Source organism: Cellulosimicrobium sp. 72-3 (assembly GCF_013127315.1).
Classification (GTDB): Bacteria; Actinomycetota; Actinomycetes; order Actinomycetales; family Cellulomonadaceae; genus Cellulosimicrobium; species Cellulosimicrobium funkei.
In genome coordinates this window covers 3,327,326-3,558,011 of the sequence record NZ_CP053419.1, presented here as the reverse complement: position 1 = coordinate 3,558,011, position 230,686 = coordinate 3,327,326, and the positions used below count along the sequence as shown (strand labels likewise).

General features: G+C 74.4%; 199 protein-coding genes, 3 tRNA genes, 3 rRNA genes and 1 riboswitch (2 of these 206 cut by a window edge). Of the genes, 124 read left to right on the top strand and 81 right to left on the bottom strand.

The genetic code is table 11. The features are described from left to right. On the top strand, nt 1–544 hold the 3' end of the coding sequence (locus HKK73_RS15880; RefSeq protein ID WP_171468368.1) for a bifunctional 2-methylcitrate synthase/citrate synthase. 590 nt of this gene lie to the left of the window's left edge; the window shows 544 of its 1,134 coding nt (coding positions 591–1,134); its start codon lies beyond the left edge, outside the window; the stop codon is at nt 542–544. 156 nt (nt 545–700) lie between these two features. On the opposite strand, the gene HKK73_RS15875 is transcribed toward HKK73_RS15880, so the two are convergent. From HKK73_RS15875 to HKK73_RS15860, 4 genes are all read right to left on the bottom strand, one after another. Continuing rightward, a complete protein-coding gene (locus HKK73_RS15875; RefSeq protein ID WP_043654710.1) occupies nt 701–1,936 on the bottom strand; it encodes an NAD(P)/FAD-dependent oxidoreductase in 1,236 nt (411 codons plus the stop codon). 132 nt (nt 1,937–2,068) lie between these two features. Next, nucleotides 2,069–2,145: transfer RNA gene (locus tag HKK73_RS15870), tRNA-Pro, on the bottom strand. A gap of 228 nt (nt 2,146–2,373) precedes the next feature. Beyond that, nucleotides 2,374–3,354: a metallophosphoesterase gene (locus HKK73_RS15865; RefSeq protein WP_369824946.1), complete on the bottom strand. Its 981-nt coding sequence runs from the start codon at nt 3,352–3,354 to the stop codon at nt 2,374–2,376. After that, nucleotides 3,318–5,651, bottom strand: coding sequence for a transglycosylase domain-containing protein (locus tag HKK73_RS15860; protein WP_085387317.1), 2,334 nt, complete (start codon nt 5,649–5,651; stop codon nt 3,318–3,320). Before HKK73_RS15860 ends, HKK73_RS15865 begins: the two co-directional genes overlap by 37 nt. Before the next feature lie 138 nt (nt 5,652–5,789). On the opposite strand from HKK73_RS15860, the gene HKK73_RS15855 reads away from it, so the two are divergent. After that, complete coding sequence (locus HKK73_RS15855) at nt 5,790–5,954, top strand: hypothetical protein (RefSeq protein WP_021481786.1); 165 nt, start codon at nt 5,790–5,792, stop codon at nt 5,952–5,954. After that, nucleotides 5,954–6,442: a RidA family protein gene (locus tag HKK73_RS15850; RefSeq protein ID WP_114553293.1), complete on the top strand. Its 489-nt coding sequence runs from the start codon at nt 5,954–5,956 to the stop codon at nt 6,440–6,442. Before HKK73_RS15855 ends, HKK73_RS15850 begins: the two co-directional genes overlap by 1 nt. Nucleotides 6,443–6,536: 94 nt before the next feature. On the opposite strand, the gene HKK73_RS15845 is transcribed toward HKK73_RS15850, so the two are convergent. Continuing rightward, nucleotides 6,537–7,214, bottom strand: coding sequence for a Crp/Fnr family transcriptional regulator (locus tag HKK73_RS15845; RefSeq protein ID WP_021481784.1), 678 nt, complete (start codon nt 7,212–7,214; stop codon nt 6,537–6,539). Nucleotides 7,215–7,311: 97 nt separating this feature from the next. Here HKK73_RS15845 and nth point away from each other — a divergent pair, with 97 nt between their 5' ends. Further along, nucleotides 7,312–8,037: an endonuclease III gene (nth, locus tag HKK73_RS15840; RefSeq protein WP_216608002.1), complete on the top strand. Its 726-nt coding sequence runs from the start codon at nt 7,312–7,314 to the stop codon at nt 8,035–8,037. A 43-nt stretch (nt 8,038–8,080) separates the two neighbouring features. On the opposite strand, the gene HKK73_RS15835 is transcribed toward nth, so the two are convergent. After that, complete coding sequence (locus HKK73_RS15835; protein ID WP_171468367.1) at nt 8,081–9,025, bottom strand: alpha/beta fold hydrolase; 945 nt, start codon at nt 9,023–9,025, stop codon at nt 8,081–8,083. After that, on the bottom strand, nt 9,022–9,804 hold the full coding sequence (locus HKK73_RS15830; protein WP_061267987.1) for a response regulator transcription factor: 783 nt from the start codon (nt 9,802–9,804) through the stop codon (nt 9,022–9,024). The genes HKK73_RS15835 and HKK73_RS15830 overlap by 4 nt, the downstream gene beginning before the upstream one ends. A 358-nt stretch (nt 9,805–10,162) precedes the next feature. Between HKK73_RS15830 and HKK73_RS15825 the strand changes: the two genes are divergently transcribed. The 3 genes from HKK73_RS15825 to HKK73_RS15815 are packed head-to-tail and all read left to right on the top strand — an operon-like array spanning nt 10,163 to nt 11,901. After that, nucleotides 10,163–10,897, top strand: a complete 735-nt coding sequence (locus HKK73_RS15825; protein WP_043654716.1) for a hypothetical protein — start codon at nt 10,163–10,165, stop codon at nt 10,895–10,897. Further along, nucleotides 10,894–11,385, top strand: a complete 492-nt coding sequence (locus tag HKK73_RS15820; RefSeq protein ID WP_216608001.1) for a thioredoxin family protein — start codon at nt 10,894–10,896, stop codon at nt 11,383–11,385. The genes HKK73_RS15825 and HKK73_RS15820 overlap by 4 nt, the downstream gene beginning before the upstream one ends. A gap of 36 nt (nt 11,386–11,421) precedes the next feature. Further along, a complete protein-coding gene (locus tag HKK73_RS15815) occupies nt 11,422–11,901 on the top strand; it encodes a DUF4395 domain-containing protein (protein WP_256380358.1) in 480 nt (159 codons plus the stop codon). A gap of 51 nt (nt 11,902–11,952) precedes the next feature. On the opposite strand, the gene HKK73_RS15810 is transcribed toward HKK73_RS15815, so the two are convergent. Further along, the gene (locus tag HKK73_RS15810) at nt 11,953–12,348 is read right to left on the bottom strand and encodes a DsrE family protein (RefSeq protein WP_076404670.1); all 396 of its coding nucleotides are present in this window, start codon (nt 12,346–12,348) and stop codon (nt 11,953–11,955) included. A 254-nt stretch (nt 12,349–12,602) separates the two neighbouring features. On the opposite strand from HKK73_RS15810, the gene HKK73_RS15805 reads away from it, so the two are divergent. The 9 genes from HKK73_RS15805 to HKK73_RS15765 all read left to right on the top strand — a co-directional run bounded on the left by HKK73_RS15805 (nt 12,603) and on the right by HKK73_RS15765 (nt 20,130). Next, the gene (locus HKK73_RS15805; RefSeq protein WP_043654723.1) at nt 12,603–13,199 is read left to right on the top strand and encodes an FABP family protein; all 597 of its coding nucleotides are present in this window, start codon (nt 12,603–12,605) and stop codon (nt 13,197–13,199) included. A 64-nt stretch (nt 13,200–13,263) separates the two neighbouring features. Further along, on the top strand, nt 13,264–14,406 hold the full coding sequence (locus tag HKK73_RS15800) for a folate-binding protein YgfZ (RefSeq protein ID WP_233139831.1): 1,143 nt from the start codon (nt 13,264–13,266) through the stop codon (nt 14,404–14,406). After that, the gene (locus tag HKK73_RS15795; RefSeq protein ID WP_171468366.1) at nt 14,403–15,545 is read left to right on the top strand and encodes an aromatic acid exporter family protein; all 1,143 of its coding nucleotides are present in this window, start codon (nt 14,403–14,405) and stop codon (nt 15,543–15,545) included. Before HKK73_RS15800 ends, HKK73_RS15795 begins: the two co-directional genes overlap by 4 nt. 64 nt (nt 15,546–15,609) lie before the next feature. Next, complete coding sequence (locus tag HKK73_RS15790) at nt 15,610–15,942, top strand: type II toxin-antitoxin system prevent-host-death family antitoxin (RefSeq protein WP_171468365.1); 333 nt, start codon at nt 15,610–15,612, stop codon at nt 15,940–15,942. Nucleotides 15,943–15,952: 10 nt separating this feature from the next. Beyond that, nucleotides 15,953–16,390 carry a type II toxin-antitoxin system VapC family toxin gene (locus HKK73_RS15785; protein WP_043660314.1) on the top strand — a complete coding sequence of 146 codons (438 nt, stop codon included), beginning with the start codon at nt 15,953–15,955 and terminating at the stop codon, nt 16,388–16,390. Nucleotides 16,391–16,400: 10 nt separating this feature from the next. Then, nucleotides 16,401–16,739, top strand: coding sequence for a DUF2516 family protein (locus HKK73_RS15780; protein ID WP_308200541.1), 339 nt, complete (start codon nt 16,401–16,403; stop codon nt 16,737–16,739). Nucleotides 16,740–16,747: 8 nt separating this feature from the next. After that, nucleotides 16,748–17,830 (top strand): asparaginase, encoded by a 1,083-nt coding sequence (locus tag HKK73_RS15775; RefSeq protein WP_171468364.1) that lies wholly within the window; start codon nt 16,748–16,750, stop codon nt 17,828–17,830. After that, complete coding sequence (gene dtd, locus HKK73_RS15770) at nt 17,827–18,267, top strand: D-aminoacyl-tRNA deacylase (RefSeq protein WP_171468363.1); 441 nt, start codon at nt 17,827–17,829, stop codon at nt 18,265–18,267. Before HKK73_RS15775 ends, dtd begins: the two co-directional genes overlap by 4 nt. Before the next feature lie 222 nt (nt 18,268–18,489). Continuing rightward, nucleotides 18,490–20,130, top strand: coding sequence for a glycosyl hydrolase family 18 protein (locus HKK73_RS15765; protein WP_171468362.1), 1,641 nt, complete (start codon nt 18,490–18,492; stop codon nt 20,128–20,130). Between the two features lie 52 nt (nt 20,131–20,182). On the opposite strand, the gene HKK73_RS15760 is transcribed toward HKK73_RS15765, so the two are convergent. Then, nucleotides 20,183–21,208 carry a CorA family divalent cation transporter gene (locus tag HKK73_RS15760; protein WP_085387324.1) on the bottom strand — a complete coding sequence of 342 codons (1,026 nt, stop codon included), beginning with the start codon at nt 21,206–21,208 and terminating at the stop codon, nt 20,183–20,185. Further along, nucleotides 21,208–21,423 (bottom strand): hypothetical protein, encoded by a 216-nt coding sequence (locus HKK73_RS15755; RefSeq protein WP_085387325.1) that lies wholly within the window; start codon nt 21,421–21,423, stop codon nt 21,208–21,210. Before HKK73_RS15755 ends, HKK73_RS15760 begins: the two co-directional genes overlap by 1 nt. Before the next feature lie 505 nt (nt 21,424–21,928). Between HKK73_RS15755 and HKK73_RS15750 the strand changes: the two genes are divergently transcribed. From HKK73_RS15750 to HKK73_RS15740, 3 genes are all read left to right on the top strand, one after another. Further along, nucleotides 21,929–24,979 (top strand): LuxR C-terminal-related transcriptional regulator, encoded by a 3,051-nt coding sequence (locus HKK73_RS15750; RefSeq protein ID WP_171468361.1) that lies wholly within the window; start codon nt 21,929–21,931, stop codon nt 24,977–24,979. A 213-nt stretch (nt 24,980–25,192) separates the two neighbouring features. After that, nucleotides 25,193–27,100, top strand: coding sequence for a glycosyl hydrolase family 18 protein (locus HKK73_RS15745; protein ID WP_171468360.1), 1,908 nt, complete (start codon nt 25,193–25,195; stop codon nt 27,098–27,100). 256 nt (nt 27,101–27,356) lie between these two features. Next, the gene (locus HKK73_RS15740; RefSeq protein WP_043658999.1) at nt 27,357–27,968 is read left to right on the top strand and encodes a hypothetical protein; all 612 of its coding nucleotides are present in this window, start codon (nt 27,357–27,359) and stop codon (nt 27,966–27,968) included. An 85-nt stretch (nt 27,969–28,053) separates the two neighbouring features. On the opposite strand, the gene HKK73_RS15735 is transcribed toward HKK73_RS15740, so the two are convergent. Further along, nucleotides 28,054–28,734: a peptidase gene (locus HKK73_RS15735; protein WP_114553566.1), complete on the bottom strand. Its 681-nt coding sequence runs from the start codon at nt 28,732–28,734 to the stop codon at nt 28,054–28,056. 206 nt (nt 28,735–28,940) lie between these two features. Continuing rightward, entirely contained in the window at nt 28,941–30,767 is a 1,827-nt protein-coding gene (locus HKK73_RS15730) for a DUF4012 domain-containing protein (protein WP_137280714.1), read from the bottom strand. A 138-nt stretch (nt 30,768–30,905) separates the two neighbouring features. Between HKK73_RS15730 and HKK73_RS15725 the strand changes: the two genes are divergently transcribed. The 9 genes from HKK73_RS15725 (at nt 30,906) to HKK73_RS15690 (ending at nt 40,653) form a co-directional block, all read left to right on the top strand. Continuing rightward, entirely contained in the window at nt 30,906–31,469 is a 564-nt protein-coding gene (locus HKK73_RS15725) for an RNA polymerase sigma factor (RefSeq protein ID WP_171468359.1), read from the top strand. 70 nt (nt 31,470–31,539) lie between these two features. Continuing rightward, nucleotides 31,540–33,012, top strand: coding sequence for a hypothetical protein (locus HKK73_RS15720; RefSeq protein WP_171468358.1), 1,473 nt, complete (start codon nt 31,540–31,542; stop codon nt 33,010–33,012). 279 nt (nt 33,013–33,291) lie between these two features. Further along, a complete protein-coding gene (locus HKK73_RS15715; protein WP_171468357.1) occupies nt 33,292–34,539 on the top strand; it encodes an inositol-3-phosphate synthase in 1,248 nt (415 codons plus the stop codon). Continuing rightward, a complete protein-coding gene (locus HKK73_RS15710; protein ID WP_137280711.1) occupies nt 34,536–35,465 on the top strand; it encodes an SCO3242 family prenyltransferase in 930 nt (309 codons plus the stop codon). The genes HKK73_RS15715 and HKK73_RS15710 overlap by 4 nt, the downstream gene beginning before the upstream one ends. Next, a complete protein-coding gene (locus HKK73_RS18975; RefSeq protein WP_253705675.1) occupies nt 35,462–36,376 on the top strand; it encodes a sugar phosphate isomerase/epimerase in 915 nt (304 codons plus the stop codon). The genes HKK73_RS15710 and HKK73_RS18975 overlap by 4 nt, the downstream gene beginning before the upstream one ends. Next, complete coding sequence (locus tag HKK73_RS18970; protein ID WP_216608000.1) at nt 36,373–37,074, top strand: EboA domain-containing protein; 702 nt, start codon at nt 36,373–36,375, stop codon at nt 37,072–37,074. The genes HKK73_RS18975 and HKK73_RS18970 overlap by 4 nt, the downstream gene beginning before the upstream one ends. Further along, entirely contained in the window at nt 37,074–37,952 is an 879-nt protein-coding gene (locus HKK73_RS15700) for a TatD family hydrolase (RefSeq protein WP_061267969.1), read from the top strand. The genes HKK73_RS18970 and HKK73_RS15700 overlap by 1 nt, the downstream gene beginning before the upstream one ends. 17 nt (nt 37,953–37,969) lie before the next feature. Next, entirely contained in the window at nt 37,970–39,238 is a 1,269-nt protein-coding gene (eboE, locus tag HKK73_RS15695; protein ID WP_171468356.1) for a metabolite traffic protein EboE, read from the top strand. Next, on the top strand, nt 39,235–40,653 hold the full coding sequence (locus tag HKK73_RS15690; RefSeq protein WP_168945261.1) for an alkaline phosphatase family protein: 1,419 nt from the start codon (nt 39,235–39,237) through the stop codon (nt 40,651–40,653). Before eboE ends, HKK73_RS15690 begins: the two co-directional genes overlap by 4 nt. 60 nt (nt 40,654–40,713) lie before the next feature. On the opposite strand, the gene HKK73_RS15685 is transcribed toward HKK73_RS15690, so the two are convergent. After that, complete coding sequence (locus HKK73_RS15685; RefSeq protein ID WP_171468355.1) at nt 40,714–41,262, bottom strand: hypothetical protein; 549 nt, start codon at nt 41,260–41,262, stop codon at nt 40,714–40,716. 186 nt (nt 41,263–41,448) lie between these two features. Here HKK73_RS15685 and HKK73_RS15680 point away from each other — a divergent pair, with 186 nt between their 5' ends. Continuing rightward, on the top strand, nt 41,449–42,504 hold the full coding sequence (locus tag HKK73_RS15680; protein ID WP_114552979.1) for a YhcG family protein: 1,056 nt from the start codon (nt 41,449–41,451) through the stop codon (nt 42,502–42,504). Nucleotides 42,505–42,625: 121 nt separating this feature from the next. Here HKK73_RS15680 and HKK73_RS15675 read toward each other — a convergent pair whose 3' ends face one another. The 3 genes from HKK73_RS15675 to HKK73_RS15665 all read right to left on the bottom strand — a co-directional run bounded on the left by HKK73_RS15675 (nt 42,626) and on the right by HKK73_RS15665 (nt 47,959). Then, on the bottom strand, nt 42,626–43,318 hold the full coding sequence (locus HKK73_RS15675; RefSeq protein ID WP_171468354.1) for a DUF4241 domain-containing protein: 693 nt from the start codon (nt 43,316–43,318) through the stop codon (nt 42,626–42,628). Nucleotides 43,319–43,438: 120 nt separating this feature from the next. Next, nucleotides 43,439–44,188, bottom strand: coding sequence for a cyclopropane-fatty-acyl-phospholipid synthase family protein (locus tag HKK73_RS15670; protein ID WP_171468353.1), 750 nt, complete (start codon nt 44,186–44,188; stop codon nt 43,439–43,441). Nucleotides 44,189–44,356: 168 nt separating this feature from the next. Further along, nucleotides 44,357–47,959, bottom strand: a complete 3,603-nt coding sequence (locus HKK73_RS15665) for a S8 family serine peptidase (RefSeq protein WP_171468352.1) — start codon at nt 47,957–47,959, stop codon at nt 44,357–44,359. Between the two features lie 297 nt (nt 47,960–48,256). On the opposite strand from HKK73_RS15665, the gene HKK73_RS15660 reads away from it, so the two are divergent. Next, the gene (locus tag HKK73_RS15660; RefSeq protein WP_171468351.1) at nt 48,257–48,973 is read left to right on the top strand and encodes a hypothetical protein; all 717 of its coding nucleotides are present in this window, start codon (nt 48,257–48,259) and stop codon (nt 48,971–48,973) included. 114 nt (nt 48,974–49,087) lie between these two features. Then, nucleotides 49,088–49,531 (top strand): OsmC family peroxiredoxin, encoded by a 444-nt coding sequence (locus HKK73_RS15655; protein WP_034655150.1) that lies wholly within the window; start codon nt 49,088–49,090, stop codon nt 49,529–49,531. A 97-nt stretch (nt 49,532–49,628) separates the two neighbouring features. On the opposite strand, the gene HKK73_RS15650 is transcribed toward HKK73_RS15655, so the two are convergent. Then, on the bottom strand, nt 49,629–50,672 hold the full coding sequence (locus HKK73_RS15650; protein WP_043658841.1) for an NAD-dependent epimerase/dehydratase family protein: 1,044 nt from the start codon (nt 50,670–50,672) through the stop codon (nt 49,629–49,631). Nucleotides 50,673–50,713: 41 nt separating this feature from the next. Then, nucleotides 50,714–51,424, bottom strand: a complete 711-nt coding sequence (locus HKK73_RS15645) for a TetR/AcrR family transcriptional regulator (protein WP_171468350.1) — start codon at nt 51,422–51,424, stop codon at nt 50,714–50,716. Between the two features lie 113 nt (nt 51,425–51,537). Between HKK73_RS15645 and HKK73_RS15640 the strand changes: the two genes are divergently transcribed. From HKK73_RS15640 to HKK73_RS15625, 4 genes are all read left to right on the top strand, one after another. Next, nucleotides 51,538–52,431, top strand: a complete 894-nt coding sequence (locus tag HKK73_RS15640) for a hypothetical protein (protein WP_051028459.1) — start codon at nt 51,538–51,540, stop codon at nt 52,429–52,431. Then, the gene (locus HKK73_RS15635) at nt 52,428–54,530 is read left to right on the top strand and encodes a YhgE/Pip domain-containing protein (RefSeq protein WP_171468349.1); all 2,103 of its coding nucleotides are present in this window, start codon (nt 52,428–52,430) and stop codon (nt 54,528–54,530) included. Before HKK73_RS15640 ends, HKK73_RS15635 begins: the two co-directional genes overlap by 4 nt. A 328-nt stretch (nt 54,531–54,858) precedes the next feature. Beyond that, nucleotides 54,859–57,777 (top strand): FAD-binding and (Fe-S)-binding domain-containing protein, encoded by a 2,919-nt coding sequence (locus HKK73_RS15630; protein ID WP_253705959.1) that lies wholly within the window; start codon nt 54,859–54,861, stop codon nt 57,775–57,777. Nucleotides 57,778–57,968: 191 nt separating this feature from the next. Further along, the gene (locus HKK73_RS15625; protein WP_171468348.1) at nt 57,969–59,768 is read left to right on the top strand and encodes an oleate hydratase; all 1,800 of its coding nucleotides are present in this window, start codon (nt 57,969–57,971) and stop codon (nt 59,766–59,768) included. Here the strand turns inward: HKK73_RS15625 and HKK73_RS15620 are convergent. Continuing rightward, entirely contained in the window at nt 59,743–61,407 is a 1,665-nt protein-coding gene (locus tag HKK73_RS15620) for a PLP-dependent aminotransferase family protein (RefSeq protein ID WP_171468347.1), read from the bottom strand. The two genes, HKK73_RS15625 and HKK73_RS15620, sit on opposite strands and share 26 nt — an antisense overlap. A 110-nt stretch (nt 61,408–61,517) precedes the next feature. Here HKK73_RS15620 and HKK73_RS15615 point away from each other — a divergent pair, with 110 nt between their 5' ends. Genes HKK73_RS15615 through HKK73_RS15600 form a run of 4 tightly spaced genes read left to right on the top strand, consistent with a single transcriptional unit; the run spans nt 61,518 to nt 64,525 of the window. Next, nucleotides 61,518–62,501: an aldo/keto reductase gene (locus HKK73_RS15615; protein WP_171468346.1), complete on the top strand. Its 984-nt coding sequence runs from the start codon at nt 61,518–61,520 to the stop codon at nt 62,499–62,501. Nucleotides 62,502–62,560: 59 nt separating this feature from the next. Beyond that, nucleotides 62,561–63,124, top strand: coding sequence for an N-acetyltransferase (locus HKK73_RS15610; RefSeq protein WP_171468345.1), 564 nt, complete (start codon nt 62,561–62,563; stop codon nt 63,122–63,124). 40 nt (nt 63,125–63,164) lie between these two features. After that, entirely contained in the window at nt 63,165–63,782 is a 618-nt protein-coding gene (locus HKK73_RS15605; RefSeq protein ID WP_171468344.1) for a nitroreductase family protein, read from the top strand. Beyond that, nucleotides 63,779–64,525: a hypothetical protein gene (locus HKK73_RS15600; RefSeq protein WP_171468343.1), complete on the top strand. Its 747-nt coding sequence runs from the start codon at nt 63,779–63,781 to the stop codon at nt 64,523–64,525. The genes HKK73_RS15605 and HKK73_RS15600 overlap by 4 nt, the downstream gene beginning before the upstream one ends. A 19-nt stretch (nt 64,526–64,544) precedes the next feature. Here the strand turns inward: HKK73_RS15600 and HKK73_RS15595 are convergent, their stop codons facing one another. Beyond that, entirely contained in the window at nt 64,545–65,414 is an 870-nt protein-coding gene (locus HKK73_RS15595) for a 2-phospho-L-lactate guanylyltransferase (protein WP_171468342.1), read from the bottom strand. After that, the gene (gene cofD, locus HKK73_RS15590; protein WP_034656355.1) at nt 65,407–66,360 is read right to left on the bottom strand and encodes a 2-phospho-L-lactate transferase; all 954 of its coding nucleotides are present in this window, start codon (nt 66,358–66,360) and stop codon (nt 65,407–65,409) included. The genes HKK73_RS15595 and cofD overlap by 8 nt, the downstream gene beginning before the upstream one ends. A gap of 86 nt (nt 66,361–66,446) precedes the next feature. On the opposite strand from cofD, the gene HKK73_RS15585 reads away from it, so the two are divergent. Both HKK73_RS15585 and HKK73_RS15580 read left to right on the top strand, forming a co-directional pair. Continuing rightward, complete coding sequence (locus HKK73_RS15585) at nt 66,447–66,767, top strand: MTH1187 family thiamine-binding protein (RefSeq protein ID WP_021483491.1); 321 nt, start codon at nt 66,447–66,449, stop codon at nt 66,765–66,767. 149 nt (nt 66,768–66,916) lie between these two features. Then, nucleotides 66,917–68,371, top strand: a complete 1,455-nt coding sequence (locus tag HKK73_RS15580; protein ID WP_144721876.1) for a hypothetical protein — start codon at nt 66,917–66,919, stop codon at nt 68,369–68,371. A gap of 151 nt (nt 68,372–68,522) precedes the next feature. Here the strand turns inward: HKK73_RS15580 and HKK73_RS15575 are convergent, their stop codons facing one another. Both HKK73_RS15575 and HKK73_RS15570 read right to left on the bottom strand, forming a co-directional pair. Next, nucleotides 68,523–69,374, bottom strand: a complete 852-nt coding sequence (locus HKK73_RS15575) for an ABC transporter permease (protein ID WP_083711676.1) — start codon at nt 69,372–69,374, stop codon at nt 68,523–68,525. Then, nucleotides 69,371–70,468: an ATP-binding cassette domain-containing protein gene (locus tag HKK73_RS15570; protein ID WP_171468341.1), complete on the bottom strand. Its 1,098-nt coding sequence runs from the start codon at nt 70,466–70,468 to the stop codon at nt 69,371–69,373. The genes HKK73_RS15575 and HKK73_RS15570 overlap by 4 nt, the downstream gene beginning before the upstream one ends. A gap of 94 nt (nt 70,469–70,562) precedes the next feature. Between HKK73_RS15570 and HKK73_RS15565 the strand changes: the two genes are divergently transcribed. From HKK73_RS15565 to rrf, 4 genes are all read left to right on the top strand, one after another. Continuing rightward, a complete protein-coding gene (locus tag HKK73_RS15565; RefSeq protein ID WP_114554146.1) occupies nt 70,563–71,576 on the top strand; it encodes a YafY family protein in 1,014 nt (337 codons plus the stop codon). A 537-nt stretch (nt 71,577–72,113) separates the two neighbouring features. Further along, a 16S ribosomal RNA gene (locus HKK73_RS15560) occupies nt 72,114–73,635 on the top strand. A 471-nt stretch (nt 73,636–74,106) separates the two neighbouring features. Beyond that, nucleotides 74,107–77,214 (top strand): 23S ribosomal RNA (locus HKK73_RS15555). 94 nt (nt 77,215–77,308) lie between these two features. Further along, nucleotides 77,309–77,425: ribosomal RNA gene (gene rrf / locus HKK73_RS15550) — 5S ribosomal RNA — on the top strand. Together the 16S, 23S and 5S rRNA genes form the textbook arrangement of a ribosomal RNA operon. 155 nt (nt 77,426–77,580) lie before the next feature. Here rrf and HKK73_RS15545 read toward each other — a convergent pair. From HKK73_RS15545 to HKK73_RS15530, 4 genes are all read right to left on the bottom strand, one after another. Next, nucleotides 77,581–78,552 carry an alpha/beta hydrolase gene (locus tag HKK73_RS15545; RefSeq protein WP_171468340.1) on the bottom strand — a complete coding sequence of 324 codons (972 nt, stop codon included), beginning with the start codon at nt 78,550–78,552 and terminating at the stop codon, nt 77,581–77,583. After that, nucleotides 78,549–79,508 (bottom strand): zinc-binding dehydrogenase, encoded by a 960-nt coding sequence (locus HKK73_RS15540; protein ID WP_171468339.1) that lies wholly within the window; start codon nt 79,506–79,508, stop codon nt 78,549–78,551. The genes HKK73_RS15545 and HKK73_RS15540 overlap by 4 nt, the downstream gene beginning before the upstream one ends. 84 nt (nt 79,509–79,592) lie before the next feature. Next, nucleotides 79,593–80,843 (bottom strand): homoserine O-acetyltransferase, encoded by a 1,251-nt coding sequence (locus tag HKK73_RS15535; RefSeq protein WP_253705674.1) that lies wholly within the window; start codon nt 80,841–80,843, stop codon nt 79,593–79,595. An 88-nt stretch (nt 80,844–80,931) separates the two neighbouring features. Continuing rightward, the gene (locus HKK73_RS15530) at nt 80,932–82,269 is read right to left on the bottom strand and encodes a bifunctional o-acetylhomoserine/o-acetylserine sulfhydrylase (protein ID WP_171468337.1); all 1,338 of its coding nucleotides are present in this window, start codon (nt 82,267–82,269) and stop codon (nt 80,932–80,934) included. Nucleotides 82,270–82,614: 345 nt separating this feature from the next. Here HKK73_RS15530 and HKK73_RS15525 point away from each other — a divergent pair, with 345 nt between their 5' ends. Then, nucleotides 82,615–84,012, top strand: coding sequence for a C40 family peptidase (locus HKK73_RS15525; RefSeq protein WP_171468336.1), 1,398 nt, complete (start codon nt 82,615–82,617; stop codon nt 84,010–84,012). Nucleotides 84,013–84,081: 69 nt separating this feature from the next. Here the strand turns inward: HKK73_RS15525 and HKK73_RS15520 are convergent, their stop codons facing one another. Beyond that, the gene (locus HKK73_RS15520; protein ID WP_034655165.1) at nt 84,082–84,585 is read right to left on the bottom strand and encodes an inorganic diphosphatase; all 504 of its coding nucleotides are present in this window, start codon (nt 84,583–84,585) and stop codon (nt 84,082–84,084) included. Between the two features lie 260 nt (nt 84,586–84,845). Here HKK73_RS15520 and dacB point away from each other — a divergent pair, with 260 nt between their 5' ends. Then, a complete protein-coding gene (dacB, locus tag HKK73_RS15515; protein ID WP_051028618.1) occupies nt 84,846–86,258 on the top strand; it encodes a D-alanyl-D-alanine carboxypeptidase/D-alanyl-D-alanine-endopeptidase in 1,413 nt (470 codons plus the stop codon). A gap of 34 nt (nt 86,259–86,292) precedes the next feature. On the opposite strand, the gene HKK73_RS15510 is transcribed toward dacB, so the two are convergent. Further along, on the bottom strand, nt 86,293–86,715 hold the full coding sequence (locus HKK73_RS15510) for a type II toxin-antitoxin system VapC family toxin (protein ID WP_171468335.1): 423 nt from the start codon (nt 86,713–86,715) through the stop codon (nt 86,293–86,295). After that, complete coding sequence (gene vapB / locus HKK73_RS15505) at nt 86,712–86,945, bottom strand: type II toxin-antitoxin system VapB family antitoxin (RefSeq protein WP_021482085.1); 234 nt, start codon at nt 86,943–86,945, stop codon at nt 86,712–86,714. The genes HKK73_RS15510 and vapB overlap by 4 nt, the downstream gene beginning before the upstream one ends. Before the next feature lie 85 nt (nt 86,946–87,030). On the opposite strand from vapB, the gene HKK73_RS15500 reads away from it, so the two are divergent. The 20 genes from HKK73_RS15500 (at nt 87,031) to mshA (ending at nt 109,465) form a co-directional block, all read left to right on the top strand. Then, nucleotides 87,031–88,158, top strand: coding sequence for a zinc-dependent metalloprotease (locus tag HKK73_RS15500; protein ID WP_253705673.1), 1,128 nt, complete (start codon nt 87,031–87,033; stop codon nt 88,156–88,158). Between the two features lie 3 nt (nt 88,159–88,161). Then, a complete protein-coding gene (gene tilS, locus HKK73_RS15495) occupies nt 88,162–89,262 on the top strand; it encodes a tRNA lysidine(34) synthetase TilS (protein WP_171468334.1) in 1,101 nt (366 codons plus the stop codon). Nucleotides 89,263–89,267: 5 nt separating this feature from the next. Further along, a complete protein-coding gene (gene hpt, locus HKK73_RS15490) occupies nt 89,268–89,822 on the top strand; it encodes a hypoxanthine phosphoribosyltransferase (protein ID WP_021479810.1) in 555 nt (184 codons plus the stop codon). A 178-nt stretch (nt 89,823–90,000) separates the two neighbouring features. Further along, a complete protein-coding gene (ftsH, locus tag HKK73_RS15485) occupies nt 90,001–92,103 on the top strand; it encodes an ATP-dependent zinc metalloprotease FtsH (RefSeq protein ID WP_086150985.1) in 2,103 nt (700 codons plus the stop codon). Continuing rightward, nucleotides 92,103–92,756, top strand: a complete 654-nt coding sequence (gene folE, locus HKK73_RS15480; protein ID WP_171468333.1) for a GTP cyclohydrolase I FolE — start codon at nt 92,103–92,105, stop codon at nt 92,754–92,756. The genes ftsH and folE overlap by 1 nt, the downstream gene beginning before the upstream one ends. Nucleotides 92,757–92,820: 64 nt before the next feature. Further along, nucleotides 92,821–93,708, top strand: a complete 888-nt coding sequence (folP, locus tag HKK73_RS15475) for a dihydropteroate synthase (RefSeq protein WP_085388657.1) — start codon at nt 92,821–92,823, stop codon at nt 93,706–93,708. A 120-nt stretch (nt 93,709–93,828) separates the two neighbouring features. Further along, entirely contained in the window at nt 93,829–96,429 is a 2,601-nt protein-coding gene (gene folK, locus HKK73_RS18965; protein WP_253705672.1) for a 2-amino-4-hydroxy-6-hydroxymethyldihydropteridine diphosphokinase, read from the top strand. After that, on the top strand, nt 96,429–96,947 hold the full coding sequence (locus tag HKK73_RS15460) for a DUF3180 domain-containing protein (RefSeq protein ID WP_021483259.1): 519 nt from the start codon (nt 96,429–96,431) through the stop codon (nt 96,945–96,947). Before folK ends, HKK73_RS15460 begins: the two co-directional genes overlap by 1 nt. A gap of 67 nt (nt 96,948–97,014) precedes the next feature. After that, complete coding sequence (locus tag HKK73_RS15455) at nt 97,015–97,533, top strand: PH domain-containing protein (RefSeq protein ID WP_021483258.1); 519 nt, start codon at nt 97,015–97,017, stop codon at nt 97,531–97,533. Next, complete coding sequence (locus HKK73_RS15450) at nt 97,530–99,068, top strand: PH domain-containing protein (protein ID WP_171468332.1); 1,539 nt, start codon at nt 97,530–97,532, stop codon at nt 99,066–99,068. The genes HKK73_RS15455 and HKK73_RS15450 overlap by 4 nt, the downstream gene beginning before the upstream one ends. After that, the gene (locus HKK73_RS15445; RefSeq protein ID WP_171468331.1) at nt 99,065–100,108 is read left to right on the top strand and encodes a Rossmann-like and DUF2520 domain-containing protein; all 1,044 of its coding nucleotides are present in this window, start codon (nt 99,065–99,067) and stop codon (nt 100,106–100,108) included. Before HKK73_RS15450 ends, HKK73_RS15445 begins: the two co-directional genes overlap by 4 nt. Continuing rightward, complete coding sequence (gene panC / locus HKK73_RS15440; protein ID WP_144680786.1) at nt 100,105–101,103, top strand: pantoate--beta-alanine ligase; 999 nt, start codon at nt 100,105–100,107, stop codon at nt 101,101–101,103. The genes HKK73_RS15445 and panC overlap by 4 nt, the downstream gene beginning before the upstream one ends. Nucleotides 101,104–101,156: 53 nt before the next feature. Next, a complete protein-coding gene (gene panD / locus HKK73_RS15435) occupies nt 101,157–101,615 on the top strand; it encodes an aspartate 1-decarboxylase (protein WP_051028700.1) in 459 nt (152 codons plus the stop codon). Next, entirely contained in the window at nt 101,612–103,303 is a 1,692-nt protein-coding gene (locus HKK73_RS18960; protein WP_216607999.1) for an L-aspartate oxidase, read from the top strand. Before panD ends, HKK73_RS18960 begins: the two co-directional genes overlap by 4 nt. Before the next feature lie 168 nt (nt 103,304–103,471). Beyond that, on the top strand, nt 103,472–104,452 hold the full coding sequence (nadC, locus tag HKK73_RS18955; RefSeq protein ID WP_371810629.1) for a carboxylating nicotinate-nucleotide diphosphorylase: 981 nt from the start codon (nt 103,472–103,474) through the stop codon (nt 104,450–104,452). 102 nt (nt 104,453–104,554) lie between these two features. Next, complete coding sequence (gene lysS / locus HKK73_RS15425) at nt 104,555–106,090, top strand: lysine--tRNA ligase (RefSeq protein ID WP_051027899.1); 1,536 nt, start codon at nt 104,555–104,557, stop codon at nt 106,088–106,090. A gap of 27 nt (nt 106,091–106,117) precedes the next feature. Next, nucleotides 106,118–106,297, top strand: a complete 180-nt coding sequence (locus tag HKK73_RS15420) for a hypothetical protein (RefSeq protein WP_021483783.1) — start codon at nt 106,118–106,120, stop codon at nt 106,295–106,297. Between the two features lie 172 nt (nt 106,298–106,469). Further along, nucleotides 106,470–106,811 (top strand): Lsr2 family protein, encoded by a 342-nt coding sequence (locus HKK73_RS15415; protein WP_021483784.1) that lies wholly within the window; start codon nt 106,470–106,472, stop codon nt 106,809–106,811. Between the two features lie 116 nt (nt 106,812–106,927). Continuing rightward, nucleotides 106,928–108,139 carry a beta-propeller fold lactonase family protein gene (locus HKK73_RS15410; protein ID WP_171468330.1) on the top strand — a complete coding sequence of 404 codons (1,212 nt, stop codon included), beginning with the start codon at nt 106,928–106,930 and terminating at the stop codon, nt 108,137–108,139. Between the two features lie 69 nt (nt 108,140–108,208). Beyond that, nucleotides 108,209–109,465, top strand: coding sequence for a D-inositol-3-phosphate glycosyltransferase (mshA, locus tag HKK73_RS15405; protein ID WP_085388659.1), 1,257 nt, complete (start codon nt 108,209–108,211; stop codon nt 109,463–109,465). A 33-nt stretch (nt 109,466–109,498) separates the two neighbouring features. Here mshA and HKK73_RS15400 read toward each other — a convergent pair whose 3' ends face one another. Then, nucleotides 109,499–109,939, bottom strand: a complete 441-nt coding sequence (locus HKK73_RS15400) for a nitroreductase family deazaflavin-dependent oxidoreductase (RefSeq protein ID WP_171468329.1) — start codon at nt 109,937–109,939, stop codon at nt 109,499–109,501. Between the two features lie 174 nt (nt 109,940–110,113). Between HKK73_RS15400 and HKK73_RS15395 the strand changes: the two genes are divergently transcribed. Then, a complete protein-coding gene (locus HKK73_RS15395) occupies nt 110,114–110,851 on the top strand; it encodes a phosphoglyceromutase (RefSeq protein WP_137281515.1) in 738 nt (245 codons plus the stop codon). 93 nt (nt 110,852–110,944) lie between these two features. Here the strand turns inward: HKK73_RS15395 and phoU are convergent, their stop codons facing one another. Next, entirely contained in the window at nt 110,945–111,628 is a 684-nt protein-coding gene (gene phoU, locus HKK73_RS15390) for a phosphate signaling complex protein PhoU (RefSeq protein ID WP_021482507.1), read from the bottom strand. 219 nt (nt 111,629–111,847) lie between these two features. Between phoU and HKK73_RS15385 the strand changes: the two genes are divergently transcribed. The 6 genes from HKK73_RS15385 to pstB all read left to right on the top strand — a co-directional run bounded on the left by HKK73_RS15385 (nt 111,848) and on the right by pstB (nt 118,180). Next, nucleotides 111,848–113,155 (top strand): cell wall metabolism sensor histidine kinase WalK, encoded by a 1,308-nt coding sequence (locus HKK73_RS15385; protein WP_232322708.1) that lies wholly within the window; start codon nt 111,848–111,850, stop codon nt 113,153–113,155. Further along, nucleotides 113,152–113,856 carry a response regulator transcription factor gene (locus HKK73_RS15380; RefSeq protein ID WP_076406159.1) on the top strand — a complete coding sequence of 235 codons (705 nt, stop codon included), beginning with the start codon at nt 113,152–113,154 and terminating at the stop codon, nt 113,854–113,856. The genes HKK73_RS15385 and HKK73_RS15380 overlap by 4 nt, the downstream gene beginning before the upstream one ends. A 277-nt stretch (nt 113,857–114,133) precedes the next feature. Next, nucleotides 114,134–115,273, top strand: a complete 1,140-nt coding sequence (gene pstS / locus HKK73_RS15375) for a phosphate ABC transporter substrate-binding protein PstS (protein ID WP_021483683.1) — start codon at nt 114,134–114,136, stop codon at nt 115,271–115,273. Nucleotides 115,274–115,376: 103 nt separating this feature from the next. After that, nucleotides 115,377–116,402, top strand: coding sequence for a phosphate ABC transporter permease subunit PstC (gene pstC / locus HKK73_RS15370; RefSeq protein WP_171468328.1), 1,026 nt, complete (start codon nt 115,377–115,379; stop codon nt 116,400–116,402). Then, nucleotides 116,402–117,385, top strand: coding sequence for a phosphate ABC transporter permease PstA (pstA, locus tag HKK73_RS15365; RefSeq protein ID WP_021481980.1), 984 nt, complete (start codon nt 116,402–116,404; stop codon nt 117,383–117,385). Before pstC ends, pstA begins: the two co-directional genes overlap by 1 nt. 15 nt (nt 117,386–117,400) lie before the next feature. Further along, nucleotides 117,401–118,180 (top strand): phosphate ABC transporter ATP-binding protein PstB, encoded by a 780-nt coding sequence (pstB, locus tag HKK73_RS15360; RefSeq protein WP_034654020.1) that lies wholly within the window; start codon nt 117,401–117,403, stop codon nt 118,178–118,180. A 96-nt stretch (nt 118,181–118,276) separates the two neighbouring features. On the opposite strand, the gene HKK73_RS15355 is transcribed toward pstB, so the two are convergent. After that, on the bottom strand, nt 118,277–118,804 hold the full coding sequence (locus HKK73_RS15355) for a septum formation family protein (protein ID WP_043653407.1): 528 nt from the start codon (nt 118,802–118,804) through the stop codon (nt 118,277–118,279). 107 nt (nt 118,805–118,911) lie between these two features. Beyond that, complete coding sequence (locus HKK73_RS15350; protein WP_228485069.1) at nt 118,912–119,322, bottom strand: hypothetical protein; 411 nt, start codon at nt 119,320–119,322, stop codon at nt 118,912–118,914. Between the two features lie 442 nt (nt 119,323–119,764). Here HKK73_RS15350 and HKK73_RS15345 point away from each other — a divergent pair, with 442 nt between their 5' ends. From HKK73_RS15345 to ispF, 3 genes are all read left to right on the top strand, one after another. Further along, complete coding sequence (locus HKK73_RS15345; RefSeq protein WP_031315710.1) at nt 119,765–120,247, top strand: CarD family transcriptional regulator; 483 nt, start codon at nt 119,765–119,767, stop codon at nt 120,245–120,247. A gap of 104 nt (nt 120,248–120,351) precedes the next feature. After that, on the top strand, nt 120,352–121,098 hold the full coding sequence (gene ispD, locus HKK73_RS15340) for a 2-C-methyl-D-erythritol 4-phosphate cytidylyltransferase (RefSeq protein ID WP_137281514.1): 747 nt from the start codon (nt 120,352–120,354) through the stop codon (nt 121,096–121,098). Beyond that, complete coding sequence (gene ispF / locus HKK73_RS15335) at nt 121,095–121,664, top strand: 2-C-methyl-D-erythritol 2,4-cyclodiphosphate synthase (RefSeq protein ID WP_137281513.1); 570 nt, start codon at nt 121,095–121,097, stop codon at nt 121,662–121,664. The genes ispD and ispF overlap by 4 nt, the downstream gene beginning before the upstream one ends. A 2-nt stretch (nt 121,665–121,666) precedes the next feature. On the opposite strand, the gene HKK73_RS15330 is transcribed toward ispF, so the two are convergent. Beyond that, the gene (locus HKK73_RS15330; protein ID WP_170982204.1) at nt 121,667–122,236 is read right to left on the bottom strand and encodes an LpqN/LpqT family lipoprotein; all 570 of its coding nucleotides are present in this window, start codon (nt 122,234–122,236) and stop codon (nt 121,667–121,669) included. A 158-nt stretch (nt 122,237–122,394) separates the two neighbouring features. On the opposite strand from HKK73_RS15330, the gene HKK73_RS18950 reads away from it, so the two are divergent. Next, on the top strand, nt 122,395–123,033 hold the full coding sequence (locus HKK73_RS18950; RefSeq protein ID WP_044144577.1) for a TetR/AcrR family transcriptional regulator: 639 nt from the start codon (nt 122,395–122,397) through the stop codon (nt 123,031–123,033). Nucleotides 123,034–123,079: 46 nt separating this feature from the next. Here the strand turns inward: HKK73_RS18950 and HKK73_RS15320 are convergent, their stop codons facing one another. Further along, complete coding sequence (locus HKK73_RS15320) at nt 123,080–124,489, bottom strand: D-arabinono-1,4-lactone oxidase (RefSeq protein WP_171468327.1); 1,410 nt, start codon at nt 124,487–124,489, stop codon at nt 123,080–123,082. Nucleotides 124,490–124,533: 44 nt separating this feature from the next. Here HKK73_RS15320 and HKK73_RS15315 point away from each other — a divergent pair, with 44 nt between their 5' ends. The 3 genes from HKK73_RS15315 (at nt 124,534) to rlmB (ending at nt 128,573) form a co-directional block, all read left to right on the top strand. After that, nucleotides 124,534–125,802: an alanine racemase gene (locus HKK73_RS15315; protein WP_081895924.1), complete on the top strand. Its 1,269-nt coding sequence runs from the start codon at nt 124,534–124,536 to the stop codon at nt 125,800–125,802. 74 nt (nt 125,803–125,876) lie between these two features. Then, complete coding sequence (cysS, locus tag HKK73_RS15310) at nt 125,877–127,307, top strand: cysteine--tRNA ligase (protein ID WP_061269066.1); 1,431 nt, start codon at nt 125,877–125,879, stop codon at nt 127,305–127,307. Between the two features lie 249 nt (nt 127,308–127,556). Continuing rightward, nucleotides 127,557–128,573, top strand: a complete 1,017-nt coding sequence (gene rlmB / locus HKK73_RS15305) for a 23S rRNA (guanosine(2251)-2'-O)-methyltransferase RlmB (RefSeq protein ID WP_034654007.1) — start codon at nt 127,557–127,559, stop codon at nt 128,571–128,573. Between the two features lie 75 nt (nt 128,574–128,648). On the opposite strand, the gene HKK73_RS15300 is transcribed toward rlmB, so the two are convergent. From HKK73_RS15300 to HKK73_RS15280, 5 genes are all read right to left on the bottom strand, one after another. Then, a complete protein-coding gene (locus tag HKK73_RS15300; protein WP_171468326.1) occupies nt 128,649–129,914 on the bottom strand; it encodes a DUF4032 domain-containing protein in 1,266 nt (421 codons plus the stop codon). Between the two features lie 70 nt (nt 129,915–129,984). Next, complete coding sequence (locus HKK73_RS15295) at nt 129,985–131,658, bottom strand: discoidin domain-containing protein (RefSeq protein WP_171468325.1); 1,674 nt, start codon at nt 131,656–131,658, stop codon at nt 129,985–129,987. Between the two features lie 214 nt (nt 131,659–131,872). Continuing rightward, on the bottom strand, nt 131,873–132,997 hold the full coding sequence (locus HKK73_RS15290) for an ABC transporter ATP-binding protein (RefSeq protein ID WP_043660349.1): 1,125 nt from the start codon (nt 132,995–132,997) through the stop codon (nt 131,873–131,875). A gap of 278 nt (nt 132,998–133,275) precedes the next feature. Then, the gene (gene otsB / locus HKK73_RS15285) at nt 133,276–134,130 is read right to left on the bottom strand and encodes a trehalose-phosphatase (protein ID WP_216607998.1); all 855 of its coding nucleotides are present in this window, start codon (nt 134,128–134,130) and stop codon (nt 133,276–133,278) included. Then, nucleotides 134,127–135,605, bottom strand: a complete 1,479-nt coding sequence (locus HKK73_RS15280) for a trehalose-6-phosphate synthase (RefSeq protein WP_232322710.1) — start codon at nt 135,603–135,605, stop codon at nt 134,127–134,129. Before HKK73_RS15280 ends, otsB begins: the two co-directional genes overlap by 4 nt. A 216-nt stretch (nt 135,606–135,821) precedes the next feature. Here HKK73_RS15280 and HKK73_RS15275 point away from each other — a divergent pair, with 216 nt between their 5' ends. The 4 genes from HKK73_RS15275 to HKK73_RS15260 all read left to right on the top strand — a co-directional run bounded on the left by HKK73_RS15275 (nt 135,822) and on the right by HKK73_RS15260 (nt 139,334). After that, the gene (locus HKK73_RS15275) at nt 135,822–137,561 is read left to right on the top strand and encodes a serine/threonine-protein kinase (protein WP_171468324.1); all 1,740 of its coding nucleotides are present in this window, start codon (nt 135,822–135,824) and stop codon (nt 137,559–137,561) included. A 55-nt stretch (nt 137,562–137,616) separates the two neighbouring features. Further along, nucleotides 137,617–138,192, top strand: coding sequence for a hypothetical protein (locus HKK73_RS15270; RefSeq protein ID WP_074808210.1), 576 nt, complete (start codon nt 137,617–137,619; stop codon nt 138,190–138,192). A gap of 88 nt (nt 138,193–138,280) precedes the next feature. Further along, nucleotides 138,281–139,132 carry a DsbA family protein gene (locus tag HKK73_RS15265; protein WP_171468323.1) on the top strand — a complete coding sequence of 284 codons (852 nt, stop codon included), beginning with the start codon at nt 138,281–138,283 and terminating at the stop codon, nt 139,130–139,132. A 126-nt stretch (nt 139,133–139,258) separates the two neighbouring features. Beyond that, nucleotides 139,259–139,334: transfer RNA gene (locus tag HKK73_RS15260), tRNA-Thr, on the top strand. 141 nt (nt 139,335–139,475) lie between these two features. Here HKK73_RS15260 and HKK73_RS15255 read toward each other — a convergent pair. Both HKK73_RS15255 and HKK73_RS15250 read right to left on the bottom strand, forming a co-directional pair. Further along, nucleotides 139,476–140,354, bottom strand: a complete 879-nt coding sequence (locus HKK73_RS15255; protein WP_083711973.1) for an SGNH/GDSL hydrolase family protein — start codon at nt 140,352–140,354, stop codon at nt 139,476–139,478. Nucleotides 140,355–140,482: 128 nt separating this feature from the next. Further along, the gene (locus tag HKK73_RS15250) at nt 140,483–141,142 is read right to left on the bottom strand and encodes a uracil-DNA glycosylase (protein ID WP_256380374.1); all 660 of its coding nucleotides are present in this window, start codon (nt 141,140–141,142) and stop codon (nt 140,483–140,485) included. Between the two features lie 228 nt (nt 141,143–141,370). Between HKK73_RS15250 and HKK73_RS15245 the strand changes: the two genes are divergently transcribed. From HKK73_RS15245 to HKK73_RS15230, 4 genes are all read left to right on the top strand, one after another. Continuing rightward, entirely contained in the window at nt 141,371–141,691 is a 321-nt protein-coding gene (locus HKK73_RS15245; protein WP_021482752.1) for a DUF3263 domain-containing protein, read from the top strand. Nucleotides 141,692–141,770: 79 nt separating this feature from the next. Next, a complete protein-coding gene (locus tag HKK73_RS15240; RefSeq protein ID WP_157446603.1) occupies nt 141,771–142,421 on the top strand; it encodes a LytR C-terminal domain-containing protein in 651 nt (216 codons plus the stop codon). A 191-nt stretch (nt 142,422–142,612) separates the two neighbouring features. Beyond that, a complete protein-coding gene (locus HKK73_RS15235; RefSeq protein WP_021482750.1) occupies nt 142,613–142,816 on the top strand; it encodes a cold-shock protein in 204 nt (67 codons plus the stop codon). 19 nt (nt 142,817–142,835) lie between these two features. Next, nucleotides 142,836–144,341, top strand: coding sequence for an NAD(P)/FAD-dependent oxidoreductase (locus HKK73_RS15230; protein ID WP_171468322.1), 1,506 nt, complete (start codon nt 142,836–142,838; stop codon nt 144,339–144,341). A gap of 46 nt (nt 144,342–144,387) precedes the next feature. On the opposite strand, the gene HKK73_RS15225 is transcribed toward HKK73_RS15230, so the two are convergent. Next, nucleotides 144,388–145,857 carry a glycoside hydrolase family 15 gene (locus HKK73_RS15225; protein WP_253705671.1) on the bottom strand — a complete coding sequence of 490 codons (1,470 nt, stop codon included), beginning with the start codon at nt 145,855–145,857 and terminating at the stop codon, nt 144,388–144,390. A 289-nt stretch (nt 145,858–146,146) separates the two neighbouring features. On the opposite strand from HKK73_RS15225, the gene groL reads away from it, so the two are divergent. Then, nucleotides 146,147–147,772, top strand: a complete 1,626-nt coding sequence (gene groL, locus HKK73_RS15220; protein WP_031315159.1) for a chaperonin GroEL — start codon at nt 146,147–146,149, stop codon at nt 147,770–147,772. Nucleotides 147,773–147,880: 108 nt separating this feature from the next. Here the strand turns inward: groL and HKK73_RS15215 are convergent, their stop codons facing one another. From HKK73_RS15215 to HKK73_RS15200, 4 genes are all read right to left on the bottom strand, one after another. Further along, a complete protein-coding gene (locus HKK73_RS15215; RefSeq protein ID WP_114553804.1) occupies nt 147,881–148,174 on the bottom strand; it encodes a WXG100 family type VII secretion target in 294 nt (97 codons plus the stop codon). Between the two features lie 126 nt (nt 148,175–148,300). Then, complete coding sequence (locus tag HKK73_RS15210; RefSeq protein WP_021479889.1) at nt 148,301–149,032, bottom strand: hypothetical protein; 732 nt, start codon at nt 149,030–149,032, stop codon at nt 148,301–148,303. Between the two features lie 233 nt (nt 149,033–149,265). After that, nucleotides 149,266–150,954 (bottom strand): cell wall metabolism sensor histidine kinase WalK, encoded by a 1,689-nt coding sequence (locus tag HKK73_RS15205; protein ID WP_253705670.1) that lies wholly within the window; start codon nt 150,952–150,954, stop codon nt 149,266–149,268. Further along, nucleotides 150,951–151,688 (bottom strand): response regulator transcription factor, encoded by a 738-nt coding sequence (locus tag HKK73_RS15200; RefSeq protein WP_043654159.1) that lies wholly within the window; start codon nt 151,686–151,688, stop codon nt 150,951–150,953. Before HKK73_RS15200 ends, HKK73_RS15205 begins: the two co-directional genes overlap by 4 nt. Before the next feature lie 132 nt (nt 151,689–151,820). Between HKK73_RS15200 and HKK73_RS15195 the strand changes: the two genes are divergently transcribed. Next, entirely contained in the window at nt 151,821–153,050 is a 1,230-nt protein-coding gene (locus tag HKK73_RS15195; RefSeq protein WP_171468321.1) for a winged helix DNA-binding domain-containing protein, read from the top strand. Nucleotides 153,051–153,075: 25 nt separating this feature from the next. Here the strand turns inward: HKK73_RS15195 and HKK73_RS15190 are convergent, their stop codons facing one another. Then, nucleotides 153,076–153,675 (bottom strand): NYN domain-containing protein, encoded by a 600-nt coding sequence (locus HKK73_RS15190; RefSeq protein ID WP_061268040.1) that lies wholly within the window; start codon nt 153,673–153,675, stop codon nt 153,076–153,078. Between the two features lie 115 nt (nt 153,676–153,790). On the opposite strand from HKK73_RS15190, the gene HKK73_RS15185 reads away from it, so the two are divergent. Beyond that, nucleotides 153,791–154,549, top strand: coding sequence for a type 1 glutamine amidotransferase (locus HKK73_RS15185; RefSeq protein WP_253705669.1), 759 nt, complete (start codon nt 153,791–153,793; stop codon nt 154,547–154,549). 12 nt (nt 154,550–154,561) lie between these two features. Here HKK73_RS15185 and HKK73_RS15180 read toward each other — a convergent pair whose 3' ends face one another. From HKK73_RS15180 to HKK73_RS15155, 6 genes are all read right to left on the bottom strand, one after another. Beyond that, nucleotides 154,562–155,365 carry a PspA/IM30 family protein gene (locus HKK73_RS15180; protein ID WP_051028097.1) on the bottom strand — a complete coding sequence of 268 codons (804 nt, stop codon included), beginning with the start codon at nt 155,363–155,365 and terminating at the stop codon, nt 154,562–154,564. 88 nt (nt 155,366–155,453) lie between these two features. Then, entirely contained in the window at nt 155,454–157,499 is a 2,046-nt protein-coding gene (locus HKK73_RS19320; RefSeq protein WP_256380356.1) for a TPM domain-containing protein, read from the bottom strand. Nucleotides 157,500–157,755: 256 nt separating this feature from the next. After that, the gene (locus tag HKK73_RS15170; protein ID WP_043659946.1) at nt 157,756–159,435 is read right to left on the bottom strand and encodes a DNA repair helicase XPB; all 1,680 of its coding nucleotides are present in this window, start codon (nt 159,433–159,435) and stop codon (nt 157,756–157,758) included. A gap of 118 nt (nt 159,436–159,553) precedes the next feature. Beyond that, complete coding sequence (locus HKK73_RS15165) at nt 159,554–161,989, bottom strand: helicase-associated domain-containing protein (RefSeq protein WP_171468319.1); 2,436 nt, start codon at nt 161,987–161,989, stop codon at nt 159,554–159,556. Nucleotides 161,990–162,103: 114 nt separating this feature from the next. Further along, on the bottom strand, nt 162,104–163,081 hold the full coding sequence (locus tag HKK73_RS15160) for a hypothetical protein (RefSeq protein WP_051876462.1): 978 nt from the start codon (nt 163,079–163,081) through the stop codon (nt 162,104–162,106). A gap of 204 nt (nt 163,082–163,285) precedes the next feature. Then, a complete protein-coding gene (locus HKK73_RS15155; RefSeq protein WP_171468318.1) occupies nt 163,286–164,224 on the bottom strand; it encodes an NAD-dependent epimerase/dehydratase family protein in 939 nt (312 codons plus the stop codon). Between the two features lie 119 nt (nt 164,225–164,343). On the opposite strand from HKK73_RS15155, the gene HKK73_RS15150 reads away from it, so the two are divergent. The 4 genes from HKK73_RS15150 to HKK73_RS15135 all read left to right on the top strand — a co-directional run bounded on the left by HKK73_RS15150 (nt 164,344) and on the right by HKK73_RS15135 (nt 169,879). After that, entirely contained in the window at nt 164,344–165,072 is a 729-nt protein-coding gene (locus HKK73_RS15150) for a TetR/AcrR family transcriptional regulator (protein ID WP_034651084.1), read from the top strand. Between the two features lie 132 nt (nt 165,073–165,204). After that, nucleotides 165,205–165,588, top strand: coding sequence for a cold-shock protein (locus tag HKK73_RS15145; RefSeq protein WP_034651071.1), 384 nt, complete (start codon nt 165,205–165,207; stop codon nt 165,586–165,588). A 2-nt stretch (nt 165,589–165,590) separates the two neighbouring features. After that, nucleotides 165,591–166,724: a DUF3027 domain-containing protein gene (locus tag HKK73_RS15140; protein WP_253705668.1), complete on the top strand. Its 1,134-nt coding sequence runs from the start codon at nt 165,591–165,593 to the stop codon at nt 166,722–166,724. Beyond that, nucleotides 166,721–169,879, top strand: coding sequence for a sacsin N-terminal ATP-binding-like domain-containing protein (locus tag HKK73_RS15135; protein ID WP_216607997.1), 3,159 nt, complete (start codon nt 166,721–166,723; stop codon nt 169,877–169,879). The genes HKK73_RS15140 and HKK73_RS15135 overlap by 4 nt, the downstream gene beginning before the upstream one ends. Here HKK73_RS15135 and HKK73_RS15130 read toward each other — a convergent pair. Then, on the bottom strand, nt 169,855–170,118 hold the full coding sequence (locus HKK73_RS15130; protein ID WP_051028378.1) for a DUF2530 domain-containing protein: 264 nt from the start codon (nt 170,116–170,118) through the stop codon (nt 169,855–169,857). The genes HKK73_RS15135 and HKK73_RS15130 overlap by 25 nt on opposite strands. A 447-nt stretch (nt 170,119–170,565) precedes the next feature. On the opposite strand from HKK73_RS15130, the gene HKK73_RS15125 reads away from it, so the two are divergent. From HKK73_RS15125 to HKK73_RS15090, 8 genes are all read left to right on the top strand, one after another. After that, complete coding sequence (locus tag HKK73_RS15125; RefSeq protein ID WP_051028379.1) at nt 170,566–172,080, top strand: sugar transferase; 1,515 nt, start codon at nt 170,566–170,568, stop codon at nt 172,078–172,080. Between the two features lie 40 nt (nt 172,081–172,120). Continuing rightward, on the top strand, nt 172,121–172,852 hold the full coding sequence (locus HKK73_RS15120; RefSeq protein WP_171468317.1) for a hypothetical protein: 732 nt from the start codon (nt 172,121–172,123) through the stop codon (nt 172,850–172,852). Nucleotides 172,853–172,937: 85 nt separating this feature from the next. Continuing rightward, complete coding sequence (locus tag HKK73_RS15115; RefSeq protein ID WP_034651820.1) at nt 172,938–174,413, top strand: NCS2 family permease; 1,476 nt, start codon at nt 172,938–172,940, stop codon at nt 174,411–174,413. A gap of 9 nt (nt 174,414–174,422) precedes the next feature. Then, a complete protein-coding gene (manA, locus tag HKK73_RS15110) occupies nt 174,423–175,772 on the top strand; it encodes a mannose-6-phosphate isomerase, class I (protein ID WP_171468316.1) in 1,350 nt (449 codons plus the stop codon). Nucleotides 175,773–175,873: 101 nt separating this feature from the next. Beyond that, the gene (locus tag HKK73_RS15105) at nt 175,874–177,781 is read left to right on the top strand and encodes a glycosyltransferase (protein ID WP_171468315.1); all 1,908 of its coding nucleotides are present in this window, start codon (nt 175,874–175,876) and stop codon (nt 177,779–177,781) included. Between the two features lie 8 nt (nt 177,782–177,789). Further along, complete coding sequence (gene wecC, locus HKK73_RS15100; protein ID WP_171468314.1) at nt 177,790–179,040, top strand: UDP-N-acetyl-D-mannosamine dehydrogenase; 1,251 nt, start codon at nt 177,790–177,792, stop codon at nt 179,038–179,040. Nucleotides 179,041–179,072: 32 nt separating this feature from the next. Then, nucleotides 179,073–181,142 (top strand): glycosyltransferase, encoded by a 2,070-nt coding sequence (locus HKK73_RS15095; protein ID WP_171468313.1) that lies wholly within the window; start codon nt 179,073–179,075, stop codon nt 181,140–181,142. Continuing rightward, nucleotides 181,129–182,037 (top strand): hypothetical protein, encoded by a 909-nt coding sequence (locus HKK73_RS15090; RefSeq protein ID WP_216607996.1) that lies wholly within the window; start codon nt 181,129–181,131, stop codon nt 182,035–182,037. Before HKK73_RS15095 ends, HKK73_RS15090 begins: the two co-directional genes overlap by 14 nt. Here the strand turns inward: HKK73_RS15090 and HKK73_RS15085 are convergent. The 7 genes from HKK73_RS15085 to HKK73_RS15055 form a co-directional block, all read right to left on the bottom strand. Next, the gene (locus HKK73_RS15085; protein WP_171468311.1) at nt 182,024–183,109 is read right to left on the bottom strand and encodes a glycosyltransferase; all 1,086 of its coding nucleotides are present in this window, start codon (nt 183,107–183,109) and stop codon (nt 182,024–182,026) included. The two genes, HKK73_RS15090 and HKK73_RS15085, sit on opposite strands and share 14 nt — an antisense overlap. A 787-nt stretch (nt 183,110–183,896) precedes the next feature. After that, nucleotides 183,897–185,012 (bottom strand): non-hydrolyzing UDP-N-acetylglucosamine 2-epimerase, encoded by a 1,116-nt coding sequence (wecB, locus tag HKK73_RS15080; protein WP_253705667.1) that lies wholly within the window; start codon nt 185,010–185,012, stop codon nt 183,897–183,899. Further along, nucleotides 185,009–185,944, bottom strand: a complete 936-nt coding sequence (locus HKK73_RS15075; RefSeq protein ID WP_051876538.1) for an ABC transporter ATP-binding protein — start codon at nt 185,942–185,944, stop codon at nt 185,009–185,011. The genes wecB and HKK73_RS15075 overlap by 4 nt, the downstream gene beginning before the upstream one ends. Then, the gene (locus tag HKK73_RS19190) at nt 185,931–186,857 is read right to left on the bottom strand and encodes an ABC transporter permease (RefSeq protein ID WP_114552864.1); all 927 of its coding nucleotides are present in this window, start codon (nt 186,855–186,857) and stop codon (nt 185,931–185,933) included. The genes HKK73_RS15075 and HKK73_RS19190 overlap by 14 nt, the downstream gene beginning before the upstream one ends. A gap of 9 nt (nt 186,858–186,866) precedes the next feature. After that, nucleotides 186,867–187,673, bottom strand: a complete 807-nt coding sequence (locus HKK73_RS15065; RefSeq protein ID WP_171468310.1) for an LCP family protein — start codon at nt 187,671–187,673, stop codon at nt 186,867–186,869. 185 nt (nt 187,674–187,858) lie between these two features. Beyond that, nucleotides 187,859–189,607, bottom strand: a complete 1,749-nt coding sequence (locus HKK73_RS15060) for a glycosyltransferase (RefSeq protein ID WP_171468309.1) — start codon at nt 189,605–189,607, stop codon at nt 187,859–187,861. Further along, nucleotides 189,604–190,950 (bottom strand): glycosyltransferase family 4 protein, encoded by a 1,347-nt coding sequence (locus tag HKK73_RS15055; RefSeq protein ID WP_137281486.1) that lies wholly within the window; start codon nt 190,948–190,950, stop codon nt 189,604–189,606. Before HKK73_RS15055 ends, HKK73_RS15060 begins: the two co-directional genes overlap by 4 nt. A 189-nt stretch (nt 190,951–191,139) precedes the next feature. Between HKK73_RS15055 and HKK73_RS15050 the strand changes: the two genes are divergently transcribed. Together HKK73_RS15050 and HKK73_RS15045 are read left to right on the top strand one after the other, a co-directional pair. Then, the gene (locus HKK73_RS15050; RefSeq protein ID WP_253705666.1) at nt 191,140–192,219 is read left to right on the top strand and encodes an LCP family protein; all 1,080 of its coding nucleotides are present in this window, start codon (nt 191,140–191,142) and stop codon (nt 192,217–192,219) included. A gap of 10 nt (nt 192,220–192,229) precedes the next feature. After that, entirely contained in the window at nt 192,230–192,973 is a 744-nt protein-coding gene (locus HKK73_RS15045; protein WP_171468307.1) for a DUF6270 domain-containing protein, read from the top strand. An 18-nt stretch (nt 192,974–192,991) separates the two neighbouring features. Here the strand turns inward: HKK73_RS15045 and HKK73_RS15040 are convergent, their stop codons facing one another. Continuing rightward, the gene (locus HKK73_RS15040) at nt 192,992–193,456 is read right to left on the bottom strand and encodes a hypothetical protein (RefSeq protein WP_244985604.1); all 465 of its coding nucleotides are present in this window, start codon (nt 193,454–193,456) and stop codon (nt 192,992–192,994) included. Nucleotides 193,457–193,563: 107 nt separating this feature from the next. Between HKK73_RS15040 and HKK73_RS15035 the strand changes: the two genes are divergently transcribed. Beyond that, nucleotides 193,564–194,022 (top strand): MarR family winged helix-turn-helix transcriptional regulator, encoded by a 459-nt coding sequence (locus HKK73_RS15035; RefSeq protein ID WP_021483075.1) that lies wholly within the window; start codon nt 193,564–193,566, stop codon nt 194,020–194,022. Beyond that, nucleotides 194,019–195,365: an MFS transporter gene (locus HKK73_RS15030; protein ID WP_168944558.1), complete on the top strand. Its 1,347-nt coding sequence runs from the start codon at nt 194,019–194,021 to the stop codon at nt 195,363–195,365. Before HKK73_RS15035 ends, HKK73_RS15030 begins: the two co-directional genes overlap by 4 nt. 95 nt (nt 195,366–195,460) lie before the next feature. On the opposite strand, the gene serC is transcribed toward HKK73_RS15030, so the two are convergent. After that, nucleotides 195,461–196,603: a phosphoserine transaminase gene (gene serC, locus HKK73_RS15025; RefSeq protein ID WP_253705665.1), complete on the bottom strand. Its 1,143-nt coding sequence runs from the start codon at nt 196,601–196,603 to the stop codon at nt 195,461–195,463. A 246-nt stretch (nt 196,604–196,849) separates the two neighbouring features. Between serC and HKK73_RS15020 the strand changes: the two genes are divergently transcribed. From HKK73_RS15020 to HKK73_RS15010, 3 genes are all read left to right on the top strand, one after another. Further along, nucleotides 196,850–197,560 (top strand): metal-dependent transcriptional regulator, encoded by a 711-nt coding sequence (locus tag HKK73_RS15020; protein ID WP_171468306.1) that lies wholly within the window; start codon nt 196,850–196,852, stop codon nt 197,558–197,560. Nucleotides 197,561–197,697: 137 nt separating this feature from the next. Next, a riboswitch (cyclic di-AMP (ydaO/yuaA leader) is annotated at nt 197,698–197,887 on the top strand. Nucleotides 197,888–197,894: 7 nt separating this feature from the next. Then, complete coding sequence (locus tag HKK73_RS15015; RefSeq protein ID WP_369824948.1) at nt 197,895–198,707, top strand: C40 family peptidase; 813 nt, start codon at nt 197,895–197,897, stop codon at nt 198,705–198,707. A gap of 187 nt (nt 198,708–198,894) precedes the next feature. Next, nucleotides 198,895–199,842, top strand: a complete 948-nt coding sequence (locus HKK73_RS15010) for a universal stress protein (protein ID WP_085387405.1) — start codon at nt 198,895–198,897, stop codon at nt 199,840–199,842. 48 nt (nt 199,843–199,890) lie between these two features. On the opposite strand, the gene HKK73_RS15005 is transcribed toward HKK73_RS15010, so the two are convergent. The 5 genes from HKK73_RS15005 to ddaH all read right to left on the bottom strand — a co-directional run bounded on the left by HKK73_RS15005 (nt 199,891) and on the right by ddaH (nt 205,521). Further along, complete coding sequence (locus HKK73_RS15005) at nt 199,891–200,742, bottom strand: ABC transporter permease (RefSeq protein WP_051028222.1); 852 nt, start codon at nt 200,740–200,742, stop codon at nt 199,891–199,893. Next, nucleotides 200,742–201,743 (bottom strand): daunorubicin resistance protein DrrA family ABC transporter ATP-binding protein, encoded by a 1,002-nt coding sequence (locus HKK73_RS15000; RefSeq protein ID WP_034651234.1) that lies wholly within the window; start codon nt 201,741–201,743, stop codon nt 200,742–200,744. The genes HKK73_RS15005 and HKK73_RS15000 overlap by 1 nt, the downstream gene beginning before the upstream one ends. Nucleotides 201,744–201,996: 253 nt before the next feature. After that, nucleotides 201,997–203,280 carry an aminotransferase class I/II-fold pyridoxal phosphate-dependent enzyme gene (locus HKK73_RS14995; protein WP_114554252.1) on the bottom strand — a complete coding sequence of 428 codons (1,284 nt, stop codon included), beginning with the start codon at nt 203,278–203,280 and terminating at the stop codon, nt 201,997–201,999. A gap of 10 nt (nt 203,281–203,290) precedes the next feature. Next, nucleotides 203,291–204,595, bottom strand: a complete 1,305-nt coding sequence (gene rocD / locus HKK73_RS14990) for an ornithine--oxo-acid transaminase (RefSeq protein WP_171468305.1) — start codon at nt 204,593–204,595, stop codon at nt 203,291–203,293. Then, nucleotides 204,592–205,521, bottom strand: a complete 930-nt coding sequence (ddaH, locus tag HKK73_RS14985) for a dimethylargininase (RefSeq protein WP_171468304.1) — start codon at nt 205,519–205,521, stop codon at nt 204,592–204,594. Before ddaH ends, rocD begins: the two co-directional genes overlap by 4 nt. 308 nt (nt 205,522–205,829) lie before the next feature. Here ddaH and HKK73_RS14980 point away from each other — a divergent pair, with 308 nt between their 5' ends. Continuing rightward, the gene (locus tag HKK73_RS14980; RefSeq protein WP_253705664.1) at nt 205,830–206,765 is read left to right on the top strand and encodes a PadR family transcriptional regulator; all 936 of its coding nucleotides are present in this window, start codon (nt 205,830–205,832) and stop codon (nt 206,763–206,765) included. A gap of 108 nt (nt 206,766–206,873) precedes the next feature. Here HKK73_RS14980 and HKK73_RS14975 read toward each other — a convergent pair whose 3' ends face one another. Genes HKK73_RS14975 through HKK73_RS14965 form a run of 3 tightly spaced genes read right to left on the bottom strand, consistent with a single transcriptional unit; the run spans nt 206,874 to nt 208,820 of the window. Continuing rightward, on the bottom strand, nt 206,874–207,350 hold the full coding sequence (locus tag HKK73_RS14975) for an SRPBCC family protein (RefSeq protein ID WP_051028110.1): 477 nt from the start codon (nt 207,348–207,350) through the stop codon (nt 206,874–206,876). A gap of 11 nt (nt 207,351–207,361) precedes the next feature. Next, on the bottom strand, nt 207,362–208,279 hold the full coding sequence (locus tag HKK73_RS14970; protein WP_241005809.1) for a hypothetical protein: 918 nt from the start codon (nt 208,277–208,279) through the stop codon (nt 207,362–207,364). Nucleotides 208,280–208,301: 22 nt separating this feature from the next. Then, nucleotides 208,302–208,820, bottom strand: a complete 519-nt coding sequence (locus HKK73_RS14965; protein ID WP_081895945.1) for an OsmC family protein — start codon at nt 208,818–208,820, stop codon at nt 208,302–208,304. A 219-nt stretch (nt 208,821–209,039) separates the two neighbouring features. Between HKK73_RS14965 and HKK73_RS14960 the strand changes: the two genes are divergently transcribed. Then, the gene (locus HKK73_RS14960) at nt 209,040–209,834 is read left to right on the top strand and encodes a thymidylate synthase (RefSeq protein ID WP_171468788.1); all 795 of its coding nucleotides are present in this window, start codon (nt 209,040–209,042) and stop codon (nt 209,832–209,834) included. Further along, a complete protein-coding gene (locus HKK73_RS14955) occupies nt 209,834–210,373 on the top strand; it encodes a dihydrofolate reductase (RefSeq protein ID WP_171468303.1) in 540 nt (179 codons plus the stop codon). The genes HKK73_RS14960 and HKK73_RS14955 overlap by 1 nt, the downstream gene beginning before the upstream one ends. A 28-nt stretch (nt 210,374–210,401) precedes the next feature. On the opposite strand, the gene HKK73_RS14950 is transcribed toward HKK73_RS14955, so the two are convergent. Next, complete coding sequence (locus HKK73_RS14950; RefSeq protein WP_051028107.1) at nt 210,402–211,166, bottom strand: GntR family transcriptional regulator; 765 nt, start codon at nt 211,164–211,166, stop codon at nt 210,402–210,404. A 233-nt stretch (nt 211,167–211,399) separates the two neighbouring features. On the opposite strand from HKK73_RS14950, the gene HKK73_RS14945 reads away from it, so the two are divergent. The 4 genes from HKK73_RS14945 (at nt 211,400) to ehuA (ending at nt 214,583) form a co-directional block, all read left to right on the top strand. Continuing rightward, nucleotides 211,400–212,359, top strand: coding sequence for a transporter substrate-binding domain-containing protein (locus tag HKK73_RS14945; protein WP_043654263.1), 960 nt, complete (start codon nt 211,400–211,402; stop codon nt 212,357–212,359). Nucleotides 212,360–212,369: 10 nt separating this feature from the next. Further along, entirely contained in the window at nt 212,370–213,098 is a 729-nt protein-coding gene (gene ehuC, locus HKK73_RS14940; RefSeq protein WP_034654311.1) for an ectoine/hydroxyectoine ABC transporter permease subunit EhuC, read from the top strand. Further along, nucleotides 213,095–213,736 (top strand): ectoine/hydroxyectoine ABC transporter permease subunit EhuD, encoded by a 642-nt coding sequence (ehuD, locus tag HKK73_RS14935; protein WP_034654309.1) that lies wholly within the window; start codon nt 213,095–213,097, stop codon nt 213,734–213,736. The genes ehuC and ehuD overlap by 4 nt, the downstream gene beginning before the upstream one ends. An 85-nt stretch (nt 213,737–213,821) precedes the next feature. Beyond that, nucleotides 213,822–214,583, top strand: coding sequence for an ectoine/hydroxyectoine ABC transporter ATP-binding protein EhuA (gene ehuA / locus HKK73_RS14930; protein ID WP_034654335.1), 762 nt, complete (start codon nt 213,822–213,824; stop codon nt 214,581–214,583). Between the two features lie 17 nt (nt 214,584–214,600). On the opposite strand, the gene HKK73_RS14925 is transcribed toward ehuA, so the two are convergent. Beyond that, entirely contained in the window at nt 214,601–215,605 is a 1,005-nt protein-coding gene (locus HKK73_RS14925; RefSeq protein WP_081599961.1) for a nucleoside hydrolase, read from the bottom strand. 104 nt (nt 215,606–215,709) lie between these two features. On the opposite strand from HKK73_RS14925, the gene HKK73_RS14920 reads away from it, so the two are divergent. Beyond that, a tRNA-Arg gene (locus HKK73_RS14920) sits at nt 215,710–215,782 on the top strand. A gap of 96 nt (nt 215,783–215,878) precedes the next feature. Here HKK73_RS14920 and arr read toward each other — a convergent pair. Continuing rightward, on the bottom strand, nt 215,879–216,289 hold the full coding sequence (gene arr / locus HKK73_RS14915) for an NAD(+)--rifampin ADP-ribosyltransferase (protein ID WP_171468302.1): 411 nt from the start codon (nt 216,287–216,289) through the stop codon (nt 215,879–215,881). Between the two features lie 284 nt (nt 216,290–216,573). Between arr and HKK73_RS14910 the strand changes: the two genes are divergently transcribed. Beyond that, complete coding sequence (locus HKK73_RS14910) at nt 216,574–217,203, top strand: PAS and ANTAR domain-containing protein (RefSeq protein ID WP_051028106.1); 630 nt, start codon at nt 216,574–216,576, stop codon at nt 217,201–217,203. 87 nt (nt 217,204–217,290) lie between these two features. Here the strand turns inward: HKK73_RS14910 and HKK73_RS14905 are convergent, their stop codons facing one another. Beyond that, entirely contained in the window at nt 217,291–218,349 is a 1,059-nt protein-coding gene (locus tag HKK73_RS14905; protein ID WP_043654257.1) for a hypothetical protein, read from the bottom strand. A gap of 771 nt (nt 218,350–219,120) precedes the next feature. Here HKK73_RS14905 and HKK73_RS14900 point away from each other — a divergent pair. Both HKK73_RS14900 and HKK73_RS14895 read left to right on the top strand, forming a co-directional pair. Beyond that, the gene (locus tag HKK73_RS14900; protein ID WP_371810559.1) at nt 219,121–223,158 is read left to right on the top strand and encodes a hypothetical protein; all 4,038 of its coding nucleotides are present in this window, start codon (nt 219,121–219,123) and stop codon (nt 223,156–223,158) included. Nucleotides 223,159–223,183: 25 nt separating this feature from the next. Then, the gene (locus HKK73_RS14895) at nt 223,184–223,462 is read left to right on the top strand and encodes a hypothetical protein (RefSeq protein ID WP_171467141.1); all 279 of its coding nucleotides are present in this window, start codon (nt 223,184–223,186) and stop codon (nt 223,460–223,462) included. Nucleotides 223,463–223,491: 29 nt separating this feature from the next. On the opposite strand, the gene mscL is transcribed toward HKK73_RS14895, so the two are convergent. The 3 genes from mscL to HKK73_RS14880 all read right to left on the bottom strand — a co-directional run bounded on the left by mscL (nt 223,492) and on the right by HKK73_RS14880 (nt 225,326). Next, nucleotides 223,492–223,980: a large conductance mechanosensitive channel protein MscL gene (gene mscL, locus HKK73_RS14890; protein ID WP_171468301.1), complete on the bottom strand. Its 489-nt coding sequence runs from the start codon at nt 223,978–223,980 to the stop codon at nt 223,492–223,494. 130 nt (nt 223,981–224,110) lie between these two features. Next, entirely contained in the window at nt 224,111–224,836 is a 726-nt protein-coding gene (locus HKK73_RS14885) for an SAF domain-containing protein (protein WP_171468300.1), read from the bottom strand. Nucleotides 224,837–225,020: 184 nt separating this feature from the next. After that, nucleotides 225,021–225,326, bottom strand: a complete 306-nt coding sequence (locus tag HKK73_RS14880) for an FmdB family zinc ribbon protein (RefSeq protein WP_170982199.1) — start codon at nt 225,324–225,326, stop codon at nt 225,021–225,023. A gap of 289 nt (nt 225,327–225,615) precedes the next feature. On the opposite strand from HKK73_RS14880, the gene HKK73_RS14875 reads away from it, so the two are divergent. Beyond that, nucleotides 225,616–228,159, top strand: a complete 2,544-nt coding sequence (locus HKK73_RS14875) for a penicillin acylase family protein (protein WP_371810628.1) — start codon at nt 225,616–225,618, stop codon at nt 228,157–228,159. A 57-nt stretch (nt 228,160–228,216) separates the two neighbouring features. Here the strand turns inward: HKK73_RS14875 and HKK73_RS14870 are convergent, their stop codons facing one another. After that, nucleotides 228,217–228,849, bottom strand: coding sequence for a 5-formyltetrahydrofolate cyclo-ligase (locus tag HKK73_RS14870; protein WP_034654285.1), 633 nt, complete (start codon nt 228,847–228,849; stop codon nt 228,217–228,219). A gap of 180 nt (nt 228,850–229,029) precedes the next feature. Between HKK73_RS14870 and HKK73_RS14865 the strand changes: the two genes are divergently transcribed. Next, nucleotides 229,030–230,686, top strand: the 5' portion of a protein-coding gene (locus tag HKK73_RS14865; RefSeq protein WP_171468298.1) for an NTP transferase domain-containing protein. The gene runs 584 nt beyond the window's last position; the window shows 1,657 of its 2,241 coding nt (coding positions 1–1,657); the start codon lies at nt 229,030–229,032; its stop codon lies beyond the right edge, outside the window.

Here is a 230,686-nt window from a genome sequence, read left to right as displayed (position 1 = left end):
CGCGTCCACGTTCACGGCGCGCGTCATCACGTCCACGCTGTCCGACCTGCACTCCGCCGTGACGGGCGCCGTCGGCGCGCTCAAGGGCCCGCTCCACGGCGGCGCGAACGAGGCCGTCATGGCGACGTTCGCCGAGATCGGCACCGCCGACCGCGCCGCCGCGTGGCTCGACGACGCGCTCGCCCACAAGCGCAAGATCATGGGCTTCGGGCACCGCGTCTACAAGCACGGCGACTCGCGCGTCCCCACCATGCGCGCGACGCTCGACGACCTCGTCGAGCACTACGGCCGCCCGGACCTCCTCGAGCTCTACACCGCGCTCGAGACCGCGATGACCGAGCGGAAGAACATCCTGCCGAACCTCGACTACCCGGCCGGCCCGGCGTACCACCTCATGGGCTTCGACACCCCGATGTTCACGCCGCTGTTCGTCGCGTCGCGCGTGGTCGGCTGGACCGCGCACGTCATGGAGCAGCGCGCCGCGAACGCCCTCATCCGCCCGCTCAGCCAGTACGTCGGCCCGGAGCAGCGCGACCTCCCCTGACTCTGCCCCTGACTCTGCCCCTGACTCTGCCCCTGACTCCCGGCCCTGACTCCCGGCCCTGCGCCGAACAGGTGGTCCTGGCGCGTCCCGTCCCCCGGACGGACCGGGACCACCTGCTCGGACCGCCGGGATCGCCTGGTCGGCCGACGGAGGGGGTCAGCCGACGAACGACTCCAGCTCGGCGCGGTCGGGCGGGCCGTCGCGGTGGATGAGGGCCTCGATCTCCTCCATGCGGTCCCAGACGTTGACGGCCATACCGGCCTCGACGCGGCCGTCCTGGAGCCAGAACGCGACGAGCTCGCGGTCCGGGACGGAGCCGGAGACCACGACCTCGTCGTAGGCGTCCGGGCCGGCGACGAAGCCGAGGTACTCCATGCCGACGTCGTACTGATCGGAGAAGAAGTACGGCAGCTCGGGGTAGGGGTCGGTCGCGCCGAGCATCGCGCGCGCGGCGTGCGGGCCCTGGTGGAGGGCGGTCGCCCAGTGCTCGACGCGCAGCGACCGCCCGTAGCGTGCCGAGGGCACGCTGGCGACGTCACCCGCGACGAAGACGTCCGGGTCGGTGGTCTGGAGGGTCGCCGACGCGACGACGCCACCCGTCGCCGAGTCGAGGGCGAGCCCGGCGTCCCGCGCGAGCCCGACGTTCGGGACCGCACCCACGGCGACGAGCACGACGTCCGCGTCGACGTGGGTGCCGTCGGCGAGGTCCACCCCCGTGGCCCGACGACCGTCGCCGGAGATGCCCGTGACCTGCGCGCGGCGGTGGAGGTGCACCCCGTGGTCGGCGTGGACCTGCCCGTACAGCTCACCCATCTCGGGCCCCAGCACGCGCTCGAGCGGGTGGGTCCCGAGCCCGATCACCGTGACGTCCAGGCCGAGCGTGCGGGCGGACGCCGCGACCTCCAGCCCGATCCAGCCGTCGCCGACGACCGCCAGCCGCCCGACGCCGTCGTCCCGGGCCGCGCGCAGCGCCGCAGCCAGGGCGTCGCTGTCGTCGAGCGTCCGCAGCTCGTGCACCCCGGCCAGGTCGCCGCCGGGCAGGGGGATCCGGCGCGGGTCCGAACCGGTCGCGAGCAGCAGCTTCTCGTACGACAGCGCGCGGCCGTCGTCGAGCGTCACGCGCCGCCCGGCGAGGTCGAGCGCGGTCGCCGCCGTCCCGGTGCGCAGCTCGACGTCGTGCGTGGCGTACCAGTCCGCCGCGAGCGGGAACACCGCCTCGCGCTCGGCCTCGCCGCGCAGGTAGTCCTTGGACAGCGGCGGCCGCTCGTACGGGCGGTGCGGCTCGCGCGCGACGACGGTGATCCCGCCGTCGTAGCCTTCTGCGCGCAGCGTCTCGACGGCCTTCGCCGCGGCGAGCCCTCCTCCGACGACGACGTGACGTCCAGCGCTCATGGCGACCTCCGCGGTGGTTCGGGACAGCGGGACGGCCTCAGTCTCGCGCGAACCGGGTCGCACCGCCGGGGGAGCGGCGGGCGCGAGAACGACGAGAGGCCCGGGATCCTCGCGGATCCCGGGCCTCTCGGCTGGTCGGGGTGACAGGATTTGAACCTGCGACCTCTTCGTCCCGAACGAAGCGCGCTACCAAGCTGCGCCACACCCCGGTTGCTGGCCTACGTGACGGTCGACGAGGAAACCTCGTCTTCCCCGCAGGAAGCCTGCCCAGAATAGCCGACGAAGTGCCGTGCCACGAAACCCGATCCCTGCCACCCCGACGACACCCCCCTCGACACCCCGACCCGCGCCCGTCGAGCACGGGGTCGGCGACCGGAAACTCGGGATCGCGGTCGCTGACCCCGTGCTCGGCGGAGCGGTGGGGAAAGGGGGAGCCGTCAGCGCGACGTCAGGGTGAGCAGCGTCGCCTCGGGGCGGCACGCGAACCGGACCGGCGCGTAGGGCGACGTCCCAGCGCCGGCGGAGACGTGCAGCCACGTCGAGTCCTGGCCGCCCGCGCCGTCGGGGCGGGGGCCCGGCCAGCCGTGCAGGCCCTTGGCCCGCTTGCGGTCGATGTCGCAGTTGGTCACGAGCGCGCCGAACCCGGGGACGCAGAGCTGCCCGCCGTGGGTGTGGCCCGCGAGGACGAGCTCCGCGCCGTCGTCGTGCATCCGGTCCAGGACCCGCCGGTACGGCGCGTGCGTGACCCCGAGCCGGAGCACGCCGCCCTCCGGCGGAGCGGCCGGGGCCTGCGACGCGGGCGCGGGGAAGACGTCGCGGTCGAGGTGCGGGTCGTCGACGCCCACGAGGTCGAGGCGGACGCCGCCGACGTCGAGGACGTCACGACGGTTCGTGAGGTCGACCCACCCGGCGCCGCGCATCGCGCCGGCCATCTCGGCCGCGGGCAGGAGGCGGGGCTGCGACGCGAACGGCAGCCGCGCGTCGGGCAGGAGGTAGCGCGCCGGGTTCTTCGGGACCGGCGCGAAGTAGTCGTTCGAGCCCAGGACGAACGCGCCGGGCACCGCCAGGAGCGGGGCGAGCGCGTCGAGCAGCGGCTCGAGCGCGTCGACGTGCGCGAGGTTGTCCCCGGTGTCGACGACGAGGTCGGGCTCGAGCTCGGCGAGCGAGCGCACCCACTCGATCTTGCGCTGCTGGGTCGGGACGAGGTGCAGGTCGGAGACGTGCAGCACCCGCAGGTCGCGCGAGCCGGGCGGCAGGACGGGGACGGTCGCCTCGCGGAGCGTGAAGAGCTTCGTCTCCACGTGCGCGTACGCGACGCCCGCCACGCCGACGGCGGCCAGCGCCCCGAGCCCGCGCAGGGCCCGGCGCGCCCCGTCGGCGCTCAGCCGTTCCCCCCGCCGCCGAGGCCCTCCAGCCACGCGCCGAGGTCGCTCTCGCGGCCCGCGCCGTTGCTGCGGTCGCCGCGGTCGCCCCGGCCGTCGGCCTCGCTGTCGGGCTGGTCGTCGTCGGGCTCGTCGCCACCCGGCTGCTGACCGCCCTGGTCACCGCCGTCCTGGCCGCCCTCGGGCGTCGACGGGGTGCGCGGCGGGGGCTTGGGGGCGTTGACGCGGCCCCAGTCCGGCTCGGCGAACCCGGGGGCGGGCTGACCGGCGAGGATCTGGTTCATGTAGTCGCGCCACGTCGGGGCGGCGAGGCTCGACCCGTACCAGTACGGACGCGTCTTGCCGTTGATGGTGAAGCGGCCGTTCATCTCGACGTCGTTCTCGGCGTTGCCGATCCACACGGCCGTGGCGACCTGCGGCGTGTAGCCGATGAACCACGTGTGCTTGTTGAGGTTCGCGGTACCGGTCTTGCCCGCGGCCGGACGGCCGTCGGCGAGCGCGTTGCCGCGGCCCGAGCCCTGGGTGAGCACCTGCTGGAGCGCGTACGTGACCGTGTTGGCGACCGCGGGGTCGATGGCCCCGGGCTGGCAGTTCGCCGACGGGACGGGCAGCTCCTCGCCGTCGCCCGCGACCACCTTCGTGATCGCGATCGGCTGGCAGTACGTGCCGCCCGCGGCGAACGTCGCGTACGCGGCGGCCATGTGCATCGGCGACGAGTTCTGGGTGCCGAGGATCATCGACGGCACGATCTCGATGTCGGTCTTGTCCTTCGACGACGGCGTGAAACCGGCCGCCTTCGCGGTGTTCGCGACGCCGCAGAGGTCGAGCTGGGAGGCGATGGTCGTGTAGGCGGTGTTGACCGAGTTGTAGGTCGCCTTGAGCACCGTCATCGAGCCGCTGCCCGGGCCGTCGGAGTTCGCGGGCGTCCACGGGTCGTTGCCGAGACGCTTGCAGCTCGCGTGGAAGTCCCGGCTGCCGATCCAGGTGCGCTTGTTCGCGTTGACCGTGTCGTAGAGCGAGTGCCCCTCCTTGAGCCACTCGGCGAGGACGAACGGCTTCCAGGTGGAGCCGGGCGAGAACCCGCGCGATCCGCCGTGCGCCTCGTCGGTGCTGTAGTTCACGGCCGTCGTGTTGGGGGCGGGGTCCTGCGTGTTGTCGAACGCGCGGTTCTGCGCCATCGCGAGGATCTTGCCCGTCCCCGGCTCGATCGACACGATCGCGTCCTCGATCTGGCTCGGGTCGTCCGCCGGGACCGCAGCCGCCGCGTGCTGCTCCGCGGCCGCCTGCATGTTCGGGTCGAGCGTCGTGTAGATGTCCAGCCCGCCGCGGTACAGCAGCGCCTCGCGCTCGGCCTTCGTCTCGCCGAACACCGGGTCCGACATGATGACCTTCGTGACGTAGTCGCAGAAGAACGCGGAGCCGCCGGACGCCTGGCAGCCCGCCTCGAGCGGCTGGATGGCGAGCGTGTCCGAGATGGGGGTGGCCAGCCCGGCGTCGTACTCCTCCTTGGTGATGTACCCCTGCTGGTACATCGTGTTGAGGACGACGTTGCGGCGGTTCTGGGCCTTCTCCGGGTCGGCCGTCGGGTCGTACGTGGACGGCGCCTTGGTGATCCCGGCGATCGTGGCCGCCTGGAGGTAGTTCAGGTCCTTCGCCGAGACGCCGAAGTAGTGCCGTGCCGCCGTCTCGACGCCGTACACGGAGCGCCCGAACTGCGCGATGTTGAGGTAGCCCTGGAGGATCTCCTCCTTGCCCATCTTCTTCTCGAGCGAGATGGCGAGCTTCGCCTCGCGCGCCTTGCGCCCGAGCGTGTCGGCCTTGGCCTCGTGCTGCGCCATGACGTCGCCGTCGCGCACGGCCTGCTCGATGAGGACGTTCTTCACGTACTGCTGCGTCAGCGTCGAGGCGCCCTGCGTCGAGCCGCCCGTGAGGTTGTTGACGAACGCGCGCGGGATGCCCTCGACGTCGACCCCGCCGTGCTCCCAGAAGCGCTTGTCCTCGATCGCGATGACCGCGTTCTTCATGGGCTCGGAGACCTGGTCCAGCGGGACGACGATGCGGTTCTCCGTGTAGAACGTCGCGAGCCGCGTCGTGCCGTCGTTCGCGTAAATGCGCGACTGCTCGGACAGCGGGCCCGGCTCGAGGTCGGCCGGCAGCTCGTCGAACACCTCGACCGCGGTGTCCGTCGCCGTGTTCGCCCCGGCGGCCAGCGGCACGAGGAGCCCGGCCGCGAGCACGCCGCCGACGCCGGAGACCAGCACGAACGCCAGGAAGAGGGCGACGAGCTGGTACGCGTTGATCTGCCGGCCGCGAGGACGCACAGGGGAAGCCATGGTGCCAACCCTACGGGAGCAACCCCAGGAGAGGCCCGGAGAGCCGCCTCTCCCGGGTGTGCGGGTTGTGTAAGCATCCCGGGACGGCGCGCCCGTCCGGCCGCGCCGCGGCCCGCGCCGTCCGACTACGCTCGCCCCATGGCAACCACGTGGGAGTACGCGACCATCCCCCTCATCATCCACAACACGAAGGCCGTCCTCGACCAGTGGGGCTCCGACGGCTGGGAGCTCGTCCAGGTCGTGACCGGCCCGGACGGCAACGGCCTCGTCGCCTACCTCAAGCGCCCCACCGGGGAGAAGTAGTGGCGGGCGTCCCCGCCGGGACGGTCGCCGCGCGCCTCGCGGAGCTCGGGATCACCCTGCCGCGGGTGGCGGCGCCGGTCGCCGCCTACGTCCCCGCGGTGCGCACCGGCCGCTACGTCCACACCTCGGGCCAGCTCCCGTTCGTCGACGGCGCGCTGCTCGCGACGGGCAAGGTGGGCGACGGCGAGGGCCTCGTCGCACCCGCCGACGCCGCGGACCTCGCGCGGGTGTGCGCGCTCAACGCGCTCGCGGCCGTGCACGACGTCGTCGGGAACCTCGACGACGTCGTGCGGGTCGTCAAGGTGGTCGGGTTCGTGGCGAGCGACCCGTCGTTCACGGGCCAGCCCGGCGTCGTGAACGGTGCGAGCACCGTCCTCGGCGAGATCTTCGGTGAGGCGGGGGTGCACGCCCGCAGCGCCGTCGGCGTCGCGGTCCTGCCGCTCGACGCCCCGGTCGAGGTGGAGCTCGTCGTCGAGCTGGCGGAATAGCCTTCACGCCCGCACGAGCACGGGGTCGGCGACCAGATCCGGGAGGATCCGGTCGCCGACCCCGTTCTCGTCGACGTCTCGGCGGTGCAGCCGGTCAGCGCGCGCGGCGCTCCAGGCGGTCCATGTCGAGCAGGACGACGGCCCGGCCCTCGCGGCGGACCCAGCCGCGCGTCGCGAAGTCGGCGAGCGCCTTGTTCACGGTCTCGCGCGACGCGCCGACGAGCTGCGCGAGCTCCTCCTGCGTGAGGTCGTGCGCGACGCGGATGCCCTCGTCCGTCTCCTCGCCGAAGCGGGTCGACAGGTCGAGGAGCGCCTTGGCGACGCGGCCCGGCACGTCGGAGAACACGAGGTCGGCCAGCGTCTCGTTCGTGCGGCGCAGGCGGCGCGCGAGGGCGTTGAGCAGGTGCTTCGCGACGCTCGGGTGCTTCTCGATCCACTCGACGAGCTGATCGTGGCCGAGCTCGTAGATGACGGAGTCGGCGACGGAGCTCGCGGTGGCGGTGCGGGGGCCCGGGTCGAAGAGCGAGAGCTCGCCGAACATCTCGCCGGGGCCGAGGATCGACAGGAGGTTCTCGCGGCCGTCGTTGGAGCGGCGCCCCAGCTTGATCTTGCCGCTCGCGATCACGTAGAGGCGGTCGCCCGGCTCGCCCTCGCGGAAGAGCACGTCCCCGCGCGAGAGCTCGATCTGCTGCATCGACTCGAAGAGGGTGCGCGTCTCGTCCGCGTCCATCGTCGCGAACAGGGGGGCGGAGAGCACAACGTCGTCGTCCACGCGGGGTGTCCTATCGTCTCGTCCTCGGAAATGTTCCAGGACAAGTCTGCCCTACCGCTGCAACTCGGGTGTCGGGGGCGGCGGCTACGGTGGGTCCGTGACCACCACCGAGCAGGCCCGCGCGCAGGCTCCGAAGCCCGAGTCGCACCTCGCGCTCGTGCGGAGGGCGCGCCGCACGAACCGTGAGCTCGCGGTCACCTACCCGGACGCGCACTGCGAGCTCGACTTCACCACGCCGCTCGAGCTGCTGGTCGCGACGGTCCTCTCGGCCCAGACGACGGACAAGCGCGTGAACCTCACGACGCCCGCGCTGTTCGCGCGCTACCCGGACGCCGCGGCGTACGCGTCGGCGGACCGGGCCGAGCTCGAGGAGATCCTGCGGCCCACGGGCTTCTTCCGGGCCAAGGCGCAGTCCGTCATCGGGATCGGCCAGGCGCTCGTCGAACGGTTCGACGGCGAGGTGCCCGCCCGCCTGGAGGACCTCGTCTCTCTGCCGGGCGTGGGCCGCAAGACGGCGAACGTCGTGCTCGGGAACGCGTTCGGCGTGCCGGGGCTGACGGTGGACACGCACTTCGGCCGCCTCGTGCGCCGCCTGGGGTGGACCACGGAGGAGGACCCGGTCAAGGTCGAGCAGGTCGTCGGCGGGCTCATCGAGAAGTCGGAGTGGACGATGCTCTCCCACCGGCTGATCTTCCACGGCCGGCGGGTGTGCTTCGCGCGCAAGCCGGCGTGCGGCGCGTGCACGATCGCGCGGTGGTGCCCGTCGTTCGGCGTCGGCGAGGTCGACCCGGTCAAGGCGGCCGCGCTCGTCAAGACGAGCTGAGGTACCGCCGGGTCACGCGCGCACGATCCCGCGGCCGCTCGGGTCAGCCCGCGGGCCGCTGCGTCGTGGGGAGCCAGTCCAGGAGCAGCTCCGTCACGGTGTCCGGGGCCTCCTCGGGGAGGAAGTGCCCGGCGTCGTCCACGACCTCGAACCGGAAGTCCCGGGCGAGCGCGGCGCCGTCGGCGTCCGCGAGGTCGCGGCGCAGCAGCCCGTCGCGCGCCGCGTGCACCTGGAGGGCGGGGACCTCGACGGGGTGGCGGAGCGCGGCGAGGAAGCGGCGCCCGTCGGGCCGGGGGGTGGAGCGCACGGCCCAGCGCAGCGACTCCATCGCGGTGTGCGCCGCGAACGGGATGCGCATGACGGTGCGGTACGTGTCGACGACGTCGGGCGCGAAGGGCTGCGCGGCGCCCGTCGCGAGCACGTCGGCCACGAGGTCGCCGCGGACGAGCGCGCGCTCGGGCAGCGTGGGCACCTGGTAGAACGCGAGCTGGCGCTGCGCCGCGGGCGTGAGCAGCCGCCGGGCCGACGTGTGCAGGCGTGCGGGGTGCGGGGCGGAGAACGCGGCGACCCCGGCCGTCACGGCGGGCTGGAGCGCGGCCATCGCCCAGGCGAGGCTGCCGCCGGTGCCGTGGCCCACGACGACCGCGCGCCCCGACCCGAGCGAGCGGATCACGCCGGCGATGTCGCGCGTGCGCGTCGGGGCGTCGTAGCCGATCGGCGGCTTGTCGGACGCCCCGACGCCCCGCACGTCCATCGCGGCGACGCGGTAGCCCGCGGCGGCCAGCGGCTCGAGCTGGTGCCGCCACGCCCACCAGAACTGGGGGAACGAGTGGAGCAGCACGACGAGCGGCGGGCCGGGGTCCCGCACGCCGCGGTCCTCGGGACCGGCGAGCGCCACGTGGAAGCGGGCCCCGTTGGCCGGCACGAACTCGTGTCGCCAGGGGCCGTCGAGGAGGGCGGACGTGAAGTCGGAGGGGTCGGGCGTCACCCGGACGAACCTACCGGCGTCCCGGACCCGCTGTCGGCCGACGACCCGGAGCCGGCGCCGGCGGCGTCCGCTCCGGACGTCTCCGCGGCCGCCGCGGGCCGGCGGTCCTTCGGCGGGTCGAACCGGTAGCCGACGTTGCGCACCGTGCCGATGAGCTGCTCGTGCTCCGGCCCGAGCTTGGCGCGCAGACGGCGCACGTGGACGTCGACGGTGCGCGTGCCCCCGTAGTAGTCGTAGCCCCAGACCTCCTGGAGGAGCTGCGCGCGCGTGAACACGCGGCCCGGGTGCTGGACGAGGTACTTGAGGAGCTCGAACTCCTTGTACGTGAGGTCGATCGGACGGCCGCGCAGCCGGGCGGTGTAGCCGCTCGCGTCGATCGCGAGCTCGCCCGCCGCGATCTCCTGCGGTCCGTCCTCGGCCGGTCCCCGCGCGGAGCGCTCGATGACGAGCCGGAGCCGGGCCTCGACCTCGGCCGGTCCGGCGCCCTCCAGCAGGAGGTCGTCGGCACCCCACTCGGCGGTCACCACGGTGAGCCCGCCCTCGGTGAGCACGAGCACGAGCGGGACCGTCAGGCCCGTGGCGTGCAGGAGCCGGCACGTGGTGCGGGCCGCGACGAGGTCGCGGCGCGCGTCCAGCAGCACGACGTCGGAGTCCGGTGCGTCGACCAGCGCCGACGGCTCCATGGGCAGGACCCGGATGCGGTGCGAGAGCAGGCCGAGCGCGGGCAGCACCTCGACGGAACCGCCAGTGGCGGGGGTGAGGATGAGCAGGTCGGCCATCCGGCACCTCCTTCCGGGTCGCGGGGCGCGGGCGGCGCCCCCGGGCGTCGACGCGTGGCGACCGGGCGGGACGGACCTCTACGGGGCACGCCACGTCGTCGGCCACGTCCGCGGTCCGTGGACGGTTACCGTATCGCGTGCCGGCCGCGCGCACGGTGCGTGTCTCACATCGCGCGCGTCCGCCCTCCCCGGCCGGTGACAGCGCTGCCCGGCAGCGACGCCGCGGCCCGCTCGCGAGACCGCCGCCCGGCCGTCGACAGGGAGCCGGTGAGCGGCCCGTGGCGAGTCTCTGCGACACTCTGAGGCGTGCTGCACGACCCGACGCCCTCCCGCGACCCCCGAACGGGGCGCTGACCGCGTGGACCTCTCGACCCGTGCCGTCGTGACGGCATGCCTGGCGGCGGTCGTGGCCGTCGCCGCGTTCTTCGGCCCGCTGCCGCTCACGATCGCGTCGGGCGCGCTGGCGCTGGGCGTCGCGATCGGCTGGCCGCGGCTGCTCGACATCCCCGTCCACGGCGGGACCCGGGTCGTCATCGCGATCGCCGGGCTCGGCGCCGTGGCCGCGACCGCCGCGACGCACGGGGAGCCCGCGCTGCGCCACCTGCCCGTCGTGCTCGCGCTCTCCGTCGTCCTCGCGTTCGTCGCCGAGCTGCTGCGGCGCGACGGCCGTCCGCGCCTGGTCGAGTCGCTCATCGGCACGGTGAGCGGGATCGTCGTGGCGACGTCGAGCGCGGGCTGGATCGCCGCGGGCCGCACCGACGCGGGCGAGTCCCTCGTCGTCACGACGGCGGTCGCGCTCGCCGTGGCGTCCGCGGTGTCCGCGCTGCCGCTCGGCGGCTGGCTCAACGCCGCGCTGACGCTCGGCCTCGCGGTGCTCGCGGGCGGTGCCGTCGGCTACGTCATGCCCGACCTCGAGCTGCTGGGCGGCGTCTGGGCGGGGGTCGTCGCGGGCCTGCTCGTCGCGTCGCTGCACGCGCTCTTCGACCAGCTCCCCGAGCTGCGCGGGCGCCTGGGCGCGTTCTCGGCGACCGCCCTGCCCGTCGCCGTCGGCGGGACCCTGATCTTCGTCGTCGGCCGGGTGATCGTCGGGTGACCCCGTCGCCGCTCGCCGTCGTGCTGCTCGTCGTGACCCTCGTCGCGACGGCCGCGCTCGGCGTGTGGTGGCAGCGCCGCCAGGGCGTCGTGCGGGCCGCGCGCGGGGGAGCGGGCGCCGGGTCGCCCGCGGCCGGCGCCGCCGGGCCCGCGCCCGTGGACTGGGCGGCGCACGGCGTCGCGCTCGCGGAGCGCCGCACGTTCGTCCAGTTCTCCGCCGAGCTCTGCGCGCCGTGCCGCGCCACCGCCCGGGTCCTGCGCGACGTGAGCGCGGCGCACCCGGACGTGACGCATCGTGAGATGGACGTCGACGACCACCTCGACCTGGTGCGAGCATTCGGCATACTGCGCACGCCGACCGTCCTCGTGCTCGACGCGGAGGGCCGGGAGGTCGCCCGCGCGAGCGGGGGCATGAACCGCGCCCAGGCGCTCGCGGCGCTCGCCGTCGCGGACCCGGGCGCGCGGCCCGCGAGCGTGCCAGGCAGCTGACCGCCGTCTCCGACGGCCCGACCGGAGGAGACCCGAGTGAGCGACCAGGCAGGCCCGGAGGCCACCGTCACCGAGCCGGGCGGGGCGCCCGTCGGCATCGACCCGCGCGGGCCGCGCGCGGGGGCGGGCATGACGGCCGTCCTGCTCGCCGTGGTGATCCTGCTCTGGACGTCGCCCGCGGCGCTCGTGCTGCTCGCGGTCGTCGCGGCGAGCTTCCTGCTCGGCACCGTCCGCGGCGCGCAGGGCACGTGGCAGGCGGCCGTCTACCGGCTGGTCCTGCTCCCGCGCATCGGCCCGACGACGGAGCGCGAGGACCCGAGGCCGCCGCGGTTCGCGCAGGCGGTGGGCCTCGTGATCACCGGTGCCGGGGTCGTGCTCGGGCTGCTCGGCGTCGCGGGCGCCGTGCCGGCCGCGGCGGCGCTCGCGCTCGTGGCCGCCGTCCTCAACGCCGCGTTCGGCCTGTGCCTCGGGTGCGAGCTGTACCTGCTGCTGCGCCGGGTCGCGCCGGCCCGCTGACGGCCCGGCGCGCGGCCGCCCCGCAGGCGAGCGCCCGCGGGCGCGGCTGGCTCAGTAGACGAGCGCCTGGGCGCCCTCGCGCAGCGCCTCCTCGACGAACACCGCCGCGCCCGCGATGCGCACGCCGGGCAGGACGTCGTCGGCCGTGATCCCGCGACGCGCCGCGCACTGCGTGCAGACGGTCAGCGTGCCCGCGGCGAGGACCGCGTCGAGCAGGTCGGGCAGCGGCGCCGCGTGCTCGAGCTCGAGCTCCGCCGCGCGGCCCGGCACCCCGAACCACGCCGCCTCGCCCGTGAGCCACACGCTCACCTCGACGCCCGCCGCGACCGCGGCGGCGGCGACGGTGAAGGCCTGGTTCGCGGCCTCGGGCCGGTCGAGCCCGGAGGTCGTCTTGACGACGAGCGAGCGGGAGCGGGGGGCGGCGGCGGGGAGCGTGGAGTCGGTCACGCGGCCGAGCGTAGCCCCGCGGGTGACCACGGCCACGGCGTGCGGGCGCCGTCCGGCCGGTAGGATCGCCCGCATGAGCCCGCACACTCTCGAGCTGATCTTCCTCGGCCTGCTCCTCGCGGCGACGGTGACCATCACGTGGTTCGCCGGGTACGTCGTCTACAAGCTCTTCAAGGGCCAGCGCTGACGTCGCCGCGCGGGGCCCGTCCCCGCGCGGGCGCCGCGCGCCGCCCGACTCCGAGAGGTGGTCGCTGATGCCGTTCGAGTTCCCCGAAGGCCTCGCTCCCGAGGTGTACCCGCTCGCCTGGCTCGTCGGGAGCTGGCGCGGCGAGGGCGTCGTCAAGTACCCGGGCATCGAGGAGACGCCGTTCGTCCACGACGTCGTGTTCGACCACGACGGCGGCCCCTACCTGCGCTACGAGTCGACGCTGCGCGTCCTCGACGCCGCGGTCCCCGAGACGGTGCCCGCGGAGGGCGAGTGGCCGGAGCGTGACGAGGCCACCCTCGACGCCGCGGCCGCCGCGTCGCCCGTCTGGTCCACGGAGACCGGCTACTGGCGCGTGTCGACCGACCGGCCCGAGGGCCTGGAGGACGACCGCCACCCCCTCGAGGTCCTCGTCGCCGACCCGGCGGGTCGCGTGTCGGTGTACCTCGGCGCCGTCGGCAACGGCCGCGTGGACCTGGCGAGCGACCTCATCGCGCGCACGTCCACGGCGTCCGAGGTCACGGCCTCGAAGCGGCTCTACGGGTTCGTCGAGGGCCAGCTCCTGTGGGTGTGGGAATTGGCGGCCTTCGGTCAGCCGTTGCAGTCGTACGCGTCCGCGAAGCTGACCCGGCGCCCGTCGGCCTGACGCAGGCCACCGGGCGGCCCGAGGGCCCGCCCGGTCCGGACGCGTCGACGAAGGAGGACCACCCGTGACCACCGGTTACACCAGCCCGCTCCTGTCCCGCCACGGCGCCGTGCCCGCGACGGGCCCCGACGAGGGCGTCGCCTGGCACTACGGCGACCCGACCGGGGAGCAGCGGGCGCTGCGCACGGGCGGCGCCGTCGTCGACCAGTCGCACCTGGGCGTCGTCACGGTCACGGGCCCGGACCGGCTGAGCTGGCTGCACTCCATCACGTCCCAGGACCTCACGGACCTCGCGCCGCGCACCTCGACGGAGCTGCTCGTGCTCTCGCCGCAGGGCCACGTCGAGCACGCCGCGTCGGTCGTCGACGACGGCACCACGACCTGGCTCGTCACCGAGCGCTCGCACGCGGCCGACCTCGCCGCGTGGCTGGACCGCATGAAGTTCATGCTCCGCGTCGAGATCGCCGACGCCACGGACGAGTGGGCCGCGCTCGGGGAGCCGGTCGACGCCGAGGGCGCCGAGGACGAGCCCGTGACCTGGCGCGACCCGTGGCCGCGCGTCCTCGCGGGCGGCACGCGGTACGGCCCGCCCGAGGACGAGCACCCGGGCCGCGAGCGCCCGTGGCGGCTCGTGCTCGTCCCGCGCGCGGAGCTGGCCGACGCCGTCGCGGCGCGCGAGGCCGCCGGGTGGCGCCTCGTGGGCACGTGGGCGAGCGAGGCGGCGCGCGTCGAGGCCTGGCGCCCGCGTCTCGCGACCGAGGTCGACCACCGGTCGATCCCGCACGAGACCGACTGGCTGCGCACCGCCGTCCACCTGCACAAGGGCTGCTACCGCGGGCAGGAGACCATCGCGCGCGTGCACAACCTCGGGCGTCCGCCGCGGCGCGTCGTCATGCTGCACCTCGACGGCTCGGGCCACCTGCTGCCCGCCCCGGGGGCCGAGGTCACGCTCGACGGCCGCGCCGTCGGGTCCGTCACGTCGGTCGCGCGCCACCACGAGCTCGGGCCGATCGCGCTCGCGGTCCTCAAGCGGAGCGCGCCGGTCGACGCCGAGCTCCTCGTCGACTGCGACGGCGGCGCGATCTCCGCGGCGCAGGAGGTCGTGGTGCCCGGCGAGGGCGTCTCCGTCGACCGTCCGGCCGCGCGCGGTCCCGTCGGGCGCGGCGTCACGCCGCGCGGCGAGGGCGCACCCACGAGCATGCTGTGACGTCGGGGCCGGCGCGCGGGCAGTCCCCGGGGGCGGTCGACGTCGCCCGGACGGCGTGGCGCCGGCTCCTCCTGCGGGCCCGGGTCCGGCAGGGCGCGTCGCGCGTGCGCGTGGCGCTGTGGCCCGTCCTCCAGGCGTCGGCGGCTGCCGGCCTCGCGTTCGGCATCGCCCGGTACGGGCTCGGGCACACGGCCCCCTTCTTCGCGCCGGTCTCCGCGTGGATCTGCCTCGGCTTCAGCCAGGACCGTCAGCTCCGCCGCGTGCTCGAGCTCGCGGTGGGCGTCGCGATCGGCGTCGGCCTCGGGGACCTCGTGGTCCACGCGATCGGGTCGGGCTGGTGGCAGGTCGCCGTCGTCCTCGCGGTCTCGGCCCTCGCCGCACGCTTCATCGACCGGGGCGCGATGCTCACGACGCAGGCGGGCGTGCAGGCCATCGTCATCGTCGGGCTCCCGGCCGCGCAGGCGGGCGGCCCGCTCGGGCGGTGGACGGACGCGCTCGTGGGCGGCGCCGTCGCGCTCGCCGTCGCGGCCCTCACGCCGGGCGACCCCCGACGACGACCCCGCCTGCTCGGGTCTGAGGCGACGTCGGAGCTCGCGGGCGTGCTCGACGTGCTCGCGCGCGGTCTGCGAGCGCGCGACCCCGCGGACCTCGACGCGGCGCTGGTCAAGGGCCGGGCGTCCGAGGGCGCGCTCGAGGAGTGGCAGTCGTCCGCGACCTCCGCGCGCGAGCTCGCGCGCGTGAGCGCCGCCGGGCTGCGGCACCGGGACGAGCTGGGCGGGCTCGAGCGGCAGGCGGTGCTCGTCGACCGCGCGATGCGCAGCGTGCGCGTCCTGGCGCGGCGTGCGCGGCCGGTCGCGAGCGGCCCGGACCACCACGAGCTCGACGCCGTGGCGGACCTCGTCGCCCGGTTCGGCGCCGGGGTGCACGTGCTCGCCGAGGCCGTCGGCGCGGGGCGCGACCCGGCGGTCGCGCGCGAGGTCCTCCTCGAGGTGGCCCGCAGCGCCGACCCCCACGCGCTCGGCGACGGCGACTGGCAGGTCCAGTCGCTCGTGATGCTCGTGCGGTCGCCGATCGTCGACGCCCTGGAGGCGGCGGGCGCGACGCCCGAGCAGGCGCGCGACGCGCTCCCCGAGCTCTGAGAGCGTTCGCACCCGGGACGACCGACCCCTGCACAGCGGTACCGCGGGCCGGTACGGTCGGGGCATGGAGGTCCCTGTCAGCGCGCTGCGCGCCGAGCTCAAGTCGTGGATCGAGCGGGCCAGGGACGGTGAGGAGGTCGTCATCACCGAGCGCGGCGTCCCCGTCGCCCGGCTGACCGGCGTCGCGACCGCGGACCTCGTCACCGAGCTCGTGCGCGACGGCGTCCTGGTGCCCCCGGCGGGGGAGCGCCCCGTGCACGCGGTGCCCGCGCCGGCGCTCGCCGCGGCGACGGACGGGGCACGTCCGGCGGGCCCCGACGGCCCGCGCCCGTCCGACGGCGCCCGGGCCGCCCGCGGCGGCGGGGTCGCGGCGCTCGTGCGCCGGATCCGGCGCTGAGGGGCCCGCGGTGGCCCTCGTCTACTTCGACGCGAGCGCGCTCGTGAAGCTGTGCGTCCCCGAGGCCGGCTCCGCGCTGGCGAGCCGCCTGTGGAACCGTGCGGACGTCGTCGTCACGAGCCGCCTCGCCGACGTCGAGGTCCGCGCCGCGCTCGCCGCGGGGGCCCGCGGCGGGGTCATCGACGGCCCGGCGCACGCCCGCGCGCTCGGCACGTGGGACACGCTGCGACCCGCGCTGCACGTGGTCGAGGTGTCCGGTGCCGTCACCGACCGCGCGTCGCGGCTCGTCGCCGCGGGGTCGCTGCGCAGCAACGACGCGGTGCACGTGGCGAGCGCGCTCGCCGTCGCGCACGACGACACGGTCGTGGCCGCGTGGGACCCGCACGTCGTGACCGCGGCGCGCGCCGCCGGGCTGCGCGTGGTGCCGTGGCCGCTCGCCAGACCGTAGGCTCGTGCCCGTGGGAATCTTCGGGTCGCTGCAGTGGATCGTCTACCTCCTCCTGTCGCTGGTCGTGTTCGGGACGCAGCTCTTCGCGCTCGTCGACGCGATCCGGCGGCCCGCGAGCGCGTTCACGGCCGAGGGCAAGCTGAGCAAGCCGATCTGGCTCGCGATCCTCGGCGTCGCCGCGGCGCTCGGCTTCCTCTCCATCCCGCTCGGCGGCGGGATCAACCTCGGCTTCATCGGGATCATCGCGGTCGTCGCGGCGATCGTGTACCTCGTCGACGTGCGTCCCCGCCTCCAGCCGTACGGGAACGGGCGCGGCAACGGGTCGTCCGGCCGGCCCGGCGGCTGGTGAGCGCCGCGGTGACCGACGACGTCCGCACCGGGGTCGCGCGCGCCGCCGTCCCGCTGGCCGAGGTCGTGCGCGGCGACCTCGTGGAGTCCGTCCACACGGGGCACCTCGTGCTGCTGGAGCCCGACGGCGGCACGCTCCTCGAGCGCGGCGACGCCGGCACGGTCGTCTGGCCGCGCTCGAGCGTCAAGCCGTTCCAGGCCGTCGCGATGCTGCGGCACGGCCTGCGCCTGCCGCCGCGCCTCCTGGCCCTCGCCGCCGCGAGCCACAACGGCGAGCCCGAGCACCTCGCGGGGGTGCGCGAAATCCTCGCGGGCGCCGGGCTCGACGAGTCCGCGCTGCGCAACACCCCGGACCTCCCGCTGCACCCGCCGGCCGCGCTCGCGTGGCAGGAGGCGGGGAACGGCCCGTCGTCGATCACCCAGAACTGCTCGGGCAAGCACGCGGCGATGCTCGCGACGTGCGTCGTCGCGGGCTGGGACCCGCGCACGTACCTGGAGCACGACCACCCGCTGCAGGTCGCGGTGCGCGAGACCGTCGCGGAGGCGACGGGCGTCGCCGTCGAGCACGTGACGGTCGACGGCTGCGGCGCGCCGCTCTTCTCGACGACCGTGCGCGGGCTCGCCCGCGCGTTCGGGCGCCTCGCCGCGGCCCCGCAGCACGACCCGGGTTCGGCCGAGGCCGAGGTCGCGCGCGCCATGGCGGCGTTCCCCGAGATGGTGGGCGGCACGGGACGCGACGCGACCCTCGCGATGCGCGCCGTCCCGGGCCTGGTCGCCAAGGACGGGGCCGACGGGGTGTACGGGGCCGGGCTGCCCGACGGCCGTGCCCTCGCCCTCAAGGTGCTCGACGGCGCGTCCCGGCCCCGCCCGGCGGTGCTCGCCGCTGCGCTGCGCCGTCTCGGCGCGCTCGACGTCGAGGGAACGGACGGGTCGGCGCTCGACGCGCTCGGCGACGTGCCCGTGCTCGGCGCCGGGCAGCCGGTGGGCACCGTGCGCGCGGTGCTCGACGAGCCCGGGACGGACGCGGCGCACGATGCCTCGCAGGACCTCTCGTCCGCCGCCACGCGGCGCGACGACGGGGGACGGCCGTGAGGGCCGTCGTGCAGCGCGTGACGCGCGCGAGCGTGCGCGTCGTGGCCGAGGACGGGACGGCGGAGGTCGTCGGCGCGATCGACCGACCGGGCCTGCTCGCGCTCGTCGGTGTCACGCACGACGACGGCGACGCGCAGGTGGAGACGATCGCGCGCAAGATCGCCGAGCTGCGGATCCTCGCGGGGGAGCGGTCCGTGCTCGACGAGGGCGCGCCCGTGCTCGTCGTCTCCCAGTTCACGCTCTACGCGGACACGCGCAAGGGCCGGCGGCCGTCGTGGAACGGCGCGGCGCCCGGTCCCGTCGCGGAGCCGCTCGTCGACGCGGTCGTCGAGGCGCTGCGCGCCCGCGGGGTCGAGGTGGCGACCGGGCGGTTCGGCGCGCACATGGCGGTCGACCTCGTCAACGACGGCCCGGTCACGCTGATCCTCGAGGCCTGACGCGTCGTCGTACGGGCTGTCCCGTACGGGGCCTGCGTACGGAGGACCGCGTACCCCGTGCGGCGGGCGTGACGCGAAGAGTGTGGGAAGCACGTAGTCCCGCGGGCCCCGCCCACGGCTACGGTCGCTCACGTCAGCCGGTCGCTCAGGCCCCGCAGGAGGCCGCACCGCCGCGCGTCCGCGCGGGTCGGCGACCGACCTCGTCGACGAGAGGTCCTCTCGATGCACCGTCCTCGCCCGTCCGCCCCGCGCCGCGCCCGCGCCACGCGCGCGGCCGCCGGCCTCACCGCCCTCGCGCTCGCCGCGAGCGGGGCCGTCGCCGCCGCGACGACCGCCGCCGCCGCACCGACCGCCCACCTGACCGCCACCACGGCGGCCACCACCCCGACGCCCGACTCCCCGAACGGCGACGGCGCCCTCAACGGGTACCGCAACGTCGGCTACTTCATGTCCTGGGCCCCGGAGAACTACGGCTACACCGTGCGCGACTTCGTCGAGTCGGGCCAGGCCGAGCAGATCACCCACGTGAACTACGCGTTCGGCAACATCCACCCGACCGACCTCACGTGCTTCCTCGCGGACGCCCCGGGCACGCCCGAGCCGGGCGGCAACGACGGGGCCGGCGACGCGCAGGCCGACTTCGTGCGGGCCGTCTCCGCCGAGGACTCGGTGGACGGCGTCGCGGACGCGCCGGGCCAGGCGCTCGCGGGGAACTTCAACCAGCTCCGCAAGCTCAAGGAGGAGCACCCCGACACCAAGGTCCTCATGTCGCTCGGCGGCTGGACCTGGTCCAAGTTCTTCTCGAAGGCCGCGGCGACGCCCGAGAGCCGCGAGAAGTTCGTCGCGTCGTGCATCGACCTCTACATCGACGGCAACCTGCCCGTGATCGACGGCCGCGGCGGCCCCGGCGCGGCCGCGGGCCTGTTCGACGGCATCGACGTCGACTGGGAGTGGCCCGGGGCCCCCGACTGGTCGCAGCACCCCGAGAACCACGTCGACCCGGTCAACGACAAGGCGAACTTCACCGCCCTGCTCGCCGAGTTCCGCAAGCAGCTCGACGAGCGCGGCGCCGCGCAGGGCAAGGACTACCTGCTCTCCGCCTACATCCCGGTGAGCCCCACCGTGGTGAACGCCGGCTGGGACGCCCCTGCGATCTTCGACTACCTCGACTACGGCAACATGCAGGGCTACGACCTGCACGGCGGCTGGTCGCCGAACCTCGCCGGGCACCAGGCGAACCTGCACGACACCTCGCAGCCCGGCACGATCTCGCTCGAGGACGGCATCGACCTCTACCTGTCGCGCGGCGTCGACCCCGCCCAGCTCACGCTCGGCATCCCGGCGTTCGGCCGTGGCTGGTCCGGCGTCGAGGCCGGCGACTCGGACGGCGCCTGGCAGCCCGCCGCGGGCGTCGCCCCCGGCACCTACGAGGCCGGGAACAAGCAGTACTTCGAGCTGCGCGACCACGGGACCGAGTACTTCGACGAGGTCAGCGGGGCCTCGTGGCGCTACGACGGCGACCAGTGGTGGAGCGTCGACACGCCGCGCGCCGTCGCGTACAAGGCGTCGTGGATCACGGAGAAGGGCCTCGGCGGCTCGATGTTCTGGGACCTCGCGGGCGACTACGAGGACGAGCTCGTCGGCACGGCGGCCGACGTCTACCGCGCGGCCCCGGCCGGTCCGGTCGACCCGACCGCGCCCGGCTCGTGCTTCCCGGGCTGGGACCGCAGCACCTCGTACGTCGGGGGGCGCGTCGTCTCGCACGAGGGCGTGAACTACCGCGCCGCGTGGTGGGTCCGCACGAACGTCCCGGGCACGGAGAAGTGGTACCCGGCCTGGCGCGTCGTCGGCACCTGCGCCTGACGACCTGACGGTGCGGTGCGCGGCCTCGGCCGCGCACCGCACCGTCCGTCGCTCAGCGCAGCCAGCCGCGGCGCTTGATGTACGCGAGCGGGATGACGGCGGCGACGAGCGTCACCAGGACCGTGAGCGTGAACCCGTACGGCCGGTCGAGCTCGGGCATGTGCGTGAAGTTCATGCCGTAGAACGACGCGATGAGCGTCGGGGGCAGGAACACCGCGGTGATGATGGTGAAGACCTTGACGATCTGCGCCTGCTTGACGTCGAGCGACGTCATGATCGCCTGCTGCAGGTAGCGCACCTTGTCGTGCTCGAACCCGGCGTGCTGCTTCACGCCGTCGACGTCCGCGACGAGCGTCTCGACGAGCCCCGCGAGCACGGGGTCCGAGTCCGCGATCTCGCTGCGCAGGTGCCGCGCGGCGCGCGCGAGCGAGAGCTGGGACTCCTGGGCGCGCGACACGATCTCCTCGGCGCGGTTCATGCGCGTGATCGTGTCCTGCATGTCGCTCACCCCGATCTCCCGGCCGCGCGAGTCGACGCCGCGCGTGGCCTCGTCGATCTCGTCGGACATGTCCTCGAGCAGGTCGCTCGCGTAGGACACGACGCGGTCGGCCGCCTCGTTGAGCGCGTAGAGCAGCGCGTACGCGACGCCGTACGACGAGCGGATGAGCCACGGCGTGCGGCGCATGCGGGCGATCGCCTTGTCGAAGACGGCGTAGTGCCGCTGCGGCTGGGCCGTCACGACGACGTCGGCGGACAGGGCGAGCACGATGCGCTCGTCCACCACCCGGTCGCCGTCGCGCCGGGTCGCCGTCACCGGCAGGTAGACGTGCGCGTCCGTCTCCCAGACGCGCCCTCCGGCGGCCGCGAAGTCGACGCCGTGCTCGGCCGCGCGGGCCGCGGAGTCGGGGTCGCCGACCGCGACCTGCACCCAGCGCGAGCGCAGGACGCGCGGGTCGAACCGGGGCGAGCCGTCGCCGTGCGCGCGGGCGTGCAGGTCGAGCCCGCCGCGCGCCGGGGCGGGCAGGCGGGTCTCCGTCCCGGGGGCGAGGCCCGGGGTCTCGGGCAGCATCGTCGTCATCACGCACCGCCGGCCGTGAAGTGCGCGGTGAGGAGCGCGGCGCAGATGAACAGGTAGAGCCCCACGGTGAAGGAGATCGACTGCCGTTCGAGGTTCGGCCGGCGCGTGCGGCGCCGCTCCTCGCGCGGGGCGCGCAGGGGCGTCCGGGCGGGGCGGGTCCGCACCGGGGCGGCGGGGGTGGTGGTCGGCGTGGTCGCAGGGGAGCGCTGCGTCATGGTGGTCGTCCTTTCCGGCGGGCGGACGGCACGGGCGCGGCCACGGGCGGGCGGCGCGGGTGCGTCGGCGGGGGAGGTCCGGCGGCGCGCGCGAGGCGCGCGCGGAGCGCACTGGCGACCTCCCCGCGCGGGACGGACGACGGCCGGGGACGCAGGGACCTGCGTCGGCCGGGCTCAGGCGTCGGGTCGCGAGCCACGGGGGGTGAGCGCGCAGTGCACGGATCTATGACTGCTGCCGTCAGGCATGAGGCTCACCTCGCTCTCGTGGCGGCGGCGCCGCGGGCGCCGCACCCGGGTCGGGGCGCACGAGGGTCGTGGCCGCGACGGGGATCGAGGCCAGGCTAGTCCTCCGGGCAGCGGGCAGCAACCGTCGAGGTGCGGGCGTCGGCCCAGGTGGCGGCCGTGTGACGAGCGGGAAACGATGAGGTGATCCCTTGTTTACGGAGGGTTGTTAACATTTCATCCGGTCGACGGGCGACGAAGCCCCCGGACGGAGGGTCCCGACATGTCAGAACAGCAGGACTACATGGTTCCCGAGCCGGTCCGTCGCGCGGACTCGCGGTTCGCGCGACGGCTCGAGCGGCTCTCGTCCCGCGCGCAGGAGGTCGACCGCGCGCTCGCCGCCGTGAGCGAGGGCAAGGGCGGTCTCGTGTGGACCGCCGAGCACGGCATGGGCGCGAGCGCGACGCTCGAGCTCGTGTGCGAGGCCGTCGCGACGCACGAGTTCGCGCAGCCGACCGTCACGCTCCGCTGTCGCCCGCCCGCGGGCGTCCCCGCTCCCGGGTCGGCCGTCGTCTCCGTCGTGTCGCAGGTGTCGCAGCTCGCGGGCGGCGTGGTGCCCGAGCGGCTCACGCGGGTCCTCGAGCCGGTCGACCCGGGCTTCGGCTATCTGCCCGAGGTGGCGGCGGTCGCGCTCGCCGAGCTCCTCGTCGCGACGTTCGACGGCGCGACCGTCGTGCTCGTCGCCGACGACCTGCACCTCCAGGACGAGCTGAGCCGGTCGGTGCTCGCGAGCCTCGTGGCGCAGCGGCACGCGCCCGTCGTCCTGCTGGGGACGGCGCCTGCGGGCGCGCTCGACCCGTCCGCCGGCCCGTTCGAGCTGCGCGCCGTCCCGCCGCTCGCGCCGGCCGACGCGCTCCACCTCCTGCTCGTCGAGCGGCGGCTCGCCGTCGCCCCGCACGTCGCGGCGCGGCTCGCGCACCTCCTCGGCGGCAACCCCGCGGCCATCACGCAGACGGCGGCGCTCCTCACCCCCGAGCAGCTCTCGGGCGGGTCGATCCTGCCCGACCCGCTGCCCGCCGTCCCCGCCGTCCGGTCCCTCTTCGCCGACCGGCTCGCCGCGCTCAGCGAGGCGGAGCGCCAGGCGCTGCTCGTCGCGGCGGTCGCCGTCGTCGACCGCACCGAGCTCGTGCTGTCCGCGACGGGGCTCGCGATGGAGCAGGTCCTCGACGGCCCGCTCGCGGAGCACCTCGTCCTCGCGGGGGGCCGCTTCGCGTTCGTCGACCCGCGCATGCGCTCGCTCGTCCACGCCGACGCGCGCCTCGCCGAGCGCACGGCGGCGCACGTCGCGCTCGCCGAGGCGCACCGGCGGGCGGGGGAGGAGGACGTCGCGGTGTGGCACTCGGCGCTCGCGACCCTCGTGGGCGACCCGGCGCTCGTCCCGGGTCTCCTGCGCATCGCGCGCCGCCACCTCGACCGCGGCGACGTCGTGTGGGCGCACGAGGTCGCGCGCGAGGCGGCGAGCCAGGCGGGCGCCGAGCACCGCGCCGAGGCGTTCGCGATCGCCGGCGTCGCGGCCCTGCGCTCGGGCCACGTGCAGGACGCCGCCGACTGGCTGCGCAAGGCCTCGCGGAGCGGGGACGACGCGCTGCGCGCGTGCACGCTCGGCCCGCTCGTCGCGGCGCTCACGCTCGCCGAGGGCCAGGTGCCCGACGACGTCCTGTCGCCCTACCTGCGCGGGGGTCGGCCGGACGGCCTCCCCCCGGACGCCGTCGCCGGGGTCGTGACGGGCGTGCTCACGGCGGCGCGGCTGCACGCCGAGCGGGGCGACGGCGTGAGCACCTCCCAGCTCCTCGACACCGCGACGTTCCTCGCGTCGTGGTGCGAGGACGACGCGACCCCGGCCCGTCTCGCGCTCGCCCGCTCCTGGGCCGCGGTGTTCGGGGTGGGGGAGCGCGGCGTCGTGCCCGACGTCGACCTGGGCCCGGACCACGAGGCCGCGCTCCAGGTGAGCCGGGCGCTCGGGCTCGCCGCCGACGACCGGCTGGACGACGCCGCGCAGACGCTCGCGAGCGTCGTCGCCTCCCTGGCCCCGGTGCGCGACGGCGGCCGGTGGTTCGACGGCCCGGACGCCGCCCTCACGCCGCTCGCCGAGGCGCACGTCCGGCTCGCGCAGGCGCTCGTGCACCTGTGGCGCGGCACCCTCACGCGAGCCGCGGACGAGCTCGCGGAGGCCGCGTTCCGCCTGCCGCTCGGCCTGCCGTTCGCGGGGATGGGCGTGGCCGCCGCGCGCCGCCTCGACATGATGACCCGGGGCGTCGTCGGGCCCGTCGCGACGGCGCTCGAGGAGACGTGCGCGAGCCCGACGTCGCGGCCCGTGCGCCTCGGCCTGCTCGTGGACCGCGCCATGGGTGCGGCGTTCGCCCACCACGTGACCCAGGCCGCGACGCTGCTCGAGCTCGCCGCGGAGCGCGAGCGTCCCGACAGCGCACGCATGCTGCCGCTGCCCGGGCTGGACGACGTCGAGGCGTGGGTCGTCGCCGGGCGGCACGACGCGGCGCAGCGCGCGCTCGCGCGGCGCCGGGTCGACGCCAAGGAGCTCCCGCCGTCGCTGCGGTCGGCGACGCTCGTGCGGGCCGACGTCTCGCTCGCCGCGCCCGAGGACCTCACCGCGCCGCTCGAGCGGGCCACGCGCGTGAACCGCACGACGGCGTCGCCCTACGAGCACGCGCGGACGGACCTGTGCGCCGCGCGCGCCCTCGTGCGTGCGGGCGAGCTGCAGCGCGCCCACGGCCTGTTCCTGTCCGCGATCGAGTTGTTCGACGACGCGGGCGCGGACGCCTGGACGACGATCGCGCTCGACGAGCACGCCGAGGTGGTCCGCCTCCTCGGCGGCCCGGTGCCCGAGGACCTGACCGCGGCCGTGCCGGGGGTGCCCGGCGTCCTCGGCGGCGGGGCCGTCGTCCCGGGCGGCACGTGGCCCGCGGCCCCGCGGGCCGGGAGCATGCACGCCGCCCTCGGGGTCGCGCGCGCCGGCGTCGAGGCGCAGGCCGCGCTGCGTCCCGCCCCGCCGGACGCGTGCCGGCTCGCGGTGCGCGAGAGCGACGTGACGGACGAGGCGCTCGCCGAGCTGCGGGGACGGTGGGCGGACGAGCTCACGGAGCGCGAGCTCGACGTCGCGCTCCTCGTGGTCCAGGGGGCCTCGAACCGGGAGGCGGCGGACCAGCTCTACCTGTCGGTCCGCACCGTGGAGGTCCACCTCGGGCGCGTGTTCCGCAAGCTCGGGGTGCGCTCGCGCGTCGAGCTCACGGTCCTGGCGCACCGCGTGGGCCGCTGAGACCGCGGCGTTTCCGACGCTCTCGTAGGCATCTGTCCGCTTTTGTCCTACGGGTCTTCCCCTACGCCGACCGCGTGGATGAGCCGGGAACACTGCGGGAAGCGCGGATCACGCGCGGGGTCCGGCGTGGCTACGTTCGGGGTGACCTGAGGGCAGGGCGGCCCCGGAGCACGGAGCCGCCGCAGCCCCCCGCACGAGCACGAGGCAGGACCCATGGACGTGTCCCTCTCCACCCGACCACCGCGCCCGGCCCGGCGGCGCGGCGCGCGCCTCGCGGCGCTCGCGACGGCGGCCGCCCTCGTCGGCGGCCTCCTCGCGGGCGTCGCGCCGGCGCAGGCGGCGCCGACCGCCACGGCGGCGGTCGGCAACCCCGGCGACAGCGACGTCAACGGCTACCGCAACGTCGGCTACTTCACCCAGTGGGGCGTGTACGGCCGCGCCTTCCCGCTCAAGAAGGTGCAGGACTCCGGCGCGGCCGCGGACCTCACCCACATCAACTACTCGTTCGGCAACATCCACCACCAGAACCTCACGTGCTTCATCGCGAACAAGGCGCAGGGCACCGGGCCCAACGGCTCCGACGGCGCGGGCGACGCGTGGGCCGACTTCGGCATGGGCTACACGGCCGCGAACTCCGTCGGCGGCGTCGCCGACGCGTGGGACCAGCCGCTCGCGGGCTCGTTCAACCAGCTCAAGCAGCTCAAGGCGAAGAACCCGCAGCTGCGCGCCCTCATCTCGATCGGCGGCTGGACCTGGTCGAAGAACTTCTCCCGCGCGGCGGCGACGCAGGCGTCCCGCGAGAAGCTCGTGTCGTCGTGCATCGACCTCTATATCAAGGGCAACCTGCCCGTGATCGACGGCCGCGGCGGGCCGGGTGCGGCCGCCGGCGTGTTCGACGGCATCGACATCGACTGGGAGTGGCCGGGCTCGAACAACGGTGAGGTCGGCAACTCGGTCGACCCCGTGAACGACCGCGAGAACTTCCGGCTCCTGCTCGCCGAGTTCCGCAAGCAGCTCGACGCATACGGCGCGCAGACCGGCAAGCACTACCTGCTCTCGGCGTTCCTGCCCGCCAACCCGGCCGACATCGCGGCCGGCGGCTGGAACGACCCGCGCATCTTCCAGTCCCTCGACTACGGCAACGTGCAGGGCTACGACCTCCACGGCGCCTGGGACCCGGCGCTGGCCGGCCACCAGGGCAACCTCTACGACGACCCGGCCGACCCGCGGGCCGCGAGCCGCCAGTTCAGCGCGGACAAGGCCGTCCAGGAGTACCTGCGCGCCGGCGTCGCCCCGAGCCAGCTCGGCCTCGGCCTCGCCATGTACGGCCGCGGCTGGAAGGGCGTCACGTCGTCGCAGCCGTGGTCGGCCGCGAACGGGGCGGCCCCCGGCACGTGGGAGGCGGGCAACGAGGACTACGACAAGCTCCGCACGCGGGGCCAGGACTACTACGACCCGACGACCGTCTCCGCCTGGCGGTACGACGGCGACCAGTGGTGGAGCTACGACAACGCCCGGTCGGTGGCGGCCAAGGCCGAGTACATCGACCGGTTGAACCTGGGAGGCGCCATGTGGTGGGACCTGTCCGGCAACCACGACGGCACGCTGCTCGGCGGCTTCACGGACAAGGTCCGCACGCTGCCGGCCGGTCCCGTCGACGGCACGAGCGGCCCGACGAACCCGCCGACGAACCCGCCCACCAACCCGCCGACGAACCCCCCGACCACCCCGCCGACGGACCCGACGGCCTGCGTGGCCGCGTGGTCGGCCGCGACGGTCTACACGGGCGGGGCGACGGCGTCGTTCGAGGGCAAGAACTACCGCGCGAAGTGGTGGACCCAGGGCGACCGGCCGAGCGCGGGTGGCCCCTGGGAGGCGACGGGCGCGTGCGGCGGGACCACCCCGACGACCCCGCCGACGACGCCGCCCACGAACCCCCCGACCACGCCGCCCACGACGCCGGGCACGTGCACCGCGCCGGCGTGGTCCGCGACGGTGGCCTACACCGGGGGTGCGACGGTCTCCTACCAGGGCCAGTCGTACCGCGCGAAGTGGTGGACGCAGAACAACGTCCCGGGTGCGGAGCAGTACGGCCCGTGGCAGGCCCTCGGCGCGTGCTGACGCCCTGCCGCCCCTCCTGACGGGGGACCACCGGGGCGGCCCGCGGGTACGGGGAATCCCGTACCCGCGGGCCGCCATCGTGTGGTTCTCCCGCATCTCGACCAGCCCTCGCGCTCGTTAGCGTGAAGGGGCCGACGAGGACCTCCGCAGCCCTCCCCAGTGGGTTGCGGGGCTCCTCCGACCGTGAAAGGCGGTCAGCGTGCCCGTGCGTCACCGAACGACCCGACCCCGCACCTCCCGTCCCCTCCCGCCCTCCGTGGCCTCCGCCCTGCCCGTGGCCCTGACGGCCGTGCTCGGCGCCGCGCTCCTCGCGGGCTGCACGAGCGGCTCCGACGACGCCGGGGCGGCCGTCGACGGCGGGTCGGGTCCCGCCCAGGCCGAGGACCACGGCTCGCACGGCGACCACGCCGACGCGGGCAAGGTGCCCGTCGGCCCCCTCCAGCTCCCCGGCGCCGACTACTGGTCGGTGCTCCAGCCGGCCGACGGCGTCACGCAGGTCCGGGCGGGCGGGTGCCCCGAGGACGCCGCGTGCCCGAGCTTCGAGGTGCTGACCGGTGCGGCGCTCGACGGCGTCGACCCCGCGACGGCGCTCCTGCCCGACGGCGCCACGTGCCCCGGGACGGACGCGCTCGCGGCCCGCGCGGTCGGCGACCCCGCCGAGTCGGACGTCGAGGTCGCCGGCACGCCCGCGACGCTCGCGCGCTGGACGCTCTCGTGCGTCGACGAGGCCGGGGCCGAGGTGCGGACCGTCGAGCAGCTCCAGTGGTACGTGCCCGACGCCCCCGGCGGTGCGGTGCTCGTCGTCGACCGCTGGGCGTTCGAAGGGCTCGAGTCGCGCCTCGCCGCGGGAGGCTGGGCGTCCGCCTGACCGACCCCGGCCCGCACCGACGACGGCCTCGCACCCGGGAGGGTGCGAGGCCGTCGTCGTGCACCCGGCCGTGCCGGCGGCCGGGTCAGCCCTTGCGCGTGCGGCGCGTCAGCAGCACGACCGCGGCGCCCACGGCGGCGAGCCCCGCGGCGACGGCGGCGTACAGGCCCACGGTCGCGCCCGTCGTCGCGAGCGACGAGGACGACGAGCCGGTCGCGACGGTGTGCGAGACCTCGGACGCCGTCGTGGTCGGCGTGGGGTTCCCCTGTCCCGGCGGGTTCGTCGCGCAGCTCGGGGACGACGGCGGGTAGTCCACGCTGACGACCGTCTCGGGGTTGACCTGGAAGAGCACCTGGACGCTGGGGCGCACCCAGTCGAACTCGTCGCCCTCGACCCACTGCCCGTCGACGAGGCTCCAGCCGGGCCAGTCGGCGCCGCGGCCGTCCGCCCCGACGACGGCGCCGGGCCACAGCACGCGGCCCTGCAGGGGGAGGCCCGACTGGACGACGTCCGCGCCGCCCGGGTTGAGCCACGTGATGGTCGCGGTGTCGTTGTCCGTGCCGGTGACGGCGATGGCGTACTCGAGGTACGGGACGTCCCCGTCGCAGACGGGGGACAGGGTGGTGAGCTCGATCGTCGGCTCCGGCACGTACGTGTCGTCCTCGGCGGCTCCCGCGACCGGCGCGGTGAGCAGCACCACCGTCGCGGCTGTAGCGGTGACGGCCAGCGCGCGGCTCCCGGCGCGGCGTCCTCCCGACGTCTTCATGGTGAATCCTGTCCGTGGGCGGGAAAGGCTGTTCGTGGAGAGGGAGCCGTGCCCCGAGGTCCCTGATACGTGCAGGTGCCACACGTGCGCGAGGTGTTTCCGTCCTGCCAGGCTAGCGAGGCGGACGCCCGAGTTGGACGCTTGTCCAGGGTGAAAAGCGTCGGTGCGCGGGATCGTGACCGCGCCGTGACGCGACCGGACGCGGCTCAGCCGCAGGGCGCGACGTCGACCGTGCGCAGGCCCGGCTGGGTGGTCGTGGGCGTGCTCCACACGTCGAGCGAGGTCGCGGCGGCGGTCCCCGCGTCCCGCGGCGTCGTCGTCGTGAACGACAGGGTCGTCGACTGCCCGGGCGCGAGGTCGACCATCGCGGAGAGCGCGCCGCGGCCCGCGACGTCGCCGGGCTGCGCCGGGAGCGGGGCGTCGTCGCGACGCAGGCCCGACACCTGCCCGTCGCGCGGCGGGTAGAGCACGACGAACGTGCGCGTGACGCCCGGCTCGACGCCCGCCGTCCCGCCGCCGGTGACGTACCAGGGCAGGCTCGTCGCGGCGTCGGCCGGGGCAGACGACGCGAGGTCGACCTCGAACGTGTCCACGCGGCCCGCGGCCGTGCACGTGCTGCCCGCGAGGCGCACGTCGCTGCCGAGGTAGACGCCCATCTTGCCGCCGGTGCCGTCGTTGAGGAACACGCCGACCGAGCCCGCGGCCTGGTCGGCGGTGTCGATGTCGCCCGCCACGACCGTGCCCGCGAGACGCTCCTGCTCCGCCTCGCGCGCCGACCACAGCAGGACGCGGTGCTCGTCCGCGCCGCGCACGAGCGCGTCCCGCGCGACGGCCGGGTCGGCCCCGCCCGCGAGGAACTCCTCCAGGACCTGGGCCGCGACCGCCGCGAAGAACGTGTCCGTCTGCTCGCCGGGCTCGAGCTCGGCGTACGCGTCGGAGAGGAGGGTCTGCACGACGTTGCCCGCGTCGAGGTCGACCGCGCCGCCGTCGACCGGGACGGTCACCGGGCCCGTGGCCTCGAGCAGGTAGGAGAGCGCGACGGGGTCGGTCGCGACCACGCCGTCGACCTGCTCGCCCTGCGCGCGCTCCCACATCGTCGACGCGAGCGCGGCGGTCGTGGGGAAGTCCGGCGTCAGCGGGGTGTCCTGGAGGTAGCGGCCCACGCGGTCCGTGAAGAGCTCCTCGACCCCGGGGTCGAGGGGCAGCACCGGCTCGTCGAAGGACGGGAAGCCGACCGTCGAGGCCTGCCGCTCCAGCGTCACCCTGCCCTGGTCCGCCGAGATCACCGCGAGCGCGCCGGGGATCCCGCCGCCGGCGCGCAGCTCGGCGTTGTTCAGCGCGAGGACGAGGTAGCGGCGCGGGCCGTCGGCGCCGAGCATCGCGGGCGCGAGCGCCGTGAGCCGGTCGGCGGTGCGGACCACCGTGCGCAGGTCGTCGGTGCGCGCGACGAGCGCGGCGTACGGGTCGGCGACCTCCGCGTGCAGCGCGTCGCGGTCGACGGTGGCGAGGCGCGCGTCGATCGCGTCGAACGCGTCGGCGGCGCGCGCGACCGTCGGGGCGGCCGCGACGAGCGGTGCGAGGTCGACGCCGTCGCCCGTGAGCGCGAGCCCGTCGCCCTCGACGCTGCCGAGGGTCTGCGTGAGGGACGGCAGCACGACGGCGGCGAGGTCGTCGGCCGTCGCGGCGGCCACGGAGAAGGCCCGCACGTCCTGCCCGTAGACCGGCAGGTGCGCGGCCAGGGACCACAGAGGTCCGTCGGTGTGCGCCCGTGCGGAAGCGGTGAGGGGCTGGACCCGATCGAGCGCGGCGTCGGCGGCCGCGACGTCGCCGTCCCGGAGCGCCTCCTCGGCGGCGGGGACCTCGTCCAGCGCGCGCGTCAGGGCGTCGCGCGCGGCGAGCGCGTCCCGGGCGAGGAGCCCGGCGCACACGACGAGCGCGACCGCGAGCAGGATGAGACCCCAGCCCAGCCAGGCCGCCCGGCTCCGCCGACGGCGGGGGTGGCGCGGCGGGGCGTCCCGCTCCGTCGTCGTCATGCCTCTCAGCGTAGGGGCCGGGGATGGCAGGATCGGGGCCGTCGCGGGTGAGGTTCGGGTGAACCGCGGGGCGTGCAAGGAACGCGCGCCCCGGGACACAGAGCGGTTGACAGCCCGCCCCGCCGACGAGGAGCCGCCGTGACGACCGACGAGGGCAGTGACGAGACCACCGAGGCCGCCGTCCACGACGAGGCCTGGTTCGCCGCGCTCTTCGCCGCGCACGCGACACCGCTGTACCGCTACTTCCGCCGGCGCCTGCCGATCGCCGTCGGGGGCGTCGCCCCCGACGCCGACGACCTGACGGCCGAGGTCCTCGCGACCGCGTGGCGGCGTCGCGACGACGTGCCCGACGGCGCCGAGCTGCCCTGGCTGTACCGCACGGCGGGGTTCCTCCTCGCCAACCACCGCCGCAAGGCGCGGGCCCTGCCCGTGGCCGAGGTGCCCGAGCGCCCGGACGACGGGGCCGACGTCGAGCACGTCGTCGTGCAGGACGACGAGGTGCGCCGCGCGCTCTCCGCGCTGTCCGACCGCGACCGGCGCATCCTGCTCCTGCACGCGTGGGAGGGGCTCGGCGGGGCGGACCTGGCCGCCGTCCTCGGCACGTCGCGCGGGGGCGCGGACGCCGCGCTGTCCCGGGCCCGCGCGCGCCTGCGCACGGCGTGGGCGGAGCAGTCGGCGCTCGCGCAAGAGACCGGCGCCTGAGCACACATCACGGGTAGACCCGACCGGCCGCACCTGCGCGGTACGGCCCCTGCGGTACCTGGAGGGCGACATGACCACCCGAACCCCCGAGCAGCCCGACGACGCGGACCTGGAGCGCCTGCGCGCCGCCGACCCGGCCGCGGACGCGACCCCGGACGCCACGGCCCTGGAGGCCGCGGTGCGCGACCGCGTCCCCGAGGCGTTCGCCCGCCCCGCGGCGACCGGCCCGGGCGCCGCTCCCGCGGAGCTCCCGGCCGCGGCCGGCCTCGCCGGGGCGGACGGCCCGACGGCCGCGCTCGTCGACGAGCTCGCCGAGCGCCGCGCGCGCCGGCTGCGCCGTCGGGCGCCGCTCCAGGTGGCGGCGGCCGTGGTGGGCGCGTTCGTCATCGGGACGGGCGGCTACGCGCTCGGCGCCGGCGAGTGGGGGACCACGGCGGGCGACTCCGCCGCGGAGAGCACGGCGCTCGCCCCGATCCGCCTCGGCAGCGCGGACGCGCCCGCGTTGGCGGACGCGCTCGCGGGGGCTACGGCCACCGAGGAGAGCTCCACCAGCTCCCGCGCGACCACGGACATGGCCTACCCCGGCGGCTGGGGCGGGCGCACCGTCTTCCACGCCGAGGGGCTGTCGTCGGACGGTGCGCGCGCGGACGCGTGGGCCTACGACGCGGCGGGCGTGTTCTCGCAGGAGACGGCGCGCCGCGTCGCCGACGTCCTCGGGGTCACGGGCGAGGTGCGCGAGGAGTATGGGTCGTACGCGGTCGGCCCGGCCGACTGGACGGGACCGACGGTCTCGCTCCAGCCGGACGGTCTCGCGAGCGTGAGCTTCAACGACCCGGCCAAGGACCCGTGGGGCTGCGTCGTCGTGACGCCGATGCCCGCCGAGGAGGGCGACGGGGCCGGTCCGTCGGCCGAGCCGGGCACGTGCGAGGAGGCCGACCACGGCGCCCCGCCGAGCGGCGCCGAGGCCGGCGACCGGCTGCGCGAGGTGCTGGGGTCCCTCGGCCTCGATCCCGACGGCTACGAGATCGTCGCGGAGGAGCAGCCCGTGGACCAGGGCGCCCCGCGCGCGACGACGGTGACGGCGGCCGAGGTGGTCGACGGGCAGCGCACCGGGACGCAGTGGAGCGCGACGTACTCGGGTGCGGGGCTCGCGTCGCTCTACGGGAGCCTCGCGCCGCGCGTCGCGATCGGCGCGTACGACGTCGTCAGCCCGGCCGAGGCGGTCGAGCGGCTCGGCGACCCGCGGTTCGGCGGGGGCGGGATGATCGCGTGGGCCCGCGAGGACGTGCAGTCCCTCCCGGAGACCGCGTCCGAGCCCGAGGCCCCGACGGTCCCGCCCACCGTGGGGGAGGGGGCGCGGTTCGCCTGGCCCGTCACGGACGTGACGATCACGGACGCACGCCTCGGCCTGGCGGTGCAGTACCAGCCGGACGGCGCGGCCGTCCTGCTGCCCGCGTACGAGCTGTCCGACGCGGACGGGAACGTCTGGTCAGTCGTGGCCGTGGTGGACGACCAGCTCGACTTCACGCCCTCCGTCGGCTGACGGAGCACGACCCGGCGGTCGGTATCGTGATACCGACCGTCAGGTCGGCTTCGCCTGCGCGCTTTTGCACGTTGCAAGCATCCGAGGTCGCGAAAGTGGCCACGCTTTTGATTGACCACCGACAAAAGTGTGGTTAGGGTCGCAGCAGACCGAGCGCCACCGGGTCGGAGAGCGAGCAGAGCGACCCTCTCCCGGGGCGTGCGGTCCGACGGTGGCAGGGAGGCCATCGTCGTCGTGATCGGCGGCGCCGCGGCGTCCGCCGTCGGAACGGGAGCAACGATGCACCACTTCGCCCCTGACGGATCGTCGGACCGCCCCGCCCCGGACGCGCGCACCGGGCTGTGGCTCGTCGGCGCCCGCGGCTCGGTCGCCACCACCGCCGCCCTCGGCCTCGCGGTGATCGCCGACGGGCGCGCGGAGCCGACCGGGTGCGTCACCGCGGGCGAGCCCTTCGCCTCCGCCCCGCTGCCCGCGTTCGGCGACCTCGTCGTGGGCGGCCACGACATCTCCGACGTGTCGATGGTCAAGCGCGCCGAGCTGCTCGTCGAGGCCGGCATGATCGCGCCGCGCCTGCTCACCGCCGCGCACGCCGCGCTCGAGCGGGCCGACGCCGAGGTGCGCCCCGGCTACTCGGCCCACCCCGCCGAGGGCAGCGCGCGCGAGTCCCAGCAGGCCGCGGCGGAGCGCCTCGCGGCGGACATCGTGGACTTCCGCGAGCGCCACGGCCTCGCGCGCGTCGTCGTCGTCGACCTCGTGTCGACCGAGCCGCTGCCCGAGCCCGCGCCCGAGCTCTCCGACCGCGACCTGCTGCGCGCGGCGCTCGCGGACCCGGAGCGCGCGGTGCTGCCGCCGAGCTCGGTCACCGCGTACGCCGCGCTGCTCGCGGGCGCCCCGTTCGCCGAGTTCACGCCGTCGGCGAGCATGCACCTGCCGGTGCTGCTCGAGCTCGCCGAGGAGCGCGGCGTGCCCGTCGCGGGCCAGGACGGCAAGACCGGCCAGACGTGGCTGCGCACGATCCTCGCCCCGGCGTTCGGGGCCCGCGGGCTGCGCGTCCTGTCGTGGGCGGGGGCCAACCTGCTCGGCGGCGGGGACGGCGCCACGCTCGCCGACCCGCAGGCGGTGCAGAGCAAGCTCGTGTCCAAGTCGCGCGGGCTCCAGGACCTCACGGGCAGCGACGTCACGCCTCTGCACATCGACAACGTGCCCGACCTCGGGGACATCAAGGTCGCGTGGGACCACGTGCACGTCGAGGGCTTCCTCGGCTCGCGGCTCACGCTGCAGACCACGTGGTCGGCGTACGACTCGATGCTCGCCGCGCCGCTCGTGCTCGACCTGGCGCGCCTGCTCGCGCTCGCGGACGCGGCCGGGTACGCGGGCCCTGTCCCGGAGCTCGGGTTCTTCTTCAAGGACCCCTGGGGCAGCGGCGTGCACGACTTCGCCGCGCAGACCGTCGCGCTGTCCGACTGGGTCCGCGAGGCGACCGCCCGGGTGGGCGGCGACGCGACCGCCGCGGCCGACCGGTCGTGACGGGCTCCCTCCACGACCACCTGGACCTCGTCCGCGCCCCCGCGGTCCTCTCGGTGGTCGGTGACACGCTCGCGGGCGCGGCGGCGGCCGGGCACGCGCTCACGCCGCGCCGCGCGCTCCTGCCCCTCGCCTCGGCGTGCCTGTACGCGGGCGGCATGGCGCTCAACGACTACGCGGACCGGCACCTCGACGCGGTCGAGCGGCCCGAGCGGCCGATCCCGTCGGGCCGTGTGACGGAGCGCCGGGCCCTCCAGGTCGCCGTCGGTCTCACGGCCGCGGGCGTCGGTCTCGCCGCCGCGGGCGGGGGAGCGCGCGCGCTCGCCGTCGCCGTCCCGCTCGCCGCGAGCGTGTGGACGTACGACACGGTCGCCAAGGAGCGCGCGGCCGGTCCGCTCGTCATGGCCGCGTGCCGCGGGCTCGACGTGCTGCTCGGGGCCGGCGTCGGGCACCTGCGCGCCGCCCTGCCGGCCGCGGCCGGGATGGCCGTGCACACCGCGGGCGTCACGTACCTGTCGCGCGGCGAGGTGCACGGCACGACGTCGTCCCTCGCCGCGGGCGTGGCCGCCGCCACCGCGGTGGGCGGGGCGGTCGTCGGCGCCGGCGCGGTGCGCCGCGCACGGGCGGCCGACGGCGGCGCGAGCGGCCGGGCGCGCGTCGCGACGGCGGTCGCCGGGGTCGCGGCCGCGGGCGCCTACCTCGCGACGTGCCTGCCCCGGCAGGTCGACGCCGCGATCACGCCGTCCGCCCAGAACGCGTTCGCCGCGACCAAGGCCGGGATCCGCGCGATGCTGCCGCTGCAGGCGGCGTGGTCCGCGCGCGGGGGGAGCCTGGCGTCGGTGGGGGTGCTCGCGGGCGTCGAGGTCGCGGGCCGGCTGCTGCGCCGCGCGGGGCGGGCCCCGGGCCGCGCCGAGATGAGCGAGACGTGAGCGCGCCCGGCACCGCCGGCGGCACGATGCCCTTCACGCTCGGGTACGGCACGAACGGCTTCACCGACCACCCGCTCGACGTCGCGCTCGACGTGCTCGCCCACGAGGGGTACGGCGCCGTCGCGCTCACGCTCGGCTTCCCGCACCTCGACCCCTTCGCGGACGGCTGGGCGGACGAGGCCACGGCGCTGCGCGCGCGGCTCGCCGCGGCGCGCGACGGTGCGGGGATGCGCGTCGTCGTCGAGACGGGCACGCGGTTCCTCCTGGACCCGTTCCGCAAGCACCGCCCCACGCTCGTGGACGTCGAGGCCGACGCGCGGCTGCGGTTCCTGCGGCGCGCGGTCGAGATCGCCGCCGTGCTGGACGCGGAGTGCGTGTCCTTCTTCTCGGGGGTCCTGCCCGACGACGTGCCCCCCGCCGAGGGCTGGACGCTCCTGCGCGAGCGCCTGCCCGCGCTCGTCGAGCACGCGCGCGACCACGGCGTGCGGCTCTCGCTCGAGCCCGAGCCCGGGATGCTCGTGGAGACGGTGGGCGACGCGCTGCGGCTGCGCGACGAGCTGGGCGGCGACGGCGGCGACCTCGCGGACCTCGGGGTCACGGTCGACGTCGGGCACTGCCTCGTCGTCGAGCCCGACGGCGTGGTGGGCGCGCTGCGCGCGGCCGCGCCGTACCTCGCCAACGTGCAGCTCGACGACATGCCGCGCACCCACCACGAGCACCGCCCGTTCGGCGAGGGCGAGATCGACCTCCCGCTCGTGCTCGGCACGCTCGCCGACGTCGGGTACGCGGGCGTCACGGCGGTCGAGCTGCCCCGCCACTCGTACGACGCCCCCGGCCTCGCGCACCGCAGCATGACAGCGCTGCACCGCGCGTGGGACGACCGCCCCCACCACCCCCAGGAGGTGCCATGACCGAGACCACCCGTCCCGACGCCCGCACGGCGGACGGGACCGCCCCGGGCGAGCGCTGGCTCGCCGAGGCGCGCGCCGCCGTCGCGCAGGACCCCGCGGCCGTGACGCGCGCGTTCGCGCTCGCGGGCCGCCAGGTGGGCCGCGTGCCCGTCCGCCCGGACACCGACCCCGCGGGGGTCGTGCACGGGACGGTCGACGACGCCGCCCGCGCCGACCTCGTGGTCGCGCTCGCCGAGGGGGCGGGTCGTGGCGGTGCCGACGGCGAGGCCGCCCTCGCGGCGCGGCTCGCGGACCTCTACCAGCACGGCGACACCGCCGAGCGGCGGGGCGTCCTGCGCGGTCTCGACGCCCTCACGGAGCGGGGGGCGCTGGCGGACGACGCCGCGCCGTCGGTCGTGGCGGTGGGCCGGGACCTCGCCGCGGACGCGCTCCGCACGAACGACCAGAGCCTCGTCGCGGCGGCCGTCGGGCCGTTCGCGGCCGCGCACCTCGACCCGCACGCGTGGCGCCACGCCGTGCTCAAGCTCGTCTTCATGGGCGTGAGCCTCGACGCCGTCGCCGGTCTCGACGACCGCGCGGACGACGAGCTCGCCCGCATGGCGCGCGACTTCGCCGCCGAGCGCCGCGCCGCGGGCCGCGTCGTGCCCGACGACGTCGCCCGCCTCGCCCCTGACGTCACCACCGGGAGGACCGCCTGATGCGCATCTTCGACCCCCACATCCACATGACCAGCCGCACGACCGACGACTACGAGGCCCTGTACGCCGCGGGCGTGCGCGCGCTCGTCGAGCCGGCGTTCTGGCTGGGCCAGCCGCGCACGAACGTGGGGTCGTTCCTCGACTACTTCGACGCGCTCCTGGGCTGGGAGCGGTTCCGGGCCGCGCAGTTCGGCATCCGGCACCACGCGACGATCGCCCTCAACCCCAAGGAGGCGAACGACGCGCGGTGCCGCGAGGTGCTCGACGAGATCCCGCGCTACCTGCTCAAGGACGGCGTCGTCGCCGTCGGCGAGGTCGGGTACGACTCGATGACTCCCGAGGAGGACGAGGTCTTCTCGCGCCAGCTCCAGATGGCCCGCGACGCGGCGCTGCCCGTGCTCGTGCACACGCCGCACCGCGACAAGCTGTCGGGGACGCGGCGCACGCTGGACGTCGTGCGTGAGTCGGGGATCGCCCCCGAGCACGTGCTCGTGGACCACCTCAACGAGACCAACGTCGCGCTCGTGCTCGACGCGGGCGCGTGGGCGGGGTTCTCGATCTACCCGGACACGAAGATGGACGAGGACCGCATGGTCGCGATCCTCCAGGAGCACGGCACCGAGCGGATGATCGTGAACTCCGCCGCCGACTGGGGCCGCTCCGACCCGCTCAAGACGCTCAAGACGGGGCAGGCGATGCTCGCCGCGGGTTTCACCGAGGACGACGTCGACCAGGTGCTGTGGCGCAACCCGGTCGAGTTCTACGGGCAGTCGGGCAACCTCGTGCTGGACCCGGTCCCCGGGTTCGTCGAGGGCGACCTCCCCACCCCGGGCGTGGAGTTCGAGGGCTCCTCCGTGCTGCGCGGCGCGCGGGCGTAGCGCGGGAGGGCACCACGATGCTGCTGTCGTACTGCACCAACGTCCACCCGGCCGAGCACCTCGATGGGGTGCTCGACCAGCTCGTGCGCTACGCCGCGCCCGTGCGCGAGGCCGCGGGGCTCGACGTCCTCGGCGTCGGGCTGTGGATGCCGGCCGTGCTCGCGCACCGCCTCGCGGGCTCGCCCGACGACCGCGTGCGCCTGCGCGCCGTGCTCGACGAGCACGGCCTCCAGGTCCACACGCTCAACGCGTTCCCGTACGGCGGCTTCCACGCCGACGTCGTCAAGCTCGACGTCTACTCGCCCACGTGGGCCGACCCGGAGCGGCTCGCGTACACGCTCGAGTGCGCCGAGGTGCTGGCCGAGCTCCTGCCAGACGGCGTCGCCGGGTCGATCTCGACGCTGCCGCTCGCGTGGCGCGAGCCATGGACGGACGCCGACGACGACGCCGCGACGCGCGCGTTCGCCGCGCTCGGGGAGGGCCTGCGCGACCTGCGCGAGCGCACGGGCAAGGTCGTGCGCGTCGCGGTCGAGCCCGAGCCGGGCTGCGTGCTCGACACGGTGGACGACGTCGTGGCCTGGCTCGCGGCGCGCACGGGGCCGGACGTGCCGGCGGACCGGCGCATCGACCCCGAGCACGTCGGCGTGTGCCTCGACACGTGCCACCTCGCCGTGTCCTTCGCGGACCGCCGCGCGGGGACGGCCGCAACGGTGCGCCGCATCACCGACGCGGGCCTGCGGGTCGTCAAGGTCCAGGCGTCGGCCGCACTGCACGTCGCGGACCCGGCCGACGACGCGGCGCGCGCCGCCGTCGGTGCGTTCGCCGAGCAGCGGTACATCCACCAGGTGCGCGAGCTCACCGCGGCGGGCGACGTGCTCGCCGCCGACGACCTGCCCGACGCCCTGGGCGGCGCGCTGCCCGCGGAGGGACCGTGGCGCGTGCACTTCCACGTGCCCCTGCACCACGAGCCCGCCGCGCCGCTCGCCGCGACGACGGACGTGCTGCGCGCGGCGGTCGACGCCGTCCGCGCGGCGCCGCACGGCGACGAGGCCCACCTCGACGTCGAGACGTACACGTGGGCCGTGCTGCCCGAGGGGGCCGCGACGGACTCGCTCGTCGCCGGCATCGCGGCCGAGCTGCGCTGGGCGACGACCCACCTCGCCGTGACCCACCTCGTCGCGGCGCACGACGTCGCTGCCGCCGGGACGGCGCGCACCGCACCACCCTCGGGACCGACCGCGGACGACGCCGCCGCCGACCCGGGCACGACCAGGAGGACCGCATGAAGCCCGTGCTGCTGCTCGACGTCGTCGGGCTCACCTCGACCGCGCTCGCCCACATGCCGCGACTGCGCCAGCTCGCCGCGAGCGGCTGGCAGTCCGAGCTCGCGACGGTGCTGCCCGCCGTGACGTGCAGCGTCCAGTCGACGATGCTCACGGGGCTCAGCCCTGCCGAGCACGGGATCGTGGGCAACGGCTGGTACTTCCGCGAGCTCGGCGACGTCTACCTGTGGCGCCAGCACAACCGCCTCGTCGAGGGGGAGAAGCTCTGGGAGGCCGCGCGCCGGACGCACGGCGAGTACTCGTCGGCGAACGTCTGCTGGTGGTACGCGATGGGCATGACGACGGACGTCACCGTCACGCCGCGCCCGATCTACCACGCGGACGGCCGCAAGTCCCCGGACGCCTACGTGCGCCCGGCGGCGCTCCACGACGATCTCGTCGGCCGGTTCGGCGAGTTCCCGCTGTTCACCTACTGGGGCCCGACGGCGGACATCACCTCGTCGCGGTGGATCGTCGACGCGACGCGGCACGTGCTGCGCACGCACGCGCCCGACCTCACGATGGCGTACGTCCCGCACCTCGACTACGACCTGCAGCGGTTCGGGCCCACGTCGCCGCAGGCCGACGCCGCGGCGGCCGAGCTCGACGCGACGCTCGCGCCGCTGCTCGACGACGCCGCGAACCAGGGCGTCACCGTGCTCGTCGTCTCCGAGTACGGGATCGCGGACGCCGACCGGCCCGTGCACCTCAACCGCATCCTGCGCCGGGAGGGCCTCCTCGAGGTCTACGTGCAGGACGGCAAGGAGCAGCTCGACCCGTGGACGTCGCGCGCGTTCGCCGTCGCGGACCACCAGGTCGCGCACGTGTACCTCGGCGACCAGCAGGACCCGGCGCTCCGGCGGCGGGTCACGGACCTGCTGCGCGGCGTCCCCGGCGTCGACGAGGTGCTCGACCGCGAGGCGCAGGCGCGGTACGGGCTCGACCACGAGCGGTCGGGCGACCTCGTCGTCGTCGCGGAGCCCGGCGCGTGGTTCACGTACTACTTCTGGCTCGACGACGCCCGCGCGCCCGAGTACGCGCGCGGCGTCGACATCCACCGCAAGCCCGGCTACGACCCCGCCGAGCTGTTCTTCGACCCGGCGGACCGGCTGGCGAAGGCGAAGGCCGGCCTCAACCTCGTGAAGAAGAAGGTGGGCCTGCGGTACGCGATGAGCACCGTGCCGCTCGACGCGTCGTACGTCAAGGGCTCCCACGGGCGGCTCCCCGACTCCTCCGCCGACACGCCCCTCGTGATCTGCTCGGACGCGGAGGTGCCGGCGTCGGTCGCGGGCGTGGTGGAGAGCGGGTCCGGGCAGGTCCCGGCCGCCGCGATCAAGGGCCTGGTGCTCGAGCTGCAGGGCCTCGGCGTCCGGGTCTGACGACCGGGCCGGTGGTCCCGACCGTCGGGTCGGGGCCACCGGACCGGGTGCTCGGGCGGGTCAGGCGCGGGTGACGGCGCCCACGACGAGCGTCGCGACGACGCCCAGCACGAAGACCGCGGAGCACAGCCCGCCCACGACCCGTGCGGCACGCAGCCCGGCGGGAGCCGGCGCGTCGCCCGGGTCGAGGAACCCGACGAACGCCGACCCGGCGTACGAGGGCCGGATCGGCACGTGGAACTGGCGGACGTCGTGGTCGGTCAGCGCCGGCGGCGGCTGGTGCGCGAGCGCCGCCTCGACGCGACGGCGGCGCAGGCGACCGACCTGCAGCACGTACCCGGCGAGGACGCCGTACTGGCTGAGGTAGAACAGGCCCAGCGCGAGCACCGTCGTCCCGAGGCAGACGCCCGTCGCGGACCGCATCGACACCAGCAGGGCCACCCCGCCGGCGGTGAGCGCGGCGCCGAGGAGCAGCCACAGGGACAGGACGGCCCAGGAGCCCGAGCGGTCGTCGGCGTACGGCGAGGCGGGCTGCGCCGGACGGCTCGAGTCCGCGAGCTGGTCCGCGAGCCGGCTCGCGGACGGCTTCTCGTCTTCCCACCAGGCCATCGGGCCCCTCCTTCGTCGCGGGTCGGTACCCGTGCGGGAACGGTAGCCGTCCCCGGGCTCCCGTTCCATGGGGAGCCTTCCCCACGCGTGTCCGGGCGGCCGTGGAGGCCGAGCAGATCCGTGGCCTCGCGACGACATGGTCGAGCCAGAACGGGCCACCCGGCGTGGGGCAGGATGTCGCGCATGATGTCGTCGGGGAGCGAGTTGGAACCAGTCGGATACGCCGAGCTCCTGGCCGATCTGAAGGCGCGGGTCCGCGCGACGCGGTTCCGTGCCGCGCGAGCGGCGAACACCGAGGTGCTGCGGCTGTACTGGTCGGTCGGGCGCGACATCCTCGACCGGCAGCGCCAGGCGGGCTGGGGCAGCAAGGTCGTCACGTCGTTGGCCGCGGACCTGCAGCGCGAGTTTCCCGACCAGCGCGGCTGGTCACGGTCGAACCTGCTCTACATGCGCCGGGCGGCGGAGGCGTGGCGGACCGAGGACGAGTTCGTCCAACAACCCGTTGGACGATTGCCGTGGGGGCACGTCACCGTCCTGCTCGATCGGCTCACGACCCGCGAGGAGCGCGACTGGTACGCCGCGAGTGCCGCAGAGTACGGCTGGTCGCGCGCGGTGCTCGAGCACCAGATCAAGGCCGACCTGCGGCGCGCCGTCGGTGCTGCGCCCACCAACTTCACCGAGGCGCTCGAGGCTCCGGACTCTGAGCTGGCGCAGCAGCTGGTCAAGGATCCGTACGTGTTCGAGCACCTCGCGCTGGTCGAACGGGTGGCAGAGCGGGACGTCGAGCAGGCGCTCATGGACCGGCTGCAGGACACGATGCTCGAGCTCGGTCGCGGCATGGCGTTCGTCGGGCGCCAGGTGCGCCTCACCGTGCCGGACGACGCGAGCGACCGGGTGGACGAGTTCTACGTCGACCTGCTGTTCTTCCACGTCGAGCAGCTGCGGTACGTGGTGGTCGAGCTCAAGATCGGCCAGTTCGAGCCGGCGCACGTCGGTCAGCTCGGTACGTACGTCGCGATCGTCGACGATCAGTTCCGCCGGCCCGAGATCCACGCCCCGACGATCGGGATCCTGCTGTGCACGGGCAAGACCGGCCCGACGGTGCGGTACGCGCTGGCCGGCACCCGGGTGCCGATCGCCGTCGCGGACTACCAGGGCTTGCCCGAGGACGCCCGCGGCGTGCTGCCCAGCGCGGCCGAGCTCGAGGCGGTCATCGAGGACGAGCTCGATCACCGGGCCTGAGCGCTCAGAAACCTCTCCGACCAGCACGAACGAACGGAGAGGTGCGTGCTCCGAAGGCGCGAGTCCGCAGGACGAGGAGCGCGACCCGCAGGAGCTGGCCGACCCTCCATCATCAGTACAACTAGTCGTCGTCCTCGTCGTCGGGCAGCGCGACGAGCAGGTCGAGGTGCAGCCCGAGCACCGTGCCGTCCGCGGCGACGGTCCGCACGAGCGGGTAGAAGCCGTCGCCCCAGCCGGAGTGCGCGAGCACGACGTTCTCGCCGTCCTGCGCGCCGGGCAGCAGGATGTTCGCCGACCCCTCGCGCAGGTGGTCGGGGGAGTCCGTGAGCGCGAACCAGCTCGTGTCGGTGCCGTCGTCGAACACCTCGTCGTACCAGTCGCCCTCCGGCATGAGCCGGGCGACGGCGTCGGCGTCGGCGAAGGCGACCGTCCCGGCGTCCACCGGCACGCCGTAGGCGGCGCCCGCCTCCGGCGGGCCGTCCGCGCCCTCGGGGACCACGGGCTCGACGGCGGCCACCTCGCCCTCGGCGAGCACGACGCTCAGGTACGCCTCGCGCAGGTGGGAGCCGTCCTGCTCGTCGGAGACGTCGGCGACGGTGACGCGCACCGGGTACCGCCCCGGCTCGACCGGCACGACGAGCCCGTGGCCGAGCAGCGTGAACGGGTCGGACGCCTCCAGGCGCCCGCTGGGGAGCACGAGCTCGCCCAGGTCGTGGACCGTCAGCGTGTAGTCGGGGCCGTCGGCCGCGCCCGTGCCGGCGGCGGGGCCGGGGCGCAGGGCGAAGAACGTGTCGGGGGAAGGAAAGTCGCTCACGCCCGCGAGCGTAGCGGGCCGCGCCCACGCGGACGGCGGGGCCACCGCGCGACGTGCGGCGGAGTCCGGCATGAGGGTGGTACGGCTGCAGCCGTCACATGACAGCGACGTGTACGCCGGTCAGTCACGCGTGCTGATGTCGTGCAGGACGAAGGTGGCGAACCCGAGCTCGCCTCGTGCGCCGCTCAGCCAGGCGTCGCGATTCCCGCGTGCGGCGGCGAGCGCCTGGTCGCGATCCTCGGTCGTCGGGGCCTCCCGCACGGCCCAGTCGACGAGCGAGCCGGTCCAGCTGAAGTGGTAGTCGTCCCACTCGGCCACCGTGCTGACGTGCCCGTACGACGGCTCGAACCCGTGCTCGCGGACGGCTCGCACGAAGCCGACGAGGTCGGGATAGGCGTCGGCGGAGAGCTCGAGCGCTGCCAGCGCAGAGGCCGACGGGGAGCCCTCCCAGATGCTGTCACCGACCAGCGCCTGGCCACCGGGGCGCAGGCGCCGCCGGACAGCGGCCAGCATGTCCTCCAGCCTGCCGAAGGCGTGGCTCGCACCGACGCACAGCACCACGTCGAAGACCCCGTCGTCCCAGGTGGCGGCGTCCGTCTCGATCCAGCGCACCCGGTCGCTCAGCGTCCGCTCCTCGGCACGCCGGGCGGCGGAGGCCGGGAGCATGTGGTCGATCCCCACGCCGGTGATCCCCGGGTAGGCGAGCAGCAGCTCCTGCAGCCACTCGCCCTCGCCGCACCCGAGGTCGACCGCGCGGGCGCCGTCGCTCGGGCTCAGCCAGCCGACCAGCTCGCGCAGCCGCTCGGGAGCCACCGGCGCCCCGATCGGATGGCGCCGGTGGGCGATGTCGAAGATCTCGGAGCGTTCCACCTCGGCGACGCTACAGGCCACCGCCTGCCCGCGCCGACGCCGTCGGACGAGCCATCACCCTGGGGCTCACGCGGCCCTGGACACGCCGACGGCGCCCGGTCCGTGGGGACCGGGCGCCGTCGGGTGGTGTCGCACGAGCGCCCGCGAGGGGCGCTCAGGCGGCGGGCGTCACGAGCAGCTCAGCGCCTCGTAGTCGGCGTCGTAGGTCGTGGTGACCTCCTCGCCGTCGATCTCGGCGGTGAGCGTGGCCGTCACCGAGCCCGCGTCGAACGACGCGGCGCGCGACGAGAACGACCGGTAGGCGTTCTTGCCGTCCTTGACGTTCGGGAACGTCTTCTCCCCGTACGGCGTGGTCACGACGACGTCGGCCGTCGCGCCCGACTCGTTGAGCACGCGCACCGCGACGTGCGCCTTCCCGCCGAGGCAGCGGGCCTCGGCCGTGACGGTCGCGTCGACGACGGCGGACGTCGTGACGTCCACGGTCTGCCAGCGCGAGGTCGGCGTCGCGTTGTGCAGGTGCAGCAGGAGGAGCTTCCCGCTGCCGGCCTCGACCGCCGACTCCGAGCGGTGCACGGTGATCGGCGCGTCGTCGGCCCCGGCGTACACGAGCTCGCCCTCGCCCCCGAACCAGTAGGCCGGGTCGTACGGGTCGGCCGTGAACGTCTCGCTCGCGTCGACGAGCTGGTCGGCGGCCTGCGAGTACGGCGAGTACGTGAGGACCTGGAAGGTCGGCACGTCGCCCTCCTCGATGCCGAGCGACCCGATGCCGACCGGGATGACGACGACGTTGTTGTCGAACACCGAGGTGTCGACGTCGCCCCAGACGGTGTTGACCGGCTGCTGGTCGATGACGGCTCCGGCCTCGCGCTCCTTGCCGTCGGGGCCGGTCCAGTCCTTGAGCGTGTACGTCACGGCCAGCGTGACGTCGATCTCCGTGTCGAACTTCACCACCGCGACCTCGAAGTCGGCCGAGCCGTCGGAGTCGACGTCGACCTCGACCGCGGGGATCGAGACGGAGCCGAGGCTCGCCCACTCCCCGTCCATCGCGACGCCGATGCCCATGAAGCCGTCGGCCGGGTCGCCCCCGGCTGCGGCCTCCTGCGGCGCCGTGGACGCGAATCCGACCGCGCGCACGTCGGCCGCCGCGATGGCCGACGCCGAGGCGCCCACCGCCGCGTCCGCCTCGAGGCGGGGGCTCGTCGTCTTGAGCTCGAACGGCGCGACGAGCGACGTCCAGCCGCCGGAGTCGACGCCGCGGCCGTCGAGGTCGAGCTCGGCGGTCGTCGCGGTGCCCGGGAAGGCGACGGGCTTGCCGGAGAGGTCGCTCACGAGCCGCGGCGACGCCTGCACGGGGACGCGCAGCTCGCTGCCGCCGTCCGTCGGGGTGAGGACCACGCGGCCGCTCACCGAGGACACGAAGTCGCGCGGCACGCCGACCCCGGAGTCGGCCGACGACGTCGGGTCGAGCTCCTTGGCGAGCGTCGCCGGGTCGGCCGTGAGGGTCACGGTGACGACGGTGCGCTGGCCGGCGGGGACGGTGATCGACGCGGGCGCGACAGAGACGGTGGCGCCGCCGGCCGTGCTCGACTGCGTGAAGCCGGTCGAGTACGTCTTCGGGGTGTCGCCGGTGTTCTGCACCGTCACGGTCTTGCGGACCGTGACCGGGTCCGCGCCCACGGGCACGACGCCGAACGCGACGGACACCTGGTCGGAGTCCTGCGACGCGTAGGCGAGGGTCGTGTTCGTGGCGGCGTCGACGGCGTCGACCCGGCCGGAGCCCACGCGCTCGGGGCCGTACGCGGTGCCCGTGCCCGACGGGCCGGTGAAGACGTCGTGCGTCGCGGTGTTCATGACCGACGCCTTGACCTCGGCCGGAGCCCAGCCCGGGTGGGCCTGCTTGACGAGGGCCGCGATGCCCGCGACGTGCGGGGTGGCCATCGAGGTGCCGGACTTGATGCTCGCGCCGACCAGGCGGCCGGACGCGACGGACGCGATGCCGGTGCCGGGTGCCGCGACGTCGGGCTTGGCGACGCCGAGCGAGCCGTGCACGCCGCGCGACGAGCCGCTGTTCAGCGTGTCGCCGATCTCCGGGATCGAGACGAACGACGACAGCGCGAGCGACGGGCCGACGGTCAGCGTGACCTCGCCGGCCTCGATCGCCGGGCGCAGCGCGGCGTGGCTCGGGCCCGTGAGCTGCGCGCCGGGGATGCCGGGGTTGCCCGCGATGCCCGCGACGAACGACGACAGCTCGGAGGACAGCAGCACGCCGACGGCGCCCGCGGCCTCCGCGTTGTTGAAGCGTGCGGCGCTGCCGCACGCACGGGTCGCGTCGTCGTCGTCCCAGTAGAGGAACGCGATCTTGCCCGCGACGGCCGCCGCCTGCTCGGGCGTGAACGGATCGCAGCCGGAGAAGTCGTCCGCGACGAACGCGACCGGGGCCGTGACGTCCGCGGTGCCCGCGTACGCCTGGGAGTTCTGCGCCGGGTACGTGCCGACGAGGGACTCCGGCGCCTCGACGCGGACCGCGTCGAACGTCTGCGTGTCGCCGACCGAGTTCGCGACCGTCAGCGCGGTGCGCGCGTTGCCGGGCGAGCCGCCGACGTCGGTCACGTCGCCCGCGTTGCCCGACGCGATGACGGACAGCGTGCCCAGGCGCGAGAGCTGGTCGATGAAGAGGTTCTCCGGGTCGTCCGCGGGCGAGCCGTCGGAGCCGAGGGAGAGGTTGACGATGTCGAGGCGGTCGGACAGGTCGCCGTCGCCGTTCGGGTCGGCCGCCCACTCGAGCGCGTCGACGACGACGCCCGTCGAGCCGCCGAGGTCGCCGAACACCTTGAGCGCGTAGATGCCCGCCTCGGGCGCGGAGCCCGGGCCGACCTGCCAGTCGGAGATGTCCGTGAGCGTCGAGTAGTCGCCGTCGAACGTCTCGCCGTCCGCGGTGACGCCGTACGCCGCCGTCGTGCCGGCCACGTGCGAGCCGTGGCCCGAGCCGACCGAGTCGAGCGAGTCGATGGGGTTCTCGTCGGGCGTCGGCACGAGGGTCGTGCCGGGGACGGTGCCGCTCGCGTCGTAGTCGTACCCGGCGAAGTCGTGGCCGCCGAGGAACTTCAGCTCGTCGTACGTGCCCTCGGGGACCGGGCCGGTGCCGCGGTCGCCGTAGGCCTCGTCGAACGCCTCCTGCGTGCCGGGGCCGCCGAACGCCTTGTGGGTGTAGTCGACGCCGGTGTCGATGATGCCGATGCGCACGCCCTCGCCGGTGAGGCCGGTGCTCTGCCACGTCTCGAGCGCGCGCGTGAACACGTCCGTGCCCTTGTTCGCGGGCTTCTTGGGGATGATCCGGTAGACCGTGCGGACCGAGGCGTCGCGCGCGAGGTCGCGCACGCGGGCCGCGTCGCCCGTGACGACGACGCCCGCGACGAGCGTGCTCGTCACCGACACCTGCTGCGGGTTCCGCGCGCCCGCGCTGCGGGCGGTCGCCTGCTGCGGGACGACGTCGTCCGCGAGCTGCGCGACCTCCTGCGCATTGGCCTCGACCTCGTCGGGGCTCGCGCCCTGCGCCGTGAGGTCGACCGCCGACGGCGCGTCGAGCTCGACGAACGCGGTGACCGTGCCGGTCGCCTTGGCGAGCGACGGCGCGACCTTCTCGGTCGGCTCGAGGGACGCGCCCGACTGCACGCCGAAGGCGTTGCCGGGGTCGGGCGGCGGGTCCGCGGCGGCGGGCGCGGCGCCGGCCGCGACGACCGCGAGGCTCGCGGCGGCGGCGGTCAGTGACACGGGTAGAGAACGGTGCTTCATCGACACTCATCTCCCCGGCAGTGCCGGTTCGGCGAAGGGTTCGTGGATGGGTCCTTCCCAGCGGTCTCGCCCGGGTGGGACCGAGGCCACCCGAGCACGGTAACCAACGACCGCCCGACCTGCCCAGCGGCAGGGGACCTCCGCCAGGCCCCGAGGGACCGTCCGCCCTAGGATGCGGGCGGGGTCACGGGACGTGGCCGTCCTGTGGGAGTCCCCTTCCCGCGTCAGGTCCACGGGGTGCGAACCCGGGGGCGTGGCCCACGCAGAAGGAGAACCATGACCAGCACTCCGCTCCGCGCCCTGTCCGCCGGCCTCGTCGCCGGTCTCGTGCTGGTGGGCGCCGTCGCCGGCCCGGCGCTCGCCTCGCCGTCGGGCGTCCGGGCCGCCCCGGGGGACGATCTCGCGGCGGTCCCGCTCGCCGACCAGCCCGTCGCGACCGGCGAGAGCTGCGCCGTCGAGGCCCGGCCTCTCCTCCCCGGCGAGGACCCTGCCTCGCTGCCCGCCGCACCCGAGGTGTGCTTCGGCTCGCTGGAGGAGGCGCTCGAGTTCGTGTCGGGGGACGAGGTCGCGCCGTCGCGCCTCGGTCGCGCCACGCGGGCCGACGTCGACGGCCTCGTCGGCGAGCTCAATGCGACGACGACGGCGGGCCCGCGGGCCGCGGCGGAGCGGGCGACGACGGCCGCGGCCGGGTCGATCGTGCTCGGCGTGCTGTGGCGGGACCCGAGCTACAAGGGCGCGTCGAAGGTGCTCTACGGGTCGGGTACGAACGGGTGCCACACCGGCTCGACGTACGGGTTCCCGAACCTCGCGAACCTTCTCATGAACAACGTCGTCTCCTCGGCGTCGACGTACGCCGGGTGCTGGGTGACGCTCTACGACTCCTACTCGTACGCGGGCACGAAGAAGAACTGCACGCCGCACTGCGCGACCCTGGGCTCGTTCGACGACCGCGCGTCGTCGGTCGTCTACCGCCCGGCGGGCACGCTCGGCTGAGCGCGCCGCGTGACGCAGACCTCACGCACCCCGTCCCGGCGGGGCGCGGCGCGGCGGGTTACGGTCGGGGCACCGGGTCCTGCCCGGGACCCACGACGTCGAAGGAGATCTCGCATGCCCACCCGTATCGCACGCACCGCCTGGAACGGCGGCCTCCAGGACGGCCAGGGCCAGGTCGAGCTCACGAGCTCGAAGGTCGGGACGTACGACGTGTCCTTCCCGCGTCGCGCCGCCGACGACGCGGGCGGGGTCACGAGCCCCGAGGAGCTCATCGCCGCCGCGCACTCGTCCTGCTACGCGATGCAGTTCTCCGCGCTGCTCGGCGAGGCCGGCGCGACGCCCGTCTCGCTCGAGGTCACGGCGGAGGTCACCCTCGCGCCGGACCCGGCAGGCGGCTTCCAGATCCCGGAGATCGCGCTGACCGTCCGCGGCGAGGTCGAGGGCATCGACGCCGCCGGCTTCCAGCAGGCGGCGGAGGCGGCCAAGGCCACGTGCCCCGTCTCGAAGGCGCTCGCGGGCGTGCCGACGATCACGCTGGACGCCACGCTCGAGAGCTGACCCCGGCACCGACGACGGACCCCGGGCCGCGCACCGCTGGACGGCGCGCGACCCGGGGTCCGTCGTGTCGGGGGCGTGGTGCCGCGAGCGGGTCCGGTCAGCGGGGGAGGAGCGGGGGCGAGGAGGTCCCGGCGCCCGCCCGGATGCCGTCGACGAGCTCGGCGAGCGTGTCCTTCGCGCCGTGCACGGGGCGCCAGCGCAGCAGCTCCGTCGCGAGCTCGGTGTCGAGCACGGGCACGCGCATCGCCATGTCGAGCCAGCCCTCGCCGACGGGCGCGAGGCGCGCGCGCCACGCGACGGCGACGGCGGTCCGCGCGGTCGCGTAGGGCACGGTGCGCAGCGAGCCGTCCGCGACGACGTCGGCCACGTCCTGCGCCGTGAGCACCGTGGGGTGGGCGACGTTGAACGGCCCGGGGTGCCGGCCCACGACGATCCGGGCGTACGCGTCCGCGAGGTCGTCGGCGTGCACGACCTGGAGCCGCAGGCCGTCGGGCAGCGGGACCGCCGGGAGCGGGTCGCGACGCAGCACGCGCGTGCCCAGCGGGCCGAGGAAGTACCGCGCGATCTCGGAGCCCGCGTCGCGCTGGAACACGAGCGCCGAGCGGACGCGCGAGACGACGATCCCCGTCTCCCGGTCGAGGTCGTCGAGCAGCGTCTCGACGGCGGCCTTGTCCTCCGAGTACGACGAGCCCGGGACGCCCTCGACGGGCCAGCCCTCGTTCACCGGGGTGTCGCGCGCGTCGCCCGCGTACGGGGCGGGGGAGTAGGCGCCGACGGACGACGCCACGACGACGTGCGCGACGCCCGCCCGCTGCGCCGCCTCGACGACGCGGCGCGTGCCCTCGACGTTGACGCGCCGCAGCCGCTCGCGGTCGTGGCTCGGCTGGATCGCCCACGCGAGGTGCACGACGACGTCCGCTCCCGCGAACGCGGCGTCGAGCCGATGGTCCGCATCGGAGGCCGCGACGTCCGCGTACCGCCAGGTCGCGACGTCGTGCGGGAAGCGCACCGTGCTCGACCCGTCGGCGCGCGGCACGCGCCGAGCGACCGCCACGACGGACGTCACGACCGGCTCCTCCGCGAGCCGGCGCAGGACCGCCGTGCCGACGTTCCCGCTCGCTCCGACGACCACCACGCGCATGCGCTGCCTCCCGACCTCGTCCGCTGCCCGTCGCCCCGACGCTAGCCCGCCGCGGGCGAGTTCGCCCGGGCGATGGCCAGGACGGCGCCGCGCGCGGGCTCGGGGAGCTCGGGCACGAGCACGACGGCGCTCGCGAGCACGAGGCTCTCGATGTCCGCGCGGCTCAGGTCCCCGCCGCCGAGCCACGCGGCCGTGACGTTCTCCACGAGCGCGACCCAGCCCGCGGCGAGCAGCCGGAGGCGGGGCGTCGTGGGCAGCGCGTCCGTCGTGGTGGCGCTCACGGTCGAGGTCAGGCGCGCGACGAGGCTGTCGCGGACGCGCGCGAGCGCCTCCTGGGTGGCGTCGTCCTCGGCGAGCACCCCGCGCCAGAGGTCCTGCCAGACGAGCCGGCGCGCCTCGACGGCGTCGAGGTAGGAGGCGACGGCGAGCGCCGGGCGCTCGACGAGGGGACGATCGTCCGGTGCGACCGTCGCCGCCTCGAGCTCCGCCACGGCCTCCAGCGCGACGGCCCGGCGCAGCCCGGCCGTGGACGCGAAGTAGTGGAAGACGAGCGCCTTCGACGCCCCCGAGCGGGCCGCGACGGCCGCCGGGGTCAGGGCGTCGAGGCCGTGCTCGTCGGCGTGGCGCGCGGCCGTGTCGAGCAGCTCGCGCCGTCGGTCGGCGGGCTCGCGCCGCCGGCGGGCGCCGCCCGGCCGGGCGCGCACGGAGCCGTCGGCGCCGAGGGGTCCGGCGGGGGTGGGCGTGCGAGGCATGACACCGTTCTACGCTGTTGTTGACCGCCAGTCAACAAGAGGCGTAGCGTTGTTGACCGTGAGTCAACGGTGCCCCGGGGCAGGCCCGGGACGCCACGGAGGGGAAGAACCGGATGCAGATCACGCTGACGGACGTGCGCGTCGACGGGCGGCGCGAGCCCATGCTCGAGCCGATGGACCTCGCCTGGTCCACGGGCGAGTGCGTGCTCGTCGCCGGGGAGCCCGGGCACGGGCACACCGCGCTCGCCCTCGTCGCGACAGGCCGCTTCGACCCGTCCGCGGGGGAGGTCCGCCTCACCCCGGCGAGCACGCCGTCGCACCGCTCCGGCCGCCCCGCGCGCGGCGCCGCCGCGACCCTGCGGGACGTGACCGCCGTCGTCGACGTGCCCGGCATCAGCGAGCCCGACGACGCGCTCACCGTGGCCGACGTCGTCGCCGAGGGCCTCGCGCTCGCCGGCCGCCGCTCGCTGCCCACCGACGTGACCCGCTGGCTCGCCGACCACTCCCTCACCACCGACCGGGCGCGGCGCCTCGACCAGGTGCCGGGGGTCGTGCGCACCGCGCTGCTCGCGGCGCTCGCGGCCGAGGACCCGGACGTCCGGTTCCTCGTGCTCACGCTCCCCGACCGGCACGGGGGAGAGCCGTCGGGCTGGTGGGAGGTCGCGCAGAGCCTCGCGGGCGCCGGGTACGGCGTGCTCGTGCAGTGCACGCGCGCCTCGGCCCGCGACCTCGGCGTGGACCTCCCGCCCGCGCGCGGCGCGTCGATCCACCAGCCGCCGGCCGTCGTGCTGCGCACGCGCCCCGAGCCGCCGCGCGACCCGGACCCCGCGCCGGACCCGGACCCGGACCTCGCGTCGGACTCGGACCTCGCGTCGGACCCCGACCCCGCGCCGGGGCCGGACCCCGCGCCTGAGCCGGACCCGGCTCCCGAGCAGCCCGTCCCCGCCGCCGCGCCCAGCACGACCGACGAGCCCGCCGCCCCGCACGACCCCCAGGAGGACCGATGACCGCGATCCGCCTCGGGCTGTCCGAGCTGCGCCGCCTCGCCGCGGGCACGCTGCCCCGCCTCGCGATCCTCGCGATGGCGCTCATCCCCACGCTCTACGCGGGCCTCTACCTGTTCGCGAACCACGACCCGTACGACAAGCTCGACGAGATCCCCGCCGCGCTCGTCGTGCTCGACGAGGGCACGACGACCACCGATGCCCAGACGGGCGCGACGACGCGGCGCGACTTCGGGCGCGACGTCGCCGACCAGCTGCTCGACGACGGCGGCTTCGGCTGGGTCGAGACCAGCCAGGTCGACGCCGAGTACGGGGTCCGGTCCGGCCGGTACGACGCCGCGCTCGTCATCGGCCCGACCTTCTCGGCGGACCTCGCGTCCGCGGGCGAGTTCGAGCCGCAGCAGGCGAGCCTCACGCTCATCACGAACGACGCGAACAACTACCTTGCGCGCACGATCGCGGACCAGATCGTCGGCAAGGTGCGCGACTCGATCGCCGAGCAGGTGGGCACGGAGGCGGCCGACACGTTCCTGCGCGGCTTCGCGTCCATCCACACCAACCTCGCGGACGCCGTGGACGGCGCGGACCAGCTCCTCGACGGGTCGACACAGCTGCGCGACGGCCTCGTCACCGCGGACGACGGCGCGCACACCCTCGCCGACGGCGCGGGCCAGGCCGCCGACGGCGCCGAGCGTCTCGACGCGAGCACCGGGACGCTCGCGGACGCCGTCGGGCAGCTCGACGACGGCGCGGAGGCGCTCGCGTCCGGGCTCGGCACGCTCCGGGGCGCGACGGCGTCCCTGCCCGCCCAGACCCAGCAGCTCGCCGACGGCGCCGCGCAGGTCGCGGACGGGAACGCGCAGGTCGCACAGTACGGGCAGCAGGCGGCCGCGGCCGCGGGCGAGGTGCTCCCGACGCTCGACACGATCCGCGGCGACGTCGACGCCCGGCTCGACCAGCTCGTCGCCGACGGCGTCATCGACGAGGCGACCGCGGACCAGGTGCGGGCGCAGGTCGGGCCCGTGCTCGACCAGCAGCGCGAGCAGGTGCAGGGCGCCGTCGACCAGGTGACCGCCGCGTCCGGGAAGCTCGACCAGCTCGCCGACGGGTCGCGCCAGGTGTCCGACGGCGCGGCCCGGCTCGCGGGCGCGACGCCGCAGCTGACCTCCGGCATCGCGAGCGCCGCCGACGGCGCGGACCGCCTCGCCGACGGCACCGGACAGCTCGCCGCCGCGACCCCGCAGCTCGTGGACGGCGTCTCGCAGCTCGCCGACGGCACGCGCCAGGTCTCCGACGGCGCGACCTCTCTCGCGGACGGCACGTCGCAGCTGCGCGACGGCTCGGGCGAGCTCGTCGACGGCGTCACGCAGCTCCGCGACGGGCTCGCCGAGGGTCTCGGCCAGGTGCCGGACCTCGACGAGCAGACCCGCCAGGACACCGCCGAGACCATCGGCAACCCCGTGTCCGTGAAGAGCGACGCGCTGTCGTCCGCGGGCACGTACGGCGGCGGCCTCGCGCCGTTCTTCCTGTCGCTCGCGACGTGGATCGGCGCCTACGTGCTCTTCCTCCTCGTGCGCCCGCTGTCGTCGCGGGCCCTCGCCGCCGGGAGGTCGGGCCTGGCCACCGCCCTGGGCGGGTGGCTCACCCCGGCCGCGATCGGCGTCGTGCAGGTCGCCGCGATGTTCACCGTGACGAAGTTCGCGCTCGACATCGATCCGGTCCACGGCGTCGGGACCGCGCTGTTCCTCGTGCTGGTGTCGGCGACGTTCGTCGCGATCCTCCAGGCGCTCAACGTCTGGCTCGGCGCCGCGGGCCAGTTCCTCGGGCTCGTGCTCATGCTCGTCCAGCTCGTCACCGCGGGCGGCACGTTCCCCTGGCAGACGATCCCCGAGCCGCTGCGCTCCATGCACCGGTTCCTGCCCATGACGTACGCGGTCGAGGGCCTGCGCCAGCTCCTCTACGGCGGCAACATGGCGACGGTCACGCGCGACGTCACGGTGCTCGTCGTCGTGCTGGTCGCGGCCCTGGCCCTGACGACGGTCGCCGCCCGCAAGCAGCGCGTCTGGACCATCAAGAAGCTCCAGCCGGAGCTCGTCCTCTGACCTCGACGCCGCGAGGTCCTGCGCCGAGCAGGCGGTCTGGGCTGGTCCGGGCGGTCTGACGAGCCATGACCGCCTGTTCGGCCAGCCGGGAACGCCTGGTCGGCGAGTCACGGGGCGGACGGGGAGGAGGGTCGGGGGCAGGGGGTGCGACAATCGCGACGTGTCCGCTGAGATCGACGCCACCCCGACCCCCGCCCCGCAGCACCACGGGAACGGCTCGCGGCGGTCCGGCTCCCGCGCGACGACGTCGCCGGAGGCGGAGCGCGCCGCTGCCGTCCGCGAGGCGGAACGGGCGGCTGACGCCGCGCGCACGGCGCTCGCGGACGCGCTGCGGACGGTCGTGCGCGGCACGGTCGACACCGCGACGCGACGCCGCGCGGAGTACTCGACCGACGCGTCGAACTACCGCGTCGTGCCCGAGGCCGTGGTCTACCCGCAGGACGCGGACGACGTCGTCGCCGCGCTGGACGTGCTGCGCGAGCTCGAGGTGCCGGTCACGGCGCGCGGGGCGGGGACGTCGGTCGCGGGGAACTCGATCGGGCCGGGCGTGGTCCTGGACTTCACGCGGCACGTGAACCGCGTGCTCGACGTCGACCCGGAGGCGCGCACGGCGCGCATCGAGCCGGGCGTCGTCATGTCGACGCTCCAGCAGGAGGCGGCGCCGCACGGGCTGCGGTTCGGCCCGGACCCCTCGACGCAGAACCGCGCGACGCTCGGCGGCATGATCGGCAACAACGCGTGCGGGCCGCACGCCGTCGCGTACGGGCGCACGGTCGACAACGTCCTCGCGCTCGACGTCGTCGACGGTCGCGGGCGCCGCTTCACGGCCGGCAAGGGCGACCCGACGTTCGCGGCGGTCCCCGGTCTGGCCGAGCTCGTCCGCGAGAACCTCGCGCTCATCCGCACGGAGTTCGGGCGGTTCGGGCGCCAGGTGTCGGGCTACTCGCTCGAGCACCTGCTGCCGGAGAACGGGTCGGACCTCGCGAAGGCGCTCGTCGGCACCGAGGGCACGCTCGTGACGATCCTCGAGGCCGCGGTGCGCCTGGTGCCGGTGCCGTCCAAGCCGACGCTCGTCGTGCTGGGCTACCCGGACATGCCGTCCGCGGCCGACGACGTCCCCACCTTCCTCGGCCTCAGCCCCCTCGCGGTCGAGGGCCTCGACGCGCGGCTCGTCGACGTCGTGCGCCGCGCCAAGGGCGACGCGTCCGTGCCGCCGCTGCCCCCGGGCGCCGGCTGGCTCATGGTCGAGGTCGGCGGCGCGACCCCCGAGGAGGCGATGGCGAACGCGGAGGCGATCGTCGCGGCGTCGGGCAGCGAGGCGACGATGATCCTGCCCGCGGGCCCCGAGGCGACCAAGATGTGGCAGATCCGGGCCGACGGCGCAGGGCTCGCCGGGCGCACGCCCGCGGGCGAGCAGGCGTGGCCGGGCTGGGAGGACTCCGCCGTCCCGCCGGAGAAGCTGGGCGACTACCTGCGCGACCTCGACGCGCTCATGGCGCGCTACGGCGTCGACGGCCTGCCGTACGGGCACTTCGGCGACGGGTGCGTGCACCTGCGCATCGACATCCCGCTCGAGGCGTCGGGGTCGGTGCTGCGCACGTTCATGCTGGAGGCGGCCGAGCTCGTCGCGAAGTACGGCGGCTCGCTCTCGGGCGAGCACGGCGACGGCCGCGCACGCTCGGAGCTGCTCCCGGTCATGTACAGCCCCGAGGCGATCGCGCTCATGGAGCGGTTCAAGGCGCTGTTCGACCCGCAGGACGTCATGAACCCGGGCGTCGTGGTGCGCCCGAGCGCCGTCGACGACGACCTGCGCCGCCCGCACGCGCACCCGCTGCTGTCGAAGGTCGGCGCGCCGGGGACGCCCGGGACGAGCACGGCCGCGCCCGCGAAGGTCACGAAGATCTCGCGTCGCGCCGGCTACCAGGGCTTCTCGTTCGCGCACGACCACGGCGACATGACGCAGGCCGTGCACCGGTGCGTCGGCGTCGGCAAGTGCCGCGCCGACACCAGCGCCGCGGGCGGCTTCATGTGCCCGTCGTACCAGGCGACGAAGGACGAGAAGGACGTCACGCGCGCTCGTGCCCGCGTGCTCCAGGAGGCGGTGAACGGCACGCTCGTCGGCGGTCTCGCGGCGCCCGAGGTGCGCGAGTCGCTCGACCTGTGCCTGTCCTGCAAGGCGTGCTCGAGCGACTGCCCCGCGGGCGTCGACATGGCGCAGTACAAGTCCGAGGTGCTGTACCGGACGTACCGCGGCAGGCTGCGCCCCGTCGACCACTACTCGCTCGGCTGGCTCCCGGTCTGGGCGCGCCTCGCGACGGGGATGCCGCGTCTGGCCAACAAGCTGCTCGGGTTCCGGCCGCTCGCGAAGACGGTCCTGTGGGCGGGCGGCATGGACACGCGCCGCTCCATGACGGAGTTCGCCGAGGTGCCGTTCCGCACGTGGTGGAGGCGCGGCGGCGCGACCCAGGGCGTGCCCGGCCTGCGCATCGGGCAGCAGCCCGGCCGCCCCGTGCGCGACGAGCGCCCGAAGGTCGTCCTGTGGACCGACTCGTTCAGCGACAACATGTCGCCGGGCGTGCCGCAGGCCGCCGTCAAGGTGCTCAGCGCGGCGGGGTACGACGTCGTCGTGCCCGACGAGCAGGCGTGCTGCGGCCTCACGTGGATCAGCACGGGCCAGCTCGACGGCGCGCGCAAGCGCCTGGAGAACCTGCTGTCCGTGCTCGGCCCGTACGCCGTGAACGGCATCCCGATCATGGGGCTCGAGCCGTCGTGCACGGCCGTGCTGCGCTCCGACCTCGTGGACCTGTTCCCCGACGACCCGCGCGCCCAGGCGGTCTCCGCCGCGACGCGCACGCTCGCCGAGCTCCTCACCTCGGTCGACACCGCGCCCGGGCGCGAGTCCGGGTGGCGCGTGCCCGACCTGTCGGACGTGACCGCCGTCGTGCAGCCGCACTGCCACCAGCACTCGGTGATGGGCTTCGCCGCCGACGAGCGGCTGCTGCGCGACGCGGGCGCGACCATCAAGGTCCTCGCCGGCTGCTGCGGCCTCGCGGGCAACTTCGGCATGCAGAAGGGCCATTACGAGACGTCGGTCGCCGTCGCGGAGAACGCGCTGCTGCCCGCGCTGCGCGAGGCCGCCCCCGGCGACGTGTACCTCGCGGACGGGTTCTCGTGCCGCACCCAGGCCGACGACCTCGCCGGCGTGCAGGGCAAGGCCCTCGTCGAGCTGCTCGCCGAGCGGCTCTGAGCCCGTCGGGCGGCCGACCGCCCGACGGCGCACGGCACCCGGGCGGCTGCCCCGGCCCCGCACGGGCGCGCGTCCCCCGTGGGGTGCGTCCGCGCACCGAGGTGCGGTCCGTCGACCCCGGCGCGAGCATGGCAGGGGAGCACCACCGCGGGCGGTGCTCCGTCCACGTCGTCGGCGGTGAGGGGCAGGCCATGTACTACTCCAGCGGCAACTACGAGGCGTTCGCGCGGCCGCGCAGGCCGGAGCGGACGGACCGGCTCGGGTCCGTGCACCTGGTGGGGGCGGGCCTCGCGTCGCTCTCCGCGGCGGGCTTCCTCGTCCGCGACGGCCAGGTGCCGGGGGAGAAGATCACCGTCTACGAGCGGCTCCGGCTCCCCGGCGGCGCGCTCGACGGCATCAAGGAGCCGCGGCGCGGGTTCGTGATCCGTGGCGGGCGCGAGCTCGAGGACCACATGGAGTGCCTGTGGGACCTGTTCCGCTCCGTCCCGTCGATCGAGACCGAGGGCGTCTCGGTCCTCGACGAGTTCTACTGGCTCAACAAGGACGACCCGAACTTCTCGCTCCAGCGCGTCACCGAGGACCGCGGGAAGGACGCGCACTTCGACAACCTGTTCCGCCTCGACGAGAAGGCGCAGAAGGAGATCACGAAGATCTTCCTCGCGCGCCGCGAGGACATGGAGGGCAAGTCGATCGAGGACGTCATGTCGCGGCACTTCCTCGACAGCCAGTTCTGGCTCTACTGGCGCACGATGTTCGCGTTCCAGGAGTGGCACAGCGCGCTCGAGTTCAAGCTCTACCTGCACCGGTTCATCCACCACGTCGGCGGCCTGCCCGACCTCTCGGCGCTCAAGTTCACCAAGTACAACCAGTACGAGTCGATGGTGCTGCCGCTCACGCGCTGGCTCATGGACCGGGGCGTGACGTTCCGGTTCCACGTCGAGGTCACCGACGTCGACTTCGACCTCGCCCCGGACCGCAAGGTCGCCACGCGGCTGCACCTGCTGGACCACGCGGCGGCCCACCAGTCCGGCGGGGCCGCCGTCGAGCGGACGATCGACCTCGGCGAGGACGACCTCGTCATCGCGACCATCGGCTCGCTCACGGAGAACTCCGACAACGGTGACCAGCACACGCCCGCGCGCCTCGACACGGGGCCTGCGCCCGCGTGGGACCTGTGGCGGCGCGTCGCGGCCAAGGACCCGTCGTTCGGCCGGCCCGACGTGTTCAGCACCGACATCCCGCTCACCAAGTGGCAGTCCGCGACCGTCACGACGCTCGACCGACGCATCCCCGAGCACATCGAGCGCATCTGCAAGCGCGACCCGTTCAGCGGCAAGGTCGTCACGGGCGGGATCGTCACCGCGCGCGACTCGGCGTGGCTGATGAGCTGGACCGTCAACCGGCAGCCGCACTTCAAGGCGCAGTCGCCCGACGAGATCGTCGTGTGGGTCTACGGCCTGTTCGTGGACACCCCGGGCGACTACGTGAAGAAGTCGCTCCAGGAGTGCACGGGCGAGGAGATCACGCAGGAGTGGCTCTACCACCTCGGCGTGCCGGAGGCCGACATCCCGACCCTCGCCGCCGAGGCCGCGAGCTGCGTGCCCGTGATGATGCCGTACGTCACGGCGTTCTTCATGCCCCGGCACGCGGGCGACCGGCCCCAGGTCGTGCCCGACGGCGCACGCAACTTCGCGTTCATCGGCCAGTTCGCCGAGACGACGCGGGACACGATCTTCACCACCGAGTACTCCGTGCGCACCGGCATGGAGGCGGCCTACCAGCTGCTCGACCTGGAGCGCGGCGTGCCCGAGGTCTTCAACAGCACGTACGACGTCCGCAAGCTGCTCGCCGCGGTGAGCGCCCTGCGCGACGGCGAGCAGCTCGACATCCCCGGGCCGCGGATCCTGCGCGACCGGCTCCAGAAGAAGGTGGACGCCACCGAGATCGGCGAGCTGCTCGCCGAGTTCAGCCTCCTGTCCCACGACGAGTAGCGGCACGCACCGCGTCGGCGAGCCGGGCGACGGCGTCGTCGACGCGGGCGTCGGCGAGGTTGCCGTACCCGAGCACGAGGGTCGTCGACCGCTCGGCGGGGCGCACCTGGTAGCGGCGCAGGTCGACGACGGTCACCTCGCGCCGCGCGGCCTCGCGCACGACGTGCGCGGCGTCGGGCCCGGGGTCGTCGGGCGAGCCCGGCAGGGACAGCAGCGCGTGCATCCCCGCCGCGATGCCGCGCACCGCGATGCCGCGCACCGCGGCGCCGGGCAGCTCGCGGGCGAGGGCGTCGAGCACGGCGTCGCGACGGCGGCGGTAGCGTCCGCGCGCGGCGCGCAGGTGCCGGTCGTAGCCGCTGGACGCGACGAGCCGCGCGAACGTGAGCTGGTCGACGGTGGACGGGGCCGCCGTCGGGCCGTGGGGAGCGGCCGCACGCGCGACGGACTCGCGCCAGCGCGCGGGCACGACCATCCACCCGACGCCGAACGCGGGGCTCATCGTCTTGCTCACCGAGCCGAGCAGCACGACCCGGTCGGGGTCGAGCTGCTGGAGCGCGGCGACGGGCCGGCGGTCGTAGCGGAACTCGGCGTCGTAGTCGTCCTCGACGACGACGCCGTCGACGTCCCGCGCCCAGGCGAGGACGGCCTCGCGCCGCTCGGGCGCGAGCGCGGAGCCGGTGGGGAACTGGTGCGCGGGCGTGAGGAGCGCGGCCCGCGCGCCCGTCCGTCGGGACGCGTCGACGAGCGCGCCGACGTCCGCGCCCCCGGCGTCCACGGGCACCGGGACGGGGGTGAGACCGGCGCGGGCCGCGACGTCGCGCAGCACCGACCAGCTCGGGTCCTCGACGAGCAGGTGCGTGTGGCCCGCCTCGACGAGCGCGGCGGCGACGCGCGCCATGCCGTCCGTTGCGCCGCGCGTCAGCACGACGGCGTCGTCGGGCCCGGTGACGACCCGCGCCCGGCGCAGGTGGCCGGCGACGACGGCGCGCGCGTGCGGGTGCCCGGCGGGGGAGGGCTGCCCGAGGTCGTCGTTCGACGCCGTCCCGCCGGACGTGCCGAGCGCCTCGCGTGCCGCGCGGAGCCACGCGTCGCGCGGGACGTGCCGGAGATCGGGGACACCCGGCGCGAGGTCGAACCGGGCGCGCGCGGCGTGGGTCCTGCCGGTGTCGGTCCGCCCGGCGTCCACGACGGCGCGCGCGGGTCTACCATCCGTCGCTCGTTCCTCGCGGCTCCCGCCAGGCCCGCCACGACCCGCGCGCACCGTCGTTCCCGCCGGGCTCGTGGGCCGCTCGCCCAGCGCGCTCGTTCCCCTCGGGCTCGTCGATCGGGCGCCGGCCGCGGCGGAGACGCGGGTCGCAGAGCCGGTGCGCGCCTCGAGGAAGCCCTCCGCGACGAGCTGGCCGTACGCCTCCGTGACGACCCACCGCGACACCCCGAGCGACTCGGCGAGCTGTCGGCTCGGCGGCAGCGCCGCGCCGACGGGGACGCGGCCGGCGTGCACGGCGTCGCGGACCGCGCGCTCGAGCCGCTCGACGCGCGACCCCGGCCCCGCGCCCAGGTCGAGCAGGGCCTCCCAGGCGAGCGCCGCCGTCGTCCCCGGAGGCGCCGCCCGGGAGGAATTGGTCTGGTCCGCGGCCATGGCATCGGACCGTACACCCGTGCCGATGCCTCCCTAGCGTGGAGCACGACACCGAGACCACGGGTCCACCACGGACCGCTCGGACCACCGACAGACCCAGGGAGACCACCATGCGGTACCGCACCATCGGCGACGGGCGCACCTCCTTCGAGGTGTCGACCCTGTGCCTCGGCACGATGAACATGGGCACGCTCGTCGACGAGGACACGTCGTTCGCGATCCTCGACCGCTACCGCGAGGCGGGCGGCACGTGCCTCGACACCGCGAACAACTACAGCTTCTGGGCCGGCGGCCACGGCCGCGACAGCGAGGACCTGCTCGGCCGCTGGCTCGCGAGCCGCGGCGCACGCGACGAGGTCCGGATCGCGACGAAGCTCGGCGCGGCCAAGAAGGACCCGGCCCTGCCGCTGCAGAACGTCGAGCCGACGAACTTCCAGGGGCTCGGCGCCGACGTCGTCGCGGACGAGGCGCACGAGAGCCTGCGCCACCTCGGCGTCGACCACCTGGACGTGCTGTACGGGCACGTCGACGACCACGGGACGCCGCTCGCCGAGACCGTCGGCGCGTTCGGCAAGCTCCAGGCGGAGGGCGTCGTCGGCATCACGGGCATCTCGAACGTCGCGCTGTGGCGCGTCGTCGAGGCGCGCGAGGAGGCGCTGCGCCAGGGCGTCGCGCCCTACGGGCTCGTCCAGCAGAACTACACCTACGCCTACCCGACGCCCGAGCCGGGCCGGCACAACTGGGCGTCGTACGAGCTGCTCGACTACGCGGCGTCCACGGGCGTCGAGGGCCGCCCGCCGCTCGCCGTCACGGCCTACTCGCCGATCCTCCAGGGCGCGTACGTGCGCCGGGACAAGCCGCTCTGGGACGGGTTCGACCACCCGACCACGCGCGAGCGGATCCGCCTCCTGCACGAGGTCGCGGGCGAGCTCGGCGCGACGCCGAACCAGGTCGCGCTCGCGTGGCTCCTCGGGGGCGAGCACGCGGTGATCCCGGTCGTCGGGCCCAGCACGGTCGAGCAGCTCGACGACCTCCTCGGCGCGGCCGACCTGGAGCTCGACCCCGAGCTGCGCGCACGCCTCGACGCGGCCTGAGCCGCGCGGGCGGCCCGGTCCGGCGCACCGACGTCGGGCCGGGCTGCCACGATGGGCCGATGCCCACCACGACCGTCGCGCGCATCCGGCCGGACGACTGGCGCGACCTGCGGGACGTCCGCCTGCGGGCGCTCGCCGACGCCCCGTCCGCGTTCGGCTCGACTCTCGCACGCGAGGCAGCCTTCCCCGACGACGTGTGGCGCGAGCGCGCGGCGCAGGGCCGCACGCTCCTCGCGCGCACGGTCCCCGACGGCGGCCCGCCCGACGACGGCGGCCCGCCCGACGACGGCAGCCCGGCCGGGAACGACCGGTCGCCGGGTCCCGTGGTCGGGGTCGCCGCGGTCGTCCCGTCGCCCGACGACGCGACCGTCGCCGAGCTCGTGTCGGTGTGGGTCGAGCCCGGCGCGCGGGGGAGCGGCGTGGCGGCGTCGCTCCTGGCGCGCGCCGACGACCTCGCGGCCGGGCTCGGCGCGCGCACGCTCGCGCTCTGGGTCACCGCGACCAACGCCCCCGCGCTCCGGCTCTACGAGCGCGGCGGCTTCGCCCCGACCGGCGAGACCCAGCCCCTCCCGAGCGACCCCCGCCTCGTCGAGCTGCGGATGACGCGGCGCGTCGCCGGGTAGGGTGCGGGGACCTGATCCCGGACCGTGCCGAGGGGGCCACGTGGAGTTCCAGGACGTCGTCCGACGCCGGCGCATGGTGCGCCGGTTCACCGACGAGCCGGTCGACCCGCACGCCGTCGACCGCCTCGTGCGCAACGCCGTCCGCGCGCCGAGCGCGGGGTTCGCTCAGGGGTGGTCGTTCCTCGTGCTCACGGAGCCCGACGACGTCGCGCGCTTCTGGTCCGCGACCTCGCCCGAGCAGCCCGAGCGGAGCATGAGCGCGTGGCTCGCCGGGATGCGCACCGCGGCCGTGCTCGTCGTGGTCCTCACGTCGAAGGACGTCTACCTCGACCGGTACGCCGAGGACGACAAGGGCTGGGCGGACCGCGACGAGAACCGCTGGGCCGTGCCGTACTGGCACGTCGACGCCGGGATGGCGGCGCTGCTCATGCTCCAGACCGCCGTCGACGAAGGGCTCGGTGCGTGCTTCTTCGGCGTCGCGCCGGGCGAGGTCGGGCGCCTGCGCGCGGCGTTCGGCATCCCCGACGCGTACGCGCCGACGGGGGTCGTCGCCGTCGGGCACCCCGCCGACCGGGCGGCCACGGGCTCGCCGCGCCGTCGCGCGCGCAAGCCGCTCGACGACGTCGTGCACCGCGGCCGCTGGGGAGGCCGGTCGTGACGCGCTCGCGGGCGGGGGCGCTCGCCGTCGGGCTCGCGCTCGCCGTCCTCGGCGCGGGAGCGTGCACGGGGAGCGCGACGCCCGAGGACCCGACGGGCGCTGCGTCCGCGACGCGGACGGACCGGCCGCCCGCCGAGGTCCCGGCCGACGACCCGACCGCCTCGGGCGACCCGGAGCGGCCTCCGGGTGGCTCCGACGAGCCGACGACGGGCGCCTCCGCCGGGCCGGAGGAGGCGCCCACGGCCGCTCCGCCCGAGGTCACGAGCCTCGGTGGTGCGGCCGGCGCGACCCCGCTCGTCGCGCGGTCCGGGTGGCAGGTCGTCGGCGCGAGCGGCGCGTGCGTGCTGTCGTCACGTGCCGCGGCCGACCCGGCGGCACCCACGGCGGGCCCGCGCGACGCGTCCGCCGCCCTCCTCGCGGAGACGGTCGCCGCGGACGGCGGCGACCTCACGGCTCCCCGCGACGTCCTGGTGCCCCTCCTCGCCGACGGCGTGACCCGCCAGGGGGTGAACGCCGCGGCCCAGGACTGGACGGTGACGACCCCGCGCGGCGAGGTGCGGGTGCGCGGGGCGGCGCGCGTCGTGAGCGTGCCGACGTTCGAGGGCGACGCGTCGACGCAGTCCGTGGTGCTCGCGCTGGACTGCGCCGGGCCGCTCGACGAGGGCGCGTGGCAGCGCCTCCTCACCGACGTGCGGGCCGGTCTCGCGGCGCCCGCCGAGGAGCTCGGTACCTGGCCGTCGTAGCGCGCGGGCGGGTGCCGGGTCAGGCGTCGTGGTCGCGCAGCGCCGGGACGTGCAGCCCGACGGCGGCCCGCACGGGCGGGGGCAGCTCGCCCCAGTCGTCCAGCGTGTCCAGGTCGACGGCGGTCCCGGGTCGCTGCACGACGACGGCCCGCAGCCCGAGCCGCTCGGCCTCCGCGACGTGCGCCGCGCGGCTGCCCGTCCCGAACTGAAAACGGAACCCCTCGCCGCGGGCACCGCCGTCGGGCCGAGCACGAGGTTCCTGGCGTTCTGCGCCGCTTCCCGACAGCAGGGTCGTGCTCGACGGCGCGGAGGCCGGGGGTCCGAGGACGAGCAGGTTCGTGCCCGCGCCGACCCGGTCCGTCGCGACGACGACGGGGGCGTCCTCGGCGAGCAGCGCCGCGACGTCCGCGGTCGTGAGCGCCGGGAGGTCGGCGTGCGCGACGAGGAGCCGCACCGGGCCCCGGGCCGCCGCGTCCTCCGCCGCGAGCTCCCGGCCCAGCTCCACCGCCGCGTCCAGACCGGGCCGGTCCGCGGGCTGGAGCACGATGCGCAGCCGGTCCGCGTCGGCGGTCAGCAGGGGCAGGTCGTCGGACCCGGCGCGCGCGGCCTCGGCGGGCTCGTCGACCACGACGTCCCGCAGCGCCCGCCACGTGAACCGCGGGTCGGACGTCACGACGACCACGCGCTCGACGCCGTCGCTCGCGAGCAGCGTCCCCACGACGTGCCGCGCGAGCACGCCGATCAGCCTGCTGCGCGACGCGGGGTCGAGCACGTGCGCGAGCCGCGACTTCCCCGACGACCCGTCGCGCAGCGGCACGACCGCCACGACGCGCGCCGGGCCCGGGGCGCCCGGGCGAGGGCCGCCGTCGGGCAGCACGAGGTCACCCACGTGCGACCGCCGCCGACCGCAGCAGCGTGCGCGCCAGGCGCTCGCGGCCCTCGGCGCCGCCCATGACCGTGTCCGTCACGGCGACGTCCATCCCGAGCGCGCGGACGGCGTCGGCGAGGTGCGCGTCGTGGTCGTCGATCACCATGACGTCGACCAGGCCCACGTAGAGGCGCGCGACGCCCAGCGCGGAGACCTCGTGCCCGAGGGTCGTGAGGATCTGCGCCGCCGGGCCCTTGAGCGCGCGACCGCCCACGATCGGGCTCACCGCGACGCGTCGCGCCGACGTCCCGGCGAGCGCCTCCCGCACGCCCGCGACGCCCAGCACCGGCTCCACCGAGAGGAACGGGTTCGACGGCGCGACCACGACGACGTCGGCGCCGGTCACCGCGTCGAGCACGCCGGGCGCCGGGCGCGCGGCGTCGATGCCGTCGTAGACGAGACCGAGCACGTCGTCCGCGTGCCGGCGGCCCACGAAGTACTCCTGGAACCCGAGGCGCCCGGCGGGCGTGTCGACGAGCGTCGCGACGCGGTCGTCGGTCACGGGCAGCACGCGCGGCCGGACGCCGAGCGCGGACGTGAGCTGCGCGGTGACGTCGGACAGCGGCGCGCCCGCGCGCAGCCGGGCCGTCCGCACGACGTGCGTCGCGAGGTCGCGGTCGCCGAGCGTGAACCACGTGTCCTCGCCGAGCCGGCCCATCGCCTCCAGGGCCGCGTACGTCTCCCCGACGACGCCCCAGCCGCGCTCCTCGTCCGCGAGACCGGCGAGCGTGTACGTCACGGTGTCGAGGTCGGGCGAGATCCACAGCCCGTGCAGCTCGACGTCGTCCGCCACGTTGACGACGACCGTGAGGTCCGTCCCCGCGAGGTCCAGACCGTGCGCGAGGCGGGCCCCGCCGACCCCGCCCGCGAGCACGGTGACGCGGTCGGTGCGGTGTTCTGCTGTCACGACGACGAGCCTACGTCGGAGCACGGAGCCTTCGCGGAGCGCCCGGTTCCCCGGCCCGTGGCGCGACGCCGTGCCACGATGGACCCATGGCCGTCTTCGCCTTCTCCGTCGCCCCGCTCGGTGCCGGCGAGTCCGTCGCGGACTCCGTCGCCGAGGCCGTCCGCATCGTCCGCGAGTCGGGCCTGCCGAACCGCACCACGTCGATGTTCACCGAGATCGAGGGTGACTGGGACGTCGTCATGCCCGTGATCCAGCGTGCGACCGAGGCCGTCGGCGCAGGCGGTCACCGCGTGTCGCTGGTCCTCAAGGCCGACATCCGCCCGGGTCGCACGGGCGAGCTCACGGGCAAGGTCGAGCGCGTCGAGGAGCGGCTCGCGGCCGAGTCGGAGGACACCGGGCACGCCTGACCGGGCGGGTGACGCGCGGGCCGGAGACGGGGGCCGGACGGCCCTTGCGCACCGGTTCGCCCGCTTCGAGGGACTTGACCCGCCCCCGTAGGCTATGGCGCATACGCCCCCGCCCAGGTCGCGTTTCCGCTGCTGCAGGAGAACCCCCGATGCCCCTCTTCGAGGTGGACGCCGAGCGTCCCGTACTGGTCCAGCCGCCCCAGCAGGCCGGAGCATTCGGGACGGACGCGCAGCGGGTGGTGGACGGCAACCTCGAGGGACTGCTGGGCGAGCAGATCTTCCCGGTCGCGCAGGGCACGTCCGACGACGAGCCGCACCTCCTCGCGCTCGACGCGGCGGGGCTCCCGGTCGTCATCGAGGTCACGGCCGAGCTCACCGAGGAGGCCCTGACCGCGGCGCTCAACCACGCGGGCCGCGCCGGTCGCCTCACGCGCGCCGAGCTCGCCGCGCGCTACACGGGCGGCGCGTCGCGCTTCCAGCAGGACGTCGCCGCGTTCTACGACAACGTGCCCCTCACGCGCTCGCAGGCGACCGCGCGCGCCACGGGCGCGCGCCTCATCGTCATCTGCTCGAGCGCCGCGCCCGGCATCCAGGACGCGCTCGACTTCCTGCGCCAGCCCGGCTCGCCGGTCGCGGTGCTGCGCCTCGGCGTGGTCCACGGGGCCGACGGCCGCCGCTTCGTCGACGTGTCCCCGCTCGCGATGACGCGCGACAACCCCGCGCCACCCGCGGCACCCGAGCCCCCGCGGGGCCGTGCCGTCGCCCCCGGTTCCGACTTCGCGGACGGCGTCGCCGTGGGCCGAGCCCTGACCGGCAAGTTTCCCGTGGTGACGCGTCAGGCCGCGAGGTCCCGGGCGGAGCGTCGCCGGGCCGCCGAGCTGGAGCCCCGCACCACCTACGGCGTCGCGCCGTCGTCGGCCGACGAGACGGGCCAGCTCGCCCCGCTCACCGCGACGGGCGAGCCGCGCCGCGCCGAGCCGCCCGTGCTCGACTTCGTCCCCCTGGACGACCCGCTCACCGCGCGCACGGCGCCCGAGCCCGCGCCGACGGCCTGGGCCGACCGCCGCCCGGTCGAGAGCGCCGACGAGGCACCGGCCCCGCGCACCTCGATCCTCACGCGCGAGTCGATCCGCACCCGGGAGTCGATCCGGACGCGCGAGTCGTACCTCACGCACGAGTACGGCGACCAGCGCAGCCCGGCGCAGGAGCGCCCGTACGACCCGCTGTCGTACCACCCGCCCGTCGACCTCGGCACGGGTCCGGACCTCCCGTCGCCGAGCCGCGACGTCGCGCCGGTGCCGTCCGCGCCCGCGGCCGACCTGCCGCTCGGCCCCGAGGACGACCCGGACCTCGTCGCGCTCGCCCGCGCGTTCGGCGCCCCGCGCCAGCTCGTCTGGTCGCGGCCCCGGCGCGGGCAGCGCTTCGAGGCGGTGCTCCAGCCCGACGGCTTCATCGAGCTGTCCGACGGCGCCCGGTTCCGCCACCCGGACCTCGCCGCGGTCGCGGTCTCCGGCACCCACACCGCCGACGGCTGGAGCGTCTGGCGCCTGGGCACCGACGACGGCCCCACGCTCACCGACGCCTTCCGCGAGCACACCGCCTGAGCCCGCCGGCCGGGACCGCTCCCGGCGTGAGACGGGAGAAGTGGCCCCTGGCGGACGCGCCGCAGGGGCCACTTCTCGCATCTCGCCCCGGCGACGGCGTCGTCCGCCGGGTGCCCCGGGGCTGGAGGCCCGGGCCGACGCGCGCCCGTGCTCAGTCGGTCGTCCGCACCATGGTCCGGATCCCGACGGCGAGCCCGACGGCGGCCGTCACGACGGCGGCGACCCACCCCCACGCGACGGCGGACGCCGTGAGGTCGCCCGCGAAGAGCGCCCGCTCGGCGTCGACCACGTAGCGCAGCGGGTTGACGTCGGACGCGACCTGCATCCAGCGGGGTCCGGTCTCGAGCGGCAGGAGCATGCCGGACAGGATCATGAGCGGGAAGACGAGCGTCTGTTGCACGACCCAGAACATCCAGTCCTGCTTGCGGACGGCGAGCGCGAGCGCGTAGCTGAGGGAGCCGATCCCCACGCCGAAGACGGCGAGCAGCACCAGCCCCACGACGGCGCCGGCGGGGTGCAGCTCGAAGCCGAACGGCAGCATGACGAGCACCACGACGACGGACTGCGCGACGATCGGGACCATCTCCTTGAGCGCGCGCCCGACGAGGAGCGACGCGCGCGAGAGCGGCGCGACGAGCATCCGCTCGTGCGCCCCCGTCTGCAGCTCGACGAGGAGGTTCGCGCCCGTCGTGGACGTCCCGAACAGCGTCGTCATGACGAGGATCGACGGCACGAACCACTGCCAGACGTTGCCGCCCAGGACCTCCTGGCCGGTCGTCGTGCCGCCGAGCGACCCGACGAGGAGCGGTCCGAACAGCGCGAGGAAGACGATCGGCTGGACGAGCCCGAAGAGCACGGAGAACGGGTCGTGCAGCACGGGCCGCAGCTCGCGCACGAGCACGATGCCGGTGTCGCGGGCGAAGGCGGCGAGGCCGCGGCGTGGGGCGTGCGCGCGGCTCGGTGCCGTGCGCGGCATGGTCGGGGTCGTGGTGACGGTGCTCATGCTGCGGTCCTCTCGGTGGGGTGGGCGTCGGCGCCCGTGGTGGCGCCCGCCTCGCGCAGGCTGCGCCCGGTGAGGGCGAGGAAGACGTCGTCGAGCGTGGGCCGGCGCACCTGGGCGGTGTCGACGGCGATCCCGGCGGCGTCCGCCGCGCGCAGCAGCCGGGGCAGGTACGCGTCTCCCCGCTCGGCGCGCACCTCGAGCGCGGGTGCGCCGCCGGGCCGGGCTTCGGGCCCGGCGTCGGGCCCGACGGCGCCCGCGTCCTCGGGCGTGCGGGCCACCTCGCGGAAGCCCTCGACGCGGCGGGCCAGCCCGGCGAGGCGGGCGGCGTCGTCGTGCGCGCGACCGCCCGACGGCGCGAGCGTCACGAGGACGCGGTCCCCGGCGAGCTCGGCCTTGAGGTTCGCGGCCGTGTCGTCGGCGATGACGCGCCCGTGGTCGACGACGACGACCCGCTCGGCCATGGTGTCGGCCTCGTCGAGGTAGTGCGTCGTGAGGACGATCGTCATGGGCTCGCCCGTCGTCGCGCGGGCGTCGTCGCGCATCCGCAGGACGTGCTCCCACAGGTTCGCGCGGTTGTGCGGGTCGAGGCCCGTGGACGGCTCGTCGAGGAAGAGGAGCGACGGCGCGTGCACGAGGCCCATCGCGACGTCGAGCCGACGGCGCTGCCCGCCGGAGAGGTCGGACACCTTGCGGGTGCCGTGCGCCGTGAGCTCGAGGGAGTCGAGCAGCTCGTCGGCGCGTCGCCGGGCGGACCGGCGGTCCAGCCCGTGGATGCGGCCCTGGCTCGCGAGCTCGTCGACGGCCCGCTGCGCGTGCCCGGCCCCGTTGCCCTGCCCGACGTACCCGATGCGGTGGCGGACGGCGTCGGGCTCGGCGACGACGTCGTGTCCCGCGACGGTGGCGGTGCCCGACGTCGGCCGGGTCAGCGTGGTGAGCATGCGCAGGGTGGTCGTCTTGCCGGCCCCGTTGGGGCCGAGGACGGCGACGAGCTCGCCCGGCGCGACGTCGAGGTCGATGCCCCGCACGGCGTGCACGGTGCGGCTCTCGTCCCGCCCGACGGCGAAGTCCTTGGTCAGTGCTCTGGTCCGGATCACGGTGCTCCTCCTGGAGTGCGGTGCGTGCGTCGGGAACGACTCTGCTCCGGGTAGCGGACAGGTCCGGTCCTCTACCGCGTGCGACGCTGGAGCCATGCTCGAGACCTCGGGACGACTGCTGCGGCTCCTCTCGCTGCTCCAGGCGCGCCGCGACTGGCCCGGGGCCACGCTCGCGGAGCGCCTGGAGGTCAGCCCGCGCACCGTGCGGCGCGATGTCGACCGGCTGCGCACGCTGGGCTACCCGGTACGCGCGACCAAGGGCCCCGACGGCGGGTACCGGCTCGACGCCGGGGCGGACGTGCCGCCGCTCCTGTTCGACGACGAGCAGGCCGTCGCCGTCGCGGTCGCCCTGCGCACGGGTGCGCTGCCCGGGGTCGAGGACGCCGCGGCCCGGGCCCTCGCGACCATCCGGCAGGTGATGCCCGCGCGGCTGCGGGCGCGCATCGACGCTCTGGAGGTGACCGCCGTGCCGGGGCGCCGGGAGCAGGAGCTCCCCACCGTGCGTCCCGACGTGCTCGTCGCCGTCGGGACGGCGGCGACCGAAAGACGCGTGCTCCGGTTCGACTACGACGGCGGCACCGGCGAGGTGCTGCGCGCGCCGGGGGCTCCGGAGGGCGCGGGGTTCCGCGCCCCGCGGCGCGCGGAGCCCCATCACCTCGCGACGTGGGGCGGCCGGTGGTACCTCGTCGCGTGGGACCTCGACAGGGAGGACTGGCGCACGTTCCGCGTCGACCGGATGGTCCCGCGCGAGGGCACGGGGGCACGGTTCGCGCCGCGCGCGCTGCCGGCGCCCGACGTCGCGACGTTCGTTGCGGAGCGGTTCGCCACCACCAGCTACCCGGTACGCGGCACCGTCGAGCTCCACGCGGACGCCGCGACGGTGGCGCGCTGGGCAGGCGCGGACGCGGTCGTCGAGCCGGCGGGGGAGGGGCGGTGCCGCCTGACGACGGGCTCCTGGTCCTGGGGCGGACTCGCGGCCCGGTGCGCGATGTTCGACGTGCCGTTCGACGTCGTCGGGCCGCCCGAGCTGCGCGACGCCGTACGCGTGCTGGGGGAGCGCGCGCGAGCGGCGGCGAGGGGTGAGCCGGGTCACGAGGGAGCGAGTTGACCTCCTGGCCCACGACCCCGTAATGTTCTCGAGGTCGCCCGGCAGGGAGGAACAGACACCACGGCACAGCTCTTCGGAGCAGATGCGAAGTGGCTGGTCCCCCGGGCGAAACTCCCACCAGATTTCTCGGAGCACAGTGCTGCCCCGTGAGTGCGGTGAGGGTGTCTGGATCAGGTACATTTCTGAACGGAGATCCGGTTTTCACCGGTCCGGGACGAACGGCCGGGTCTGGTAGGATTCAGAATGAAGGAAGCGCCCCGCGCAAGGGCCTCGGGAACGAGGTCGGAGGCGGTGTGTGTCGGTTGTTTGAGAACTCAACAGTGTGCTTGTTAGTCAATGCCAAATTTTTGTCCCTGTGGCATGGCTGGCCTGGTTGCCCGTCCGGGTGGTTGGGTTGGTTGTGTCTGGGATTCCTTTGGTTGATTTCGGAAGATGATGTCATCTTTCGTGTTGATGCCAGTTTTGTGAACCCTGTTGGGGTTCGCTTCGTATGGATTGTTCACTGCCGGGTTTTGTCCTGGTGGTGGGCGTTGTTCATTTACGGAGAGTTTGATCCTGGCTCAGGACGAACGCTGGCGGCGTGCTTAACACATGCAAGTCGAACGATGATGCCCAGCTTGCTGGGCGGATTAGTGGCGAACGGGTGAGTAACACGTGAGTAACCTGCCCTTGACTTCGGGATAACCCCGGGAAACCGGGGCTAATACCGGATATGAGCCGTCCTCGCATGGGGGTGGTTGGAAAGTTTTTCGGTCAGGGATGGGCTCGCGGCCTATCAGCTTGTTGGTGGGGTGATGGCCTACCAAGGCGACGACGGGTAGCCGGCCTGAGAGGGCGACCGGCCACACTGGGACTGAGACACGGCCCAGACTCCTACGGGAGGCAGCAGTGGGGAATATTGCACAATGGGCGAAAGCCTGATGCAGCGACGCCGCGTGAGGGATGAAGGCCTTCGGGTTGTAAACCTCTTTCAGCAGGGAAGAAGCGCAAGTGACGGTACCTGCAGAAGAAGCGCCGGCTAACTACGTGCCAGCAGCCGCGGTAATACGTAGGGCGCAAGCGTTGTCCGGAATTATTGGGCGTAAAGAGCTCGTAGGCGGTTTGTCGCGTCTGGTGTGAAAACTCGAGGCTCAACCTCGAGCTTGCATCGGGTACGGGCAGACTAGAGTGCGGTAGGGGAGACTGGAATTCCTGGTGTAGCGGTGGAATGCGCAGATATCAGGAGGAACACCGATGGCGAAGGCAGGTCTCTGGGCCGCAACTGACGCTGAGGAGCGAAAGCATGGGGAGCGAACAGGATTAGATACCCTGGTAGTCCATGCCGTAAACGTTGGGCACTAGGTGTGGGGCTCATTCCACGAGTTCCGTGCCGCAGCAAACGCATTAAGTGCCCCGCCTGGGGAGTACGGCCGCAAGGCTAAAACTCAAAGGAATTGACGGGGGCCCGCACAAGCGGCGGAGCATGCGGATTAATTCGATGCAACGCGAAGAACCTTACCAAGGCTTGACATGCACGAGAAGCCACCAGAGATGGTGGTCTCTTTGGACACTCGTGCACAGGTGGTGCATGGTTGTCGTCAGCTCGTGTCGTGAGATGTTGGGTTAAGTCCCGCAACGAGCGCAACCCTCGTCCCATGTTGCCAGCGGGTTATGCCGGGGACTCATGGGAGACTGCCGGGGTCAACTCGGAGGAAGGTGGGGATGACGTCAAATCATCATGCCCCTTATGTCTTGGGCTTCACGCATGCTACAATGGCCGGTACAAAGGGCTGCGATACCGTAAGGTGGAGCGAATCCCAAAAAGCCGGTCTCAGTTCGGATTGGGGTCTGCAACTCGACCCCATGAAGTCGGAGTCGCTAGTAATCGCAGATCAGCAACGCTGCGGTGAATACGTTCCCGGGCCTTGTACACACCGCCCGTCAAGTCACGAAAGTCGGTAACACCCGAAGCCCATGGCCCAACCGTTCGCGGGGGGAGTGGTCGAAGGTGGGACTGGCGATTGGGACTAAGTCGTAACAAGGTAGCCGTACCGGAAGGTGCGGCTGGATCACCTCCTTTCTAAGGAGCTACCAACCCTCGCCTTGCCGGTGTTTGCTGGTGGGTGGGTGGTTCAGGTGCCACGCCATCGCCGTCCGTGTGGTGGGTGGTTGCTCATGGGTGGAACATTGACGAAAGAGCTTTCTTGGTCTTGCTGGTGTCAGTACCTGCCGGCTCGCACGTGTCTCTTCGGGGTTCGTGTGGGTGGTGGTGGAACATCACGGGTGAGACTGGGGGGCTTGTCGAGCACACTGTTGGGTCCTCAGGTCACCGGCCACCGGTTGGTGGGGTGCCTGGTACGGGCCGGTCCTTGGACCACGAACCGCTTCGTCTGCGCTCTTGTATGAGGGTGTGGGTGGGGTAGGCGGGTCTGGTGGGGTCGGGGTCGTTGGTTGTTTGAGAACTGCACAGTGGACGCGAGCATCTTTGTAAAGATCAAGACGCACCCTTTCGGGGGTGTGGTTCTTGGTTCTCTGCAGTTTTGTTGTTTTTGTTGAAGTTTTTAAGGGCACAGGGTGGATGCCTTGGCACTAGGAGCCGAAGAAGGACGTGGTAGCCTGCGATAAGCCTCGGGGAGCTGGCAAACGAGCTGTGATCCGAGGGTTTCCGAATGGGGGAACCCCGCACGAGTCATGTCGTGTGACCCGCACCTGAATATATAGGGTGTGTGGAGGGAACGTCGGGAAGTGAAACATCTCAGTACCGACAGGAAGAGATATTCCGTGAGTAGTGGCGAGCGAAAGCGGATGAGGCCAAACCGGGCGCGTGTTCAAGCTGTCAGGCGTTGCGTGTTCGGGGTTGTGGGACCCTTCTGGTGGATCTGACAGTCCACCGGGGAGTAAGAAAGCCGTGTCATAGTCGAACCGCATTGAAAGGCGGACCACAGACGGTGCGAGTCCGGTAGACGAAATGGTGCGGCCTCCCGAAGGGGATCCCAAGTAGCACGGGGCCCGAGAAATCTCGTGTGAATCTGGCAAGACCACTTGCTAAGCCTAAATACTACCTAGTGACCGATAGCGGACCAGTACCGTGAGGGAAAGGTGAAAAGTACCCCGGGAGGGGAGTGAAATAGTACCTGAAACCGTGTGCCTACAATCCGTTGGAGCCTCCTTGGCTGGGGTGACAGCGTGCCTTTTGAAGAATGAGCCTGCGAGTTAGTGCTCAGTGGCGAGGTTAACCCGTGTGGGGAAGCCGTAGCGAAAGCGAGTCCGAACAGGGCGCCCATAGTCGCTGGGTCTAGACCCGAAGCGAAGTGATCTAGCCATGGGCAGGTTGAAGCGCGGGTAAGACCGCGTGGAGGACCGAACCCACCAGGGTTGAAAACCTGGGGGATGACCTGTGGTTAGGGGTGAAAGGCCAATCAAACTTCGTGATAGCTGGTTCTCCCCGAAATGCATTTAGGTGCAGCGTCACGTGTTTCTTGCCGGAGGTAGAGCTACTGGATGGCCGATGGGCCCTACAAGGTTACTGACGTCAGCCAAACTCCGAATGCCGGTAAGTGAAAGCGTGGCAGTGAGACTGCGGGGGATAAGCTCCGTAGTCGAGAGGGAAACAGCCCAGACCACCGGCTAAGGCCCCTAAGCGTGTGCTAAGTGGGAAAGGATGTGGAGTTGCACAGACAACCAGGAGGTTGGCTTAGAAGCAGCCACCCTTGAAAGAGTGCGTAATAGCTCACTGGTCAAGTGATTCCGCGCCGACAATGTAGCGGGGCTCAAGTACACCGCCGAAGCCGTGGCATCTGCGCTCAACTCAGGCCTTCGTGGTCCAGAGGCGCAGGTGGGTAGGGGAGCGTCGTGTGGGCGGTGAAGCCGCGGGGGAACCCAGCGGTGGAGCCCACACGAGTGAGAATGCAGGCATGAGTAGCGAAAGACGGGTGAGAAACCCGTCCGCCGAATGACCAAGGGTTCCAGGGCCAGGTTAATCCGCCCTGGGTAAGTCGGGACCTAAGGCGAGGCCGACAGGCGTAGTCGATGGACAAGGAGTTGATATTCTCCTACCGGCGAAGAACCGCCCATACCGAGCCCGGTGATGCTGACCGCCCAAACCTGCCCATCGACCCTTCGGGGTCACCGGGCAGGGGCGCGCGGGACCCAATCCGGTAGTAGGTAAGCGTATTAACAGGGGTGACGCAGGAAGGTAGCCCGGCGTGGCGATGGTAGACCACGTCCAAGGCTGTAGGCCGTCGGGTAGGCAAATCCGCCCGACATGAAGGTTGAGAGCTGACGGTGAGCGCACAAGCGCGAACTGGGTGATCCTATGCTGCCAAGAAAAGCCTCGGCGCGAGGTTCTAGCCGCCCGTACCCCAAACCGACTCAGGTGGTCAGGTAGAGAATACTAAGGCGATCGAGAGAATCGTGGTTAAGGAACTCGGCAAAATGCCCCCGTAACTTCGGGAGAAGGGGGGCCCGAAGCGTGAACACCCTCGCGGTGGGAGCGTGGACGGCCGCAGAGACCAGGGAGAAGCGACTGTTTACTAAAAACACAGGTCCGTGCGAAGTCGCAAGACGATGTATACGGACTGACGCCTGCCCGGTGCTGGAAGGTTAAGAGGACGGGTCAACCCTTCGGGGTGAAGCTCAGAATTTAAGCCCCAGTAAACGGCGGTGGTAACTATAACCATCCTAAGGTAGCGAAATTCCTTGTCGGGTAAGTTCCGACCTGCACGAATGGCGTAACGACTTCTCCGCTGTCTCAACCGCGAACTCGGCGAAATTGCACTACGAGTAAAGATGCTCGTTACGCGCAGCAGGACGGAAAGACCCCGGGACCTTTACTATAGCTTGGTATTGGTGTTCGGTGCGGCTTGTGTAGGATAGGTGGGAGACTGTGAAGCCCGTACGCCAGTGCGGGTGGAGTCAACGTTGAAATACCACTCTGGCCGCTTCGGATGTCTAACCTCGGTCCGTGATCCGGACCAGGGACAGTGCCTGGTGGGTAGTTTAACTGGGGCGGTTGCCTCCTAAAATGTAACGGAGGCGCTCAAAGGTTCCCTCAGCCTGGTTGGCAATCAGGTGTCGAGTGCAAGTGCACAAGGGAGCTTGACTGTGAGACTGACAGGTCGAGCAGGGACGAAAGTCGGAACTAGTGATCCGGCGGTGGCTTGTGGAAGCGCCGTCGCTCAACGGATAAAAGGTACCCCGGGGATAACAGGCTGATCTTGCCCAAGAGTCCATATCGACGGCATGGTTTGGCACCTCGATGTCGGCTCGTCGCATCCTGGGGCTGGAGTAGGTCCCAAGGGTTGGGCTGTTCGCCCATTAAAGCGGTACGCGAGCTGGGTTTAGAACGTCGTGAGACAGTTCGGTCCCTATCCGCTGCGCGCGCAGGAAACTTGAGAAGGGCTGTCCCTAGTACGAGAGGACCGGGACGGACGAACCTCTGGTGTGCCAGTTGTTCCGCCAGGAGCACCGCTGGTTGGCTACGTTCGGAAGGGATAACCGCTGAAAGCATCTAAGCGGGAAGCCTGCTTCAAGATGAGGTTTCCATACCCTACGGGGTGAGAGGCACCCAGCAGAACACTGGGTCGATAGGCCGGACGTGGAAGCGGGGACGAAAGACCCGTGCAGCTGACCGGTACTAATCAGCCGACAACTTCAACACCAAACACTTTGCTACGCGTCCACTGTGCGGTTCCCGAACCACCAACACCACACCCCACACGGGGTGCCCCGGTGTCGAGGAGGTTCAACAGAGTTACGGCGGTCACAGCGAAGGGGAAACGCCCGGTCCCATACCGAACCCGGAAGCTAAGCCCTTCAGCGCCGATGGTACTGCCCTGGAGACGGGGTGGGAGAGTAGGACGCCGCCGGACAACCCTTCACCGAAGGCCCACCCCACACGGGGTGGGCCTTCGGCATTTCCGCATACCCCCACACCACGCGAGGGACGCGCTAGCGCCGGCACGTCCGGGGCCGTCGTCGGCCCCACGGACGGTCGCACCGGGACGCGAGAGCGGCCGAGGAGCCCTCAGGACCAGCCGTACGCCGCCGACCAGCGGACGATCTCCGCGAAGAAGCGTGCCCGGGGCTCCGGCGCCGAGAGCGACAGGTCGTGGATGCCGCCGGGGATGCGGACCAGCGTGACGACGCGCCCCAGGTGCGAGGCCCGGCGGGCGAGCGGCTCGACGTCGAGCACGATGTCTGCGGCGCGCATGTCCTCCGTCCACCGCGTGCTGAACAGCGACCTCTCGGCGAGGAGCACCAGCACGGGGCAGTCGATCGCCAGGCCGGCGGCGACGCGCGCGTGACCGGAGATGATCGCGCGCAGCCATCCCGCGCGGACGGGGAACGACGGAACGGGACGCCATGCGTCGTCGATGGTCCACGTACCGTCCTCCCGGTCCCGCAGCGTCCGGGCGTAGTAGCCGGGATCGACGTTGGGGAGCGGGGCGCGGGGCTGGAAGCGGGCGAGTTGGCGGATCGCGGGGCCGGAGACGGTCCGCGCCACCGACGAGCCCTGCAGCTCCAGCCACGGGCTGTTGAGCACCAGGCCACGCACGACGCCGGGGTGCCGGTGCGCCCACAGCGCCGCGACGAGACCCCCGGTCGAGTGCCCCATGAGCATGATCGCGACGTGCGCTCCGAGGTCCTCCCGCACGACGTCCAGCGCGGCGGCGATGTCGGCGTCGTACTCCTCGAGGTGGTCCGCGTACCCGGGGGTCTGGTGCGGGCGCAGGCTGCGACCGTACTTGCGCAGGTCGACGGCGTAGAACGCGGCGCCGAGGCCGTGCCAGGTCTGGGCGAGCTCGGTCTGGAAGAAGTAGTCGCTCCAGCCGTGCAGGTAGAGCACCGCGCGCGCGGGGCGCAGGGGCTCCTCCGTGGGCGGGACGTGCCGGACGACCGTGACGACGACGTCGCCCTCGTCGTCGGGCTCCAGCTCGACGGTGCGCTGCTCGAACTCCGCCCCGAGCACGTCGGGGGCCCAGGCCGGGGACGTCACGGCGTGAGCACCACCTTGCCGAAGTGGTCGCCGGCCGCGAGCCGCGCGAGGCCGTCGCGCGCGCGGGCGAGGGGGAGCACCTGGTCGACGACGGGGCGCACCTCGCTGCGCGCGAGGAACCGCAGGAGCGCGGCGAGGTCGTCGCGCGAGCCCATGGTCACGCCCTGCACGCGGATCTCGTGGAAGAACACGCGCGTGAGCTCGGCGGGCGACGCGTCGCCGCTCGTCGCACCCGCCACGACGACGGTGCCGCCCGGCCGTACGGACCGCAGCGAGTGGTTCCACGTGGCCTGCCCGACCGTCTCGACGACGACGTCGACGGGCGCGGGCAGGCGGGCGCCGGGCTCGAACGTCGCCGCCGCCCCGAGGCGGGCCGCTCCGGCCCGCTTCGCCGCGGAGCGGGACGTCACCCACGTCTCGAGCCCCGCGGCGGCGCCGAGCGCGACGGCCGCCGTCGCGACCCCGCCGCCCGCGCCCTGCACGAGGACACGGTCGCCGGGGGCGGCGCCACCGGCGGTGAACAGCATGCGATAGGCGGTGAGCCACGCCGTCGGGATGCACGCGGCCTCGACGAAGGTCAGCTCGGGCGGCTTGGGGACGAGGTTGTGGCTCGGGACGGCGACGCGCTCCGCGAGCGTGCCCGGGTACCGCTCGGACAGCAGGGAACGACGCTCGGTGGGCCCGACGCCGTGCCCGTCCGCGCCGACGACCGCGTGCACGACGACCTCGGAGCCGTCGGGGGCGACGCCCGCGGCGTCGGTCCCGAGGATCATGGGCAGGCGGTCGGCGGGCAGCCCGACGCCGCGCAGCGACCAGAGATCGTGGTGGTTGAGCGACGCGGCGCGCACGTCGACCGTGGTCCAGTGCTCACGGGACGCGGGCTCGGGGCGGTCCCCGACGACGAGGCCGGCCAGGGGGTCGTCGGGGTCGGTGCGGTCGGCGTAGGCGGCGAGCATGGGACCAACCTACGGTCCGGCCCGTGCTCCGACCACGGGGCCCGCCCGGGGGAGCCCCCCGGACCTGCCCCGACGGCGAGCGGGTCAGTCGCGCACGCGCGCCCGCTCGCCGAGGAAGTCGGCGACGATCGGTCCGAGCTGGTCGAACTCGATGAGGAAGCCGTCGTGCCCGAAGTCGCTCGTGAGCGTCCGCAGGGGCTCGGCGCCGGGGATGCCGGCGGCGATGCGCGCGCAGTCGGCGGGGAGGAACAGCCGGTCGGTGTCGACGGCGACGACGAGCGCGTGCGCGGTGATCTGCGCGAGCGCCGCCTCGACACCACCGCGGTCGCGCCCGAGGTCGTGCGTGAGCATCGACTCGGTGAGCACGACGTACGAGTTCGCGTCGAACCGCCGCGCGAGCTTGTCCCCGTGGTGGTCGAGGTAGGACTGCACGGCGTAGCGGCCGTCGGTGAACGGGTCCTCGCCGCCCTGCGGCAGCCGGCCGAAGCGGTCGTCGAGCTCGCGCGCGGACCGGTAGGTGGCGTGCGCGATCTGCCGCGCGATGCCGAGCCCGACGTGCGGGCCGTCGCCGTCCGCGGCGTCGTAGTAGTCGCCGCCGCGGAAGCCCGGGTCCGCGCGGACGGCGCCGAGCTGCGGGTGGGCCCAGGCGATCTGGTCGCCCGTGGTCTGGGCGGCGGTCGCGATCGCGGCGAGCGAGACGACGTCGATCCCCGCCTCGGGCCCGAGGAGCGCCCACTCCAGCACGCGGTGCCCGCCCATCGAGGCGCCGACGACGAACGCCCACGACGTGATGCCGAGCGTCCGGGCGAGCTCGATCTCGACCGCGACCTGGTCGCGCGTCGTGACGCGCGGGAACCGGCTGCCCCACGGGCGGCCGTCGGGCGCGGTCGAGGCCGGTCCCGTGGTGCCCTGGCAGCCGCCGAGCACGTTGGGCGCGACGACGAACCAGCGGTCGGTGTCGATCGGGGCGCCGGGCCCCACGAGCGACTCCCACCAGCCCGCGGTGACGTGCCCCGGGCCGGCGGGGCCGCTCACGTGCGAGTCGCCGGTGAGGGCGTGCAGCACGAGGACGGCGTTCGACCCGTCGGGCGCGAGCGTGCCCCACGTCTCGTACGCGACCCGGACGTCGGGCAGGCGGGCGCCGGACTCGAGGTCGAACGTGCCGACGTCGGCGAAGCGTCGCCGGCCCGCCGGGTCGCCCTCGCGCCACGCCCCGGTCGCCGGGACTGGGGCCTTGACCCGCGCGCGCGACGGCGCCACGCCGTGCGTCGACGAGTCGCCCGGCCGCGCGCCGGAGCGGGCGTCGGGGGCGGGGGAGAGGAGCTCGTCGTTCACCGGGGTCACCGTCGGCCACTGTACGGCCGGGGCGCCCAGGGCGCCCCGGCTGTCCAGATCCGTCATCGTCGCGCCCGTCGTCGGCCGGTCAGGAGCCCAGCGCCGACTTGGCGGCGGTGAACCCGAGCTCGAGGTCGGCGAGGATGTCGTCGACGTGCTCGATGCCCACCGCGAGGCGGACCAGGCCCGGCGTCACGCCGGACTTCGCCTGCTCCTCGGGGCTGAGCTGGGCGTGCGTCGTCGACGCCGGGTGGATGACGAGCGACCGGACGTCGCCGATGTTCGCCACGTTCGAGTGGAGCTGCAGCGCGGAGACGAACGCCTGCCCGGCCTCGCTGCCGCCGTCGAGCTCGAACGCGAGGACCGCGCCCGCGCCGCGCGGCAGGTACTTCTGCGCGTTCGCGTGCCACGGGCTCGAGGGCAGGCCCGCGTAGTGGACGGTCCGGACGTCGTCGCGCGCCTCGAGCCACTCGGCGACCTTCTGCGCGTTGGCGACGTGGCGCTCGACGCGCAGCGACAGCGTCTCGACGCCCTGCGCGATGAGGAAGGCGTTGAACGGCGAGATCGCCGAGCCCAGGTCGCGCAGGAGCTGGACGCGCGCCTTGAGCACGTACGCGAGGTTGGCACCGAGGATGCCGTCCACGCCGAGGTCGCGCGCGTAGACGAGGCCGTTGTACGAGGGGTCGGGCGTGTTGTAGTTCGGGAACCGCTCCGGGTGCGCCGCGTAGTCGAACGTGCCGCCGTCGACGATCACGCCGCCGATCGCGGAGCCGTGGCCGCCGAGGTACTTCGTCGCGGAGTGCACGACGACGTCCGCCCCGTGCTCGAGCGGGCGCAGCAGGTAGGGCGTGGCGACCGTGTTGTCCACGATCAGCGGGACACCGACCTCGTGCGCGACCGCCGCGACGGCCTCGATGTCGAGGACGTCGGCCTGCGGGTTCGGGATCGTCTCGCCGAAGAACAGCTTGGTGTTCGGGCGCACGGCGTCGCGCCAGGCCTGCGGGTCGTGCGGGTCGGCGACGAACGTCGTCTCGACCCCGAGCTTGGCGAGCGAGTACTGCAGGAGGTTGTAGGTGCCGCCGTACAGGCTCGGGGAGGCGACGACGTGGTCGCCCGCCTCGGCGACGTTGAGGATCGCGAACGTCGTCGCGGCCTGCCCGGACGCGAGGAGCAGCGCGCCGACGCCGCCCTCGAGCGAGGCGATGCGGTTCTCCACGACCTCCTGCGTCGGGTTGCCGATGCGCGTGTAGATCGGGCCGAGGTCCTTGAGCGCGAACCGGTCGGCCGCGACTGAGGCGTCCGGGAAGACGAACGACGTGGTCTGGTAGATCGGGAGCGCGCGGGCGCCGGTCGTCGGGTCGGCGGTCTGGCCGGCGTGGACCTGGCGCGTCTCGAAGGACCAGGCGGGGGCGGTGTCGGTGCTCATGGTTGCTCTCCTGCGGGTGGGGTGGGACGGCGGCGTGCGGGTGCACCGGGGCGGGTGCGGCGGGGACGGGGTCGTCGACCGCGGCGAGAGGCGCACGCGGGACGGGATGCCGCGGCGAGGGCGTCGTCGACGACGGCTCGCGGGCAGGCGAACGTGCGCTCGGGTCAGCGACACATTCGACGGGACATGAGGCTGAGGCTAGGCGCGTCGTCGGCGACCCGGTAGGCCCTTCTCACGATGCGAGACCACATTCTGAGAAGGCCCCGGCTGCTCGGATCGCGCGGAGCGGACCTTCCGGGCAGACTCGTGCGAGTGCTGTCAACGAGACACGCCGAGGAGGGGTTGATGAACCGCGTGACCCGGAGCGCGCCGCGCCGTCGCGTCGCCGTGGCGGGGGCCGCCGGAGCGCTCGTGCTCGCGCTCGGCGTGGGCCTCGCGCCGACCGCGTCGTCCGCGCCGTCGGACGACGACGTGCGCGCCGCGCGCGAGGCCGCCGACGGCGCGTCGCGGGACGTCGCGACGGTCGAGCGCGAGCTCGCGGCCCTGCGCGACCGGCACGCGTCCGCGGTCGCGGCCGTCGAGACGGCGGCGGAGGAGTACGCCGCGGTGCAGGGCGAGCTCGAGGCCGCCGACGCCGAGGTGCGCGACGCCCAGGCGGCGCTCGCGACGGCCCGGTCGGGCGAGTCCGACGCGCGGGCCTCCGTCGGCGCCCTCTTCCGCGCGTCACGCCAGGGCTCGACGGAGCTCGACGCGCTGCGGACGGTCCTGGACGCGGACGGCGTCGAGCAGGTCGTCGCGCGCGAGAACGCCGAGCGCGTCGCGGGCCGCACCGCCGGACGTGCGGTCGAGACGCACGCGACGGCGCGCGCCGTCGCCGGCACGGCCCGCGCGCGGGCCGACGCGGCGCTCGCGCACCAGGCCGAGGTCGAGGACCGCGCGCGCGACGCGCTCGCCGCCGCCCAGGTCTCCTCCGGGGCGCTCGACGAGGCCGTGCAGGAGTCGGCGGCACGCCGGGAGACGCTGCTCGCCGAGCTCGCGCAGGCCCGGACCACGAGCGTCGACGTCGAGCGGGAGCGCCAGGACGCGCTCGACGCGCAGGCCGCGAGCGCGCGCGAGAGCGCGGCCCGGGAGCGGGTCGCACCGCCCGCTGCGGGGACGCCGGCGGCGGCGCCGTCCGCCCCGGCCGCGCCGTCCGCCCCGGCCGCGCCGTCCGCCCCGGCCGCGCCGAACCCGGCTCCGGCTCCTGCCCCCGCACCGGCTCCCGCTCCCGCTCCCGCCCCGGCTCCGGCCCCAGCGCCTGCCCCGGCTCCGGCGCCTCAGCCCACTCCTGCCCAGCCGCCCGTCGTCACGCCGCCGCCCGGCACGGGCGTGGGGAACGGCGCCCAGGGCCAGGCCGCCGTCGCGTGGGCGCGCACGAAGATCGGCGCGCCGTACGTGTTCGGCGGCACCGGGCCGGGCTACGACTGCTCGGGCCTCACGTCCCGCGCGTGGGCCGCCGCGGGCGTCGACATCACCCGGACGTCGCGCTCGCAGTACCAGCGCGTGCAGAAGATCTCCTACGACCGCCTCCGCCCGGGCGACCTCATCTTCTACGCCAACGACACGTCGAACCCGTCGACCATCCGCCACGTCGCGATGTACACCGGCGGCGGGATGATGATCGAGGCGCGGCAGCCCGGCAGCCCCGTGCACGAGGTCGCGATGCGCTGGGCCGACGCGATGCCGTACGCGGGCCGACCGTAGCCCGACGCACGACGGCGGCCGCCCACCTCGTGAGGTGGACGGCCGCCGTCGTACGGGAGGACGAGCCGGTCAGTGGCCCGGCGTGTGGTACCCGGAGTCGATGGCGCGCTGCAGGGAGCGCTCGATCTCGGCCTCGGCGTCGGCGCGGCCGACCCAGTGGGCGCCCTCGACGGACTTGCCGGGCTCGAGGTCCTTGTAGACCTCGAAGAAGTGCTGGATCTCCAGGCGGTGGAAGTCGGACACGTCGTCGATGTCCTGGCGCCACGCGGCACGCTGGTCGCCCGTCGGGACGCACAGCACCTTGTCGTCGCCGCCGGCCTCGTCACGCATGCGGAACATGCCGAGCGCGCGGCAGCGGATCAGGCAGCCCGGGAACGTGGGCTCCTCGAGCAGCACGAGGGCGTCCAGCGGGTCGCCGTCCTCGCCGAGCGTCCCCTCGATGAACCCGTAGTCGTCGGGGTAGCGGGTCGAGGTGAAGAGCATGCGGTCGAGGCGGATGCGACCGGTCGCGTGGTCCACCTCGTACTTGTTGCGCTGCCCCTTGGGGATCTCGATCGTGACGTCGAACTCCACTGCTTCCTCCAGTCGTACCGGCACCGCGGCGCTCGGGCGGTGGCTGGTGTCGGATGATCGACGGACGACGCCGTCGTGCGGGAACTAGTGTGACACGGGACGTCCGCCCACAAGAGTCCGTACGGCCCTGGGCGGGCGACGCCGTGAGTGATAATGCGCACGTGCCCGCCGCCCCGGGGGCGGGTCGGACGACCGGCGACCGGTCGGGACGAGCGGGCGGACGACGCGCCCCGGTGACCGGGGCGGACCGAGGGAGAGGTATGGGCTGGGCGACGCGCACGGGCGTGGCCGTCGGCGTGGTGCTCGCGCTCGCGGGCGGGTACGCCGTGGCGGACGCGTACGACGTCGTCCCCGGCGTGCTGACGCTCGAGCCGCCCGTCCCGGAGCCGCCGCCGTTCCCGCAGGCGCCGGGCGCGGCCGCCGCGCCGCCGCTCGAGGTGGAGCTGCCGGCGCTCGACGACGCGGCGCCCGTCCCCGCGACCGGCGCGGTGCAGACGCTCGTGGACGGGCTCGTCGCGGACACGCGGCTCGGCCCGCGCGTGGGCGTCCTCGTGACCGACGCGGTGACGGGCGAGGTGCTGGGCGCTGCCGGCGAGAGCGTGGGGCACGTCCCGGCGTCGACCCTCAAGACGTTCACCGCCGCGGCGGCGCTCACCTCGCCGGGAGCGCACACCACGCTGCCCACCCGAGCCGTCCTCGAGGGGCAGGAGACGGTGTACCTCGTGGGCGGGGGCGACATGATGCTCGCGGCCGGTGCCGGGGACCCGACGGCGGTCAACGGCCGGGCCGGGCTCGGCGACCTGGCCGCGCAGGTCGCGGGCGAGCTGCGGCTGACGGGACGCACGACGATCTCGCTGCGCCTCGACGACACGCTGTTCACCGGGCCCGCGGTCGCCCCGACCGTCGACCCGGCCAGCGTGCGCAACGGCTACGTCGCGCCCGTCGCGGCGCTCGCGGTGAACATCGCGCGCCTCACCGACGAGGAGTACGCGCCGCGCGCCGAGGACCCGGCCCTCGCCGCAGCCGAGGCGTTCGTGGCCGCGCTCGCGCAGGAGGGCGTCACCGTCTCCGGGGACGTCGTGCGAGCCCCGGCGCCGAGCGAGGGGCGCACGGTGGGCGAGGTGGAGTCCGCCCCGCTCGGCGACGTCGTCGCGTACCTGCTCCAGCACTCGGACAACACCATCACCGAGGTCGTCGGCCGGGTCGTCGCGCTCGACGCGGGCCTGCCCGGGTCCGGGGCCGGCGCGACCCAGGCCGTGCGGGCGGCGGTCGAGGGCCTCGGCGTCGACCTCACGGGCGCAACGCTCGCGGACCTGTCCGGGCTCGGCGACGGATCCGTCGTCATGCCTGCGCAGCTCGACGAGGTCGTGGGCCTCCTGGCCGACCCCGCGCACCCGCGGCTGCGGCCCGGCGCGGTGGGCCTGCCCGTCGCGGGGCTGTCCGGGACGCTCGACGAGCGCTACCTCGCCAACGCGGGCCGCGGCGTCGTGCGCGCGAAGACCGGCAGCCTGCCGAACGTCACGTCGCTCGCCGGGACGGTCGTCACCGCGGACGACCGCCTCCTCGTGTTCTCCCTCATGGCCGACGCCGTCCCGGACGGCGGCACCTACGGCGCGCGCCTGATCTTCGACGACTTCGTCGCGTCGCTCGCGGAGTGCGGCTGCAGCGCCTGACGGGCCGTGCCACCTCTGGGGGAGGGCTCCCGGTTCAGGGGCCGTGCGTCGCGTCCGCCAGCCAGTCCTCGACCTCCAGGCCGGACACGCGGGAGAACTCGCGCACGTTGTTCGTCACCAGCACGAGCCCGAGCGACCGGGCGTGCCCGGCGAGGAGCGCGTCGTACGGGCCGACAGGGGTGCCGCGGGCCGCGAGGACGGCCCGGACCCTGCCGGCGTGCATCGCCGCCAGGCTGTCGAAGGGCAGCACGTCGACGAGCGACAGCAGCTCGTCGACCGCGTGACGGTTGCGGGCCGGGTCCTGCGAGCGCTCCACGCCGTACTCCAGCTCCATCTCGCTCACGGTCGAGACCGCGACGCGCCCCTCTGCCTCGCGCAGCCTGGGCCGCGCGGCCGCGCCGTGCCCGCGGAGGAGGGCGACGAGCACGTTCGTGTCCAGCAGGTAGAGGGTGCTCACAGGGCCTCGCGCTCGTCCGCGGTGCCCTGGTCGCGGTCGGCGAGGAAGCCGGGACCGACGCGCAGGCCGTGCTCGAACCACTCGTCCCACCCGGAGCCGGCCGGGGTGATGACCCGGGACCGGCCGACGGCTCGGACGTCCACCTCCCGGACGTCGTCGGGCAGCGCGACCGCCTTGGGCAGCCGGACCGCCTGCGTCCGGTTGCTGCGGAACACCGTCGTGCGCACCATGCCGACCTCCCGTCGTATATCCCGAGAGTATATCCTCCGGGCGTCCTCGAACCCGTCGGCCGGGCGAGCGGGTTACCGTGGGCCGGTGACTCTCGTCGAGCAGGACGGCCGTCCCCACGGCCCGTCGCGCGGCGACCGGTCGGTCGTCGACTGGTCCGCCGCCGCGCAGATCGCCGGGCGCCTCGCGCGCCCGGGGCCCCAGGCGTCGCGCGCCGAGCTGGCCGACCTCGTCGAGGGGCTGCGCACCGCGGCGGGCGAGGCCGTCCCGCACGTGCTCGACGTGACCCGCATGACGCCCGTCGCGGGGACCCCGGAGACGCTGGGCACGGTGCACGTCGTGGACCGGCCCCGCTGGGCGCGCGCCAACACCGAGATCATGGCGTCGCTCACCACGGGCGTCACCGAGGCGCTCGTGGGGGAGAGCGGGCGCGTGCCGCAGGCGACAGCCCTCGTCGGCGCCGCGCAGGTCGGGTCGGTCCTCGCGGTCCTCTCGAGCCGCGTCCTCGGCCAGTTCGACCCGTACAGCGGGCGGGCCGCCGCGGGGGCGGGCCCCGGCCGGCTCGTGCTCGTCGCGCCCAACGTGCTCCAGGTGGAGCGCGCGCTCGCCCTGCGGCCCGCCGACTTCCGCCTCTGGGTGTGCCTGCACGAGCAGACGCACGCCCTGCAGTTCGCGGCGGCGCCGTGGCTCGCGGACCACCTGCGCACGCGCGCGGGCGACCTCCTCACCGAGCTCTCCGCGTCGTCGCGACGCCTCGCCGAGGCCCGCCTGCGCGACAAGCTCGTCGCGGTGGGGCGCGCCGTCCTGCACGCGGTGCGCGGCGAGGGCACGACCCTCCTCGACGGCCTCCTCACGCCCGAGGAGCAGGACCGGCTCGCCGACGTCACGGCCGTCATGGCGCTCCTGGAAGGCCACGCAGACGTCGCGATGGACGCCGTCGGACCCCGCACCGTGCGCACGGTGCGCAGCATCCGGCGCAAGTTCGACGCGCGGCGCGACGGCGAGGGCAGCTCCGGCCTCGACGTGGTGCTGCGGCGCCTGCTCGGCATGGACGCCAAGATCGCCCAGTACCGCGACGGGGCGGCGTTCGTCCGCGCCGTCGAGAAGGACGTCGGGCGCGACGGCTTCAACGCCGTGTGGGCCTCCCCGGAGAACCTGCCCACGGCCCGTGAGATCGCCGACGCGCGCGCCTGGGTGCGCCGCGTGCACGGCTGAGCCGTGGGCGGTCCGGCGCCGGTCGTCGCCGCCGCGCGCCACGCCGTGCGCGGCGCGCTCGCGGACCTTCCCGCAGGGGCGACGGTGCTCGTCGCCTGCTCCGGCGGCGCCGACTCGACGGCGCTCGCGGCCGCCACGGCGTTCGTGGCGCCGCGCCTCGGGCTGCGGGCGGGCGCCGTCGTCGTGGACCACGGGCTCCAGGACGGCAGCGCCGCCGTCGCGGCGGCCGCCGCCGAGCGCTGCCGCGACCTGGGGCTCGACCCGGTGGAGGTGCGCCGCGTCGTCGTCCCGAAGGCGGGCGACGGCCCGGAGGCCCACGCCCGGACGGCCCGGTACGCCGCGCTCGACGACGCCGCGGCGGCCCACGGCGCCGGCGCGGTACTCCTGGGTCACACGCTCGACGACCAGGCCGAGACGGTGCTGCTGGGCCTCGCCCGCGGGGCGGGCGCGCGCTCGCTCGCGGGCATGGCGCCGCGGCGCGGGGCGTACCGGCGCCCGTTCCTCGCCCTGCGGCGCTCGCAGACGGAGGCGGTGTGCCGCACGCTCGGGCTCGACTGGTGGGACGACCCCACGAACACGGGCCCGCCGCTGCGCTCGCAGGTTCGCGGGCGGGTCGTGCCGGCGCTCGTCGACGTGCTCGGCCCGGGCGCGGTGCCCGCGCTCGCGCGCAGCGCCGACCTCCTGCGGGACGACGCCGACCTCCTCGACGCGCTCGCGGCCGACCTCCTCGCCGCGGCGCTCGTCCCACCCGGCGCGGACCCCGCCTCCGGCGCGGACCCCGGCCCCGGCGCGGCCCCCGGCCGCGGCGGGGGAGCGTCGCCCCGCGCGACGGTCGTGCTCGACGTCGGCCCGCTCGCCGCCGCGCACCCGGCGCTGCGGCGTCGGGCGCTGCGGTCCGCGGCGCTGCGCGCGGGGTGCCCGGGGAGCGACCTGTTCGCCGTCCACGTCGACGCGCTCGACGCGCTCGTCACCGCGTGGCGCGGCCAGGGCCCGGTGCACCTCCCGGGCGACCGCAGGGCGTCGCGCGCGTGTGGCAGGCTTTCCCTGGGCCCGGGGCCAACGCGCCGGGCCGGCACCTCCCCCCTCCCCCCAGCTCAGGAGTGACCCCCGTGGAAGCATCGGACGTCGCAGGCGACCTCGAGAACATCCTGCTCACCGAGGACCAGCTCGGTGCGCGGCTCGACGAGATCGCCGCGCAGATCGACCGTGACTACGCGGGCAAGGACCTCCTGCTCGTCGGCGTGCTCAAGGGCGCCGTCATGGTCATGGCGGACCTGGCGCGCCGCCTGCACAGCCACGTCGAGATGGACTGGATGGCCGTGTCGTCGTACGGCTCGGGCACCAAGTCGTCGGGCGTCGTGCGCATCCTCAAGGACCTCGACGCGGACCTCACCGGCCGCAACGTGCTCATCGTCGAGGACATCATCGACTCGGGCCTCACGCTCTCGTGGCTGCTGTCGAACCTCCGCTCGCGCGGGCCGGCGTCGGTCGAGATCGCGGCGATGCTCCGCAAGCCCGACGCGGCGAAGACCGAGGTCGACGTGCGCTACGTCGGCTTCGACATCCCCAACGAGTTCGTCGTGGGCTACGGCCTCGACTACGCGGAGAAGTACCGCAACCTGCCGTTCGTCGGGACGCTCGCGCCGCACGTCTACTCGAGCTGAGCCGGGCGGCGGCGAGCCACGAGCCCGCCCGGACCGCCCAGGGAGCTGCTCAGGAAGTACGGACCACGCCCTGGGCGAACAGAGGGAAGATCCCCAGCAGGCGCCAAGGTCCAGAGTGTAGTTTCGAGCCCGAACACTTGCGCGAGCGGAGGGATCCGGGGCGCACGCCCCGTCGCCGATGAACATCAAGAAGATTCTCAGTGGGCCGATCGTCTGGATCGTCCTGGGCCTCGTGATCCTGTGGATCGCGTTCGCGACGTTGTCGCGCCCTACGGTCCAGCGCATCGACACGTCCGCGGGCCTCGAGCTGCTCTCGGGCGACACGGTCGAGCAGGCGCTCATCGTGGACGGCGACCAGCGCGTGCGTCTCACGCTGTCCGAGGACTACGTGGCCGACGAGGGCACGGACACCGAGGAGAACAAGGGCAAGAACGTCGAGTTCTACTACGTCCAGCCGCAGGGCGAGGCGGTCGTCGACGCCGTTGTCGCCGCGGAGCCGAAGGACGGGTACAACTCCGAGGTCGCGCAACCCTCGTTCTGGTCCTCGCTGCTCGGGCTGCTCATCCCGTTCCTCATCATCGGCGTGCTGTTCTGGTTCCTGCTGTCGCGCATGCAGGGCGGCGGCTCGCGCGTCATGGGCTTCGGCAAGTCGCGCGCCAAGCTCGTCTCGAAGGACACCCCGCAGGTGACGTTCGCGGACGTCGCGGGCGCCGACGAGGCGGTCGAGGAGCTCCACGAGATCAAGGAGTTCCTCTCCGACTCGGAGAAGTTCCAGGCCGTCGGCGCCAAGATCCCCAAGGGCGTCCTGCTCTACGGCCCTCCCGGCACCGGCAAGACGCTGCTCGCGCGCGCCGTCGCCGGCGAGGCGGGCGTGCCGTTCTACTCGATCTCCGGCTCGGACTTCGTCGAGATGTTCGTCGGCGTCGGCGCGAGCCGCGTCCGCGACCTGTTCAACCAGGCCAAGGAGAACTCGCCCGCGATCATCTTCGTCGACGAGATCGACGCCGTCGGCCGCCACCGCGGCGCCGGCATGGGCGGTGGCCACGACGAGCGCGAGCAGACGCTCAACCAGCTCCTCGTGGAGATGGACGGCTTCGACGTCAAGACGAACGTCATCCTCATCGCCGCGACCAACCGCCCCGACATCCTCGACCCGGCGCTCCTGCGCCCGGGCCGCTTCGACCGCCAGATCGCGGTCGAGGCGCCCGACCTCAAGGGCCGCGAGGCGATTCTGCGGGTGCACGCGGCGGGCAAGCCGATCGTCCCCGAGATCGACCTGGCGGCCGTCGCGCGCCGCACGCCCGGGTTCACCGGTGCCGACCTCGCGAACGTGCTCAACGAGGCGGCGCTCCTCACCGCCCGCAGCGGGGCGCAGCTCATCGACGACCGGGCGCTCGACGAGGCGATCGACCGCGTGATCGCCGGCCCGCAGAAGCGCACGCGCGTCATGAACGTCAAGGAGCAGAAGATCACCGCGTACCACGAGGGCGGCCACGCCCTCGTCGCGGCGGCCATGCGCTACACGGACCCCGTCACGAAGGTGACGATCCTGCCGCGCGGCCGGGCGCTCGGGTACACGATGGTCATGCCGACCGAGGACAAGTACTCCACGACGCGCAACGAGCTGCTCGACCAGCTCGCGTACGCGATGGGCGGCCGCGTCGCCGAGGAGCTCGTGTTCCACGACCCGACGACGGGCGCCTCGAACGACATCGAGAAGGCGACCGCGATCGCGCGCAAGATGGTCACCGAGTACGGCATGAGCGAGCGCGTCGGCGCGATCAAGCTCGGCTCCGGCTCGGGCGAGCCGTTCCTCGGCCGCGACATGGGCCACCAGCGCGACTACTCGGAGTCGGTCGCGGGCACGGTGGACCACGAGGTCCGCAAGCTCGTCGAGGCCGCGCACGACGAGGCGTGGGAGGTGCTCACGCAGTACCGCGACGTGCTCGACGCCCTCGTGCTCGAGCTCCTCGAGAAGGAGACGCTGAACCAGGCCGAGCTCGCCCGCGTGTTCTCCCCCGTCGAGAAGCGCGCGCCGCGCGACGTCTGGCTCTCGAGCGAGCAGCGGGCCGTCTCCCAGCGCGGGCCCGTGCTCACCGACGCCGAGAAGGCGGCGCAGAACGGCGCGCCCGTGATCCCGCAGGACGAGGCCGCGGCCGCGAACGACGAGCTCCCCCCGGAGCGGATCGGCGAGGTGCCCGCGGACAGCCCGCTCGACCGCGCGCTCGGCCGCGACACGACCACGGACGCCACCGACGTGCGCGAGCCGGGGCAGGACTGATGGGCACCCCCACGGGCGCCTCGGCGGGCACGGGCGCGATCACGCCGGCCCGGTCGGCGGAGGGCCTGCGCGCCGCCGCGGACGTCCCGCCGTACGACCAGGACCGCGCGGAGGCGGCCGTCCGCGAGCTGCTGCTCGCCGTCGGCGAGGACCCGGACCGCGAAGGGCTGCGCGAGACGCCGGCCCGCGTGGCGCGCGCGTACCGCGAGATCTTCGCGGGCCTGCGCCAGGAGGCCGCGGACGTCCTGACGACGACCTTCGACCTCGGCCACGAGGAGATGGTGCTCGTCAAGGACATCGAGGTGTACTCGACGTGCGAGCACCACCTCGTGCCCTTCCACGGCGTCGCGCACGTGGGGTACATCCCCAACGTGGACGGCCGCATCACGGGCCTGTCGAAGCTCGCGCGCCTCGTCGAGGTGTACGCGCGCCGCCCGCAGGTGCAGGAGCGGCTCACGTCCCAGGTCGCGGACGCGCTCGTGGAGCACCTCAAGCCCCGCGGTGCGATCGTCGTCGTCGAGTGCGAGCACCTGTGCATGTCGATGCGCGGCGTGCGCAAGCCCGGCGCGCGCACCGTCACGTCGGCGGTGCGGGGCCAGATGCGCGACGGCGCGACGCGGGCCGAGGCGATGAGCCTCATCCTGGGGCGCTAGGCCCGTGGACCGGTTCGTGGTCGCGGGGCTCGAGGAGCTCGCGAACGTCGGACGCACGCTCGTCATGGGCGTCGTCAACGTCACGCCCGACTCGTTCTCCGACGGCGGCGAGTGGTTCGAGCCGGACGCCGCGATCGCCCACGGGCGCGAGCTGCTGGGCGAGGGTGCGGACATCCTCGACGTCGGCGGGGAGTCGACCCGCCCCGGGGCGGGCCGGGTGCCCGTCGAGGCGGAGCTCGCGCGCGTGCTCCCCGTGATCTCCGCGCTCGCGGCCGAGGGGGCTGTCGTCAGCGTCGACACGACGCGCGCGGTCGTCGCGGAGCGCGCGGTCGCGGCGGGCGCCCGGCTCGTCAACGACGTGTCCGGCGGTCTCGCCGACCCGGCGATGGCCGACGTCGTCGCGCGCACGGGCGTCGCCTACGTCTGCATGCACTGGCGCGGGCACGCGGACGTCATGGACGACCTCGAGGACTACGACGACGTCGTCACGGACGTGCGCGACGAGCTGGCCGCGCGCGTGGACGTGCTCCTCGCGGCGGGCGTACGGCGCGAGCAGGTCGTGCTCGACCCGGGTCTCGGCTTCTCGAAGGCCGGGTCGTCGAACTGGCCGCTGCTCGCGCGCCTGCGCGAGCTCGAGGCGCTGGGCCTGCCCGTCCTCGTGGGCGCGTCCCGCAAGCGGTTCCTCGGGCACCTCCTCGCGCGCTCCGACGGTCGGCCCGTCCCGCCGCTCCTGCGCGACGACGCGACCGCCGCGGTCACGACCCTCGCCGCGGCGTCGGGCGCGTGGTGCGTGCGGGTCCACGCGGTCCGGGCGTCCGCCGACGCCGTGCGGGTCGCCGCCGCCTGGGGCCGGGCCCGCGACGAGGTCGTGCGGCCCGCGGACGGCGGCGCGGCGCAGCCGGCGGACCGACCGAGGGTCGGGGGCGACTCGACGGCGCGGCCCACGACCTAGCAGGATGGGCGAGGGGCCCCGCGGCGCGGGCGGCCCGGCGCAGCACGACACACGCAACGAGACACGGTGACGACGACCCGCCCCGGCGGGCGACGACGCAGCACCGGACGGGAGCACGACGTGACCACAGCGTTCGCAGGAGCGGTCCTCGACGCGGACGGACGGCCGTTCGACCGGATCCGCCTCACGGGCCTGAGCGCGACGGGCCACCACGGCGTCTTCGAGCACGAGAAGGCGCAGGGCCAGCTCTTCCGGGCCGACGTCGTGCTCCACCTGGACACGCGCGCCGCCGCGAGCGGCGACGACCTGTCCCGGACCGTCAGCTACGCGGGCGTCGCCGAGGACGTCGTCGCGGTCCTCGCCGGATCGCCCGCCGACCTCGTCGAGACCGTCGCCGAGCGCATCGCCGCGACGATCCTCACGCACGACGACGTCGTCGCGGTCGACGTCGCGGTGCACAAGCCGCAGGCGCCGATCACGGTCCCGTTCGAGGACGTCGAGGTCGTCATCCGTCGCGACCGCGTGGTCGTCCCCGTCGTCGCGCCGCTGTCGCGCCGCGGGGAGCAGGGGGCGCGCGACGCGCAGCCCGTCGGGCCGATCCCCGTCGGGTCGGTCGCCCCCGCGCTCATCCACGGCGTCGGTGACGTCCCCGCGCCCGACGACCGGACCCCGCTCGCCCCCGCGCCCGAGGTCATGCCACCCAGCATCCTCCCGGGCTCGGCCGAGACCGGAGCGGTGGCCGCCGGGTCCCCCGAGGACGCGCTCGACGCGACCCGCGAGGCTCCCGCCGTCCGGGACGCCGCCGTCCCCGGCGACGCCCGCGGCGAGCAGCAGACCCCCGCGGAGGCACCGCACGGCGAGGCCCCGTACGGGGAGGCGCCGTACGCGGAGCCTGCGCACGACGACCGCGGCGAGCCCGCGCACGACGACGCGGCACCGCACCCGCAGCAGGCGGCGTCGTACGACGAGCTCGTCGCGGGGTCGGTCCCCGCGGCCGGCCCCGCCGAGCACGTGCTGCACCACGACGCGCCGCCGGTCGCGCCCGGCGCGCCGTCGGGCGAGCAGCAGACCGTCCCCGGCGACGCCGCGCCTGTCGAGCACGCCGCCCCCGAGGCCGAGCCCCTGCCGTACGGCGCCGCGGCCGAGCCCGTCCCGGCGCACGACGAGGCCCCCGGCGGGGCGCACGACGCCGCGGAGGGGGCCGCGCCCGTCGAGCACGACCGGATGGACGACGTGCCCGCCGGGTTCGTCGAGGTCGTGCTCGCGCTGGGCGCGAACCTCGGCGACGCCCAGCAGACGCTGCGCGACGCGATCACGGACCTCGACCGGATCTCCGGTCTCGAGATCACGGAGGTCTCGCCGCTGGCCCGGACGGAGGCCGTGGGTGGCCCCGACCAGCCGGACTACCTCAACACCGTCCTCCTCGCGCGCACGCGCCTGTCGGCGCGCGACCTGCTGCACGCGTGCCAGGCGGTCGAGCAGGCGCACGGCCGGGTGCGCGACGAGCGCTGGGGCCCCCGCACGCTCGACGTCGACCTCATCGTCTACGGCACGCTGACGGCCGTCGCCGACGACCTGGAGCTGCCGCACCCCCGCGCGCACGAGCGGGCGTTCGTGCTCGAGCCGTGGTCGCAGATCGACCCGGACGCGGTGCTCCCGGGCCTCGGGGGCGGCCCCGTCGCGGCCCTCGCGGCGACCGCGCCCGACCGCGGCGGCATCCGGTGGCTCGCGCTCGACTGGCTGACGGACCCTGCTCCCGACCCGACGGGCGCCGTGCCCGTCACCACGGGCAGCACGGACGCCGCGCCGCCGCCCGCGCCCGTCGACGTGCCCGACCCCTACCAGCAGGCGCACACCGGTCCCGTCGCCGCCCCGTACGACGGTCCCGCGACGCCCGGCGGCGGCGTGCCCGCCTCCGACGGCGCGCCGGCACCGCAGCACCCGGCACCGCAGCAGTCGGCACCGCAGCAGCCCGTGCCGCCGCACGAGCCGCACCCGGCGCCGCAGCAGCCGCTCGCGCAGGAGCCCCTCGCGCAGCAGCCCGCGGCTCCGCAGCAGCCCGTCCCGCAGCAGCCGCCGCACGTCCAGCAGGCGGAGCCGCCGCAGCCGCCCGCACCGGAGCCCGCGCCCCCGGCCGCCCCGCCGCAGCCCGCGGTCGTGCCGCAGCCGGCCGGTCTCCCGCAGACCGTGACGCCGAGCGAGGCGCTCCCGGCACGGCCGGTCTTCGCGCCCGTCTCCGAGGGCGTCGCGCCCGAGGGGGCGGCCCCGCCGATCGTCCCCGACGGCTCGTTCGACCCGCGCGAGGACGCGGGCGTCCCCGTCGCCCCGTTCCCCGGGCCGTCGAACCGGCCGCCGTCGCACCCCGTGCCGTCGTCGCCCGACGCCGGGCACGCCCCGGACGCCGGGCCCGCCCCGGCTCAGGACGCGGCGCGCTTCCCCGAGCACGGCGCACCCGCGCACCCGGTCTTCCCGCCGGTCCACGCGCCCGAGCCCGTGCCGACGGCGCCGCAGCAGCCGGTCGCGCAGCCCGCGCACCCGCAGCCGCCCGCGGACGCCGCGTCGTCCGGTGACGACATCATCCGGTCGGTGCCGTTCCCGCCGGTCTCGGGCGGCGGACCGGCGTCCGCCCCCGGCCCGCTCGCGGACGCGGGGCTCCCGGCGAACGACCCGTGGCCGCCGTTCGGGCCGGTGTCCGGCGACGGTCGCGACGACGAGCGCTGATGCGGCGCACCTCCGTCCGCACCCTGCTGCTCGTGGCGGTCGCGACCGCCGTCGGCGGGTGGTTCGTCGTGCGCCTGCTCCAGAGCCGCGGCACGCTCCTGCCGGCGGTGCCGTGGATCGTGGACGTCACCGTCCTCGCGCTCGCGGCAGCCGTCTTCTGGGCGGGCTGGACCGTGCGCGCGTACCAGCAGGGCAAGCGTCCGTCGCTCGACGCGATCCGGGCGGCGCGCACGTTCGTCCTCGCGAAGGCGGCCGCGCTGACGGGCGCACTCCTGACGGGCTGGTACGGCGCGCAGGTGCTCGCCGCCCTGCCCGACCTCTCGATCGACGCGTTCCGCGACCGGGCCCTCGCGGCCGGGGTGGCCGCCGCGTGCGCGGTGGTGCTGGCCGTCGTCGGGCTCGTTGCCGAGCGGTTCTGCCAGCTCCCGCCCGACGACCGCGGCGAGGGCCGGGAGGGCCGCGAGGGCTCGGTGACGCGCGAGGACCCGGAGACCCCGGGCGCGGGCACGCCCGCCTGAGGCCCGTGCCCCGCCCCGGCCTGTGCACGACCCGGTCCGCACCGGGACGGGATGGGAGAATCGACGCATGACCGACCCTGCACGGGACCAGGACCCCCGCGGCACCGGCCCCTTCGACCCGCCCGGCATCGAGTGGACCCGCGTGTCGCCGCGGCTCGTCACGGCGCGCCTGCTGTCCGTGGGCATCACGCTCGCGGTCCCGGCCGTCGCCGTGATCGTGCTCGCGATCCTCTTCCCGCACTGGTGGCAGTGGCTCGTGCTCGGCGTGCTCGCGCTCCTGGGCCTCTGGGCGGCCGTCCTCGTGCCGCGCCAGGTCCGCGCGATCGGCTACGCGGAGCGTGACGACGACCTCCTGATCCGCCACGGCATCATGTTCCGCACGCTCGTCGTCGTGCCCTACGGCCGCATGCAGTACGTCGACGTCCAGGCCGGGCCGCTCGCGCGCAAGCTCGGCATCGCCCAGGTCCAGCTCCACACGGCGTCCGCGTCGACCGACGCGACGATCGACGGTCTCGAGCCCGCCGAGGCGGAGCGCCTGCGCGACCGGCTCGCGTCGCGCGGCGAGGCGAGGCTGGCGGGCCTGTGAACGACGCACCGGCCACCGACGACCTCGTGTGGCACCGGGTGCACCCGGTCACCCCGCTCGTGCGGGGCTGGACGGTCATCGCGGTGCTCCTGGTCGTCGTCGGCCAGCAGACGCTCAACGGGCTGCCCGAGGGGGAGAACCTCCTCGAGGGCGACCGCTGGTGGATGATCCTCCTCGGCATCCTCGTGGTGGGGCTCGTGGGGCTCGGGTACTCGGCGGTCGCGTGGCGCATGACGAGCTACGCGGTCGACGACGAGTCGGTGCACCTGCGCACGGGCGTGCTGTTCCGGCAGCAGCGCAAGGCGCGCCTCGACCGGCTCCAGGCGGTCGACGTCGTGCAGCCGCTCCTGGCCCGGTTCTTCGGGCTCGCGGAGCTCAAGCTCGAGGTCGCCGGGGGAGCGGACTCGGGCGTGAAGCTCGGCTTCCTCAAGGAGGCGGAGGCGAACCGGCTGCGCAACGACCTCCTCGCGCGTGCCGCGGGCCTGCGCGTCGCGCGCGAGCGCCCGGCCGCCGCGACGGCGCCCGGCGTCCCGGGTGCGCCCGCGGTCCCGGGTGCTCCCGGCGCCGTCGGGGCGCCGGCCGGGGACGTCCAGGCGCCCGGGGCGGACGCGCCGACGTTCGTCGCCGAGGCGCCCGAGCAGCCGGTGACCGCCGTCGGGCCGGGTCGGCTCGTCGCCTCGCTCCTGAGGTCCGGCGCGACGGTCGGCCTCGTCCTCGGTGTGCTCGGCATCGCGGGCGTCGTCGTCGGCACGCGCGAGATCGGGATCCTGTTCAGCGCGCTGCCCGCCGTGCTCGGCTTCGGCGGGTTCCTGTTCTCCCGGTTCACGGGGGAGTTCGGCTTCCGGTCCGCCATCTCGCCCGACGGCATCCGCCTGCGCCACGGGCTGCTGGAGACCCGCTCGCAGACGATCCCGCCCGGTCGCGTCCAGGCCGTGCGGCTGCGGCAGGGCCCGTTCTGGCGCGGGCCCGACTGGTGGCGCGTCGACGTCAACGTCGCGGGCTACGGCGTCAGCACCGACGGGGCGGACAGCACGAGCGTGCTCCTGCCCGTCGGCACGCGGGACGAGGCGCTCGCGGCCCTGTGGCTCGTGCTGCCGGACCTCGGCACGCCCGACCCCCGCGGCCTGCTCGACGAGGGCCTGTCCGGCCTCGACGCCGGGCAGCACTTCGTCGCGTCCCCGCGCCGTGCGCGCCTGCTGGACCTCGTCGCGTGGCGGCGGAACGGCTTCAGCGTCACCGACCGCGCCCTCCTGCTGCGCGGCGGGCGCGTCTTCCGCACCCTCGTCGTCGTGCCGCACGAGCGCACGCAGTCGCTCGGGCTCGAGCAGGGGCCGCTGCAGCGCCGGCTCGACGTCGCGTCGTTCACCGTGCACTCGACGCCCGGGCCGGTCTCGCCCCAGGTGCGGCACCTCGACGCGGGCGACGCCGCCCGCCTCCTCGACACCCAGGCCGAGCGCGCCCGCGAGGCCCGCGCGCACGCGGGGCCGGAGCTCTGGATGCGCCGCGACGACGTCCCGCTCGAGGAGAACGCGTGAGCGCCGCGGACGGCGGTCGCCGCCCCGGGCGGCTCGGGGTCGGCGTCGTCGGGGCCGGTCGCGTCGGGGCCGTCCTCGGCAGCGCCCTGCGCGCCGTCGGCCACGCGGTCGTGGGCGCGAGCGGTGTGTCCGACGCGTCGCGCGACCGCATCGAGACGCTCCTCGCGGGGGTGCCCGTCCTCGAGGTCCCGCAGGTCGTGGAGCGCGCCGAGCTCGTGCTCCTCGCCGTGCCCGACGACGCGCTCCCGGCCCTGGTCCGCGGCCTCGCCGAGACGGGGGCGTGGCAGCCCGGCCAGATCGTCGTGCACACGTCGGGCCGTTACGGCACGGCCGTCCTCGACCCGGCGCGCGCCGCCGGTGCCATCCCGCTCGCGCTGCACCCCGCCATGACGTTCACCGGCACGTCGCTCGACCTCGCGCGGCTCGAGGGCACGACGTTCGCCGTCACCGCGCCCGGCCCGGTCCTGCCGATCGGGCAGGCGCTCGTCGTCGAGCTCGGCGGGGAGCCCGTCGTCGTCGCGGAGGAGTCGCGCGGGCTCTACCACGCGGCCCTCGCGCACGGCGCGAACCACCTCGTCGTGCTCGTCGCGCAGGCCGCGCAGGCGCTCGAGGCCGCGGGCGTCGACCAGCCCGGGCGCGCGCTCGCGCCGCTCCTCGCTGCCGCCCTCGACGGCGCGACGCGGGGCGCCGACGCGGGCGCCGAGTCGGGGACGGGCGCGGGCGCCGGGGCGCTCCTCGGGCTCACCGGGCCCGTGGCGCGGGGCGACGTCGGCACCGTCCGCGAGCACCTCGCCGCCCTGGACGCGCTCGCTGCGACGAGCGACGCGGCGGACGTGCCGCCGTCGTACCGGGCGCTGAGCCGCGCCGCGACGCACCGTGCGCTCGCGGGCGGCCGGCTCGGCGAGCGTGCGGCCCGCGATCTTCTCGACGCGCTCGACGCGCCCGCGCCCGACCCGCAGGACCGGCATGACCAGCAGGACCGGCACGACCAGCAGGACCGGCCCGACCCGCAGGACCCGCACGACGAAGGACGAGCATGACGAGCACCCCCCGCCCGGACGCCGGGCCCCCCGCAGCCGGGACCCCGGCCGTCGTGACGACGCGCGCCGCGCTGCGCACCGCGCTCGACGCGTGGCGCGCCGAGCACCCGCACGGTCGCCGCGTCGTCGTCATGACCATGGGTGCGCTGCACGCCGGGCACCTCGAGCTCGTGCGCCGGGCGCGCGCGGAGGCGGGCCCCGACGGCCAGGTCGTCGTGACGGACTTCGTCAACCCGCTGCAGTTCGGCCCCGGCGAGGACTACGAGCGCTACCCGCGCGACGTCGCGGCCGACGTGGCGCTGCTCGCCGCGGCGGGCCCGGACGCGGTGGTCGACGTCGTGTTCGCGCCGCCCGTCGACGAGCTCTACCCCGACCTGGGCTCGGCCGACGGCCCGATCGTGCGGGTGACGTCGGGGCGCATCGGGACGGTGCTGGAGGGCGCGTCGCGGCCGGGGCACTTCGACGGCGTGCTCACGGTCGTGCTCAAGCTGCTCCACCTGGTGCGACCGGACGTCGCCGTGTTCGGGGCGAAGGACGCGCAGCAGCTCCTCGCGGTGCGCCGCATGGTCGCCGACCTCGACCTCGACGTGGAGGTCCTGGCGGTCGAGACCGTGCGCGAGGCGGACGGTCTCGCGCGGTCGTCGCGCAACGCGTACCTGACCCCGGCCGAGCACGAGCACGCGCTCGCGCTGAGCCGCGCGCTGCGCGCCGGGCGGGACGCCGCGGCCGCGGGGGAGGGCGCGCCGTCCGTGCTCGCCGCCGCGCGGGGAATCCTGGAGGCCACCGACGGCGTTGACGTCGATTACGTGGTGCTCGTCGATCCCGCTACCGTGGAGGACCTGGCGCCCGGCGCCGTCGGCCCCGGGCTCCTCCTGGTGGCGGCACGCGTGGGCACCACGCGTCTCATCGACAACACGGCCGTCGAGATCGTGCCGCCCGCGACCCGGGCGGCGGACCCCGCGGGCCGTGCCCCCGCACCTGGAGGAACCGCGTGACCGCGCAGACCCCGCCGAGCCCGCCGCGACGTCCGGCGTCGCTGCAGCGACCCATGATGATCGGCAAGATCCACCGCGCGACGGTGACGCAGGCCGACCTGCACTACGTCGGCTCGATCACCGTGGACGCCGACCTGCTCGACGCCGCGGACCTCTACCCGGGCCAGCAGGTCGACGTCGTGGACGTCACCAACGGCGCGCGCCTGACGACGTACGTCATCCCGGGCGAGCGCGGTGCGGGCCAGATCTGCATCAACGGCGCCGCCGCGCACCTCGTGAGTCCGGGCGACGTCGTCATCCTCATCGCCTACGGCATGCTCGACGACGCCGACGCGCGCACCTACCTGCCGAACGTCGTCTTCGTGGACGAGCAGAACCGCATCGTCGAGCTCTCCGACGAGCCCGGGCTCGTGCCCGCGGGCCACGGCCTCGAGGCGAGCGGCCTGCCGTTCGCCCCGTTCCGCGGCGCGGTCGACGACGGCGGCGTGGCCTCCGCGGTGCGCCCCGCGTGACCCGGGCCGGCGGGGCGTCCGCGCCCCAGCTCGCCCGGTCCCTCGCCGCCCCCGCACCGGGGTGGACGACGACGGCGGACGTCGTGGTCGTCGGCTCGGGCATCGCCGGCCTCACCGCCGCGCTCGAGCTGCGCACGCGCGTGCCCCACGTCCTGCTCGTCACCAAGGGCGAGCTGTCGTCGGGGTCGACGGTCTGGGCGCAGGGCGGCATCGCGGCCGCGCTCGACCCCGAGGACTCGCCCGAGGCGCACCTCGCGGACACGCTCGTCGCAGGGGCCGGCGTGTGCGACCCGGCGGCCGTCGAGGTGCTCGTCACCGAGGGCCCCGCACGCGTGCGCGAGCTCGTCGCGCGCGGCGCGAACTTCGACCGGGCGGCCAACGGCGACATCGCCCTCACGCGCGAGGGCGGGCACCACGCCGACCGGATCGCGCACGCGGGCGGCGACGCCACGGGCGCGGAGATCTCGCGGGCGCTCGTCGCGCAGCTCGAGGCCGTGCGCCGCGACCCGGGCATCGAGGTCATCGAGAACGCGCTCGTGCTCGACGTGCTGACGACCGATGGCTCGGGCGACCGCGCTCCCCGCGCGTGCGGCGTGACCCTCCACGTGCGCGGCGAGGGCTCGCGCGACGGCGTCGGTGCGGTCCTCGCGCGCGCCGTCGTGCTCGCGACCGGGGGAGTGGGGCAGGTGTTCCGCTCGTCGACCAACCCGCCGCAGGCCACGGGCGACGGCATCGCCGCGGCGCTCCGCGCGGGCGCGACGCTCGGCGACCTCGAGTTCGTGCAGTTCCACCCCACGGTGCTGTGGCTGGGCCTCGGCGCCAAGGGGCAGCTCCCGCTCATCTCGGAGGCCGTGCGCGGCGAGGGCGCGATCCTCCTCGACACCGACGGCCACCGGTTCATGCCCGCGCAGCACCCCATGGCCGAGCTCGCGCCGCGCGACGTCGTCGCGCACGCGATCGTGCGGCAGATGGCCGCGACCGGCTCGGACCACGTGCTGCTCGACGCCCGGCACCTCGGTGCCGAGTTCCTGCGCGCGCGCTTCCCGACGATCACCGAGCGGCTCGCCGAGAACGGGCTCGACTGGACCGAGGAGCCCGTCCCCGTGGCGCCCGCCCAGCACTACCACTCGGGCGGCGTCGTGACGGACCTGCACGGTCGCTCCACCGTCGACGGTCTCTACGCGATCGGCGAGGTCGCGTGCACGGGCGTGCACGGCGCGAACCGCCTCGCGTCGAACTCGCTGCTCGAGGGGCTCGTCTTCGCCCAACGGGCGGCGCGGCAGATCACGGAGCGCGTGGCCGCGGGCGAGCTCGAGGTGGGCGAGCCCGTCGACCGTCCGGGGCCGTCGGCCCTCGTGGCGGCGGCCGCGCGCTCGCGCATCCAGTCGATCGCGTCCGCGGGCCCGGGCGTCCTGCGCGACGGCGACGGGCTCGCGGCCGCCGCCGCCCGCCTCGCCGCGGTCCGCACCGACGCGCACGAGGCGAGCGACGTCGTCGCGCAGCCGCAGGCCGCGGAGTGGGAGACGACGAACGTGCACCAGGTCGCGACCGCGCTCACCGCCGCGGCGGCGCTGCGCACCGAGAGCCGCGGCGGCCACTTCCGCACCGACTTCCCGGCGAGCGACCCCGCGTGGGAGCGGCGCGTGCTCGTCTCGCTCGGCGCGGACGGGACCCTGCTCGTCCGCTGAGGCGCGGCGCGCGACCTCGCGACCGCGGGCCTGCACGACCGCGGGCCCGCACGACCGCGGTCCTGCGCGACGGCGTGGGCGGCCGGCGGCCGGGAGCCGTCAGGCACCGGCGCGCTGCGGGCACGCGAGCGGATAGCGTGGGGGACCGTGAGCAGCCCTGCCGAGCCCGTGCCCGCCCGTCCCGCCGACGGCGGAGCACCGCCCGCCGTCCCGTCCCGCGTGGAGCCCGGCCTCGACCCGGCGTGGATCGCCGAGACCGTCGCGCGGGCGCTCGACGAGGACCTGGGCCCCGTGCCCGGGCGCGACGTGACCACCCAGGCGACGGTGCCGGCGTCGGCCACCGGGACCGCGCACCTCGTGTCCCGCGCGGACGGGGTCGTCGCGGGCCTCGTCGTGGTCGAGGAGGTGACGCGGCAGGTCGCGGAACGGTTCGGCCTCCCGCCCGTCGAGGTGACGTTCGTCGCGTCCGACGGCGAGGCCGTGGGTCGCGGCCGTGTCCTCGCCGCGCTGACCGGCCCCGTCCAGGTGCTGCTCACGGCGGAGCGCACGCTGCTCAACCTCGCGAGCCGCGCGTCGGGCGTCGCGACGGCGACGCGCGCGTGGGCGCGCGAGCTCGCCGGCACCGGCGCCCAGGTGCTCGACACGCGCAAGACGACCCCCGGGCTGCGCGCGCTCGAGAAGTACGCGGTCCGCGCGGGCGGCGGCACGAACAAGCGCATGGGCCTGTACGACGTCGCGATGGTCAAGGACAACCACGTCGTGGCCGCGGGGTCGGTGAGCGCCGCGATCGAGGCGATCCGCCAGGCGTTCCCCGACGTGCTCGTGCAGGTCGAGGCCGACACCACGGCGCAGGCGCTCGAGGCGCTGTCGGCGGGCGCCGACTTCCTGCTCCTGGACAACATGCCGACGCCGGTGCTCGCCGACACGGTCGCGGCCGTGCGGGCGCGCGAGGGGACCGACGGCGTCCCGGCGAAGGTGGAGCTCGAGGCGACGGGCAACCTCACCCTGGACCGCGCGCGCGAGGTCGCGGGCACCGGCGTCGACTACCTGTCCGTCGGCGCGCTCACCCACTCGGCCCCGATCCTCGACCTCGCGCTCGACCTCCTCCCCACCCTCCCGCCGAGGGAGAGCCCCGGTCCCGCGAGGTAGAGCCCTGGTCACCACCACGGCTCTACCTCGGCGGACCACGGCTCTACCTCGCGCGACCACGGCTCTATCTCGGGGACGCGGGAGCGTCGGTAGAATCCAGGGGTGACCTCCCCCGCCGGAACCCCCTCTCCTGCCGTGCCCGAGCCCGAGGACCACGTCGACGACGTGCCCGAGCAGATGCAGGTCCGCCGCGAGAAGCGCGAACGGATTCTCGCGCGCGGCGACGAGCCCTACCCCGTCTCGGTGCCGCGCACGACCACGATCGCCGAGGTCCGTGCCGCGTACGCGCACCTGGAGACGGGCGAGGAGACGCAGGACGAGGTCGGCGTCGCCGGCCGCGTGGTGTACCTGCGCAACACCGGCAAGCTGTGCTTCGCCACGCTGCAGGACGGCGAGGGGAACCGCCTGCAGGTCATGCTCAGCCAGGCCGTGGTCGGGGAGGAGTCGCTCGCGGCGTTCAAGTCCGACGTCGACCTCGGCGACCACCTGTTCGCGCACGGCCGCGTCATCAGCTCGCGCCGCGGCGAGCTGAGCGTGTTCGCGGACGCGTGGCAGATCGCCGCGAAGGCGCTGCGTCCCCTCCCAGTGCTCCACAAGGAGCTCTCGGAGGAGGCGCGCGTGCGCCAGCGCTACGTCGACCTCATCGCCCGCCCGGCCGCACGCGACACCGTGCGCCTGCGCGCCGCCGTCGTGCGCTCGATCCGCGAGAACTTCTGGGAGCGCGGTTTCGTCGAGGTCGAGACCCCGATGCTCCAGACGCGTCCGGAGGGTGCCGCCGCGCGCCAGTTCGAGACGCACATGAATGCGTTCGACATCGACCTGTTCCTGCGCATCGCGCCCGAGCTGTTCCTCAAGCGCGCGGCCGTCGGCGGCGTCGAGAAGGTGTTCGAGATCAACCGCAACTTCCGCAACGAGGGCGTGGACTCCACGCACTCGCCGGAATTCGCGATGCTCGAGGCGTACGAGGCCTACGGCGACTACGACACGATGGCCGTGCTCACCCAGAACCTCGTCCAGCGCGCCGCGCAGGACGCTCTCGGCACGACGCTCGTGACGCTCGCCGACGGCACGGAGTACGACCTCGGCGGGGAATGGACGCAGCTGAAGATGTACGACTCGCTCTCGGACGCGCTGGGCGAGCACATCACCCCCGAGACGTCGGTCGAGACGCTGCGGGCGTTCGCGGACAAGCACGAGCTCTCCTTCGACCCGAAGAACGTCAATCACGGAAAGCTCGTCGAAGGCCTGTGGGAGCACCTCGTGGGAGATCACCTGGTGGCACCCACGTTCGTGCGGGACTTCCCGGTCGAGACCTCGCCGCTGACGCGCGACCACCGCACGGTGCGCGGGCAGGTCGAGAAGTGGGACCTCTACGTGCGCGGCGTCGAGCTCGCGACGGCGTACTCCGAGCTCGTGGACCCGGTGGTCCAGCGGCAGCGGTTCGAGGCGCAGGCCCTGCTCGCCGCGGCCGGCGACGAGGAGGCCATGCGCATCGACGAGGACTTCCTCACCGCGATGGAGTACGCGATGCCGCCGTCCGGCGGGATGGGCCTGGGCATCGACCGCCTGCTCATGGCGCTCACCGGTCTCGGCATCCGCGAGACCATCCTCTTCCCGCTCGTGAAGCCCGCGCAGTAGCGCGGCCGAGAACCTAGGACCGACAGCATGGACATCTGGCCCACCCTCGCGGCGCTGATCCCGTCGATCGGCGTCGGCGTGCTCTTCTATGTCGCGATGCGCGCGATCGTGCGCGCGGACCGCAACGAGCGCGCCGCGCTGGCGCGTCTCGACGCGGAACAGGAATCCGCCGCGCGCGGGAATGCTGCTCCCGCGCACGACTCCTGATCTCCGCGGAAGGCTGTCGGGCGGCGTCCCGAAATGATGGACCGCCGTCCAGGAATTGCCCCTCGGGGGCGGCGCGCGCGTTCCGTCGTGGCGGCGTGTTCAATTGACGCTCGCCTTTCACGGTGGCATCCTGACGACGACAGCAATTCCTGTGAAGCGTGAGGAAACCACAGTGGCCCAGAAAGTCCAGGTAATTCTCGTCGACGATCTCGACGGGGGTGCGGCCGACGAGACCGTCACGTTCGCACTCGACGGCGTCTCCTACGAGATCGACCTCAGCACGAAGAATGCCCAAGAGCTGCGCGACGCCTTTGCCTCGTGGGTCGGCAACGCGCGCAAGGTCTCGTCCCGCACGAGCTCGGCCCGGCCGGCCCGCCGCAGCGGCGGCGGTCGTTCGTCCGGCTCGGCCCGTGCGACCGAGGTCCGCGAGTGGGCCCGTGCCAACGGCTACACGGTCAACGACCGTGGTCGGATCTCCCAGGAGATCCAGACCGCGTACGACGCCGCGCACTGACGCGTCGTCTCACCGAGCACCGGGGCGCCCGGCCGACGACACGTCGGCCGGGCGCCCCTTCTCGTGCGCCGGGGCGCTCGTGCCGAGCCGCCCGCGCGGAGAACTAGGCTCGGGGCATGACCTCCGCGACCCGCGCCCTCTGGATCGGCACCTACCCGCACCCGAGCGGCGCGGAGGGCGTGTGGCGCGTCGAGCTCGACGTCGACCCGGCCGCGGGCACCGGCTCCTTCGGGGGCGGTACGCTCGCCGCCGCGTCGGGGTCGCCGTCGTTCCTGGCGCTCGACGGCGACACGCTCTACGCGGTGGGGGAGACGGAGGCCGGCTCCGTCTCGGCGTTCGCCGTCGGGCCCGACGGCGCCCTCGCCCCTCGGGGCGGCCCGGTCGCCACGGGCGGCTCGTACCCGTGCCACGTCGCCGTGAGCGGTGATGTGCTCGTCGCGAACTACGGCGACGGCGTCCTCACGGTCGTGCCGACGACGGACGACGGCGCGCTCGACACGACCGCGTCCGACGCCGGGCCGCGCCGGCAGCCGCACGCGGGGACCGGCCCGGTCGCCGACCGCCAGGAGGGGCCGCACGCGCACTTCGTCGCGCCCCTCGCGCACCTCGGCGCGGCGGACGACGGCAGCGGCGCGGTGCTCGTCGTCGACCTCGGCACCGACGAGCTGCGCCGGCACGACCCGGCCGCGCCCGACGGCTCGACGGCCCGCGTCGTCGCGACCTTCCCGCCTGGCACGGGCCCGCGCCACCTCGCGGCGCTGCCGTCGGGGCACCTCGTCGTCGTCGGCGAGCTCGACCCGGCGCTGTTCCTGCTCTCCCCGGTGGACGGGCCGGACGGCGTGCGCACCTATGACGTCGTCGCGCGCTACGACGTCACGCACGCCGCCGCCCCGGCCGACGGCGGGAACTACCCCTCGCACGTCGCGGTCACCGCGGACGGCACGCGCGTCCTCGCCGCGGTGCGCGGCGCCGACGTGCTCGCGGTGCACGCGGTCGAGCCGGGGCCGGACGGCGGCGTGCCCACGCTGCGCCACCTCGCCGACTCGCCCGTGGGCGGCGCGTGGCCGCGCCACTTCGCGATCCTCGGGGTCGCGACCGGCGCGGGGTCGGCCGCCGAGACCGACCAGGGGGACGTCGTCGCGCCGCTGCACGACCTCGTCGTCGTGGCGAACCAGAACGACGACCCGCTCGTCGAGCGGCCCGCCGCGGCCGGCCCGGACGCCCCGACGTCGAACCTCGCGCTCCTGCGCGTGCGCCGCTCGGACGGCGCCGCCCAGGTGCTTGACGTGCTCGCGCTCCCGGCCCCGGCGTGCGTCGTGGAGGCCTGACCCGCCGTGACGACGCTCGACCTGCCGGGCGGAACCGCCCCCGCCCCGTCGGACCCGCTGCGGGTCGCGATGCTCTCGGTGCACACGTCGCCGCTCGACCAACCGGGCACCGGCGACGCGGGCGGCATGAACGTGTACGTGACCGAGCTCGCGCACGCGCTCGCGCGCCGCGGCACGCAGGTCGAGATCTTCACGCGCGCGACGGCGTCGAGCCAGCCGCCCGTGGTCGAGGTGTCCGACGGCGTGACGGTGCGCCACGTCGCCGCCGGGCCCTTCGAGGGCCTCGACAAGAACGATCTCCCCGGCCAGCTCTGCGCGTTCACGGCCGGGGTGCTCCGGGCCGAGGCGCGGCACCGCGAGGGCTGGTACGACGTCGTGCACACGCACTACTGGCTCTCGGGGCAGGTCGGGTGGCTCGCCGCCGACCGCTGGGACGTCCCGCTCGTCCACACCATGCACACGCTCGCGCGCGTGAAGAACGCGGCGCTCGCGCCGGGCGACGCGCCCGAGCCGCTCGGGCGCATCATCGGCGAGGAGCAGGTCGTCGCGGAGGCGGACGCGCTCGTCGCGAGCACGGACGCGGAGGCGCAGGACCTCGTGCGCGACTACGCGGCCGACCCGGCGCGCGTGCACGTCGTGCCGCCGGGCGTCGACCTCGAGCTGTTCTCCCCGGCTCCGGGCGCCGCGACCGGCGACGCCCGGGCGCGCCGCGAGCGGCGGCGCGCGCTGCGGGCCGAGCTGGGTCTGCCGGCGGACGGCGGCCTCGTCCTCTTCGCCGGGCGCGTGCAGCCGCTCAAGGGCCCGGACGTGCTCGTCCGCGCGCTCGGCGTCCTCGCCGCGCGCGGGGAGCCCGTGCCGACGCTCGTCGTGCTCGGCGGCCCCAGCGGCCGCCCGACGGCCGTCCGCGAGCTCGAGGCCCTCGCCTACCAGGTGGGCGTGAGCGACCGGCTCGTCGTCCGCCCGCCCGTCCCGCGCGACGAGCTCGTGCGCTGGTACCGGGCGGCCGACGTCGTCGCCGTCCCCTCGCACAACGAGACGTTCGGGCTCGTCGCGGCCGAGGCGGAGGCGAGCGGCACGCCCGTGGTCGCGGCCGCCGTCGGCGGGCTGCGGACCGTGGTGGAGGACCAGGTCTCCGGCGTCCTCGTGCCCGACCACGACCCGGCGACCTGGGCGCGCGTCCTCGCCGACCTGCTCGCCGACGACGCCCGCCTCGCGACCCTCGGCGAGGGCGCCCGACGCGCGGGGGAGCGGTTCGGGTGGGACGTCGCGGCGGTCCGGATGCTCGACGTCTACGCGCAGGCGAAGAAGGTCCGCGCGGCGCGCTGACCGCGCGGACCGGTACGCGGGGTCACGCCGGGCTCAGTCGCCCGCGCGCTCCAGCACGAGGACGGGGATCTCCCGCGACGTCTTCTCCTGGTAGTCGGCGTACGGCGGGTAGGCCGCGACCGCGCGCTCCCACCACAGCGCCTTCTCCTCGCCGTGGACCTCGCGCGCGACGTAGTCGTGCCGCTCGGTGCCGTCCTGCAGCTCGACCCGCGGGTGCGCGAGCACGTTGAGATACCAGACCGGGTGCTTCGGCGCGCCGCCGAGCGATGCGACGACCGCGTACGCGCCGTCGTGCTCGACCCGCATGAGCGGGGTCTTGCGGACCTTGCCGCTGCGGCGCCCGAGCGTCGTGAGGACGACGACGGGCATCCCGTTCAGGGTCGTGCTGCGCGTCCCGCCGGACGACTCGTAGGCCTCCGCCTGCTCGCGGGACCAGGTGCTCGGGCTCGGTGCGTACTCTCCGTCGATCGGCATGCGGGAGAGAACGTGCGCGACGGCGCGCTGATTCCCGGCCGCGCCCCCGGCCGTGGCGCGGCGCTGCTCGGGCGGCCCGGGACGGTCGGACCTTCGTCCCACGCCGCGCGGCGACGGTCACCACCACGTGGGACGCGCGTGCCGCCGCGCCGGGCCGTGCGGCAGGATGGAGGCATGACCTACACCCTCGTGCTGCTCCGCCACGGCGAGAGCGAATGGAACGCCAAGAACCTGTTCACCGGCTGGGTGGACGTCGCCCTGTCGGAGAAGGGCACCGAGGAGGCGAAGCGCGGCGGTCAGCTCCTCGCGGAGGCCGGCGTCCTGCCCGACGTCGTGCACACCTCGCTCCTGCGCCGCGCCATCACGACGGCGAACCTCGCGCTCGACGCGGCCGACCGCCACTGGATCCCCGTGAAGCGGTCCTGGCGCCTCAACGAGCGGCACTACGGTGCGCTCCAGGGCAAGAACAAGAAGCAGACGCTCGAGGAGTTCGGCGAGGAGCAGTTCATGCTCTGGCGCCGCTCCTACGACGTCCCGCCGCCCGAGATCGAGCTCGGCTCCGAGTTCTCGCAGGACACGGACCCGCGCTACGCCGACGCCCCCGTCGTGCGCACCGAGTGCCTCAAGGACGTGCTCGAGCGCGCCCTGCCGTACTGGGACGGCGAGGTCGTCCCCGACCTCAAGGCGGGCAAGACCGTCCTGGTCGCCGCGCACGGCAACTCGCTGCGCGCGATCGTCAAGCACCTCGACGGCATCTCCGACGAGGACATCGCCGCGCTCAACATCCCGACCGGCATCCCGCTGCTCTACGAGCTCGACGAGGACCTCAAGCCCGTCACGAAGGGCGGCCGCTACCTCGACCCCGAGGCCGCCGCCGAGGCCGCCGCGGCGGTCGCGAACCAGGGCCGCTGACCGGCCCCACCCCGCGCACGACCGTGGCCCGTCCGGAGATCCGGACGGGCCACGGTCGTCTGCGTCGGTCGAGCGGGTGCTCCCGGCGCTGGGTCAGGCGGTCGCGCGCGTGGTGCCCGCCGGGGCGCCGCGGTCGTCGGCGAACTCGCCGGTCACGAGGTACGTCACGCGCTTGGCGATCGACACCCCGTGGTCGCCGAAGCGCTCGTAGTAGCGGCCCACGAGCGTGACGTCGACCGTCTCCTGCGGCGTGCCCGTCCACGTGCCGTCGAGCAGCGCGCTGAACGTGTCCTGGTGCAGCTTGTCGAGCAGGTCGTCGTCACGCTCGATGTTCGCGGCGACGGTGAGGTCGCGCGTCGTGAGGAGCGTCGTGGTGCGCCGCGCGACGCGGACGGCGGCGTCGTGCATCTGCTCGAACGTGCGGTGCAGCGACGGCTCGATCGCGCGGCCCGGGTAGCGGCCGCGCGCGACCTGCGCGATGTGGCGCGCGAGGTCGCCCATGCGCTCCAGCGTGGCGCTCATGCGCAGCGCGCTGACGACGACCCGCAGGTCGGTCGCGACGGGCTGCTGCTGCGCGAGCAGCAGCACGCAGCGCTCGTCGAGCTCGCGCTCGAGGGCGTCGATCGTGTGGTCGTCGCCGATCACCGACTGCGCGAGCTGCAGGTCCGCCGTGAGGAGCGCCTGCCCGGCGCGGTTCACGGCCGACTCCACCAGCCGGCTCATCTCGGCCAGGTCGTCGCCGACCTGCTTCAGCTCGGCCTCGAAGATCTCCCGCATCGCTTCCCTCTCGTCGTGACCGGTCGGTCCGGTCCGTGACGGCGTGCGCCCCGACGCGCCGGGAGGCGCCCGGGCACGCCGTCGGCTCCTGACACGCTCGCAGGCGTGGTCGACCGGCCGGTGAACACCAGTGCGCCGTCAGGTGAACTCTTGGCGGCTCGGGCCCGCCCAGGGTCCGGTGGGGCCGGGAGGGAGCGCGCGCGACCGTACGCTGGACGGGTGCAAGCCGAGAGTCTGATCGAGGGCGTGACCGTGCTGCTCGCCGGTGTCGTGGGCATCGTCGTCGGCGTGATCGCCGCGATCGCGTTCCGCGTGAGCGAGCGGCAGCAGCGCGCCGCGCGCGAGGAGACCGCGCCGGAGCTCGACGAGGGACTCGTCCGGGTGCTGGCCGTGCTGCGGTCCGCCGCCGTCGTGCTCGACGGCGAGGGGGAGGTCGTGCGGGCCAGCCCGCCCGCGTACGCGCTGGGGGTCGTGCGCGGCGACGCGATCGCGCACGCCGCGATCCGCGACATGATCGACGACGTGCGCCGGGACGGCGTGATCCGCGACGAGGAGCTCGAGCTCCCGCGCGGCCCCGTCGGCCGGGGCACGGTGATGCTCCAGGTGCGCGTGGCCCAGGTGGGCCCGCACCACGTGCTCGTGCTCGCGGAGGACCGGACGGAGGCGCGTCGGGTCGAGGCGATCCGCCGCGACTTCGTCGTCAACGTGTCCCACGAGCTGAAGACGCCGGTGGGCGCGCTCGCGCTGCTCGCGGAGACGGTCCAGGACGCCGCGGACGACCCGGTGGCGGTGCGCCGGTTCGCCGCGCGCATGCAGTCGGAGGCGACGCGCCTGTCCGCGCTCGTGCAGGAGATCATCGAGCTGTCGCGGCTCCAGGTCGCGGGAGCCCTGCAGGAGGTGACGGTCGTGCCGGTGCGCGGCGTGGTCGAGGAGGCCGTCGACCGCGCCCGCACGACCGCGCAGGGCAAGGGCATCGTGCTCACGACGGGCGGCGAGCTGGACGCCGCGGTCTACGGCGACCACAACCTGCTCGTCACCGCGGTGCGCAACCTCCTCGACAACGCGGTCGCCTACTCGGGCGAGAACACGCGCGTCGGCGTCGGGGTGACGCGGTCGGGCGACCTCGTCGAGATCGCCGTCGTGGACCAGGGCATCGGGATCGCGGCCGACGAGCAGGCGCGGGTCTTCGAGCGGTTCTACCGCGTCGACCCGGCGCGCTCGCGCGACACGGGGGGCACCGGCCTCGGGCTGAGCATCGTCAAGCACGTCGCCGCCGACCACGGCGGCGAGGTGACGATGTGGTCCGAGCCGGGCCGCGGGTCGACCTTCACGCTCCGCATCCCGGCGGCGAACGTCCCGGCCGCGCGGACGCGCGGCACGGTGACCGACCGGGTGGCCGAGCAGGCACCCGACGGGCACGCGACGGAGGGTCGCGCACCGGACGAGCACGAGCGCGTGCCGCACGAGCACGCGTCGGACGACGGCGCCCCGGACGCGGGCGCACGGAACAAGGAGGTAGGCGCGTGACGCGCATCCTGGTGGTGGAGGACGAGGAGTCGTACCGCGACCCGCTGACGTACCAGCTGCGGCGCGAGGGCTTCGACGTCGTCGAGGCGGCGACCGGTACGGAGGCGCTGGAGCGGTACGACGCCGACGGCGCGGACCTCGTCCTGCTCGACCTCATGCTCCCCGGCCTGAGCGGCACGGAGGTGTGCCGGGAGCTGCGCCAGCGTGGCGACGTCCCCGTCATCATGCTCACGGCGAAGGACTCGGAGATCGACAAGGTCGTGGGCCTGGAGCTGGGCGCGGACGACTACGTGACCAAGCCGTACTCGTTCCGCGAGCTGCTCGCGCGCGTGCGCGCCGTGCTGCGGCGCAAGGGCGGGGAGGCCGGCGCCGAACCGGTCGCGGAGAGCGCGCTCGAGGTCGGTCCCGTCCGCATGGACGTCGAGCGGCACACCGTGAGCGTGGACGGCGAGGTCGTGCCGTTCCCGCTCAAGGAGTTCGAGCTCCTCGAGCTGCTCCTGCGCAACGCCGGTCGCGTGCTCACGCGCGGGCAGCTCATCGACCGGGTGTGGGGCACGGACTACGTGGGGGACACCAAGACCCTCGACGTCCACGTCAAGCGCATCCGGTCGAAGATCGAGCCCGAGCCCGCGAGCCCGCGCTACCTCCTCACGGTGCGGGGCCTCGGCTACAAGATCGCCGACGGCGTCGGGCAGGCCTGACCCGGCGGTCCCGTCCGGCGGTCCCGTCCGGCACGAACGACCGGCGCGAGTGCCGGCACGACGGCCCCGGTGCGTCCCTCGCGGACGCACCGGGGCCGTCGTCGTCCGACGCCGCGGAGCCCGTCGTGCGAGCCGGCAGCCCGGCACGGAAGGTCTGTGCACTGTTCATCCGTCGTTCACCCGCTCTCGGGGAACGCGTCACCCGGCGCTCCTAGCGTCGGGATCGTCACCGGCGCTCGCTGGTGGCACGAGACGCGTGAACAGGATGGAACGAAGAGTGAAGCTCAGCCGATTCTCCCGTGCAGGATCCGCCGTCGCGGTCGGCGCGCTCGCCCTGACCCTCGCCGCGTGCGGGTCGGACGACCCCGTCGGCGGCGCCGACGGCTCCACCGGTGGTTCCTCCGAGGGCTCGTCCGAGACCGCGAGCGACCTCAGCGGTGAGCTCAACGGTGCGGGCGCGAGCTCGCAGGAGTCCGCGATGGAGGCGTGGCGCGCCGGGTTCCAGAGCGCGAACCCCGACGTCACGGTCAACTACGACCCGGTCGGCTCCGGCGGCGGACGCACCCAGTTCCTCGAGGGCGGCGTCGCGTTCGCCGGCTCCGACGCGGTGCTCAAGGAGGAGGAGATCACCCAGTCGCAGGCCGTGTGCGGCCCCGACGGCGCGATCGACCTCCCCGTCTACGTCAGCCCGATCGCGATCATCTACAACCTGCCGGAGGTCGCCGAGCTGAACCTCGCCCCGGCCACGATCGCGGGCATCTTCAACGGCACCATCACGCAGTGGAACGCGCCGGAGATCGCCGCCGACAACCCGGACGCGACGCTCCCCGACGTGGCGATCACGCCCGTCCACCGCTCCGACGAGTCGGGCACCACCGAGAACTTCACCGAGTACCTCGCCGCGACCGCGGGCGACGCGTGGGGCCACGAGCCGAGCGGCGACTGGCCGACGCAGGGCGGCGAGTCCGCGCAGGGCACGTCCGGCGTCGTGCAGACCGTCCAGGGCGGCGAGGGCACCATCGGCTACGCCGACGCCTCGAAGGCCGGCGACCTCGGCACCGCGAAGATCAAGGTCGGCGAGGAGTGGGTCGCCTACTCCCCGGAGGCCGCGGCCAAGGTCGTCGACGCGTCGCCGCGCGTCGAGGGCCGGCACGAGCACGACATCGCGGTCGAGCTGGACCGCACCACGACCGAGGCCGGCGCCTACCCGCTGGTGCTCGTCTCGTACGCGGTGGCGTGCCTCAACTACGAGGACGAGGCGACGGGCGACCTCGTCAAGGCGTTCCTCACCTACGTCTCGAGCGAGGAGGGCCAGTCGGCCTCCGCGTCGGCCGCGGGCAGCGCGCCGATCTCGGAGGACCTGCGCACGGACGTCCACGCGGCCGTCGAGGCCATCACGGTCGGCGCCGCCGGCTGACGACCGCCGGGGGGCGCCGGGGGGCGGCGGGGCCTGCGGGCCCCGTCGCCCCCGACCCGCGACCAGACCGTACGCCGCAGGACAGCACACCGGGAGCACGAGAGTGACCACCACAGTCCCACCCACGACGCCGGGCCCCGCGCCGGGCGGCTCGTCCGAGCCCGTGCGACGCGCGGGCACCTCGCGCCGCCGCGCCCGCAACAGCGACCGCGGCGTGAACCGCGCGTTCCGCTGGACCGCGACGGGTGCCGGCGCGCTCATCCTCGCCGTGCTGGCCGCGGTCGCGATCTTCCTGCTGCTGCGGGCGTGGCCCGCGCTCAGCGCGGGCGGGGCCGAGCTGAGCGAGCAGGTGGCGTGGTTCCCCGAGGGCGCGTCGCTGCTCTCGTTCGTGGGGCCGCTGATCTTCGGCACGCTGCTCGCGGCGGCGCTCTCGCTCGTGCTCGCGACGCCCGTCGCGATGGGCATCGCGCTGTTCATCTCCCACTACGCGCCCCGCCGGCTCGCCTCGACCCTGGGCTACGTCGTCGACCTGCTCGCGGCGATCCCCAGCGTCGTCTACGGCCTGTGGGGCTCGCTCGTCCTCCCGCCGGTCGTCGTGCCGGTGTGGTCCTGGCTCGCCGACACCCTCGGGTGGTTCCCGCTCTTCACCGGCCCGGCGTCGCCGACCGGTCGCGTCCTGCTCACCGTCGCGCTCGTGCTCGCCGTGATGATCCTGCCGATCATCACGGCCGTGAGCCGCGAGGTGTTCCTCCAGACGCCGAAGCTCCACGAGGAGGCCGCGCTCGCCCTCGGTGCGACGCGCTGGGAGATGATCCGCACCGCGGTCATCCCGTTCGGGCGGTCGGGCGTCATCTCGGCCGCGATGCTCGGCCTCGGGCGCGCGCTCGGCGAGACGATGGCCGTGCTCATGATCCTCTCGCCCGGGCTCCTCTACTCGTTCAAGATCCTGCAGGCGGGGCAGCAGCAGACGATCGCCGCGAACATCGCGGCGGACTTCCCCGAGGCGAACCCGCTCGGGGTGAGCGCCCTCATCGCGACGGGCCTCGCGCTGTTCGTCATCACCCTGCTCGTCAACATGGGCGCCCGCGCGATCGTCGCGCGGCGCAAGGACTTCTCGGGAGCCAACTGATGAGCGCCCTCAGCACCAGCCCCGCGCGCGGGGCCTCCGCACCGGACCCGGAGCGCACCGCGTCCGTGCGCGCGCTCCTGCGCGGCGCGGACGCCGGACGTCGCCGCAAGGACCGCACCATGACGGTCCTCATGTGGGGCGCGTTCGCCCTCGCGATGGTGCCTCTCGTGTCCGTCGCGTGGACCGTCGTCGTGCACGGCATGGAGCGGTTCGACGTCTACTTCCTGACGCACTCCATGCGCGGCGTGTTCGGCGGCATGGACGCGGGCGGCATCTACCACGCGATCCTCGGCACGCTCCTCATCACCCTCGGCGCCGCGGTGATCTCGGTGCCGATCGGCCTGCTCGCCGCGATCTACCTCGTCGAGTACGGGCGCGGGCCGCTCGCGCGCGCCGTGACGTTCTTCGTCGACGTCATGACCGGCATCCCGTCGATCGTCGCGGGCCTCTTCGCGTACGCGCTCTTCGCGGTGCTGTTCGGGCCGGGGGTGCGCATGGGCATCGTCGGCTCGGTCGCGCTGTCCGTCCTCATGATCCCGGTCGTCGTGCGCTCGTGCGAGGAGATGCTCCGGCTCGTGCCGAACGAGCTGCGCGAGGCCGCCTACGCGCTCGGCGTGCCCAAGTGGCTCACCGTCGTGCGGGTCGTGCTCCGCACGTCGATCGCCGGCATCACGACGGGCGTCATGCTCGCCGTCGCGCGCGTCATCGGCGAGACGGCGCCGCTCCTCATCACGGTCGGCGTCGTCGACTCGATCAACGGCAACCTCTTCGAGGGCCGCATGATGACGCTCCCGGTGTACGTCTACCGGCAGTACAGCCAGGGCCTGGTGCCCTGCAGCAACGTCACCGACGCCGTGTGCCTCCCCGACATCAACTACGACCGGGCCTGGGCGGCCGCCCTGACGCTGATCCTCATCGTCATGCTGCTCAACCTCGTCGGGCGACTCGTCACCCGCTGGTTCGCGCCCAAGACCCTCCGCTAGAACAGGACAGCCCCGATGGCACAGCGCATCGACGTCAAGGACCTCAACATCTACTACGGCGACTTCCTCGCGGTGCAGGACGTCGGCATGACGATCGAACCCCAGTCCGTGACGGCCTTCATCGGCCCGTCCGGCTGCGGCAAGTCGACGTTCCTGCGGACGCTCAACCGCATGCACGAGGTGATCCCCGGCGCACGCGTCGAGGGGACCGTCGCGATGGAGGGCGTCGACCTCTACGGCGACGACGTCGACCCGGTCGCCGTCCGCCGCCAGGTCGGCATGGTCTTCCAGCGGCCGAACCCGTTCCCCACGATGTCCATCAAGGAGAACGTGCTCGCGGGGGTGAAGCTCAACAACAAGCGCATCTCGAAGGCCGACGCCGAGGACCTCGTCGAGTCGTCGCTGCGCGGCGCGAACCTGTGGAACGAGGTGAAGGACCGCCTCGACCGCCCGGGCTCGGGCCTCTCCGGCGGCCAGCAGCAGCGCCTGTGCATCGCGCGCGCGATCGCCGTCAAGCCCCAGGTGCTCCTCATGGACGAGCCGTGCTCGGCGCTCGACCCGATCTCCACGCTCGCGATCGAGGACCTCATCGCCGAGCTCAAGGACGAGTACACGATCGTCATCGTCACGCACAACATGCAGCAGGCGGCGCGCGTGAGCGACCGCACCGCGTTCTTCAACATCGCGGGCACCGGCAAGCCCGGGCGCCTCATCGAGATGGACGACACCGCGACGATGTTCTCCTCGCCCACGCAGCAGGCCACCGAGGACTACATCTCCGGCCGCTTCGGGTGACCTGAGCCCGTCCGTCACGGCCCCGGCCCGACGCACGACGGCGCCCCTCCCCCCGCGGGGAGGGGCGCCGTCGTGCGTGCGGGACGGATCAGGGGATCAGGTCGCGCTGCCCTGGAGCGAGCCCGTGACGTCGGTGCCGTTCGTGTCGAGGACGCACTGGACCACGCGGTCGCCCTGCCGGGTCCAGCCGTCCGCGCGCGGCGTGAAGTACCAGTACTCGTGCGCCGACTCCTCGTAGGGGAGCCCGACGAACGGCTCGAACGCGCCGTAGCAGAACTCCTCGGCGCTCGTGGTCACGGCCTCGTCACCGGGGTAGTCGCCCGCGGGGAGCTCGGTCTCGGCGTAGACCTCGGCGTCGTGCGGCTCCGAGCACGGCACGACGGGCACGGACTCGACCAGGTCCGCGTCGTCCAGCTTCGAGGAGACGATGCAGTCGCCGACCTGGACCGAGAAGACGTCGGCGTCCGACGCCTCGGTCACCTCGCCGCCGGGCTCGTCGCGCTGGGCGTCGGCGGGTCCGGAGATCTCGTCGAGGATCGCGCCGCAGCCCGACGCGGTCAGGGCGAGGGCGACGGCGCTCACGACGAGGACGAGCGGCCGGCGGGTGGAGCGGGGGAGGGTCACCAGGGTTCCTTCGGTACGAGGCCACGACCAGGGTGGTGGGGCGGCACGCGAAGGCTAGCGCCGGGCGGTGACACGAGCCGAGCCGATCTCCGGCGCGACCTGCGCGGTCACGGCAGGAGGTGCGCGTACTCCTCGAGGGTGCCGTCGAGGACGGGGAGGGAGAGGGTCTGCTCCTCGCCCGTCGTCGTGCTCACCGTGACGGGCAGCATCGCGCCGGGGGCCGCGTCGACGCGGCCGATCTGCGCGTCGAAGCCGTCCTCGGCGCCGAGGTAGACCGTCTCGCCGGCCGCGACGGGGATCGTCACCGGCGCGCCGCCCTCGGGCGTCACGTCGAACTCCACGTCCTCCGTCGAGTCGTTGGCGAAGGCCCCGACGAGGGCGCCCGGCTCGCCGTCCTCCGCGCTCACGACGAGCAGGTTGAGCCCGCGCAGCTCGCTGGTGAGGTCGACCCGCAGGCCGTCGGAGGGGGAGTACGGGCGGTTCGTCTCGATGGGGGAGCAGGCGGACGCGAGGGCCACACCGGCGACCAGGAGGGGCACGGCCCAGGCGCGCGCACGGCCGGTCGCTCGGGACTCCGCACGGGTCGAGGCTCGGGGGGTCGGGATGCGGGTCACGTGCACTCCAGGGCTGCAAGAAGGGGGACGGGATTCCGCGCCCAGCCTAGTGCGTCGGGAGGGCGAGGGCGGCCGGAACGGCCGGCTCGCGACCGTGGCGTGAGCGGCGTCACGTGGCTCCGGGCGTGCCGGGAGGGTGGTCGTCGCGCGAGGTGAAGGTCCTGAAAGGGCCCGCGGGGCGCTCGCCAGGGGCCGGTGGGGCCCCTCCTCGAGATTCGTCAGGCGCGCTGACACGGCTCTGACCTGGGCGAACGTGCTGGTGACGGGCTTGTCAAGGGGCGCAGGGGCTCGGATTTCCGCCCTTCCGCGTGGTAAGGTGGACCACCGCGAAAGGGGACATCTGCAGATGACGTTCACAGTAGGCGAGACCGTTGTCTACCCGCACCACGGAGCCGCACTGATCGAGGAGATCAAGACGCGCACCATCCGCGGAGAGGACAAGATCTACCTCAAGCTCAAGGTCGCGCAGGGCGACCTGACCATCGAAGTCCCAGCCGAGAACGTCGACCTCGTCGGCGTGCGTGACGTCGTCGGCCAGGAGGGTCTCGACCGCGTGTTCGAGGTGCTTCGTGCACCCTACACCGAGGAGCCGACCAACTGGTCGCGCCGGTACAAGGCGAACCTCGAGAAGCTCGCGTCGGGCGACGTGATCAAGGTCGCCGAGGTCGTGCGCGACCTCTCCCGCCGCGACGCCGACCGCGGTCTGTCCGCCGGCGAGAAGCGCATGCTCTCGAAGGCACGGCAGATCCTCGTCTCGGAGCTCGCGCTGGCCGAGCACACCGAGGAGGACAAGGCCGAGGCGATCCTCGACGAGGTGCTCGCCTCCTGACGTCGCGGGCCGCGGCCCGCGCAGTCAGCGCCACAGACCACCGGGGAGGGCGCCGTCCGTACGGACGGCGCCCTCCCCGTCGTCGTGCCCGGTAGCGTGTGCGCGTGCCGACTCTCGCCGTCCTCACCGCCGCAGGCTCCGGGACCCGCCTCGGGCTGGACCTGCCCAAGGCCCTCGTCGAGCTCGACGGCCTCCCGCTCGTGGCGCACGCCGCCCGACGGCTGTGCGCGTCCGGGGTCGTGGACGCGCTCGTCGTGACCGCGCCGCCCGGGCTGCGCGACCACGTCGCGACGCTCCTGGCCGACGACCCCGCGGTCGACCGGCCGGTCCGGGTGGTCGAGGGCGCGGGGACCCGCCAGGCCTCCGTGGCGGCCGGTCTCCGGGCCGGCCGCGACCTCTCGGAGGGCGACGTGCCCGCCGACGTCGTGCTCGTCCACGACGCCGCACGGCCCCTCGCGCCGCCGTCGCTGGTCCGCCGCGTCGTCGCGGCCGTGCGCGCGGGCCACGGGGCCGTCGTGCCGGGGCTCCCCGTCACGGACACGATCAAGCGCGTGGCGCCCGCGGGCGCGGGAGACGCGTCCGGTGCGGAGCCCGTCGTCGAGACGGTCGACCGGAGCGCGCTGCGCGCCGTCCAGACCCCGCAGGGGTTCGACGGCGAGCTCCTGGCCCGCGCGCACGCGGCAGCGGCGCACCGCGCGGACGACGAGTCCGTCGCCGCGACCGACGACGCCGGGCTGGTCGAGGCGCTGGGCGTCCCGGTCCACGTGGTGCCCGGCGACGCCGCGGCGGCCAAGATCACCACCGCGCACGACCTCCGGGTCGCGGCGCTCACGCTCCGGGAGGACCGATGACCACCCCTGCAGGCTCCACCGGGACACCGGCCGAGACGCCCACCACCGCACCGGCCGCCGCGGGCCCCGTCCCGGCGCTCCCGCGCACGGGCATCGGGGTGGACGTCCACGCCTTCGCGACCGAGGGCGAGGATCGAGCGCTGTGGCTGGGCGGTCTGCACTGGCCGGGCGAGCGCGGGCTCGCCGGGCACTCCGACGCCGACGTCGCGGCGCACGCCGCCGCGGACGCGCTGTTCTCGGCCACCGGCCTGGGCGATCTCGGTTCGAACTTCGGCACGAGCGCGCCCGAGTGGGCGGGCGCGAGCGGTGCGAGCCTGCTCGCGGAGGCCGCGCGCCGGGTGCGGGCCGCGGGGTTCGCGATCGGGAACGTGGCCGTCCAAGTGATCGGCAACCGGCCGCGCCTCGGACCGCGCCGCGCGGAGGCGGAGGCGGCGCTCGGGGCGGCCGCGGGCGCCCCGGTGACCCTCACGGCGACCACGACCGACGGGCTGGGCCTCACCGGGCGCGGCGAGGGCGTCGCGGCGGTCGCCACGGCCCTCGTGGTCCGGGTCGCGCCGCCCGCCTGACGTCAGCCCGCGGGCGCGACCTGGACGCTCTCGAGGATCGCGCGCGCCTGCGCGGCGCCGTCGGCGTCGTCGACGGCGTACGACGCCGTGAGGTCGACGACCCACGCGTCCGGCCCGTCGCCCGTCCGCACGGCCACGATCTCCTGCGCGACGGCGGTGCCCGCGGCGCCGTACGTCCCGGCCACGCGGTAGGCGGGCAGCCCGGCGAGGGTCGTGGGGCCCTGCCCGTCGGGATCGGGCACCCAGCCGGGGATCGAGGCGACCGCCGCCGTCGTCGCGGCGCCCGCCTCGTCGACGGTCTGCGCCGACTGCTTGCCGGTGACGACGACGTTCGCCCGGAAGTCCTCGGAACCCGTGCCGCTCGGCGCGCGCAGCAGGAACGCGCCGTCGCGCGTGCCGCGCTCCCAGTCCGGGGGCGCGGTCACCTGGACCGGGATCTCGGGGACGTCGTGCACGACCGGCTCCGTGCCGCCGGCGGCGTCCTCAGGCCCGCCGCAGGCCGCGAGGGCGAGCGCGACGGCCGCCGTGAGGGCGAGCGTCCAGGGGGAGCGGGGCAGGCGCGGTCGGGGCACGGGAGTCCTTCGTCGGGGGTGGGGGCCGGGGCTGGTCCGGCTCGTCATTCTCGCCCGCTCCCGTCCGGCGTGCCAGGCCCGCCACCTGCCTCTACGATCGCTGGAAGCGCATCGATGTGTTTGACTTTCCCAAGAACGACACATGGGATGAATCGCACATGAACCGAATGTCCGTCGAGGAACGCCGAGCCCAGCTCGTCGACGCCGCGATGACCATCGCCGTCCGCGAGGGCGTCGAGGCCGTGACCATCCGCGGCGTCGCGGCCGAGGCCGGGGTCTCGCTCGGCGTCGTGCACTACTGCTTCGAGGACAAGGACGAGCTCCTCCAGGCGATGGGCAACAGCCTTGCGCTCGTGGCCTCCGAGCCCGTCCGGTCCGCGCTCGACGTCGACGGCGACGTCGTGGCGCTCGCCCACGCCGCCGCCGACGGCCTGTGGAGCGGGCTGACGCCGCGTCGTCACATGCGGCTCCTCACGTTCGAGTTCGCGACGGCGGGCGTGCGCAGCCGCGCGCTGCGCTCCGTCGCGCACACGCACCTCGAGCAGACCTGGGCGATGACGCGCGGGTTCCTCGAGAACGTGGCCGAGCGGGGGAACGTCAGCTACACGATGGACATGGGGTTCCTGTCCCGGGTCGTCGCGGGGTACATCGACGGGATCGAGATCGCGTGGCTCGTCGAGCAGGACGACGAGACGGCGGTCCGCAGCTTCCACGCGCTCGCGGAGTACGTGCTGTCGATGATGGTGCGCCCCGACGGCTCGCCGGTGCGGGAGCACGGTCCCGAGCCCGTCCCCTGACGGGCGGACGACGTCCCGTCCCCTGACGGGTCCGGGACGTCGCCGGTCAGCGCCGCGCGGCCGGGGCCGGGCCGAGCACGCGGTCGGTGTAGCCGTTCGCGAACACGCCCTCGGGGTCCGTCGCGTCGCGGACGGCGACGGCGTCGTCGAACCGCGGGTAGAGCTCCCGGAACCGGTCCGCCGCCAGGCCGTGCATCTTGCCCCAGTGCGGGCGGCCACCCACCTCGGCGACGATGCGCTCGACGGCGTCGAAGTACCGCTCGTGCGGCAGGCGCGCGTACTGGTGCACGGCGACGTAGGCGGTCTCGCGCCCGTGGGCCGTGGAGAGCCACACGTCGTCGGGCGCCGCGAACCGGACCTCGACGGGGAACGGCACGTGCTCGCCGGACAGGTCGAGCCACGCGTCGATGCTCGACAGCACGTCGACGAGGTGCTCGCGCGGCACGGCGTACTCCATCTCGCGGAACCGGACGCGGCGCGACGTGACGAACACGTGGTGCGACGGCGCGACGTACGTACGCGGCGCGAGCGCCCGCGCGGAGACCGCGTTGAGGCGCGGCGTGACGCGCGGGACCGCGGTCGCGAGCCGGTTCACGAGCTCGAACGCGCCGTTCGACAGGAGCTCCTCGTCGACCCACGTGCGCGCCCGCGCGACCGGCCCGGGGCCCGTGGTGCGAAGCCGCTCGAGCTCGACGGCCTCCTCGTCGGGCGCGAGGCGGTTGTTGCGCTTGGTCAGCGCCCGGCGGGTGTGGGGGAACCAGTAGAACTCGAAGTGGTCGTTGCCGCCGACGAGCCCGTCGGGGTCGTCGGGCGTGCCGAGCCGCTCGAGCACGCGGTCGAGCGGCCACGGCTCCTCCTGCGCGCGCAGGAGGAACGCCGGGACCACCTCGAGCGTCACGGCGGACAGGATGCCCGTGACCCCCAGCCCGAGCCGGCTGACCTCGAACAGGCCCGGCTCGTGCTCGGGCGACGCCTCGCGCACCTCGCCGTCGGCCCCCACGACGCGGACGCCGCGCACCTGCGTCGCGAGACCGCCGAGGCGTGCCCCGGTGCCGTGGGTGCCCGTCGAGATCGCGCCCGCGACCGACTGCCGGTCGATGTCCCCGAGGTTGCGCATCGCGAGCCCCGCGGCGGCGAGCGCCTCGTTGAGCCGGTGCAGGCGGATGCCGGCCCCGACGGTCACGAGGATCGCGTCGCCGTCGGTGCCGTCCGCCCCGCCGCGCGCGATGCGCTCGACGAGGCTGAGCCGGTCGAGGTCGAGCAGGAGGCCGTCCGTCACGGCGGCCGGGGTGAACGAGTGCCCGGCACCCACCGCGCGGACGGGCAGGCCCTCCGCCGCGGCGCGGGCGACGAGGCCGCCCAGCTCCGCCTCGTCGCGCGGCGAGGCCCGACGGCGCGGCGTCGCGGAGGCCGTGCGGGCCCAGTTGGTCCAGGAGAGGGCGTCGTCGCTGCTCACAGGTCGTACTGTCTCACGCCCGGCGGGTGGCGTACGTTCTCCCCATGACGACCCACACGGCACCGGGGGCGGACCAGGGCGCGGGCCCGCAGGACGGTGACGAGCGGGGCGCGACGCCGTCGCTCCTGGCCCGCCTGACCCGCGCGACCGCGACGCTCGACGGCCCGCTCGCCGTCGTCGACCTCGACCGGTTCGACGCCAACGCCGACGAGCTGCTCGCGCGCGCGGGCGGCGTCCCCGTGCGGGTCGCGTCGAAGTCCGTGCGGGTGCGCTCGCTCGTCGCGCGCGCGGGCGAGCGGGGCTTCCAGGGCGTCATGGCGTACTCGGTGCGCGAGGCGCTGTGGCTCGTCGAGTCGGGCGTCCGCGACGTCCTCGTGGGCTACCCGTCGGTCGACCGCGGGGCGCTCGCGGCGCTCGCCCGCCACGAGGCCGGCCGGCGCGAGGTCACGCTCATGGTCGACGACGCCGCGCACCTGGAGCTCGTGCGCCACGCGCTCGCCGAGACCGGCACCGGGGACGAGCCGCCCGTGCGGGTGTGCCTCGACGTGGACGCGTCGCTGCGCGTGGGCCTCGGTCTCGTGACGGTCCACCTGGGCACGCGCCGCTCGCCCCTGCACGGTGCGCGCGACGTCGCGTCGCTCGCCGCCCGGGTCGTCTCGACGCCCGGTCTCGCGCTGCGGGGCCTCATGTTCTACGAGGCGCAGGTCGCCGGGATGCCGGACTCCAGCCTCGCCGTCCGCGCGGTCAAGCGGCTCTCGGTGCTCGAGCTCGGCGAGCGGCGCGGCGAGGTCGTCGCGGCGGTGCGGGACGTCGTCGGGCACGACCTCGAGCTCGTGAACTCGGGCGGCACGGGGTCCCTCGAGACGTCGTCCGCCGACGCGGTCGTGACCGAGGTGACGGCCGGGTCGGGCCTGTACGTCCCGGGCCTGTTCGACGAGTACCGCGCGTTCCGGCCCCGGCCGTCGGCGTTCTTCGGCCTCGACGTCGTGCGCGTCCCGGGCCCGGGCTGGGCGACGGCGTTCGGCGGCGGGTACGTCGCGTCCGGCCCGGCGACCCGCAGCCGTCTGCCGCGCGTCGTGACGCCGGGCTGGTCGCTCACGGGCCGCGAGGGCGCGGGCGAGGTGCAGACGCCGCTGCACCGGTCGCGCGGCGCCGCCGGGGCGCCCGACCTGGGCGTAGGAGACCGCGTCTGGTTCCGCCACGGGAAGGCCGGCGAGGCCATGGAGCGGTTCGACCGCGTGCACCTCGTGCGCGGTGACGAGGTGGTCGACGTCGTCCCGACGTACCGCGGGGAGGGCAAGAGCTTCGGCTGACGCGGCGGGGACGGGCCGGCCGTCGCCCCGGCGTCGCTTCGGCCGCGACGGTGCGTCCCCGGTACCCTTGCGGCGTGACCCTTCGCCTGTTCGACACCGCCACGCGGGACGTGCGCGACTTCGTCCCCCTGACCCCGGGCGAGGTCGGCATCTACCTGTGCGGCGCCACCGTCCAGGCCGCCCCCCACATCGGGCACATGCGCTCGGCCGTCGCGTTCGACGTGCTCGTGCGCTGGCTCCGGCGCGGCGGCGCGCGGGTGACGCTCATCCGCAACGTCACCGACATCGACGACAAGATCCTCGCGAAGTCCGCCGACGCGGGCGAGCCCTGGTGGGCCTGGGCCGCGACGTACGAGCGCGCGTTCACCGCCGCGTACGATGCCCTGGGCGTGCTGCCCCCCACGTACGAGCCGCGCGCGACGGGCCACGTCCCGGACATGGTCGAGCTCATGCAGCGCCTCGTCGAGCGCGGTCACGCCTACACCACGGGCCCCGGCGACGTGTGGTTCGACGTGCGGTCCTGGCCCGAGTACGGCGCGCTCACCAACCAGCGCCTCGAGGACCTCAACCCCGTGCCCGACGACGTCCCCGCCGACGCCGAGGAGGCCGCCGCCAAGCGCGACCCGCGCGACTTCGCGCTCTGGAAGGCCCCCAAGCCGGGCGAGCCGGAGACCGCGTCGTGGGACACGCCGTTCGGGCGCGGCCGTCCGGGCTGGCACCTCGAGTGCTCCGCCATGGCGCGCCGCTACCTCGGCGACACGTTCGACCTCCACGGGGGCGGCCTCGACCTGCGCTTCCCCCACCACGAGAACGAGCAGGCCCAGTCGCGCGCCGCGGGCTACGGGTTCGCGCAGCACTGGCTGCACAGCGCGTGGGTCACGCAGGGCGGCGCCAAGATGAGCAAGTCGCTCGGCAACGGGCTGCTCGTGCGCGAGGTCCTCGCGACCACGAGCCCCGCCGTGCTGCGCTACGCGCTCGCGTCCGTGCAGTACCGCTCGATGCTCGAGTGGACGCCCGCCACGGTCGTCGAGGCCGAGGCGACGTGGGAGCGGCTGGCGGGCTTCGTCGAGCGGGCGACCGAGCGGGTGGGCGAGGTCGACGACGTGCGCGACGCCGAGCTCCCGACCGCCTTCACCGCGGCGATGGACGACGACCTCAACGTGCCGGCGGCGCTGGCCGTCGTGCACGAGCACCTGCGCGCGGGCAACGCGGCGCTCGCGGACCGGACGACGGCCGCGGACGCCGTCGCGCGCCACCACCTCGTGGCGGTGCGCGCGATGCTCGACGTGCTCGGGCTCGACCCGGGCGACGCGCAGTGGGCCGACCGCGGCGACTCGCGCTACGCGGCGGTGCTCGACGCCGTCGTGGGCGCGGAGCTCGCGGCGCGGGCCGAGGCGCGCGCGTCGCGGGACTTCGCGACGGCCGACGCGATCCGCGACCGGCTCGCCGCGGCAGGCGTCGCGGTCGAGGACTCGGCCGACGGCGCGCGCTGGACCCTCGCCTGACGCCCACCGGACGACGGCCGGGAGCCACCCGCCGGCGCACGAGACAGAGCTCCGGTAGCACGAGATAGAGCTCCGGTAACGCGAGGTAGAGCTCTGGTAGCGCGCGGGAGAACCCTGGTGACGACCACGGTTCCCCCTCGGCGGGGTGTCTGGGGGACACTGGACCCAGGAGCGAGACACGCACGCCGGGCGCCGAACCCGACGTGGACTGACCTGAACTGACCTGAACGACGACACGATCGGTGCACCATGGCTGGCAACTCACAACGACGCGGCGCGACCCGCAAGCCCGGAAGCAAGAAGGGCGCGACCGTCGGCTCGGGCGGGCAGCGGCGCAAGGGCCTCGAGGGCCGCGGGCCGACCCCGAAGGCCGAGGACCGCGTCTACCACGCGGCGCACAAGCGCAAGGTGGCCGACGAGAAGCGCGCGACCGGGCGCGGCGGCCCGGCGCGCGGCACCGAGCGTGCCGGCACGTCGCGCGGCGGGGCCTCGCGCGGTGGCGGCCCCAAGGGCCGCGGGTCGGTCCAGGAGGTCGTCGCGGGTCGCAACTCGGTCCTGGAGGCGCTGCGCGCGCGCATCCCCGTCGAGGTGGTCTACCTCGCGTCGCGCCTCGACGCCGACGACCGCACGCGCGAGATCGTCGACATCGTCGCGGGCCGCGGCTACGACCTCCTCGAGGTGGGCAAGCCCGAGCTCGACCGTCTCACCGACGGGGCCGTGCACCAGGGCGTCGCGATCAAGGTCCCGCCGTACGAGTACGCGGACGTCGACGACCTGCTCGACGCCGCCGAGGAGTCGGGGCGGCCGCCGCTCGTCGTCGCGCTCGACGGCGTCACGGACCCGCGCAACCTCGGCGCGGTGCTCCGCTCCGCGGGCGCGTTCGGCGCGCACGGCGTCCTCGTGCCCGAGCGCCGCGCCGCGGGCGTCACCGCGTCCGCGTGGAAGGTCTCGGCGGGTGCCGCCGCGCGCGTCCCGGTCGCCCGGGCGACCAACCTCGTGCGCGCGCTCGGTGAGCTGAAGAAGGCGGGGTGCTTCGTCGTCGGGCTCGACGCGGGCGGCACCACGGCGATCGGCGACCTCGAGCTCGCGACCGAGCCGCTCGTCGTCGTCGCGGGGTCGGAGGGCAAGGGCCTGTCCCGCCTCGTGCGCGAGGCGTGCGACGTCGTCGCGTCCATCCCCATCGGGTCGGACACGGAGTCGCTCAACGCCGCCGTCGCGACGGGCATCTCGCTCTACGAGGTCGCGCGCCTGCGGCGCGAGGCCTGACGCCGGCGCGCCCGGCAGCACTCACCGTCACGCGTCGCCCCGCCGGTCCTCGGACGGCGGGGCGACGCGCGTCCGTCAGCCGTAGTACTCGGGGTCCTTCTCGCCCGGCGCGAGGCCGAGGATCGCCTTCTCGTCCGGGCGGTGGCGCAGGACGTTCTCCACGTACGAGTGCGTCGCCTCCGCCATCGGCACGTCGCGACCGGCGCGCTCCGAGATGAACCAGCGGTGGTCGAGGATCTCGTGGAAGAGCTGCGCCGGCTCGAGCTTGCGGCGCAGGTTCCGCGGCACGGCCTGGATCGTGGGCTCGAACACGCCGCTCAGCCAGTCGTGCGCGACGAACTCCTCGTCGTCGTTCTGCCGCTCGGCCGCCGCGCGGAACGAGTCCAGGTCGTTGAGCAGACGGCGGGCCTGGTTCTCCTGCACGTCGAGGCCGGTGAGGCGCAGCAGGCGTCGCGAGTGGTGCCCCGCGTCCACGACCTTCGGCTGGATCTGCACGGTCGTGCCGTCGATGTCGGTCGTGATCGCGAGCTCGTCGACGTCGAAGCCGAGGTTGTTGAGGTGCTCGATGCGGGCCGCGACGCGCCACCGCTCGTTCGCGTCGAACGACTCGGACGTCGTCAGCGCCTCCCACAGCTCCTCGTAGCGCGCGACGAGCGCGTCGCCGATCGCGACCTCGTCCACGTCCTCGTCGAGCAGCTCGCCGGCGGCGAGGTCCATGAGCTCGCCGATGATGTTCGTGCGCGCGAGGTCGACGTCGTACGAGCGCTGGCCGGGGGAGAGCTCGCGGTGCAGGTCGCCCGTCTCGGCGTCCACGAGGAAGGCGGCGAACGTCTCCGCGTCGCGCCGGAACAGCGTGTTCGACAGCGACACGTCTCCCCAGTAGAAGCCCACGAGGTGCAGGCGCACGAGCAGGACGGCGAGCGCGTCGATGAGGCGCGTGGCCGTGTCGGGGCGCAGCGACTGGCTGAACAACGCGCGGTAGGGGAGCGAGAACTGCAGGTGCTCGGTGATGAGCACGGCCTCTAGCCGCTCGCCGTTCGCGTCCTGGCGCCCGGTGATGACGCCCACCGGGACGACGCTCGGCACCTCGAGCCGGCGGAGCTGCCGGAGCAGCTCGTACTCGCGGTACGCGACCGTCTCGCCGATCTCCTTGATCGCGATCACCCGCCCGGAGAGGCGGACGAACCGCACGATGTGCCGCGAGATGCCGCGGGGGAGGGCGGCGAGCGTCTCCGCCGGCCACTCCTCGAGCGGGACGTCCCAGGGCAGGTCGAGGAGCGCCGGGTCGGGGGCCGACGCGGTGATCTGCAGGTTGTGCACCGTCACGGGTCCATTGTCCATGGTCGTGGGGCCCGGGCGGGGCCGGCCCGACCCGTGAGGTCGGACCCGCCCCGCGAGGAGGTAGGGAGGGTCAGGCGCAGGCGACCGCGTCGTGGTCGACCTCGACCGTCGAGGTGACGTCCTCGCCGTCGATCGTCGCGGTGCCGGTGACGGTCACCGTCCCGCTCTCGACGGAGGCGGAGCGCACCGCGAACGACTGGTACGCGTTCGCGCCCGGGGCGACGTCGGCCACCTCGCGGGTGCCGTACGGCGTCGCGAGCGTCACGTCGACGGGCTGGTCCTCGCCGTTCGCGGCGCGGACGGCGACGTACGCCTGGCCGGCGAGGCAGCGGGCCTGCACCTCGACGTCGAGGTCGAGCTGCCCGGCCGGTGCGCCGTAGACCTCGAGCTCGTAGAGGGAGAAGCCCCACTGCGTCGCGCGCTCGGTGAGGTAGAGCCGCACGTGCCGGCCCGTCCCGGTGATCTCCAGGTCGTCGAACCCGCCGTCACCGTCCGTGACGGTGCGGACCGTGGTCCAGGTCTCGCCGTCGGGCGACGTCTGGACCTCGTAGCCCGCCCCGTACGCCGTCTCCCAGTCGACGACGACGCGGCTCAGGTCGTAGCTCGCGCCGAGGTCCACCGCGATCCACTCGGGCTCGCTCCACGCGCTGCTCCAGCGGGTCCCGGCGTTGCCGTCGACCGCCTTCTCGGGCTCGTGGCCGGCCTCGTCGATGCTGGAGGCCGTCACGGGCCGGCCCAGGGCGAGCGAGTCCTCGTCCTCCTCGCCGCCCCCGTCGTCGGACCGGAAGCAGCGCAGGTACTGGTAGGACTCCGCGGAGGTCTCGAACGACGGTGCCCAGTCCCACTCGTAGGTGAAGTACTCGACGTAGGGCTCGGCCGCGGCGATGATCGCCGGGAGGTCGAGCTCGCCGCGGCCGAGCGCGACCTGCCGCATGTCGCCCGGCGCGTCGACGTTCACGGCGTCCTTGATGTGGAGCAGCTCGATGCGGTCCCCGTGCTCCTCGATCCACGCCGGGACGTCGAGGCCCGCGTCGGCGGCCCAGCCGACGTCGAGCTCGAACGTGACGTAGCGCGGGTCGGTGTTCTCCTCGATGACCTCCCACGCGCTGACCGTCTCACCCGTCTCCGGGTGGGTGTACCGCGTGGTGAACTCGCTCTGGTGGTTGTGCAGCACGATCTTGTTCGCGCCGTTCTCGTGCGCGTACTGTCCGAGCTCGTTCACGTACGCCGCGGTGGCGACCGCCTCGTCGTAGGTGCCGTAGCCGCCCGCCATGCCGCCGGTCCCGATGTAGTCCTGGCCCAGCGCGACGGCGTACGCGACCGTCTCGGGCCACGTGGCCCGGTCCGTGCTGCCGTGGCTCGACGACACCTGGAGGCCGTGCCGGTCGAGGATCGCCCGGTAGTCGTCGACGGGCATCGCGTAGGGCTGGTTGTACGGCTCGACGTTCGTGAACCCGGCCGCGGCCACCTCGCCGAGCACGCGGTCGAGGGTCTCCGGTGACGGCGTCCCCGAGCCGCCGAGCTCGCCCACGTGCGTGTAGAGCTGGATCGAGATCTTGGCGTCGGGGAGGCCGTCGTCCGCGTCGCACGTGACGGCGGCGGTGGTCGACGGACCCGAGGACGGCGCGGGCCCGACGGGCGCTGCGACGGCCGGCGCGGCGGCGAGCGCGGTCGCGACGAGCGCGCCGGTGGCCAGCGCCGCGCCGAGGCGCCGGGCGCGCGGGGAGGGGGTCGGGATCTGCATGAGGCTCCAATTGACAGCGTTGTCGATTTGGGTGACGAACAGACGACTTTTGGCGTCGTGTGTGCAAAAGCAGTCTTGAGGTCCCCCATGACCCTGTCAAGGGCACGGACCCGGCGGGTCGGCGAGAGGGCGTGCCTCGCCGTCGCGAGCCCGGAACGCCGCAGGGCGGGCCCCCCGACCGGGAGGACCCGCCCTGCGGCGGTGGTGCGAGGTGTCAGCTGATGCGCTGACCCGAGGCGGCACCGAAGACGTGCGACTGACCCGGGCGGATCGTCACGTAGATGCGCTCGCCCTTGGCCGGGACGTTGCGCGGGTCGACGCGGACGATGACCTGGTTGTCGCCGGCGCCCGAGTGGACGTCGGCCTGCGAGGCCAGGTCACCCTTGAGCGTGCCGTAGACGAACGCGTCGGAGCCGAGCTCCTCGACGATGTTGACCTCGACCGGGAACGCAGCCTCGTTGGCCTGCGACACGACGTCGAGGGCCTCGGGACGGAAGCCGATCGTCACCTTGCCGTTGTCGGCCTCGGTGATCTTGGCGGCCGTCTCGCGCTCGAGCGCGATGCGCGCGGGGCCGACCTCGGCGACGCCGTTGCTGACCGCGAACGTGCCGATGTTCATCGCCGGCGAGCCGATGAAGCCCGCGACGAAGACGTTGGCCGGCGTGTCGTACATCTCGCGCGGCGTGCCGACCTGCTGGAGCAGACCGTCCTTGAGGACCGCGATGCGGTCGCCCATGGTGAGGGCCTCGGTCTGGTCGTGCGTGACGTAGACCGTCGTGACACCGAGGCGGCGCTGGAGCGACGCGATCTGGGTGCGCGTCTGGACGCGGAGCTTGGCGTCGAGGTTCGACAGCGGCTCGTCCATGAGGAACACCTGCGGCTGACGGACGATCGCACGGCCCATCGCGACGCGCTGACGCTGACCACCGGAGAGCGCCTTCGGCTTGCGGTCGAGGTACTCGGTGAGGTCGAGGATCTTCGCGGCCTCCTCGACGCGCTGGCGGATCTCCGCCTTCGGCGTGCCGGCGATCTTCAGCGCGAAGCCCATGTTGTCCGCGACGGACATGTGCGGGTACAGCGCGTAGTTCTGGAACACCATCGCGATGTCGCGGTCCTTCGGCTGGACGTCCGTGACGTCGCGGTCGCCGATGTAGATGTGTCCGCCGTTGACGTCCTCGAGGCCTGCGAGCATGCGGAGCGAGGTCGACTTGCCGCAGCCCGAGGGGCCGACGAGGACGAGGAACTCGCCGTCCTCGATGTGCAGGTTGAGCTGGTCCACGGCAGGACGCTCGGTCCCGGGGTAGACGCGGGTTGCGTGGTCGTAGGTGACCGTAGCCATGACTGGTACATCCCTCCACCGGCAGGTACGTGCCGGACGATCCGTTGTGCAGTGACGTGCCACGTCGACGTAGCTGTTCGCGATGGCGGACGAGCGTGTCTTCGACGACACAGAAGAAGTCGGACCCCCTCCGGAACGGGCAGGGGACCCGACGTCATCGTGACCCGATCCTACTCCCGGTCCTGAGTGCTTCGTCACAGCGTCGGTCACGATCCGGTAGCGGTTCGGTGCGGGCAGCAGGGTCCGCCGGGCGCGCGCCCGGCGGACCCTGCCCGGGGTCAGGCCTCCTGGCGCTCCAGGAGGTCGGCGAGGAGGTCGAGCACTGCGGCGAGCCCGTCGGCGTCGGGCACGCGCTGGGCGGCGAGCGTGTCGCCGTCGCCCACCTTGACGCCCAGGTCGCCCGGGCCGAGCACGGCGAACGCCGTCTCGTCGGTCGTGTCGTCGCCCGCGTAGAGTACGCGCGTGCGCGCGTCGGGGCACCCGGCGTCCTGCCCGACGACGTCCCGCAGCCGGTCCACCGCCTCGCCCTTCGACGTCTCGACGACCGCGACCTCGACGACGTCCTTCCCGTGCATCGCGTGCAGCCCGAGCCGCGCGGCCACCGCGTCGGCCAGGTGCTCGGCGGCCTGCGTGTCCGCCGCCGAGGCGAGCCGCGTGTGCAGGACGGCGGCGCTCGGCTTCTCCTGCACCCACGCGCCCTCCCGCCCCGCGACGGCCTCGGCCATGCCCGTGCGCAGGGCGGCGAGGTGGTCGGCCTGCTCCGGCGTGAGGTCGAGCGGGACGGCGTCGAGCCCGTCCTCGGTCACGTGCCCGGTCTCGGCGCCGTGGCTGCCCACGAGGTACGTGCCGACGGGCGGCTCGCTGCGCTCGGCGAGGTCCGCGAGGTTGCGGCCCGAGACGAGGGCGAGGCGCGTCGTCGTGCCGACGAGCGCGGCGGCCAGCCGGTCGACGGCGGCCCGGGCGGACGGCGCCATGCGCGCGGCGAGCGGGTCGTCGACGAGCGGCGAGAGCGTGCCGTCGAAGTCGAGCGCGACGAGCCGCGCGGCGGGTGGGCCGTCCGCGTCCGCCGCGAAGGCGCGCACGGCGTCGGCGACCGGCCCGGGCACGGGCGCGGGGTGGTGCGTCGCGGTCACGCGCCCTGCTCCGCGGGCTCGTCGGCGCCCTGGCGGGCGTCCTGCGGCGCACCCGGCTCGTCGTCCTCCGGGCGGCGGCGCGGCACGCGGGACGGCATCGCCGTGAGGACGCCGAGGAACGACTCCGACCACCGTGCGACGTCGTCGGTGAGGACCTTGCGACGCAGCCGGCGCATGCGCTTGCGCTGCTCGCGGTGGTCCATGTGCGCGGCCGCGACGATGATGTCCTTCATCCCGTCGATGTCGTGCGGGTTCACGAGGAGCGCGCCGGACGAGAGCTCGTCGGCGGCGCCCGTGAACTCGGAGAGCACGAGCACCCCGCGGTCGTCCGAGCGGGCCGCGACGTACTCCTTCGCGACGAGGTTCATGCCGTCGCGCAGCGCCGTGACGAGCATGACGTCGGCCGCGAGGTACAGCGCGGCCATCTCCTCGGGCGGGTAGGAGTGGTGCAGGTAGTGGATCGCGGCGTGCCCGATCTCCGCGTACTCGCCGTTGATCCGCCCGACCGCGCCCTCGACGTGCTCGCGCAGCTCCTGGTAGGCGTCGACGTTCTCGCGGCTCGGGCTCGCGACCTGGACGAGCGTGGCGTGCTCGACGTCGAGGCGGCCGTCCTGCAGCAGCTCGCCGTACGCCTTGATGCGGTGCCGGATGCCCTTGGTGTAGTCGAGGCGGTCGACGCCGAGCATCATGATGTCCGGGTCGCCGAGGTCCGCGCGGATCTCGCGCGAGCGCTGCTGGACCTCGGGCGTGCGGGCGAGCTCGTCGAACCGGCGCGAGTCAATCGAGATGGGGAACGCGGCGGCGCGGACGTGGCGGTCGCGCCCGTCCTCGCCCGGGACCGTGATGATCGGCCCGCGCGTCGTGTGGGCGCGCAGCCGTCGCACCGCACGGATGAAGTTCGCGGCGTCGCCCGCGCGCTGGAAGCCCACGAGGTCCGCGCCCAGCAGGCCGTCGATCACCTGGCGGCGCCACGGCAGCTGCTGGAACAGCTCGAGCGGGGGGAACGGGATGTGGTTGAAGAACCCGATCCGCACGTCCGGGCGCTGGGCGCGGATCATCTGCGGCACGAGCTGGAGCTGGTAGTCGTGCACCCAGACGACGGCGCCCGGCGCCGCCTGCGCGACGGCGGCGTCGGCGAAGCGCTGGTTGACGCGGCGGTACGCGTCCCACCACGTGCGGTGGTACGTGGGCGGCGAGATGACGTCGTGGTAGAGCGGCCAGAGCGTGTCGTTCGAGAAGCCCTCGTAGTACCGCTCGATCTCGTCGGCCGAGAGCGTCACGGGCACGAGGCGCATCTCGTCGGCGTCGAACGGCTCGCTCGCCAGGTCGGGCGCGCCGGACCAGCCGACCCAGGCGCCGTCGGACGCCTGCATGACGGGCTCGAGCGCCGTGACCAGGCCTCCGGGCGACCGCTTCCACTCGATCTCACCGCCGGGGCCGACCGTGAAGTCCACGGGCAGCCGGTTGGCCACCACGACGAGATCGAATCCCTCTTTGCCTGTCAATGGACCTCTCCTTGAGCTTCGATGAATCGCGCCTGGGCGGCCCAGGGTAGTCCGCTCGTCGGGCGCATGGACGGGTCGTCCGGTGCCGGTCACATGCCGGACGCCGCCCCGGGCCGGGTCGCCCACCGGGCCCGTCGGGGCCGCACCCTCCAGCGCCGGCCCGTCCACTGCGGCTACCTTGTCACCATGGAGGAGCCCACGCAGCGCGTCGAGGCGCGGAACGTCGCCGGGGGGCCGTCGCGCGGACCCGCCCCCGGCAGCGAGGTCGGGGGCTACCACATCGGTGCGCGGCTCGGGTCCGGCGCCATGGGCACCGTCCACAGCGCGCACGACGGCGGCGGCAACCTCGTCGCGATCAAGCTCCTGCACGCGCACGTCGACCTCGACGCCGCCGCGCAGGGCCGCGAACGGCTGCGTCGCGAGGCCCGCGCCCTCCAGCGCCTGCGGCACCCCGCCGTCGCGCAAATCCTCGACGTGGAGCTCGACGGCCCGGACGCGTTCATCGTCACCGAGCTCGTCGACGGGCCCACCCTCGAGGACGAGATCGCCGAGGGCGGGCCGCTCGACGCCTGGGACCTCTACGAGCTCGCCGACCAGCTCGCCGCCGCGCTCGAGGCCGTGCACGCGGCCGGCGTCGTGCACCGCGACCTCAAGCCGAGCAACGTCATGGTGTCCTCCCGAGGCCCGGTGCTCATCGACTTCGGCATCGCCCAGGGGCTCGAGGACGCGCGCGTCACGTCCACGGGCCTCGTCATGGGCACCCCGGGGTACCTGGCGCCCGAGCTGCTCGAGGGTGCGGCCCCCAGCGTGGACACCGACTGGTGGGGGTGGGCTGCCCTGCTCGCCTACGCGGCGACCGGTCGGGCGCCGTTCGGCGTGCGCCCGACGGACGTCGTGCTCGCCCGCGCGCGCAGCGGACGCCCCGACCTCGCCGGCCTGGGGCCCGTGACCGCGCACGCGATCGGTCGTGCGCTGCACGCCGACCCGGCGCAGCGCCTCGGGCCGACCGAGGTCGTGGCCGCCCTGCGGCACGCGGCCGACACCGGCGACGCCGCGCCCGCGACCCAGGTGGTCGCGCCGCCCACCGGACCGACGCAGGTGGTGCCGCCCGTCGCCGTCGTGCCGGGCGGCACGGGGGCCCAGGCGTGGACCGGCGCGTCCGCGTGGACCGGCCAGGCCCAGGTCGTGCCGCCGCCCCTGCCGACGTCGCAGGCGCAGGTCAACGACGGCCGCACGATGGCCGTCCCGGTCGGCCACGACCTCATGGACGACCTCGGCGCCCCGCCCCTCGGCGAGGACGGTGAACCGCTCTACGTGCGCCCCGTGCCCGCCGCCCGGCGCACCGCGCTGCTCCTGCTCGCCGTGCCGCTCGTGCTGCTCGGCGCGACGTACCCGGGCGTGGCGTTCGTCGTGCTGTCGGTGCTCGTCGCGCTCGCGCGCGTCGTCGGCGTGACGACCGAGTCGCTGCACGCGCGGCGCGAGCGCCGCGGCGTCTCGTCCCGGGACACGGTGCGCGCGGTCGCGGCGTCGCCCTGGTACGTCGTGCGCGCGCTCGCCGGCGCGCTCCCGTCCCTCCTCGTCGCGGCGTGCGCCGCGGTGCTCGTCGTCGTGGCCGGCTGGTGGCTCCTCGAGTCCGACCGCTGGGTCGTCGTCGAGGGCCCCGACGGCGGCAACGCGCCCGTCGTGACGACCGTCCTGCTGTGCCTCGCGGCGGTCGCGGCGGTGACCCTGGCCTGGGTCGGGCCGCTGACCCACCTCACGCGGTACGGGACCCGGACCGCCCTGGCGCGGCTCGCGCCCGGACGCACCGGGACGCTCGTCCTCGTCGGCCTCGGTCTCGTGCTCACGGTCGTGTCCCTCGTGCTCCTCGCGGGGGACCCGGGCGTGACCTGGTGGCCGTTCCCCGGCCCGCCGTCGCTGCGCTGAGACGGCACCGGCCCTTCCCAGCCCCCTACCAGCCCGCACGCGTAGGATGGGCGCCGTGCTCCGGACGACGGTGCCGCGCGCCCTGTCGCGCGGCGTGACGCGCACGTCCGTCGTGCCCGCAGCCGGCCGTCTGCTCGGCCCCGCGCTCCTGCTCCTCACCCTCCTCGCCGCCGTCGTGACGCACCTCGCCGACCGCGGGTACGCCGTCGTGCACCAGTGCGTGACGGTGCCGGGGGTCTGGGGCGCCGCCGGTATGCATCTCGCGCTCGTCCACGAGGCGCCGGACTGCCCGTCGGGCACCGCGCTCGGGGGTGACCCGGCCGCCATGGTCACCGTCGTGGGCGCGCTCGCGCTGCCCGTCGTCGTGGCCCACGTGGCAGCGGCCGCCGTCGCGTGGGGCCTGTCGGCCTGGGCGCGGCGCGCGCACGAGCGCTCCCGCGCCGTCGTGACCGTGGCCGGGCGCTCGCTGCGTGCCGTGCTCCGGGGGGCGCTGCGCCCCGTGGGGTCGCTCGTCGGGGCCGCGCGCCGCGTCGTGCGCCCGGTGCCCGACGCCGTCCCCACCGCGCTGCACCACCTCGCCGACGCGGTGGTGCGCACCCGGCGCGGGCCTCCGCAGGTCGCGCTCGTCTGACGACGCCGTCGGACGCACGGCCCGCGCGACCCCGTCCGCGCGCACCCTGACACATCCCCAGCTCTCGGCACTCCCTCGGAGGACGACCATGCCCAGCAACGAAACCCAGACCAAGGCCCAGCGCCGCGAGGCCGCGCGCGCGGAGGCGCTCGCGCTGCGCGAGGCGCAGGCCAAGCGCGACAAGCGCAACCGTCTCATCACGATCGGAGCGCTCGTCGCGGGCGTCCTCGTCCTCGTCGGCGTGTTCCTCGCCGTGTGGATCCCGGCCATGAACGACCGGAACAAGACGATCGACGCGGTCGCGGCGGGCAACCTCGCCGACGTCACGAGCCCGGCCACGAGCGACGCCGAGGACGGCGGCATCCCGATCGGCGCGGACGGCGCTGCCGGGACCCAGAACGAGGGCGCCGTCGAGGTCGGGGTCTACCTCGACTACATGTGCCCCATCTGCGGCCAGTTCGAGGAGACGAACGGCGCGACGCTCGACCAGCTCCGCGAGTCCGGTGACGTGACCGTCGTGCTGCACCCGATCTCGATCCTCGACCGCGTCGCGCAGTCGCAGCAGTTCTCGACCCGCTCCGCCGCCGCGGCGGCCTGGGTCGCCGACCGTGCGCCCGAGTCGATGAACGACTTCAACACCGCGATGTTCCAGAACCAGCCCGCCGAGGGCAGCGAGACGCTGACCGACGCGCAGATCGCCGACATCGCCGAGCAGGCGGGCGTGCCGGCCGACGTCGCCGCCGGCATCGAGGACGGGACCGCCGTCGAGACGTTCGGCGACTGGGTCGCGACGGCGTCGAGCCTGGTGAACCAGGACACGTCGCTGCACGGCGAGCGCGGGTTCGGCACGCCGACGATCACGATCAACGGCGAGCGGTGGGACGGCAACTGGAGCGACCCGAACGCGCTCCCGCAGGCCGTCACCGCCGCCCAGGGCTGACCGGCACGTCGTCGGTGTCCTGACCCGCGCCGCCCGCGCCGCCCGCGCCGTGACCGGCGCGGGCCGCCGACCGGGGCGCGCCGGGCGAGCAGGTAGTCTGTTCGCTCGCCCGGCAGCCCCGGGAACGCCGCCTTAGCTCAGCCGGTAGAGCACTCGCCTTGTAAGCGAACGGTCGTCGGTTCGAATCCGACAGGCGGCTCCACCACGACGCCCCCGGCTCCACGGAGCCGGGGGCGTCGTCGTGCCGGTGCGCACCGCGGGGTCAGCAGTCGGTCGGCAGTCGCTGCCCGGATCGGTGGTGGCGCGAGCCGATCTCGGCAGGTGCTGCCGAGGTCGCCCGCGCTCAGCGGTCGGCGAGCGGGACGGGCAGGAGCTCGGGCGCCTTGGGGAGCCGCCCGTCGCCCGACGACGTCCCGCGCAGCCGCCGCTGCGCCCACGGCACGACGTGCGTGCGCACCCACTGCGCGTTCTGCCGCGCGCGGTCGAGAGCCGGCGCGGGCGGGAGGGGAGCCAGCGGGTCGTCCCACGCGGCGTCGTCGGGCGCCTGGCCGAGCGCGACGAGCGCCGCCTGCGCGACCCGCGCGTGCCCCGCGGGCGTCAGGTGGATGCGGTCCTCCGACCACACGCGCCAGTCCTGGAGCGCGCGCATGCCCCACAGGTCCAGCACGTACGCGCCCTGGCGGCGCGCGATCGACCAGATGTGGGCGTTGTACACGCCGACGCGCGGGCGCGTGAGGCCGACGAGCGGCGACTGCGAGGCGTCGAAGCCGGTCGCCATGAGCACGTCGATCCCCGCGCCGCGCAGGCGCGAGACCGCGTGCTCGAGGTTGCGCGCGAGGCGGTCGACGTCGGCGTTCGGCCGCAGGATGTCGTTGCCGCCGCCGATGACGCTCACGAGGTCCGGCCGGAGCTCGAGCGCCGCCGGCACCTGCTCCGTGAGGATCGAGCGCAGCTTGCGTCCGCGGATGGCGAGGTTCGCGTACCGCAGCGGGTCCTCGCCGGCGGCGACGCGCCGGGTCGCGAGGTGCTGGGCGAGGAGGTCGGCCCATCCTCGCTGGTGGTCCTCCTCGCCGGGATACGGGTCCCACAGCCCTTCGGTGAACGAGTCGCCGATCGCGACGTAGCTCGTCCAGCGCGGAGCGGGGTCGTCGGGTCGGCGTGCGTCGGCGGTGTCACCGGCCAGGGGAGTGGTCGTCGGGTTCTGCGTCGTCACCCGCCCCATTCTGCTCCTGCGGGGCGGCGTGCCGTCGACCCGGCGATCCTGGCGGGTCGAGCAGGTGGTTCTGGCGCGTCACGCGGCGCGGACGAGCCAGGACCACCTGCTCGGCGGAGACGGGGGGCGGGCGGAGGTCAGGTGGTGGGGAGGGTCCAGTCGACGGGGGCGGCGCCCTGGGCGAGGAGGAGCTCGTTGACCCGCGAGAACGGGCGCGACCCGAAGAACCCGCGGCGCGCGGAGAGCGGGCTCGGGTGGGCGCTCGCGACGACGGGGGTGTCGCCGAGCATCGGGCGCAGGGTCGCGGCGTCGCGACCCCAGAGGATCGCGACGAGCGGGGCGTCGCGCGCGACGAGCGCCCGGATCGCCGCCTCGGTGACGGCCTCCCAGCCCTGGCCGCGGTGGGACCCGGGCTCGCCCGGCCGGACCGTGAGCACCCTGTTGAGGAGCATGACGCCCTGGTCGCTCCACGCGGACAGGTCGCCGTTCGCGGGCGTCGGGGCGCCGACGTCGTCCGCGAGCTCGGCGAAGATGTTCTGGAGCGAGCGGGGCACGGGGCGCACGTGCGGCTGCACGGAGAACGACAGCCCCATCGGGTGCCCGGGCGTGGGGTACGGGTCCTGCCCGACGACGAGCACCCGCACCTCGGCCAGGGGGCGCGAGAACGCGTTGAGGATGGCCGACGGCGCGGGGAGGTACTCCCGTCCGGCCGCCACCTCGGCGCGCAGGAAGTCGCCGAGCGCGTGCAGCTGCGGCTCGACGGGCGCGAGGGCCTCGGCCCAGTCGGGCGCCATGATGCTCGCGAGGGCCGGGCGGGGGTCGGCCGTCGAGGCGGTCGCGACCGGGTCGACGGCGACGGGCTGGGCGGGTGCGCTCTCCACGGCCCCGAGCCTAACCGGCGTCCTCGGCACGTCCGGAGCGTGCGGCGAGGACGAATGACACGGGTGTGGTTCGTGCGTAGGCTGGGAGGCGGCCGCGCGCGGGAGTGCGCAGGTCCGGTGACGAGAGAGTGCAGGGAGGGAACGATGAGCGAGGCGGCGTACGTGCTCGACGGACCCGACGCGGTCGGCGACCCGACAACCTCGGAGGCGCCGGCGTCGGGCCTGAGCGAGCGGGACCAGGAGATCCTGGCGTTCGAGCGGCAGTGGTGGAAGTACTCGGGCGCCAAGGAGCAGGCGGTGCGCGAGCTGTTCGACATGTCCGCGACGCGCTACTACCAGGTGCTCAACGCGCTCATCGACTCCCCGGCCGCGCTCGCGCACGACCCCATGCTCGTCAAGCGGCTGCGGCGGATGCGGTCCACCCGGCAGCGGGCGCGCACGGCGCGCCGGCTCGAGGGTCTCTGACCCGGGACGACGGGCCGCGCGTGAAGTCCGGGCGAACAGGGCGTTTAGCCGAGAGCCCCGACCGGGCTACCCTGTCGCCGTGACGAAGAGCCGCTACCCGTACGCGCCCGACGAGTTCGACGCGCCCGCGCCGCAGGGTGCGCCCGTGGGGGTGCACCGCACGCCGCGCAGCGGGTGGAGCAAGACGTGGCCGTTCCTGCTGGTCGCCGTCGTCTTCGCCGGCCTCGCGTACGGGGGCGTCGCGCTGCTGTCCGACAACGGTGCCACGGACGACCCGCCGCAGGCGCAGTCCACGGAGCCGCCGCCCGCGGAGACCGAGGAGCCGCCCGCGGCGGAGGAGCCGCCCGCGACCGAGGAGCCGCCGGCCGCGGAGGAGCCGCCCGCGACCGAGGAGACGCCCGAGACCCCGGACCTCGCGACGCTCATGGCGGCGGCCGACCCGAGCGCCTACGTCCGCGTGCTGAACGACAGCGGCATCGGCGGCGAGGCGGCCAAGGGCAAGGACGCCCTCGACGCGCAGGGCTTCAGCAACACCGTCGCCACGGACTACACGAACGGGCCGGCGCCGGTCGACGTCACCACGGTCTGGTACGTGCCCGAGCGGAGCGACACCGCCGCCGCCGTCGCCGCGACGCTGGGCATCCCCGCGGAGAACGTCGTCCAGGTCGACAGCCTGCGCGAGGGCGACGTCGCGGTGATCATCAAGTCCGAGCTGGCGCCGGTCGGCTGACCCGGACCCCCGGGCCGCCCCGGCCGTGGCACCACGACCTGACGCTGCACCCGCGTGACCTGCTCGTTCGGCCCGGAGTCCGACGAGCGCCACCTGCCGTTCGACCTTCCGTGCACGCCGCCTGCGGGCTAGGCTCGGGCTACCACGGGGCGGCGGTCGCCTCGCGGGCGACGATGCACGAGGAGACGTACATGGCTCAGGGGACCGTGAAGTGGTTCAACGCCGAGAAGGGCTACGGGTTCATCACGCCCGCAGCGGGTGGGCAGGACCTCTTCGTGCACTTCAGCGCGATCCAGACGGACGGCTACCGCACGCTCGACGAGGGCCAGGAGGTCGAGTTCGAGCTCGGCCAGGGCAGCAAGGGCCCGCAGGCCGAGCAGGTGCGGCCGCTCTGAGCCCGGCTCCGAGGGTCGCGTGACGGAGGATCTCGACGCCGTCGTCGTCGGTTCGGGCCCCAACGGCCTGGCCGCCGCCGTGACCCTCGCACGCGCCGGTCTCTCCGTGCGCGTGCTGGAGGCGCAGCCGACGTCGGGCGGCGGAGCCCGCACGCTCGACCTCGGGTTGGCCGACGGCGTCGTGCACGACGTGTGCTCGGCGGTGCACCCGATGGCGTGGGCCTCGCCGTTCTTCGAGGCGTTCGACCTCGGCGCGCGCGGCGTAGAGCTGCTCGCGCCGGAGGTCTCGTACGCGCACCCCCTCGACGGGGGTCGCGCGGGCGTGGCCTATCACGAGCTCGAGCGCACGGTCGAGCGGCTCGGGGTCGACGGCGCCGCCTGGCGCGCCCTGCTCGGCCCGCTCGCCGCGGGGTGGCGCGACGTCGTCGCGGTCGCCCTCGGAGACAAGCGGTCGGTGCCGGGGCGTGTGCTGACGCCGGGCGGCGCCGGTGTGACGGCCCGCTTCGGCGCGGCGGTGCTCGAGCAGGGGAGCCCCGCGTGGACGCGGCGCTTCCGCACCGACGAGGCCGGCGCGCTCCTCACGGGCGTCGCGGCGCACGCGATCTCCCGCCTCCCGTCGCTCGCCGCGGCCGGGACGGCGGTGCTGCTGGCGTCGCTCGGCCACGCGCCGGGCGGATGGCCGCTGCCTCGCGGCGGCTCCGGCGCGATCGTCGCCGCGCTCGAGGACGACCTGCGCGCCCACGGGGGCGACGTCGTCACGGGCCACCGGGTCGGCTCGCGCGCCGACCTCCCGCGGGCTCGCGCCTACGTGTTCGACACGACGCCGCGCGTCGTCGCGGACGTGTTCGCGGACCGGCTCCCGCCGCGCGCGGAGGACGCGCTGCGCCGGTTCCGGCACGGCGACGCCGCCGCGAAGGTCGACCTCGTGCTCTCCGGGCCTGTGCCCTGGGCAGACCCGGAGGTGGGGCGCGCGGGGACCGTGCACCTCGGCGGGACGCGCGCCGAGATGGCGCGCAGCGAGGCCGACGTCGCGGCCGGTCGCCACGCCGCCCGGCCCGTGGTGCTCGTGAGCGACCCGACCGTCGTCGACCCCGGGCGCGGGGCGGGCGGGCTGCGCCCGCTGTGGACCTACGCGCACGTGCCCGCGGGGTCGACGCGCGACGTGACGGAGGACGTCGTCGCGCAGGTCGAGCGGTTCGCGCCGGGCTTCCGGGACGTCGTCGTGGCGTCGCGCTGCGTGCCCGCGGCGGAGATGGCGGCGCACGACGAGAGCTACGTGGGCGGCGACATCGCGGGCGGTGCCGTGAGCATGTGGCAGATGGTCGCGCGGCCCACGCCCCGGTTCGACCCCTACGCCGTCGGGCTGGAGGGCGTCTACCTGTGCTCGGCGTCCACGCCGCCCGGGCCGGGCGTGCACGGCCTCGGGGGCTGGTACGCCGCGCAACGGGTGCTGAGGCGCGAGTTCGACGTGCGCGACGCGCCCGACCTGGCGCCCGTCGCGACGAGCGGCGCGACCACCCGGTAGCCCCGGCGCGCCGGCCGCGGCGGACCGGGAGAGCCCAGGAGGACCGTCAGCCCGCGCCGCCCGGCGTGCCCTGGTTGCCGAGCTCCACGAGCGCGAGCACGACGAGCGCGGAGCTCCACGACAGCGGCGCGACGGCGGCGGGCGAGCCGTCGGCGAGGACCTTCTCCGGGATGGCCCCGGACGCGGTGCGGTGGTCGTCGACCCAGCGGAGCCACTCCTCGGCGTCGGCGCGGTCCTCGGGGTCGGACGACGACGCCGCCGCCAGCGCGTACAGCGTGGTCTGGGGGGTCCACGAGATGCCGTCGGCGCGCCAGCCCGCGCCCGGCGCGAGCCCGCCGGCCGGGCGCAGCATCTCGCGCACGGACGCGCGCCAGGCCTCGTCCGCCCCGGCGAGCGGCTCCGGCTGGAACGGCGGCAGCACGAACGCGGTCGAGGCGTCGCGCGCGCCGCCCGTGACGTGGCGCGGGTAGCCCTGGGACCCGAACGAGCGCTCGACCGCCATGCGCAGACGAGCGGCGGCGAGGGTCGCCTCGTGCGCGCGCGGCGCCTCGCCCGCGGCCGCGTACACGTCCGCCGCGGCCTCCAGGCCCGCGAGCAGCGGTCCGGCGGTCCCGAGCGTGAGGGACGTGGGCTCGACCTCCCAGTAGTCGCTCGACGGCGGCGGCAGCGGGTCCTCGCCGTCGACGAGCCCGAGCGCGTGGTCCGTCGCGGCGTCGACCAGCGGGCGCAGCTCGGCGGCCACCTCGGGGCGGTCCGCGGCGGGCGTCTCCTCCAGCACGACGTCGGTGGCCCACAGGACCCAGCCGACGCCGTCGGACTGGATGCCCCGGTCGTCCGGGACCCCCGACCCGTCGGGGAGGTAGCGCGCGTGGAACGAGCCGTCGTCCTCCTGGACCCGGGCGAGGAAGCCGAGGACGGCGCGCGCGTCGTCGACGTGACCGGTGCGTGCGAACGCCGCCGCGGTGAACGACGCGTCGCGCGGCCACACGTAGCGCCACCTGGGCGACGGCGCGGCGAGGGCGGCGCCGTCGTCGAGCGTCAGCGCGCGCAGGTCGAGGAGGGCCGCCTCGCCGAGCGCGGCGAACGGCCCGCCTGTCCCCGGTACGACGCCGGACGCGAGCCAGGCCCGCGACGCGGTGGCGGTCTGGTGGGCGAGACCGGGGTCGAGGAGGGCCGTCGCGTCGAGGCGCGCCCCGGCGACCTGCGCGAGCCGGTCCGCCTCGCCGTCCGCGGGGTCGACGCCCGCGGCGAGCGCGCCGGGGTCGAGCGCCGCCGGGTCGAGCACGCGGCTGCCCTCGAGGTAGGTCGCGCCCACGCCGGGCGCGAGGCGCAGCACCGCGGGGCCGCCGTCGGGCCCGGTCGTCACCGCGACGCCGTCCTGGTAGAGGTCGATGTGCTCGCCCGAGGGCGCCGCGACCGCGGTCGCGGCGGTCAGGCCGAGGGCAGGGACCAGCACGAAGCCGGCCAGGGCTGCGAGGGGGCGCCACGGCGGTGTTGCGCGGATCACACCGCGCATCCTAGAGCGAGCCGCGCGGCGCTCGGTTTCGCCCCTCGCGATACGCGGCGGCGTGGCGCGCCGCTGTCTTGCACTCGCACCGTGCGAGTGCCAATAATGGCGTTAGCACTCTCGTCACGAGAGTGACAGAAGTGACCAGCGCAGGCAGCCGCTCAGGCGGCTGCGGCGCAACCCACCAGGTCGACAGGTGAGGCCCGCCCTGGCGGCGTGACATGAACGCCGCCGTCGTGGGCCGTCCGTCGCGGGCGCCGGCCGACCGCCATACGCCACCAGCGGAGGATCATTCCCCATGGCCAAGATCATCGCCTTCGACGAGGAGGCTCGTCGGAGCATGGAGCGCGGGCTCAACACGCTCGCCGACACCGTCAAGGTCACCCTCGGCCCCAAGGGCCGCAACGTCGTGCTCGACAAGAAGTGGGGCGCGCCGACCATCACGAACGACGGCGTCTCCATCGCCAAGGAGATCGAGCTCGAGGACCCGTACGAGAAGATCGGTGCGGAGCTCGTCAAGGAGGTCGCCAAGAAGACCGACGACGTCGCGGGTGACGGCACGACCACCGCGACCGTGCTCGCCCAGGCGCTCGTGCGCGAGGGCCTGCGTGTCGTCGCGGCCGGCGCCAACCCGATCGCCGTCAAGCGCGGCATCGAGAAGGCCGTCGACGCGGTGACGGAGCAGCTGCTCAACGCCGCGAAGGACATCGAGACCAAGGAGGAGATCGCCGCCACGGCCGCCATCTCCGCCGGCGACCCCGCGATCGGCGAGCTCATCGCCGAGGCCCTCGACAAGGTGGGCAAGGAGGGCGTCATCACGGTCGAGGAGTCGAACACGTTCGGCCTCGAGCTCGAGCTCACCGAGGGCATGCGCTTCGACAAGGGCTTCCTCGCGCGCTACTTCGAGACGGACCCCGAGCGCCAGGAGGCCGTGCTCGAGGACCCGTACGTCCTCATCGTCGAGTCCAAGATCTCGAACGTGAAGGACCTGCTCCCGGTCCTCGACCAGGTCATGAAGGCCGGCCGCTCGCTCCTCATCATCGCCGAGGACGTCGAGGGCGAGGCGCTCGCGACCCTGGTGCTCAACAAGATCCGTGGCACGTTCAAGTCCGTCGCCGTCAAGGCCCCGGGCTTCGGCGACCGCCGCAAGGCCATGCTCCAGGACATCGCGATCCTCACCGGCGGCCAGGTCATCACCGAGACGGTGGGCCTCAAGCTCGAGAACGCGACGCTGGACCTGCTCGGCCAGGCGCGCAAGGTCGTCGTCACGAAGGACGAGACCACGATCGTCGAGGGCGCGGGCGACGCCGACCTGATCCAGGGTCGCGTCAACCAGATCCGTGGCGAGATCGAGAAGTCGGACTCCGACTACGACCGCGAGAAGCTCCAGGAGCGCCTCGCGAAGCTCGCCGGCGGCGTGGCCGTCATCAAGGCGGGTGCCGCGACGGAGGTCGAGCTCAAGGAGCGCAAGCACCGCATCGAGGACGCCGTCCGCAACGCGAAGGCTGCCGTCGAGGAGGGCATCGTCGCTGGTGGTGGCGTCGCGCTCATCCAGGCCGGTGCCGTGGCGTTCGAGAAGCTCGAGCTCGAGGGCGACGAGGCGACCGGTGCGCAGATCGTGCGCGCCGCGATCGACGCCCCGCTCAAGCAGATCGCGGTCAACGCGGGCCTCGAGGGTGGCGTCGTGGCGGAGAAGGTGCGCAACCTCCCGTCGGGCCAGGGCCTCAACGCCGCGACCGGTGTGTACGAGGACCTCCTCGCCGCCGGAGTGAACGACCCGGTCAAGGTCACGCGCTCCGCGCTGCAGAACGCCGCCTCCATCGCGGCGCTGTTCCTCACGACCGAGGCCGTCGTGGCCGACAAGCCGGAGAAGGCCGCCCCCGCGGGCGACCCGACCGGTGGCATGGGCGGCATGGACTTCTGAGCCGACCCGCCTCCCCTCACGGGGAGTCGTAGGACACCGAAGGCCGTCGGCCGGGTTCGCCCGGCCGGCGGCCTTCGTCGTGCCCTGAAGAGAGCTCCCGGGCGGGGCCTACCGCGCCGTGAACAGGCGCGCGGCCTGCGACTCGGCGTCGGCGTAGGTCTGCGCGGCGGCGCCGAGCGCGGCCGTGATGTCGTCGAGCGCGACCTCGACCTGGGTCTGCGTCGTCTGCCACTGCGCCATGACGCCCGTGAACGACGTCGCCGCCCCACCACGCCACGACGTCTGCAGGTCCGTGAGGTGCCGCATCATGGCGCCGACCTCCGCACGGATCGCCGTGACCGACCCGTGCACCGCGGCGCTCGCCTGCGCGACGCGCGCGCTGTCCACCTCGTACCGGCTCATCCGAACCTCCGTCGTCCCTCGGCCCGCGGGCCGTCCCTCGCCCCGGTGAGCACCGGGGCGTGGCGACGACGGTAGGCGGACCTCCCCGGGTCCGGAGGGGCGGCGGTCAGGCCTGTGGACGGCGGTTCAGGCGCCGGAGGCTGGGGACGCCGTCGACGCCTCCGCGAGCTTGGCCTGCTCCTTGCGCAGGCGCTGGAGCTCCGCGTCGAGGTTCTGCCGCGCGGCCTCCTCCCAGGCCGCGCCGAGCGGGCTCGAGAAGAGCGTGCGCCGGTCGAGCAGCTTCGTGAGGATCGCGATGCGGGCGCGCACGTAGTCGGGCTTGGGGATGTGCGCGTACTCGTCGCGCACGTCCTTGAGGTACTCCTTGTAGCGCTGCGGCTCGGCCGCGAGCATCGCGAGGTCGGCGTCGCACAGGACCGCGCAGTCGAAGTCGGAGGCGTCCGGGGCGTGGCGGACGAGCGCGTTGACGAGGTGCGCGACGCGCCGCACCGCGGGCTCGGGGACGCCGAGCCGCGTGAGCTCGGCGACGGCGAGCGCGGCGCTCGCGGTCTCGTCCTCGCCGCCCTTGTTGGCGTAGGTCGCGCGGCCCTTCGCGTCGAAGATGGCGCCGTGGTACCAGGCCGCGAGCCGGACGAGGTCGGGGTCGTGCGTCTCCTGCGAGAGCTCGTCGACCCGGCCCAGGACGTCGGCCAGGTGGCGCAGGTTGTGGAAGTGGCGTCCCGGCTGGTCCCAGCGGTCGAGGAGCCCCTGCCCGACGGCGCGGATCTCGTCGTCCGGGGCGGTCGCCCCGGCGCCCCGGGCGCTGCGGACGAACGAGGAGAGGAACCACTGCGGTGCGTCGGCGCTGTTGACGCCCATGAACTTCAGCCTTCTTCGACGGAGACGAGCAGGACGGAGGTCGTCGTCGCCGGGCGTGCTGCCCGGCGCGGAGGCCCCCGCGTCGCCGCGCGGCCTCGTCTTCAGCCTAGGTCTCGCGGGACGACCCGCCATCGTAGCCCCAGCCGGCGGCGCGTCGGGACGCCCCGGCGGGCTCCCACGCGACGTCGCGGACGGTCGTCGACGAACCCGCAGGTCGGGCGGGGTGCGGGCCGTCAGGAGCCGAGCGGGAGGTCCACGCGGACGGTGAGCCCGCCGCCCGGCGTCTCACGGACCGACACGCGGCCGCGGTGCGCCCCGACGATCGCGGCGACGATCGCCAGACCGAGCCCGGACCCGCCGGACGAGCGGTTGCGCGACGTGTCCGCCCGGTAGAACCGCTCGAACAGACGGCCCCGTTGGGTCGTCGGGACGCCCGGGCCGTGGTCGCGGACCTCGAGCACCGCGACGTCGCGCGCGGCGTCGCCGGCCGGGGCGCCGCTCCCGCCCGCGCCGTCGCCCGACGGCGCGTCGTCGGACCGGGGCGCAGGCGCCGCACCGAGCGCGATCTCCACCGGCGTGCCCGACGGCGTGTGGCGCGCGACGTTCCCGACGAGGTTGGCGAGCACCTGCCGCAGCCGGTCCTCGTCGCCCACGACGCGCAGCGCCGCCGGAGCGTCCGCACCCGGCGCGAGCCCGACGACCCGCACGTCGCGCGCGGGGTCGAGCGCGTGCAGGTCCTGTGCGGAGTCCCGCGCGAGGGAGACGAGGTCGACCGGCTCGTGGCGCAGCGGCCGGCCCTCGTCGAGCCGCGCGAGGGCGAGCAGGTCGTTGACGAGCGTGCCCATGCGGGTCGCCGAGTCCTCGATGCGGCCCATCGTGTCGTCGACCTTGTCCGGGGTGTCGAGCGCGCCCATCCGGTACAGCTCGCCGTAGCCGCGGATCGTCGCGAGCGGAGTGCGCAGCTCGTGGCTCGCGTCCGAGACGAAGCGCCGCATCCGTTCCTCGGACGCCTCCTGGACGGCGAACGCCTCCTCGATCTGGGTGAGCATCGCGTTGAGCGACGCCGCGAGCGAGCCGACCTCCGTCGTCGGCGGCGCGGGGCGCACGCGACGCGACAGGTCGCCCGCGGCGATGTCGGCGGCGGTCTCCTCGATCTCTCGCAGCGGGCGCAGCGCGCGGTGGACCGCGAGGTAGGCGACCGCACCCCCGACGAGCGCGATGCCGAGCGCCGACAGCGCGAGCGCCCGGCCGAGCACCTCGACCGTCTCGTGGATGCCCGTGAGCGGCAGGGCGACGAAGACGGTCCCGGCCTGCTGGCCGTCCACGAAGAGGAACCTCCCGACCACGCGCCACTGCGCCGGGTCGGACCCTCCGACGGACCGCACCGTGAAGGGCTCGCCCGCGAGGCGCTCGATCTCCTGGTCGGACAGCGCCGGGATGTCCGGCTTCCCGTACCGCGACACGGTCTCGCCCCAGCCGATGCCTCTCTCGGCACCCGACGACTCCCGCAGCAGCACGAAGTACTCGCTGGGGATCTGGCTCGCGGTCTCGGGGTTGCTGAGCAGCGAGGAGCGGGCGACGGTCGTCGCCGACCCCTGGAGGTCCTGGTCGACCTGCTCGACGAGGTAGCTCGACACGACCGTCGTCGTCACGACCGAGGCCAGCCCGAGCCCCGCCGCGAGCAGGAGCACGGTGACCGCGACGAGGCGCGCCCGCAGCGGCACGCGCGCGAACCAGCCCCACCCCTCGGTGGGGACGGGCCGGCCGAAGGGGCGCTCCGCCGTCGGGCCGTCGGGGACGGGTGCGGACGCCGCGGGCTCGCTCGACGGAGCGCGGCCGGGCTGCGAGACCGCCCCGGGGGGCGGGGGAGGGGGCGGGACCGGCGGGGACCCGGCCGCCGTGCGGTCGGGGCCGGCCGTCATGACGCCGCGGGCGGCTGGCGCAGCAGGTAGCCGACGCCGCGCTTGGTGTGGATGAGCGGCGGGAGGGCCACGGGCTCGCCGTCCGGGCCGGGCACGGTGAGGTTGTCGATCTTGCGGCGCAGGTAGGAGATGTACGACTCGACGATGTTCGCGTCGCCGCCCCAGTCGTACTGCCACACGTGGTCGAGGATCTGCGCCTTGGACAGCACGCGGCCCGCGTTGAGCATGAGGTAGCGCAGCAGCTTGAACTCGGTGGGGGACAGGTCGATGTCGACGCCGGCGCGGCGGACCTCGTGCGAGTCCTCGTCCATCTCGAGGTCGGCGAAGCGCAGGACCGCGTCGTCGACCGGCTCGGCGTGCGTGCGGCGCAGCACGGCCCGGATGCGCGCCACGACCTCCTCCAGGCTGAAGGGCTTCGTCACGTAGTCGTCGCCGCCCACGGTGAGCCCCGTCACCTTGTCGCGCGTGTCGTCCTTCGCGGTGAGGAAGACGACGGGCGTGTGCTGGCCCTTCTCGCGCAGGCGGCGGGTCACGGTGAACCCGTCCATGTCGGGGAGCATCACGTCGAGCACGACGAGGTCGGGCTCGACGTCGCGCACGAGCCGCAGGGCGCTCTGCCCGTCCGCGGCGGCGTGCACCTCGAACCCGGCGAAGCGCAGGGACGTGGCGAGCAGCTCGCGGATGTTCGGCTCGTCGTCGACGACGACGAGGCGTGCCTCGGGGGTGGTGCTCATACGTCCAGTGTGCTCCCGCGGTCTGGGAGACGCCTGGGAACGTGCTCGACCCCGGCGGCACCGGCGCGACGCCGGCGCCGGGCGCGGCACGCGGGCGGGCGGGCGTGGGTGGCCCGGGGCAGGATGGCCGCCGTGCGGATCACGGTGGACCAGAGGCGGCGGCGGCTCGTCGCGCAGCAGCTCGCGCTCGCCACGGACCTGCCCGGCAGGCCGGCGGCCCGGAGCCCGGAGGACGTCGTCGACCGGCTGCTCGCGCTGCACGCGACCGACGCCTCGAGCGTCTACCTGTCGGTGCTCGCGCGGGTCCCCGGCCTCGTGCTCGACGACGTCCGGGACGCCGTCTTCCGGCGGCGCTCGCTCGTCAAGGTGCTCGCCATGCGACGCACGATGTTCGTCGTGCGCCGCGAGACGGTGCCCGTCGTGCACGCGGCGGCGGCCCTCGCCGTCGCGCGACGGCTGCGCACCCGCCTAATCAAGGAGCTCGCGACCCTGCCCACGGACCCGCCCGTCGACGACGCCGCGACCTTCCTCGCCGCGGTCGAGGCCCAGGTGCACGCGGCGCTCGCCGAGCACGGCCCGCTCGACGGCGCGAGCCTGTCGCGGGCCGCGCCGCTGCTGCGCACGGCGTTCCTGCCCACGACCACCAAGACGTGGGACGTGCGCCGCACCATGACGTCCCCGCTGCTCTCGCTGCTCTCCGCCGAGGGCGTGGTGGTGCGCGGCGAGCCGCGGGGCACGTGGTCGTCCAACCGGCACGTCTGGTCACCCGTCGAGGACTGGTTCCCGGGCGGCATCCCCGTGCTCGACGAGGCCGCGGCGCGCACCGCGCTGGCGCGGGCCTGGCTCGACGTGTTCGGGCCCGCGACGGTCGAGGACCTCGTGTGGTGGACCGGCTGGAACCGCCGCGACACGCGCGCGGCGCTCGCGGGTCTCGACGTCGTCGAAGTGGAGGTCGAGGTCGGTGCGGCGGGCGGCGAGGACGCCCGCCCCGGCATCATGCTGCGGGGCACGGACCTGCCCGGCCCGGACGAGGTGCCGATCGAGGGCCGCGTCGCGCTCCTGCCGTCGCTCGACCCGACGACGATGGGCTGGACCGCGCGCGACTGGTACCTCGGGGCGCACAAGGCCGCCGTCTTCGACACGATCGGCAACGCGGGCGCGACCGTCTGGTGGGAGGGCCGGATCGTCGGGGCCTGGGTCGTGCGGCCGGGCGGCGAGCCCGCGTGGCGGCTCCTCGACGACGTCGGCGCCGACGGCGAGCGGGCCGTCGCGGCCGAGGCCGAGCGGATCGCCGGGCTCCTCGGCGGCGACGGCGTGACGGCGTCGTTCCCGACGCCGCTGTACCGCGAGCTCCACGCGTGAGCGACGGAGCCCGCGGTACGGGCGGTCAGAGGTAGCGCATCGGGTCGAACTCGTCGAGCGGGATGATCCGCACGCGCGGCAGCACGGCCGTGAACGCGCCCGCGTGGTCCTCGAGGTCGAAGATCTCGAGACCGCGGCCCGTGAGCTCGGTGAGGCGCACGTTGACGAACTCGCGGAACGCGAGGACGCCCACGCGGCGGTCCTTGTCGTCGAGCAGCGTCTCGACCTGGGGCAGGAAGTCGCCGTCGTGGCTCGCGAGGAGCACGTCGCCCGGCTGGCCGGCGATCGCGTCCAGCATGCGCTGGATACCGATGTCGACGACCTTCTCGTTGCTCGACCCCGACAGCGGGATCGGGCGGTAGCCCATCGCGAGCAGCGCCTGCACGAACGACATCGGCATCTGGCCCGACGACGCGTTGAGGAAGAACAGGGGCGTGACGTCCTGGCCCCAGGCCTGGCGCGCGAAGTCCACGATGCGGTCCCAGCGCGGCCGCTCCTCCGGGGCGGGGCGGTGGCCGAGGACGTTCATGCCGAGCGTCGCGTCGATGTTCTCGCCGTCGACGACGAGGTAGGTGCGGCGCGGCGTCGTCAGCGCTCGGCCGTCGGAGGTCTGGAGGTCGGACATGCCGGTCAGCCTATCCGCGCGCGACCCGCCGCGCTCCGTCCCGGTGCGCCCGCCGCACTGTCCACGACGTGGGTGTTTGCGTCCTCCCGCCCCCGAGTGGGTACCGTCAGGGTTCGTGACCACGCACGACACCGACGCCACGACCGGGACCGTCCGGCTCACGGTCGTCGAGAACTCCCCGGACGTCACGCTCGACGCCTACGCCGACCTCCTCGACGCGGAGCTCCGCGTCGTCCGCGCGCACGAGGGCGAGCCCGTCCCCGCCGCGGACCGGCTCGACGAGCTCGGCGACGGCCTCGTCGTCCTCGGGGGCCACGTGTCCGCGTACGACGACGCGCGCGCCCCCTGGCTGCCCGCCCTGCGCGAGACCCTCGTCGCCGCCGCGACGCAGGGCGTCCCGACGCTCGGGATCTGCCTCGGCGCGCAGCTCCTCGCCGTCGCGGGCGGGGGACAGGTGGCGGTCGCCGCCCCGCCGGGCCGCGAGGTCGGCGCGACCCGCGTCTTCTGGCGTGCCGAGGCGGACACCGACCCGGTGCTGGCGCCGCTCGCGACCGGCGACGACCCGGTGCGCTGCGTGACGAGCATGCACGGCGACGCGATCGTCGAGCTCCCGGACGGCGCCGTCTGGCTCGCGTCGTCGAACATGTACCCCTACCAGGCGTTCCGCCTCGGGTCCGCGCTCGGCGTCCAGTTCCACCCCGAGGCGTCCCGCGCCGCCTTCGCGGCCTGGTGCGACCGCTACGACGACGTCGACGCCGCGGCGGCCCTGGCCGGCTTCGACGAGCACGCCCCCGCGCTGCTCGACGGCGGGCGCCGGCTCGCGGAGTCGTTCGTCACCGAGGTCCGGGTGAGCCGACGACGCGTCCCCGCCTGACCCGGTCCGAGGTCACCAGTCGGTCGAGGGGGCGTCCTGGGTGGTCGTCCCGGAACCGATCGCGGGCGTGACCTGGGTGGGCGACACCTGCGCGGCGGGGGCGGAACCCTGCTTGAGCGCGGCGAGGCGGGCCTCGATCTCGACGGCCTCGCCCGACGTCTCGAGCTCGGCGAACTGGGCGTCGATGCTCGACGCGGCGACCTCCGCCTGGCCGAGCGCCTGCGCCTCCTCGCGGCGGACGATCTCCTCGTAGCGGGAGAGCTCGCTCGTCGGGTCGAGCACGTTGATCGAGCTGAGCGCGCCCTGCACGGTCTGCTGCGCCTGCGCGCTCTTCTGCCGCGCCACGAGCGAGTCGCGCTTCGACTTCAGCTGACCGAGCTTGTCCTTCATCATCGCGAGGCCGGACTTGAGCTTCTCGACCGACTCGCGCTGCGACGCGATGAGCGGCTCGGCCTGGCGGACCTCGCTCTCGGCGGCGATCTGCTTGCCGAGCGCGATCTTCGCGAGGTTGTCGAACTTGTCGGCGTTCGCGGCGTCGCCCTGCTGGCGGTACCGGTCGGCCTGCGCCGACGCGGCCGCGGCCTTCTGGCCCCACTCCTGGACGGCGGCGACGTCCTCGTTGTAGTCCTGCTCGGCGAGGCGCAGGTTGCCGATGGTCTGCGCGACGGCCTGCTCCGCCTCGGCGATGTTGTTCGTGTAGTCGCGCACGAGCTGGTCCAGCATCTTCTGCGGGTCCTCGGCGCTGTCCAGGAGCGCGTTGATGTTCGCGCGGGCGAGCTGCGCGATCCGTCCGAAGATGCTCTGCTTCTCCGCCATGGTCGTCCCTCTCTCGTGAGCCGTCTGGTGCTGGTCGTGTCCGTCGTGCCGTCGTCCCGTGGTGCGGGGCGTCAGGTGCCGCCCGTGCTCAGAAGCGTCCGCCGCGGCCGGAGCGTCCGCCCGACGACCGTCCGCCCGACCGTCCGCCGGAGCGTCCGCCGCCGAACCCGCCACCCCCGTAGCCGCCGCCGAAGCTGCCGCCGCCGAACCCGCCCGAGCGTCCGCCGCCGCCCCCGCCGCGGAGGATGGAGTCGAGGAGGATCCCGCCGAGGACCATGCCCCCGACGTTGCTGCCGCCACCCCCGCCGAACCCGCCGCCCTGGGACGACTGCCAGCTCGACGCGTCCTGCTGCGCGCGCTGGGCCGCGGACTGCGCCTGCGCGTCGGCCTGCTGCGCGCGCTGGAGCGCGGCGACCGGGTCGGTCGGCTGGAGCGCGCGCGCCTCGCCGAGCAGCCGGATCGCCTCCGCGAGCCGGGTCCGCGCCTCCGGGCCGACGGCGCCGCGCCGGGTCTCGATGAAGTCGTTCGTCGCGCGGACCTGCGAGTCGACGCGCGCGAGGGTCTCGCGCAGCAGCGCGTTCGCGCGCGCCGCCTGCTCGGCACGCTCGCGGAACGGGGCGAGGACGGCGTCGAGCGCCGCCTCCGCGTCCGTGAGGCGACGGAGCGCGGCGAGCGGGTCGCCGCCGTCGCGCGCGGCCCCGGCGACCGCCACGGCGGCCTGCGCCTCCGCGAGCGCGGGCGCGACCGCGGGGTCCCCGGGGGCGAGCCGCCCCGCGTCCGCGATGTCGGACGTGATCGACGCGACGCCCCGGTCGAGGCGCGGACCGGACTCGGCGAGGTCGGTGCCCGCGCGGTCGACGGCGTCGAGCAGCGTCACCGCCTGCCCGACCGCGTTCTGCGCGGCCCGGGCGAGCGCGACGGCCGTCGCCCGGTCCTTGGAGGCGAGCGCCTCCCGACCGCGCGCCACCGACTCGCGCGCGCCCGTGAGGAGCGCCTGCGCCTGCTCGGGGTTCTGTGCGACGGACGCGAGCGCCGTCGACGGGTACGTGCGCCCGAGCGCCTCGAGCGTCGCGCGCGCGGGCTCGACGCGGGCGAGCACCTCGGTCGCGCGCTGGTCGGTCTCGTCGAGCACCTGCGGCGCGCGGGCCTGCAGGTCGCGCAGCTCGTCGAACGTGCGGGACTGGGCGTCGAGCGAGTCCGCGACCTCGTCGCACAGGGCGACGATGCGCGCCATCATCTGCCGCGCCTGGGGCTCCGCCTCGGGCTGGTCGTCGTCGAGCTGCTGGCGCAGCGCGAACGCCTCCGCGACCCGCTGCTTGCCCTCGGCGAGCGCGGCGGAGAACTGCTGCGTCGCCTCGATCCCGAACTGCGCCTGCGCGAAGCCGAGCTCCTGCTCGGACGTCTTCACGGCGTCGTCGATCGCCACGAGGGCCGCGCTCGCGCGGCGGTCCAGCTCGGCCGTGGGCAGCGCCGCGAGCGGGTCGCCCGCCGGCCCGACGGCGGTCGCGAACCGGCGGCGTCGTCCCGCCGCTCGGGCGACCACCACGACCACGATCACGAGCACGCCGCCGACGAGCAGGACCCAGAACCACGACACGCCGCCCGAGCCCTGGCTCGCATCCCGCGCCACCTCCGCCGCCGCGATGGCCGCACCCGCCCAGTCGTCGGCACGCAGCTCGTCCTCCACGGCGGACGTGATCCGGTCCAGCTCGGCGTCCGACAGCGGGACGTTGTTGTCGTACGACAGCCCGTACCGCCGGTCCTGCGTCCCGACGGCCAGCAGCAGGTCGTCGACCCCCAGCCCTGACTGGTTCGCCGTCGCGTTCGCCCAGTCGACGCCGTCCATGCCGTCGAGGTCGTCCACGTACACGACGAAGAGCTGCAGGTCCGTGTCCTGGGCCAGGCGGTCGAGCGCCGCGCGCACGTCGTCCGTGCGGTCCCCGAGGACGCCGGACGGGTCGGTGATCTCGTCCGTCACGTCCATCGGCGGGACGGCGTGCGCGAGGCCCGCCGGGGCGACGAGGGCGACGCACGTCAGCAGCCCGACGAGCGTCGAGACGACGAGGGCGAGGAACGCGCGGGCGCCGCGGCCCCCGGCCGCGCGGGGGTGCCAGGGACGATCGGCCGTGCTCACGGCCCGATCCTTTCCCAGCCGCCCAGGACCCGCAATCGGTGCCGCGGGGCCCTCTGTCACTGCACGATGCCCAGGTCCTTCGTGTTCCTGGTCGGACCTGGGCGTCGCTCCGTGCCGGGCGGGTGCCGCGCTCCTACGTCGCGGGACCCCCACCCGTCACTGCACGACGCCCAGGTCCTCCGCGTTCCTGGTCGGACCTGGGCGTCGTTCCGTGCCGGGCGGGTGCCGCGCTCCTACGTCGCGGGACCCCCACCCGTCACTGCACGACGCCCAGGTCCTCCGCGTCGACGATGCGGTACGCGTACCCCTGCTCCGCCAGGAACCGCTGGCGGTGCGCCGCGAAGTCCTGGTCCACCGTGTCGCGCGCGACGACGGCGTAGAAGTGCGCGGTGCGGCCGTCGGCCTTGGGACGCATGACGCGACCGAGGCGCTGGGCCTCCTCCTGGCGCGACCCGAACGACCCGGAGACCTGGATCGCGACGGACGCCTCGGGCAGGTCGATGGAGAAGTTCGCGACCTTCGACACGACGAGCCGCGAGATCTCGCCCGTGCGGAACGCGTCGAACAGGCGCTGGCGCTCGCGGACCGTCGTCGCGCCCGTGATGAGCGGCGCGTCGAGGTGCTGCGACAGCTCCTCGAGCTGGTCGAGGTACTGGCCGATCACGAGCACCTGGTCGTCCGGGTGCTGCGCGACGATCTGCTCCACGACCCGGTTCTTGCCGGTGGCGGTCGCGGCGAGCCGGTACTTGTCCTCGGGCTCGGCGACGGCGTACGTCATGCGGTCGGACTCGGGCAGCGTGAGGCGCACCTCGACGCAGTCGGCGGGCGCGATGTAGCCCTGCGCCTCGATGTCCTTCCACGGGGCGTCGTACCGCTTGGGCCCGATGAGCGAGAACACCTCGTCCTCCCGGCCGTCCTCGCGCACGAGCGTCGCGGTGAGCCCGAGGCGGCGGCGCGCCTGCAGGTCCGCCGTCATGCGGAAGATCGGCGCGGGCAGCAGGTGCACCTCGTCGTACACGACGAGGCCCCAGTCGCGCGCGTCGAGCAGCTCGAGGTGCGTGTACACGCCCTTCCGCTTGGTCGTCAGCACCTGGTAGGTCGCGATCGTGACGGGCTTGATCTCCTTGCGCGCGCCGGAGTACTCGCCGATCTCGTCCTCGGTGAGCGTCGTGCGCCGCACGAGCTCGTCGCGCCACTGGCGCGCGCTCACCGTGTTCGTCACGAGGATGAGCGTCGTCGTCCCGGACTTCGCCATCGCGCCCGCGCCCACGATCGTCTTGCCCGCGCCGCACGGCAGCACGACGACGCCGCTCCCGCCGTGCCAGAACCCGTCCACCGCCTGCGCCTGGTACGGGCGCATCTCCCACGGCTTCGGCTCCTCGCCCTCGGCGCGCGGCGGCGTCGTCGGGCTGAGCGCGATGGCGTGCTTCTCGCCGTCGACGTACCCCGCGAGGTCCTCGGCGGGCCAGCCGAGCTTCACGAGGACCTGCTTGAGGTGGCCGCGCTCGGACGGGTGCACGACGACGGTCGTGTCGTCGACCCGGTCGCCCACCAGCCCCGCGGTGCGCTTGGACTTGAGCACCTCGGCGAGGACGGCGCGGTCCGTCGCCTCGAGCACGAGCCCGTGCGTCGGGTGCTGCGCGAGCGTGAGCCGCCCGTACCGCGACATGGTCTCCGCGACGTCGATGAGCAGCGCGTGCGGCACCGGGTAGCGCGAGTACTCGATGAGCGTGTTGACGACCTGCTCGGCGTCGTGCCCGGCCGCGCGCGCGTTCCACAGGCCGAGCGGCGTGAGCCGGTAGGTGTGGACGTGCTCCGGGGCACGCTCGAGCTCGGCGAACGGCGCGATGGCCCGCCGCGCGTCGTCGGCACGGGGGTGGTCGACCTCGAGCAGGAGCGACTTGTCGCTCTGGACGATGAGAGGTCCGTCGGTCATGCGTTCTCCTTGCCGTGGGTGGCCGAGGGTCGTGCGGTCCGGTCGGTCGCCGGGCGGGCCGGTGGTGGTCCGGGGTAGGTCGGGTGACGGTCCGGGGTAGTGCCGGGGCGGGCTGGGGTCAGTCCGGGGTCACGGACGCGATGCGGTGAACCGCGACCGTGAGCTCGGCGTCGCGTGCCGGGTCCTGCGCGCGCAGCCGTCCGGCGTCGAGCGTGAGGGGCCGCACGCGGCGGCGGTCCGGCGCGCCCGTCGACCCGACGACCTCGAGCCACACCATGGCGCCGTCCGCGATCGCCTCGCGCAGCAGCCCCAACGCCGCCACCGGGTCGCTTGTTCCCTCGGGGCCGTCGTCCCCGCGTCCTGCCCTGCCCGACGGCGTCCCCCCGCCCCGGCGCGACCCGTCGCCGTCCGCGCGGGCCCCGCCGGCCGCGCGGGTCCGGGCCTGCTCCGCCGAGCGCGTGTCCGCGGCGCGCAGCCGGGCGACGAGGTCGGCGAACCGCTGCTCGCCACGCCCGGCCCCGTCCCGGGCCTCGTCGACCCGCGCCCCGGAGCCCGGCACGACCCCGGTCCGGGCGCGGCCCCCGCGCCGCCCGACGACCGCCCCGGCCCGTCCTCGCCGGGCCGGGCCCGCGGCGTCGGGCAGGTCGCGACGGCCTGCACGGTCCGCGACGAGCACGCGCCCGTCCGGGCCCTCCACGACCGACGGCACGCCGCGCGCCCGCAGCGCGTCCTGCAGCTCCCCGGCCGGTGCGCCGGACGCGAGCACGGTCGGCGCGAGGAGCACCAGACCGAGGCCGCGCAGCGCAGGGTCCTCCGCGATGCCCGCGAGGAGCACCGGGTCCTCGGCGCGCACGTACGACGACGCCGTCCCGACCCGCACGCGCCCGTGACGTCGCGCGGTGTCGCGCACCAGGTACTCCAGCGGCTGGGGCACGGGAGTCCGGGAGTGCGACGCGAGCTCGGCGAGCAGCTCGTCGGCCGTCGCGCCCCGGTCGAGCGCGCGCAGCACCGACTCCGGCGTGAACCGGACCGTGGTCGCGGCGCCGCGCGACTCGACGTCGGCCGCGACCTCCACGAGACGCTCGAGGGTGCGCGACGGCCGGCCCGGCACGATGCCGGTGAGGTCGCCCTGCAGCAGGAGGTCGTCCACCTCGGGCGGGAGCACGGCCTCGAACGCGGCCCCCAGGTCCACGGGCTCCGACGACGGCGCGGGGTCGTCGCCCGCGACGAGCGCGCGGCCCGGGGGAGCGAGCGCGCCCGCGCCCGTCACGCCGAGCAGCGTGGCCTCGCGCAGCAGCCCCGCGACGGCCTGCTCCGGCGGCACCGCGCGCGGCGTGCGCCAGCGCAGGACCGCGACGACGTCCGCCGGGCCGAGCGGCCGGTCGGGCGCGAGGGCGAGCACGTCGAGGACCGAGCGACGCAGCCGTGGGACCCAGGGCCGCCACAGCTCGGGGTCGAGCGCGGCGCGCAGGGCGCCCCTCTCGTCACGGCTCCCGACGAGCCACGGCGTGCGGCGCGACCGCCACCACCCGCGCGCGAGCGCGGCCCACCGGTCGCCCAGGTCGTCGTCGAGCCAGTCCTCGGCCGTCGGCGTCGGGGCGAACGTGGGCGGGTCGTCGCCGTCGTCGGCCACGAGGCCCGCCGCCGCCGCGACCTCGACGACCGCGGCCGCCGTCGCGTCGTCGACCTCGAGGGCGAGGGCCGCGCGGCGCAGGTCGCGCACCCCGAGGCCCCCCGCGCGCAGGACGCCGGGCGGGTGCTCGGTCCAGTGCGTCACGAGGCGCGCGACGAGGCGCACCGCCTCCAGCCCGGCGCTCGCGGACTCCGCCTCGACCGTCGCCGCGGGGAGCTCGCGCGCGTCGGGCACGGGCGGCGCCGTGCGCACGTCGCGGTGGGTGCGCCCGCCGCGCAGCGCGAGCCCGACCTCGCGCGGCAGGACGACGTGCCGCTCGTCGGTCGCGCGGAGGTACCCCCGCTCGACCAGCCAGGCCGTCGCCCGGCGCGCCGACGCGTCGGAGCGCGGGGCGACGCCCACGGGCGGCCCCCACGCCAGCGCGTCGAGGATCGCGCGCGCGCCCGGGGGTGCGTCGTCGGGCAGGACCGCGGACGGTGCCGGGGTGTCGCCGGAGACCGGGCCCAGGCCCGCGGGGTGCGGGCCGAGCACCTCCGCCGTCCCGGGCGCCGGGCGGAACCCGGCCGAGCGCGTGCCGGGCGACCACACGAGCGCGAGCTCGTCGAGGCGCGCGAGCGCCGCGGTGACCGACGCGCGGTCCACCCCCGTCGCGCGCGCGACCGCGGCCGCCGTCGCGGGCGTGCCCACCGAGTCGAGCACGAGCACCGACTCGAGCACGTGCAGCGTCAGCTCGTCGAGACCGGCGAGCGCGCGCTCGAGGCTCGTGCGGTTCATCGCGCGCGCGGCGAGCGAGAGCAGCGTCGAGGGGGAGGGCGTGGCGAGGTCGGGACGCCCCGCGAGCAGGGCGACCAGCGCGGCGTCGTCGCGCTGGCGCAGCGACTCGCTGTACGTCGGAGCCCGCTCGGGCCGGGAGGTGGCCATCCGTCCGATGCTACGCGGGTTGTGCTGACGGTTCGGTACCTCCTGTCGTTCGTCGGCACCTCGAGGTGCCGACGAGTGCTGCGAGTGCCGAACCGCCGCCGGGGTGCCGACCGGTCAGCGCAGCGGGGGAAGGTGACGGTCAGGGCGCAGCGACGCGACGACGTCCGACGGCACCCAGCGCAGGACCCGTTCGCCGACGGCGTCGGGCGCGTCCCGCGCGGTGAACCGCAGCACGCGACGTCCGGTCGCCTCGATCGCCTCGTGCCGTCGCTTCTCCGCGACGAGGACGCGGCCCGGGTCCTCACGGGGAGCGAGGCCGTCGCCCGTCGTGCGGTACTTCACCAGCCCGTCGAACTCCAGCAGCAGCCGCCACGGCTCCCACCCGAGGTCCGCGCGGACCCGACCGACCGAGGTGCGGACCGGGACCTGCGTCGACGGGCGGGGGAGGCCGAGCCGGAGGACGAGGTACCGCAACCACGTCTCCCAGGCCGACTCGGCGCCGGCGTCCGCGAGCCGGAGGACGTGCCGGGCGCGAGGTGTCCCGGCAGCCCGGGGCTGTCGCGCGAGGCAGGCCGCGACGTCCTCGCGGGCGAGGCCCCGCGCGAGCGCCGCGTCCGCGACGACCAGCCCCTCGAGCGGGCTCAGGGTGCGCAGGCAGTCGGCGACGGTGCGGGCGGGCGTCGTCACCGGCAGACCGCCGACGACGCACCGGTCGGAGGCGTCGACGAGTCCGAGGTGCCTCGCGACCGTGGGGTCCGCGCGCCCTGACCGCCGGTAGGGCTGCACGACGTGCACGTCACGGGGCGCCGTCCACAGGCGCAGGCCGTGGACGAGGGCGGCGGTGGTGTGGCTGAGGACGTGGTCCGCGCGGAGGGTGCGATGGAGCGCGGTCGCCCGGTCCAGCACGAGGTCGCGCTCGTCGGCGGGCCCGATCCTCCTGGTGGTGCCGGTCTCGCGGTAGACGCCCCGACGCACCCGCTCCCAGGACCCGGAGGACGCAGCCTGCCGCACGAGCTGGGGCGGGTGCTCCGCCGCGAGCAGCAACGCGGGTCGTCGAGGGCCGCCGGGGGCGAGGGGGTCGTCGTCGTGCACCGGGCCAGCGTGCCCGGTCCGGGAGCTCGCGTGGGTCGTCCGGACCGGTCCTGTGGACGGTCCCCGGTCGACGGCGCCTGTGCGCGACGGTCAGACGCTTCGGCAGGGCGGACGCGGTTCGGCAGCGCGTGCGGGACGTCGGCAGCCCCGGGTGCCGAACGCCGCACGACGTGCCGACTCGCGCGCCCGGAGGGCCGCGACCGGTCAGCCGCGGGCGGTCCGACGGCAGACCTCGTCCCAGGGCGTGGGCTCGATGCCGAAGCGGTCGCGGGGCGCGGTGTCGTCGAGGACGTAGGGGTGCTCCCACTGGTAGGCGAGGTCGCGCAGCTCGCGCAGCAGCGGCGAGAACAGTCCGGCGACGGCGAGCCCGGGGCCGCGCAGCGAGCGGACCCGGACCGGCGGGTGCCCCACGCTCGCGAGGACGTCGGTCAGCGCCTCGCGCTGGGTGCGCGGCGGGTTGCTCGGGGTGTGCCACGTGCGGCCGAGCGCGCCCGGGTCCGCGGCCGCCGCGACGAGCGTGCGCGCGGCGTCCTGCACGTCGGTGAACGAGTGCGGCAGGTCGGTGCGGCCGATCATCGTCACGGCCCGGCCGCGCAGCGCAGCAGGGACGACGCGCGACACGTGGCCGTTGGCGCCGACGCCGGGCCCGACGAAGTCGGAGCTGCGCACCTCGACGACCCGCGCACGGCCGGCGCGGTGCGCGGCGAGGGCGTCGGCCCACAGCCGGGCCCGCAGGACGCCCTTGTGGTCGGTCGCGGCGTCCGGCAGGTCCTCGGTCATCGGTCCGTCGACCGGCCCGTAGGGGTAGAGGTTGCCCGTGATCGCGTAGACCGCTCCCGTCCGCTCCGCCGTGGTGAGCAGCGCGGCGGCGAGCGGCGGCCAGACCTTCTCCCACTGCGTGTAGTCGCCGGGGTTGGCGCAGTTGTAGAGCACGGCGGCACCGTCCGCGGCGCGGGTCAGCGCGTCGGCGTCGGACGCGTCGAGCGCGAGGTGCGTGACGCCGGCGAGCCCGGTGCCGCGCCCGCTGCGGGTGACGACGGTGACGTGCGACCCGCGGGCCGCGAGCTCGGCGGCGACGTGGCGGCCGACGGGGCCGGCGCCGACGACGACGTGCCGGTCGTCGGAGGACGAGGTGCTGGACATGAGGGCTCCTTTCCGAGAGCAGTGCTCTCGTTTCAGGAGCAGCCTGGCACGTGCCGCACGAAGAAACAAGAGCACTGCTCTCGTTGGTGGGCGGCGCTCTCGTCTGCGACCCTGACGGCATGACGGCACCTCGGACGGCGCGCGCCCTGGCGCGCGAGACCCTCACGCGCGAGATCCTCGACGCCGCCCGCGCGCGGCTCGTGGCCGACGGGCCCGCCGCGCTCTCGCTGCGGGCCGTCGCGCGCGACGTCGGCATGGTGTCGTCCGCCGTCTACCGCTACTTCCCGAGCCGGGACGCGCTGCTCACCGCGCTCCTCGTCGAGTGCTACGACGAGCTCGGGGCTGCCGTCGAGGCCGCGGAGGCCGCCGTCGCGCGGGACGACCTGCCCGGCCGCTGGCTCGCCGCGTGCCGCGCGCTGCGCACCTGGTGCGTCGCGCGGCCCGGGGAGTTCGGGCTGCTCTACGGCACCCCCGTGCCGGGGTACGCGGCGCCGCAGGACACGGTCGAGCCCGCGACGCGCGTCGTGCGGACCCTGGTCCGGGTCGTCGCCGACTCCTGGGCGGACGGCGAGGGCCCGGCGCCCGCACCGCCGTCGGGCGGGGACGCGGCCGCGCTCGTGGCCCCCGCCGTCGCGTACGTGAGCGCCCGCGGGCTCACGACGCCCGACGTCCCGCCCGAGGCCGTCGTGCGCACGCTCATGGCGTGGACGACCCTGTTCGGCACGGTGTCGTTCGAGCTGTTCGGCCACCTCCACCGCACGGTCGCCGACTACGCCGACTGGTTCGACGCCGTCGCGCTGCGGGTCGGGGCGGACGCCGGGGTGGTCCCGCGGTCGGCCCCGCGCTGACCGGGACGACGGCGGGGACGCGGCCGGTCGTCCGGGCTCGCCCTGGGCTCGCCCGCGGTATGGATGCGGCTTTGCCGCCGCGTGGCCGGTAACCTGGGGGTTCTGGTTCCTACGAGCACGAACGAGGTCCACGTGCCCACCGGCAAGGTCAAGTGGTTCGACACCGAACGCGGGTTCGGCTTCATCGCCAACGACGACGGCGGCGAGGTCTTCCTGCACGCCTCCGCGCTGCCCGCGGACGCCCCCGCGCCCAAGCCGGGCGCTCGCGTCGACTTCGGCGTCGCCGACGGGCGCCGTGGCCCGCAGGCGCTCGCCGTCACGTTCCTCGACCCGGCGCCCTCGGTCGTCAAGGCGAAGCGTCGCTCGGCGGACGAGATGGCGGTCATCGTCGAGGACCTCATCAAGGAGCTCGACGGGATCGGCAACGGCCTGCGCCGCGGCCGCTACCCGGAGAAGGGCAAGGCCACCAAGGTCGCCGCGGTCCTGCGCGCGGTCGCGGACGAGATCGAGGCCTGACGATGTCCGCCGTGGCAGCCGCAGAGGAGCGCGTCCGAGGAGTCTCAGCACGCGCGGCGCGGGACGCCGTGCTCACGGGCGCGGTCGAGCTCGCGCGCGCCGCGGCGCAGGAGGTGGCCGAGAGCCCGGAGGACGTGGGCGAGCACCTCGGCACGGTCGCCGAGGCGGACCGGCTCATCTCCCACCGGTTCGCGTGCACGATGCGCGGCTACCGCGGCTGGCACTGGACCGTGACGCTCGCGCGCGTGCCGCGCGGCCGGACGGCCACGGTGTGCGAGGTCGAGCTCCTGCCCGGTGACGGTGCGCTGCTCGCGCCGTCGTGGCTCCCGTGGTCCGAGCGCCTGCGCCCGGGCGACGTCGGCCCGGGCGACGTGCTGCCCTTCCGCGCCGACGACCCGCGCCTCGAGCCCGGCTACGTGCCCACAGGCGACGAGGAGCAGGACGCCGTCGCGATCGAGGAGCTCGCGCTCGCGCGTGCCCGCGTGCTGTCGCCGCAGGGCCGCGACGAGGCCGCGGAGCGCTGGTACCGCGGGTCGCGCGGCCCGACGACGCGCGCCGCCGTCGCCGCCGCGGCCGACTGCGGGTCGTGCGGCTTCCTCGTGCCGCTCCAGGGCAGCCTCGGCCAGGTCTTCGGCGTGTGCGCGAACGAGTGGTCGCCCGACGACGGCAAGGTCGTGAGCCTCGACCACGGCTGCGGCGCGCACTCGGAGACGGACGTCGAGCCGCAGCGCAGCGAGTGGCCGGACCCGGACCCGCTCGTCGACGAGCTGCACGTCGAGATCGTCACGCTCCTCGAGTCCGCGGTCGCCCGGAAGGAGGCGGCCCGGGACGGGGCCGCGCCGACGGACACTGCCGCGGACGAGACCGCCCCGGACGGGACGGTTCCGGCGGCACAGGACGAGCCGACGCCGGTGGCCGATGTCCCGACGCCGACCGACACCGCGCCGGAGGCCCCCGCGGCCGTGGCAGGCGAGCCGGACGACGCGCCGGACGACGCGGAGACCGCGCCGGACTCCGCCGTCGATGCCGTGCCGGACGACGCGGAGACCACCCCTGACCCCGACGCCACGCCGGACGAGCCCGAGACCGCGCCGGACCCCGCCGTCGACGCCGCGCCGGACGAGCCGCGGGAGTGACGCAGGACGTCTTCGGGACGGCCGCGCTGCGTCGTGCGGTCCTGGAGGCGTGGCGGTCCTCGCCGACGCGCCTGCGCGAGGACGCGAACACGGAGGAGGACCACGCCCACGGGTCGTACCGGGGGCGGGTCGTCGTCGAGCTCGCGCAGAACGCCGCCGATGCCGCCGCCCGCGCAGGCGTGCCCGGTCGGCTCCGGCTGAGCCTGCACGCGCCGTCCGACCCCGACGGGCGCTGGGTGCTGCGCGCGGCCAACACGGGCGAGCCCCTCGACGCGGCCGGTGTCGCGTCGCTCGTCGCGATGCGGGCCTCGGCCACCGGTCGGGGCGCGGGCACGGCGGGTGGCCCGCGCACGGTGGGTCGGTTCGGGGTCGGCTTCGCGGCGGTCCGCTCGGTCGCGGACCGCGTGCGCGTCGGTACGGGAGACCACGCCGTCGAGCTCTCGCTCGACCGCACGCGCGCCGCGCTCGACGACGTCGTGGCGGACCGCCCGGACCTCGCCGCCGAGGTCGCGGGGCGCGGCGACCGGCTCCCGGTGCTGCGCCTCCCGTTCCCGGCGCGCGTCGAGGTGCCGGCGGGGTACGACACCGTGGTCGAGGTCGAGCTGCGCGACGACGCGGCGCTCGACGCCGTGCGGGCCGAGCTCGCGGACGTCGGCGACCCGCTGCTGCTCGCCCTGCCCGCGCTCACGGAGGTCGTCGTGGCGGGCGACGGCGTCGCGGAGCGCCGGGTCGCGGACGTCGACGAGCGCTGGACCGTGCTGCGGCGCGAGGGGACGCTCGACCCCGCGCTCCTCGCGGACCGTCCCGTCGAGGAGCGCGGCGCGGACCGCTGGTCGGTGACCTGGGCGCTGCCCCACGACGCGCCTGCGCCGACCGTGCTGCACGCCCCCACCCCGACGGACGAGCGGCTCACCTTCCCGGCCCTGCTCCTGGCGACGTTCCCGCTCGACCCCGCGCGCCGGCACGTCCCGCGCGGTGCCGTGACGGATCACGTCGCGCGCGAGGTGGGTCGTGCGTTCGCGGCGCTCCTCGGGTCGCTCGCGGCCGACCGCGGCGCCGACGTGCTCGCGCTCGTCCCGACCGGGCTGCCGGCGAGCGCGGTCGACGAGGCGGTCCGCGCGGCGGCGACGGCGGCCCTGGCCCGCACGCCGCTCCTCCCGCTCGACGTGCCACCCGACCAGCCCGGTCGCGCGGGGGGCGAGACCTGGGAAGACCCGCCGATCCTCGGGGAGCACGACGAGCACGGTGCGTCGCAGCGGGCCGAGCGGCGGCTCCTCGCGCCCGCCGAGGCGCGAGTCCTCGCCGGGGACGTGGGCGACGCGCGCGTGCGTGCCGAGCTCGGGGCGGCGCACCTCGTGGACGTGCCGGGCCCGCTGCGCGCGGTCGCGCGGTCGCTTGGGGCGCAGGTCGTGGATCTGGCCGATGTCGTGGACGACCTCCCGCTCGTCGCCGACCCCGAGCGCTGGCGGGCGCTGTACGAGGCGCTCGCGCCGCACGCGGGGGACCGGTCGGTGCTCGAGGCGCTGGGCGCGCTCCCGGTGCCGCTCCTCGGCGGGCAGGTCGTGCGCGGGGCGCGCGGCCTCCTGCTCCTCGGCGACGGCCCGGACGACGGCACGGACGGCGGGGCGCTCGACCCCCGGGATGCCGTCGACCTCGGTCTGCGCGTCGTCGACCCGCGGGCCGCGCACCCGCTGCTCGAGCGGCTGGGCACGCGCGCGACGGACCTGCGCGCGGTGCTCGCCGACGGCGCGGTGCGCGAGCGCGTGCTCGCCGCGGCCGACGCCGCGGACGCGGGCGACGACCCCGCGGCGGAGGTCGAGCGGCTGCTCGCGCTGGTCGCCGCCGCGCTCCGCGACGTCCGGGACCCGGCGGGCGACGTGCTGCCGTTCTGGTGGGGCGAGCTCCCGGTCCCGACGACGGACGGCGGTTGGTCGCCCGCGCGCGGCTGCGCCCTGCCGGGCACCTGGGCGGCGGACGTGCTCGACGGGCTCGACGTCGTCGACCCGGGGGTCGTCGCCCGCTGGGGGGAGCCGACGCTGCGCGCGGTAGGCGCGGCGGCGGGACCGACCGTGCTGCGGGTGCGCGACGTGCTCACACCCGCGCCGGACGACGACGAGCCCGACCTGGACCCGCACGCGCCGGAGGGCTGGCTCTCCGACTGGGCCGGGTACCTCGAGCACCTCGCGGCGACGCTCGGCCCCGAGGCGTACCTGGGGGACGTGCTCGCCGTCGCGGACCTGGACGCGGTGGCCGACGGCGCGTGGCCCGACGTGCTCGCCCGGCTCGCGGGCGACCCCGCGGCGCGGGAGGCGATGCTCACGCCCGTGCGCGCGGAGGGCGGGCGTGCGGCGTCGGCCCGGTCGTACACGGCGTGGTGGCTGCGCGAGGAGCTGGGCGGGCCGTTCGCGCTCGACGGCGGCCCCGCCACGGCGTTCCTGCGTCCGGCGCCGCCGGAGGTGGCGGGGCTCGATGACGCGGCGCTCGCCGCCGTCGGGGGCGTGCACGACCTCGCCGAGCTCGACCCGGAGGAGTGGGCCGACCTGCTGGACGGGCTGCCGCCCGTCGGGTCACCGGTCGACGCCGCGGCCGCGCTGGCGCTGTGGCGCGCCCTGGAGGCGCTGGCGGAGAGCGGCGTACGGCTGGACCCGGCCCCCGCGCGGGTGCCCGCGCTGCACGGCGGGACGGTCGTCGTCGCGGCGGCCGACGACGTCGCGGTGGCCCCGGACCCGATGTGGGCGCCGCTGCGCCCGCTCGTGCCCGCGGGACGGGACCTGGTCGAGGAGGTCGCGGACCTGCTCGACGTCGCGACGGTCACGGGCCCCGGGCCCGCGCCGGACGACCCGGGGCACCGCGAGGACGTCCCGTCCGAGGTGGGGACCGTCGTCGGCGAGCGCCTGCCGCGCACCTGGGAGCGGCACGACGACCTCCGTGTCGACGGTGTCGCGGTCCCGTGGTGGGTCGAGGGTCGTGGGGGAGCGGACGTCGTCGTGCACGCGACCGGTCCGGCGGGGCTCGCGGCGGCGCTCGCCGTCGTCGCGGGACGCTACGGCGCGCGGCACGTGCTCGAGGAGGTGCTCCGCGACCCGCGCGGGGCGCAGGGCGCGGTGGCGCGGACGGCCTGGGACGACCCTCAGTCGTCGGCGGACGCGCGGTAGCGGGTCCGGTTCCGCCGCTCCCAGCCGAGCCCGAGGGCGCCGAGCGCGAGCCCGACGGCGCACGTCGCGACCGCGCGGGGCGCGAGCGTCCCGGTGGCGAGCAGGACGGCGCACACGACGAGCGCGACCGTCCAGAGCGCCATGCCGGCGAGGATGACGACGCGCAGGTCGACCCGCCAGGGCGCCGGGTCGGGGCGCCGGCGTTCGGGGTGGAGGAGGAGGGTCACGACCGAGGGCACCCGAGCATCGTAGCGACGCGCCGGTTTTTTCACCCCCACGGCGCGTCACAGGCGTGACCTGCGTCTCTTCCCCTCTCGTGTGAGCACACGTCCGGAGCACCCGCAACCGCGCGCTACGATGCAAGCGGCCCACCACGCTCTCCCGCTCGTGGTCGCCCGTCCAGCTCGAACCGCCCCGGAATCCGGGCGGGCACTCCTCCGTGACTTCTCCGCACGCTGCGTCGCGTGCGGGGGAACGTCGAACCTGGACACCTGTCCAGTGAATTCCTCCGAGGCCTGCGAGCGGTGCGCCAACCGCAGGATCCTGCGGCTCAAGACCTTCCGGACAGCAGTCGTCCGGAACGCCTTCTCACCCGGGTGAAAGCCCTCGTCAACCCTCGTTATCGCACATTCTCGAACCTAGGATGAGTCGCCATGCAGGGTGTGGAGCCGACCGGAGGTGGACGCATGTCCCACAGCGTCACCGACGACACGAGACGAGGTCTGCGCACCCTTCTCACCGCGTCGCCCGCGGCGCGCATCCGCGCCGCCCGGGCCGCGTTCGCCGCGCAGGGCTGGGAGGTCGCCTACCGCCGCCGGCTGCTCGTCACCGACACGGTGGTGATCGTCGTGGCCGTGCTGGTCGCCTACTTCCTGCGCTGGGACGCCGTGATCGACGAGCCCGTGAGCCGGGCCCGCGTGCCCTACGTCGTCCTGTCCGTGCTCGTGGGCGTCGCCTGGTCCGTGTCCCTCGTGGCCAGCCGGACGCGCGACCCCCGCGTCATGGGCAGCGGGCCCACCGAGTACCACCGCGTGTTCGACGCGTCGTGGCGCCTCTTCGCGGTGCTCGCCGTCCTCGCCTTCCTGCTCCGCTTCCCGGAGACCCGGGGCTACCTCGCGTTCGCGTTCCCCCTCGGCCTCGGCGGGCTGCTCGCCGGCCGGTACGCGTGGCGCCAGTGGCTCCACCGGCAGCGCGCCCACGGCGGCATGCGGTCCGCGGTGCTCGCGATCGGGCACCGTGACCAGGCCGAGCGCCTCATCCGCGACCTCAACTCCCGCGACGAGTCGGGCTACCGCGTCGTCGGCGTGTGCGTCCCGTCGGGCGGGTTCGGGGCGGGCGAGGAGATCCACGGCGTCCCGGTGCTCGGCGAGCTCCGGCACGCGGGCGAGGTCGCGACCCGGGTGGGCGCGGACGTCGTCGCGGTCTCCGGCTCGGACGCCATCACGGCCGAGGTCGTGCGCCGCCTGGGCTGGGAGCTCGAGCCGTTCGGCGTCGACCTCATGCTCACGGCGGAGCTCGCCGACGTCGCGGGCCCCCGCATCACCATCACGCCTGCCGAGAGCGTCGCGCTCCTGCACGTGGACGCGCCCCGCTTCACGGGGCCCAAGTTCGCCGTGAAGTCGGTCGTGGACTGGACGGGCGCGGCGCTCATCACGCTCGCCGCCCTGCCCGTGCTCGTCGCGGTCGCCCTCGCCGTCCGGCTCACGAGCCGCGGGCCCGTCCTCTTCCGCCAGGAGCGCGTCGGGCGCAACGGCCGCACGTTCTCGATGTACAAGTTCCGCTCGATGCGCGTGGGCGCCGACCGCGAGGTCGAGCACCTCGAGGAGCAGAACGACGGCTCCGGCCTCCTGTTCAAGATGCGCGACGACCCGCGCGTGACGCCCGTCGGCCGGGTGCTGCGCCGCTACTCGCTCGACGAGCTGCCGCAGCTCTTCAACGTCCTGCGCGGCGACATGAGCCTCGTCGGCCCGCGGCCCCCGCTGCCGCGCGAGGTGCAGAAGTACGAGAAGAAGGTCCGCCGTCGGCTCCTGGTCAAGCCCGGCCTCACGGGTCTGTGGCAGGTCGGCGGCCGGTCGGACCTGTCGTGGGAGGAGAGCGTCCGCCTCGACGTGTACTACGTGGAGAACTGGACGATGTTCGGCGACTTCCTCATCCTCGCGCGCACGGCGCGCGCGGTGTTCTCCGGCTCCGGGGCCTACTGAGGCCCGCCGGGACGTCGGGGCGGGCAGGAGGAGGTGCGTCGTGCGGGTCTCGGTCTCGGGAGGCGGTCGCCGCGGCGTCCTGCACGCGGCCTGCCTCGCTGCCGCCGGGCACGAGGTCGTGCTCCTCGACCCGGACCCGCGCGTGCTGGCCGCGCTCCGCTCGGGTCCGAGGACCGCTGAGCCGCGGCTGCCCCGGCTCCTCGCGCTCGGCCTCGTGAGCGGCCGCCTGCGCCCGACGACCGACCGCACGGCCGTCGCCGGTGCGCGCGTGCACCTGCTCTGCGTCGGCGCCGGGGCCACGCCCGACGCCGGCGGTGCGGCGCGCGTCGCGACGCTGCGGGACGCGCTCGACCGCCTCGCCCCGCACCTCGGCCCCGGCGACCTCGTCGTCGGCCGGGCCCGCGTCCCCGCAGGCACCGCCGAGCTGCTCGCCGCGTGCCTCGCCGCGGACGGCGTCCCGGCCACGGTCGCCTGGGTGCCCGACGAGCACCGGCCGGGCCACGCCGTCGTCGACCTCCTGCACCCTGCCCGGGTCGTGCACGGCGTCCCCGCGGGCCCCGCCGGGGAGCGGGCGAACGCGATCCTCGACGTGCTCCACGCGCTCCAGCTCGCCTCGGGCGCGCCGCGCAGCGTCACCGACCTCGCGACGGCCGAGTCCCTCGGGCACGGTCACGGGGCGCCCCGCCCGCACGACGTCAGCGCGACGCCCGGGCCTGCGGACGTGGCGTCGAGCACACCCCGGACGGCGCTCGACGCCGTCGGCGCGGCCTGACGTGCACGGACGACCCCGGCGGGCGATGCCCGACCGTGTCCGGCGCGTTACCGCGCGGTCACACGGTTCTGGCAGCATTCTCCCCATGTCCACCCCCACCTCCGTCCGTGAGGACGAGCACGCCCCCGTGCCCGCGCGCGGCGCGATCGACCGCTTCTTCAAGATCACCGAGCGCGGCTCGACGATCGGCACCGAGATCCGCGGCGGTCTCGTGACGTTCTTCGCGATGGCCTACATCATCGTGCTGAACCCGCTGATCATCGGGACCGTCCAGGACGGCACGGGCCAGTTCCTCGGCGGGGGCGCCGAGCCGGACTTCGGCAAGATCGCCGCCGCCACCGCGCTCGTCGCGGGCGTCATGACGCTCGCCATGGGCGTCTTCGCGAACTTCCCGCTCGGTCTCGCGGCCGGTCTCGGCCTCAACGCGGTGGTCGCGTACTCGATCGCGTCGCTGCCCGGGGTCACGTGGGCGGACGCGATGGGCCTCGTCGTCATCGAGGGCCTCATCATCCTCGTGCTCGTGCTCACCGGGTTCCGCGAGGCCGTCTTCCGGGCCGTGCCCCTCGAGCTGAAGACCGCCATCAGCGTCGGCATCGGCCTGTTCATCGCGCTCATCGGCCTCGTCAACGCGGGCTTCGTCACCGCGGGCAGCGGCACGCTCCTCGCGCTCGGGAACCTCGGCACGTGGCCGATCCTCGTGTTCGTCGTGGGCCTCGTGCTGACGATCGTGCTGTGGGTGCGCAAGGTCAAGGGCGCGCTGCTCGTCGCGATCCTCACGGCGACCGTGCTCGCCGTCGTGCTGGAGAACACGCTCCACATCGGCGCGAAGGCCCCCGACGGCTCGAACCCGGACGGCTTCAACCTCAACGCGCCCACGTTCGACGGCGTCGTGCAGGTCCCGGACTTCGGCCTCCTCGGCCAGTTCTCGCTCCTGGGCTCGTTCCAGAACATCGCGACCGTCACCGTGATCCTGCTGGTGTTCTCGCTCCTGCTCGCCGACTTCTTCGACTCGATGGGCACGATGGTCGCCGTCGGCGCCGAGGCGCGCCTCAACGACGCCGAGGGCGTCCCGCCGCGCTCGCGCGCGATCCTCGTCGTCGACTCGATCGCCGCGGCGGCCGGTGGTGCCGGGTCCGTGTCGTCGAACACGAGCTTCGTCGAGTCGACGACGGGCGCCGGCGAGGGTGCCCGCACGGGCCTCGCGTCGGTCGTCACGGGTGTCGCGTTCCTGCTCGCGACGTTCCTGTCGCCGCTCGTCGCCCTCGTCCCGTACGAGGCCGCGGCGCCCGCGCTCGTCTTCGTCGGGTTCCTCATGATGACGCAGATCGCCGGCATCTCCTGGAAGAACGTCGAGATCGGCATCCCCGCGTTCCTCACGATCATCGTCATGCCGTTCACGTACTCGATCGCGGACGGCATCGGGGCGGGCTTCCTCGCCTTCGTGCTCATCAAGCTCGCGCTCGGCAAGGTCCGGGCGATCCACCCGCTGATGTGGGTCGCGGCGGCGATGTTCGTCGTGTACTTCCTCCTCGGCCCCATCCGGGACGCCCTGGGCCTCTAGGCTCGGCCCATGACGAGCGCGGCGGACGAGCGGTCGGGGGAGGCGTCGGTGGACGACGCCCTCCCCGGCGCTCGTCCGTCCGCGTTCTACCGGCTGGAGAACACCGTCCAGCGGTACGACTGGGGCTCGACGTCGGCGATCCAGGACCTCCTGGGGGTGGTACCGGACGGTCGTCCGGCGGCCGAGCTGTGGATGGGGGCGCACCCGCTCGCGCCGTCGCGCGTCGTGCCCGACGGCGGCGCCCGCCCGGGCGGGACGTCGCACCCGGACGCGGAGCCGGCGTCGGGCACGACGCTCGCGGACCTGGTGCGCGCGGACCCGGTGGGGGTGCTGGGCCAGCGCGTCCTCGACCAGTACGGGCCCCGGCTGCCGTACCTCCTCAAGGTGCTCGCCGCCGACCGCGCGCTCTCGCTGCAGGTCCACCCGCGCCCGCACCTCGCGCGCGCCGGGTTCAACCGCGAGAACCGCGAGGGCGTCGCGCGCGACTCGCCGCTGCGCAGCTTCCACGACGACCAGCACAAGCCCGAGATGGTCGTGGCGGTCTCCCGTTTCGAGGGCCTCTCCGGGTTCCGGCGGCCCGCGCGCATCCTCGAGCTGCTCGACGGGCTCGACGGCGCGCTCGCCGGACGGATGCGCGACACCCTGCGCGCCCGCCCCACCGAGGCGGGTGTCCGCGAGGCGTTCACCCTCGCGCTCCACGCTCGCGCGGAGCCCGACGTCGCGGCCGACCTCGCGCTGACCGTCGCGTCCGTCCGTGCCCGGGCCGAGCGCGAGCCGGCGGTGCCCGCGCCGGGGGGCCGGCGCACGTCGCGCCGCGCCGACGCGACCGTCCTCGCGCTCGCGGAGCAGCACCCGGGCGACCCGGGCGCCATCGTGTCGCTCATGCTCAACCGCGTCACCCTGGAGCCCGGGGAGTCGATGTTCGTCCCGTCGGGGCACGTGCACGCGTACCTGTCCGGGTGCGCCGTCGAGATCATGGCGAGCTCCGACAACGTGCTGCGGGCCGGGCTGACGAGCAAGCTCGTGGACGTCGACGCCCTGCTCGAGTGCGCCACGTGCACGCCCGGTCCGGCCGCGAGACCGCGGCTGGTCGACGACGGCAGCGGCCTCGTCGCCTACCGCCCGCCCGTCGCGGAGTTCGCGCTCCGGGCAGGCCGCGTCGCCGGAGCGGTGGCCCTGCCCGCCGCCGGTCCGCGCGTCGTGCTGTGCCTCGACGGCGCGGTGACGCTCGTGGCCGACCGCGCGGACGCCGAGGCCGAGACGCGGCTCGTGCGGGGGGAGTCCGTGTTCGTCCCGCACCGTACGGGCGCGGTCGTCATGCGTGGCGAGGGCGAGGTCGTCGTCGCCTTCGTGCCGTGACCGGCGCCCGGACCGGTGTTCCCGGGGTACCGGCACAGCGGTACCATGTGCGCGGCCGGAGTGCGATGTGAGCGCCGGCTGAGAACGGACGAGATGGTGGCATGGACGCACGGGGGGGCTCTCGCCTCGATGACGCACGCAGAGCCCTCTGGCACCTCCGCCGGGGTGGTTTGTCCCAGTTCCGTACGTATCTCCGCCGTCGTGGCCTGCCGCGGCTCGGCGGCTCGTCGGGCGCGATCCGCTCCGACCACGGGGTGACCTTCGAGCCCTGGACCGTCTCGCACCGCGCGACCGCCCGCCCGACCCTGCGGGTCGGGGTGATCCTCGACGACTTCTCCCGGCTCGCCTTCGGGTTCGAGTGGGACCAGGTCGCCCTCACCCCGACGTCGTGGCGCGACGAGCTCGACCGCGACCGCGACGGCCGCCCCGGGCTCGACCTGCTGTTCGTCGAGTCCGCGTGGAACGGGAACGGGGGCGCCTGGCAGTACCACCTCACGGGGGCCTCGGCCCCTCGCCCCGCGTTCGTCGAGCTCGTCGCCGCGTGCCGCGAGCGCGGCGTGCCCACGGTCTTCTGGAACAAGGAGGACCCCGCGCACTTCGAGGACTTCCTCGACGCGGCGGCGCTGTTCGACCACGTGTACACGACCGACGTCGGGCGGGTCGACGCGTACCGCGAGCGGCTGGGCCACGACCGTGTGGGCGTGCTCGCCTTCGGGGCGCAGCCCGCGATCCACAACCCGGTGCGAGCGCACGGAGACGGGCCGTCCGGTGATGTCGCGTTCGGCGGCATGTACTTCGCGCACAAGTACCCGGAGCGTCGGGCGCAGATGGACCTGCTGCTGGGCGCGGCCGTCGACGTCTCGCCGCGCATGGAGCACGGTCTCGAGATCTTCTCCCGGTTCCAGGGCGGGGACGAGCGGTACCAGTTCCCGGAGCCGTTCGGGTCGCGCGTCGTCGGGTCGCTCGACTACGACCGCATGCTCACCGCGTACCGCGAGTACAAGGTGTTCCTCAACGTGAACTCGGTCGTCGACTCGCCGAGCATGTGCGCGCGCCGCGTCTTCGAGATCACGGCGTGCGGCACGCCCGTGGTGACGACGCCGAGCGCTGCCATCCGCGAGTTCTTCCCGCCCGACGAGGTGTTCGTCGTCGGGGAGCGCGCCGAGGCGGCGCACACGATCCGTGCGCTCGTCCGCTCGCGCGAGCTGCGCGACCGCGCCACGCACCGGGGGCAGCGCCGCATCTGGCGCGAGCACACGTACGGGGCGCGGGTCCAGCGCGTGCTGCACGACGTCGGGCTGGCCGGCTCGGCGACGGTCGCCCGCCCGAGCGTGTCGGCGCTGGTCTCGACCAACCGCCCGGGCCAGCTCGACCACGTGCTGCGGACCGTCGGCGCGCAGCGCGACGCGGACGTGCAGCTCGCGCTCCTCACGCACGGGTTCGCCGTGGACGAGGCGGACGTGCGGCTGCGTGCCAAGGAGGCCGGGGTCGAGGACCTCGTCCTCCTCACGGCCGGTGAGGATGTGCCGCTGGGGGAGTGCCTCAACCGCCTCGTCGCGGCGTCGGACGGCGACGTCGTCGCGAAGATGGACGACGACGACCTGTACGGCGAGCACTACCTTTCCGACCAGCTCGACGCCCTGGCCTACTCCGGTGCCGACGTGGTGGGCAAGCAGGCCCACTACCTGTACGTGGCGTCGCTCGACGCGACGCTGCTGCGCTTCGCCGAGCGGGAGCACCGGTACACGGACTTCGTCGTGGGCCCGACGATCGTCGCGACCCGCGGTCTCGCCGAGCGGGTGCCGTTCGCGTCCGTCGCGCGGGGCGAGGACACCGGGTTCCTCCGGTCGGCGGTCGACGCCGGGGCGCGGGTCTTCTCCGCCGACCGGTACAACTTCGTCCAGGTGCGCTCGGGCGCGGCACACACGTGGGACGTGTCCGACGCCGAGCTGCTCGCGAGCGGTGAGGTTCAGTTCTACGGGCGTGCCGACCGGCACGCCCTGATCTAAGGGGAAACATGAGCAGCACCAGCGTGTGCGTCGTCGGGCTCGGCTACATCGGGCTCCCGACCGCAGCGATCCTCGCGTCGAACGGCGTGGAGGTCATCGGGGTCGACATCAACGAGCGCACCGTCGAGGCGGTGAACCGTGGCGACGTGCCCTTCGTGGAGCCCGATCTCGCGACCTACGTCGCCGGCGCCGTCACCCAGGGCACGCTGCGTGCGACGACGAAGCCCGAGCCGGCCGACGCCTTCATCGTCGCCGTGCCGACCCCGTTCACCGACGGGCACAAGCCGGACCTCTCCTATATCCAGGCCGCGGCCGAGGCGATCGCGCCGCACCTGTCCGCCGAGGCCCTCGTGATCCTCGAGTCGACGTCCCCGCCCCAGGCGACGCAGCAGATGGCGGAGTGGATCCTCGCCGCGCGCCCCGACCTGTCGCTCGACGGTTCCGAGGGGCGCGCGCGCATCCACGTGGCGCACTGCCCCGAACGCGTCCTGCCCGGGCGGGTCATGATCGAGCTCGTGACGAACGACCGCATCGTCGGCGGTCTGACGGCAGACGCCGCCGAGCGGGCCAAGGAGCTCTACCAGGTCTTCTGCCAGGGCGAGATCCTGCTCACCGACGCGGTCACCGCCGAGATGGCGAAGCTCGTGGAGAACTCGTACCGCGACGTCAACATCGCGTTCGCCAACGAGCTCTCCCTCATCTCCGCCGACCTCGGCATCGACGTGTGGGAGCTGATCCGCCTCGCCAACCACCACCCGCGCGTCAACATCCTTCAGCCCGGCCCGGGCGTGGGCGGCCACTGCATCGCGGTCGACCCGTGGTTCATCGTCGACGCGGCGCCCGAGCGAGCACAGCTCATCCGGACGGCGCGCGAGGTCAACGACGCCAAGCCCGAGTACGTGATCTCCCGGGTCAAGGCGCACGCCGACCGGTTCAAGGCGCCGCGCATCGCGGTGCTCGGCCTGGCCTTCAAGCCGGACATCGACGACCTCCGCGAGTCGCCCGCGCTCGCGATCACGACCCGCCTGGCCGACGAGATCGAGGGCGCGACGATCTACGCGGTCGAACCGCACATCCTTGAGCTGCCGCGCGTCCTCGCGGACCGATCTGACGTCCGGCTGACGAACCTCAACAGCGCCGTCGACGACGCCGACATCGTCCTGGTGCTCGTCGACCACACCGAGTTCAAGCAGGCGGACCGCAAGCCGCTCCGTCTGCGCGAGAAGATCGTCATCGACACCAAGGGAGTCTGGCGTTGAGTCGGCGCGCGGCGTTAGCTATTAGTGGGATCATGATCGCCGCGTTTGGAGCGGCCGCGGCCATTTTTGACGGACTCTCTTGGATCACTGCAGCACTGGGCGTTGTTCTTGCCGGGACGATAGTTATCGCCTACGCGCATTCCCAGCGAATCGCAGAGAGGCGCAGTCGAGAAGCGTCAGCACTGCTCGACGAGATCGTCCGAAGACAGCGCCGCGACACGATAACCCTAACCAATGTCGCCGGAACAACCGGAAGAATGGCGCCTCGAGTCCGGACGATTGAGCAAGCCGTTGCAGCGCTGGCGACCGGACCGGCGAACGTCACAGCTCAGGAGCCGCGAACCGCGGGCGAACCCGTCTCAATGCGACGCGTTGAAACAACCCTCGAGCCGGAGTTTCCTGCAGTTCCCCTTCGTGAGTGGCAAAAGCCGCGGCCACGGGTTAAATCCTTGGTGATCCTTGACGAGTTTTCCAGTTTGGCGTTCTCGCCCGAATGGGATCAGACGCCAGCTGACCCGAGCCAGTGGCGATCACAACTGCGAAACGAGGACTTCGATCTGCTTTTCGTGGAATCCGCGTGGAACGGCAACGACGGACTCTGGCTGTACCACCTGACCGGCGCCACCGCGCCACGGCCAGCGCTCGTTGAACTCGTAGAGGCCTGCCGTAAGCGCCGAATCCCCACCGTCTTTTGGAACAAAGAGGACCCGCCGCACTTCGACGACTTCATCGGAACCGCGGCACTCTTTGACTATGTATTCACCAGCGACGAGCGAAAAGTGCCAGAGTATAGGACTGTGCTCAGGCATGACAGGGTCGGCGTTCTCCCGTTCGCAGCACAGCCAAAGCTCCACAACCCGGCGCGGGTGGGCAGGCTAAAGCGTGACCTGGAGGTCGCCTTCGGCGGCATGTATTTCCGGCACAAGTACCCCGAGCGCAGGAAGCAATTAGACATGCTGCTTCCCGCGGCGGCGCGGTTCAAACTAGACATTTTTTCGCGCCATGCGGAGGGTAATGAGAACTACCAGTTTCCGCCGACATATCAGCCGTACGTTCGTGGAACCTTGCCGTATCCCTCAATGATCACGGCTTATCATCGTTACAAGGTATTTCTGAATGTAAATTCAGTTGTCGGATCGCCGAGCATGTGCGCGAGGCGGATATTCGAGATCACAGCCTGCGGTGCCGCGGTGGTCACTCCTCCAACTCCAGCGATCGACAGGTTCTTCCCGGGCGGCGAGATAGCCGTCGTACACGACGAGGAAGAAGCCACTCGAGCAATCAAGACCCTGGTGAAGTCGGATGGACTGCGAGACCGCCGTGTCCATGTCGCTCAGCGCCGAATCTGGGAGCACGACACCTATACCCATCGGGTTGGAGCGGTGCTCGAGGCAGTCGGAATTGAGTCGCGAGTCAATCGCCCGAGCGTGTCGGTTCTACTCCCTACGGTTCGACCTCAGTCGGTCTCGACGATCCTCGCAAACGCGCGACGCCAGCATGAACCTCATCAGCTTGTCCTTGGCACCCATGGCTTCGATCTGACAAAAGACGCGGAACGCGAGCTGCGTGACGTTGTCGGCGATCTCATCGTCGTTCCGGTAGAGCGGTCGGTTTCGCTTGGTGCCATGCTGAATATCCTTGTGAACAGCGCCGAAGGTGACGTACTCTCGAAGATGGACGACGATGACTTCTACGGTAAGAACTACTTGAGGGATCTCGTCAATATTCGCATGGTAAGTCAGGCTGACATCGTGGGTAAAGCAGCGGCGTACATCTACTTCCAGGGTCTCAATGCGACCGCGCTAAGCTATGGCGCTCACGAGCACCGCTTTACCGATTTTGTGCGCGGAGCGACGCTCACGGGTTCCAGGGACCTCTTCAAAGAGATCGCTTTTGCTGATGCCCACCGTTCGGAAGACTCAGACTTCCTGGCGCGAGTAATCCGTGATGGAGGAAGCGTTTATGCAGCTGACAGATTCAACTTCTATATCAACAGAATCGCCGCCCCCGGACACCACACCTGGGACGTGGGGGACGACTCGCTTCTAGCCTCTTCTGTGTATCAGTTCTCTGGCCGGCCGGACGCACATGTCGCACTCTGAACCTGCCCAGGGCCTCGACGCGCGGCGCGTGCTTAGCGAACGGCACATCGATCGCAAGCTGCATGTCGTTACCGAGTGGAACTCGGTCGAGAACTTCACCACCGCATCGAGTATTCCTGCGGGAGTAAACTCGATCAGTAGCGGGGGAGTTCCGATCGACGTCATGTTCCAACCGAAAGGTGAGCGAACCACGGTCGTGGTGTTCAATGGTGCCCCCGATGGAGCGACCAGACTGCCGCACCTCGTGGGAGGGGGAGCTCTGAAGGGCGTGCCGGCGAATCGAATACTGCTCTCAGACCCTTCTTTGTACCTTTCCCCGGACTTGACACTTGCCTGGTTCGCTGGGTCCGCGGCGCAACCTGCCCTCCAGTCTGATCTGGCGAAAATCATCGACACGATGCTGCGCTCTTCTGGCTGTCAGAACGTTATCTTCTTTGGATCGTCAGGCGCCGGGTTCGCGGCCTTGGCATATTCGAAGCAGTTTCCGGGCAGCGCGTGCGTCGCGGTGAACCCTCAGACGCGTGTCGACAGGTACTATGCGGAGTTGCGTGATCGCTATGTGCGCCTTGCCTGGAATGCGGAGAACATAACGCTCTTGCCGCGACAGGTGCGCATTGACATGGTCGATGAGTATGCGCGCGGATTCACAAACCACGTTGCGTACATACAAAACACCCGTGACTCTTTTCATGTCCGCAATCACCAAGAACCGTTCATCGCTGCCGCGCGTGGGCGCGGAGCCTTGTACGTTGGTGGAGCCGCATGGGGTGCGTCTTCTGACGACGGCCACGTTCCACCGCCCGAGGAAGTGCTTTCGAGAATTTTCGCGAGCTTGACTGAATACGACGGGCGATGGGATCAGGGAATCGAGAGCTTGGGACTTACGCGTCTCTAGAAGGAGGCTTGGATTCCGGTCTTGGGTGGCCGCACGAGACGCGCGCGAGTGTTTCACGGTACAGCGCATGGAGTAGACCGTTAGTGCGTACAGGGTCGTACATTGAGCGAACGATCGAAGCATGGGACTCGGCCAGGCTCCGATGCATCTGATCGGATGCTTCGACCAGCCGCACGAGGTCATAGAGGGCTTGACCGTCCACTTTGTTTTCGGGTGCGCTATAGTGGAGGCTTCCTATCTCGCCGAGAGGGGGCAGGGCATAGGATCCGATTTGACGAGTGAGGATAGTCAGGGTCCCGGTGCCCATCGCGTCTATCGCTGACCGTCCGGGAGCAATGCAGCAGGACGAAACTGCCGTCAGTCTTGCAAGTTCGTCTTTGCTTAGCCATCCCAGGAACTCCACCCGCGCGCGGGCCGCGGTTGCGAGGCCGCCTAGACGGTGCGCTATCTCCGGGAGCTTACTTCCGGTCCCGGCAACGGAGACGGTCCATCCTCGGTCATCCGCGTCGCGAAGTGCGGCGAGGAACTCTCTCACTACCGTCTCCGTGGTGGTGAAGTCGGAGTCGAGGCGGGACGCTACGATGAGGCGCTTCGCCAGCCGCGCAGAACTCGGCTGAAGCGGCTCGCTCGTAGTACGGCAGTGATTTGGCACCACCCAGAACTTGTTTGGCCGCGCGCCGGTGCGCTGTTGTAGGTGCGTTGCGATGGCAGGCGTGACCGCAATGATTGCAGCTGCTTTATCGTGCCACTGGTGGATGTCGTCCGTGTACCATCCGTGCATTGTCACCAGTAGCGGGACCTCGAGATGCTCTGCAAGTTGTACAGCGATCCGCCGTGATTCGAACGGGTGGGCGTGAATAAGATCCCAGGGACCTGCGTGAGCCAATTCTGCCAAGGCGTCTCGTGCGGTGAAGTCGATGGCAAGCGTTTCAACTCCGAGTCGCTCGAGGCGCTCGAGAAAAGGTCCGCCGCGGCCAGCGACTGTTATGGCGAAATCATCGGCTGCGGAGACTACGATCTCCTCGACGTGGTCGTGCAGCCCGCCTTGATCGGCGCGATAGGCGACGGGCATGAGGATCCTAGGTCGTGCCGAGCTCATAGGTTCGCCTCCTCGAATGCGCTAGTTCTATCAGTCGGGATACTGCCGCGCCTCCAAGGGGAGCGCTTGGTTGCCTGTGGTCATGATAGAAGCAAAGATGAAGGTTGCCGTACGCGCTGTCGATCGTTCGCAGGGCCTCAGAGGCGACCGTCAGGGCCTCGACCTGCTCACTGGCGTAGTTGGGGTTGGCGGTGTTGTAGCTTGCGTGTATGACGTGTGGGCCGAAGCCGCGGTATGCAGGTCGTTGAATGGAACGCAGCGAGATCAGGTCTGGGTCATCTCGGAGCGCCACGCGCTTCGCACGGCTGGTCAGTAGGCTGTCGCGTTTTACCCAGGCCAGATCGGGATTTGACAGTATTACTGCGCCGACACGTAGCGCGGACGCGAGGTGGAGAGCTAGCGGGGCGCATGCTCCACTTGCGGTAACGAATACGTGCCGACGCTGATTTCGGGGGACTTTGTTGACAACGAGGCGGCGGAGGGTTGTCTCGGCCCGTTGCTCGGGCGATCCTAGTCCCCACCCAACCTCTAATTCCGGGAACCATGACAGAGTTGGATCGGTGACGTGCAGAGTGTTGAATCCGGAGACTGTGAGTGACTCGCGGAGCCATGGTGCCCCCACGGGGCGTCTTGGCTCGATGCTAATAAGTAGTCCACTCTGCCCTTGACTCCGGTACTCGTGGTCAACGCTGGGAATGGTGCTTGGTGCTATTTGCGTCATTGCGCACGCCCCTTCTTTCGAAAGGCATCCTAGGGTGGCCTAGACCATGTTGCGACGAATTGCGTTCAGCGAGTTCAATGCCGCTCGTCCATCACCGTAGGGGTTGCGTGATCGTGACATCGCCGAGTAGGCGGAATCATCGCTTAGGAGCTGGTCGACGGCGCTGACGATTCTCTGTTGGTCGGTACCAATGAGGCGCACAGTGCCAGCTTGGACCGCCTCAGGGCGCTCCGTGTTCTCCCGCATGACCAGAACCGGCTTGCCGAGGCTCGGGGCTTCCTCCTGGACACCGCCGGAGTCGGAGAGGATGACGGTGCTGAGCGACATCAGGCGCGCGAACTCGCCGTAGGGCAGGGGCTCGGTCACGGTGACGTTCTCGATGCCCTCGAGCTGGGGGAGGACGGCCTCCCGCACGACGGGGTTGCGGTGTGCCGGGAGGACCATCTCCACGTCGGGGAACGACCGTGCGATGCGTGCCAGCGCTCGCCCTACGCCTTCCATCGCGCCGCCCCAGTTCTCGCGGCGGTGGGTGGTCACGAGAAGGATGCGCCGTCCCGACGCGGCGAGCTCCTCGAGGCGCGGGTCGCTGAAGGGGATCTCCTTGCCGACCGTGGTGAGCAGCGCGTCGATGACGGTGTTGCCGGTGACGACGATCGTCGAGTCGTCGACCCCCTCGGCGAGGAGGTTTGCCCGGCTGGTCTCGGTGGGAGCGAGGTGGAGGGCGGCGATCTGGGTCGTGATCTTCCGGTTCGCCTCCTCCGGGAACGGGGACTGGATGTTCCCGGAGCGCAGACCTGCCTCCAGGTGCACGACGGGGATCTGCCGGTAGAACGCGGCGAGGGCGGCGGCCGTCGAGGTGGAGGTGTCGCCCTGGACGATGACCGCGGTGGGCTTCTCCTTCTCGAGGATCGGGTCGAGGCCCTCGATCACGCGCGCGAAGATCTGCGCCAGCGTCTGCCCGTGGCTCATGACGTTGAGGTCGTGGTCGGGGACGATGCCGAAGAGCTCGTTCACCTGGTCGAGCATCTCGCGGTGCTGGCCGGTCACGACGGTCACCGACTCGAAGTCGGGGCTCTCCTCGAGCGCCTTGATGACGGGAGCGACCTTGATCGCCTCCGGTCGGGTGCCGTAGACGGTCATGATGCGAGCGGTCATGCTTCTCTCTTCTCTGCTGCGGCCGCGTCCCGGCCGTGTCCCCGGACGTGCCGGGGGCGGTAGCTGCGTCCAGGGGACTCCTCCACCTGCACGTGCGTCTCGGTCTTCTCCGCGAGGGCGTCCTCGATGATCTTCTTCGCCTCGTCGGGCTTCTCCTTGGCGATCGCCCAGGCCCACTTGCGGTAGCGCAGCGCGACGTCCTCCGCCGGGCCGTCGAGCACGAGACGGCCGTAGTTGAGCCAGATCGCGCGCGTGCACGTCTCTTCGATGGTCTGCGCCGCGTGACTCACGAGGAACACCGTGCCGGCGTTCTCCCGCAGCCGGTTCATGCGGGCCTCGCTGCGTTCCTTGAACGCGGCGTCGCCGGTGGCGAGGGCCTCGTCGATGAGCATGATGTGGGGGTTGGCGGCGGTCGCGATCGCGAACCGCAGACGTGCACCCATGCCCGAGGAGTACGTCTTCATCGGGAGGTAGATCGACTTGCCGAGGCCGGCGAGCTCGACGACGTCGGGAATCGCCTTCTCCGTCTGCTCGGGGGTGAGCCCCATGGCGAGGCAGCCGAGCCGGACGTTCTGCTCTCCCGAGAGGTCGGGCACGAGGGCGGCGTTGACCCCGATGAGGACGGGCGTGCTCTCGGCGAGCACCCGCCCGCGCGCGGGCCGCTCGAGCCCGGCGATGATCCGCAGGAGCGTGCTCTTGCCGGAGCCGTTCTGGCCGACGAGGCCGATCTGCTCGCCCGAGCGCGCGACGAAGGAGATCCCGGAGAGCGCCCGCACGAGCACCATGGGCTGCTGGCCGAGCACGGTCTTGGCGGCCCGGACGAGCCGGTTCGAGCGCCGACGCTCGGCCGCGTCCGTGGACGGGACGCGGTAGCGCACGTGCACGTCCTGGACCGCGACGGTGGCGGACGCGAAGGGGTCAAGCTCGGCCATAGGACTCCTCCCCGTGGTAGAAGAAGAGGAACCCCACCACGAGCGTCCCGACGGCCCAGGCGCCCAGCCCGAGCCACGACGACAGCGCCGGCGTCACGCCGTAGAGCAGGCAGTCGCGGACCATGCTCAGCACCATGAACATCGGGTTCGCCTCCATGAGGGCGAGCGCCGTCGGGTGGTCGATGAACTGGTCGTAGGAGAAGAACACCGCGGAGCCGTAGAGCCACAGCCGCATGCCGAAGCTGATGAGCTGGTTGAGGTCGGGCACGACGGCGACGCACCGCGCGAGCAGCAGTGCCAGGCCGGTGGTGAACAGCACCTGGAGCGCGAGGACGCCGGGCACGAGCACGACGCGCCAGGTGAACACCTCGGCGGGGGGCATGACGGCGAGCAGCACCACCATGGCACCGAGCACCGGGATCATGTCGAGCATCCCGCGCAGGATCACCGAGATGGGCAGGGAGGCGCGGGGGAAGGAGAACGCCCGGATGAGGTTGCGGCCGTTCCTGATGGAGTTGGCCCCGCCCGTCACGGCCTTCGTCGTGAACGAGAAGAGGAACACCCCGACGATGAGGTAGCCGATGAAGTTGTCGATGCCGCGCGACGACTTCAGCAGCAGGCCGAAGATGAGGAAGTACGTCAGCCCGTCGAGCACGGGCTTGAGCACGAGCCACACGGTGCCGAGCAGGTTCTCGCGCGTCCCGCTCGTCACCTTCGCGCGGGCCTCGGCCCACAGGAAGTGCCGACGGTTCCACAGCTGCCCCAGGTACACCCCGAGCGGCGGACGAGCCCCGACGCGGGTGAGCCGACCCGCGGAGACGACCTCCGTCGTCGACGGCGGGCCCGCGAACAGCATCGAGTACAGGTCCCCGCGAGGGGACCTGCTCTCGGTGGTGCTCGTCTCTCCGGTCATCGCGGCATCCTAGGATCCCGTCGGCGCGTACGCCGTGCCGTACGTCGCGACGTAGGCGTCGAGCGTGTCCGTGCGCACCGCGTCACCGAGCGCGGCGGTCTGCTCCGCGTCCACGAGGTTGACCGACGCGCCGCCCCTCTCGCCGAACCCGGTGATCGGCACCATGAGCCCGACGACGTCCTCGCGCTCGAGCTCGGCGGCGAGCGGGACGAGCGCGAACGCGTCGTCCACGTCGAGGTCGCCCGTGATCTTCACGTTGCGCACGAGCATCGGCATCAGCTCGGCGAGCACCGCCGGATCGTCCGCGCGCTCCGCGATGCGGTCGAGCATCCCGACGACGGCGGCGCGCTGCCGCTCGGTGCGGTCGAGGTCGCCGAGGGGAAGCCGCTTGCGCTCGCGCACGTAGATGAGGCCGTCCGTGCCGGAGAGCGTGATGCGCCCCTCGGGGAAGTCGACGACGCGTCCCGTGCTCTGCACGGTCACCGTGCTCGCGTGCTGGTTGTCCACCTCGAACCCGTCGAGGGCGCGCGTGAGGGCGATGAACCCCGCGAAGTTCGACTGGACGACGTAGTCGATCTCCACCCCGCCGAGCAGGCCGGACACCGTCTGGACGAGCGTGTCCGTCCCGCCGCGCGAGAACGCCGCGTTGATCTTGCCCTCGCCTAGTCCCGGGATGTCGACCCACATGTCGCGTGTGAAGGAGAGGAGGTACAGGTTCTGCCGGTCGGCGGGCACGTGGATCAGCAGGATCGTGTCGGCGTTGCCCGTGAGGTCGGCCGGGTCTCGTGAGTCCGTGCCGACGAGGAGCGCGTTCACCGGCCCTTCGGGCAACGGGTCTGCCGGCCCTGTCGGCGTGAGGGTAGGACTGGGAGCCGCGGAGCGCGTCGGCGCGGGGGACGCGCTCGTCGCCGACGGCGCGGGCTCCGGCGCTGCCGTCGTGCAGCCGGCGAGCAGTGCCGTCGCGACGAGGGCACCGAGGGGACGACGTAGCAGAGCGGAGCTCATCGGGTTCCTCCTGCCAGTGCTCGGGCGTACACCTCGCGGTACCGGGCCGTGTTCGCGGCCCACGTCCTGGTGGCCGCGAGCTCGCGACCGCGCGTCAGCATGCCACGACGCGCGTCGTCGTCGCCCAGCACGTCCGCCACGGCGGTGGTCCACGCGGCGACGTCGCCCGCAGGCACGAGGCGTCCCGCGGCCCCGACGGCCTCGCGCAGCGCGGGCAGGTCGCTCGCGACCACCGGCCGGCCCACGGCCATCGCCTCGACCGGCTTGAGCGGGGTGACGAGGCGCGTCACGCGGTCGTCGCGGCGCGGGACGAGGACGACGTCGAGCGCCGCGAGGTACGTCGTGGCGAGGGCGCGCGGCACGCGCCCCGGCAGGATCGCGTGCTCGCCGAGCCCGAGCTCGTCGGCGAGGCGGAGGAGGCCGGGGCGGGCGACGCCGTCGCCCACGACGAGCGCGGTCGCGTCGACGCCGTCCGCCCGGAGCGCGGCGACCGTGCGCAGGACGGTGTCGAGACCCTCGTAGTCGACGACGCTGCTCACCGTGCCGACCACGGGCCCGCGCGCCGGGATGCCGAGGCGCTCGCGGGCGGCGTCGGGCGTGGGGTGCGCCGCGTCCAGGAGCGACGTCGGCACGGCGTTGGGGACCACCGTGACGCGGGCCGCCGGCACGCCGCGCCCGACGAGCTCGGCCCGCATGGTCTCGCTGAGCGTCACCACGTGGTCCGCGGCGAGCGCGAGCTCGGTCTCCTTCGCCCGGACGAGGGCGTAGCGGCCCGAGGCCTCGGCGGCGCGCCGCACGTCGGGCGTGCGGTGCGACGCCGCCCAGGTCTCCTCGGGCAGGCCGCGCACCTCGTACACCCACGGCACGCCGAGGCGTCGGGCGGCCGCGCGCGCCGCCGCGCCGGTCGTGTGGGGGGTGGTGGCGTGCACGACGTCGGGCGCGAACCTCCGCGCGGCACGCACGAGCAGGTCGACCTCGACCTCGGCACGCCGCGCCGGGTCGCCGTGCAGCACCCAGGGCAGCAGCCGCTCGTACCGCACGCCGTCCACGACGTCCGCGGCGCGTGCGCCGAGCACGCCGATCGTCACCGGGTAGGCGCCGCGCGTCGTCGCCGCCACGCCCAGCCCGTCCTCGTGCTGCGCGCGGAGGATCGCGTGGCTGCGCAGCGTGTACCCGCTCTGCGTGTGGGGGAGCGAGTTCGTCAGGTGGTGGAGCACCCGCGGCTGCCCGACGTCGCCCCGCACCGCGCGCTGCGAGGTCCCGGTGGCCGGAGGGTCGGGCCGGAGCGCGTCGACCTGGGCGCGGATCGCGCGGAGGGTCCGGCGCTCGCCGCGGCCCGACACGGTCGCGCGATCGAGCGCGTCCACGTCGCCCGCCTGCCAGAGCGCGCGCAGTCGGGCGGGGCCGGGGTGGGGGACGCCGTCGAGCAGCTCGGGGTGGCCGACCGCGACGGCGACCTCGGCGGCCACGCGGCGCGCGAGCCGCGACCCGGGCGCGCGGAGCACCGCGGCGACGGTGCGGGCCGCGTCGTCGGGGGAGCCGTCGAGGAAGAGGCCGAGCGCACGGCGCGCGGACGGGTCGCGCGCCACGAGGAGCAGGCGGACGACGCCGCTCCGGACCGGGGCGGGCGCGCGCCGTGCGGCCTGGATCCCGAGCCACACCGGGTCGTCGACGACGGCGCGCGCCCCGAAGGACAGTGCGAGGACGAGGGCGCGGACGGCGTCGCGCGGTGCCGCCGCCCTCATCGACGCAGCCCGTCGAGCAGCTCGACGTAGCGGGCGGCGAGCGCGTCGTCGTCCGCGTTGAGCGCGACCCACTCCTGGGCGGCGGGACCGATCTCCGGGACCGAGCCCGCGGCCACGAAGCCGGCCCAGAGCGCGGCCAGCGCCTCGACGTCCCCGGGCGGGACGACGTCGCCCGCCTCGAGCGAGAGCACGAGCTCCGCGGCCTCGCCCGCGAGGCACGCCGTGACGTGCCGACGCGTCGCCATCGTCTCGTAGAGCTTCGAGGGCACCGTCCACTGGAACGGCTCCCAGTCGCGCAGCGACACGAGCACGGTGTCGGCCCACGCGTACAGCGCGGGGACGTCCGTGTGCGGCACACGACCGAGGAACGTCACCGGTGCGCCGAGCGTCGAGGCGAGGGCCTTGAGGTGGGGGATGTCGGCCCCCGCGCCGGCGAGGTGCACCTCGAGCGGCACGCCCCGCGCGGCGAGCGCGGCGGCGGCCTCCACGACGACCTCGAGACCCTGCGACCGGCCGATGGTCCCCACGTAGACGGCGCGCAGCGGCCGGTCCGGGCCCAGGGGGTGGGCGTCGTCGTCGGGCAGGGCGTCGACCTCGTCGTCCACCTTGTCGGCGAGGCGGTCGGTGAACGCGGTGCCGTTGCGCACGACCCCGACGTTCGGGGCGCCCCGGCTCTCGACGACCCCGGCGAACGTCTCCGTCGTCGTCACGACGAGGTCGCTGCGGGTCTGCAGCCGGACGATCGCGCGGTGCGCGAGCGCGACCACCGCGGACCGCGCCCGGCGGCCGGACCCGTCGGCGACGACGCCGGCCGGGCGGATGAGGTCGGGCCACGCGTCGCGCATCTCGACGACGAAGCGGGCGCGGAAGAGCCGGGCCAGGGCCCACGCGGCGAACATGCTGGGGATGCCGGGCACGGTGCCGACCACGACGGTCGGGCGGTGCGCCCGGGCGCGCAGGTGCCGCCACCCGAGGACGACCGAGTGGGCAGCCGCGACGACGTGGTCGGCCGTGCGGGACACGAGCGAGGACGAGTGCTCGCGGTAGCGCACACGCAGGATCCGCTCGCCGTGGCGGCCGCGCTGGACGAGCCCGGGGCGCAGGTGCGCGTGCTCCGGGTCGAGCACGCCGGCCGGGTAGTGCGGGGGCGGAGCGAGGACGGTCACGCGGAAGCCCGCGCCGACCAGGCGGGGCACGAGCGCACCCCAGCGGCGCTGCGGCGCGCCCGTCTCGGGCTCGTAGTGGTGGGTGACCAGGAGGAGGTGGTCGTGCCGGTCCCGGCGCCGCGGTCGGGGCGCCGGTCGACGGCGCGCGCGAGCGTGCCGCGCCGCACTCGTAGACATGTCGCCCCCTGCGATCGACGGCTCTCCGGGGCGCGCCCTCCGCCGGTGCCTTCCTGGAACTGAGCGGTACGAGAGTACCGCTCCTGAACGTGGTGAAGTCGTGAGACGGCCGAGCACCGCGGGTGAAGAGGCCTGCGCAGGCGCTCGAAACAGCCGTCGAAGCAGGTCGCGCGCCGTAGGATGCCTGCCGTGGCCGACACCCTGTTCCCGGACCCCTCGCCCGAGCCGCGTGCCGACCGGCGGCACGCGCGCCGTCGTCGTGGAGGCCGGACGGCGCTCGTCGTGCTCGTGTCGCTCCTCGCCGTGCTCGTCCTGGCCGGTGTCGGGGGCGCCTGGTGGTTCCAGCGCCAGCTCGACGGCAACATCGAGAAGCTCGCCGACCCGTTCGAGGGCCTGGAGAACCGCCCCGACCCGGCGCCGAGCGACCCCGAGGTCGCGACGGAGGCCGTGAACTTCCTGGTGCTCGGCTCCGACAGCCGCATCTCGGCCGGGGACCCCTCCCAGTGGGAGGCGGGCGCGCAGCGCACGGACGCGATCATGCTCGTGCACCTGCAGGCTGACCGGCAGACGGCGCAGGTCGTCTCCATCCCGCGCGACGCGTGGGTCCCGATCCCGGGTCACGGGGAGGCGAAGATCAACGCCGCCTTCTCGTACGGCGGCCCCTCCCTCATGATCCAGACGGTCGAGGACCTCACCGGCGTCCGGATCGACCACTTCGCCGTGACCGACTTCGAGTCCTTCACGACCCTCACCGACGCGCTGGGCGGCGTGCAGATCCGCATCCCGGAGGACATCGGCGACGGCAAGAAGGTGTTCTTCGAGGCGGGCGTGCACCAGATGACGGGCGAGGAGGCCCTCACCTACACGCGTCAGCGCCACGGCCTGGCGAACGGCGACTTCGGCCGCGTGCAGCGCCAGCAGAACTGGATGCGCGCGATGCTCGGCAAGATCAACAACAACCGCAACGACGTCGCGATGATGACGCGCTTCTTCACCGCGGTGAGCGAGTCGGTGGCGACCGACGACGGCCTGACCATCGACGAGATGCGGAACCTCTACATGAGCGCCCGCGGTCTGAGCACGAACGACGTCACGTTCATGACGGCGCCCAACTCCGGGACCGGGCGCAGCGCCGACGGGCAGTCGATCGTCGTGCTCGACCGTGCCCGGTTCGACCCGCTCATGGCGTCGATCGCGAACGACTCCGTCGGGGACTACCTCGTCCAGAACGCCGAGGCGCTCGAGGTCCTGCCGCCCACGGTCAAGTGATCGGGCGCCGGTGACCGACCGCTTCAGCAGCCCGCAGCGCAGCGTCCTCGTCCACGGGAGCTGCGTCACCCGCGACGCGTTCGCGCTGCCGGAGGAGACGCGGTTCCGCCTCGCCGACTACTACGCACGCAGCTCGCTGGCGTCCGCGTTCGCGACCGAGGGGCTCTCCGGGGTCGACGTCGCCCGCGTCGAGTCCCCGTTCCAGCGCCGCATGGTCGAACGGGACCTGGGGAAGGACTTCGCGGCGCGGCTCGGGACGACGGACGCGGACGTCATCGTGCTGGACCTCGTCGACGAGCAGTACGACCTCGTGGTCGGGTCGGACGGCGGTGTGGCGACGCGCTCCATGGAGTTCCTGCGGGCCGGCGGCGACGGCCTGCGGTCGCGTCGCGTCGCGTCGGGGTCGCCGGAGTTCCTCGTCCGGTGGGAGGCCGGCTGGGCTGCGCTCGTGGCCACGGCACGCCGTCAGGGCCGACTGGGCCGCGTCGTCGTGCACGAGGCGTACTGGGCGCGGGGCGACGCGGCGGGCGGGGCGTTCGACCAGCAGCGCGTCGAGGCGGCGAACCGCACGCTCACCTATCTCTACGCGCGCATGCGCAAGGACCTGCCCGAGGCGCGCTTCCTCCGGGTCCCGGACCGGCTCGTGGTCGGCGACCCGTCCCACCGGTGGGGCCCGTCGCCGGTCCACTACGTCGAGGACTACTACCGCGCCTTCCTCGACCTCCTCGACGAGGCGACGCGCGCCGCCGTCTGACGCAGGTCGCGGGAAGGGTCAGGCGACGCCGTCGAGGACGACGACGCCGTCCTTGAACGCCACGCCGCTCACCCGCGCGCCCGGGGTGCGTGCCTGGAGGAGACGCTGGACGTCGAGCGCGACGCGCGCGTCCGGGAGCACCCGCACGGACCCGGCGGGGAGGCCCTTCGCCGCGACGACGGACTCGATCCGGCTCGCCGCGAGACCGAGGAGCTTGTGCGCGGGCAGGCCGCCGGCGCTCGCGTCGACGGAGATCGTCGCGACGCCGTCCTGCACGTCGACCACGCGCAGCGTGGCGCGGACCGTGGGCGCGAGGCGCGTCGCGAGCCGGAGCGGTGCGGGCAGGCGCTTCACCTGGCGCGGGTCGGCGACGACCTCGAGTGCGTCCCCGCGCCCCGACACGGACGTGACAAACGAGGGGAGCTTGCGGCCCATGAGGCCGAGCAGGTGGAGCGTCTCGGCGAGGGTCAGTTCCTGGTGCACGGCGCACACCATAGCGGACGTGCGGGACGTCTCGGACGCCTGGTCGTGACGGGCGTCTCCGCCCTCAGGCCTTTTCTTACCCAAGGTAATGAGTTAGGGTAACTATCATGCCTGCTGCGGACCTCACTGCTCCTACCCGGAACCAGTACCGGCCCGCGACGCTCGGCGGCGACCTGCGGGTCGCGCTCACCCGGATCTCCCGGCGGCTGCGTGCCCAGCGCGGCGAGGCAGACCTCCCCGAGGGGCGGTTCGGCGTCCTCACCGTCCTGCACAAGCACGGCGCCATGTCGCCCAGCGAGCTCGCGGAGCACGAGCGCGTCCGGCCGCCCTCGATGACCCGCGCCGTCAACGCCCTCGTCGAGATGGGTCTCGTCGAGAAGGGGGAGCACGCGAGCGACCGCCGTCAGGTCGTCGTGCGCCTCACGGACGCCGGCGTGCGCGAGGTCAAGGAGACGCGGCGCCGCCGGGACGCGTGGCTCACGCAGCAGCTGTCCTCCCTCACCCCTGACGAAAGAGAGACCTTGGCCCGCGCCAGTGAGCTGTTGACCCGGATCGCCGCCCGATGAGCACCACGTTCTCCTCCCTCCAGTACTACAACTACCGCGTCTGGTTCGGCGCCGCGCTCGTCGCGAACGTCGGCACCTGGATGCAGCGCGTCGCGCAGGACTGGCTCGTCCTCAGCGACCTGACGGACAACTCCGGCGTCGCCGTCGGCGTCGTCACCGCGCTGCAGTTCGCGCCCGTGCTCGCCCTGTCCGCGTGGGCGGGCCTGCTCGCCGACCGGCTCCCGCGCCGTCGGCTCCTCATGGCCACCCAGGGCGCGATGGGACTGCTCGCGCTCGGCCTCGGCGTGCTCGTGCTGTCCGGGCACGTCGAGCTGTGGCACGTCTACGTGTTCGCCGGCCTGCTCGGCGTCGTCTCGGCGTTCGACAACCCCGTGCGCCAGACGTTCGTCGCCGAGATGGTGCCCGCCGACAAGCTCTCCAACGCCGTCGGGCTCAACAGCGCGTCGTTCAACGCGGCGCGCCTCGTCGGGCCGGGCGTCGCGGGCCTGCTCATCGCGGCGGTCGGCTCCGGCTGGCTGTTCATCATCAACGGCGTCACCTTCGGGGCGACCATCCTCGCGCTGCTGTACATGCGCACGCGCGAGCTTCACGTGCTGCCGAGCGCCCCGCGAGAAAAGGGTCAGATCCGCGAGGGCATCCGGTACGTGCGCGGACGGACGGACATCATCGTCATCATGGTCGTCGTCGGCGTCGTGTCGACGTTCGGGCTCAACTTCCAGCTCACGTCCGCGATGATGGCGAAGGTCGAGTTCGGCATGGGGCCGGGGGAGTACGGGATCCTCGGGTCCATCCTCGCGATCGGGTCGCTCACCGGGGCACTGCTCGCCGCGCGCCGGGAGCGCCCGCGCGTCCGGCTCGTCATCGGGTCCGCGTTCGGGTTCGCCGTCGCCACGGGGGTCATGGCGCTCATGCCCACGTACGCGAGCTTCGCCGTCGCGTGCATCCCCGTGGGGCTCGCGTCGCTCACCATGATGACCGCAGCCAACTCGACCATCCAGATGTCCGTGGACCCCGTCATGCGCGGGCGCGTCATGTCGCTCTACATGATCGTGTTCCTCGGTGCGACGCCCGTCGGCTCCCCGCTCGTCGGCTGGATCGCCGAGGCGTGGGGCCCGCGCTGGGCGATCGGCGTCGGGTCGATCACCGCCGCGCTCGTCGCGGTGGGCGCCGCCGTCTGGGCCGTGCGCAACTGGCACCTCGAGGTCCGGTACCGCGTCCTGCAGCGCCCGCACCTCGTGGTGCGCTACCTCGACGCCGGGACCCCGACCGACCGTTCCGCCCGCGCCGAGGCGCGGCGCCGGATCGAGGCCGAGGACGCGCAGGAGGCCGCCCGGGCGGCCTGACGCCGCCTCTCCCGCCGAGCGACGAGGCCGGTGCCACCCCGGTCTCCCGGGCGGCACCGGCCTCGTGCTGGGCGCGGCCGTCGGTCGCGCGCTCGTCAGCCGAGGTGGTCGACGACGTGGTCCACGCACGCGGTGAGGGCGCGGACGTCGTCGGGCTCGATCGCCGGGAACATGGCGACGCGCAGCTGGTTGCGGCCGAGCTTGCGGTACGGGAAGACGTCGAGCACGCCGTTCTCGCGCAGCGCGGCGACGACGGTCGTCGCGTCGATCGCGTCGTCCAGGTCGATCGTGCCGACGACCGTCGACCGCTCCGCCGGGTTCGCGACGAAGGGCGTCGCCCACTCGCGCGAGTCCGCCCACCCGTAGAGGTGCGCGGCCGACTCGGCGGACCGGGCGGCGGCCCACTCCAGGCCTCCGTTGCCCAGGAGCCACTCCACCTGCTCCGCGAGCATGACGAGCGTCGCGATCGCGGGCGTGTTGAGCGTCTGGTCCTGGCGCGAGTTCGCCGCCGCCGTGCGCAGCGACAGCGACTCCGGGACCCAGCGCGTGCCGCTGCTCTCGACCTCGTCCGCGCGCGCGAGCGCGTCGGGTGAGCACAGCGCGAGCCACAGGCCGCCGTCCGACCCGAAGACCTTCTGCGGCGCGAAGTAGTAGACGTCGGTCTCCGCGACGTCCACGGGGATCGCGCCCGCGCCGGACGTGGCGTCCACGAGCGTGAGCGCGCCGCGCTCGCGCGAGCCGGGGACGCGGCGCACGGGCGCCATCGCGCCGGTCGAGGTCTCGTTGTGCGGCCACGCGTGCACGTCGACGTCGTCGGCGGGCTCCGGGAGCGCGACGGTCCCGGCGGGGGCCGAGATCACCTGGGGCGGCGCGAGGAACGGCGCGGCGGTCGTCGCGGCGGCGAACTTCGCGCCGAACTCGCCGAACGCCGCGTGCTGCGCCTTCGAGCGGACGAGGCACGCCGTCGCGACGTCCCAGAACGTCGTGGAGCCGCCGTTGCCCAGCACGACCTCGTAGCCGTCGGGCAGCGCGAACAGCGCGGCGAGGCCCTCGCGCGTGCGGCGCACGAGCGACCGGACGGGCGCCTGCCGGTGGGACGTCCCCAGCAGCGAGGTGCCGGCGTCGGACAGCGCCCGGACCTGCGCGGCGCGGACCTTGGACGGCCCGGACCCGAAGCGGCCGTCGGCCGGCAGGAGGTCCGAGGGGATCGTGATCGAGGTGTTCGCGAGATCGGGCACGGCGTCACCCTACGCGCGCGCGGCGCGCCCCGGGAGCCTCGTCCACAGGCCGTGCGTCACCGCACGGTCCGCGCCGGGGCCCGCGGGGAGGCGCGGGCCACCAGGCACCACGGGTGCCTCTGGACGACACCGCGGTCGGGTCACGGGCTCGCCATAGACTGACCCCCAGCGGCCCGCCGGTGCGGGCAGGCGCCCCGTGGAGCGACGACCGGGCGCCCCGAGCCGACGAGCGACTGGGAGCGTGACGTGACCGATCTGATCGATACCACCGAGATGTATCTGAAGACGATCTACGAGCTCGTGGAGGAGGGCATCGTCCCGCTGCGCGCGCGCATCGCGGAGCGCCTCGGCCACTCGGGGCCCACGGTGTCGCAGACGGTCGCGCGCATGGAGCGCGACGGGCTCGTCGTCGTCACGGGGGACCGCCACCTCAAGCTCACGCCCGCGGGCCACGAGAAGGCGACGCGCGTCATGCGCAAGCACCGGCTCGCCGAGCGGCTCCTCACGGACGTCATCAAGCTCGACTGGGAGTACGTGCACACCGAGGCGTGCCGCTGGGAGCACGTGATGAGCGAGCTCGTCGAGGAGCGGCTCCTCGGGCTGCTCGACCACCCGCACTTCGACCCGTACGGCAACCCCATCCCGGGCCTGCCGGAGCTCGGGGAGCAGCTCGAGGAGGTCGACTTCCTCGACGGCGTCGTGTCGCTCCCCGTCCACCTCGCCCAGCACGGCCTCGGCGGCGGCGAGGTGCGCGTCGTGCTCCAGCGGATCGCCGAGCCGGTCCAGGTCGACGTCGAGCTCCTCGCGCGGTTCGCCCAGGCCGGGGTGCTGCCGCGCCGCACGCTCGTCGTGCGACCGGCACCGGCCGGCGGGGTCACCGTGCAGGGAGAGGGTGCGCCGGTCGTCCTCGACCTGCCCGACGACGTCGCGCGCCACCTCTTCGTCGCCCGCGGATAGCCGCCCGTTCACCGGGGGAAACGCCGTGACCTGCGGCGATGCGCGGGGCCGCGTTCCGTCGTGATGGGAACGTGACTTTTGCCGAGGGGTCCTGTACGGTCGTCCTGCTCCGTCGGGATACCCATCTGGCGGAGACCTCGCGCGGAACGCCTAACCCTGTCACCGCGAGAGGCCCACGACGACCCGATGACAGGGACGGGGGACCCACTTCCGGGTGCTGGAGACAGCGCCCTTGGGGTGAAGCCCGACGGACTCCGGTCCGCCAGGCCGGGTGACTCTTCCACCCGAACCCGACAGCTGACCTCGCAGGCGTCCAGGAGAGGCAACAGTGACCGTGAGCACGACTCGCGCCCGCCACCGCGCGGCGCGGCGTCCCGTGACGCCACTCAGCACCATCGCCCAGGCCGCATCGGACCAGATGTCGAGCGTCGGTCGTCGTACCGCCGTCGTCGCCGCGTCCTCCGGCCTCATCGTCTCGATGATCGGCGCCGCCGCCCCCGCGACGGCCGCCCCGGTCGACAACGAGTCCGGCAAGCTCAACGCCGTCGACCTCAGCGCCCTCACCGCGCAGGCCCGCCAGGCCCTCGAGGCCGCCCCGGCCGTGACCGTCGCGGCCGACGCGGCGTTCACCATCGAGGAGGCCCCGGTCACCGTGACCCCGGCCCCCGAGCCGGAGCCGGAGCCCGAGCCCGAGCCCGTCCGCACCACGCAGACGAGCCGCACGCAGGAGCGCCAGTCCACGCAGTCGTCGTCGTCCGACGAGTCGCAGGCTCCGGCCCAGCAGGAGGCGTCCGTCGGCGCCCCCGCGTCGGCGCACGGCTCGTCGATCGTCTCGATCGCGGCCCGCTACGTGGGCGTCCCGTACGTCTACGGCGGCACCACCCCCGACGGCTTCGACTGCTCGGGCTTCACCAGCTACGTCTACGCGCAGGTCGGCATCAACCTGCCGCGCACGTCGGGCGCCCAGGGTTCGGTCGGCACCAAGGTGTCGCGCGACCAGGCGCAGCCGGGCGACCTCATCTGGACGCCGGGCCACATCGCCATCTACGCGGGCGACAACATGATGATCGACGCCCCGCGTCCCGGGAAGTCGGTCCAGTTCCGCCAGATCTGGCAGTCGAACCCCACCTTCATCCGCGTGGCCTGATCGCTCACCCGATCAGGACCCCCGCGGTCACTGGCTGGACGAACCCCGTCCGCTCGCACTCTGCGCGAGCGGGCGGGGTTCGTGGCATTCTTGACGTGTTCGTGACTCGTGGCAGACGGACGGCCGGGCCTGGTCTCGGCTAGGTTGGTCGTCCGATGGCACCGGGCCGTCGAGAGGAGAGTCGCTCATGACCCGCACGGAATCCGTCCTCGTCGGTGTCGACGGCTCGGCGCCGAGCCTCCACGCCCTGGACTGGGCCGCGGCGTACGCGCTGCGCGTGGGGTGGCCCCTCCACATCGTGTGCACCTACTCGTTGCCGTCGTTCACGGCGGCGTCGCTCGACGGCGGCTACGCGGCCCTCGACGACTCGGCCATCCAGGAGGGCGCGCGCGCCGTCCTGGAAGAGGCTCGCGCCCGCGCCGAGGGCGCCGGGGTCCGCACGACGGCGACGGTCACGACCGGCGACGCCGCGGGGGTCCTCGTCGAGATGTCGCGCGAGCACGCGCTCGTCGTCGTCGGCACGCGGGGGCGCGGCGGCTTCACCGAGCGGCTGCTCGGCACCGTCTCCTCGGCGCTGCCCGCGCACGCGCACTGCCCGACGGTCGTCGTGCCGTACCGCGCGGGCGGGAAGGACGACGAGGGTGGCGCGCAGGAGCTGCCGCCGGTGCGGGACCTGCGCCGGATCGTCGTCGGGGTGGACGGGTCGCCGTCCGCCGAGATCGCGCTGCGGCACGCGATCCGTCAGGCCCGCGCCTGGGACGCCGAGCTCGTCGCGGTGGCCGGTGTGCCCGTCGGTGCCGGTGCGGGTCTCCTCGCGTGGCTGCCCGCGTCGATCGACCACGAGCAGGTCCTGGCCGACGTCACCGAGGGGCTGAACGTCATCATCGACCGCCACGAGGCGGAGCACCCCGGGCTCACGATCAAGCGCATCGTCCTCGACGGCACGGGTGCCGAGCTCCTCACGGAGTTCTCCACGGCGTCCGACCTCATCGTCGTGGGCTCGCGCGGGCGGGGCGGTTTCCGCGGCCTGCTGCTGGGCTCCACGAGCCAGGCCGTGCTGCACCACTCCGCGTGCCCCGTCATGGTCGTGACCAAGAAGTGCGAGGACGACGAGCCGGCGGCCAAGGAGGGCTGAGCCGCCGGCCCGCCGGGGCACCACGGCGCGTGGTGCCCGGGCGGGCGGTCAGCTCCGGTTGCGGTACAGCCGCATGGTGATCGGGGCGAGGATCGCGGTGAGCACGACGGACGCCACGAGGACCCACACGATCCCCTCCGTCGCGGGCTCGCCCGCCATGAGCCCGCGCACCGCGGTGACGAGGTGCGTGACCGGGTTGACGTCGACGAAGCGCTGCAGCACGACGGGCATCGTCGACGGGTCGACGAAGATGTTCGACGCGAACGTGAGCGGCATGAGCACGAGCATCGACGTGCCCATGACGGCGTTGGGGGAGCGCAGCACGAGCCCGAGGGCCGTGAACACCCAGCTGAGCGCGAACGCGAACACGAGCAGCAGCACGATCCCCAGGACCACGCCGACGACGCCGCCCGGCGGGCGGAAGCCCAGCACGAGGCCGAGCGCGAGGGTCACGACCGAGGCGATCGTGTAGCGCACGGTGTCGCCGAGCAGCGCGCCGACGATCGGCGCGGGCCGCCACACGGGCAGCGACCGGAACCGGTCGAACACGCCCTTGCTGATGTCCGTGTTCATCGTGTAGCCCGTGTAGATCGTCGTGAAGAGCACCGCCTGCACGAGGATGCCGGGCAGCAGGAACTGCAGGTAGCTCTGCACGTCGCCGGCCAGCGCGCCGCCGAACAGGTACGTGAACATCAGCGTGAAGATGATCGGCGAGACCGTGACGTCGAACAGCTGCTCGGGCACGTGCTTGATCTTGAGCAGCGCGCGCCACGTGTACGTCAGGGTCGCCGAGACGGGCGACGGCCGGTCCGGTCGCCGGTCGAGCGCGACCGCCGCGCGCAGCGCGTTCGCCTCCGGGGCGCGCAGCTCCGCGGCGGTGGTCGTGGGGTCCGCGGCCATCAGGCCACCTCCTCGATCGTCTCGTCGTCGTCCATGGGCTGGCCGGTGAGCGCGAGGAACACCTCGTCGAGGCTCGGCTGGCCCAGTGTGAACTCGGGCACCACGATCCCCTCGTCGCCGAGGGCGGGCAGGATCCGCGCGACGTCCGCCGCGCCGTCGTCGGGCACGCGCGCGGTGAACGCGTACGGGTCGTTCGCGAGCGTGATGTCCGTGCCGAGCAGCGCGCCCACGACCTCCGCGGCCCGGCCCCGCTGCGTCGCGTCGGCGAGGCGCAGGTGCACCGCGCCCTCGCCCACCGACCGCTTGAGCTCGGTCGCGGTGCCCTCCGCGATGACCTTGCCGTGGTCGATCACGGCGATGCGGTCGGCGAGCTGGTCCGCCTCCTCGAGGTACTGGGTCGTGAGCAGCACGGTCGCGCCGTCGGCGACGAGCACGCGCACGATGTCCCACACCTGGTTGCGGCTGCGCGGGTCGAGGCCGGTGGTCGGCTCGTCGAGGAAGATGACGCGCGGGCTCATGACGAGGCTCGCCGCGAGGTCGATCCGCCGCCGCATGCCGCCCGAGTACGTCTTCACCTGGCGGTCGCCCGCGTCCCCGAGCCCGAACGCGTCGAGGAGCTCGGCGGAGCGACCGCGCGCCGTGCCGCCGAGGAACCCGTACAGCCGCGCGAGCATGACGAGGTTCTCCGTGCCCGTGAGGTCCTCGTCCACGGACGCGTACTGCCCGGTGAGCCCGACGACGGACCGCACCTTGTCGGCGTCGTGCACCACGTCGTGGCCGAGCACGCGCGCCGTCCCCGCGTCGGGGCGCAGGAGCGTCGCGAGCATGCGGACGGCGGTCGTCTTGCCCGCGCCGTTCGGCCCGAGGACGCCGAACACGGTGCCCTCGGGGATGAGGAGGTCGATGCCGTCGACCGCCTTGGTCACCGACTTCCCGGTCGTGAAGTGCTTGACGAGGCCGCGCGCCTCGACGGCGAGGTCGCCGCGTGCAGGTTCGGTCATGTCCCCTCCTGGCCGTTGCCGACGGGCCGCCCGGAGCGTCCGGGCCACCCACGCACCCACCGACCGCCCGGGCCGACAGAACTCATCGGTCGTGCACCTCCTCCATCGTGCGCCGGACGAGGGGAGGCTGACCAGCGCGATGCGCCAGGAGCGAAGAGACGCGCCGGAACGAGGTAGAGCCCCCGGCCGCGAGGGAGAACCCGGGGGGCTCTACGTCGCGACCGGAGGCTCTACCTCGCGGGTCCGGGGCCGTCTACCGCGCGGCGTGCTCCGCGGCCGCGAGGAGGACGCACGTCGCGACGCCGTCCATCGCGACGCGGACCTCCTCGATCGGGGGGAGGGTCGGGGCGAGGCGGAGGACCTTGTCCTCCGGGTCCTTGCCGTACGGGAACGGGGCGCCCGCGGGCGTGAGCGCGATGCCGGCGGCCTTCGCGAGCTCGACGACGCGCGACGCGGTGCCCGGCACGACCTCGAGGCTGACGAAGTAGCCGCCCTTCGGCTCGGTCCACGACGCCACGCCCGTGCCGCCGAGGCGGTCGGCGAGGATGCTCGTCACGGCGTCGAACTTGGGGGCGATGATGTCGCGGTGCTTGCGCATGTGGGCGCGTACGCCGTCGGCGTCGCCGAAGAACAGCGCGTGCCGGAGCTGGTTGACCTTGTCCGGGCCGATGGACTGGGCGGACAGGTGCTTCTTGTACCAGGCGACGTTCGCGGGGGACGACGCGAGGAACGCGACGCCCGCGCCGGCGAACGTGATCTTCGACGTCGAGGCGTAGAGGATCACGCGGTCCGGGTGGCCGGCCTCGGCGGCGAGCGCGATCGCGTCGGCGCTGCGGACCTCGTCGTCGGTGAGGTGGTGCAGGGCGTACGCGTTGTCCCAGAGGATGCGGAAGTCGGGGGCGGCGGCGGGCACGGACACGAGTGCCCGCGCGACCTCCTCCGTGACGACCGAGCCGTCGGGGTTCGCGTACGTCGGAACGACCCACATGCCCTTGATCGTCGGGTCGTCGGCGACGAGCGCGGCGACGGCCGCGGCGTCGGGGCCGTCCGCCGTCATGGGGACGGTGACCATCTCGATGCCGAGCGCCTCGCACACGGAGAAGTGGCGGTCGTAGCCGGGCACGGGGCAGATCCAGCGGACCTTCTCCTCGCGGCCCCACGGGCGCTCGGACCCGGGGACGCCGAAGAGCGTCGCGTACACGAGCGTGTCGTACATGAGCGTGAGGCTCGCGTTGCCGCCCGCGAGGAGCTGCTCGACGGGCACGCCGAGCAGCTCGGCGAAGATGCGCCGGAGCTGGGGCAGCCCCTCGAGGCCGCCGTAGTTGCGCACGTCCGTGCCGTCGGCGTCCGTGTGCACGCCCTCGCCCGGGAGCGCGAGCAGGGCCTCGGAGAGGTCGAGCTGCTCGGCCGAGGGCTTGCCCCGCGTGAGGTCGAGCTTCAGCCCCAGCGCCTGCAGGTCGGCGTACGCGCGACGCAGGTCGTCGAGGGACGACGCGAGGGTGGTGGTACCGGGTGCGGTGGGCTCGGGCGTGGTCACCCTCCGGACTCTACCGACCCCGCGCCAGGTCCGTCAGGGCGTCCTCCAGGGCGGACAGCCCGGTCTCGAGGTCCTCGGCCGCGATGGTGAGCGGGGGAGCGAGGCGGATGGTCGAGCCGTGCGTGTCCTTGGCGAGGACGCCGCGGGCGAGCAGCGCCTCGCAGAGGTCGCGGCCCGTCCCGCGCGCCGGGTCGAGGTCGAGGCCCGCCCACAGGCCGAGGCCGCGGACGCCGTCGAGCAGGCCCGCGTCGACGAGCCCGGTGAGCCGGTCCTGGAACGCGGCGCCGAGCTCGCGCGCGCGTCGCTGCGGCTCGCCCGTGCGCAGCAGCTCGACGACCGCGAGCCCGACCGCGCACGCGAGCGGGTTGCCGCCGAACGTGCTGCCGTGCGTCCCGGGCGTGAGCACCTCGAGCACGTCGCGCCGCCCGACGACGGCCGAGACCGGCACGATCCCGCCGCCGAGCGCCTTGCCGAGGGTCACGAGGTCGGGCCGCACGCCCCACGTCTCGGTCGCGAGCGTCGCCCCGGCGCGCCCGAGGCCGGACTGGATCTCGTCGGCCACGAGGAGCACGTCCCGCGCGGTCGTGATCGCGCGCAGGCGCGGCCAGTAGTCGTCGGGCGGCACGACGACGCCCGACTCGCCCTGCACCGGCTCCAGGAGTACCGCGACGGTCGTGTCGTCGATCGCGGCGGCGACCGCGTCGGCGTCGCCGTACGGCACGAGGCGGAACCCCGGCGTGTACGGGTCGAACCCGCGTCGGGCGTCGGGGTCGTCGGAGAACGACACGATCGTCGTCGTGCGGCCGTGGAAGTTCCCGGAGCCGACGACGACCGTCGCCTCGCCCTGGGGCACGCCCTTGACGTCGTAGCCCCACTTGCGCGCCGTCTTGATCGCGGTCTCGACGGCCTCCGCGCCCGTGTTCATCGGGAGCACGAGGGAGTCCGCCCCGCCCGCGGTGAGCGGCCCGACGAGCGCCGCGAGCGCCTCGGCGAACGGGTGCAGGAGGTCGTGGTCGAACGCGCGCGACGTGAGCGTGACGCGGCCGAGCTGGCGCGTGGCGGCGTCGACGAGCGCGGGGTGCCGGTGCCCGAAGTTGAGCGCCGAGTACCCCGCGAGGAGGTCGAGGTAGCGGCGACCGGTCACGTCGGTGACCCACGACCCCTCGGCGCTCGCGACTGTGACGGGCAGCGGGTGGTAGTTGTGCGCGAGCGCGCCGCCGCCGCTGCCGTCAGCGGGCCGGCCGCCGTCGAGCGGGCCGGTGGCGCTGCTCGCGCCCGTGCCGCCGTCCGACGCGCGGACCTCCTGGGCGGTCACGACGCGCTCCCGGCCGGCGCCGGGGCGTGGACGGCGGGCTCGCGGATCTCGAGCGTGCAGCACTTCGCCCCGCCGCCGCCGCGCAGGAGCTCCGACGTGTCCACCGCGACCGTCTCGTAGCCGCGCTCGCGCAGCGCCGCGGCGAGCCGGCCCGCGCGCGGCGAGTGCACGACGTGCGTCCCGTCGCTCACCGCGTTGAGGCCGAGCACGGCGGCGTCCTCCTCGGTCGCGAGGAGCGCGTCGGGGTAGCGCTCGCGCAGCACCTCCTGCGCGGCGGGGGAGAACGCGGCGGGCAGGTAGACGACGTCGACGGCCGGCGGGCCGGTGAGCGCGGGGTGGGCGGCGTCGTCGAGGTGCGCGCCGTCGTCGGCCCCCGGGGTGCCGGCGGTGCCCTCGTTGCCGCGCAGCACGGTGAGCGCCGTGTCCAGGTGGTAGAACCGCGGGTCCACGAGCTCGAGCGTCACGACCTCCCGGCCCCACAGGGCCGCGGCCTCGGCGTGCGCGGCGCGCTCGGTGCGGAAGCCGGTGCCGGCGAGCACGACGTCGCCGGCCAGCAGCAGGTCGCCCTCGCCCTCGTTGACGTGCTCCGCGAGGTGCGTGACGTACCCGTGGTCGGCGAACCACTTGAGGTAGGCGGCGCCCTCGGGCCCGCGCTCGGGGTGGGTGAAGCGCGCGGAGTAGACGAGGCCGTCGACGACGGTCGCGCCGTTGGCCGCGTAGACCATGTCCGGCAGGCCGGGGACGGGGTCGATCGTCTCGACGGTGTGGCCGAGGTCGCGAAAGGTGTCGCGCAGGCGTTCCCACTGCGCGACCGCGAGCGCGGTGTCGACCGGTGTGCGCCGGTCCATCCAGGGGTTGATCTCGTAGCTGACGGTGAAGTACGTCGGCCGGCACATCAGGTAGTGCCGGGGCTGGCCTGGGCGCATCGCCGCCTCCTCGCGGGAGCCGGGCCGCCGGGGTGGTGCGGCCCGGGTGGGTGCCGGACGGGGGATGCGTCCGGTGCTGCTGGTGGCTGCCGGTTGGCTGCTGGAAGTCAGCGTACGTCCGGGAGGTGGGCGCGTCCTGGGACGGCACGCGAGCGGCGGGGGTGTTGACAGCGATATTCTATCGATATATCGTTACCGTATCGCTGAGCCCGAGACGCGGCTCGCGACGACCGCGCGGCCGGACCGGCCCGCCACGCTCCGCGGATCACCCGGAGCCCTCGAACATCCACATACAGGAGACACCTCTCATGCACCACGCACACCAGCACCGGGGCAGGACCCCGGAGAACGTCCAGAACATGTCCCAGCCGTTCGGCGAGCGACCCGGGCCGCGCCCGGACCGCCGTCGTCGCGACGGCTTCCCGCCCGTGCCCGACGACGCGGGCTGGCTCCGCGGCGACGGCCCCCGTGGCCGCGGCGGAGCCCGCCGCGGTGGCGGACGCGGGTTCGGCGGACCGGCCGACGGCGGCCGGGGCTTCGGCCCCGGCGGTCCGGCCGACGACCGTCGCGGGTTCGGCCCGGGAGGCCCCGGGTTCGGCCCGGGCGGGCCCGGCTTCGGCCCCGGTCACGGCGGTCGCCGGCACGGGGGCCGCGGTCGCGGCCCCGGGCGCGCCGGCCGCGGCGACGTCCGCGCCGCCGTCCTGCTGCTCCTCGCCGAGCAGCCCATGCACGGGTACCAGGTCATCCAGGAGATCGCGGAGCGCAGCGAGGGCCAGTGGCGCCCGAGCCCCGGCGCGGTCTACCCGGCCCTGAACCTGCTCCAGGACGAGGGGCTCGTCGAGCTCTCGGCCGACGGCGGGCGCCGCCTCGCGACGCTCACCGAGGCGGGCACCGCGTACGTCGCGGAGCACGCCGACGAGCTGGGCGACCCGTTCGCCGACGCCGCCGGTCGCGGCGGCCGCCCGCGGCGCGAGCTGCGCGCAGGCGTCGAGGCCGTGGCGGCGGCGGTCCACCAGGTCGCCCGCACCGGCACCGACGAGCAGACGACGGCCGCTGCGGAGCTCCTGGAGCGCACGCGTCGCGAGCTCTACCTGATCCTCGCGGGCCCGGCCGTGCCCGGCACCTCGCCCGGCGCTGCGCCGGGTGCCACGACGACCGCCGCGGGCGACCGTGCGCCGTCGGGCAGCCCGACGGAGGACACCTCGGTGGAGGACGCCCCGGTGGAGGACGGGCCGACGGCCTGAACCCACCACCCCGGACCCGGGGTCGCGCGGTACCGACGCTGGTCGGTCCCGTGGGGCCCCGGTCCGTCGCGTGCGCGGGGCGCGGCCCGGCAGCCAGGCCGCTCGCGGCTACCGGCGGGCGCGCAGGCGCGCGTCGAGGCGGCGCAGCGAGACGTGCATCATGACGCGCAGCGCGACCCCGACGAGGGGCGCCGTGATCCCGCGGGGGACGGGACCGGCGAGGTACGCCTCCTCCCACCACACGACCCGGCAGCGGCCCGTGCCGAGCGGCACGACCTCGAAGCCCGCGTCGCCGAGCAGCGCCGGGCCCAGCTTGCGGATCCGCGTGCTGCCCGGGCGGCCCGCCGCCACGGACGGGCGGTCGAGCGACTCGACGACCATGCGGTCCGGGAATCCGCGGCCCGTGCGCCGGACGAGCGGGCCGCTCACCATGGTGAACCGGTCGCCCACCTCGGGGCCCCGGCCCGCCGGGGTCGTCATCACGGTGAGGGGGATGAACCGCGGGTGGGTCCGCGGGTCCGCGACCCACGCGAACGCGACGGACGCGTCGACGTCGAGCTCGCGCGCGACGGCGACGCGCCGCACGCCCCGGGTCGTCACTCGGCGTCGCGGGCGGGGGAGCGGTCGCGCCGTCCCCGCCCCGGCAGCAGCCGACGACGGCGGCGCGGCTCCGCGTCCTCGGGGACGGGGACGAGCCGCGGCGGTGCGTCCTGCACGGGCGACTCCACGACCTCGAGGAGCCGGCCGAACACCGACGGCGGCGGCCCGAACGCGCGCCGCGACTGGGCGATCACGCCGTGCCCGAGCGCCCGCGCCCCCGCCACGCCCACGACGGCGCCGACGCCGAACGGCACGAGCCGACCGAGCGCGAGGCCGGACTGCTTCGCGAGCTGGGTGCGCAGGAACCGGTTGCCGAGCGCCTTGTTGACCTTGACGAGCGTCCCGGCGGGCATGCTCGTCAGGAGCACCTTGCCCCACGCGAGGCCCGACCCCTGGGTCGCGCGCTCGACGTCGCGCGCGCCCTTCTCGCCGAGCACGGTCGCGAGCAGGAGCGCCCGACGGCGGCCCACGTCGTCCACCGCGATGCCGTGCACGTCCGCCACCGCGAGCGCGAAGGCCGCCGAGGACGCGAAGAACGTCGCGACGTCGCTCGACGTCAGCGCGATCCCCACGCCCGTCCCGACCGCGGGGAAGGCGGCTGCCGCGCCGACGGCGCCGCCCGCCGTCTGGATGACGAGCAGGTACTCGCGCTCGAGGATCCGGACGATCTGCGCGGGGCTCGCCTCGGGGTTGCGACGGCGCACGGAGTCGACGTGCGCCCGGATGACGTGCGACGGGATCGTCACCGCCTTGTCGAGCGCGGCGTCGAGCAGCGGCGTCGGCCGGTAGGCGGACCACTCGACCGCGTCCTGCGTCGAGAGGTCCCTGCGCCCGGCGTCCGGGGGCGGGGTCCCGTACTCGGGCACGCCGCCGCGCGGCACGGGGCTTCTCGAGGGGTCCTGCTGGTACGCCATGGCGCCTCCCGTCATCCCGCGGTCAGTCCTGGGTCTCGACCTCGCGGCCGGCGCCCTCCGGCTGGAACAGGTACTCGACCTCGGCGCCGGCCTTGACCGTCCGTCCTACCGTGCACGCCTTGTCGATCGCTCGCGCGGCGACGGTGACGAGCCGGTCGCGCGCGTCGTCGTCGAGCGACGTGAGGTCGATGTCGTACGTGCCCGTGATCTTCGGGTACCGCTCCTCCTCGAGGAGCTTGTCGCCCTGGACGTGGATCGTCACGGCGTAGTCGTCGCCGAGGCGGCGCGCGAACGTGCGGTCCGTGCTCATGCCCGCGCACGCCGCGAGCGCGATCTTCAGCAGCTCGCCGGGCGTGAACACCGCACCCTCGCTCGCCGGGCCGATCGAGACCTCGGCGCCGCGCGCCGACCGGCCCGTGTACGTGCGGGTGCCCGTGCGCTCGACCCAGAGCGCGTCGGCCGGGGCGGGCGACGGCGCGGGGACGTCGTGCGCGGCCTCGTCGGCGGCGCTCAGGGTGTTCTCGGCAGGCTGCGTCGTCATGCGTGAATCCTCGCACTCGTCGGGTCGCGGCGTCGGGGCGTCCGCCCTCCGGGGAACGTGCGGCGGCCGCGCGCGATTCCCGCGCGCGTGCCGAGCGTCACCGGCCGCCGGGCCGGAGCGGTGCCTAGACTGGCGGGCGTGGCCCTCGACGCAACCGACGTTCCGACCGCACCCGTGCGCACCGCCGAGCCCGCGCCGTCGGGCAGCGCGCCCGGGCCCGTGCCCACACCGTACGAGGACCTCCTGCGCGACGTCCTGGCGCACGGCACGCCCAAGGGCGACCGCACGGGGACGGGCACGCGCAGCGTGTTCGGCCGCCAGCTCCGCTTCGACCTCGCGCAGGGCTTCCCGCTCATCACGACGAAGCGCGTGCACCTCAAGTCCGTCGCCTACGAGCTGCTGTGGTTCCTGCGCGGCGACTCGAACGTGCGCTGGCTCCAGGAGCGCGGCGTGCGCATCTGGGACGAGTGGGCCGACGCCGACGGCGAGCTCGGCCCCGTCTACGGCGTCCAGTGGCGCTCGTGGCCGACGCCGGACGGCCGCCACGTCGACCAGGTCGCGCAGGTGATCGAGCAGATCAAGGCGAACCCCGACTCGCGGCGGCACATCGTCTCCGCGTGGAACGTCGGGGAGATCGAGAACATGGCGCTGCCGCCGTGCCACGCGTTCTTCCAGTTCTACGTGGCCGACGGGAAGCTGTCGTGCCAGCTCTACCAGCGCTCGGCAGACCTGTTCCTCGGCGTGCCGTTCAACATCGCGTCGTACGCGCTGCTCGTCCACATGGTCGCCGCGCAGACCGGCCTCGAGGTCGGCGACTTCGTCTGGACCGGCGGTGACGTGCACATCTACGACAACCACGTCGAGCAGGTGCGCGAGCAGCTCACGCGCGACCCGTACCCGTACCCGACCCTGCGCCTCGCGCCCCGCGACTCGATCGACGCCTACGAGTACGAGGACATCGAGGTCGTCGGGTACCAGCACCACCCGACGATCAAGGCGCCGATCGCGGTCTGATGCTGGGACTGATCTGGGCCCAGGCGCGCGACGCCGCCGGGCGGCCCGTCATCGGCGCGGGCGGCACCATGCCGTGGCACCTGCCCGAGGACCTCGCGCACTTCCGACGCGTCACGTCGGGCCACCCCGTGGTCATGGGCCGCCGCACGTGGGACTCGCTCCCGCCCCGGTTCCGGCCCCTGCCGGGGCGCCTCAACGTCGTCGTCACGCGCCAGGAGTCGTGGGTGCCCGACGGCGGCCGTCCCGAGGGTGACGGCGACGCGCCCGTGCGCGTGGCCGGGTCGGTCGACGCGGCGCTCGCGGCCGCGCGCTCCGCGGCCCGGACCAGCGGCTCCGACGAGGTGTGGGTGATGGGCGGCGCGCAGCTCTACGCCGCGACCGTCGCCGCCGCGGACCTGTGCGTGGTCACCGAGATCGACACCGTGGTCGAGGGTGACACGTACGCGCCCGAGATCCCCGCGGGCAGCGTGCGCGACGTCGGGGAGTGGCAGGTCTCGCAGACGGGCACGCGGTACCGCGTCGTCGTCGTGTCTCGCTGATCAGACCCGCGCGACCGCAGCGTGCGGCTCAGAGCAGGCCGGTCGGTTCGATGGGGTCGAGGCGCGGCGGCGGGACGGGGTGGGGCTCCTCGAGCGTCTCGACGTCGGCGTCCTGCGGGGCGGTGAGCCGCGCGACCGCCGCGTCCAGGTTGGCGGTGATCGCCGTGACCAGGCCGTCGGCGTCCCGCTGCTCGAGGCGGGTCACGATCTCCTCGTGGGACGCCGCCGAGTCGGCACGCACGGCGTACTCGTCGCTCACGGTGAAGCTGGCGACGCGCACCTCGACGATGAGGGTGGTCATCCACCGCAGGAGCCACGGGTTCCCTCCCGCCGCGACGAGCGCCCAGTGCAGGTTGAGGTCGGCGTCGCCGATGCGGCGAGGGTCCTGGGAGGCTCCGGCCGTGACGAGCGCGTCGTACGCGGTGCGGACGGACGCGACGTCGGTCTCGGAGGCGCGGGCGACGGCGAGCCGCGCCGCGGCAGTCTCGACGCTGGTGCGCGCGGCGTAGAGCGCGGGGATGCGGTCGCGCCCGATGGTCACGACGCTCAGGCCGCGTCCCGGCGTCGCGGTGAGCAGGCCCTCCTGGACCAGCCGCTGGGCCGCCTCGCGGAAGGGGCCGCGGCTCACCCCGAGCTGCCCGGCGATCTCGACCTCGCGGATGGGTGAGCCGACGCGCAGCGCGCCGGAGTAGATCGCGTCGCGCAGCTCGCGCGCGATGAGGTCGACCGTCGACGGTCGGGTCACCGGCGAGAGGAACGGTGCGGTGAGCGGTGCGCGCGAGGCCGGGCTCATCGGCTCTCTCCCTCCGAGGTCGTGGTCGTGCGGTCGATCGAGGTCACGATCGGGTATCACATCATCCCCTGTCGGCGACGCTCGATCGGACGAACGCGCACGTGGGCATCGATTGTAGACAATCAGACGCTCTGACCGTTCGATTGTCGAACGGTCGACAGAAGGCTAACGTGGTCGACCGTCCAACCAGCCACGACCGTCACGCCCCGGCGTCGACGGGCACGAAGGGAACCATGACTTCCACGCGAACCACCGCGCACCGGCGCCGCGCCCTGCTGGGTGCCGGCACCGTCGTCCTCCTCGCCGCCACCGCAGCCTGCACGAGCGTCGACGGGGGTGGCGCCGGCGAGCCCGGGACCGCGTCCGCGGACGGCGGCGCGCTGGAGGCGCTCCAGGACCGCGGCACCATCACCGTCGGCTTCGCCGGGGAGGCCCCCTACAGCTACGAGGAGGGCGGGGAGCTCACCGGGGCGACCGTCGCGCTCCACCGCGCGATCTTCGCCGAGCTGGGGATCGAGACGGTCGAGGGTGTGAACACCGAGTTCGGCTCCCTCATCCCGGGGCTCACCGCGAACCGGTTCGACGCCGTCAGCGCCGGGATGTCGATCCTCCCGGACCGTTGCGCGCAAGCCGCCTTCAGCGAGCCGGAGTTCATGTACACCACCGCGTTCATGACGCCCGCGGGGAACCCCGACGGCCTGACGGACATGCAGTCCGCCGCCGACGCGGGTGTCCGGCTGGCAACGATGACGGGTGCCATCGAGGGCGACTACGCCCGAGAGCTCGGCATCGAGAACCTCGAGGTCGGCTCGCCGCAGGACGGTCTCGACGCCGTCGTCGCCGGGCGCGCGGACGCCTTCGCCCTCACCGGCATCTCGCTCAACCACCTCGCGGACAGCTCCGACGCCCCGGTGGAGGTCACCGAGTCGTTCGTCGCCGAGATCGACGGCGTCCCCCAGATCGGTGCCGGCGGGACCGTCTTCCGCACGAGCGACACCGCGCTGCTCGAGGCGTACAACGAGAAGCTCGCCGAGATCGTCGCCGACGAGGACCGCTATCTGGAGATCGTGGGGGAGTTCGGCTTCACCGCGGCCGAGCGTCCCGTGGAGGGCCTCACCACGGAGAAGCTCTGCGCCGGCGACCTCGACGCCCTCGCCACCGAGCTCGCCCCGGAGCTCGGCGCGGGCTCCTGAGGGACGCCGGGTGTCCGACAACCTCAGCACGCTGCTCGACGCGCTGCCGCGGCTCGGCGAGGGCGTGCTGGTCACCCTCCAGCTCACGCTGGGCGGTGCCGCGCTCGCTCTCGTCCTGGCGCTGCTGCTCGGTCTCGGCTCGCGTGCGCACCGCCTGTGGGTCCGTGGCCCGTCACGCGTCGTCGTGGAGTTCTTCCGCGGCACGTCGCTCGTCGTCCAGCTCTTCTGGCTCTTCTACGTCCTGCCGGTCTTCGGCTTCCGCATGGAGTCCCTCGCGTGCGGCATCCTCGCGCTCGGGCTCAACTACGGCGCGTACGGCGCCGAGGTGGTCCGCGGGTCGATCAACGCCGTGCCGCGCGGGCAGTGGGAGGCGGCGGTCGCGCTCGACCTCGGTCCCGTGCACCGGCTGCGCCGCGTGATCCTGCCTCAGGCGTGGGCGCTCATGATCCCGCTGCTGACCAACCTGCTGATCCAGCTCCTCAAGGGGTCCGCGCTCGCCACCTACATCCTGCTGCACGACGTCAACTACTTCATCGAGCAGCTCCGCCGCGGCACGCAGGACACGTTCTTCTCCTACTCCGTAGGCCTGCTCGTCTACTTCGCGCTCGCCTACGCGCTGACGCTCGGCATGAACGCCCTCGAGGTCCGGGCGAAGCACCGGCTCGGCCGCGGACCGTCGCTCCGTGAGGTGCTCCGCCTCGCACCGGTCCCGGCCACGGCGAGGGGAGGTGCCGCGTGAACGACGTCTGGAGCTGGGAACGTGCCGCGCAGGCGCTCCCGCCGATCCTGGAGGGCTTTCGCATCACGCTGCTCGCGACGGTCGTCGGCACGGCGATCGCCGCGGTGCTCGGACTCCTCGTCGCGTTGGTGCGACGCTCGCCGTCGCGGTGGGTCAGCGCCCCCGTGGGCCTCGTCGTGGAGTTCGTCCGGTCGACGCCGCTGCTCGTGCAGCTCGTGTTCGTCTATCTCATGCTGCCGGGCGTCCCGGCGCTGGTGGTCGGCTGCGCGGTGCTCGGCGTGCACTACGCGACCTACATGTCGGAGGTCTACCGGGCGGGGATCGACGCCGTCCCCCGCGGCCAGTGGGAGGCCGCGAAGGCGCTCGACCTGCCGCGGTCGCGCGTGTGGCGCGCGGTCGTGCTGCCGCAGGCGATCCGCAAGACGCTGCCGGGGCTGGGGAACTACGCCGTCTCCATGTTCAAGGAGACCCCGTTCCTCTTCGCGATCAGCGTCGTGGAGATGTTCACCGCCGCGCAGCAGTTCGGGGCCCGCACGTTCGTCTACACCGAGGCGCTCACGATGGTCGGCCTGCTCTTCCTCCTGGCGAGCTACCCGACCTCGCTCCTCGTCCGCAGATTGGAGAATCGCCTTGCCTGAGACCACCGCGCCCGAGGGTGCCCGCACGCCGGTCCCTGCGACGTCCCCCGCCCAGACGGCCTCCGTCGACCCCGACGTGGTCCCCATGATCGAGTTCCGGGGGGTCGTCAAGCGCTTCGGCGACAACACCGTGCTCGACGGGCTCGACTTCCGTGTCGCGCGCGGCGACCGGGTCACGCTCATCGGGCCTTCCGGGTCCGGGAAGACGACGATCCTGCGGCTCCTCATGACCCTCGAGGAGGCGGACGGCGGGATCATCCTCGTCGACGGCGACCCGTACACGCACGAGATGCGGAACGGGAAGCGGGTCGCGATCCCCGAGAAGCGTCGGCGCCCGATCCGGCGCCGCGTCGGCATGGTCTTCCAGCAGTTCAACCTCTTCCCGAACATGACCGTGCTGGAGAACATCGTCGAGGCGCCGATGCACGTGCTCGGCCTCACCCGCGCGCAGGCGACGGTCCGTGCGGAGGAGCTGCTCGAGCAGGTCGGGCTCGCGGACAAGCGCGACGCCCGCTGCACGCAGCTGTCCGGCGGCCAGCAGCAGCGTGTCGCGATCGCGCGGGCGCTCGCGATGGACCCGGAGATCCTCCTCCTCGACGAGGTGACGTCCGCTCTCGACCCCGAGATCGTCGCCGACGTGCTCGGCGTCCTGCGCGAGGTCGCGGAGACGACGGACATCACGATGCTCATCGTCACGCACGAGATGCAGTTCGCGCGCGACGTCTCGCACCGGGTGCTCATGTTCGACCACGGTCGCATCGTCGAGGAGGCCGACCCCGAGACGATGTTCACCTCGCCGCGGCACGAGCGCACCCAGGAGTTCCTCCGCGCCGTCCTCGGGGCCTGAGCAGTCGGCGACCCGGCTCAGGCAGGCTCGCCGACGCGCCCGAGCGCGTCGAGCACGAGGTCCCAGAATCGGGCGTGGTCGAGGGTGACCGCGACCTGTGTGCGGCACTCCTCGGGGCCGGGCTCGTCGCCGCGCAGGTCGGCGACGGTCATGCCGGTCGTCAGGCCCCCGTGCAGCTCGACGTCCAGTGGCGCGCGGCGCGTCGTCATGACCGACGGGTCGACGACGTACGCGACCGCGCACGGGTCGTGCACGGGCGGGGAGGGGAAACCCTGCGCGGTGCGGTACGTCGTGCCGTAGAAGTCGAGCAGCTCGCCGACGAATCGGGCCGGGGCGGTGCCGAGCGCGGCGATGCCGTCGCGCACGTCCGCCGTCGCGACGGCCTGGTGCGTGAGGTCGAGACCCACCATCGTCACCGGCCACGCCTCGGTGAGCACGACGTGCGCCGCCTCCGGGTCCGCGAGGACGTTGAACTCCGCGACCGGCGTCCGGTTGCCCACGTGGTACCCGCCGCCCATGAGGACGACCTCGCGGACGCGCGGCACGATCCTCGGCTCCTTGCGCGCCGCCATCGCGACGTTCGTCAGCGGGCCCGTCGGCACGAGCGTGATCTCGCCCGGCTCGGCCGCCAGGACCGTCTCGATGATGAGGTCCACCGCGTGCCGGTCGTCGACGGCGCGCCGCGGGGCGGGCAGCACCGGCCCGTCCATGCCCGAGTCGCCGTGGATGTCCGGCGCGACGATCCGGGGCCGGACGAGCGGACGGTCGCACCCGGCCGCGACCGGGACGTCGATCCCGGCGAGCTCCGCGACCGCGAGCGCGTTCCGCGTCACCTTCTCGAGCGTCTGGTTCCCGGCGACCGTGGTCACCGCGACCAGGTCGACGGCGGGGCTCCCGTGCGCGAGGAGCATCGCGATCGCGTCGTCGTGGCCGGGGTCGCAGTCGAGGACGATCCGGCGGGGCGGGGTCGTGCGGGAGTCAGGGGTCGGCGGGACGGGCTGGGCCGGGACGTGAGCGGACATCGACCCATCCTCGCGCGTCCCCGGGGCCGGGGCGGCCGCCGGGGCGCTTCGCCTCCGGGCGCCCGTGACGGCTAGGCTGTGCTGCGGCCCTGACCCGGGGCCACGCGCCTGTAGCTCAGGGGATAGAGCACCGCTCTCCTAAAGCGGGTGTCGCCAGTTCGAATCTGGCCAGGCGCACCGAGCAGGACAGAGGTCGAACGCCCGTCACCGACCCTGGCAGGTGTGCGCGTGCTGCGGGACGTCGGCCCGGTCGTCATCCGCACCACGCTCTGGTCAGTTGATGATCTCGCCGCGCTCCTCGGTCCGCAGAGCCGCGAGGCGCGCGCGCCAGCTCGCGAGCTCCTCGGGGCTCAGGCGTGGCCACTCGGCGACCTCACGGACCACCCGCAGGGGCGCGCTGCTCCGGTAGGACCGCGTGGGGTTGCCCGGGAACTTCTTGTCGGTGACGTTCGGGTCGTCCTCGAACGGGCCGGTCGGCTCGACCTCGTAGACACGCGGGGCGGCGTCGCGGGCCGCCAGCTCGGCGGCGAGCGCGGCGCCGCCGACGAGCGCGGTGAAGTAGACGTGGTTCATGACGATCTCGGGCCGGTAGTTCGACCGGAACACCGCGGTCAGCAGATCACCTGCCCGCAGGTCGGCCTTCGTCCCGTGGAAGAACGGTCCCTCGTCCGGCACGTGGTTCACCCGCTCAGCGTAGACAGGCCGGGGGCCCGGTCGTGTGCCTGCGGCGCGACGTCTCGCGGAGCCCGCCTGGGCGGCGGCCTCTGGCCGAGCACTGCTCGGTCAGAGGTGCACCGGCTGCGGGCTTCTTCACGGGCCGGTGCCCCCTGCGGCACCTCGGCCGCAAGGACACCCTAAGAACCGTCTCCCCGTGCTCGCCACCTGTCGGACTTCACGGTTCGGGAGTACGGTCGAAGGGTTGAGTCTGGACCTGGCTCCTCATCCTCTGGAGAAGACGGAGCACCGACATGTCCGTAGACGACCATGCCATCGACCCATCCCTGACCCGCGAGACGGGCCAGAAGATCGGCCAGTACCGCCTCGACCTGAAGACCGGCACCTGGTGGTGGTCGTCGGAGACGTACCGGGTCCACGGGTTCGAGCCGGGCGACGTGGTGCCGACCACCGAGCTCGTCCTGGCGCACAAGCATCCCGACGACCGCGAGCACGTCCGTGCGGTCCTCGACCACGCCGAGGCCACGGGCGAGCCCTTCTCGAGCGTGCACCGCATCATGGACGCCCACGGCGTCGAGCGGTACGTCGTCCTCGTGGGGCAGGGGCGCCGGGACCGCGAGTCGGGTGAGGTCGTCGAGCTGCTGGGCTACTTCGTCGACATCACGACGACGGTCGCGGGGCGCGCGCAGGAGCGTGCGCGCCGGGACATCACCGCGGCGGCCGAGGGTCGTGGCCCGATCGAGCAGGCCAAGGGCATCCTCATCGCCGCGCACGGCGTGAGCGCCGACGAGGCGTTCGCCCGCCTCAAGCAGGTCTCGAACGACAAGAACGTCCGCCTGCGCGAGCTCGCGTCCGTCGTCGTCGACGAGGCGGGACGCGCCGGCGGGGACTGCGCCGAGCGCATCGACGCGATCCTGCGGTAGGCGCCGCAGACGGTAGAGCCCCGCACTCCCGGACGGGACTGCGGGGCTCTCGCGCGTGCGGACGCGGTCGGGTCGCCCCCGGTCCGGCTAGGCCGACGCGGGCGTCGGGGCGGGCGCGCTACCGGGCGTCGACGGCGTCGGCGCGGTCCCGGTGCTCCCGTCGCCCGTGCCGGTCTCCGCCTCGGACTCGGTACCGCCGCCGGTGCCCCCGGCCCCCTCGCCCGGGCCCGTCGAGGGCGTCGGGGCGGGTTCCTCCGGCGTCGTCGGGTCGGGGGTGGGGTCCACGGTCGGCTCCGGGGTGGGCGTGGGCGTGCTGGACGGCTCGTCGGACGGCGTCGTCGACGGCGAGGGGCTCGGGCCCGGCGTCGGCACGGTCGCGGGGCCCTGCGAGGGCGTGCTGGGCGCCGGCGTCGTCGGGTCCTCGGTGCTCGGGGTCCGCTGGTGGCTGATCGTCGTGCCCGACCCCTCGACGCCGCGGACGGCGTCCGCGAGGGGCTTGCCGAGGACGAGCTCGACGACGAGGACCACGCCCATCACGGCGACGAACAGCGCGAGCGCCGTCACGGTGAGCACGCGGCCGCGCCCGTACCGGTCGATGAGCCGCAGCCAGCGGTTCTGCCCACCCTCGGAGTCGTCCGTCCCGGCCGCCCCGGCCGCCTCGCCGTCGGCCCCTGCCGAGCCGACCGCGGTGGCCACCGCCGTCTCGACGCTGTCCGCCCGCGCGTCGGGCTCGACGGCCCCGCGAGGCACCGACGCGACCGCCGTGGTGGTGCGGGTACGGGTGGTGCCCGTGCCTGCGGTGGCCTGCACGACCTTGCCGACGACGGGCACGAGCTGCTCGCGCGTCTTCTGGATCGAGCGCGTGTAGACGTAGTTCGCGACGACGGTCAGCGCGCTGGCGATGCCGGCGCCGATGATCGTCCCGGCGGTCCCGAAGTAGGACAGGAGCACGGTGGTGCTCACCGCGGCGAGGGCGCTGGCGATGACCTGGGTGAGCGAGAGGCGGGCCGGGGCCTCGCGCTCCTTCTCGGGAGCCGGCTCCGCGGTGGTGCGTCCCGCGGGGTGTCCGGCGTCGGGGCCGGGCTCGTCGCGCGGGACGCGCGGGGCGTCGCGGTCGAGGCGGGGGTTCTCGGAGGGCGTGGTCACGTGGTGCTGGTTTCCGGTCGTCGGCGGGCTGGTCCGCCCGCCGCCACCGGCCGTGACGGCCGCGCGCCAGGGACCGGCGTCGGGCCACGGGCGTCCTTCCACGGTAGGACGTCCGTGTGGACCTCGCTCACGGGGGCCGTGCCCGGCCCTCAGAGGAACCGGGAAGATCCTGTGACGCCGCCGGTCAGCGCCCCGGACGCCGCACCCGCCGGACCCCAAGCGCCCCTGGTGCGCCGGACGGCGGGGAGGGTCGTATCCTGCCGGGAGTCGTCATGATCGTGCGGCGGCCGCCGAGCAGGGCGCCGTGTGATGCGCACCACACGGTTCGATGGCGGGCCGGCGGCCTGAGACCCGCGGAATGCCGCGCCTTCTGGTGGACGCCCGTCCAGGTCGTTCTCAGGCGTTTGTGCGGCTCGCCGGGTAGTCGTGCGTCCAGGGCCCCGAGCCGTGTTGACGCCTGGGCTGCGCGCCGTGCAAGATAGTTCTCGACAGCGCGCATCGCCTGCCCCCTGCGCGGTGCGCGCTGTTTCACACTTCTCCGGGAGAACATCTCGGAATTGCTCGGAAACGACGGCCTCGGAACACGAATTCTCGTGATCCGAGGCCGTTCGTCGTTCTCGCGCCGGCCCGCGCCCAGGTGTGGTCGCGGCCCGGCGCCGTGCGGCGCAGCGGGTCGCGTCCTCCCCGGCGCGCCGCGTCGAGCGGCGGGAGGCGGACGGTTAGCGTCGGAGGGTGAATGCCGCAGCCCGCACCAGCTCAGCCGCCCGGAGCGTGGCCGATCCTGCTCGGCTGCCCTCGACCCCTCCCGGCGGGACCGACCAGCCCGACGCCGAGGCCGCCGACGTGATGCCGTCGCGCCCCGTGCTCGTGCCCGAGCCCACGACGTCCGACCTCGTCGAGGAGGCGGTCGCCCGCTGGCGCGCCGGGCTCGTCGAGCTCGCCGGAGGGTCGTCGCTCGCCGACGTCTCCCTCCTCGGCGACGCCGTCGTCGACCTCACCGCCGCGCACCCCTCCGGCGTCGCCCAGCTCTTCGCGGGGCGGCCGACCCGGTTGTCGAACCTCTTCCGGGAGGGCGGCTCCCTGCCCGCCGCCCGCCGGCGGGCGCGCGCCGTCGTCGTGCGGGCCGCCGAGCACGCGCAGCGCTACGGCGTCGCCCCGACGTACCTCGCGATCGGCGTGGCGACCTGGACCCAGAGCCCGACGGCGCCCCTCGCCGAGGACGACGTCGCGGCGCTCGCCCGCGTCGCCGGCCGCGCGCCCACGGTGGTGCCCGCCGACGGGGACGCGAGCGGCCCGACGGACGTCGAGCCCGCGGCGTCGGCACCCGACGCCGCCGACGCGCTGCTCACGCGCCCCGGCGACCCGTCCGACGGCGTGCCGGGCCCCGAGGAGGAGCCCGCACCCCGGACGGTGCGCGCGCCCGTCCTGCTGCGCCCGCTCACCGTCACGCCCCGGGGCGACGGCGAGACGGACTACGAGCTCACGCTCGAGCCCACCGCCGAGATCAACCCGCTCCTCGCGCGCACCCTCCGGGCGCACGGCGCGCTCCTCGACCCCGTGACGCTGGCACGGTCCACGTTCACCGGCGCGGGCTTCGACCCGGGCGACGCGACCCGGCGGATCGCGGCCCTCGGGCAGGCGGTCCTCGACGACTTCGACCTCACCCACCGGGTCCTCGTCGGGACGTTCGTGCACCCGGGCCAGGTGCTGGTCGACGACCTCGACGAGCTCGCACCCGCGCTCGAGCGGCACGAGGTCGTCGCGGCGCTCGCCGGGGACGAGCGGTCCGCCGCTGCGCTGCGGGCCGACCTTCCCGCACCGCGCGTCGGCGACGCCGACCCCGTGCTCGAGCGCGGCGCGGGCGACCTCGACCCGTCCCAGCGGCACGTCGTCGACGTCCTCGCGACCGGCTCGCACCTGTTCGTCGATGCCCCCACCGGGTCCGACGTCGCGGGCACGCTCGCCGCCGTCGTCGCGGAGGCCGCGGCGTCGGGACGCCACGTCCTCTACGTGCCGGGCCACCGCCGCGCCGCCGACGCGCTCCTGGCCCGTCTCGACGCGCTGGGCCTCGACGGGCTCGCGCTCGACGTCGCCCCCGAGCCGACGTGGCGCGAGACCGCCTCGCACCGGCTGCTCGCCGCGATGGCGACCGAGCCGGAGCCGGTCGAGGACGACGACCTCGTGCGCACGCGCGACGCCCTGCTCGGCGCGCGCGCCCGGCTCGCGGGGTACATCGAGGCGCTGCACCTCGTGCGCGACCCGTGGGGCGTGTCGGCGTACGACGCGCTCCAGGCCCTCGCGCGGCTCACCGCCGAGCGCCCGGCGCCGGATACGCGGGTACGGCTCACGACCGAGGTCGTGCTCGCCGTCGGGCCGCAGCGCGAGCGGGTCGCCGCAGAGCTGCGCGAGGCCGCGATGCTCGGCGCCTTCACCGCCCGCGCGACGTCGACCCCCTGGTACGGCGCGGCGCTCACCACGCCGCAGGAGGCGCATGACGCCCTCGTGCGCGTGGAGCGGCTGCGCGCCCACACGCTGCCGCAGCTGCGCGCGCAGGTCGAGCAGGTCGCGGAGCGCACCGGGCTCACGACCGCGACGACGCTCCGCCAGTGGGGCGACCAGCTCACCATGCTCGGCGGGATGCGGGGCACGCTCGACGTGTTCCAGCCGCTCATCTTCGAGCGCACCGCGCAGGACATGGTGGAGGCGACCGCGACGAAGCAGTGGCGCGAGCAGCACGGGATCGAGATGGGCTGGTTCGCGCGTCGCCGGCTGCGCCGTCAGGCGCGCGACATGGTGCGGCCGGGCGTCCGCGTGCCCGACCTGCACGCCGCGCTCGTCGAGGTCCAGGCGCAGCGCGCCGTCTGGCAGGAGCAGTGCCCCCGTGGCGGCTGGCCCGTGCTGCCCGAGGGGCTGTCGGCCATCGAGGACACGCACGAGGCCGTCCGCATCGACGCCGAGGAGCTGGAGCCGGTGCTCGCGGGCACGCCTGCGGGCGGCGGGCTGCTCGACATGCCGCTCGACGCGCTCGCCGCCCGCCTCGACGCGCTCGCGGAGGACGCTGCCGCGCTCGACGCGCTCCCGGCGCGGACCGCGATCCAGCACCGGCTCACCGACCTCGGCCTCGGCGAGCTCCTCACCGACCTCGCGGCACGCCGCGTCGAGCCCGACGAGGTGGGCCCCGAGCTGGAGCTCGCCTGGTGGAGCTCGGTGTTCGAGCAGATCCTCGCGCAGGACCACGCGCTCGCCGGGCAGGACGGCGCGGGCCTCGACGCGCTCGCGCGCCGGTTCCGCGAGCTCGACCGCGCGCACGTCGCGTCCCTCGCGGCGCCCGTCCGGGCGGCGGTCCGCGACCACCTCGGGACCGCGATGCGCGAGCACCGCGACGAGGCGGAGGCCCTCTTCACCGAGCTGCTCGAGGGCCGGCTCGTGAGCCTGCGCGAGACGGCGGAGCAGCACCCCGCCGTGCTGCGCCGGCTGCGCCCCGTGCTCGTCGCCACCCCGACGCTCGTCCCGCACCTCGTGCCGGCGACCCGCACCGTCGACCTCGTGGTGCTCGACGCGATCGAGCACACGCCCGTCGAGCTCGTGCTGTCGGCGCTCGCGCGCGGGCGGCAGGTCGTCGCCGTCGGCGACCCGCGGGCGGCGTCCACGGACACCGTGCGCGAGCTCGCCGAGCTCCTGCCCACGGTCGCGCTGCTCGCCGACGGCTCGCGACGCGACCCCTTCGTCACCACGTTCCTCGCCGAGCACGGCTACGCGGGCGTCCTGCGCCCGTCGCCGCTGCCGCGCGCGGAGGTCCTCGTCCAGCTCGACGTCGTCGACGGCGCCGGGATGCCCGACACGGCCTCCGGCGCGGTCGAGAGCACGCAGGCCGAGGTCGACCGCGTCGTCGAGGTCGCGATCGAGCACGCGCTCACCCGGCCGGACGAGTCCCTCGCGATCGTCACCGTCACGCCCCTGCACGCCGACCGCATCCGCGACGCGCTCCTCGTCGAGGTCCGGCAGAACCCGGCGCTCGCCGGGTTCTTCTCCGGCGCCCGCGCGGAGCCGGTCGTCGTCGCGGACGTCTCCGGCGTCGCCGGGCTCGTGCGCGACACGATCGTGCTGTCCGTCGGCTTCGGGAAGACGCCGCACGGCCGCGTGCTGCACCGGTTCGGCATCCTCAACACCCCGGGCGCCGAGGCCATGCTGCTCGACGCCGTCGGGGCGACGCGGCGGCGTCTCCACGTCGTCTCGTGCTTCACGGCGGGCGACCTCGACCCCGAGCGCCTGCGCGGCGCGGGCGCCCGGCTGCTCGCCGAGGTGCTCGACCTGGCCGAGCAGCGCAGCGGCGCCGCCGACCAGGTCACGCTGGGCAACGGCGTCGACCTCGGCGGCAGCCCCGACCGGCTCGTCCTGGACCTCGCCGAGCGGCTCTGGCGCGCGGGGCTCGTCGTCGAGACCGACTACGGCATCGGCGACGGCGATCGCATCCCGCTCGTCGTCGGCCACCCGGACCTGCCCGGCGAGCTCCTCGTCGCCGTGCTCACCGACGACGCGGCCTACGTCGCCGAGCGCAGCGTCCGCGTGCGCGACCGGCAGGTCGCCGAGCGGCTCGAGCGCATCGGCTGGACGGTCGCGCAGGTCTGGTCCGCCGCCGCGTTCCTCGACCCCGCCAAGGAGGCCGAGCGCATCCGGCGGGTCGTGCAGGCCGTGCGCGACGCGCGGCTCCCGGAGACGGGCGGCGTCGCGCAGACGGGCGGGGGCGACCGGATCGTCGTCGTGCCGGTGATCGACGACGACGAGCAGCACGGCGACGAGGACCTGTAGCCCCGCCGGTGGGACCATGGGACGCGTGAGCACGACCGCCGACCCGAGCCCCGACCCGCGGCACCTGCCCGACGACGCGCGCGACCGTCCCGAGCCCGAGCCCGAGCCCGAGGCCGAGACCGGGCGCCGTCGGCGTCCGCGGCGGGCCGTGCGGCGGGGGACCGAGAGCACGGTGGTGCCCGGCACGAGCGCCGACGAGCGGGCCGAGGGCTGGGGCGACGAGTCAGCCCCCCGCCGCGGCGCGCCGGGCGAGAACGACGACCGCCTGCTGGGCGACGTGCCGCCCCACTACGGGCGCCACTGACGGCTCGCCGGGCGACCGGCTGAGCGGCGTCAGAGGTGCCGCGGGGGCGTCGGCCCGCCGGGCGTCGTCCCGCCGGGCGCCGCGCCGGGGCCGCTGCCGGCCTGGGCGGCGAGGAGGTCGCGGATCTCCTGGAGCACGCGCACGTCCTCAGCAGGTGCCTCGGGCTCGGGCTCCTCGTCCTTCTTGCGGCGCTCCGCGAGCTTGTTCATCGGCAGGACGATGACGAAGTAGAGGGCGACGGCGATGATGAGGAACTGGAGGATCGCGTTGAGGACCCCGCCGACGGAGATGACGGAGGGCGGGATGTCCTTCGCCTCGTTCCCCGCGCGCAGCGTGATGTCCCACAGGCCGGTGAGGTCGGGCTTGCCGAAGATCGCCCCGATGAGGGGGTTGATGAAGTCCTCGACGATCGCCGTGACGACGCCGGAGAACGCGGCCCCGATGACGACGCCGACCGCCAGGTCGATCGCGTTGCCACGGAGCACGAACTCCTTGAACCCTTGGAACACGCCGTTCATGTGCTGCTTCCCTCTCCTGTCGACGGGCACGCGTGGCGGCGGCGCCACCACACGTGCACGCGTGATCCTGCCAACGGGCGCCGCGACCGGCAACGGCTTCGCCCGGCGGGTCGGCGGTCTCACGGAGTCGTCAGGGGACCAGGACGGCCGTGACGGGGGCGTGCCCGGTCCGCGCCGCCAGCCGGACGGCCTCCTCGGGGCGTACCGCGACGAGCGTCACGACGTCGGAGCCTGACCCACCGGTGCCGAGCAGGCCGCCGCCGTCGTCGGGCTCGGGCGCCGGCACGACGACCGCGGCGCGGGCCAGGTACGGGTCGTCCGGGGGAGCGGCCTCCGTCTGCGCGGAGTCCGTGGGCACCGGCGCGAGGGCCGGGTCGCCCGCGGCCAGCAGGTCGACGCGGTCGCCCGGCCCGAGGAGCGTGGCGACGCCCGGGTCGAGCCGGACGGGCGCGACCACGGTCCCGTCGGGCGCCCCGGCGGCGAGCTCTCCTCCGGCGACGAGGCCGTCCTGGAGGAGCGTGCCCTCCGGCAGGGCGACGGTCGCGCGGCGTCCGACGACGTCGTCGGCCTGGGCCGGTGCCCCGGCGGGCAGGAGGGAGGCTGGGACGTGGTCCACCCGCACGTCGGGTGCCGCGAGCGTGGTGCCGGGCGGCACGGCGCGGGCCGTCACGACGGCGGGAGCCGTCGGCGGTGGCGGGGGCCGCAGCGCGCCGACGACGACCGACGCGGCGAGCCCGCAGCACAGCGCCGCGACCACGAACCGGGACCGCCACCACAGGGTGTGCAGCAGCCGCCGCCGGGCGGCGGCGCGGCCGGGTTGGGCTGACGGGCCGGGCGGGCGGGAGGAGCGAGGCATGGCGCGACGGTAGCCGCGCGCGGCGAGCCGGTGGCCGCGGTGCGCGGCGGTCTGTGGACGACGCGGCGCGCGGCCCGCGCACCGTGAGCCGGCCGGCCCGCTGTGGTCGGTCGCGCACCGGTGCGGCGCCGACGCCGGAGCCGGGGCGCGTCAGGGGCGAGCGACCCGGCGGCGCCGCTTCAGGTCAGGACGACGCGGCAGAGCTGCTCGACGCGCCGCCCGAGCTCGTGCCGCCCGACGACGACCCCGACGACGACGAGGACGACGACGCGCTGGACGTCGAGGCGGCGGGCGCCGTCGACGTCTTCCCGCCGGACCGCGAGTCCGTGCGGTAGAAGCCGGAGCCCTTGAACGTCACGCCCACGGAGGAGAACACCTTGCGCAGGCGGCCCGAGCACTCGGGGCACACCGTGAGGGCGTCGTCGCTGAACGACTGGTGGATGTCGAAGGCGTGACCGCAGGCGGTGCAGGTGTAGGCGTAGGTGGGCACGGGTTCTCCTCGTTCACGAGACGGCCGTCGAGGCGGCCACCGGCGGGTCGGGATCGGGACGGTCTCGGCCTGGTCGACGGTGTCAACACCGCCTGGCACTCGAAACTTCCGAGTGCTAATCATACGCGGACCGGCGCCCGGGCAGGGCCGGGGTAGTCTCGCATCCGTGTCTGCGCACGAACCCGCCGAGGCCCCCGCCGGTGACCCCGCCACCGGTGCCGACCCCGCGACCCCGGGCGAGGCCGCGGCCCCGCCGCGGCGCCGTCGCCGGTCCGCGCGCCGGCGCGTCCTGATCGGCGTGGCGGCGCTGCTCGTCGTCGCGCTCGTCGCGGGTGCCGCGTTCGTCGTGGTCACCGTCCGGCGCCCGCTCCCGCAGGCGTCCGGCGAGATCTCCGTGCCCGGCCTCGGCAGCGAGGTGACCGTGCTGCGCGACGCCCAGGGCGTGCCGCAGATCTACGCCGACACCCCCGAGGACCTCTTCCGCGCCCAGGGCTACGTCCAGGCGCAGGACCGCTTCTTCGAGATGGACTACCGCCGGCACGTCACGTCGGGGCGGCTCGCCGAGCTCGTCGGCGACAACCCGGACGCCATCGCCGCCGACACCGTGACGCGCACGTTCGGCTGGCGCCAGGTCGCGGAGGAGGAGTGGGACGTCGTCTCCCCCGAGACGAAGGCGTACCTCCAGGCGTACGCGGAGGGCGTGAACGCCTACCTGGAGGACCGCAGCCCGTCGGAGATCGCGCTCGAGTACACGGTGCTCGGGCTGCAGGTCGACGTCGCCGAGCCCGAGCCCTGGGACCCGGTCGACTCGCTCGCGTGGCTCAAGGCGATGGCCTGGGACCTGCGCGGCAACTACGACGACGAGCTCGACCGCGCGCTGGCCTACGGCACGCTCCAGGACACGGCGCGCGTCGCGGAGCTGTTCCCCGCCTACCCGTCCGAGCTCAACGCGCCGATCCTCGACCCCGGCGAGCTCGAGAACCCGCAGGAGGTCGCCCTCGACCTGGGCCCGCAGGCCCGCGCCGAGTACGGCTCCGACCACCTCCAGGCCGCGCTCGAGGCCGCGGACCGCGCGCTCGGCGCCGTCCCCGTGCTCATCGGGCGCGGCGAGGGCACCGGCTCGAACTCGTGGGTCGTCTCCGGCGAGCACACGGCGTCGGGCAAGCCGATCCTCGCGAACGACCCGCACCTCGCCCTCGGGGCGCCCGGCATCTGGGCGCAGGTGGGGCTGCACTGCAACGAGGTCTCCCCGGCGTGCGGGTTCGACGTCGCGGGCTTCTCGTTCGCCGGCTTCCCCGGCGTCGTCATCGGCCACAACGCCCAGCTCGCCTGGGGCCTGACGAACATGGGCGCCGACGTCACCGACTTCTTCGTCGAGCGCGTGCGCGACGACACGTACCTGCGCGGCGACGAGTGGGTCCCGCTGGAGACCCGCACCGAGACGCTGCGCGTCGCCGGGGGCGACGACATCGAGATCGAGGTCCGCTCGACGCTCCACGGGCCGATCGTCTCCGAGGCGATCCCGGCGACGGACGCGGCCGTCGACACGCCCGCGCTGGACACGCGGCTGGGGGAGTACGCCGTCGCGCTCCAGTGGACCGCGCTCGAGCCGGGCCGCACCGCCGACGCCGTCTTCGCGTTCAACCTCGCGCAGGACGCCGAGGACATGCAGGCGGCCGCCGCGCTCTTCGAGGTGCCGGCCCAGAACATCGTCTTCGCGACCGCGGACGGCCACATCGGCTACCAGGCGCCGGGGAAGATCCCCGTGCGCCAGGCGGTCCCCGACGCCGAGGTGCCCTCCGACGGCACGTGGCCGCGCGACGGCTCCGACGAGCGCTACGACTGGCAGGGCTACGTCCCCAGCGAGCAGATGCCGCGCGTCGTGGACCCGGCCGAGGGCTTCATCGTGGCCGCCAACCAGGCCGTGCTGCCGGACGGCGTCGCGCCGTTCCTCACGACCGACTGGGACTACGGGTACCGCTCGCAGCGCATCCGCCAGCTCCTGGAGGCCGAGATCTCGGCCGGGCGCACCGTGGACGTCGACACGATGAACGAGGTCCAGGTCGACGACCGCAGCCCGTACGCCGAGGTGCTCGTTCAGCCCCTGCTCGAGCAGGAGATCGACGACGACTTCGCGGCCGAGGGCCAGCAGCTCCTCGCGGACTGGGACTACCGGACCGACACCGACTCCGCCGCGGCGGCGTACTTCGCGGCCGTGTGGCGGAACCTGCTCCAGCTCACGTTCTGGGACGACCTGCCCGAGTCGGCGCGCCCGGGTGGTGGCAGCCGCTGGCTCGCCGTCGTGCAGAACCTCCTGGAGAACCCGACCGACCCGTTCTGGGACGACCGCCAGACCGTCAGCGTCGTCGAGACGCGCGACGAGGTGCTCACGCAGGCGCTCGTCTCCGCGCGCCTCGACCTCACCGTCGAGCAGAGCAAGCAGCCGTCGGACTGGGCGTGGGGCAAGATCCACGTGCTCGCCCTCAAGCACCCCGTGCTGGGCGGCGAGTCGATCCCGGGACCGGTGCGGGACTACGTCAACCCCACCCCGGTCGGCATGCCGGGTGGCTCGTCGATCGTCAACGCGACCGCGTGGGACGCCGCGTCCGGGTCGTTCGACGTGACGGCCGGGCCCTCGATGCGCATGGTCGTCGACCTCGGCGACCTCGACCGCTCGACGTGGGTGACCGTCACGGGCACCTCCGGGCACCCGGCGTCGAAGCACTACGCGGACCAGCTGAAGACGTGGTCCCGCGGCGAGACGTACGCGTGGCCGTTCTCCACCGAGGCGGTCGCCGAGGCGAGCAAGGACGAGCTCACCCTCGTGCCGTAGCGGAGCCGCCGGCGCGGCCGCCCCGTGCGCGGGCGCGGTGGCGGACGGCGCGGCCCGCTACGGCAGCCAGCGCCAGCCCAGGGGCGTCGCGACGGCGTCGACCGTGCGGTCGTGCGGCTCGACCGGCAGCGGTCGGTCGCTCGCGTCGTAGACCTCCTCCGGGAACACGACGGCCACGACCTTGGTGCCGGGACGCACGTGCTCGAGCGCGCGGTCGTACCACCCGCCGCCCTGACCGAGCCGGACGCCGCGCGAGTCGACGGCGAGCGCGGGGGCGACGACGACGTCGGCCTCGGCGATCGCCTCCGGGCCCAGGGTCGGGGTGCCGGGTTCGGGAGGTCGCCCGGGTGCGCGGACCTGGAGGTCGGCGGGGCCGTCGTAGACGGCCCAGTCCCGCTGGAGCCCCGCGCCGAGCACGGGCAGCAGCAGGCGGACGCCGCGCGCGGCGAGACGCTCGAGCATCGCCGACGTGCCCGGCTCGCCCGGACGCGCGGCGTAGGTCGCGACGCACGTGGCGGCGGCGACCTCGGGGATGGTCTCGACGACGTCGGCGATGGCGGCGTCCGCTTCCTTGCGGAGCCGCTCGGACCGCGCCTGGCGGTGGGTGCGGATGGCCTTGCGGAGGATCTCCTTCGCGTCCTCGGCTTCGATGCTTCCGTGCAGGGGGTATGGCTGGACCGGGCCACTCATGTCCCTATTGTCACCCGGCGCGCGCCTCCGCGCCGACGCCGCGCGGGTGACCTTCGGCCCCGGACGCCCGGAGCGGGTTCCGTGCACGCGTCCGGGGTGCCTATGATCGGAGGGAGCCAGTAGTTCGGACTCCTGACAAATGGGTCGCCGTCCGACAGAGGTGCCGACAGTGAGGACGCCATGACCGCGACGACCGCGAACCCCACCGCGACCACCCCGCGAGGGGGCGCCCACCCGAGGACGGGCCGCGCCGCCGTCGTGCTCGCCGCGGGCCACGACGACGCGTCGCGCGAGCTCCTGTCGCGGCCCTTGGGCGGCGCGACGGTCGTCGAGCTGGCGGTCGCGAACGTCCGCCGCGTCGTCGACGCGGGCCGCATCGTCGTGGTCGTGTCGCCCGACGACCCGACCGTGCGCGAGCTGCTCGGCGAGGACGTCGTCTACGTGGAGCAGGAGTCGCCGCTCGGCACGGGCGACGCGGTCCTCGCGGCGCGCGAGGCGATCGCGTCGGTGCTCGGGCCGGGCGTCGACGAGCCGGTCCTCGTCGCCTACGCGGACACGCCGCTGCTGCGCTCCGAGTCGCTCCTCGGGCTGCTGACGCGCCACACCCTCACGGGCGCGGACCTGTCGCTGCTCTCCGCCGTCGTCGACGACCCGGACGGCTACGGGCGCGTGGTCCGCGCCGGGGGCGAGATCACGGCGATCCTCGAGTCGTCAGAGGTCGCGGACGCCGCGCCCGAGCCGCGCACCGAGATCAACGTGGGGGCGTACGTCGCGGCGCCCCGCCTGCTGTTCGGCGAGCTGGAGCGCATGGCGGCCGACGGCGAGCACCGGCTGACCGAGCTCGCGCGCCGCGTCATCGGGGCGGGCAAGCGCATCTCGTCGTACCGCATCGTCGACGTGGACGAGGTCCGCGGCATCAACACCCCGGACGAGCTCGCCCAGGCGGCGGACATCGTCCTCAAGCGCCTGTTCGTGCCGAAGAAGAACACGGACACGAAGATCGTGTTCGGCACCGGTGGCTGGCGCGCGGTCATCGGCGAGGGCTACACGCTCGCCAACGTGCGCCGGCTGTGCCAGGCCATCGCGAACGAGACGATCCGCCGCGGGCTGGACGGGAAGGGCGTCGTGATCGGCGGCGACCGCCGCTTCCTCTCGCGCGAGTCGGCCATCGCCGCGGCCGAGGTCTTCGCGGGCAACAACATCGCCGTGACCCTCCTGCCCGACGACGTCCCGACCCCGCTCGTGACCTTCGCCGCGCCCTACCTCGGGGCGGCCTACGGCATCATCGTCACCTCGAGCCACAACCCGCCCGAGTGGAACGGCATGAAGGTGTTCCGCCAGGACGGCTCGCTCCCGCTCGACGACGAGACGGACCGCTACCAGGACGAGGCGAACGCGCTGTCGGTCGACGACGTCATCACGCTCGACATCGACGTGGCCCGCCGCACGGGCGTCGTCGTCGACCGGTCGCTCACGGACCCGTACGTCGACGCGATCGAGCGGATCATCGACGTCGAGGCCGTGCGCGGCTCGGACCTGCAGGTCGTCGTGGACCCGATGTACGGCACGAGCCAGCTCACGCTCGGCACCATCCTGTCCGACATGCGCGTGCGGTCGGAGTTCATCCACGCGGCGCACAACCCGCTGTTCGGCGGCGTCGCGCCGGCACCGGACCTCCAGCGCCTCAGCACGCTCGTGACGATGATCCAGCAGGGCGGCGGCCGCTACGACCTCGGCATGGCGACGGACGGCGACTCGGACCGCATCGGGATCGTCGACGAGACGGGCGAGTACATCTCGACGAACGACCTGCTCCTCCTCCTGTACTGGTACCTGC

Bases quoted from the DNA above. Each gene is read 5' to 3' on its own strand.
- HKK73_RS15875 (WP_043654710.1), bottom strand. From the start codon at position 1,936: ATGAGCGCTGGACGTCACGTCGTCGTCGGAGGAGGGCTCGCCGCGGCG.
- HKK73_RS15860 (WP_085387317.1), bottom strand. From the start codon at position 5,651: ATGGCTTCCCCTGTGCGTCCTCGCGGCCGGCAGATCAACGCGTACCAG.
- HKK73_RS15855 (WP_021481786.1), top strand. From the start codon at position 5,790: ATGGCAACCACGTGGGAGTACGCGACCATCCCCCTCATCATCCACAAC.
- HKK73_RS15830 (WP_061267987.1), bottom strand. From the start codon at position 9,804: ATGGCCGACCTGCTCATCCTCACCCCCGCCACTGGCGGTTCCGTCGAG.
- HKK73_RS15805 (WP_043654723.1), top strand. From the start codon at position 12,603: ATGCCGTTCGAGTTCCCCGAAGGCCTCGCTCCCGAGGTGTACCCGCTC.
- HKK73_RS15790 (WP_171468365.1), top strand. From the start codon at position 15,610: ATGGAGGTCCCTGTCAGCGCGCTGCGCGCCGAGCTCAAGTCGTGGATC.
- HKK73_RS15765 (WP_171468362.1), top strand. From the start codon at position 18,490: ATGCACCGTCCTCGCCCGTCCGCCCCGCGCCGCGCCCGCGCCACGCGC.
- HKK73_RS15760 (WP_085387324.1), bottom strand. From the start codon at position 21,208: ATGACGACGATGCTGCCCGAGACCCCGGGCCTCGCCCCCGGGACGGAG.
- HKK73_RS15755 (WP_085387325.1), bottom strand. From the start codon at position 21,423: ATGACGCAGCGCTCCCCTGCGACCACGCCGACCACCACCCCCGCCGCC.
- HKK73_RS15750 (WP_171468361.1), top strand. From the start codon at position 21,929: ATGTCAGAACAGCAGGACTACATGGTTCCCGAGCCGGTCCGTCGCGCG.
- HKK73_RS15745 (WP_171468360.1), top strand. From the start codon at position 25,193: ATGGACGTGTCCCTCTCCACCCGACCACCGCGCCCGGCCCGGCGGCGC.
- HKK73_RS15735 (WP_114553566.1), bottom strand. From the start codon at position 28,734: ATGAAGACGTCGGGAGGACGCCGCGCCGGGAGCCGCGCGCTGGCCGTC.
- HKK73_RS15730 (WP_137280714.1), bottom strand. From the start codon at position 30,767: ATGACGACGACGGAGCGGGACGCCCCGCCGCGCCACCCCCGCCGTCGG.
- HKK73_RS15720 (WP_171468358.1), top strand. From the start codon at position 31,540: ATGACCACCCGAACCCCCGAGCAGCCCGACGACGCGGACCTGGAGCGC.
- HKK73_RS15715 (WP_171468357.1), top strand. From the start codon at position 33,292: ATGCACCACTTCGCCCCTGACGGATCGTCGGACCGCCCCGCCCCGGAC.
- HKK73_RS18970 (WP_216608000.1), top strand. From the start codon at position 36,373: ATGACCGAGACCACCCGTCCCGACGCCCGCACGGCGGACGGGACCGCC.
- HKK73_RS15700 (WP_061267969.1), top strand. From the start codon at position 37,074: ATGCGCATCTTCGACCCCCACATCCACATGACCAGCCGCACGACCGAC.
- eboE (WP_171468356.1), top strand. From the start codon at position 37,970: ATGCTGCTGTCGTACTGCACCAACGTCCACCCGGCCGAGCACCTCGAT.
- HKK73_RS15690 (WP_168945261.1), top strand. From the start codon at position 39,235: ATGAAGCCCGTGCTGCTGCTCGACGTCGTCGGGCTCACCTCGACCGCG.
- HKK73_RS15685 (WP_171468355.1), bottom strand. From the start codon at position 41,262: ATGGCCTGGTGGGAAGACGAGAAGCCGTCCGCGAGCCGGCTCGCGGAC.
- HKK73_RS15680 (WP_114552979.1), top strand. From the start codon at position 41,449: ATGTCGTCGGGGAGCGAGTTGGAACCAGTCGGATACGCCGAGCTCCTG.
- HKK73_RS15660 (WP_171468351.1), top strand. From the start codon at position 48,257: ATGACCAGCACTCCGCTCCGCGCCCTGTCCGCCGGCCTCGTCGCCGGT.
- HKK73_RS15655 (WP_034655150.1), top strand. From the start codon at position 49,088: ATGCCCACCCGTATCGCACGCACCGCCTGGAACGGCGGCCTCCAGGAC.
- HKK73_RS15650 (WP_043658841.1), bottom strand. From the start codon at position 50,672: ATGCGCGTGGTGGTCGTCGGAGCGAGCGGGAACGTCGGCACGGCGGTC.
- HKK73_RS15645 (WP_171468350.1), bottom strand. From the start codon at position 51,424: ATGCCTCGCACGCCCACCCCCGCCGGACCCCTCGGCGCCGACGGCTCC.
- HKK73_RS15640 (WP_051028459.1), top strand. From the start codon at position 51,538: ATGCAGATCACGCTGACGGACGTGCGCGTCGACGGGCGGCGCGAGCCC.
- HKK73_RS15635 (WP_171468349.1), top strand. From the start codon at position 52,428: ATGACCGCGATCCGCCTCGGGCTGTCCGAGCTGCGCCGCCTCGCCGCG.
- HKK73_RS15625 (WP_171468348.1), top strand. From the start codon at position 57,969: ATGTACTACTCCAGCGGCAACTACGAGGCGTTCGCGCGGCCGCGCAGG.
- HKK73_RS15620 (WP_171468347.1), bottom strand. From the start codon at position 61,407: ATGGCCGCGGACCAGACCAATTCCTCCCGGGCGGCGCCTCCGGGGACG.
- HKK73_RS15615 (WP_171468346.1), top strand. From the start codon at position 61,518: ATGCGGTACCGCACCATCGGCGACGGGCGCACCTCCTTCGAGGTGTCG.
- HKK73_RS15610 (WP_171468345.1), top strand. From the start codon at position 62,561: ATGCCCACCACGACCGTCGCGCGCATCCGGCCGGACGACTGGCGCGAC.
- HKK73_RS15585 (WP_021483491.1), top strand. From the start codon at position 66,447: ATGGCCGTCTTCGCCTTCTCCGTCGCCCCGCTCGGTGCCGGCGAGTCC.
- HKK73_RS15580 (WP_144721876.1), top strand. From the start codon at position 66,917: ATGCCCCTCTTCGAGGTGGACGCCGAGCGTCCCGTACTGGTCCAGCCG.
- HKK73_RS15575 (WP_083711676.1), bottom strand. From the start codon at position 69,374: ATGAGCACCGTCACCACGACCCCGACCATGCCGCGCACGGCACCGAGC.
- HKK73_RS15565 (WP_114554146.1), top strand. From the start codon at position 70,563: ATGCTCGAGACCTCGGGACGACTGCTGCGGCTCCTCTCGCTGCTCCAG.
- HKK73_RS15540 (WP_171468339.1), bottom strand. From the start codon at position 79,508: ATGCTCGCCGCCTACGCCGACCGCACCGACCCCGACGACCCCCTGGCC.
- HKK73_RS15530 (WP_171468337.1), bottom strand. From the start codon at position 82,269: ATGAGCACCGACACCGCCCCCGCCTGGTCCTTCGAGACGCGCCAGGTC.
- HKK73_RS15525 (WP_171468336.1), top strand. From the start codon at position 82,615: ATGAACCGCGTGACCCGGAGCGCGCCGCGCCGTCGCGTCGCCGTGGCG.
- dacB (WP_051028618.1), top strand. From the start codon at position 84,846: ATGGGCTGGGCGACGCGCACGGGCGTGGCCGTCGGCGTGGTGCTCGCG.
- vapB (WP_021482085.1), bottom strand. From the start codon at position 86,945: ATGGTGCGCACGACGGTGTTCCGCAGCAACCGGACGCAGGCGGTCCGG.
- ftsH (WP_086150985.1), top strand. From the start codon at position 90,001: ATGAACATCAAGAAGATTCTCAGTGGGCCGATCGTCTGGATCGTCCTG.
- folE (WP_171468333.1), top strand. From the start codon at position 92,103: ATGGGCACCCCCACGGGCGCCTCGGCGGGCACGGGCGCGATCACGCCG.
- folP (WP_085388657.1), top strand. From the start codon at position 92,821: ATGGGCGTCGTCAACGTCACGCCCGACTCGTTCTCCGACGGCGGCGAG.
- HKK73_RS15460 (WP_021483259.1), top strand. From the start codon at position 96,429: ATGCGGCGCACCTCCGTCCGCACCCTGCTGCTCGTGGCGGTCGCGACC.
- HKK73_RS15455 (WP_021483258.1), top strand. From the start codon at position 97,015: ATGACCGACCCTGCACGGGACCAGGACCCCCGCGGCACCGGCCCCTTC.
- panC (WP_144680786.1), top strand. From the start codon at position 100,105: ATGACGAGCACCCCCCGCCCGGACGCCGGGCCCCCCGCAGCCGGGACC.
- panD (WP_051028700.1), top strand. From the start codon at position 101,157: ATGATGATCGGCAAGATCCACCGCGCGACGGTGACGCAGGCCGACCTG.
- HKK73_RS15420 (WP_021483783.1), top strand. From the start codon at position 106,118: ATGGACATCTGGCCCACCCTCGCGGCGCTGATCCCGTCGATCGGCGTC.
- HKK73_RS15410 (WP_171468330.1), top strand. From the start codon at position 106,928: ATGACCTCCGCGACCCGCGCCCTCTGGATCGGCACCTACCCGCACCCG.
- mshA (WP_085388659.1), top strand. From the start codon at position 108,209: ATGCTCTCGGTGCACACGTCGCCGCTCGACCAACCGGGCACCGGCGAC.
- HKK73_RS15400 (WP_171468329.1), bottom strand. From the start codon at position 109,939: ATGCCGATCGACGGAGAGTACGCACCGAGCCCGAGCACCTGGTCCCGC.
- HKK73_RS15395 (WP_137281515.1), top strand. From the start codon at position 110,114: ATGACCTACACCCTCGTGCTGCTCCGCCACGGCGAGAGCGAATGGAAC.
- phoU (WP_021482507.1), bottom strand. From the start codon at position 111,628: ATGCGGGAGATCTTCGAGGCCGAGCTGAAGCAGGTCGGCGACGACCTG.
- pstA (WP_021481980.1), top strand. From the start codon at position 116,402: ATGAGCGCCCTCAGCACCAGCCCCGCGCGCGGGGCCTCCGCACCGGAC.
- pstB (WP_034654020.1), top strand. From the start codon at position 117,401: ATGGCACAGCGCATCGACGTCAAGGACCTCAACATCTACTACGGCGAC.
- HKK73_RS15345 (WP_031315710.1), top strand. From the start codon at position 119,765: ATGACGTTCACAGTAGGCGAGACCGTTGTCTACCCGCACCACGGAGCC.
- ispF (WP_137281513.1), top strand. From the start codon at position 121,095: ATGACCACCCCTGCAGGCTCCACCGGGACACCGGCCGAGACGCCCACC.
- HKK73_RS18950 (WP_044144577.1), top strand. From the start codon at position 122,395: ATGAACCGAATGTCCGTCGAGGAACGCCGAGCCCAGCTCGTCGACGCC.
- HKK73_RS15315 (WP_081895924.1), top strand. From the start codon at position 124,534: ATGACGACCCACACGGCACCGGGGGCGGACCAGGGCGCGGGCCCGCAG.
- rlmB (WP_034654007.1), top strand. From the start codon at position 127,557: ATGGCTGGCAACTCACAACGACGCGGCGCGACCCGCAAGCCCGGAAGC.
- HKK73_RS15300 (WP_171468326.1), bottom strand. From the start codon at position 129,914: ATGGACAATGGACCCGTGACGGTGCACAACCTGCAGATCACCGCGTCG.
- HKK73_RS15295 (WP_171468325.1), bottom strand. From the start codon at position 131,658: ATGCAGATCCCGACCCCCTCCCCGCGCGCCCGGCGCCTCGGCGCGGCG.
- HKK73_RS15290 (WP_043660349.1), bottom strand. From the start codon at position 132,997: ATGGCTACGGTCACCTACGACCACGCAACCCGCGTCTACCCCGGGACC.
- HKK73_RS15275 (WP_171468324.1), top strand. From the start codon at position 135,822: ATGGAGGAGCCCACGCAGCGCGTCGAGGCGCGGAACGTCGCCGGGGGG.
- HKK73_RS15265 (WP_171468323.1), top strand. From the start codon at position 138,281: ATGCCCAGCAACGAAACCCAGACCAAGGCCCAGCGCCGCGAGGCCGCG.
- HKK73_RS15255 (WP_083711973.1), bottom strand. From the start codon at position 140,354: ATGGGGCGGGTGACGACGCAGAACCCGACGACCACTCCCCTGGCCGGT.
- HKK73_RS15245 (WP_021482752.1), top strand. From the start codon at position 141,371: ATGAGCGAGGCGGCGTACGTGCTCGACGGACCCGACGCGGTCGGCGAC.
- HKK73_RS15235 (WP_021482750.1), top strand. From the start codon at position 142,613: ATGGCTCAGGGGACCGTGAAGTGGTTCAACGCCGAGAAGGGCTACGGG.
- HKK73_RS15225 (WP_253705671.1), bottom strand. From the start codon at position 145,857: ATGCGCGGTGTGATCCGCGCAACACCGCCGTGGCGCCCCCTCGCAGCC.
- groL (WP_031315159.1), top strand. From the start codon at position 146,147: ATGGCCAAGATCATCGCCTTCGACGAGGAGGCTCGTCGGAGCATGGAG.
- HKK73_RS15215 (WP_114553804.1), bottom strand. From the start codon at position 148,174: ATGAGCCGGTACGAGGTGGACAGCGCGCGCGTCGCGCAGGCGAGCGCC.
- HKK73_RS15210 (WP_021479889.1), bottom strand. From the start codon at position 149,032: ATGGGCGTCAACAGCGCCGACGCACCGCAGTGGTTCCTCTCCTCGTTC.
- HKK73_RS15205 (WP_253705670.1), bottom strand. From the start codon at position 150,954: ATGACGGCCGGCCCCGACCGCACGGCGGCCGGGTCCCCGCCGGTCCCG.
- HKK73_RS15200 (WP_043654159.1), bottom strand. From the start codon at position 151,688: ATGAGCACCACCCCCGAGGCACGCCTCGTCGTCGTCGACGACGAGCCG.
- HKK73_RS15190 (WP_061268040.1), bottom strand. From the start codon at position 153,675: ATGTCCGACCTCCAGACCTCCGACGGCCGAGCGCTGACGACGCCGCGC.
- HKK73_RS15180 (WP_051028097.1), bottom strand. From the start codon at position 155,365: ATGGCGGAGAAGCAGAGCATCTTCGGACGGATCGCGCAGCTCGCCCGC.
- HKK73_RS15170 (WP_043659946.1), bottom strand. From the start codon at position 159,435: ATGACCGACGGACCTCTCATCGTCCAGAGCGACAAGTCGCTCCTGCTC.
- HKK73_RS15165 (WP_171468319.1), bottom strand. From the start codon at position 161,989: ATGGCCACCTCCCGGCCCGAGCGGGCTCCGACGTACAGCGAGTCGCTG.
- HKK73_RS15155 (WP_171468318.1), bottom strand. From the start codon at position 164,224: ATGTCCAGCACCTCGTCCTCCGACGACCGGCACGTCGTCGTCGGCGCC.
- HKK73_RS15150 (WP_034651084.1), top strand. From the start codon at position 164,344: ATGACGGCACCTCGGACGGCGCGCGCCCTGGCGCGCGAGACCCTCACG.
- HKK73_RS15140 (WP_253705668.1), top strand. From the start codon at position 165,591: ATGTCCGCCGTGGCAGCCGCAGAGGAGCGCGTCCGAGGAGTCTCAGCA.
- HKK73_RS15125 (WP_051028379.1), top strand. From the start codon at position 170,566: ATGTCCCACAGCGTCACCGACGACACGAGACGAGGTCTGCGCACCCTT.
- HKK73_RS15115 (WP_034651820.1), top strand. From the start codon at position 172,938: ATGTCCACCCCCACCTCCGTCCGTGAGGACGAGCACGCCCCCGTGCCC.
- manA (WP_171468316.1), top strand. From the start codon at position 174,423: ATGACGAGCGCGGCGGACGAGCGGTCGGGGGAGGCGTCGGTGGACGAC.
- HKK73_RS15105 (WP_171468315.1), top strand. From the start codon at position 175,874: ATGGACGCACGGGGGGGCTCTCGCCTCGATGACGCACGCAGAGCCCTC.
- wecC (WP_171468314.1), top strand. From the start codon at position 177,790: ATGAGCAGCACCAGCGTGTGCGTCGTCGGGCTCGGCTACATCGGGCTC.
- HKK73_RS15095 (WP_171468313.1), top strand. From the start codon at position 179,073: ATGATCGCCGCGTTTGGAGCGGCCGCGGCCATTTTTGACGGACTCTCT.
- HKK73_RS15090 (WP_216607996.1), top strand. From the start codon at position 181,129: ATGTCGCACTCTGAACCTGCCCAGGGCCTCGACGCGCGGCGCGTGCTT.
- HKK73_RS15085 (WP_171468311.1), bottom strand. From the start codon at position 183,109: ATGCCCGTCGCCTATCGCGCCGATCAAGGCGGGCTGCACGACCACGTC.
- wecB (WP_253705667.1), bottom strand. From the start codon at position 185,012: ATGACCGCTCGCATCATGACCGTCTACGGCACCCGACCGGAGGCGATC.
- HKK73_RS15075 (WP_051876538.1), bottom strand. From the start codon at position 185,944: ATGGCCGAGCTTGACCCCTTCGCGTCCGCCACCGTCGCGGTCCAGGAC.
- HKK73_RS19190 (WP_114552864.1), bottom strand. From the start codon at position 186,857: ATGACCGGAGAGACGAGCACCACCGAGAGCAGGTCCCCTCGCGGGGAC.
- HKK73_RS15060 (WP_171468309.1), bottom strand. From the start codon at position 189,607: ATGAGGGCGGCGGCACCGCGCGACGCCGTCCGCGCCCTCGTCCTCGCA.
- HKK73_RS15055 (WP_137281486.1), bottom strand. From the start codon at position 190,950: ATGTCTACGAGTGCGGCGCGGCACGCTCGCGCGCGCCGTCGACCGGCG.
- HKK73_RS15035 (WP_021483075.1), top strand. From the start codon at position 193,564: ATGCCTGCTGCGGACCTCACTGCTCCTACCCGGAACCAGTACCGGCCC.
- HKK73_RS15030 (WP_168944558.1), top strand. From the start codon at position 194,019: ATGAGCACCACGTTCTCCTCCCTCCAGTACTACAACTACCGCGTCTGG.
- HKK73_RS15010 (WP_085387405.1), top strand. From the start codon at position 198,895: ATGACCCGCACGGAATCCGTCCTCGTCGGTGTCGACGGCTCGGCGCCG.
- HKK73_RS15005 (WP_051028222.1), bottom strand. From the start codon at position 200,742: ATGGCCGCGGACCCCACGACCACCGCCGCGGAGCTGCGCGCCCCGGAG.
- HKK73_RS15000 (WP_034651234.1), bottom strand. From the start codon at position 201,743: ATGACCGAACCTGCACGCGGCGACCTCGCCGTCGAGGCGCGCGGCCTC.
- ddaH (WP_171468304.1), bottom strand. From the start codon at position 205,521: ATGCGCCCAGGCCAGCCCCGGCACTACCTGATGTGCCGGCCGACGTAC.
- HKK73_RS14980 (WP_253705664.1), top strand. From the start codon at position 205,830: ATGCACCACGCACACCAGCACCGGGGCAGGACCCCGGAGAACGTCCAG.
- HKK73_RS14970 (WP_241005809.1), bottom strand. From the start codon at position 208,279: ATGGCGTACCAGCAGGACCCCTCGAGAAGCCCCGTGCCGCGCGGCGGC.
- HKK73_RS14965 (WP_081895945.1), bottom strand. From the start codon at position 208,820: ATGACGACGCAGCCTGCCGAGAACACCCTGAGCGCCGCCGACGAGGCC.
- HKK73_RS14955 (WP_171468303.1), top strand. From the start codon at position 209,834: ATGCTGGGACTGATCTGGGCCCAGGCGCGCGACGCCGCCGGGCGGCCC.
- HKK73_RS14950 (WP_051028107.1), bottom strand. From the start codon at position 211,166: ATGAGCCCGGCCTCGCGCGCACCGCTCACCGCACCGTTCCTCTCGCCG.
- HKK73_RS14945 (WP_043654263.1), top strand. From the start codon at position 211,400: ATGACTTCCACGCGAACCACCGCGCACCGGCGCCGCGCCCTGCTGGGT.
- ehuA (WP_034654335.1), top strand. From the start codon at position 213,822: ATGATCGAGTTCCGGGGGGTCGTCAAGCGCTTCGGCGACAACACCGTG.
- HKK73_RS14925 (WP_081599961.1), bottom strand. From the start codon at position 215,605: ATGTCCGCTCACGTCCCGGCCCAGCCCGTCCCGCCGACCCCTGACTCC.
- HKK73_RS14910 (WP_051028106.1), top strand. From the start codon at position 216,574: ATGTCCGTAGACGACCATGCCATCGACCCATCCCTGACCCGCGAGACG.
- mscL (WP_171468301.1), bottom strand. From the start codon at position 223,980: ATGAACGGCGTGTTCCAAGGGTTCAAGGAGTTCGTGCTCCGTGGCAAC.
- HKK73_RS14885 (WP_171468300.1), bottom strand. From the start codon at position 224,836: ATGCCTCGCTCCTCCCGCCCGCCCGGCCCGTCAGCCCAACCCGGCCGC.
- HKK73_RS14870 (WP_034654285.1), bottom strand. From the start codon at position 228,849: ATGAGTGGCCCGGTCCAGCCATACCCCCTGCACGGAAGCATCGAAGCC.